Annotated in this window: 210 protein-coding genes, 3 pseudogenes and 1 riboswitch (2 of these 214 cut by a window edge); of the genes and pseudogenes, 92 read left to right on the plus strand and 121 right to left on the minus strand. The window is 71.1% G+C overall.

All coding sequences use genetic code 11. The annotated features are described in order from the left end of the window. Positions 1-223 carry the 5' portion of a sensor histidine kinase gene (locus tag ACZ4N5_RS18260; protein ID WP_467758079.1) on the minus strand. The gene continues 941 nt to the left of window position 1, outside the view, so 223 of the gene's 1164 nt are visible here — the first part of the coding sequence; it begins with the start codon at positions 221-223; its stop codon lies off the left edge, out of view. A 107-nt stretch (positions 224-330) separates the two neighbouring features. Between ACZ4N5_RS18260 and ACZ4N5_RS18265 the strand changes: the two genes are divergently transcribed. From ACZ4N5_RS18265 to ACZ4N5_RS18275, 3 genes are read left to right on the plus strand one after another with little or no spacing between them, the layout of a single operon-like run. Then, entirely contained in the window at positions 331-1260 is a 930-nt protein-coding gene (locus ACZ4N5_RS18265; RefSeq protein WP_467758080.1) for an ATP-binding cassette domain-containing protein, read from the plus strand. 2 nt (positions 1261-1262) lie between these two features. Continuing rightward, a complete protein-coding gene (locus ACZ4N5_RS18270) occupies positions 1263-1988 on the plus strand; it encodes an ABC transporter permease (protein ID WP_467758081.1) in 726 nt (241 codons plus the stop codon). A gap of 58 nt (positions 1989-2046) precedes the next feature. After that, positions 2047-2490 carry a hypothetical protein gene (locus tag ACZ4N5_RS18275; protein WP_467758082.1) on the plus strand — a complete coding sequence of 148 codons (444 nt, stop codon included), beginning with the start codon at positions 2047-2049 and terminating at the stop codon, positions 2488-2490. 1 nt (position 2491) lies between these two features. Here the strand turns inward: ACZ4N5_RS18275 and mug are convergent, their stop codons facing one another. The 4 genes from mug to ACZ4N5_RS18295 form a co-directional block, all read right to left on the minus strand. Further along, positions 2492-2992 carry a G/U mismatch-specific DNA glycosylase gene (gene mug, locus ACZ4N5_RS18280; protein ID WP_467758083.1) on the minus strand — a complete coding sequence of 167 codons (501 nt, stop codon included), beginning with the start codon at positions 2990-2992 and terminating at the stop codon, positions 2492-2494. Positions 2993-3036: 44 nt separating this feature from the next. Further along, positions 3037-4479, minus strand: a complete 1443-nt coding sequence (gene purB, locus ACZ4N5_RS18285) for an adenylosuccinate lyase (RefSeq protein WP_467758084.1) — start codon at positions 4477-4479, stop codon at positions 3037-3039. 288 nt (positions 4480-4767) lie between these two features. Continuing rightward, entirely contained in the window at positions 4768-5223 is a 456-nt protein-coding gene (locus tag ACZ4N5_RS18290) for a hypothetical protein (protein ID WP_467758085.1), read from the minus strand. Positions 5224-5349: 126 nt separating this feature from the next. Beyond that, on the minus strand, positions 5350-5826 hold the full coding sequence (locus ACZ4N5_RS18295) for a transcriptional regulator (protein WP_328556861.1): 477 nt from the start codon (positions 5824-5826) through the stop codon (positions 5350-5352). 417 nt (positions 5827-6243) lie between these two features. Here ACZ4N5_RS18295 and ACZ4N5_RS18300 point away from each other — a divergent pair, with 417 nt between their 5' ends. Together ACZ4N5_RS18300 and ACZ4N5_RS18305 are read left to right on the plus strand one after the other, a co-directional pair. Beyond that, positions 6244-6825 (plus strand): RNA polymerase sigma factor, encoded by a 582-nt coding sequence (locus ACZ4N5_RS18300; protein ID WP_467758086.1) that lies wholly within the window; start codon positions 6244-6246, stop codon positions 6823-6825. Beyond that, positions 6822-8051: a BN159_2729 family protein gene (locus tag ACZ4N5_RS18305; protein ID WP_467758087.1), complete on the plus strand. Its 1230-nt coding sequence runs from the start codon at positions 6822-6824 to the stop codon at positions 8049-8051. The genes ACZ4N5_RS18300 and ACZ4N5_RS18305 overlap by 4 nt, the downstream gene beginning before the upstream one ends. 757 nt (positions 8052-8808) lie before the next feature. Here the strand turns inward: ACZ4N5_RS18305 and ACZ4N5_RS18310 are convergent. From ACZ4N5_RS18310 to ACZ4N5_RS18340, 7 genes are all read right to left on the minus strand, one after another. Next, positions 8809-9606 carry an SGNH/GDSL hydrolase family protein gene (locus tag ACZ4N5_RS18310; RefSeq protein WP_467758088.1) on the minus strand — a complete coding sequence of 266 codons (798 nt, stop codon included), beginning with the start codon at positions 9604-9606 and terminating at the stop codon, positions 8809-8811. A gap of 146 nt (positions 9607-9752) precedes the next feature. Further along, complete coding sequence (locus ACZ4N5_RS18315) at positions 9753-10769, minus strand: hemolysin family protein (RefSeq protein WP_467758089.1); 1017 nt, start codon at positions 10767-10769, stop codon at positions 9753-9755. Further along, complete coding sequence (locus ACZ4N5_RS18320; protein WP_467758090.1) at positions 10766-12091, minus strand: hemolysin family protein; 1326 nt, start codon at positions 12089-12091, stop codon at positions 10766-10768. Before ACZ4N5_RS18320 ends, ACZ4N5_RS18315 begins: the two co-directional genes overlap by 4 nt. Positions 12092-12317: 226 nt before the next feature. Further along, complete coding sequence (locus ACZ4N5_RS18325; protein ID WP_467758091.1) at positions 12318-12743, minus strand: GNAT family N-acetyltransferase; 426 nt, start codon at positions 12741-12743, stop codon at positions 12318-12320. Between the two features lie 57 nt (positions 12744-12800). Then, positions 12801-13721, minus strand: a complete 921-nt coding sequence (locus ACZ4N5_RS18330) for a TIGR03621 family F420-dependent LLM class oxidoreductase (RefSeq protein ID WP_467758092.1) — start codon at positions 13719-13721, stop codon at positions 12801-12803. A 145-nt stretch (positions 13722-13866) separates the two neighbouring features. Then, entirely contained in the window at positions 13867-16434 is a 2568-nt protein-coding gene (locus ACZ4N5_RS18335; RefSeq protein ID WP_467758093.1) for an ABC transporter permease, read from the minus strand. A 7-nt stretch (positions 16435-16441) separates the two neighbouring features. Next, positions 16442-17401, minus strand: a complete 960-nt coding sequence (locus ACZ4N5_RS18340; protein ID WP_467758094.1) for an ABC transporter ATP-binding protein — start codon at positions 17399-17401, stop codon at positions 16442-16444. A gap of 212 nt (positions 17402-17613) precedes the next feature. Between ACZ4N5_RS18340 and ACZ4N5_RS18345 the strand changes: the two genes are divergently transcribed. Then, positions 17614-17853 carry a toxin-antitoxin system antitoxin component gene (locus ACZ4N5_RS18345; RefSeq protein ID WP_028800409.1) on the plus strand — a complete coding sequence of 80 codons (240 nt, stop codon included), beginning with the start codon at positions 17614-17616 and terminating at the stop codon, positions 17851-17853. Between the two features lie 4 nt (positions 17854-17857). Next, the gene (locus ACZ4N5_RS18350; protein WP_467758095.1) at positions 17858-18232 is read left to right on the plus strand and encodes a fic family toxin-antitoxin system, toxin component; all 375 of its coding nucleotides are present in this window, start codon (positions 17858-17860) and stop codon (positions 18230-18232) included. An 11-nt stretch (positions 18233-18243) separates the two neighbouring features. On the opposite strand, the gene ACZ4N5_RS18355 is transcribed toward ACZ4N5_RS18350, so the two are convergent. The 4 genes from ACZ4N5_RS18355 to bioB all read right to left on the minus strand — a co-directional run bounded on the left by ACZ4N5_RS18355 (position 18244) and on the right by bioB (position 22830). Next, a complete protein-coding gene (locus ACZ4N5_RS18355) occupies positions 18244-18942 on the minus strand; it encodes a class I SAM-dependent methyltransferase (RefSeq protein ID WP_467758273.1) in 699 nt (232 codons plus the stop codon). A 649-nt stretch (positions 18943-19591) separates the two neighbouring features. Further along, positions 19592-20308, minus strand: coding sequence for a dethiobiotin synthase (gene bioD, locus ACZ4N5_RS18360; RefSeq protein ID WP_467758096.1), 717 nt, complete (start codon positions 20306-20308; stop codon positions 19592-19594). 1 nt (position 20309) lies between these two features. Further along, a complete protein-coding gene (locus ACZ4N5_RS18365; RefSeq protein WP_467758097.1) occupies positions 20310-21590 on the minus strand; it encodes an adenosylmethionine--8-amino-7-oxononanoate transaminase in 1281 nt (426 codons plus the stop codon). Then, the gene (bioB, locus tag ACZ4N5_RS18370; RefSeq protein ID WP_467758098.1) at positions 21583-22830 is read right to left on the minus strand and encodes a biotin synthase BioB; all 1248 of its coding nucleotides are present in this window, start codon (positions 22828-22830) and stop codon (positions 21583-21585) included. Before bioB ends, ACZ4N5_RS18365 begins: the two co-directional genes overlap by 8 nt. A 170-nt stretch (positions 22831-23000) precedes the next feature. Between bioB and ACZ4N5_RS18375 the strand changes: the two genes are divergently transcribed. Continuing rightward, the gene (locus ACZ4N5_RS18375; RefSeq protein WP_467758099.1) at positions 23001-24125 is read left to right on the plus strand and encodes an 8-amino-7-oxononanoate synthase; all 1125 of its coding nucleotides are present in this window, start codon (positions 23001-23003) and stop codon (positions 24123-24125) included. Between the two features lie 95 nt (positions 24126-24220). On the opposite strand, the gene ACZ4N5_RS18380 is transcribed toward ACZ4N5_RS18375, so the two are convergent. Together ACZ4N5_RS18380 and ACZ4N5_RS18385 are read right to left on the minus strand one after the other, a co-directional pair. Continuing rightward, positions 24221-24445 carry a DUF397 domain-containing protein gene (locus ACZ4N5_RS18380; protein WP_467758100.1) on the minus strand — a complete coding sequence of 75 codons (225 nt, stop codon included), beginning with the start codon at positions 24443-24445 and terminating at the stop codon, positions 24221-24223. A gap of 11 nt (positions 24446-24456) precedes the next feature. Beyond that, positions 24457-25314 (minus strand): helix-turn-helix domain-containing protein, encoded by an 858-nt coding sequence (locus ACZ4N5_RS18385; protein ID WP_467758101.1) that lies wholly within the window; start codon positions 25312-25314, stop codon positions 24457-24459. A 211-nt stretch (positions 25315-25525) separates the two neighbouring features. Here ACZ4N5_RS18385 and ACZ4N5_RS18390 point away from each other — a divergent pair, with 211 nt between their 5' ends. After that, positions 25526-25984: an ATP-binding protein gene (locus ACZ4N5_RS18390; RefSeq protein WP_467758102.1), complete on the plus strand. Its 459-nt coding sequence runs from the start codon at positions 25526-25528 to the stop codon at positions 25982-25984. A gap of 111 nt (positions 25985-26095) precedes the next feature. Here ACZ4N5_RS18390 and ACZ4N5_RS18395 read toward each other — a convergent pair whose 3' ends face one another. Continuing rightward, positions 26096-27034: a LysR family transcriptional regulator gene (locus ACZ4N5_RS18395; RefSeq protein WP_467758103.1), complete on the minus strand. Its 939-nt coding sequence runs from the start codon at positions 27032-27034 to the stop codon at positions 26096-26098. Positions 27035-27143: 109 nt separating this feature from the next. On the opposite strand from ACZ4N5_RS18395, the gene ACZ4N5_RS18400 reads away from it, so the two are divergent. Beyond that, positions 27144-27833, plus strand: a complete 690-nt coding sequence (locus ACZ4N5_RS18400) for a LysE family translocator (protein ID WP_467758104.1) — start codon at positions 27144-27146, stop codon at positions 27831-27833. Here ACZ4N5_RS18400 and ACZ4N5_RS18405 read toward each other — a convergent pair. From ACZ4N5_RS18405 to ACZ4N5_RS18420, 4 genes are all read right to left on the minus strand, one after another. Further along, positions 27787-28359 carry a DUF6328 family protein gene (locus tag ACZ4N5_RS18405; RefSeq protein ID WP_467758105.1) on the minus strand — a complete coding sequence of 191 codons (573 nt, stop codon included), beginning with the start codon at positions 28357-28359 and terminating at the stop codon, positions 27787-27789. The genes ACZ4N5_RS18400 and ACZ4N5_RS18405 overlap by 47 nt on opposite strands. Positions 28360-28461: 102 nt before the next feature. Further along, positions 28462-28935 (minus strand): C40 family peptidase, encoded by a 474-nt coding sequence (locus ACZ4N5_RS18410; protein WP_467758106.1) that lies wholly within the window; start codon positions 28933-28935, stop codon positions 28462-28464. A 3-nt stretch (positions 28936-28938) separates the two neighbouring features. Further along, positions 28939-29111: riboswitch (cyclic di-AMP (ydaO/yuaA leader) on the minus strand. 361 nt (positions 29112-29472) lie between these two features. Next, entirely contained in the window at positions 29473-29778 is a 306-nt protein-coding gene (locus ACZ4N5_RS18415) for a hypothetical protein (protein WP_467758107.1), read from the minus strand. A 7-nt stretch (positions 29779-29785) separates the two neighbouring features. Beyond that, positions 29786-30421 carry an ATP-dependent Clp protease proteolytic subunit gene (locus ACZ4N5_RS18420; protein WP_467758108.1) on the minus strand — a complete coding sequence of 212 codons (636 nt, stop codon included), beginning with the start codon at positions 30419-30421 and terminating at the stop codon, positions 29786-29788. A gap of 190 nt (positions 30422-30611) precedes the next feature. On the opposite strand from ACZ4N5_RS18420, the gene ACZ4N5_RS18425 reads away from it, so the two are divergent. From ACZ4N5_RS18425 to ACZ4N5_RS18460, 8 genes are all read left to right on the plus strand, one after another. Continuing rightward, on the plus strand, positions 30612-30890 hold the full coding sequence (locus tag ACZ4N5_RS18425) for a type II toxin-antitoxin system Phd/YefM family antitoxin (RefSeq protein WP_355838630.1): 279 nt from the start codon (positions 30612-30614) through the stop codon (positions 30888-30890). 458 nt (positions 30891-31348) lie between these two features. Further along, positions 31349-31651 (plus strand): urease subunit gamma, encoded by a 303-nt coding sequence (locus tag ACZ4N5_RS18430; protein ID WP_326789136.1) that lies wholly within the window; start codon positions 31349-31351, stop codon positions 31649-31651. A gap of 16 nt (positions 31652-31667) precedes the next feature. After that, positions 31668-31979: an urease subunit beta gene (locus tag ACZ4N5_RS18435; RefSeq protein ID WP_261704238.1), complete on the plus strand. Its 312-nt coding sequence runs from the start codon at positions 31668-31670 to the stop codon at positions 31977-31979. Beyond that, positions 31972-33693 carry an urease subunit alpha gene (locus tag ACZ4N5_RS18440; protein ID WP_467758109.1) on the plus strand — a complete coding sequence of 574 codons (1722 nt, stop codon included), beginning with the start codon at positions 31972-31974 and terminating at the stop codon, positions 33691-33693. The genes ACZ4N5_RS18435 and ACZ4N5_RS18440 overlap by 8 nt, the downstream gene beginning before the upstream one ends. Continuing rightward, positions 33693-34367, plus strand: a complete 675-nt coding sequence (locus ACZ4N5_RS18445; protein ID WP_467758110.1) for an urease accessory protein UreF — start codon at positions 33693-33695, stop codon at positions 34365-34367. Before ACZ4N5_RS18440 ends, ACZ4N5_RS18445 begins: the two co-directional genes overlap by 1 nt. Positions 34368-34943: 576 nt before the next feature. After that, entirely contained in the window at positions 34944-35621 is a 678-nt protein-coding gene (gene ureG / locus ACZ4N5_RS18450) for an urease accessory protein UreG (RefSeq protein ID WP_467758111.1), read from the plus strand. Then, positions 35618-36376 (plus strand): urease accessory protein UreD, encoded by a 759-nt coding sequence (locus ACZ4N5_RS18455; RefSeq protein WP_467758274.1) that lies wholly within the window; start codon positions 35618-35620, stop codon positions 36374-36376. The genes ureG and ACZ4N5_RS18455 overlap by 4 nt, the downstream gene beginning before the upstream one ends. Positions 36377-36544: 168 nt before the next feature. Beyond that, entirely contained in the window at positions 36545-38167 is a 1623-nt protein-coding gene (locus ACZ4N5_RS18460; RefSeq protein WP_467758112.1) for an alpha/beta hydrolase, read from the plus strand. A gap of 81 nt (positions 38168-38248) precedes the next feature. Here the strand turns inward: ACZ4N5_RS18460 and ACZ4N5_RS18465 are convergent, their stop codons facing one another. From ACZ4N5_RS18465 to ACZ4N5_RS18480, 4 genes are all read right to left on the minus strand, one after another. Then, positions 38249-38974 carry a lysophospholipid acyltransferase family protein gene (locus ACZ4N5_RS18465; protein ID WP_467758113.1) on the minus strand — a complete coding sequence of 242 codons (726 nt, stop codon included), beginning with the start codon at positions 38972-38974 and terminating at the stop codon, positions 38249-38251. Positions 38975-39938: 964 nt separating this feature from the next. Next, entirely contained in the window at positions 39939-41189 is a 1251-nt protein-coding gene (rocD, locus tag ACZ4N5_RS18470) for an ornithine--oxo-acid transaminase (protein WP_467758114.1), read from the minus strand. Next, positions 41186-41998, minus strand: a complete 813-nt coding sequence (ddaH, locus tag ACZ4N5_RS18475; RefSeq protein WP_467758115.1) for a dimethylargininase — start codon at positions 41996-41998, stop codon at positions 41186-41188. Before ddaH ends, rocD begins: the two co-directional genes overlap by 4 nt. 125 nt (positions 41999-42123) lie before the next feature. After that, positions 42124-42627, minus strand: coding sequence for an Lrp/AsnC family transcriptional regulator (locus ACZ4N5_RS18480; protein ID WP_365870557.1), 504 nt, complete (start codon positions 42625-42627; stop codon positions 42124-42126). 98 nt (positions 42628-42725) lie between these two features. Here ACZ4N5_RS18480 and ACZ4N5_RS18485 point away from each other — a divergent pair, with 98 nt between their 5' ends. The 4 genes from ACZ4N5_RS18485 (at position 42726) to ACZ4N5_RS18500 (ending at position 47149) form a co-directional block, all read left to right on the plus strand. Beyond that, a complete protein-coding gene (locus ACZ4N5_RS18485) occupies positions 42726-43481 on the plus strand; it encodes a LytR/AlgR family response regulator transcription factor (RefSeq protein WP_365870555.1) in 756 nt (251 codons plus the stop codon). Positions 43482-43491: 10 nt separating this feature from the next. Next, on the plus strand, positions 43492-43851 hold the full coding sequence (locus ACZ4N5_RS18490) for a hypothetical protein (protein ID WP_467758116.1): 360 nt from the start codon (positions 43492-43494) through the stop codon (positions 43849-43851). 3 nt (positions 43852-43854) lie between these two features. Beyond that, positions 43855-45624 (plus strand): sodium/solute symporter, encoded by a 1770-nt coding sequence (locus ACZ4N5_RS18495; RefSeq protein ID WP_467758117.1) that lies wholly within the window; start codon positions 43855-43857, stop codon positions 45622-45624. 319 nt (positions 45625-45943) lie between these two features. After that, positions 45944-47149 (plus strand): sensor histidine kinase, encoded by a 1206-nt coding sequence (locus ACZ4N5_RS18500; RefSeq protein WP_355838670.1) that lies wholly within the window; start codon positions 45944-45946, stop codon positions 47147-47149. 95 nt (positions 47150-47244) lie between these two features. On the opposite strand, the gene ACZ4N5_RS18505 is transcribed toward ACZ4N5_RS18500, so the two are convergent. The 7 genes from ACZ4N5_RS18505 to ACZ4N5_RS18535 all read right to left on the minus strand — a co-directional run bounded on the left by ACZ4N5_RS18505 (position 47245) and on the right by ACZ4N5_RS18535 (position 55835). After that, positions 47245-47403 (minus strand): hypothetical protein, encoded by a 159-nt coding sequence (locus tag ACZ4N5_RS18505; protein ID WP_355838673.1) that lies wholly within the window; start codon positions 47401-47403, stop codon positions 47245-47247. Positions 47404-47498: 95 nt separating this feature from the next. Continuing rightward, complete coding sequence (locus ACZ4N5_RS18510) at positions 47499-49625, minus strand: serine/threonine-protein kinase (protein WP_467758118.1); 2127 nt, start codon at positions 49623-49625, stop codon at positions 47499-47501. Continuing rightward, a complete protein-coding gene (locus tag ACZ4N5_RS18515; protein ID WP_467758119.1) occupies positions 49625-51340 on the minus strand; it encodes a DUF6777 domain-containing protein in 1716 nt (571 codons plus the stop codon). The genes ACZ4N5_RS18510 and ACZ4N5_RS18515 overlap by 1 nt, the downstream gene beginning before the upstream one ends. Positions 51341-51459: 119 nt before the next feature. Continuing rightward, a complete protein-coding gene (locus ACZ4N5_RS18520; RefSeq protein WP_467758120.1) occupies positions 51460-52413 on the minus strand; it encodes a cytochrome c oxidase assembly protein in 954 nt (317 codons plus the stop codon). 137 nt (positions 52414-52550) lie between these two features. Further along, positions 52551-53576, minus strand: coding sequence for a 6-phosphofructokinase (locus ACZ4N5_RS18525; protein ID WP_467758121.1), 1026 nt, complete (start codon positions 53574-53576; stop codon positions 52551-52553). 272 nt (positions 53577-53848) lie between these two features. Continuing rightward, entirely contained in the window at positions 53849-54577 is a 729-nt protein-coding gene (locus tag ACZ4N5_RS18530) for a type 1 glutamine amidotransferase (protein ID WP_467758122.1), read from the minus strand. A 19-nt stretch (positions 54578-54596) separates the two neighbouring features. Next, positions 54597-55835, minus strand: coding sequence for a MurT ligase domain-containing protein (locus ACZ4N5_RS18535; protein WP_467758123.1), 1239 nt, complete (start codon positions 55833-55835; stop codon positions 54597-54599). Between the two features lie 153 nt (positions 55836-55988). Here ACZ4N5_RS18535 and def point away from each other — a divergent pair, with 153 nt between their 5' ends. Further along, positions 55989-56528 (plus strand): peptide deformylase, encoded by a 540-nt coding sequence (def, locus tag ACZ4N5_RS18540; protein WP_467758124.1) that lies wholly within the window; start codon positions 55989-55991, stop codon positions 56526-56528. Positions 56529-56602: 74 nt separating this feature from the next. Here the strand turns inward: def and ACZ4N5_RS18545 are convergent, their stop codons facing one another. After that, entirely contained in the window at positions 56603-57247 is a 645-nt protein-coding gene (locus tag ACZ4N5_RS18545) for a TetR/AcrR family transcriptional regulator (protein ID WP_326789157.1), read from the minus strand. Positions 57248-57416: 169 nt separating this feature from the next. Here ACZ4N5_RS18545 and ACZ4N5_RS18550 point away from each other — a divergent pair, with 169 nt between their 5' ends. Then, positions 57417-58646: an acyl-CoA dehydrogenase family protein gene (locus ACZ4N5_RS18550; protein ID WP_467758125.1), complete on the plus strand. Its 1230-nt coding sequence runs from the start codon at positions 57417-57419 to the stop codon at positions 58644-58646. A gap of 263 nt (positions 58647-58909) precedes the next feature. Then, complete coding sequence (locus ACZ4N5_RS18555) at positions 58910-59605, plus strand: transcriptional regulator (RefSeq protein ID WP_467758126.1); 696 nt, start codon at positions 58910-58912, stop codon at positions 59603-59605. A gap of 193 nt (positions 59606-59798) precedes the next feature. Here the strand turns inward: ACZ4N5_RS18555 and ACZ4N5_RS18560 are convergent, their stop codons facing one another. From ACZ4N5_RS18560 to ACZ4N5_RS18575, 4 genes are all read right to left on the minus strand, one after another. Beyond that, positions 59799-60038: a DUF6213 family protein gene (locus ACZ4N5_RS18560; RefSeq protein WP_261704260.1), complete on the minus strand. Its 240-nt coding sequence runs from the start codon at positions 60036-60038 to the stop codon at positions 59799-59801. Positions 60039-60063: 25 nt separating this feature from the next. Continuing rightward, the gene (locus tag ACZ4N5_RS18565) at positions 60064-61455 is read right to left on the minus strand and encodes an NADP-dependent succinic semialdehyde dehydrogenase (RefSeq protein ID WP_467758127.1); all 1392 of its coding nucleotides are present in this window, start codon (positions 61453-61455) and stop codon (positions 60064-60066) included. A 107-nt stretch (positions 61456-61562) separates the two neighbouring features. After that, positions 61563-62039, minus strand: coding sequence for an NUDIX hydrolase (locus ACZ4N5_RS18570; RefSeq protein ID WP_467758128.1), 477 nt, complete (start codon positions 62037-62039; stop codon positions 61563-61565). Continuing rightward, complete coding sequence (locus tag ACZ4N5_RS18575) at positions 62036-63574, minus strand: ATP-dependent DNA ligase (RefSeq protein ID WP_467758129.1); 1539 nt, start codon at positions 63572-63574, stop codon at positions 62036-62038. The genes ACZ4N5_RS18570 and ACZ4N5_RS18575 overlap by 4 nt, the downstream gene beginning before the upstream one ends. 156 nt (positions 63575-63730) lie before the next feature. On the opposite strand from ACZ4N5_RS18575, the gene ACZ4N5_RS18580 reads away from it, so the two are divergent. The 6 genes from ACZ4N5_RS18580 (at position 63731) to ACZ4N5_RS18605 (ending at position 69206) form a co-directional block, all read left to right on the plus strand. Beyond that, complete coding sequence (locus ACZ4N5_RS18580) at positions 63731-64369, plus strand: helix-turn-helix domain-containing protein (RefSeq protein WP_467758130.1); 639 nt, start codon at positions 63731-63733, stop codon at positions 64367-64369. Between the two features lie 177 nt (positions 64370-64546). Beyond that, entirely contained in the window at positions 64547-65524 is a 978-nt protein-coding gene (locus ACZ4N5_RS18585; protein WP_467758131.1) for an NADPH:quinone oxidoreductase family protein, read from the plus strand. Beyond that, positions 65521-66723, plus strand: coding sequence for an acyl-CoA dehydrogenase family protein (locus ACZ4N5_RS18590; protein WP_467758132.1), 1203 nt, complete (start codon positions 65521-65523; stop codon positions 66721-66723). Before ACZ4N5_RS18585 ends, ACZ4N5_RS18590 begins: the two co-directional genes overlap by 4 nt. Beyond that, the gene (locus ACZ4N5_RS18595; protein WP_467758133.1) at positions 66720-67826 is read left to right on the plus strand and encodes an acyl-CoA dehydrogenase family protein; all 1107 of its coding nucleotides are present in this window, start codon (positions 66720-66722) and stop codon (positions 67824-67826) included. The genes ACZ4N5_RS18590 and ACZ4N5_RS18595 overlap by 4 nt, the downstream gene beginning before the upstream one ends. Before the next feature lie 217 nt (positions 67827-68043). Then, positions 68044-68907: a phosphatidylinositol-specific phospholipase C/glycerophosphodiester phosphodiesterase family protein gene (locus tag ACZ4N5_RS18600; RefSeq protein ID WP_467758134.1), complete on the plus strand. Its 864-nt coding sequence runs from the start codon at positions 68044-68046 to the stop codon at positions 68905-68907. 104 nt (positions 68908-69011) lie between these two features. Beyond that, on the plus strand, positions 69012-69206 hold the full coding sequence (locus ACZ4N5_RS18605; RefSeq protein ID WP_261704269.1) for a hypothetical protein: 195 nt from the start codon (positions 69012-69014) through the stop codon (positions 69204-69206). Between the two features lie 12 nt (positions 69207-69218). Here ACZ4N5_RS18605 and ACZ4N5_RS18610 read toward each other — a convergent pair whose 3' ends face one another. From ACZ4N5_RS18610 to ACZ4N5_RS18645, 8 genes are all read right to left on the minus strand, one after another. Beyond that, entirely contained in the window at positions 69219-70448 is a 1230-nt protein-coding gene (locus ACZ4N5_RS18610; RefSeq protein ID WP_467758135.1) for a phosphodiester glycosidase family protein, read from the minus strand. A 75-nt stretch (positions 70449-70523) separates the two neighbouring features. Continuing rightward, entirely contained in the window at positions 70524-70880 is a 357-nt protein-coding gene (locus ACZ4N5_RS18615) for a DUF779 domain-containing protein (protein ID WP_467758136.1), read from the minus strand. A 240-nt stretch (positions 70881-71120) separates the two neighbouring features. After that, positions 71121-72110: a hydrogenase expression/formation protein HypE gene (gene hypE, locus ACZ4N5_RS18620; RefSeq protein ID WP_467758275.1), complete on the minus strand. Its 990-nt coding sequence runs from the start codon at positions 72108-72110 to the stop codon at positions 71121-71123. A gap of 73 nt (positions 72111-72183) precedes the next feature. Further along, complete coding sequence (hypD, locus tag ACZ4N5_RS18625; RefSeq protein ID WP_467758137.1) at positions 72184-73302, minus strand: hydrogenase formation protein HypD; 1119 nt, start codon at positions 73300-73302, stop codon at positions 72184-72186. Continuing rightward, on the minus strand, positions 73299-73637 hold the full coding sequence (locus tag ACZ4N5_RS18630) for a HypC/HybG/HupF family hydrogenase formation chaperone (protein WP_467758138.1): 339 nt from the start codon (positions 73635-73637) through the stop codon (positions 73299-73301). The genes hypD and ACZ4N5_RS18630 overlap by 4 nt, the downstream gene beginning before the upstream one ends. Positions 73638-73673: 36 nt before the next feature. Continuing rightward, positions 73674-76034 (minus strand): carbamoyltransferase HypF, encoded by a 2361-nt coding sequence (hypF, locus tag ACZ4N5_RS18635; protein ID WP_467758139.1) that lies wholly within the window; start codon positions 76032-76034, stop codon positions 73674-73676. Beyond that, the gene (gene hypB / locus ACZ4N5_RS18640) at positions 76031-76870 is read right to left on the minus strand and encodes a hydrogenase nickel incorporation protein HypB (RefSeq protein WP_467758140.1); all 840 of its coding nucleotides are present in this window, start codon (positions 76868-76870) and stop codon (positions 76031-76033) included. The genes hypF and hypB overlap by 4 nt, the downstream gene beginning before the upstream one ends. Further along, the gene (locus ACZ4N5_RS18645) at positions 76854-77291 is read right to left on the minus strand and encodes a hydrogenase maturation nickel metallochaperone HypA (protein WP_467758141.1); all 438 of its coding nucleotides are present in this window, start codon (positions 77289-77291) and stop codon (positions 76854-76856) included. Before ACZ4N5_RS18645 ends, hypB begins: the two co-directional genes overlap by 17 nt. 85 nt (positions 77292-77376) lie before the next feature. Here ACZ4N5_RS18645 and ACZ4N5_RS18650 point away from each other — a divergent pair, with 85 nt between their 5' ends. Then, complete coding sequence (locus ACZ4N5_RS18650; protein ID WP_467758142.1) at positions 77377-77814, plus strand: helix-turn-helix transcriptional regulator; 438 nt, start codon at positions 77377-77379, stop codon at positions 77812-77814. On the opposite strand, the gene ACZ4N5_RS18655 is transcribed toward ACZ4N5_RS18650, so the two are convergent. The 8 genes from ACZ4N5_RS18655 to ACZ4N5_RS18690 all read right to left on the minus strand — a co-directional run bounded on the left by ACZ4N5_RS18655 (position 77790) and on the right by ACZ4N5_RS18690 (position 85179). Next, a complete protein-coding gene (locus ACZ4N5_RS18655) occupies positions 77790-77894 on the minus strand; it encodes a DUF6893 family small protein (RefSeq protein WP_376453418.1) in 105 nt (34 codons plus the stop codon). The two genes, ACZ4N5_RS18650 and ACZ4N5_RS18655, sit on opposite strands and share 25 nt — an antisense overlap. A 17-nt stretch (positions 77895-77911) precedes the next feature. After that, positions 77912-78472: a hydrogenase maturation protease gene (locus tag ACZ4N5_RS18660; protein ID WP_467758143.1), complete on the minus strand. Its 561-nt coding sequence runs from the start codon at positions 78470-78472 to the stop codon at positions 77912-77914. Beyond that, positions 78469-79899: a hypothetical protein gene (locus ACZ4N5_RS18665; protein WP_467758144.1), complete on the minus strand. Its 1431-nt coding sequence runs from the start codon at positions 79897-79899 to the stop codon at positions 78469-78471. The genes ACZ4N5_RS18660 and ACZ4N5_RS18665 overlap by 4 nt, the downstream gene beginning before the upstream one ends. A gap of 1 nt (position 79900) precedes the next feature. Further along, positions 79901-80545 (minus strand): DUF6084 family protein, encoded by a 645-nt coding sequence (locus ACZ4N5_RS18670; protein WP_467758145.1) that lies wholly within the window; start codon positions 80543-80545, stop codon positions 79901-79903. Next, on the minus strand, positions 80542-81276 hold the full coding sequence (locus tag ACZ4N5_RS18675) for a DUF5947 family protein (RefSeq protein ID WP_467758146.1): 735 nt from the start codon (positions 81274-81276) through the stop codon (positions 80542-80544). Before ACZ4N5_RS18675 ends, ACZ4N5_RS18670 begins: the two co-directional genes overlap by 4 nt. Continuing rightward, complete coding sequence (locus ACZ4N5_RS18680) at positions 81273-82184, minus strand: NifU family protein (protein WP_467758147.1); 912 nt, start codon at positions 82182-82184, stop codon at positions 81273-81275. The genes ACZ4N5_RS18675 and ACZ4N5_RS18680 overlap by 4 nt, the downstream gene beginning before the upstream one ends. A 76-nt stretch (positions 82185-82260) precedes the next feature. Beyond that, the gene (locus ACZ4N5_RS18685) at positions 82261-84042 is read right to left on the minus strand and encodes a nickel-dependent hydrogenase large subunit (protein WP_467758148.1); all 1782 of its coding nucleotides are present in this window, start codon (positions 84040-84042) and stop codon (positions 82261-82263) included. A 54-nt stretch (positions 84043-84096) separates the two neighbouring features. Then, positions 84097-85179, minus strand: coding sequence for an NADH-quinone oxidoreductase subunit B family protein (locus ACZ4N5_RS18690; RefSeq protein ID WP_453279951.1), 1083 nt, complete (start codon positions 85177-85179; stop codon positions 84097-84099). Between the two features lie 367 nt (positions 85180-85546). On the opposite strand from ACZ4N5_RS18690, the gene ACZ4N5_RS18695 reads away from it, so the two are divergent. Beyond that, the gene (locus tag ACZ4N5_RS18695) at positions 85547-87253 is read left to right on the plus strand and encodes a subtype B tannase (protein ID WP_467758149.1); all 1707 of its coding nucleotides are present in this window, start codon (positions 85547-85549) and stop codon (positions 87251-87253) included. Between the two features lie 144 nt (positions 87254-87397). Here ACZ4N5_RS18695 and ACZ4N5_RS18700 read toward each other — a convergent pair whose 3' ends face one another. Continuing rightward, positions 87398-89344 carry an SMI1/KNR4 family protein gene (locus ACZ4N5_RS18700; RefSeq protein ID WP_467758150.1) on the minus strand — a complete coding sequence of 649 codons (1947 nt, stop codon included), beginning with the start codon at positions 89342-89344 and terminating at the stop codon, positions 87398-87400. Positions 89345-90072: 728 nt separating this feature from the next. Next, positions 90073-90372 (minus strand): hypothetical protein, encoded by a 300-nt coding sequence (locus ACZ4N5_RS18705; protein WP_467758151.1) that lies wholly within the window; start codon positions 90370-90372, stop codon positions 90073-90075. On the opposite strand from ACZ4N5_RS18705, the gene ACZ4N5_RS18710 reads away from it, so the two are divergent. Then, positions 90371-91057 (plus strand): glycoside hydrolase family 16 protein, encoded by a 687-nt coding sequence (locus ACZ4N5_RS18710; protein ID WP_467758152.1) that lies wholly within the window; start codon positions 90371-90373, stop codon positions 91055-91057. The genes ACZ4N5_RS18705 and ACZ4N5_RS18710 overlap by 2 nt on opposite strands. 86 nt (positions 91058-91143) lie before the next feature. Here ACZ4N5_RS18710 and ACZ4N5_RS18715 read toward each other — a convergent pair whose 3' ends face one another. Then, positions 91144-92367, minus strand: a complete 1224-nt coding sequence (locus tag ACZ4N5_RS18715; protein WP_467758153.1) for a carboxylate--amine ligase — start codon at positions 92365-92367, stop codon at positions 91144-91146. 148 nt (positions 92368-92515) lie between these two features. Here ACZ4N5_RS18715 and ACZ4N5_RS18720 point away from each other — a divergent pair, with 148 nt between their 5' ends. From ACZ4N5_RS18720 to ACZ4N5_RS18730, 3 genes are read left to right on the plus strand one after another with little or no spacing between them, the layout of a single operon-like run. After that, positions 92516-93571 carry a phosphotransferase family protein gene (locus ACZ4N5_RS18720; protein ID WP_467758154.1) on the plus strand — a complete coding sequence of 352 codons (1056 nt, stop codon included), beginning with the start codon at positions 92516-92518 and terminating at the stop codon, positions 93569-93571. Beyond that, a complete protein-coding gene (locus tag ACZ4N5_RS18725) occupies positions 93568-94785 on the plus strand; it encodes an NAD(P)-binding domain-containing protein (RefSeq protein ID WP_467758155.1) in 1218 nt (405 codons plus the stop codon). The genes ACZ4N5_RS18720 and ACZ4N5_RS18725 overlap by 4 nt, the downstream gene beginning before the upstream one ends. Further along, positions 94782-95612 (plus strand): glycoside hydrolase family 16 protein, encoded by an 831-nt coding sequence (locus ACZ4N5_RS18730; protein WP_467758156.1) that lies wholly within the window; start codon positions 94782-94784, stop codon positions 95610-95612. Before ACZ4N5_RS18725 ends, ACZ4N5_RS18730 begins: the two co-directional genes overlap by 4 nt. A 38-nt stretch (positions 95613-95650) precedes the next feature. On the opposite strand, the gene ACZ4N5_RS18735 is transcribed toward ACZ4N5_RS18730, so the two are convergent. The 7 genes from ACZ4N5_RS18735 to ACZ4N5_RS18765 form a co-directional block, all read right to left on the minus strand. Further along, positions 95651-96454 (minus strand): polysaccharide deacetylase family protein, encoded by an 804-nt coding sequence (locus ACZ4N5_RS18735; RefSeq protein WP_467758157.1) that lies wholly within the window; start codon positions 96452-96454, stop codon positions 95651-95653. 26 nt (positions 96455-96480) lie between these two features. Beyond that, entirely contained in the window at positions 96481-97488 is a 1008-nt protein-coding gene (locus ACZ4N5_RS18740) for a glycosyltransferase family 2 protein (RefSeq protein ID WP_467758158.1), read from the minus strand. Then, positions 97485-98822, minus strand: coding sequence for a lipopolysaccharide biosynthesis protein (locus ACZ4N5_RS18745; protein ID WP_467758159.1), 1338 nt, complete (start codon positions 98820-98822; stop codon positions 97485-97487). Before ACZ4N5_RS18745 ends, ACZ4N5_RS18740 begins: the two co-directional genes overlap by 4 nt. Before the next feature lie 10 nt (positions 98823-98832). Beyond that, entirely contained in the window at positions 98833-100104 is a 1272-nt protein-coding gene (locus tag ACZ4N5_RS18750) for a glycosyltransferase family 2 protein (RefSeq protein WP_467758160.1), read from the minus strand. Next, on the minus strand, positions 100101-100883 hold the full coding sequence (locus ACZ4N5_RS18755; protein WP_467758161.1) for a glycosyltransferase family 2 protein: 783 nt from the start codon (positions 100881-100883) through the stop codon (positions 100101-100103). Before ACZ4N5_RS18755 ends, ACZ4N5_RS18750 begins: the two co-directional genes overlap by 4 nt. Before the next feature lie 154 nt (positions 100884-101037). Further along, a complete protein-coding gene (locus ACZ4N5_RS18760) occupies positions 101038-101466 on the minus strand; it encodes a hypothetical protein (RefSeq protein ID WP_467758162.1) in 429 nt (142 codons plus the stop codon). Positions 101467-101473: 7 nt separating this feature from the next. Further along, complete coding sequence (locus ACZ4N5_RS18765) at positions 101474-103333, minus strand: glycosyltransferase (RefSeq protein WP_467758163.1); 1860 nt, start codon at positions 103331-103333, stop codon at positions 101474-101476. A 494-nt stretch (positions 103334-103827) separates the two neighbouring features. Between ACZ4N5_RS18765 and ACZ4N5_RS18770 the strand changes: the two genes are divergently transcribed. Further along, a complete protein-coding gene (locus ACZ4N5_RS18770; RefSeq protein WP_467758164.1) occupies positions 103828-104550 on the plus strand; it encodes an alkaline phosphatase family protein in 723 nt (240 codons plus the stop codon). Between the two features lie 116 nt (positions 104551-104666). Here ACZ4N5_RS18770 and ACZ4N5_RS18775 read toward each other — a convergent pair whose 3' ends face one another. Next, positions 104667-105749: a GNAT family N-acetyltransferase gene (locus ACZ4N5_RS18775; RefSeq protein WP_467758165.1), complete on the minus strand. Its 1083-nt coding sequence runs from the start codon at positions 105747-105749 to the stop codon at positions 104667-104669. Positions 105750-105870: 121 nt separating this feature from the next. Further along, positions 105871-106953 carry a GNAT family N-acetyltransferase gene (locus ACZ4N5_RS18780; RefSeq protein WP_467758166.1) on the minus strand — a complete coding sequence of 361 codons (1083 nt, stop codon included), beginning with the start codon at positions 106951-106953 and terminating at the stop codon, positions 105871-105873. 306 nt (positions 106954-107259) lie between these two features. Between ACZ4N5_RS18780 and ACZ4N5_RS18785 the strand changes: the two genes are divergently transcribed. Then, positions 107260-107958, plus strand: coding sequence for a hypothetical protein (locus tag ACZ4N5_RS18785; protein ID WP_467758167.1), 699 nt, complete (start codon positions 107260-107262; stop codon positions 107956-107958). 54 nt (positions 107959-108012) lie between these two features. On the opposite strand, the gene ACZ4N5_RS18790 is transcribed toward ACZ4N5_RS18785, so the two are convergent. Beyond that, positions 108013-109236 (minus strand): metallophosphoesterase, encoded by a 1224-nt coding sequence (locus tag ACZ4N5_RS18790; protein WP_467758168.1) that lies wholly within the window; start codon positions 109234-109236, stop codon positions 108013-108015. Between the two features lie 531 nt (positions 109237-109767). Here ACZ4N5_RS18790 and ACZ4N5_RS18795 point away from each other — a divergent pair. Continuing rightward, positions 109768-110136 (plus strand): VOC family protein, encoded by a 369-nt coding sequence (locus tag ACZ4N5_RS18795; protein WP_467758169.1) that lies wholly within the window; start codon positions 109768-109770, stop codon positions 110134-110136. Positions 110137-110182: 46 nt separating this feature from the next. Here ACZ4N5_RS18795 and ACZ4N5_RS18800 read toward each other — a convergent pair. Together ACZ4N5_RS18800 and ACZ4N5_RS18805 are read right to left on the minus strand one after the other, a co-directional pair. Then, a pseudogene (locus tag ACZ4N5_RS18800) lies at positions 110183-110422 on the minus strand (transposase family protein); the annotation flags it as partial. Between the two features lie 75 nt (positions 110423-110497). Continuing rightward, a complete protein-coding gene (locus ACZ4N5_RS18805) occupies positions 110498-110644 on the minus strand; it encodes a hypothetical protein (protein ID WP_467758170.1) in 147 nt (48 codons plus the stop codon). 722 nt (positions 110645-111366) lie between these two features. Between ACZ4N5_RS18805 and ACZ4N5_RS18810 the strand changes: the two genes are divergently transcribed. After that, entirely contained in the window at positions 111367-111627 is a 261-nt protein-coding gene (locus ACZ4N5_RS18810) for a colicin immunity domain-containing protein (protein ID WP_467758171.1), read from the plus strand. Between the two features lie 579 nt (positions 111628-112206). On the opposite strand, the gene exaC is transcribed toward ACZ4N5_RS18810, so the two are convergent. From exaC to xylB, 7 genes are all read right to left on the minus strand, one after another. After that, complete coding sequence (gene exaC / locus ACZ4N5_RS18815; RefSeq protein ID WP_401331947.1) at positions 112207-113730, minus strand: acetaldehyde dehydrogenase ExaC; 1524 nt, start codon at positions 113728-113730, stop codon at positions 112207-112209. Positions 113731-113869: 139 nt separating this feature from the next. Then, the gene (locus ACZ4N5_RS18820; protein ID WP_467758172.1) at positions 113870-115171 is read right to left on the minus strand and encodes a winged helix-turn-helix domain-containing protein; all 1302 of its coding nucleotides are present in this window, start codon (positions 115169-115171) and stop codon (positions 113870-113872) included. A gap of 134 nt (positions 115172-115305) precedes the next feature. After that, positions 115306-115905: an N-acetylmuramoyl-L-alanine amidase gene (locus ACZ4N5_RS18825; RefSeq protein WP_467758173.1), complete on the minus strand. Its 600-nt coding sequence runs from the start codon at positions 115903-115905 to the stop codon at positions 115306-115308. A 186-nt stretch (positions 115906-116091) separates the two neighbouring features. Further along, positions 116092-117105, minus strand: coding sequence for an acetamidase/formamidase family protein (locus tag ACZ4N5_RS18830; protein ID WP_467758174.1), 1014 nt, complete (start codon positions 117103-117105; stop codon positions 116092-116094). Next, positions 117102-118586 carry an APC family permease gene (locus ACZ4N5_RS18835; RefSeq protein WP_467758175.1) on the minus strand — a complete coding sequence of 495 codons (1485 nt, stop codon included), beginning with the start codon at positions 118584-118586 and terminating at the stop codon, positions 117102-117104. Before ACZ4N5_RS18835 ends, ACZ4N5_RS18830 begins: the two co-directional genes overlap by 4 nt. A 254-nt stretch (positions 118587-118840) precedes the next feature. Beyond that, positions 118841-120049 (minus strand): ROK family protein, encoded by a 1209-nt coding sequence (locus ACZ4N5_RS18840; RefSeq protein WP_467758176.1) that lies wholly within the window; start codon positions 120047-120049, stop codon positions 118841-118843. A 169-nt stretch (positions 120050-120218) separates the two neighbouring features. Next, positions 120219-121664: a xylulokinase gene (xylB, locus tag ACZ4N5_RS18845; RefSeq protein ID WP_467758177.1), complete on the minus strand. Its 1446-nt coding sequence runs from the start codon at positions 121662-121664 to the stop codon at positions 120219-120221. A 199-nt stretch (positions 121665-121863) separates the two neighbouring features. Between xylB and xylA the strand changes: the two genes are divergently transcribed. Beyond that, positions 121864-123030, plus strand: coding sequence for a xylose isomerase (gene xylA / locus ACZ4N5_RS18850; RefSeq protein WP_467758178.1), 1167 nt, complete (start codon positions 121864-121866; stop codon positions 123028-123030). A 587-nt stretch (positions 123031-123617) separates the two neighbouring features. Then, on the plus strand, positions 123618-124175 hold the full coding sequence (locus ACZ4N5_RS18855; RefSeq protein WP_467758179.1) for a hypothetical protein: 558 nt from the start codon (positions 123618-123620) through the stop codon (positions 124173-124175). A 66-nt stretch (positions 124176-124241) separates the two neighbouring features. Here ACZ4N5_RS18855 and ACZ4N5_RS18860 read toward each other — a convergent pair whose 3' ends face one another. Then, entirely contained in the window at positions 124242-125585 is a 1344-nt protein-coding gene (locus tag ACZ4N5_RS18860) for an esterase-like activity of phytase family protein (protein WP_467758180.1), read from the minus strand. Positions 125586-125911: 326 nt separating this feature from the next. Between ACZ4N5_RS18860 and ACZ4N5_RS18865 the strand changes: the two genes are divergently transcribed. Continuing rightward, positions 125912-126274 (plus strand): hypothetical protein, encoded by a 363-nt coding sequence (locus ACZ4N5_RS18865; protein ID WP_467758181.1) that lies wholly within the window; start codon positions 125912-125914, stop codon positions 126272-126274. A 370-nt stretch (positions 126275-126644) separates the two neighbouring features. Continuing rightward, the gene (locus ACZ4N5_RS18870; protein WP_261703155.1) at positions 126645-126827 is read left to right on the plus strand and encodes a hypothetical protein; all 183 of its coding nucleotides are present in this window, start codon (positions 126645-126647) and stop codon (positions 126825-126827) included. A 129-nt stretch (positions 126828-126956) separates the two neighbouring features. Here ACZ4N5_RS18870 and ACZ4N5_RS18875 read toward each other — a convergent pair whose 3' ends face one another. The 3 genes from ACZ4N5_RS18875 to ACZ4N5_RS18885 form a co-directional block, all read right to left on the minus strand. Further along, on the minus strand, positions 126957-127805 hold the full coding sequence (locus tag ACZ4N5_RS18875; RefSeq protein WP_467758182.1) for a hypothetical protein: 849 nt from the start codon (positions 127803-127805) through the stop codon (positions 126957-126959). Positions 127806-127939: 134 nt separating this feature from the next. Continuing rightward, the gene (locus ACZ4N5_RS18880) at positions 127940-128227 is read right to left on the minus strand and encodes a hypothetical protein (protein WP_467758183.1); all 288 of its coding nucleotides are present in this window, start codon (positions 128225-128227) and stop codon (positions 127940-127942) included. Positions 128228-128367: 140 nt separating this feature from the next. Beyond that, complete coding sequence (locus tag ACZ4N5_RS18885; protein ID WP_467758184.1) at positions 128368-128901, minus strand: PadR family transcriptional regulator; 534 nt, start codon at positions 128899-128901, stop codon at positions 128368-128370. A gap of 108 nt (positions 128902-129009) precedes the next feature. On the opposite strand from ACZ4N5_RS18885, the gene ACZ4N5_RS18890 reads away from it, so the two are divergent. After that, positions 129010-129768, plus strand: a complete 759-nt coding sequence (locus tag ACZ4N5_RS18890) for an alpha/beta fold hydrolase (RefSeq protein ID WP_467758185.1) — start codon at positions 129010-129012, stop codon at positions 129766-129768. 27 nt (positions 129769-129795) lie between these two features. Here ACZ4N5_RS18890 and ACZ4N5_RS18895 read toward each other — a convergent pair whose 3' ends face one another. Beyond that, positions 129796-130404, minus strand: coding sequence for a class I SAM-dependent methyltransferase (locus ACZ4N5_RS18895; protein ID WP_467758186.1), 609 nt, complete (start codon positions 130402-130404; stop codon positions 129796-129798). A 143-nt stretch (positions 130405-130547) separates the two neighbouring features. On the opposite strand from ACZ4N5_RS18895, the gene ACZ4N5_RS18900 reads away from it, so the two are divergent. The 7 genes from ACZ4N5_RS18900 to ACZ4N5_RS18930 all read left to right on the plus strand — a co-directional run bounded on the left by ACZ4N5_RS18900 (position 130548) and on the right by ACZ4N5_RS18930 (position 137356). After that, a complete protein-coding gene (locus ACZ4N5_RS18900) occupies positions 130548-131321 on the plus strand; it encodes an MHYT domain-containing protein (protein WP_467758187.1) in 774 nt (257 codons plus the stop codon). Positions 131322-131383: 62 nt separating this feature from the next. Beyond that, positions 131384-133939: a sensor histidine kinase gene (locus ACZ4N5_RS18905; RefSeq protein WP_467758188.1), complete on the plus strand. Its 2556-nt coding sequence runs from the start codon at positions 131384-131386 to the stop codon at positions 133937-133939. Beyond that, a complete protein-coding gene (locus ACZ4N5_RS18910; RefSeq protein ID WP_467758189.1) occupies positions 133936-134373 on the plus strand; it encodes a roadblock/LC7 domain-containing protein in 438 nt (145 codons plus the stop codon). The genes ACZ4N5_RS18905 and ACZ4N5_RS18910 overlap by 4 nt, the downstream gene beginning before the upstream one ends. 19 nt (positions 134374-134392) lie before the next feature. Next, positions 134393-134806: a DUF742 domain-containing protein gene (locus ACZ4N5_RS18915; protein WP_467758190.1), complete on the plus strand. Its 414-nt coding sequence runs from the start codon at positions 134393-134395 to the stop codon at positions 134804-134806. Between the two features lie 193 nt (positions 134807-134999). Continuing rightward, positions 135000-135605, plus strand: a complete 606-nt coding sequence (locus tag ACZ4N5_RS18920; protein WP_467758191.1) for a GTP-binding protein — start codon at positions 135000-135002, stop codon at positions 135603-135605. A gap of 199 nt (positions 135606-135804) precedes the next feature. Beyond that, the gene (locus ACZ4N5_RS18925; RefSeq protein ID WP_261703143.1) at positions 135805-136218 is read left to right on the plus strand and encodes a roadblock/LC7 domain-containing protein; all 414 of its coding nucleotides are present in this window, start codon (positions 135805-135807) and stop codon (positions 136216-136218) included. 127 nt (positions 136219-136345) lie between these two features. Then, positions 136346-137356, plus strand: a complete 1011-nt coding sequence (locus ACZ4N5_RS18930; RefSeq protein ID WP_467758192.1) for a DUF6397 family protein — start codon at positions 136346-136348, stop codon at positions 137354-137356. On the opposite strand, the gene ACZ4N5_RS18935 is transcribed toward ACZ4N5_RS18930, so the two are convergent. Both ACZ4N5_RS18935 and ACZ4N5_RS18940 read right to left on the minus strand, forming a co-directional pair. Next, positions 137343-138209 carry an acyl-CoA thioesterase gene (locus ACZ4N5_RS18935; protein WP_261703141.1) on the minus strand — a complete coding sequence of 289 codons (867 nt, stop codon included), beginning with the start codon at positions 138207-138209 and terminating at the stop codon, positions 137343-137345. The genes ACZ4N5_RS18930 and ACZ4N5_RS18935 overlap by 14 nt on opposite strands. 19 nt (positions 138210-138228) lie before the next feature. Next, entirely contained in the window at positions 138229-140742 is a 2514-nt protein-coding gene (locus ACZ4N5_RS18940; protein ID WP_467758193.1) for a DEAD/DEAH box helicase, read from the minus strand. Between the two features lie 145 nt (positions 140743-140887). On the opposite strand from ACZ4N5_RS18940, the gene ACZ4N5_RS18945 reads away from it, so the two are divergent. Beyond that, a complete protein-coding gene (locus tag ACZ4N5_RS18945; RefSeq protein WP_467758194.1) occupies positions 140888-141682 on the plus strand; it encodes a metal-dependent hydrolase in 795 nt (264 codons plus the stop codon). A 225-nt stretch (positions 141683-141907) separates the two neighbouring features. On the opposite strand, the gene ACZ4N5_RS18950 is transcribed toward ACZ4N5_RS18945, so the two are convergent. The 4 genes from ACZ4N5_RS18950 to ACZ4N5_RS18965 form a co-directional block, all read right to left on the minus strand. Then, complete coding sequence (locus ACZ4N5_RS18950; RefSeq protein ID WP_467758195.1) at positions 141908-142183, minus strand: type B 50S ribosomal protein L31; 276 nt, start codon at positions 142181-142183, stop codon at positions 141908-141910. Between the two features lie 42 nt (positions 142184-142225). Next, complete coding sequence (locus ACZ4N5_RS18955; protein WP_467758196.1) at positions 142226-142696, minus strand: DUF5709 domain-containing protein; 471 nt, start codon at positions 142694-142696, stop codon at positions 142226-142228. 715 nt (positions 142697-143411) lie between these two features. Then, positions 143412-145256: an ABC transporter ATP-binding protein gene (locus ACZ4N5_RS18960; RefSeq protein ID WP_467758197.1), complete on the minus strand. Its 1845-nt coding sequence runs from the start codon at positions 145254-145256 to the stop codon at positions 143412-143414. Further along, on the minus strand, positions 145253-147121 hold the full coding sequence (locus tag ACZ4N5_RS18965) for an ABC transporter transmembrane domain-containing protein (RefSeq protein ID WP_467758198.1): 1869 nt from the start codon (positions 147119-147121) through the stop codon (positions 145253-145255). The genes ACZ4N5_RS18960 and ACZ4N5_RS18965 overlap by 4 nt, the downstream gene beginning before the upstream one ends. Positions 147122-147343: 222 nt before the next feature. Here ACZ4N5_RS18965 and ACZ4N5_RS18970 point away from each other — a divergent pair, with 222 nt between their 5' ends. Further along, on the plus strand, positions 147344-148093 hold the full coding sequence (locus tag ACZ4N5_RS18970) for a L,D-transpeptidase family protein (protein WP_467758199.1): 750 nt from the start codon (positions 147344-147346) through the stop codon (positions 148091-148093). 216 nt (positions 148094-148309) lie between these two features. Further along, positions 148310-149965, plus strand: a complete 1656-nt coding sequence (locus ACZ4N5_RS18975; RefSeq protein WP_467758200.1) for a peptide-N4-asparagine amidase — start codon at positions 148310-148312, stop codon at positions 149963-149965. A 143-nt stretch (positions 149966-150108) separates the two neighbouring features. Here the strand turns inward: ACZ4N5_RS18975 and ACZ4N5_RS18980 are convergent, their stop codons facing one another. Both ACZ4N5_RS18980 and ACZ4N5_RS18985 read right to left on the minus strand, forming a co-directional pair. Continuing rightward, the gene (locus tag ACZ4N5_RS18980; protein ID WP_467758201.1) at positions 150109-153051 is read right to left on the minus strand and encodes an FAD-binding and (Fe-S)-binding domain-containing protein; all 2943 of its coding nucleotides are present in this window, start codon (positions 153049-153051) and stop codon (positions 150109-150111) included. 258 nt (positions 153052-153309) lie between these two features. Then, positions 153310-153765 (minus strand): MarR family winged helix-turn-helix transcriptional regulator, encoded by a 456-nt coding sequence (locus ACZ4N5_RS18985; RefSeq protein ID WP_467758202.1) that lies wholly within the window; start codon positions 153763-153765, stop codon positions 153310-153312. 130 nt (positions 153766-153895) lie between these two features. On the opposite strand from ACZ4N5_RS18985, the gene ACZ4N5_RS18990 reads away from it, so the two are divergent. Together ACZ4N5_RS18990 and mltG are read left to right on the plus strand one after the other, a co-directional pair. Continuing rightward, a complete protein-coding gene (locus ACZ4N5_RS18990; protein WP_467758203.1) occupies positions 153896-155695 on the plus strand; it encodes an ABC transporter ATP-binding protein in 1800 nt (599 codons plus the stop codon). A gap of 44 nt (positions 155696-155739) precedes the next feature. Continuing rightward, positions 155740-156570 (plus strand): annotated as a pseudogene (mltG, locus tag ACZ4N5_RS18995) (endolytic transglycosylase MltG); the annotation flags it as partial. Positions 156571-156795: 225 nt separating this feature from the next. Here the strand turns inward: mltG and ACZ4N5_RS19000 are convergent. Next, positions 156796-157884 (minus strand): NAD(P)-binding domain-containing protein, encoded by a 1089-nt coding sequence (locus ACZ4N5_RS19000; protein WP_467758204.1) that lies wholly within the window; start codon positions 157882-157884, stop codon positions 156796-156798. A 263-nt stretch (positions 157885-158147) separates the two neighbouring features. Here ACZ4N5_RS19000 and ACZ4N5_RS19005 point away from each other — a divergent pair, with 263 nt between their 5' ends. Further along, entirely contained in the window at positions 158148-158570 is a 423-nt protein-coding gene (locus ACZ4N5_RS19005; protein ID WP_467758205.1) for a secondary thiamine-phosphate synthase enzyme YjbQ, read from the plus strand. Positions 158571-158607: 37 nt separating this feature from the next. Here the strand turns inward: ACZ4N5_RS19005 and ACZ4N5_RS19010 are convergent, their stop codons facing one another. Beyond that, the gene (locus tag ACZ4N5_RS19010) at positions 158608-159348 is read right to left on the minus strand and encodes a class I SAM-dependent DNA methyltransferase (protein WP_467758206.1); all 741 of its coding nucleotides are present in this window, start codon (positions 159346-159348) and stop codon (positions 158608-158610) included. A 223-nt stretch (positions 159349-159571) separates the two neighbouring features. Here ACZ4N5_RS19010 and ACZ4N5_RS19015 point away from each other — a divergent pair, with 223 nt between their 5' ends. Next, positions 159572-160849: a DUF4241 domain-containing protein gene (locus ACZ4N5_RS19015; protein ID WP_467758207.1), complete on the plus strand. Its 1278-nt coding sequence runs from the start codon at positions 159572-159574 to the stop codon at positions 160847-160849. Between the two features lie 232 nt (positions 160850-161081). After that, positions 161082-161831 (plus strand): SDR family NAD(P)-dependent oxidoreductase, encoded by a 750-nt coding sequence (locus tag ACZ4N5_RS19020; RefSeq protein ID WP_467758208.1) that lies wholly within the window; start codon positions 161082-161084, stop codon positions 161829-161831. A 142-nt stretch (positions 161832-161973) separates the two neighbouring features. On the opposite strand, the gene ACZ4N5_RS19025 is transcribed toward ACZ4N5_RS19020, so the two are convergent. Further along, complete coding sequence (locus ACZ4N5_RS19025) at positions 161974-163539, minus strand: multicopper oxidase family protein (protein WP_467758209.1); 1566 nt, start codon at positions 163537-163539, stop codon at positions 161974-161976. A gap of 383 nt (positions 163540-163922) precedes the next feature. Further along, a complete protein-coding gene (locus tag ACZ4N5_RS19030; RefSeq protein WP_467758210.1) occupies positions 163923-164324 on the minus strand; it encodes an SbtR family transcriptional regulator in 402 nt (133 codons plus the stop codon). A gap of 130 nt (positions 164325-164454) precedes the next feature. On the opposite strand from ACZ4N5_RS19030, the gene ACZ4N5_RS19035 reads away from it, so the two are divergent. Further along, positions 164455-164874 carry a hypothetical protein gene (locus ACZ4N5_RS19035; RefSeq protein WP_467758211.1) on the plus strand — a complete coding sequence of 140 codons (420 nt, stop codon included), beginning with the start codon at positions 164455-164457 and terminating at the stop codon, positions 164872-164874. A gap of 121 nt (positions 164875-164995) precedes the next feature. Here ACZ4N5_RS19035 and ACZ4N5_RS19040 read toward each other — a convergent pair whose 3' ends face one another. Continuing rightward, positions 164996-166618, minus strand: a complete 1623-nt coding sequence (locus ACZ4N5_RS19040; RefSeq protein ID WP_467758276.1) for a SpoIIE family protein phosphatase — start codon at positions 166616-166618, stop codon at positions 164996-164998. Positions 166619-166811: 193 nt separating this feature from the next. Further along, positions 166812-167492 carry a class I SAM-dependent DNA methyltransferase gene (locus ACZ4N5_RS19045; protein WP_467758212.1) on the minus strand — a complete coding sequence of 227 codons (681 nt, stop codon included), beginning with the start codon at positions 167490-167492 and terminating at the stop codon, positions 166812-166814. A gap of 741 nt (positions 167493-168233) precedes the next feature. Between ACZ4N5_RS19045 and ACZ4N5_RS19050 the strand changes: the two genes are divergently transcribed. Together ACZ4N5_RS19050 and ACZ4N5_RS19055 are read left to right on the plus strand one after the other, a co-directional pair. After that, positions 168234-169298, plus strand: a complete 1065-nt coding sequence (locus tag ACZ4N5_RS19050; protein WP_467758213.1) for an NAD(+)/NADH kinase — start codon at positions 168234-168236, stop codon at positions 169296-169298. 214 nt (positions 169299-169512) lie between these two features. After that, positions 169513-170142 (plus strand): dihydrofolate reductase family protein, encoded by a 630-nt coding sequence (locus ACZ4N5_RS19055; RefSeq protein WP_467758214.1) that lies wholly within the window; start codon positions 169513-169515, stop codon positions 170140-170142. A 282-nt stretch (positions 170143-170424) separates the two neighbouring features. Here ACZ4N5_RS19055 and ACZ4N5_RS19060 read toward each other — a convergent pair whose 3' ends face one another. Together ACZ4N5_RS19060 and ACZ4N5_RS19065 are read right to left on the minus strand one after the other, a co-directional pair. Beyond that, positions 170425-171120 carry an HAD family hydrolase gene (locus tag ACZ4N5_RS19060; RefSeq protein WP_467758215.1) on the minus strand — a complete coding sequence of 232 codons (696 nt, stop codon included), beginning with the start codon at positions 171118-171120 and terminating at the stop codon, positions 170425-170427. 160 nt (positions 171121-171280) lie between these two features. Then, positions 171281-171757: an Lrp/AsnC family transcriptional regulator gene (locus ACZ4N5_RS19065; RefSeq protein WP_261703115.1), complete on the minus strand. Its 477-nt coding sequence runs from the start codon at positions 171755-171757 to the stop codon at positions 171281-171283. Between the two features lie 240 nt (positions 171758-171997). On the opposite strand from ACZ4N5_RS19065, the gene ACZ4N5_RS19070 reads away from it, so the two are divergent. The 3 genes from ACZ4N5_RS19070 to ACZ4N5_RS19080 all read left to right on the plus strand — a co-directional run bounded on the left by ACZ4N5_RS19070 (position 171998) and on the right by ACZ4N5_RS19080 (position 176962). Next, a complete protein-coding gene (locus ACZ4N5_RS19070; RefSeq protein ID WP_467758216.1) occupies positions 171998-173485 on the plus strand; it encodes an FUSC family protein in 1488 nt (495 codons plus the stop codon). A 1215-nt stretch (positions 173486-174700) separates the two neighbouring features. Next, positions 174701-175774, plus strand: a complete 1074-nt coding sequence (locus ACZ4N5_RS19075; RefSeq protein ID WP_467758277.1) for a nitric oxide synthase oxygenase — start codon at positions 174701-174703, stop codon at positions 175772-175774. A 141-nt stretch (positions 175775-175915) separates the two neighbouring features. Beyond that, the gene (locus ACZ4N5_RS19080; protein WP_467758278.1) at positions 175916-176962 is read left to right on the plus strand and encodes a lactonase family protein; all 1047 of its coding nucleotides are present in this window, start codon (positions 175916-175918) and stop codon (positions 176960-176962) included. A gap of 167 nt (positions 176963-177129) precedes the next feature. Here ACZ4N5_RS19080 and ACZ4N5_RS19085 read toward each other — a convergent pair whose 3' ends face one another. The 4 genes from ACZ4N5_RS19085 to ACZ4N5_RS19100 all read right to left on the minus strand — a co-directional run bounded on the left by ACZ4N5_RS19085 (position 177130) and on the right by ACZ4N5_RS19100 (position 181256). After that, on the minus strand, positions 177130-178050 hold the full coding sequence (locus ACZ4N5_RS19085; RefSeq protein ID WP_467758217.1) for a sirohydrochlorin chelatase: 921 nt from the start codon (positions 178048-178050) through the stop codon (positions 177130-177132). A 105-nt stretch (positions 178051-178155) separates the two neighbouring features. Beyond that, a complete protein-coding gene (locus ACZ4N5_RS19090) occupies positions 178156-179271 on the minus strand; it encodes an N-acetylglucosamine kinase (protein WP_467758218.1) in 1116 nt (371 codons plus the stop codon). Beyond that, positions 179268-179945, minus strand: a complete 678-nt coding sequence (locus tag ACZ4N5_RS19095; RefSeq protein WP_467758219.1) for a uracil-DNA glycosylase — start codon at positions 179943-179945, stop codon at positions 179268-179270. The genes ACZ4N5_RS19090 and ACZ4N5_RS19095 overlap by 4 nt, the downstream gene beginning before the upstream one ends. Before the next feature lie 225 nt (positions 179946-180170). Beyond that, entirely contained in the window at positions 180171-181256 is a 1086-nt protein-coding gene (locus tag ACZ4N5_RS19100; protein WP_467758220.1) for a WD40/YVTN/BNR-like repeat-containing protein, read from the minus strand. Positions 181257-181538: 282 nt separating this feature from the next. Between ACZ4N5_RS19100 and ACZ4N5_RS19105 the strand changes: the two genes are divergently transcribed. Beyond that, positions 181539-182117 (plus strand): Rv1733c family protein, encoded by a 579-nt coding sequence (locus ACZ4N5_RS19105; RefSeq protein WP_467758221.1) that lies wholly within the window; start codon positions 181539-181541, stop codon positions 182115-182117. Between the two features lie 72 nt (positions 182118-182189). On the opposite strand, the gene ACZ4N5_RS19110 is transcribed toward ACZ4N5_RS19105, so the two are convergent. From ACZ4N5_RS19110 to ACZ4N5_RS19120, 3 genes are all read right to left on the minus strand, one after another. Then, a complete protein-coding gene (locus ACZ4N5_RS19110) occupies positions 182190-184241 on the minus strand; it encodes a HEAT repeat domain-containing protein (RefSeq protein ID WP_467758222.1) in 2052 nt (683 codons plus the stop codon). Positions 184242-184502: 261 nt separating this feature from the next. After that, positions 184503-186380 (minus strand): phosphatidylglycerol lysyltransferase domain-containing protein, encoded by a 1878-nt coding sequence (locus ACZ4N5_RS19115; protein WP_467758223.1) that lies wholly within the window; start codon positions 186378-186380, stop codon positions 184503-184505. A gap of 424 nt (positions 186381-186804) precedes the next feature. Next, positions 186805-187128, minus strand: coding sequence for a hypothetical protein (locus ACZ4N5_RS19120; protein ID WP_467758224.1), 324 nt, complete (start codon positions 187126-187128; stop codon positions 186805-186807). Between the two features lie 262 nt (positions 187129-187390). Here ACZ4N5_RS19120 and ACZ4N5_RS19125 point away from each other — a divergent pair, with 262 nt between their 5' ends. Both ACZ4N5_RS19125 and ACZ4N5_RS19130 read left to right on the plus strand, forming a co-directional pair. Then, positions 187391-188221 (plus strand): hypothetical protein, encoded by an 831-nt coding sequence (locus tag ACZ4N5_RS19125; RefSeq protein WP_467758225.1) that lies wholly within the window; start codon positions 187391-187393, stop codon positions 188219-188221. A gap of 131 nt (positions 188222-188352) precedes the next feature. Then, positions 188353-189012 carry a sigma-70 family RNA polymerase sigma factor gene (locus ACZ4N5_RS19130; RefSeq protein ID WP_467758226.1) on the plus strand — a complete coding sequence of 220 codons (660 nt, stop codon included), beginning with the start codon at positions 188353-188355 and terminating at the stop codon, positions 189010-189012. A 217-nt stretch (positions 189013-189229) separates the two neighbouring features. On the opposite strand, the gene ACZ4N5_RS19135 is transcribed toward ACZ4N5_RS19130, so the two are convergent. After that, entirely contained in the window at positions 189230-190309 is a 1080-nt protein-coding gene (locus ACZ4N5_RS19135; RefSeq protein ID WP_467758227.1) for an NADH:flavin oxidoreductase/NADH oxidase, read from the minus strand. A 171-nt stretch (positions 190310-190480) separates the two neighbouring features. Here ACZ4N5_RS19135 and ACZ4N5_RS19140 point away from each other — a divergent pair, with 171 nt between their 5' ends. Both ACZ4N5_RS19140 and helR read left to right on the plus strand, forming a co-directional pair. Beyond that, positions 190481-190834: an ArsR/SmtB family transcription factor gene (locus tag ACZ4N5_RS19140; RefSeq protein ID WP_467758228.1), complete on the plus strand. Its 354-nt coding sequence runs from the start codon at positions 190481-190483 to the stop codon at positions 190832-190834. Positions 190835-191195: 361 nt separating this feature from the next. Beyond that, positions 191196-193367, plus strand: coding sequence for an RNA polymerase recycling motor ATPase HelR (gene helR / locus ACZ4N5_RS19145; protein ID WP_467758229.1), 2172 nt, complete (start codon positions 191196-191198; stop codon positions 193365-193367). Between the two features lie 14 nt (positions 193368-193381). On the opposite strand, the gene ACZ4N5_RS19150 is transcribed toward helR, so the two are convergent. Together ACZ4N5_RS19150 and ACZ4N5_RS19155 are read right to left on the minus strand one after the other, a co-directional pair. Continuing rightward, complete coding sequence (locus ACZ4N5_RS19150; RefSeq protein WP_467758230.1) at positions 193382-194737, minus strand: nucleobase:cation symporter-2 family protein; 1356 nt, start codon at positions 194735-194737, stop codon at positions 193382-193384. A 218-nt stretch (positions 194738-194955) separates the two neighbouring features. Continuing rightward, positions 194956-196305 (minus strand): FAD-dependent oxidoreductase, encoded by a 1350-nt coding sequence (locus ACZ4N5_RS19155; protein WP_467758231.1) that lies wholly within the window; start codon positions 196303-196305, stop codon positions 194956-194958. Between the two features lie 210 nt (positions 196306-196515). Here ACZ4N5_RS19155 and ACZ4N5_RS19160 point away from each other — a divergent pair, with 210 nt between their 5' ends. Further along, positions 196516-196986 (plus strand): DUF6214 family protein, encoded by a 471-nt coding sequence (locus ACZ4N5_RS19160; protein WP_467758279.1) that lies wholly within the window; start codon positions 196516-196518, stop codon positions 196984-196986. A gap of 55 nt (positions 196987-197041) precedes the next feature. On the opposite strand, the gene ACZ4N5_RS19165 is transcribed toward ACZ4N5_RS19160, so the two are convergent. Both ACZ4N5_RS19165 and ACZ4N5_RS19170 read right to left on the minus strand, forming a co-directional pair. After that, on the minus strand, positions 197042-197719 hold the full coding sequence (locus tag ACZ4N5_RS19165; RefSeq protein ID WP_467758232.1) for a TetR/AcrR family transcriptional regulator: 678 nt from the start codon (positions 197717-197719) through the stop codon (positions 197042-197044). 178 nt (positions 197720-197897) lie between these two features. Then, positions 197898-198125 (minus strand): hypothetical protein, encoded by a 228-nt coding sequence (locus ACZ4N5_RS19170; RefSeq protein ID WP_467758233.1) that lies wholly within the window; start codon positions 198123-198125, stop codon positions 197898-197900. A gap of 299 nt (positions 198126-198424) precedes the next feature. Here ACZ4N5_RS19170 and ACZ4N5_RS19175 point away from each other — a divergent pair, with 299 nt between their 5' ends. After that, entirely contained in the window at positions 198425-198670 is a 246-nt protein-coding gene (locus ACZ4N5_RS19175; protein WP_467758234.1) for a DUF2630 family protein, read from the plus strand. 18 nt (positions 198671-198688) lie between these two features. On the opposite strand, the gene ACZ4N5_RS19180 is transcribed toward ACZ4N5_RS19175, so the two are convergent. The 3 genes from ACZ4N5_RS19180 to ACZ4N5_RS19190 all read right to left on the minus strand — a co-directional run bounded on the left by ACZ4N5_RS19180 (position 198689) and on the right by ACZ4N5_RS19190 (position 201208). After that, positions 198689-199381 (minus strand): HAD family hydrolase, encoded by a 693-nt coding sequence (locus tag ACZ4N5_RS19180; RefSeq protein ID WP_467758280.1) that lies wholly within the window; start codon positions 199379-199381, stop codon positions 198689-198691. Positions 199382-199567: 186 nt separating this feature from the next. Continuing rightward, positions 199568-200503, minus strand: a complete 936-nt coding sequence (locus tag ACZ4N5_RS19185; RefSeq protein ID WP_467758235.1) for a M56 family metallopeptidase — start codon at positions 200501-200503, stop codon at positions 199568-199570. A gap of 156 nt (positions 200504-200659) precedes the next feature. Next, positions 200660-201208 carry a DUF5134 domain-containing protein gene (locus ACZ4N5_RS19190; RefSeq protein ID WP_467758236.1) on the minus strand — a complete coding sequence of 183 codons (549 nt, stop codon included), beginning with the start codon at positions 201206-201208 and terminating at the stop codon, positions 200660-200662. A 232-nt stretch (positions 201209-201440) separates the two neighbouring features. Between ACZ4N5_RS19190 and ACZ4N5_RS19195 the strand changes: the two genes are divergently transcribed. Both ACZ4N5_RS19195 and ACZ4N5_RS19200 read left to right on the plus strand, forming a co-directional pair. Then, complete coding sequence (locus ACZ4N5_RS19195) at positions 201441-203084, plus strand: FUSC family protein (protein WP_467758237.1); 1644 nt, start codon at positions 201441-201443, stop codon at positions 203082-203084. 401 nt (positions 203085-203485) lie between these two features. Beyond that, entirely contained in the window at positions 203486-203977 is a 492-nt protein-coding gene (locus ACZ4N5_RS19200; RefSeq protein WP_467758238.1) for a MarR family winged helix-turn-helix transcriptional regulator, read from the plus strand. Positions 203978-204004: 27 nt separating this feature from the next. On the opposite strand, the gene ACZ4N5_RS19205 is transcribed toward ACZ4N5_RS19200, so the two are convergent. Further along, positions 204005-204769: a VOC family protein gene (locus ACZ4N5_RS19205; RefSeq protein ID WP_467758239.1), complete on the minus strand. Its 765-nt coding sequence runs from the start codon at positions 204767-204769 to the stop codon at positions 204005-204007. Between the two features lie 183 nt (positions 204770-204952). After that, positions 204953-205339 (minus strand): VOC family protein, encoded by a 387-nt coding sequence (locus ACZ4N5_RS19210; protein ID WP_467758240.1) that lies wholly within the window; start codon positions 205337-205339, stop codon positions 204953-204955. A gap of 70 nt (positions 205340-205409) precedes the next feature. Between ACZ4N5_RS19210 and ACZ4N5_RS19215 the strand changes: the two genes are divergently transcribed. Further along, a complete protein-coding gene (locus tag ACZ4N5_RS19215; protein ID WP_467758241.1) occupies positions 205410-205952 on the plus strand; it encodes a GNAT family N-acetyltransferase in 543 nt (180 codons plus the stop codon). 283 nt (positions 205953-206235) lie between these two features. Here the strand turns inward: ACZ4N5_RS19215 and ACZ4N5_RS19220 are convergent, their stop codons facing one another. Beyond that, positions 206236-206919 carry a glycerophosphodiester phosphodiesterase gene (locus tag ACZ4N5_RS19220; RefSeq protein ID WP_467758242.1) on the minus strand — a complete coding sequence of 228 codons (684 nt, stop codon included), beginning with the start codon at positions 206917-206919 and terminating at the stop codon, positions 206236-206238. Positions 206920-207333: 414 nt separating this feature from the next. Between ACZ4N5_RS19220 and ACZ4N5_RS19225 the strand changes: the two genes are divergently transcribed. From ACZ4N5_RS19225 to ACZ4N5_RS19250, 6 genes are all read left to right on the plus strand, one after another. Continuing rightward, positions 207334-208320, plus strand: a complete 987-nt coding sequence (locus ACZ4N5_RS19225) for an alpha/beta hydrolase (protein ID WP_467758243.1) — start codon at positions 207334-207336, stop codon at positions 208318-208320. Between the two features lie 102 nt (positions 208321-208422). Further along, a complete protein-coding gene (locus tag ACZ4N5_RS19230) occupies positions 208423-209817 on the plus strand; it encodes a DUF6421 family protein (RefSeq protein WP_467758244.1) in 1395 nt (464 codons plus the stop codon). A 41-nt stretch (positions 209818-209858) separates the two neighbouring features. Beyond that, a complete protein-coding gene (locus tag ACZ4N5_RS19235) occupies positions 209859-210614 on the plus strand; it encodes an SDR family NAD(P)-dependent oxidoreductase (RefSeq protein ID WP_467758281.1) in 756 nt (251 codons plus the stop codon). Further along, positions 210611-211684 carry a threonine aldolase family protein gene (locus ACZ4N5_RS19240; RefSeq protein WP_467758245.1) on the plus strand — a complete coding sequence of 358 codons (1074 nt, stop codon included), beginning with the start codon at positions 210611-210613 and terminating at the stop codon, positions 211682-211684. Before ACZ4N5_RS19235 ends, ACZ4N5_RS19240 begins: the two co-directional genes overlap by 4 nt. A gap of 142 nt (positions 211685-211826) precedes the next feature. Next, on the plus strand, positions 211827-212399 hold the full coding sequence (locus ACZ4N5_RS19245; protein ID WP_467758246.1) for a transglutaminase domain-containing protein: 573 nt from the start codon (positions 211827-211829) through the stop codon (positions 212397-212399). Positions 212400-212430: 31 nt separating this feature from the next. Next, positions 212431-213105 (plus strand): B3/B4 domain-containing protein, encoded by a 675-nt coding sequence (locus ACZ4N5_RS19250; RefSeq protein ID WP_467758247.1) that lies wholly within the window; start codon positions 212431-212433, stop codon positions 213103-213105. 33 nt (positions 213106-213138) lie between these two features. On the opposite strand, the gene ACZ4N5_RS19255 is transcribed toward ACZ4N5_RS19250, so the two are convergent. After that, complete coding sequence (locus ACZ4N5_RS19255; RefSeq protein WP_355839077.1) at positions 213139-213867, minus strand: lysophospholipid acyltransferase family protein; 729 nt, start codon at positions 213865-213867, stop codon at positions 213139-213141. A gap of 186 nt (positions 213868-214053) precedes the next feature. Next, complete coding sequence (locus tag ACZ4N5_RS19260) at positions 214054-214470, minus strand: DUF4395 domain-containing protein (RefSeq protein ID WP_467758248.1); 417 nt, start codon at positions 214468-214470, stop codon at positions 214054-214056. Between the two features lie 75 nt (positions 214471-214545). Here ACZ4N5_RS19260 and ACZ4N5_RS19265 point away from each other — a divergent pair, with 75 nt between their 5' ends. The 5 genes from ACZ4N5_RS19265 (at position 214546) to ACZ4N5_RS19285 (ending at position 219334) form a co-directional block, all read left to right on the plus strand. Then, complete coding sequence (locus ACZ4N5_RS19265) at positions 214546-214959, plus strand: TlpA family protein disulfide reductase (RefSeq protein ID WP_467758249.1); 414 nt, start codon at positions 214546-214548, stop codon at positions 214957-214959. A 242-nt stretch (positions 214960-215201) separates the two neighbouring features. Then, positions 215202-215711: a flavin reductase family protein gene (locus tag ACZ4N5_RS19270; protein ID WP_467758250.1), complete on the plus strand. Its 510-nt coding sequence runs from the start codon at positions 215202-215204 to the stop codon at positions 215709-215711. Positions 215712-215941: 230 nt separating this feature from the next. After that, on the plus strand, positions 215942-216727 hold the full coding sequence (locus ACZ4N5_RS19275; RefSeq protein ID WP_467758251.1) for an electron transfer flavoprotein subunit beta/FixA family protein: 786 nt from the start codon (positions 215942-215944) through the stop codon (positions 216725-216727). 97 nt (positions 216728-216824) lie between these two features. Continuing rightward, a complete protein-coding gene (locus tag ACZ4N5_RS19280; RefSeq protein ID WP_467758252.1) occupies positions 216825-217787 on the plus strand; it encodes an electron transfer flavoprotein subunit alpha/FixB family protein in 963 nt (320 codons plus the stop codon). A 242-nt stretch (positions 217788-218029) separates the two neighbouring features. After that, positions 218030-219334 (plus strand): DUF6986 family protein, encoded by a 1305-nt coding sequence (locus ACZ4N5_RS19285; RefSeq protein ID WP_467758253.1) that lies wholly within the window; start codon positions 218030-218032, stop codon positions 219332-219334. Between the two features lie 160 nt (positions 219335-219494). Here ACZ4N5_RS19285 and ACZ4N5_RS19290 read toward each other — a convergent pair whose 3' ends face one another. Continuing rightward, positions 219495-220577 carry a LacI family DNA-binding transcriptional regulator gene (locus ACZ4N5_RS19290; RefSeq protein ID WP_467758254.1) on the minus strand — a complete coding sequence of 361 codons (1083 nt, stop codon included), beginning with the start codon at positions 220575-220577 and terminating at the stop codon, positions 219495-219497. Between the two features lie 237 nt (positions 220578-220814). Between ACZ4N5_RS19290 and ACZ4N5_RS19295 the strand changes: the two genes are divergently transcribed. From ACZ4N5_RS19295 to ACZ4N5_RS19305, 3 genes and pseudogenes are all read left to right on the plus strand, one after another. After that, complete coding sequence (locus ACZ4N5_RS19295) at positions 220815-221768, plus strand: ROK family protein (RefSeq protein WP_467758282.1); 954 nt, start codon at positions 220815-220817, stop codon at positions 221766-221768. 549 nt (positions 221769-222317) lie between these two features. Continuing rightward, the gene (locus ACZ4N5_RS19300; protein ID WP_467758255.1) at positions 222318-222515 is read left to right on the plus strand and encodes a hypothetical protein; all 198 of its coding nucleotides are present in this window, start codon (positions 222318-222320) and stop codon (positions 222513-222515) included. Between the two features lie 393 nt (positions 222516-222908). Then, positions 222909-223447 (plus strand): annotated as a pseudogene (locus ACZ4N5_RS19305) (leucine zipper domain-containing protein); the annotation flags it as partial. A gap of 577 nt (positions 223448-224024) precedes the next feature. Here ACZ4N5_RS19305 and ACZ4N5_RS19310 read toward each other — a convergent pair. Beyond that, positions 224025-224249: a LexA family protein gene (locus tag ACZ4N5_RS19310; RefSeq protein ID WP_467758256.1), complete on the minus strand. Its 225-nt coding sequence runs from the start codon at positions 224247-224249 to the stop codon at positions 224025-224027. Between the two features lie 46 nt (positions 224250-224295). On the opposite strand from ACZ4N5_RS19310, the gene ACZ4N5_RS19315 reads away from it, so the two are divergent. Beyond that, the gene (locus ACZ4N5_RS19315) at positions 224296-224628 is read left to right on the plus strand and encodes a DUF6233 domain-containing protein (RefSeq protein ID WP_406369749.1); all 333 of its coding nucleotides are present in this window, start codon (positions 224296-224298) and stop codon (positions 224626-224628) included. Positions 224629-224894: 266 nt separating this feature from the next. Here ACZ4N5_RS19315 and ACZ4N5_RS19320 read toward each other — a convergent pair whose 3' ends face one another. Continuing rightward, positions 224895-225836: the 3' portion of a PP2C family protein-serine/threonine phosphatase gene (locus ACZ4N5_RS19320; protein ID WP_466313526.1), read on the minus strand. The gene runs 291 nt beyond the window's last position; the window shows 942 of its 1233 coding nt (coding positions 292-1233); the start codon falls outside the window, past its right edge; it ends in the stop codon at positions 224895-224897.

Genomic DNA, 225836 nt, shown 5'->3' on the forward strand with positions numbered 1-225836 from the left:
CCTCACCACCCCGGTCGCCCGGCGCCAGCATGAGCCGAGCCTGCACACCCTCGCCCCGCCGCACGGCCGGGATCAGTCCCAGCGGAACGAGCATCAGTGCGGGCACCCACGGCCTCGACATGTCGATGAACAGCCACACGCTGACGAACAGCATCGGCACCCACAGGTGCAGCAAACGCGTGTACGTCGTCCCCCACAGCAGCGGGCGCAGAAAGCGGGCCATCGCGTCATCGTGCCAGTCGGCACTGACAACGGCCTCCCCCGGGCGGGGGAGCGGGCCTCCACCCGCGGGGGAGGCGCGGACCCGCCGGCCGCGGCCACGCTGGATCCATGACCAGCATCGACGTCCAAGACCTGACCAAGGAGTACGGCAGCAAGCGCGCCGTGGACCGCCTGACCTTCAGTGTGCTCCCCGGCCGCGTCACCGGATTCCTCGGCCCGAACGGCGCCGGAAAGTCCACCACCATGCGGCTCGTGCTGGGCCTGGACCGGCCCAACTCCGGCACCGCCACGGTCGGGGGCCGTGCCTACGCCACCCTCGACGAGCCGCTCCGGAAGGTGGGCGCCCTCCTCGACGCCGGGGCCGCGCACGGATCGCGGACCGCCCGGGACCATCTGCGGGCGCTCGCCGCCACCAACCGCATCCCCGAACGCCGGGTGGACGAGGTGCTGGAGGAGACGGGGCTCGCACCGGTGGCCCGGCGCCGGGTGAAGACGTACTCCCTGGGCATGCGTCAGCGTCTGGGCATCGCTGCCGCGCTCCTCGGCGACCCGCCCGTGGTGCTCCTGGACGAACCGTCGAACGGCCTCGATCCGGAAGGGATCATCTGGATCCGGGAGCTGCTGCGCCGACTGGCCCGGGAGGGACGCACGGTCCTCGTCTCCAGCCACCTCATGAACGAGACCGCGTCCTTCGCCGATCAGCTCGTCGTCCTCGGCCGCGGCCGCCTGCTCGCCGACATGCCCATGCGCGAGTTCATCCACGCACGCGTGCAGCCCCGCGTCCGGGTACGCAGCACGGACAACGGCGCGTTGGCGGCCCTGTTCGCGGAGCACGGCATCGAGGCCGTCGAGGGCGAGGACGGCCGCTGGACCGCCCTCGACGCGCGGTTGGAGGACGTCGGGCGCCTCACCTCGGCCGCCGGCCTCCCGATCCTCGAACTCGCCGCGGAGGAAGGCACGTTGGAGCAGGCCTATCTGGATCTGACGGCCACCGAGACCGAGTTCGCCGCCGCCCCGACCCAGCCTCAGGAGGCCTGACCGTGTCCTTCGCACCCGCACTCCGCGCGGAATGGATCAAGATCCGAACCCTGCGCTCGCTCCTCTGGGGCCTGCTCGCCGTCGTGGCGGCGACGATGGCGTTCTCGGCACTCGCCGGACTCGACGACTCCGGTGAGCGGGACTTCGACGCGCTCTTCTCGACCTTCTCCGGTGTCAGTTTCGGCCAGATCGCCGCCATCACCTTCGGAGCGCAGGCGGTCTCGGCCGAGTACCAGGGCGGTGCCCTTCGCCTCTCGCTGTCGGCGGTTCCCGACCGGGGGCGGTGGTTCCTGGCGAAGACGGTGGCGATCGGCGGACCGGCCCTGGTCATCGGCCTCGTCACCGGAGTGGCCAGTCTGGTCGTGGGGACGTCCGTGCTCGGTTCCAGGGCGAACGGGCTGACCTGGGCGGAAGAACTCCGGGGAGTGGTCGGCTGCGCGCTCTACCTGGCCCTCATGGCCCTGTTCGCGGCGGGGCTGGCAGCCGTCCTGCGCAGCGGGGTCGCCACGCTGAGCATCCTGATCCCGTTCCTCCTGATCGTGTCCTTCGTCGTCGGGGGAGCCTCGGGGAGTGTCGCGGACTTCCTTCCGGACAAGGCGGGGCAGACGGTCCTGCACGAGACGTCGGACGGAGCCCTGGGCCCCTGGAGCGGGCTCGCCGTGACCGCGCTGTGGACCGCCGCGGCACTGGGCGCCGGCGCGTGGTGCGTCCGGCGCCGGGACGCCTGACCGCACTGGCCTCCTGACGCCTCACCAATTGTCAGTGGCGGACGCTTTACTGGACGTCATGACCATCGCGCACCATCTCGCCGTGATCGACCGGCTGTGCTCCGAGGACTTTCCCGCGGAGCACAGCCGGTCGGATGTCGGCACGGGTGGACCCGGCTACCACATCGCCGAGTTGGTGACGAGCGAGGACTTCCGGGAAGCCGACGGCGCGGCACGCGAGGAGACGGAGGAGCAGTACGAGGCCGACCGGGACGGTCTCTCGGAGGTGCTCACCCGCCGCTGGGGGAGTCCGTACGTCTTCAGCCTGGCAAGTGTTCTCGACCGGGTGACGGACGGCGAGGACATACCCGAGCCCTGGGGCGTCCTGAGTTCGCACGTGCCCGACGTGCACCTCTGGAAGCCGGAGGGGCACGACCGCTGGGTCGCCCTCGGGATCTCGCGGTGGGACAGCGAACTGCCGTTCCAGCTGCTGGCGGTGATCACCGAGACAGACCCGCCCTGACTCAGGGAACCTGCGCCGCCGCCCGCAGCCGGCCGAACTCCTCGGCCATCGTCGCCGCGGTCCAATGCGCGTTGAGCCCACTGGGGTTGGGCAGTACCCACACCCGGCTCGACCCGATCGCCCGCTCCTGCGGGCCGATGCGGGCCTTGCGGTCGTCGAACGCCGCCCGGTACGCGGTCACCCCCACCACCGCCAGCCACCTCGGGCGCAGTTGCTCCACCTTCTCGCCGAGCAGCCGCCCGCCCTCGCGGTACTCCTCGGCACTCAGCTCGTCGGCGCGGGCCGTCGCCCGCGCCACCACGTTGGTGATGCCGAGTCCGTAGGAGAGCAACTCGTCCTGCTCGGACGGCTTCATGAGCCGCGGAGTGAATCCGGAGAGATGCAGTACCGGCCAGAACCGGTTGCCGGGCCGGGCGAAGTGATGGCCGGTGGCCGCCGTCATGAGGCCCGGATTGATGCCGCAGAAAAGCACCGAGAGGCCGTCCGCGACGACATCCGGCACGAGCCGGTCGCGGGCGACCTCCAGGTCCGCTTGGGTGAGCCGTGTCAGAGGATCGCCCCGGGCGCGTAGCCGGCGGCCCCCGGGTGCTGCTTCACGATCTCCTCGACACGGCCGACGACGACGGCCACCTGGTCGGCAGCGGCGCCCGTGAAGGACAGCTTGTCGGCCATCAGCTCGTCGAGCTGCGCGCGGTCCAGCGGGATCCGCTCGTCCGCGGCGAGCTTGTCGAGCAGCTCGTTGCGCTCGGCACCCTGCTCGCGCATGGCGAGGGCGGAGGCGACGGCGTTCTCCTTGATCGCCTCGTGGGCGACCTCACGCCCGACACCGGCGCGCACCGCGCCCATCAGGACCTTGGTCGTCGCGAGGAACGGCAGGTAGCGGTCCAGCTCGCGGGCGACGACGGCCGGGAAGGCGCCGAACTCGTCGAGGACGGTCAGGAAGGTCTCCAGCAGACCGTCCAGTGCGAAGAAGGCGTCCGGCAGTGCGACCCGGCGGACGACCGAGCACGACACGTCGCCCTCGTTCCACTGGTCACCGGCCAGCTCGCCCGTCATGGACGCGTAGCCGCGCAGGATGACCATCAGGCCGTTGACGCGCTCGCAGGAGCGGGTGTTCATCTTGTGCGGCATCGCGGAAGAGCCGACCTGGCCGGGCTTGAAGCCCTCGGTGACCAGCTCGTGCCCGGCCATCAGCCGGATGGTCTTCGCCGTCGAGGAGGGCGCGGCCGCCAGCTGCACCAGCGCGGTCACGACGTCGTAGTCCAGGGAGCGCGGGTAGACCTGGCCGACGGAGGTGAAGGCCTGCGAGAAGCCGAGGTGCCCAGCGATCCGCTGTTCCAGGTCCGCGAGCTTGGCCGCGTCCCCGCCCAGCAGGTCGAGCATGTCCTGTGCCGTGCCGACCGGGCCCTTGATACCGCGCAGCGGGTAGCGCTCGAGCAGCTCCTCGAGGCGGCCGTACGCGACGAGCAGCTCGTCGGCGGCGGTCGCGAAGCGCTTGCCCAGGGTGGTGGCCTGCGCGGCCACGTTGTGCGAGCGGCCGGCCATGACCAGCTCGGCGTACTCGCCTGCGAGCTTGGCCAGCCGGGCGAGGACCGCCACCGTACGGTCGCGCATCAGCTCCAGGGAGAGCCGGATCTGCAGTTGCTCGACGTTCTCGGTGAGGTCGCGGGACGTCATGCCCTTGTGTACGTGCTCGTGCCCGGCGAGGTCGTTGAACTCCTCGATCCGAGCCTTCACGTCGTGCCGGGTGACCTTCTCGCGCTCGGCGATGGAGGCGAGGTCGACCTGGTCCAGGACGCGCTCGTAGTCGGCGATCGCGGCGTCCGGCACCTCGATCCCCAGGTCCTTCTGGGCCCGCAGCACGGCGAGCCAGAGCTGACGCTCCAGCTTGACCTTCTGCTCGGGGGACCAGAGCGTGGCGAGCTCGGCGGAGGCGTAGCGTCCGGCGAGGACGTTGGGGATACGGGGCTTTGCAGGCGCGGCAGTCACGTGTATGGAGCATACCGGCTGTCCGGCGCGGGTTCTGTTATGTCCGCCGCGTCCAGGATGCGCAGGTCGGGGCGGAGCGGCACCCCCCGGCGGACCGGGGTGTGCGTGAGAGGTGCGGGGACGGGACGGAGGTGCCGCCTTCGGCGCGCACCACAGACCACGTCGTCGCTCCTGCCGTCCGCCGGCGGTCCCGGCGAAAAGAAGCTCAACTTCCTTTGAGTAGAAGGGAGTTGTTCATCGTATGTAGTGGAGAGATGTTTTGGTGGATCGTTTTCGCAGGATCGTTTCTCACGAACCCGAACGCGGGGGGCGGCTTCCGTAGCCCGCTTGCGCGTGGGGATCGTGGTGGGGCTGCTCGCTGCCGACTACAGCGCGCAGACCTCCGTATGTCTTCGAGGTGAACCGGTCGTGGGCGAGCGTGAGCTCCGCCGTGATCAGCTGGTTGCGCTCGTCGTTGACTTCCTCGATCTCCTGCATGAGCTGGGAGTTCTTGGCGCGCAGTGCCGTGTTCGCGTTCCGCGCCTCGTCGAGGGATCTGGCATGGCTGCCGAGTCTGATGGCTGTGATGGTGGCCCTGCGGGCCATGGCCTTCTCTCGCTGGGACAGCTCCAGCTCGCGCTTGTGCATGTCCAGCTCGAGACGTCTGCGGTGCTCCGCCAGGACGCTGAGATCATGCCGTGTGCGGACGTCGACCTGGTTGATCGTGTGGCGGAGCAGGGCCGCGAGGACCCCGGTCGCTCCCACGGTTAACAGGCCGACCCCGACTGCCGCAAACTCCCATGTATGGTGCCAGACGCCCTCGCCCACGAATGTCCAGCCGGCTGTGCAGCTGGCGGCGGACGCGAATGCCAGTCTGTACGCCACGTTTCGTTACCCCCTTGCAGTGGCCCCCCGGTTGTCGTCGGCGTCGAGATCCTTCTGGAGCTCGATAGCTTGGACGATGTTCCCGCTGAGCATTGTGCGGATTCTGAGATCAGTGATTCCCCATGCGTCCATGGCCTCCTCCGGGGTGAGTGTGACCGAGGCTACCCTCCGTACCGCAGGCTGAGGCCCGTGTTCCGGCGGAAGCATCCCGCTGTTGACCAACATCTCTCGCTGGTCGAGGCCAAGTACTGACGCCCATGTGGTCAGTTGCGAGGGGAGGGGGAGGGTCTTTCCTTCCAGCGTTCTGCTGATCGTCGTCAGGCTCACTCCAATCGAGATGGCCAGCTGAGCCCGGCCACCGGCTCGTGGGCGGACGTCGTACCCGGCCGCTGTCGCGGCATTCGTCAGGTACTCGCCAACCCTCCTTGCGAGAGCTTGTCGCTCACCGCGGGACTCGTGGGGGGACTCTTCCATGCTCCGCATGCCCGGAGAGTAGCGCGCATGTATGCAACTTGCACGCGACTTGCATGCGTGCATCTTCGCAGGTCAACAGGCGTTTGGGTGTCGTGGCAGGCCAAGGGGGACGGCTCGCACTCCAGTTCCCAACAAAAAGTCTCGTCGTCATACCGGCGAAGCAACTTGCGTACGTGTACGCAAGTTGCATATGTTGCATGACTGTGAGTTAGTCGCACGTATGCAAGTCCCTTTGAGGGGACCCTATTTGCACCGCCTCGGCATCAGCTCGACCAGGCTCCGGAGCTGCGAGGCATCTGCGGGGGACGCCTCGAAACCTTCGGACACGACGACCCGGTCATCCGGCGCCCGAGGCCGGCCATGGCCGGAGCGGACCGTCGCAGCACCTGCCCGCCACAGTTCATCCACTCATGAACGGAGTAGGCCTTGATCGCCGAGGCTAACGCCGCCACACCGCGGTTCGAAACTAGAGAACCGGCCCTTATCGCCCGTGCACTCGCGGGTGACCGGGACGCGTTCGGGGAGCTCTACGCTCTGCATCACCCCGCGGTGCTGGCTTACGTACAGCGCCGCGTACGCAATCGGCAGGTCGCCGAGGACATCACCGGCGAGACCTTTCTCAACGCCTGGATGAAACGCGGCACTTTCACCTATCGCGGCATCGGCTTCGTCGGGTGGCTGATCACCATCGCCCGGAACAAGGTCATCGACCATTGCAAGAGCGCGCAGCGTCGCGAGTTCGTCGTCGAGGACATGCTCGGCTTCGACGAAGACCTCACCGTCAGCACCGAGGACACCGTACTGATCAACCTGGACGAGGAGTTGCTGCTCCAGGCCCTGGAGCAATTGCGGCCGCCACAACGCGAAGTCCTCACGCGCCGGTTCCTCATGGAGCTCTCGGTGCTGGAGACGGCGCGTCAGATGGAACGGTCCGAAGGTGCGGTGAAGACGCTTCAGTTCAGGGCTCTGGCCAAGCTGCGCAGCGAGTACCTGGGGGTGGCGGCATGACCACCGTGCCCGGGATCCGTACGGCCGTCGAAGCGGACCTCGCCGAGCAACTCGGCACGTTCGCGCGGGAGTTCGTCGCCGAACTGGAGGCGCAGGGGCGCCTGGTGGAAGTGGGCGGGGCCGGGGTTCTCGAACGGCTGCGGACACAGGTCGAGGCCTGGCAGAACTGCCCGGAGGCCTATCACGCGGCCGTCGACACGATCGTCGAGGACTGCGGCTACCCGAGCGAGGTCGCGATGAGGATCGCCACCGCGCTGAACCGCAAGGGGCTGATCCCCGGCGGCGACGACTCCGAGCCGCAGCACGACCGCGCGCCCGCGCACACGCCGAACCGCGAGGGGCCCGCCCTCGGCGCCGAGGAGTCCGAGCCCCGGCACGACCGCGAGCCCGCGTCCGGTCCGAACCGCAAGGGGGCGGCCCTGGGCGGTGAGGGCCGCGAGCCGCGGCACGATCATGCTCCCGCGTCGACGCCGAACCGCGAGGGGCCGGATCTCGGCGACGACCCCGAGCCGCACCACGACCCTGCCGCCGCGTCCTCGCCGCTCGTGCCGGCCGCACGCGGGGCGATCGTGCTGCACCTCGCCGGCCGCGGTGCCGGCCGGTCCTTGGCGGAGTACGGGCCGGCGTCGGTACCGAAACGCGTCGACGGCCAGGTTCCGCGGGTGCGGCCGGCCGCCGCGCGGTCGCGCGCCGTCGGATGGGGCAGCGCCTCCGCCCGAGCGGTGTCCGTCGCCGCGGGCCTGCAGTCGGACCACCTCGCGCGCCTGGAAGCCATGCAGATCACGGCGGACGGCGAGCGGGTCACGGTGGCCATCAAAGCCACGTCTCTGGCCGACTGGGAGTACTGGCTCGACGCGATCGGGGCTCCCCGCAACGTCCGGACCAGGACGGCCGGGCACGCCCAGGTGGCCGCGGGAACCCTGGACGGGGTCGCCGTCCACCTCACCGCGCACGGCGTCCCCGAGCTCCTCCAGGAAGCGAGCGACGCGGCCGCCGATCCCTTCTACCTCTGGGGACGGATCTACGACCTCGGGATGGGGCAGATCGACCGGACCGACCGTATCTGGCTGTCCCTCGGCCGGCGACAGGACGAGCGCGGGATGCCCCTGCTGATCCTGCGCGGCACGGACGGTCCCCCCTATCCGCTGGCTTCGATCGTCATGGCGCACGGCCCGCTGACGGCCACCCCCCTCCCCTCCGCCGGAATGGCGGGGGACAGTGCGTGATCGCCACCGGGGGCCACCGCTTCCGCTGGCTGTTTCTCACCCGTGGCGACCCTCCCCTCTGCACGAGGCGAACTAAGGCCACGCGTCCACGGGTATTACCGGTCCCTGTACTGCACCTGGCGCAGAACAACCCTGCTCAGTAGTAGGCGCGGTCGCTCGACGTGGCTGGTTTCCCACCCTCCCGACAGCTCGCCACAAGGGTGCCGATGGGGCACATAGGCCCTGATCCGTCCACCGATGGCGTGTCGGTGCCAAAAGGTACGCGCGTGCCTTTCCCCCGGCCACGCCCACAGACAGGTGCCAGGAAGTTCATGGGGCAGTGCTCAGGGGCGTACTTCTCAGGCCCACGCTTGAGTGCTTTGATGTTGATTCCAGCTGGGATCCCCGGCTGGCCTGTTACTTGCCATCCCCTCCAGGGTGGCGGGACGGCTCCTCTTCATGCTCCGCAAAGCTGGAGGGGCCGTCGGCTGGGCCCGGTGTGCGCGCCGGGCCCGGCCGTAGTTCCGGGGCGCGTGGGTGAGCGCATCAACGGCGCTCCCACGCTGTCGAGCGCCCCCCCGTGCGCCCTGTGGCGGCCGAGGGATGAACCGGTAGCGTCCTCCTCCATGCGGAGCATGGGCCGCCGTGTCACTCGAGAGAGGGGCACGGCGGAAGCCGCCCCGTCGGCGCTCCCTTCGGCCCTCGCGGTCACTGCGCTCGGGGTCCACCGCACTCGGACGTGGCCCGCGGCTCCCGCGGTCGCCTCGGTGGAGCACACTCAGCCGCCGTGGCCGCCCGCGACAGGACCCTCGTAGGGAAGCAGCTCCGGCCGTTTCGCCGGACGTCCGTCGCCGGACGAGCGCCCGGTCAGCCGTCGTCCTATCCACGGCAGCAGATGCTGCTGGGCGAAGCGGGCGTCGGCGGTGCGGCGGGCGACCCAGCCGGGCGGCGCCGTGGGCGCCAGCGGGGTGTGCCACTCCGGATCCTCGGCCTCGTATCCGAGGGTCTGCCACACGGCCTCCGCGACCCGGCGGTGCCCCTCGGCGGACAGGTGCAGCCGGTCGACGTCCCACACCCGCGGGTCGGCGAGCGAGGGCGCCCCGTAGAGGTCGACCACCAGCGCGTCGTGCCGCTTGGCGAGATCGTCGATGACGGTGAACAGCTCCTCCATGCGGGGCCGGAACCGTTCGAGCACCGGACCGTTGCGGCCGGGGCTGCGCATCAGGACGAGCCGCTCGCAGGCGGGGGCGAGCCGCTCCACGGCCTCCTCCAGGAGACCGCGGACCCGCCCCATGTCGACCTTGGGCCGCAGGGTGTCGTTGAGGCCGCCCACCAGCGTGATCACGTCGGGCCGCATGGCGGCGGCCACGTCCACCTGTTCGGCGACGATCTGCCCGATCAGCTTGCCGCGCACGGCGAGGTTGGCATAGCGGAAACCGGGCGTCCGGGCCGCCATCCGGCCCGCGAGGAGGTCGGCCCATCCGCGGTACGAGCCGTCGGGCAACAGGTCCGACATGCCCTCGGTGAAGGAGTCGCCGACCGCGACGAGGCTGGTGTAGGTGGCATTCATCTGCATGGCGGGAAAGATGGTAACCCGAACACATACTCATCGGTCGGTCGGGCTGTCTCACCGGTCGACCGGACCGGTCGACCGGACCGGCCGACCGGTGGGCTCCTCCAGCTCGTACGACTCCTACGGCTCGTACGACACCAACGGTTCTCCTACGCCGTAGGCTGTCCGAACAGTTCCCTCAGGACGTCCTCCATCGTCACCAGCCCCGTGAGCCGTCCGTCGCTGCCCATGACCGCCGCGAGATGCGTACGACTGCGGCGCATCGCGGTCAGGACGTCGTCCAGGGGAGTGCTCTCCCGGACACGGGCGATGGGCCGCATGTCCTCGACGCGGAACGGCACCTCGCGCGGGATCGCGTCCAGCGCGTCCTTGACGTGCAGATAGCCGACGATGCGCCGCCCCTCGTCGACGACCGGGAAGCGGGAGAAGCCCGATTCGGCCGACAGCCGCTCCAGTTCCTCCGGAGTGACGCCCACGCGCGCGTAGACGACGCGTTCCACCGGGAGCACGACGTCGTGCACGGGACGGCGGCCCAGCTCCAGGGCGTCGTGCAGGCGCTCCTGGGCACGGTGGTCGATGAGCCCCGCCGCACTGGAGTCCTGGACGAGCCGGGCCAGTTCGTCGTCGGAGAAGGTCGCCGCGACCTCGTCCTTCGTCTCGACCCGCAACAGCTTCAGCAGCCCGTTGGCGAGGGCGTTGACCGTGAAGATCACCGGGCGCAGCGCGCGGGACAGCGCGACCAGCGGCGGTCCGAGCGTCAGCGCCGTCCGCACGGGTTCCGCGAGTGCCACGTTCTTCGGCACCATCTCGCCCAGCAGCATGTGCAGGTACGTCGCCAGGGTGAGCGCGATGACGAAGGAGACCGCGTGGCCCGCACCCGAGGGGACGCCCAACGCGTGGAACACCGGCTCCAGCAGGTGCGCGATCGCGGGTTCGGCCACGATGCCGAGCACCAGGGTGCACAGCGTGATGCCGAGCTGCGCGGTCGCGAGCAGCGCCGAGACGTGTTCGACGCCCCAGAGCACACTCCGTGCGCGCCGGTCGCCCCGCTCGGCGTGCGGCTCGATCTGGCTGCGGCGCACCGAGATCAGCCCGAACTCGGCGCCGACGAAGAAGCCGTTCACGACGAGCGTCGCGAGCCCGATCAGCAGTTGTACGGCGGTCATCGCGCGCCCTCCCCGGCGTCGTGCGGTGTGTGCAGCAGCACGCGTGCGGCCCGCCGTCCCGAGGCATCCACCACGTCGAGCCGCCACCCGGCGACCTCGACGGTGTCTCCCTCGGCGGGGATGCGGCCGAGCTCGGCCGCGACGAAACCGGCCAGCGTCTCGTACGGCCCGTCGGGCACCCGCAGCCCGACCCGGGCGAGCTGGTCGGTACGGGCGGATCCGTCGGCCGAGTACAGCGCCCGGCCCTCGTCGTCCGTGCCGACCGGGGCGAGGTCGGGCGTCTCGTGCGGGTCGTGCTCGTCGCGTACCTCTCCGACGACCTCCTCGACGATGTCCTCCAGGGTGGCGACCCCGGCCGTACCGCCGTACTCGTCGATGACCACGGCCATCGTGCGCTTGCCGGCCAGACGGTCCAGCAGCCGGTCGACGGTCAGCGACTCCGGTACGAGCAGCGGCTCGCGCATGATCTGCGAGACGGGCGTCTGCGTCCGGCTCGCGGCGTGCACGGTCAGTACGTCCTTGATGTGCGCGACGCCGACGACCTCGTCGAGGGTTCCTTGGTAGACGGGGAAACGGGACAGGCCGGTCGCCCGGGTCGCGTTCGCCACGTCCTCGCAGGTGGCCTGGACATCCAGCGCGATGACCTGGACGCGCGGTGTCATCACGTTCTCCGAGGTCAGGTCGGCGAGGTTCAGGGTGCGTACGAACAGTTCGGCGGTGTCCGCCTCCAGCGCGCCCTCCTTGGCCGAGTGCCGGGCGAGGGCCACCAGCTCCTGGGGCCCGCGGGCGGAGGCCAGCTCCTCGGCGGGTTCGACGCCGAAACGGCGTACGACGTGGTTCGCCGTGTTGTTGAGATGGGCGATGAACGGGCGGAACGCGGCACTGAACCAGCGCTGCGGTGTCGCCACCCGCTTGGCCACGGCCAGCGGTGAGGAGATGGCCCAGTTCTTGGGCACCAGCTCGCCGACGACCATCAGGAAGAGCGTCGAGAGCGCCGTGCCGATGATCAGGGCCACCGAGTTCGAGGCCGAGGGCGGGACGCCGATCGACTCCAGGGGACCCGCGATGAGCTTGGCGATCGACGCCTCGGAGAGCATGCCGACGACCAGGTTCGTCACGGTGATGCCGAGCTGGGCGCCGGACAGCTGGAAGGTGAGGTTCCGTACGGCCTTGAGGGCGCCGGAGGCACCCCGCTCGCCGCGCTCCACGGCACGCTCCAGCTCGCTGCGTTCGACCGTGGTCAGCGAGAACTCCGCCGCCACGAAGCCGCCGCAGGCCAGCGACAGCAGAACCGCCACCAGCAGGAGGAACACTTCGCTCATCGGGTCACCTCCGTCCCATGATCGGCCAGGGGCGGGGGGATCGCGCGATGTCCGCGGCCACCGTGAGGATCACGGCTACGGGTACTGGGAGGCTCGCCCATGGGCGGACGCTCACACCTTTCGTCGAAGGATCGATTGCCCGACAAGGGTAAAGGATCGGCAAAGCGACCTCCTCGGTGGCCCCTGCCGCTGGCCGCCTGCCGGTGCCTTGGAGTCCAAGGACCTCCTAGTCGGTGAGCGGCTTGACCCAGCGCTGCCAGTGTTCCTCGGGCGCATACCCGGCGGCCCGCCAGGCATGGTGGGCGGTCTCGTTCCGCTCCAGCACCATGGCGTCCCCGCGCCGCCCTCCGAGTCGTACGAAACGCTCCTCCGCGGCGGCGAGCAGCGCCGAGCCGATGCCGAGGCGGCGGCGCCCGGGGTGGACGGCCAGCCGGTACAGATGGCAGCGCCAGCCGTCGAAACCGGCGATCACCGTGCCGACCAGCTCCCCGGCGCGCTCGGCCAGCAGGAGCGCCTCGGGATCCCGGGCGACCAGTCGCTCCATGCCGTCCCGGTCGTCACTGATGCTCGTGCCCTCGGCGGCCACCTTCCAGAAGGCGAGCACGGCATCGAGGTCCTCGGGCAGCGCGGCCCGTATCCGCAAGTCGGTCATGGTCCGATCCCATCACGCGGGCCGGTCGCCGGAACGGCATTTCCGCCATGCGGACGGTCATCGGCCGCGCAGTTCGCGGACCACGGGGGCGAAGGCCTCCAGGTTCGGCTCCAGCACCGTCAGATACGAGAATCCGTACCGCTCGCGCTGGGCCCGCACCTGCTCGACGATCTGCTCCACGGTGCCCACCAGGACGATGGGCAGCTCCAGGACCTGCCGCTCGGTCAGACTCGGGATCCGGGGCAGCCACGGTTCGATCGCGGCACGGCGGTCGTCGGTGACGGCGACGATCTGGATCAGCAGGTTGAGCTCGGCGGGCTCCGCGCGCGCGGCGGCCGCCTTGCGATAGAGCGCGACGCGTCCGTCGAGTTCGGTGGCCGTGACCGGCTCCAGAGTGCCGTTCGGCCGGGTGCGCGCGCCCGTGAACGCCGCGATGTCCGCGTGCTCCGCGGCGATACGCAGCATCCGGTCGCCGTTGGCCCCGATCAGCAACGGCACCCGCGGCCGCCCCCCCCCCGTTCCCGGTCCGGGAGTCTGCCCGCCCGGCCGCGGCGCGACGCGGGCGAGTTCGTCCGAGCCGCGGAGCCGCTCCAACTCCTCGACCGTGCGCAGCAGATGGTCGACCCGCTCGCGCGGGGTGCCCCAGGGCAGGCCCGCCGTCTCGTGCTCCGCCGGTACGTAGCCGGTGCCGAGGCCGAGTTCGAGGCGGCCGCCCGTCAGCGCGTCCGTGGTGGCCACCTCACGGGCCAGCAGCGCGGGGTTCCAGAAGCCCGCGTTGAGCACGAACGTGCCGAGCCGGGGCCGCTCGGTCGCCCCGGCGGCGGCGACCAGCGAGGGGAACGGGGCGGGCATCCCCAGATGGTCCGCCACGGTGATCACGTCGTAGCCGAGCTCCTCGGCACGGCGGCACCTGGCAGCCCACTCGGCGGCGGACGCCGGCTCGATCAGGCTGACGCCGAAACGGAACGGGCGCGACATGAACCATCCCTTCCCCCGGGGGACACATGCCCCCGGATCTGCCATCGGACCTTGTCCGGGAACTCGGTGGTCCTTGCCCCGGATCTACCGGCGGACCTCGCCCCGGACCTCGCCCCGGTCCGTGCGGACCGGGGCGAGCCTGTGATCACTCGTGCGCGATGGCCGCGAGCACATTCATGCGCGAGGCGCGCAGTGCCGGAAGCAGCGCCGCGACGATCCCGACGACGGCCGAGCCGATCACGACCGCGACGATCGTCGTCCAGGGGATCGCGAGCGCCTTCATGCCCTGCAGCGCGAGCACCTGCTGGACACAGACACCCCAGACGATCCCCAGTGCCAGGCCGAGGACCGCGCCGAACACGGCGATCACCACGGACTCCAGGCGGATCATCCGGCGCAGCTGGCGCCGGCCGAGGCCGATGGCGCGCAGCAGCCCGATCTCGCGGGTGCGCTCCACGACCGACAGGGCGAGGGTGTTGACCACGCCCAGCACCGCGATGACGATCGCGAGCCCGAGCAGCGCGTACACGAGGTAGAGCAGCACGGCGATCTGGTCGTGGACCAGCTTCTTGTAGTCGGCCTGGTCACGGACCTGTACCTGCGGATACGGGTCGAGGGTCTTCTCCAGACGGGGGCGCAGCCGGTCCGGGGCGGTGCCCGGGGCCGCGTTCACGTACAGCGACGAGTCCTGCCCGCCGGGCACGTACTTCTCGATCGTGTCGAAACCGAAGAAGAGTCCGCCCTGCATGCCGAACCCGCCGCTGCCGGCCTGGTCGGTGAGCGCGCCCACCGTCAGTTCGGTCTTGCGGCCTGCGGGGAACTCGACGGGAATCGTGCTGCCGACCCGCACGTCGTGGTCCTCGGCGAACTTCGCGTCCATGGCGATGCGTCCGTCGCCCAGCGCCGCCGCGGTGTCGCCCTGCGCGTAGGTGATGTGGGCGACGTCGTCGAGCCGCGGATCGTAGGCCGCGGCGGTCGTCTCGACCCGCTTGCCGTCGGGCAGCCGGACCGCGACCGGGGTGAACCGCTGGCGGACGACGAGCCCGACCCCCTCGGTGGCGCGCACCTTGTCCGTGACCTCGTGCGAGAACGGCACGAAGTTGGCGTTCTGGAGCACGAAGTCGGCGCCGAGGGTTTTGTCGATCTGCTGGTCGAACGACTTGCTCATGGACGCGCTGGCCACGGACATCCCGCCGACCAGGGCGAGACCGACCATCAGCGCGGCCGCGGTGGCGCCGGTGCGCCGTGGGTTGCGCAGCGCGTTGCGCTGACTCATCCGGCCCACCGGGCCGAAGATCGCCGGGAACGCGCCTCCGAGGACGCGGATCACCGGCCGGACGAGCAGCGGTCCCGCGATCACCGTGGCGATCAAGGTCAGGACGACACCGAGTCCCAGCAGGGAGGCCGCGGTCGAGGTCTTCGTCGAGGCCGCGCATCCCGCGAGAGCCGCGGCCCCGGCCGCACCGACGACCCCGCCGACCACGGCCCGTACGCGCAACGGCCTTCCCACGCCCGCTACTTCGGCGTCCGAGAGGGCCGCCATGGGGGAGACGCCCGCCGCACGCCTGGCCGGGAGATAGGCCGCGACGTAGGTGACGCCGACCCCGACGACGTACGCCGCGACGGGTGTCGGCCAACCGATCACCATCTCGGTGGACTTGAGGTTCATGCCGAACGCTGTCATCAGCTTGATCAGCCCGACCGCCAGGCCGATGCCCGCCGCCAGGCCGAGGGTCGAACCGACCAGGCCGAGGAGCAGCGCCTCGGTGAGCACCGACCGGCGCACCTGACGGCGGTCGGCGCCGAGCGCCCGCAGCAGCCCTAGTTCCCTGGTGCGCTGGGCGATCAGCATGGAGAAGGTGTTGACGATGAGGAATATCCCGACGAGCACCGAGATCCCGGCGAAGCCGAGCATCACGTACTTGATGACGTCGAGGAATCCGCCGAGCTGGGCGGCGGCCGACTTCGCCTGCTCCTCCGCCGTCTTCACGTCGTAGGTGCCGGTGCCGAGTTCGGCGGAGACGCGCTGCTTGAGCACGGCGTCGTCGACACCCGGCGCGGCGTCCACGGAGATGCTCGTGGCGACGTCGGAGGCGCCGAGCAGCTTGGACTGTGCGGTCGGGGTGTCGAGGAAGATCAGCGCGGCACCGGGGTTGGTGGTGGTGAAGGTGGCGATTCCGACGATCCGCGCCTTGAACGAGCCGGGCTGCGCCTGCACCGTCAGGGTGTCACCGATGCCGAGGTGCTTCTTGTCGGCGGTGTCCGCGTCGAGCAGTGCCTCGCCGCTGCCGTGCGGCTCGTGCCCGGAGGTCAGCTTCACCGGACTGCGTTCGGTGATCTGCCAGTTGGTGACGATGGTGGGGGCGCCCGTCGTCGGTCCGACCGACTTGTTCGCGCTGTCGACCACCGGGGCGTTCTCCACCGACGCGTCCACATGGGTGGCGGCGACTCCGTCGACCTTGGCGAGCCGGTCCGCGAGCGAGGCCGGCACCGTCTCGGTGGCGCCGGTCGGCAGTTGCGACTTCAGGTCGTTCTTCGGCTCCACGGTCACATCGGCCGCGGTGGAGGCGAAGAGCCGGTCGAAGGTGCGCGTCACCGTGTCCGAGAAGATGAGACTGCCCGCGACGAAGGCCACGGACAGCACGATGGCCAGCGCTGAGAGCAGCAACCGGCCTTTGTGCGCGAGAAAGCTTCGCAGTGTCGCCTTGAGCACGACCGCCTCAGTCCTTGTCGAGGGTTACGTCACCGGAGCCGCTGCCGGGAGCGGCGTCGCCGGAGCCTTCGTGGGCCCTGTCACCGGCGGCGAGCGGAGCCGCGTCACCGGCGCCCTCGGCGCGGGCCGGGTCACCGGAGTCGCCGACGGGCGTCGCTTCACCGGGCTCGCCGCGCCCGCCGTCGAAGGTCACCCGCGTCGTGTCGAAACGCTTCATCCGCTCCAGCACGGCGTCGGCGGAAGGGCGCTCCATCTCGTCCACGATCCGCCCGTCCGCGAGGAAGAGCACCAGGTCGGAGTGGGTGGCCGCGCCGGGATCGTGGGTGACCATGACGACGGTCTGGCCCAGCTCGTCGACTGCCTCGCGCAGGAAGCCGAGCACTTCGAGGCCCGCGCGGGAGTCGAGGTTGCCGGTCGGCTCGTCCGCGAAGATCAGCTCGGGCCGGGAGGCGAGCGCCCGCGCACAGGCGACGCGCTGCTGCTGTCCCCCGGAGAGCTGGGCGGGACGGTGCTTCAGCCGGTCGCGCAGCCCGAGCGTGTCGATGACCTGGTCCAGCCACTTCTGGTCGGGCTTCTGGCCGGCGATGTCCATGGGCAGCGTGATGTTCTCCGCCGCGTTCAGTGTGGGGATCAGATTGAAGGACTGGAACATGAAGCCGATCCGGTCCCGTCGAAGCCGGGTCAGTTCGCGGTCCTTCAGCCCGGTGATCTCGGTGTCGCCCAGCCAGACCTGGCCGGCCGAGACCGTGTCGAGGCCCGCCAGGCATTGCATGAGGGTGGACTTCCCGGAGCCCGAGGGACCCATGACGGCGGTGAACCGGCCGCGCGCGATGTCGACGTCGACCGAGTCGAGGGCCAGCACCGTGGTCTCGCCGGAACCGTACGCCTTGGTCAGGCCGCGGGCGCGGGCGGCGATCCCGTCCCCCTCCGCGCGGCCGGGAACCTGCTCGGCAGCAGCTGTGGACAAGACCGCCTCCTCTGTGATGGATATCGGGACTCCTCGTCCGGCCCGAGCGTAGTGTGATCGGAGGCACACTCGGTATCCCCCCTAGGTCCCGCACGGTCTCCGTCCCAGGGTGTGCCCCCGATATCGATGTAAGGGGCAATCTCCACCGCGGTCCTCCACCCCTGGGCCAGGCCCTCTTGCCTGTGCTAGCGATATCGCGCTAGCTTCGAAGCATGGCGAAGACTCAGCTGAACGTCCGGGTGGACGAAGGCACGGCGCGGGCCGCCCGGGAGCGAGCCCTGGAACGGGGGATGAGCGTGAACCGCTACATCGAGGAGCTGGTCCGGCAGGACACCGGGGAAGTGGGCCACACCTTCGTGGAGGCCGCCGCCGATTTCATGAAGCAGTACGAGTCCGTGTTCGCCGAGGAATTCGGCGCGGACCGTGAGGGCACCCGCGAAGGTCGTCGTTGATCCCTTGAGCAGTCTCAGAGTCGATCTTGCCTGGCTCCTCATGATCGCCGAACAGAAAACGCCCGGAGATCCCCAGGTCACCGACTGGGGAGCCCTCGTCGCCGCCGTCAGTCGGCACGAGGCGGAGATCTTCGGCATTCCCGTCTACGACAGCCCGCACGCCCGCGCCGCCGCGCTCCTTCAGCTCCTGCTGCACGTCCCGGCGCTCGAACGCTCCAACGCGATGTTCGCCTCGGCCGTCGCGTACGCCTATCTCGTCGCCAGCGGTCTGAAGGTCGTCACCTCACCCGAACAGGTGCGGGAGCTGGCCCGCCTGGTGAAGAACGGCGAGGCCACGGTGCACGAGATCGCACACGAACTGCGCCGCTGGAGTCTGTGAAGCAGCTCCCGTCACCGACCGGGGATGTCCTGGCCGAGGGGCCGGCGGGCCGTGCCCAGAACGCAGTACGACGTGGGCAGGCGTGGTCCCTTCTCGGGCATCAACAGCCGCCGGTACGGGCCCAGTTCGAACCCCGCCTCCCGCAGTGCGGCGATCGGGTCGCGGGCCACATGGCAGCCGCCGCACAGCCGCGGCCACACCGTGGCGTCCAGGCCCCGCTGGACGGACCCCATCACGCGTCCGCCACCCCTGCCGTGCTCGAAGAACCGCACCGTGCCGCCGGGGCGCAGCACCCGCCGTACCTCGGCGAGCGCTCTCGGTACGTCCCGCACGCTGCACAGCACCAGCGAGAGCACGGCGGCGTCGTACGCCTCGCTCTTGACCGGCAGGGCCTCCGCGGCACCCGGCACCACATCGACGGGCACCTCGCAGCGCAGCGCCGCCTCCAACGCCAACTGCCGGAGCAGCCGCTCGGGTTCGATGGCGACGACCTCCGAGACGGTGCCCGGATAGTGGGCGAAGTTCAGGCCGTTGCCCGCGCCGATCTCGATGACCCGCCCGGACAGCCCGGTGAGCAGCCGTTCCCGCACCCGGCCCATCCCCATGCGGGTCTCCGCGCCGACGCTGAAGCGGGCGTAGTAGCGGGCGAACACCGGATGGTGCACGGCCTCCGAAGAGACCTTGCCCGAGCCGGCCGACCGGAGCGGCATGAACGGCATGACGAACCTCCCGGGGGACAGGGCTTACCGGGATTCTCCCCCCAGGACGGCGGGCGCACGCGCCGTGCGTGCGGGGCGCCCGCTGCGGCGGCGCCGATACTCGCGCGGACGGGTGAGGGCACGCCGTCCCGCCGCGCGCGTCCGGGTACGCCTGCCCGGAGCCCGGAGCCCGGAGCCCGGAGCCCGGAGCCCGGAGCCCGGAGCTAGGAGCCCGGGGGCTCGGAGCTAGGAGCCTAGGGGCCGGTGGCCCGGGGCCGGAGTTCGGAGCCCGGGGCCGGGAGCCGGTGGCCGGGAGCTAGGAGCTAGGAGCCCGGGGCCGGTGGCTGGGAGCCCGGAGCTCGGAGTTCGGAGCCGGGGGTCGGGAGCCCGGAGGCCGGCGAAGTACCACAGCCCTGAGGTGATCAGCGCCGGGCCGCGCAACCGGCCGCCCCAAACTCCGTGGCCACCCTCGCGCACAGGGTCCTGAAACTGTTCGGAGCTTGGAGCCCGGTGGCCGGGAGCTCCGCGCCCGGGAGCCCGGAGCCCGGAGCCCGGAGTTCGGAGCTTGGAGCCCGGGGCCGGGGGCCGGGCGGGTGGAGCCCGGGGTGGGGCGTGTGGAACGGGGCCATTGGCTCCCGGCGTGGCCCGGAAGGCGTGTCCGTCAGATCCGGTGGGCCGCGGCGAAGGCTTCCGCGTTCCAGCGTCCGCCCAGCCGGTGGTCCAGCCAACTCGGCGCCCCCGCCCGGAAGTCGGCGGGCGGGTGCGACCCCGCACCCGCCGGTACCGCGCCCAGCAGAGGCGCACCGGACACCGCCGGAAGATCCGCGAGATTGCACCGCATGGCCAGATCCGGGGGGTCGGGCCAGCTGCCGATCACCACACCCGCGAAGTCCAGCTCCCGGCGCCGTAGTTCACGGGCCGTCAGCTCCGTCGTGTTGAGCGTGCCCAGTCCCGCCGAAGCGACGACCAGTACGGGCGCGTCCAGCAGCCCGGCCACGTCCGCCAGCGTCCCGTCCTCGTCGTCGAACCGGACGAGCAGACCACCCGCGCCCTCGACCAGCACCAGATCGTGCTCGGTGGCCAGTTTGGCCGCGGCCTCCGCCGCCGACTGCGGAGACACGGCCGCCAGGCCGGCCCGCCGGGCGGCCGTCGCCGGCGCCAACGGCTCCGGGTAGCGGCCCAGTTCGAGTGTCGTGACGGCACCCGCGAGCCGGGCCACCTCGTCGGCGTCGCCGCGCTCGTGCGGACGTACACCCGTCTGCGCGGGCTTCAGGACGGCCACGGAACGCCCGGCCGCGAGAGCCGTGGCGGCGACGGCGGCCGTGACGACCGTCTTGCCGACCTCCGTGCCCGTCCCCGTGATCACCAGTACCGCCATCTCAGCCCTCCCGCGCCGCCGCGCAGACCGCGCGCGCGATCCGTGCCAGATCCGTGTCGCCCGTGACGTACGGCGGCATCGTGTAGACGAGGTCGCGGAACGGCCGCAGCCACACGCCCTCGCGCACCGCGGCCGCCGTCGCCGCCTTCATGTCCACCTCGTGGTCGAGCTGGACCACCCCGATCGCGCCGAGGACGCGTACGTCCCGGACGCCGGGCAGGGAGGCGGCCTCCGCGAGGCCGTCCCGCAGGCCCGTCTCGATCCGCTTCACCTCGGTCCGCCAGTCCTGGCCGAGCAGCAGGTCGATGGACGCGCACGCCACCGCTGCGGCGAGCGGGTTGGCCATGAAGGTCGGGCCGTGCGCGAGCACAGGGACCTCGCCGCGCGAGATGCCGTCGGCCACCCGCGCGGTGCACAGCGTCGCCGCCATCGTCAGATAGCCGCCGGTCAGTGCCTTGCCGACACACATCACGTCCGGGGTCACGCCCGCGTGGTCCGCCGCGAACAGCTCACCCGTACGGCCGAAACCGGTCGCGATCTCGTCGAGGACCAGCAGCACGTCGTGCGCGTCGCAGGCCTCGCGCAGCACCCGCAGATACGCGGGGGAGTGGAAACGCATCCCTCCCGCGCCCTGCACCACCGGCTCCACGATCACCGCGGCGAGCTCGTCGGCGTGCCGCCCGATCAGCTCGCGAAGATGGTCGGCGTACGACTCCTCGTACGCGACCGGCGGCGCGTCGGCGAACACCTGGCGCTGGAGCACGCCCTGCCACAGTTCGTGCATCCCGCCCTCGGGGTCGCACACCGACATGGGCTGCCAGGTGTCCCCGTGATAGCCGCCCCGCCAGGTCAGCAGCCGCTGCTTGCCCGGACGGCCGAGCGAGCGCCAGTGCTGGAGGCACATCTTGACGGCGACCTCGACCGAGACCGAGCCGGAGTCGGCGAGGAAGACGTGCTCCAGACCCTCCGGCGAGATGTCGACCAGTCGCTTCGCCAGCTGCACGGCGGGCTCGTGGGTGAGCCCGCCGAACATCACATGGCTCATGCGCTCCAGCTGGCCGCGTGCCGCGTCGTTCAGGACCGGGTGGTTGTAGCCGTGGATCGCCGACCACCAGGACGACATGCCGTCGATCAGCTCGCCCGTGCCGTCGGCCAGCCGCAGCCGCACCCCGCTCGCCGACTCCACGACCAGCGGATCCTGGCGGCCGGGCATCGGCCCGTACGGATGCCAGACATGCCGCCGGTCGAGGTCGAGCAGTTCCCGCACGGACAGGTCAGGCATTGGGCGCGAGATCCGTTCCGGCACCGCGGCGACGCACGGAGACGAGGTCCGTACGGGCGTCGGCGGGCGCCTCGGTCGGTACCGCGGGCGCCTCGGCCGGAGCCGCGGACACCGAACCGCACACTCCGCCGCCCTGGTGGGACCCGCAGCCGGCCTCGGCGTGCGATCCGCAGCCTCCGCCGCCGTGCGATCCGCACCCGCTCTCCGCGTGCGATCCGCAGCCGCCGTCGGACGGCGCGCGGTGCTCCGGCAGCGTCACCTCGCCCGCGTTCTCCACCTCGAAGCCGGCGTCCGCGATCATCTCCAGGTCGGCCTTGCCCGCCTGGCCCTCACTGGTGAGGTAGTCACCGAGGAAGATCGAGTTGGCGAGGTGCAGGGCGAGCGGCTGGAGGGTGCGCAGATGTACCTCGCGACCACCGGCGATACGGACCTCGACGTCCGGGCAGACGAAGCGGACCATGGCGAGGATCCGCAGACAGCGCTGCGGGGTGAGGTTCCACTCCTTGGCGAGCGGGGTGCCCTCGAAGGGGATCAGGAAGTTCACCGGAACGGAGTCGGGGTCGAGCTCGCGCAGCGCGTACACGACGTCGACGAGGTCCTCGTCCGACTCGCCCATGCCCGCGATCAGACCCGAGCAGGCGGACAGCCCGGCCGCGTGCGCCTTCTGGACGGTGTCCACCCGGTCGGCGTACGTGTGGGTGGTCGTGATCTCCCCGTACGTCCCCTCGGACGTGTTCAGGTTGTGGTTGTAGGCGTCCGCGCCCGCCGCGCGCAGCCGCTCGGCCTGGCCGTCGGAGAGCAGGCCGAGGCAGGCGCACACCTCGACGTTCTCGTTCTGGTCCTTGATCGCCTTGATGGTGTCGGAGACCCGGTCCACGTCACGGTCCGTCGGTCCGCGCCCGCTGGCCACCAGGCAGACCCGCTTGGCGCCGCCGGCGAGCCCGGCCGCCGCGGCCCGGGAGGCCTCGTCGGGCTTGAGCCAGCTGTACTTGAGAATGCCGGCCGTGGAGCCGAGGCGCTGCGAGCAGTACGAGCAGTCCTCCGGGCACAGACCCGACTTCAGGTTGACGAGATAGTTCAGTTTCACCCGACGGCCGAACCAGTGGCGGCGTACCTTGCCGGCCGCGGCCACCACGTCGAGCACGTCGTCGTCGGAGGTGGCCAGGACGGCCAGCGCCTCGCCGCGGGTCGGCAGCTCGCGCCGAAGCCCCTTGTCCACCAGTGTGTTCAGCAGGTCCATGAGGTCCGATCCTGACCTATGCGACCGCTCTCGGCCAAGGAGAGTTTGCACAACAGAGACGGTTCGACGTGTGGGTATTGCCACATCCTGGCCCGTCGGAGCGACCGCTAGGGTCTGTGCACTGCCTACAAAACACCGCCACCGCATGTGCGGCGAGCCCCGGAGGACACATGGCGTTCGGCTGGATCGACGAGCAGGCCGAGGCGCGCCGCAGGGCCGGACTCGTGCGTACGTTGCGCCCGCGCCCCGCAGACTCGCCGCTCCTCGATCTCGCGAGCAACGACTACCTCGGGCTCGCCCGCCATCCGGAGGTCACCGAGGGCGCGGCACGGGCAGCGCGCACGTGGGGCGGCGGTGCGACGGGCTCCCGGCTCGTCACCGGCACCACCGAACTCCACGGCGAGCTGGAACGCGAGCTGGCCGATTTCTGCGGCTTCGAATCCGCGCTCGTCCTGTCCTCGGGCTACGCGGCCAACCTCGCCGCCGTCACCGCGCTCGCGCCGCACGGCTCGCTGGTCGTCTCGGACGCGGGCAACCACGCCTCCCTGATCGACGGCTGCCGGCTGGCCCGCGGCACCACACAGGTGGTCGCCCACGCGGACCCCGAGGGCGTGCGCAAGGCGCTCGGCACTCACGACGGACCCGCCGTCACCGTCTCGGACACGGTGTTCTCGGTGGACGGCGATGCCGCGCCGCTCGCCGAACTCGCCCTCGCCTGCCGGGAGTACGGCGCCGGACTGATCGTCGACGACGCGCACGGACTCGGTGTCCTGGGCGACGGCGGCAGGGGCGCTCCGTACGCGGCGGGGCTCGCGGGGGCACCGGACGTCGTCGTGACCGTCACGCTCTCCAAGTCCCTCGGAAGCCAGGGCGGCGCCGTCCTCGGCCCGGCGGCGGTGATCGACCATCTGATCAACGCGGCGCGCACCTTCATCTTCGACACCGGTCTCGCGCCGGCGGCGGCGGGCGCGGCGCTCGCGGCGCTGCGGTTGCTGCGGCGCGAGCCGCAGCGGGCGGCGCGGGCGCGCGAGGTGGCCACGGCACTGCACACCCGGCTGACGGCCGAGGGTCTCTCCGCGGTACGACCCGACGCCGCGGTCGTCTCCGTACGGGCACCGTCCCCCGAACGGGCGGTGCGATGGGCGGCCGACTGCCGCGAGGCGGGCCTCGCTGTCGGCTGTTTCCGTCCCCCGTCGGTGCCCGACGGTGTTTCGCGGCTGCGGCTGACGGCCCGCGCGGACCTCACCGAGGAGCAGATCGGGTACGCGGTGGACGTGATCAGCCGGAACCGGTGAACCGGCCAAGTGATCGACCGGTGAACCGGTGGAGCGGTGAGCGAGAACGATGGTGCGGTCGAGTGGTGAACCGGTGAGCAGTGAACCGTGCGGGGTCAGTTCAGCCCGGTGACGAACCCCTCCCAGACGCCGGGGGTGAACATCAGGGCTGGGCCCGCCGTGTTCTTGGAATCGCGCACCGCGACCATTCCGGACCAGGGCCCGGAGCTCGGGCGCGCCGTCTCGACGCAGTTGTTCATTCCCGTACTGCGGCTGCTGCGCAGCCATCGCACACCGTGCAGTGAAGTGCTGGAGGGTACGTACCGAGGCATTGCAGACATGAGGTGCCTCCTTACGCGCCGTCACCTATCCCGGCGATGTAGTCCAACGAGTCCTCGGGCGAAAGGGCGTGGAACTGAAGGGCGTTGAAGGCCTCGGTGTAGGCCTGGAGGTCTTCTTTCCGTTCGAGGTAGAGGCTACTCGTCAAGTGGTCGAGAACAACCACATCCAGATCAGTTGTGTTCGGGAATGAGAAAATAACGAAAGGCCCGGTGACTCCGATGTGTGCCCCGGCGGCGAACGGCAGTACCTGGAGCCGCACTTGAGGCAGGACGGCGGCCTCTCTCAGCCGGCGCAGCTGGCGTGCCATGACATCGGGGCCACCGACCTCCCGCCGCAATACCGCTTCGTCCAGGACGGCGGACAGTTCCAGCGGCGGGTCCGAACGCAGCACGTCCTGCCGGGCCAGGCGCACCTCGACCAAGGTGTCGAGCTTGCTCTCCTCCAGTCCGTCCACCGCGGCCCGCGTCACCGCGCGGGCGTACTCCGGCGTCTGCAGCAGTCCGGGTACGACAGAGGTCTCCAAGGTGCGCATACCACTGGCTCCCGACTCCAGACTGATGAAGTCGCGGTACGTGGGCGGGAGTACCCCCCGGTACGCGTGCCACCAGTGGTGACGGCCGTTGCCCTCGGACCCGGCCAACACGACGAGGAGCTCGCGCAGTTCCGGATCCTCGACGCCGTACACGTTCAACAGGCGCTCCACGTCGGCCGGTTTCACCCCGCTGGTGCCGGTTTCGATGCGACTCACCTTCGACTGGTGCCAGCCGAGCAGGCGGGCCGCCTGACCGCTCGTGAGACCCGAACCCGCGCGCAGCGCGCGCAGTTCGGCGCCGAGCTTGCGGCGGCGCACCGCGGGACCGTGCTGCATGGCTGTTCTCCTTACTCCTTCCAAGCCGCCCGAATACGCTCTGCCGACGCAGAGTTCACCGCATCGAGCGACAGATATATGCATTACTCGGTGGATCGCACCCGCGACCGGCCCGGTAATGGCAGTCTGGCGCAAGCACCAGTCCGGGACCGTACTCGAACCATCCGCTCGGTGTCGGGCTCCGGTCCCGTGGGAAAGGGACGACGTCGCCATGGCAGATCACCAGGAAGCATCCGTCACGCTGCCGAGCGAACCGGTCTCGGTTTCCGTGGCCCGTAAATTCGTCGCCGAAGTGCTGGCCGAATGGGGGCTGCCGCGCGACTGCGAAGTCGCCGAGACCGTACGCCTGATCGTGTCCGAACTGGCCACCAACGCCGTCCAGCACACGTTCGGGCAGTCGCCCACCTTCACGGTCGGCGTGCGTCTCGACCGCGAGGAGCATCTGCGCATCGGAGTCACCGACAGCCATCCGCGCTTTCCGAAGCGGCTGCCCGCGGCCGTCCAGCAGGACAACGGCCGCGGCATGGTGATCATCCGCTGGCTGACCGCCGAATGCGGCGGCAGACTCACCGTCCGGCCGACCCGTGAGGGCGGCAAGACGGTCTCCATCGAACTCCCGTGGACGGTACCGGTCCAGCCCGTGCCGGCCGGGGGGCCACAAGAGCCTTAGGGCCGTCGTCCGGACCGGCCGTTCGGACCACCTGCTCGGTCCCGCGGCTCGGTCCCGCGGCTCGGTCCCGCGGGTAGGACAGGCCGCCCGGACAGGCTGCTCGGGCGGGCCCTAGACGTCCGGCCGGCTGCCGGACCTGTGCTGTCCGGCCCGCCCGAAGGCGCCGCGCAGCAGGGCACGGAACGCGTCGGCCGCGGGTGCGGTCACATCCGTCCGGTGGACGACCGAGATCGTACGGCGCAGATCTCCTGGCTCCAGCAGCCGTGTCCCCACCGGCGTCGCCGCGGTCGCCGCCACCATCTCCGGTACGACCGCGACCCCGAGCCCGGCGCTGACCAGCGCGCACACCAGGGCGTACCCGGGAGTCTCGACGAGCACCGCCGGCGTGGCCCCCGCCCGGGCGAGCGCGGCCTCCACGCCCTGCCGGGGAGGGTGGTCCGGGGCCATGCTGATCAGCGGCTGCCCGGCCAGCTCGGCGAGCGGCAGCCGCGCCGAACCGCCCGCGAGGAGATGACCGGGAGCGGTCACCAGCACCAGTTCCTCGACCAGGACCGGTTCGACGCCCACGGACGACGGCAGCGGGACCGGCGGGGCGGGCTGGTAGGTGTGCGTGAGCGCCAGGTCCACCTCGCCCGCCGCGACCGCCGCGATCCCGTGCGGAGGTTCGTAGTCGGCGACCGCGAGGGCCACGTCCGGGTGGGCCCGGCGGAAAGCGCTGAGTACGGGCGGCAACAGATGGATGCCCGCCGTGTGGAAGGTGCCGAGCCGCAGCGTCCCGCCCGACAGTCCCGTCAGACGGGCCAGTTCGTGCCGGGCCAGTTCCATCTCGTCGAGGACCCGGCGGGCCCGTACGACCAGCAGTTCACCCGCACCTGTGAGGCGAGTCCCGCGATGGGAGCGCACCAGCAGCGTCGCCCCCGCCTCCCGCTCCAGCTTCGCCACCTGCTGGGACAGGGCCGGCGGGGTGTATCCGAGGCGTTTGGCGGCCCGGGTGATCGACCCCGCCTCGGCGACCGCCACCAGCGCCGCGAGCCGCGTCGGGTCGTACATCGCGTCCTCCCGGGCCCGGCGGCACCCTGCCGGGTCTAAACGATTGCTTAAGACTCGCCCAGGATATTCGACATACCTGCTGAAGGCCCGGGCCAGGGAGCCTGGGGGCATGGACGCACAGCTCATCGCCTTCACGGGTGTCGCCGCGGGCATGGTCGCCATGCCGGGCGCGGACTTCACCGTGGTCGTACGCAACGCCCTCGTCTCACGCCGGGCCGGAGTCGCGTGCGCCCTCGGCATCGCGGGCGGGCTGCTGCTCCACACCGCGCTCGCCGTCGCGGGGGTCGCAGTCGTGCTCACCGCCGTCCCGGCGCTGTTCCGGACGCTCCAACTGCTCGGCGGTGCCTATGTGCTCTACCTGGGCCTGCGCACGCTCCGCCCGCTGGGCCGTCCGCGCGGCGCGGCGGCCGACGGAGTGGGCCCGCGTCCGCGCGGCGTGGAGGCCGCAGGGGTGGGCCCGCGTCCGCGTGAGGCGGAGGTCGAGGCGACGGGCCCGGGGGCGCGTCCGCTGCGACAGGGCTTCGTCACCAACGCGCTCAACCCGAAGGCGCCCATCACCTTCCTCAGCCTGTTGCCGCAGTTCGTGCCCGCGGGGAGCCCCGCGATGCCGCGGACGCTGTTGCTGGCGCTGATCGTGGTCGTGCTCGCCCTGGTGTGGTTCCCGGCGGTCGCGCTGCTGGTGGACCGGCTCGGACGGTGGCTGCGCGGGCCGCGTGCCGCACGCGCCGTGGAGGGGGTCACCGGCGCCGCCCTCACCGTTCTGGGCCTTGTCCTGCTGCTGGAGCCTCTGAGGAGCTGAGACTGCGCTGCACCAGCAGGGGCAGCAGCCCCCACAGCGCCAGACAGACGGCCAGGGTGCCCGCCCCTGCCGCGATGCCCGCGGCGCGCCCCAGCGTCACATCCACGACGAGCAGCACCGAACCGGCGAACGCCAGCATCAGGACGTACAGACCGATGGTGGCCAGCCGCGAGGATACCCGCACGATGGTGGGTTTGGCGTTCCGCTGGAACAGCGACCGGTGCAGGGCGGCGGGGGCCGTGAAGAGGGCGGCGGCCAGCACCGCCAGCAACAGCGTGACCACGTAGGTCGCGCGCTGCACGGTGTCCAGAGCGGGGAATCGCTGGGTGAAGGCGAGCGTCAGCAGAAAGGCGAAGAGGATCTGCACCCCGGTCTGGGTGACGCGCAGTTCCTGGAGCAGTTCGGCGAAGTTGCGGTCCGCCCGTTCGAGGCGGGTCTCGTCGCGGCCGGACGTCCGCTCGTCCGGGGACGGGTCGCTTCGCGCGGATGTCTCGTTCCGGGACGTGTGGGCCGGGTCGGGGGTCATGGGGAATGAGTAACCACTTCGGCCCGTGTTGCACACGGTTCACACGCTGCGTGTCCCCGGGGGCGGCGGCACGCGTCACGCGCCGCCGCCCCGGGGACAGGGTCAGCCGACCCTGCCGTACCAGACGCTTCTCGTCCAGATCTTCTGGAGCTTCACCACTTCCCCGGTCTTCGGGGAGTGCCAGATCTTTCCCTTCCCGGCGTAGATGCCGACGTGGTACACGTTCCGGCCCGAGTGGAAGAACACGAGGTCACCGGCCTTGCGGTGCGAGGCCGAGACATGGTGCGTCTTGTTGTACTGCGCCGCGGCCGTACGAGGCAGTTTCTTGCCTGCCTTCTTGTACGAGTAGAGCGTGAGCCCGGAGCAGTCGAAGCGGTGCGGTCCCGTGGCGCCCCACTGGTACGGGGAGCCGTGCTTCGACGCCGCGACCTGGAGTGCCCTCGTCGCAGGGGTGGCCGCCTCGGCGTCGGGTGCGACGCCGGGTACCACGAGGCTGCCGCCCACGGCGGCAAGGGTGAGGGCCGAGGCCGTACCGGCCCTGGTCCACAGCGACGGGACACGATTGAGCGCAGTCATGCGCAACCCTTCGTCAGCCGCCTGTGAAGGATGACCTGTCGGATTCGGGCTGGCGAAGTTGCCCGGCCGCAGCTGCGGCTTCACCCCAAGGACCGCGCGGAACTGTTCCGGCGGCCCGTCTAGCTGGGTCCTCCACTCCTGCCGATCCACTTCTGTCGACCGGGCATCCGGGCGGCGGCAGGACTCGGCGTCCGCCCGGACCGCCCCGCCGTTGTGGCGGGGGCTTGTCGTCGGAAGGGATCTTCACTCATGAGTGTCGGAAAAACCGAGCGGAACCGGCGTTTTGTGGGCTTACTCACCACTCACCCGTTCGGGTGGACACCCCTCTGTTCGAGGGGGTGTTGGAGACATCGACGAGGCCCGCACCTGCGGTGAAGGGCTCCATTCCGCCTTTCTGGTCCGCGTGTTGCGCAACTTGGAGGGGTCGCAGAAAGGATCGTTCACTACGCCATCGGGGGGTACACCATCCGGTCCGTTTGAGTCCCGGGCCGGACACCACGGAGCTGTGGCGCTCACCGGCTGCCGGGTGTGGGTCCGTCAACTGCCGGAGTCGGGCGGCACGGTGACCCGGGCCGCCCGCCGCTCCCCGTCGAGAACCCGCAGGGCCTGGGCCAGAGTCGGGGCGTGCACCTCGCTCTCGCCCCGCTGGTGCATCAGCGTCAGGGCGTCCCGCAGGGCCGCCGCTTTGCCGACCAGTGCCTGAGCCGCCCTCAGGCCGCGATAGGTGTCCCCGGGACGGGACGGGTTGATACGGCCGACCAGGTCGACCACGTCGAGGTAGCGGTCGATCAGCTCGGCCTCGGCGCGGGTCAGCGCGGGCAGCGGCGGGAGGTCCGGGATCATCGGCCGTTCACCTCGCGCCGGGCGTCTCGCGCGAGGCCCGGCGGCTCGGGACGATCCGGTCGATCAGCCCGTAGGCCAGCGCCGCCGGCGCGTCGAGGATCTTGTCCCGCTCGATGTCCGCGGCGACCCGCTCCGGGCTCTGCCCCGTGTGCCGTACGAGCATTTCCACGAGGATGTCGCGGGTACGCAGCAACTCCTCGGCCTGGATGACCAGATCGCTCGTCTGCCCCTGGACCGGCTCCGGGACGGACGGCTGGTGGAGGAGGGCGCGCGCTCCCGGCAGGGCGAGCCGCTTGCCAGGGGTGCCGCCGGTCAGCAGGACGGCCGCGGCCGATGCCGCCTGGCCGAGGCAGACCGTCTCCACGTCGCAGGTGACGAACTGCATCGTGTCGTAGATCGCGGTCATCGCGCTGAAGGAGCCGCCCGGGGAGTTGATGTAGAGCGAGATGTCCTGCTCGGGCGCCTGGTGTTCGAGATACATGAACTGCGCCATCACGTCGTTCGCCGAGGTGTCGTCGATCGGCGTCCCGAGGAACACGATCCGCTCACTCAGCAGCTTCGAATACGGGTCCACCGTCTGGTACCCCGTGCTGGTGCGTTCGGTGAACTCGGGCAGGACGTAACGGGCGGACGGACTGTCCATGGCGCGCGCCTCCTCAGGTCGACGTCCGTAAAAAATGTACAGGACGTACGTCTCTGCGGAAGGGGGCCATGCTCAGAGCGAAAACCGCCGTGTCCCCGCACCGGGAGCCGGCCGAGGGGCGCCGCGCGGCGCCCGCCGGCGGGATCTCGCACCCCGCGGAGTGCCGGAGGCCCGGTCTAAGCTGGACGTCATGGCCTACGAGATTCCGGTGACGCAAGCCAGGGCTGAGCTCGCCGAACTGATCAACCGCGTCGTGTACGGCGGTGAGCGCGTCGTCGTGACGCGGCACGGGAAGCCCCTCGTCGCCCTGGTCTCCGCCGCCGACCTGGAGCGCCTCGAAGAACTCCAGGAGCCCGCGGACGATCAGGTGATCAGCGCTCTGTCCAGCGTCCGCGAGGTGGCGTCCGCGCCCCGCGAACGCCAGCGGTTCGGTATCGCCGCGGAGCACCGGGGGCCCAGCGCCTCCTAGGGCCTGTCCGGTCGATCACGGCGGAGACAGGCTCTGGCCGCCCGCGCTGGACCGCGGCCACTGCCGCGCTCCGGGACCTCACCCGCTCTGGGACCGCCCCCGCGTTCTGGGACCGCCTCCGCGACCGCGGGCTTCGGCCGTGCTCATCACGGCGGCCACGGCGCCGCTCCCGCGGCCCATCCCGCGTACGGCCGCGCGGTATGCCGTATACGGTCCGGCCCTGGATGGCCTTGCGGCTTGCCGGGGTGTCGGCGCGGCCCGGTCGAGCGGAACCGGCGAAGCGGGACCGCCTCGCGGACCCGAAGGCGTCCTTACCCCCGGCCCTGGGGGGATCACAGGCTGGTTAACGTCCTCGAAACTCCGGCCAACTAGCGTGCCCATCCACGCCACCAGGGGTTTTGGTGGCTGCGGCCACCGGGCCCCGCACGGTCCGGAGCGAGGATGTGAGGTGGGACGCCGTGCAACTGACCCCGCACGAGCAGGAGAGGCTGCTGATCCATGTGGCAGCCGATGTCGCCGAGAAGCGCCGGGCCCGCGGACTGAAACTGAACCACCCCGAGGCCGTCGCCCTGATCACGTCGCACATCCTCGAAGGCGCCCGTGACGGCCGTACCGTCGCCGAACTGATGTCCTCCGGGCGCAAGATCCTCACCCGGGACGACGTCATGACGGGCATCCCCGAGATGATCCACGACGTCCAGGTGGAAGCGACCTTCCCGGACGGCACCAAGCTCGTCACCGTCCACGACCCGATCGTCTGACGGGGGAGCGAGCGCCATGATTCCCGGAGAGATCCTGTTCGCCGAGGAGCCCGTCGTCTTCAACGAGGGCCGTGAGGTCACCCGGCTGACCGTCCTCAACGCCGCCGACCGCCCCGTCCAGGTCGGATCCCACTACCACTTCGCCGAGGCCAATCCCGGTCTGGACTTCGACCGCGGAGCCGCGCGGGGCAAGCGGCTCAACGTCGCCGCCGGCACCGCCGTGCGCTTCGAGCCCGGCATCCCCGTCGACGTCGAACTCGTCCCGCTCGCCGGCGCCCGCGTGGTGCCCGGACTGCGCGGTGAGACCGGAGGTCCCCTCGATGCCTGAGATCTCGCGTGCCGCGTACGCCGATCTGTTCGGTCCCACGACCGGCGACCGTATCCGCCTCGCGGACACCGACCTGCTGATCGAGATCGAGGAGGACCGTTCCGGCGGGCCCGGCCTCGCCGGCGACGAGGCGGTGTTCGGCGGAGGCAAGGTCATCCGCGAATCCATGGGCCAGGCACGCGCTACGCGCGCAGACGGCACCCCGGACACGGTCGTCACCGGCGTCGTGATCGTCGACCACTGGGGGATCGTCAAGGCAGACGTCGGCATCCGCGACGGCCGGATCTCCGGCATCGGCAAGGCCGGCAACCCGGACACCATGGACGGGGTCCATCCCGACCTGGTGATCGGCCCCGAGACCGAGATCATCGCGGGCAACGGGCGGATCCTGACCGCGGGCGCCATCGACGCGCACGTCCATCTGATCTGTCCCCAGATCGCCGACGAGGCGCTCGCCTCCGGCATCACGACGCTCGTCGGCGGCGGCACGGGTCCCGCCGAGGGCTCCAAGGCGACCACCGTCACGCCCGGTCCCTGGCATCTGGCCCGGATGCTGGAGGCGATGGAGGGGTACCCGCTCAACTTCGGTCTGCTCGGCAAGGGCAACACCGTCTCTCACGACGCGATGCTGTCGCAGATCCGGGGCGGCGCGCTCGGCCTGAAGATCCACGAGGACTGGGGCTCCACGCCCGCCGCGATCGACGCCGCGCTCACCGTCGCCGACCGCACCGGCATCCAGGTCGCCATCCACACCGACACGCTCAACGAGGCCGGGTTCGTCGCCGACACCCTCGCCGCCATCGCGGGACGCGGCATCCACGCCTACCACACGGAAGGCGCGGGCGGCGGGCACGCGCCGGACATCATGTCCGTGGTCTCCGAGTCGTACGTGCTGCCCAGCTCCACCAACCCGACCCGGCCCTACACCGTCAACACCGCCGAGGAGCACCTCGACATGCTGATGGTCTGCCACCACCTGAACCCGGCGGTGCCGGAGGACCTGGCCTTCGCCGAGTCCCGTATCCGGCCGTCGACCATCGGGGCGGAGGACATACTCCACGACCTCGGCGCCATCTCGATCATCTCCTCCGACTCCCAGGCCATGGGCCGTGTCGGCGAGGTCATCATGCGGACCTGGCAGACGGCCCATGTGATGAAGCGGCGCCGGGGCGCGCTGCCGGGTGACGGCCGCGCGGACAACCATCGCGTACGTCGCTATGTCGCCAAATACACGATCAACCCGGCGCTGGCGCAAGGGCTCGCCCGCGAGATCGGCTCCGTGGAGACCGGCAAGCTCGCGGACCTGGTGCTGTGGGAGCCCGCGTTCTTCGGGGTCAAGCCGCACCTCGTCATCAAGGGCGGAATGATCGCGTACGCGCAGATGGGCGACGCCAACGCGTCCATCCCCACGCCGCAACCGGTCCTGCCCCGGCCGATGTTCGGGGCGATCGGGCGGGCTCCGGCCGCGAACTCGTTCAACTTCGTGGCGCCGCTGGCCATCGAGGACGGGCTGCCGGAGCGGCTCTCGCTCGGCAAGCGGTTCGTCGCCATCGAGTCGACGCGGGCGGTGACCAAGGCCGACATGCGGGAGAACGACGCGCGGCCCGAGGTGCGGATCGACCCCGACAGTTTCGCCGTGCACATCGACGGGGAGCTCGTCGAGGCGACTCCGGCCGCCGAACTGCCCATGGCCCAGCGTTACTTCCTCTTCTGATGTCCCGGGCAGCCCTTCTCGTCCTGGCCGACGGCCGCTTTCCCGCCGGAGGGCACGCGCACTCCGGCGGGGCCGAGGCGGCCGTCAAGGCCGGGCGGATCACCGGAGCGGCGACCCTGGAGGATTTCTGCCGGGGCCGACTGCACACGACCGGACTCGTCGCGGCCGCGCTGGCCGCGGCGGGCGCGCTCGGGTTCGATCCGGTGGCCCTGGACGCGGCCGCCGACGCGCGCACGCCGTCGCTCGCGCTGAGGGTCACCGCGCGCCGACTGGGCAGACAGCTGATGCGGGCTGCCAGGGCGACCTGGCCCTCCGCCGAACTCGACGCGCTGGCAAGGGAGTTCCCCAAGGGAGCTCATCAGCCGGTCGTGCTGGGTGTGGCGGCGCGGGCTGCCGGCCTGGGGCCCGAGGACGCCGCGTACTGCTCCGCGTACGAGTGTGTCAGCGGGCCGGCGTCGGCGACGGTGCGGTTGCTGAGTCTCGATCCGTTCGACGCGACGGCCGCGCTGGCCCGGCTCGCGCCGGAGCTGGATGTCGTCGCCCACGCGGCGGCGAGTGCGGCGCGGCGGGTCCTCGACGACGGGGTCGAGGCGCTGCCCGCGGCGTCGGCGCCGCTGCTGGAGATCAGTGCGGAGGCGCATGCGGCCTGGCCGGTACGTCTCTTCGCGTCGTAGACGGCGCGGACTCTCAAGTCGCCGGGGAGCCTGCGGGCTCTCGGATCGCTGGGAACCTCGGACTTCTCAGACTGCTGGGAGGCCGCGGGGCTTCACAGCGCAGGAAGTGAGTCCGCTGGACTTCACAGCGCAAGGAGTCCACAGGCTTTCGCGTTGCGGAGGTCCCGCGGGATTTCGCGTCCCAGGGGAGTCTGCCGGCCTTCGCGTGCGGGGAGTCCACGGATCTTCGCGTTGCGGGGAGTCCGGAGGTCTTCGGATCGCGGGAAGTCTGCGGATCTTCGGGTCGCGTGGAGTCCGTGGGCCTTCGGGCGCGCGGAGTCCACGGATCCTTGCGTCGCGGAGATTCCGCGGGATTCCGCGTCACAGCAAACCCGCGGGGCCGCCGCCGTAGGACGCGGCCACCCCTTGCCCCCCAACCTTCCCGGAGGTGTCGGTCCCTCTCGATCCGTCAGGGGACCCATAGCCTCCGGGTCAGCCGCCCCCAACCCCGCCGCCCCGCCCCGAAAGGCCTGGTCCGCGAACGACGGACAGGCCGCACGGGGGCCGGCGCGGACCGAACGAAGCTGGAGCCGTACCGTGCATCTCGACCACACTCACGACGGGCCGTCCGCGATCAGCGCCGATGCCCACCGGCCCGACGGCACGCGCCGCGCCCTGCGCATAGGGCTCGGCGGACCCGTCGGTTCCGGGAAGACCGCCACCGTCGCCGCGCTCTGCCGGGCGCTGCGCGACGAGCTCTCCCTCGCCGTCGTCACCAACGACATCTACACCCGCGAGGACGCCGAATTCCTGCTGCGGGAAGCGGTGCTGCCCCCCGAGCGGATCACCGCCGTCGAGACGGGCGCCTGTCCGCACACCGCGATCCGGGACGACATCTCCGCGAACCTCGAAGCGGTCGAGGACCTGGAGGACGAGATCGGGCCGCTGGACCTGATCCTCGTGGAGTCCGGCGGCGACAACCTCACCGCGACCTTCTCCAAGGGGCTGGTCGACGCGCAGATCTTCGTGATCGACGTCGCGGGCGGGGACGACATCCCGCGCAAGGGAGGGCCCGGGGTCACGACGGCCGACCTGCTCGTCGTGAACAAGACCGACCTGGCGCCGTACGTCGGGTCCGACCTGGGACGGATGGCGACCGACGCCAAGGCGCAGCGGGCCGAACTACCCGTGATCTTCCAGTCGTTGCGCACCGAGAGCGGCGTCACGGAGGTCGCCGGCTGGGTGCGCGAACGGCTCGCGGCGTGGACGGCATGACGACGGCGGGAGTGCGCGCCACCGCGCGGATCGAGGCCAGGGACGACGGCCGGGGCGGGACCTCGCTGCCGGTGCTGGACGGAGAGGGGCCGCTCGCCCTGCGCCGGATCAGGAGCACCGGGTCCGAGGCGCGCGTGATGCTGGTCGGGGCGATGAGCGGACCGCTCGGCGGTGACCACCTCGCCGTCGAGGCCCAGGTCGGTCCGGGCGCGCGGCTGAGGGTCGGTTCCGCCGCCGCCACCATCGCGCTCCCAGGACAGGCCAAGGGCGAGGCCCGCTACGACGTACGCCTCGACGTCGCCGACGGCGGTGAACTGTTGTGGCTGCCGGAGCAGTTGATCTCCGCCGGTGGCAGTGAGCTGTCCGTCTCCTCGCTCGTCGACCTCCGGGGCGACGCACGACTCGTCTTTCGGGAGGAGCAGGTGCTCGGGCGTGTGGGTGAGCAACCCGGGCGGCTCACCAGCCGTCTCACCGTTCGACGCGACGGACGTGCCCTGCTCGACCAGGAGTTGGCGTGCGGTCCCGGTGCGCCCGGTGGCTGGGACGGGCCCGCTGTCCTCGCGGGGCATCGGGCACTCGGGCAACTCGTCGTCGTACGACCGGAGTACGAGAAGGAGGTGCCGACGGCGCGTCTGCTGGGCGAGTACGCGGCACTCACCCCGCTCGCCGGGCCGGCCGTGCTCGTGACCGCGCTCGCCCCCGACGCGCTGCTGCTGCGGCGGGTGCTCGACGGGGCGCTGCGTGATCTCACGTGACGTCAATTGTCCGCTGGAGAAGGTGTATTCACGCCAGATTCACCGCTCAACGGAACACGGCATACCGGCTATCGGATTGGTAAAGAACACCGGTCACGTCTGTTGCCAGGGACCTCACAGCAGAAAGGATCCCCGTATCCATCGCAACGATGTACGGGGAGGTCACACTTGAGGTCCAAGAGACCGACGAAACGGGTGGCAGCGCTCGGTTCGGCCGGAGCGCTCGTCACCGCGACCCTGATAGCCGGAGCCGTCGCGGCCCCGTCGGCCACCGCCGACTCGCGCCACGGCCAGAGCCACGGCCAGAGTTACGGACAGAACCGCGAGCAGCGCGGAGCGGCCATCGCCGCGGAGCGGGCCGCCAAGGCCGGGATCGACTGGCAGGACTGCCCGGCGGACTGGGGCTTCGAGAAGCCGATCCAGTGCGGCTGGGTCAGCGTGCCGCTGGACTACGCCCACCCCTACGGCAAGCAGCTCAAGCTGGCCGTGGACCGCATCGGGAACACCGGCACCAAGGAGGAGCGCCAGGGCGCGCTCGTCTACAACCCGGGCGGCCCCGGTGGTTCGGGCATGCGCTTCCCGCGCCGTGTCACCACCAAGAGCCCGCTGTGGACGAACACCGCGAAGGCGTACGACTTCGTGGGCTTCGACCCGCGCGGTGTCGGCCACTCGGCGCCCATCTCCTGCATCGACCCGCAGGAGTTCGTCAAGGCGCCCAAGGCGGACCCGGTCCCGGACTCCGAGGCGGACAAGCGAGTCCAGCGCAAGCTGGCAGCGGAGTACGCGGACGGCTGTGCCGAGCGCACCGGCAAGGCCGTGCTGGAGCAGATGACCACGCCCAACACGGCACGCGACCTCGACGTCATCCGGGCCGGGCTCGGCGAGAAGAAGCTCAACTACCTGGGCGTCTCGTACGGCACGTATCTCGGAGCCGTCTACGGCACGCTCTTCCCGGGGCATGTGCGCCGCATGATCGTCGACAGCGTCGTCAACCCGTCGCGCGACAACATCTGGTACCAGGCCAACCTGGAGCAGGACATCGCGTTCGAGGGCCGCTGGAAGGACTGGGAGGACTGGGTCGCCAAGAACGACGCGGCCTTCCACCTCGGTGACACCCGCGCCAAGGTGCAGGACCAGTGGCTGAAGCTGCGTGCCACCGCGAAGAAGAGCCCGCTGGGCGGCGTCGTCGGCCCCGCCGAGCTGATCTCCTTCTTCCAGAGCGCCCCGTACTACGACTCCTCGTGGGTGCCGGTCGCCTCGGTGTTCAGCAAGTACGTCGCCGGTGACACCCAGGCGCTCGTCGATGCCGCGGCACCCGACCTGACCGACACGGCGGGCAACATCTCCTCGGAGAACGGCAACGCCGTGTACACGGCCGTCGAGTGCACCGACGCCCAGTGGCCCACCAGTTGGCGCAAGTGGGACCGGGACAACACGCGGCTCAACACGCAGTATCCGTTCATGACCTGGGCGAATGCGTGGATGAACTTGCCCTGTGCCAGCTGGCCGGTCAAGCAGCAGTCCCCGGTGAACGTGAAGACCGGCAAGGGTCTGCCGGCCGTCCTGATCGTGCAGTCCACGAACGACGCCGCCACTCCGTACCCCGGCGCCGTCGAACTGCACAAGCGGTTCAAGGGTTCCCGCCTGATCACCGAGCAGGGCGCGGGCTCGCACGGTGTGACCGGTCTGGTCAACCCGTGCATCAACGGGCGGGTGGACTCCTACCTGCTCACCGGCAAGACGGACGCCGCCGATGTGACGTGCGCCCCGCACGCCACTCCGCAGCCGTAGTCCTCGCTGCACGAGGGGGCGGCCGGTCCGACCGGCCGCCCCCTCACTCGTTCCTGCCGCGGACTCTGCCCGGTGCTCGGCTCAGCTGAGCGGCATCCGGGGGAACTTGCGGCCCGCCGCAGCCTTCTCGGCGGCCTCCTCGGCCTTGACGACGGCCGCGTACCGGTCGACGTACTCCTGCTCGGAGAGGGTGAGGATGGCGTACATGATCTCGTCGGTGATGGCGCGCAGGATGGCCTTCTCGTCCTCCATCCCGGCATAGCGCGAGAAGTCGAGAGGCTTGCCGAAGCGGATCACCACGGGATGGATGCGCGGGAGCTTCCTGCCCGGGGGCTGGGCCTCGAAGGTGCCGATCATCGCGCAGGGGATGACGGGGGCCTGGGCCCGCAGGGCCATCACCGCGACGCCGACCTTGCCCTTGTAGAGCCGTCCGTCGTGCGACCGGGTGCCTTCGGGGTAGATCCCGAGCAGTTCGTCCTTGCGCAGCACGCCGAGTCCCTCGCGGATGGCTGCCTGCCCCGCCTCCTTGCCGGAACGGTCAACCGGAATCTGTCCGACGCTGCGGAAGAAGGCCGCCGTCAGCCGCCCCTTGATGCCGGGCCCGGTGAAGTACTCGGCCTTCGCGAGGAAGGTGATCCGGCGCTTCAGGATCGCCGGCATCAGGAAGTGGTCCGCGAAGGACAGGTGGTTGCCGGCCACGATGGCCGGACCCGACGACGGTATGTGCTCAAGGCCCTCGATCCGAGGCCGGAAGACCAGCCTCAACAGTGGACCCAGAAGCACATATTTGAGCACGTAATAAAACACTGGGGCGCTCCTCTTTTCCCCCGGGGAGCGATCAGTGTAGGCGCGGCCGTGTCCGGGCGTAAGCATCGCGGTGTCACCCTCTGTGGCCTCTTGGCCGGTATCGAACCCCTTGCGTCACGACCTTCACCAGGGCCCCGAGAGCCGACCGGAGTTCCTCGGCCTTGACGGTGAGCGGAGGCGCCGACCGGTGGCGGAGCCGCGCGCGCCCTTGACCGGAATCGCCTCTTCCTTCTGGCTCCGACGCTACCCGTTCGGCTCGTTGGCGGCGACCGGCTGTGGCCCGCCGACCGGAACAGGGGCTGAACGGTGCCGACCGGGCACGCGCGGGGCCTGGCGGTCCTGGTCTCGGTACGGGGCGAGGTCCTGATCCGGACGGCCCGGCCCGAAGGCATCGCGCGGGTGCGGTCGTCGTCCGACGGTTCCCCGCCGGGCCAGGAGGTGCTTCAGCCGGTACTCGGCTCGCGGGTGCCGGCGGCGGCCTGGGGCGCCGACGGCAGGGCCGCCGTCCTGGTCGCCGAGCCCGACCGGGTCACCTGCTGCACCCGGCCCGCCGTCCCCGGCGGCCTCCCGGAGTGGGTGACGACCGAGACCTGCGCAGCGACCGGGAACGTATCCTCCACGCCGGACCGGCGCGACTGGTCGGCCTGCACGCGGGGGCCGTCGGGAACCTCCACGTGGCGGCCCCGGCCGACGGACAGGTCCGTTGCTGGTCGGAGACCTGGGTGGCGGATCGGGCGCACGTCGGGCTGTGGGCGGGGTGACCACGGACGGGGGCGCCGGGGCCCGGCGCCTGTGGACAGCGCCCGGCAGGACACAGCCCCGGGCGCTGCCGTCCCGGAGCCGGGACGGCGGTCTGCACGGCGCGGGTGGGCGTCTCCGCGTCCGTCCAGGTTCGCCGCTCCGACGGGTTCCGTGGCGCTGACACCGTGGGACGGCGAACCCGTCGGAGCCACGACCGATGTGGTCAGACCCCTTGCGTCAGCACCTTCTCCAGGGATCCGAGAGCCGACCGGAGTTCCTCGGCCGTGATGGTGAGCGGCGGCGCCAGCCGGATGGTCGAGCCGTGGGTGTCCTTGACCAGGATCCCCTCGTCCATCAGACCCTGGCTGATCTCCCGGCCCGTGCCGATGGACGGGTCGATGTCGACGCCCGCCCACAGCCCACGCGAGCGGAAGCCCTCGACACCCCGGCCCACCAGGGCCGTCAGCCCGTCCCGCAGCAGGACGCCCAGCTCGGCCGCCCTGCGCTGGTACTCACCGGTCTCCAGCAGGCCCACGACCGCCGAGCCGACCGCGGCGGCCAGCGGATTGCCGCCGAACGTCGAGCCGTGCTCACCCGGACGCAGCACCTGCAGCACGTCCCGCCGGCCCACGACCGCGGAGACCGGCACGATGCCGCCGCCGAGCGCCTTGCCGAGCAGCAGCAGGTCGGGGACGACGGACTCGTGCTCCACGGCGAGCGTGGTGCCGGTGCGGCCGAGGCCGGACTGGATCTCGTCCGCGACGAACAGGCAGCCGGCGCGGCGGGTGAGCTCGCGGACGCCGGCGAGATAGCCGTCGTCCGGGATGATCACGCCCGCCTCGCCCTGGATGGGTTCGAGCAGCACCGCGGCCGTGGTCTCGTCGATCGCCGCTTCGAGCGCGGCGAGGTCGTTGTACGGCACGACCCGGAAGCCGGGCGTGAAGGGGCCGAAACCGGAGCGGGCCGTCTCGTCGGTGGAGAAGCTGACGATGGTGGTCGTACGGCCGTGGAAGTTGTCGGCCGCCACCACGATGGTGGCCCGGTCGGGCTCGACGCCCTTCACCTCGTACGCCCATTTGCGGGCCACCTTGATGGCGCTCTCCACCGCCTCGGCGCCGGTGTTCATCGGCAGGACCATGTCCAGGCCCGTCAACGCGGCCAGCGACTCGGCGAATCCGGCGAGCTGGTCGTTGTGGAAGGCCCGCGAGGTGAGGGTGAGCCGGTCCAGCTGGCGGTGCGCCGCCTCGATCAGCACCGGGTTGCGGTGGCCGAAGTTGAGGGCCGAGTAGCCCGCCAGCATGTCGAGGTAGCGGCGGCCCTCGACGTCCTCGACCCAGGTGCCCTCGGCGTGCGCGACGACCACGGGCAGCGGGTGGTAGTTGTGCGCCAGGACGGGTTCCTCGGCTCGGATCAGTTCGGCGGAACTGCGCGCACCGGCGCCGGCGGACGTGGTCGTACGGGCGGGAGCGGTCATGAACGGATCTCCTGAGTGCAGCACTTGATTCCGCCGCCGGCCTTGTGGAACTCCGACAGGTCGACGGGGACGGGAACGTAGCCGTGCCGGACGAGCTGGTCGGCGAGGGCCTCGGCGCGCGGCGCGATGAAGACATGACGTCCGTCGGAGACGGAGTTGAGGCCGAAGACGAGGGCGTCCTCACGGGTCGCGAGCACCGCGTCCGGGTACAGCCGGCTCAGCACCTCGCGGCTGCCCGGCGAGAACGCCTCCGGGTAGTACGCGATGTTGTCGTCGTCGAGGACGAAGAGCGCGGTGTCCAGGTGGTAGAAGTGCGGGTCCACCAGGTGGAGGCTGATCACCGGGACGCCGAAGAACTCCTGGACCTCGCGATGGGCCTCGGGCGAGGTGCGGAATCCGGTACCGGCGAGGACGTAACGGCGCGTCGGGACGAGATCGCCCTCGCCCTCGCACACCGCTTCGGGGCGGTAGACGTCGAAACCGGCCGTCTTGAACCAGGTCTCGTACGCGGTCGACTCGGGGCGGCGCTCGGGTGCGTGGAAGGACGAGCCGAAGACGCGGCCCTCCAGGACGAGCGCCGAGTTCGCGGCGAAGACCATGTCGGGAAGGCCCGCGACCGGTTCGACGGAGTCGACGGTGTGGCCGTGCGCGCGGTAGGCGCTGATCAGCGCCTGCCACTGATCGCGCGCGAGATCGACGTCCACGGGGGTGTCGGGACGCATCCAGGGGTTGATCGCGTACTGCACGGCGAAGTGTCTGGGTTCGCAGACGAGAAAGCGCCGGGGGCGCGGCACACGGCTGTCGGGCACGAAGAGGTTCCTCCGCTTCCTGCGGTGTCGGCTAGTGGGATGCCTCCACGGTAAGAAGCGGGGGATACGGGCGACAAGCGCCGAGAGCTGCGCGTATACGCAGTACTGCTGCGTGATCGGCTGGGTCAGCGCACGTTTCCTGCGTCGTCCGGGGCTGCGTGGGTCGCCCCGGCCTCCGGAGCCTCGGGCAGCAGATGGGACAGCACCATGTAGCTGATCGTCTTCCGGATGAACGGCTCCACCCGGATGCGCTCCAGGATCTCCTCGAAGTGCTCCACGTCGACGGCCCGCACATGCAGCAGCGCGTCCGCGCCCCCGGTCACCGTCATCGCCGCGGTGATCTCCGGATGGTTGCGCACCACCTCCGCGAGCCGCCGCGGCGGTGCCGCGCCCTCGCAGTACACCTCCACGTACGCCTCCGTGCGCCAGCCGAGCGCCGCGGGTTTCACCGTGGCCGTGAACCCGGTGATCACGCCCGTCTCGCGCAGCCGGTCGACACGGCGCTTGACGGCCGTCGCGGACAGACCGACCGCCGCGCCGATCTCCGCGAAGCTCGTCCTGGCATTGGCCATCAGGGCCGTGATGATCTTGCGGTCGAGCTCGTCGAACATCGCGGGCTTGCTGTTCATGGCCGCACTGTATCCAGCGACAACCGCCACCCGGCCGGGGACAACGGCCATGTCCCGCACATGTCCAGCCATGCCGATCGCTCTTACACTCCACTGTCATGCTGCGCGTGCTCGCCGTCGACGACGAACAACCGTCCCTCGAGGAACTCCTGTATCTGCTGAACGCCGATCCCCGGGTCGGCAGCGCCGAGGGCGCGAGCGACGCGACCGAGGCGCTGCGCAGGATCAACCGGGCCCTCGAGTCCGGACCCGGCGGACCCGAGGCGATCGACGTCGTCTTCCTCGACATCCACATGCCCGGCCTGGACGGGCTCGACCTGGCACGGCTGCTCGGCGGGTTCGCGCAGCCGCCGCTCGTCGTGTTCGTGACCGCCCACGAGGGCTTCGCCGTGCAGGCCTTCGACCTCAAGGCCGTCGACTACGTCCTGAAGCCCGTACGCCGCGAACGGCTGGCCGAGGCGGTCCGGCGGGCCGTCCAACTGCGGGACACCGCACCCCTGATACCCGTCCACGAGCCCGACCCCGACCACATATCCGTCGAACTCGGCGGAGTGACCCGCTTCGTGGCCGTCGAGGACATCACCCACGTCGAGGCCCACGGCGACTACGCCCGGTTGCACACCGCGCAGGGCAGCCACCTGGTGCGCATCCCGCTGTCCACCCTCGAGGAGCGCTGGCGCTCCCGCGGCTTCGTCCGCATCCACCGGCGCCACCTCGTCGCGCTGCGCCACATCGGCGAACTCCGCCTGGACGCGGGCACGGTGAGCGTCCTCGTCGACTCCGTCGAACTCCAGGTCAGCCGCCGGCACGCCCGCCAACTGCGCGATCTGCTGCTGCGCCGGACCACGAGCTGAGGAGCACCGCGTGCCGCAGGACCCCACCGAACGTCGCGTGGTCGTCACCGGAGTGCCACGGCGCACCCGGCGGATGTCCGGCTACTACCGGCCGAGGACCGAGATCGACGAACAGACCACCCTCGGTCACACCTACGTGCGTTCGCTGATGCGCAGTCAACTCCGCGTGGCAATCGTCGTGTTCGCCGTACTGGTCCTGCTTGTGGGACCGCTTCCGCTGGTCTTCGCCGCGATGCCGGACGGCGCGACCCTGGAATGGGCGGTCCTCGGCTTCTGTCTGTACCCGCCGCTGGTGCTGCTCGCCCGCTGGTACGTACGGCGCGCCGAGCGCAACGAGAAGGACTTCGTGCGCCTGGTCGAGGACCGCTGAACCGTGAACGAGAACTACTCCGTTCCCGCCGTCGCCCTCGTCGTCGTCGCGACCGTCCTGGTCGGCGCGTTCGGGCTGCGCATCTCCCGGACCACCTCCGACTTCTACGTCGCCTCACGCACCGTAGGCCCCCGCCTCAACGCGGCCGCGATCAGCGGCGAATACCTCTCCGCCGCCTCCTTCCTCGGCATCGCGGGTCTGGTGCTCGTCCAGGGACCCGACATGCTCTGGTACCCGGTCGGTTACACCGCGGGCTATCTCGTCCTGCTCCTCTTCGTCGCGGCACCGCTGCGCCGCTCCGGTGCCTACACGCTGCCCGACTTCGCGGAGGCCCGGCTCGGCTCCCAGGCCGTCAGGCGGCTCGCAGGGGCTTTCGTCGTCGGCGTCGGCTGGCTCTATCTGCTGCCCCAACTCCAGGGGGCGGGGCTGACGCTGGCGGTGCTGACCGACGCACCCGACTGGTTCGGCGGAGTGCTCGTCGCCGTCGTCGTGGTGGCCACCGTCGCCGCGGGCGGCATGCGCAGCATCACCTTCGTACAGGCCTTCCAGTACTGGCTCAAGCTCACCGCCCTGCTCGTCCCCGCGGTCTTCCTGGTCCTCGCCTGGCAGTCCCACGGCGCCCCCCGCGACGCCTTCGACGAACCGCCGACCTTCCGCGAACAGCGCCTCGTCCAGGTCGACTCCACGCTCGACCTGAAGCTGGCCCGGCCGCTCACCGTCACCGCGACGGGCACCGTCGACGGCCGCCGGTACGCGGACGCGCGCGTCCGACTCCCGCAGGGCGCCCATCACATCGAGAGCGGCACCCGGCTGACCTTCGACCGGGGCGACCCGGTCCCGGCGGCCGACCGAGGCAGCAGCAGCGCCATGTCGACCTCCCTGGCCGCCGGGCGCGAGGAACGTCCGCTGTACGCCACCTACGGGCTGATCCTCGCCACCTTCCTCGGCACGATGGGCCTGCCTCACGTCGTCGTCCGCTTCTACACCAGCCCGCACGGAGTCGCCGCCCGCCGCACCACCGTCGCCGTCCTCGGCCTGATCGGCGCCTTCTACCTCCTCCCGCCCGTCTACGGGGTGCTGGGCCGGATGTACGCCCCCGAACTCAGCCTCACCGGCGACGCGGACGCCGCCGTACTCCTGCTGCCCGACCGGATGATCGGCGGAACCGGCGCGGACCTCCTCGGGGCGCTCGTCGCGGGCGGCGCCTTCGCCGCGTTCCTGTCGACGGCGTCCGGACTGACCATGGCCGTCGCGGGCGTGCTGACCCAGGACGTGCTGCCCTCCCGCGGCGTACGGCACTTCCGGCTCGGCACCGTGCTGGCGATGGCGGTACCGCTCGCCGCGAGCGTGCTGGTGGGCGGACTGCCCGTCGCCGACGCGGTGGGGCTCGCGTTCGCCGTGTCCGCGTCCTCCTTCTGCCCGCTGCTGGTGCTCGGCATCTGGTGGCGGCGGCTCACCCCGCCGGGGGCGGCGGCCGGGATGCTCGGCGGCGGCGGCGCGGCACTCGTCGCCGTCGGCGCGACCATGGCCGGCTATCCGGGGACGACGGGGTCCCTGCACGCGCTGCTCGCCTGGCCGGCGCTCTGGTCGGTGCCGCTCGGCTTCGTGACCATGGTGCTGGTCTCCCTGGCCACCGCCGGCCGCGTCCCGGCCGGGACGGCGGCGATCCTCGCCCGCTTCCACCTCCCGGAGGAACTCACGGACGGCCAGGTCCGCGCTGCGGTCAGCGGGACAGCGAGCGCGGCAGCGGGCGCGAAGGAGTCCGAACTGTGAGGGCCTTGGCCACCGGGCAGCGAGGTGAGGGCCTGTCGGCGGGGACGCGGTGGGACCGCCGGCCACCGGAACTGCTGCGCGGGTGCGGCCTCGCGGGCGGGGTTCCGGCCGGGGTGCGAGATGAGGGGGCGTTGCCGGGGGTGTTGCTGGATCGGCGGTCGTCGGGGTGGTCGTACGGGCGTGGCTTCGCGGGTGGGGTGAAGGTGGGGTGCGGGGTGCGGGTGTTGGCGGGAGTGTTGCCGGAGCCGGAGCCGGAGCCGGAGCCGGGGTCGCCGGGACGTCCGCGCGGATGCGCCCCCGCGGGCGGGGTGGTGGGCGGGTGAGCGGGTTCATCGCCGGGCTGTGTGTCGCCGTGCTCCCGTTGCTGGCAGCCGGGTTCTGGCTCGGCAGGCGCACCGCGCGGCCCGAGAGCCTCGGCGGACTCGGCACCCCGGTCGAGCACGCCACCTTCCAAACTCTGCACACGGCCTCGCTGGCCGCGCCCCCGCTGCGCGCCGGACTCACCGAGGAGACGGCCCGCCGGTCCGCCCGGCGGCTGCGCACGCTGCTCGGCACGGACGCGCTGTGCCTCACCGACCAGGAGACCGTCCTCGCCTGGGACGGAGTCGGAGCCCATCACCGCACCGAGATCATGGAACGCCTCGGCGGCCCGCTGGAAACCGGCCGCGGCGAGGCCTTCCGGCTGACCTGCGACGAACCCGACTGCCCCCTGCGCTGGGCCGTCGTCGCGCCGCTCACCGTCGACGAACGGGTGCACGGAGCGCTCGTCGCGTGCGCACCCCGCGAGTCCGCGGTCCTCGTACGCGCGGCGGGCGAGGTCGCGCGCTGGGTCTCCGTCCAACTGGAGCTGGCCGACCTGGACCAGTCCCGAACGCGGCTGATCGAGGCCGAGATCAAGGCGCTTCGTGCCCAGATATCCCCGCACTTCATCTTCAACTCGCTCGCCGTGATCGCCTCGTTCGTCCGCACCGACCCGGAGCGCGCCCGCGAACTGCTCCTGGAGTTCGCCGACTTCACCCGCTACTCGTTCCGCAGGCACGGCGACTTCACCACCCTCGCCGACGAACTCCACGCCATCGACCACTACTTGGCGCTCGTCCGGGCCCGCTTCGGCGAGCGGCTGTCCGTCACCCTGCAGATCGCGCCCGAGGTACTGCCGGTCGCGCTGCCGTTCCTCTGTCTCCAGCCCCTCGTGGAGAACGCCGTCAAACACGGACTCGAGGGCAAGACCGACAAGAGCCACATCAGCATCACGGCGCAGGACGCCGGCGCCGAGGCGCTCGTCGTCATCGAGGACAACGGCATCGGCATGGACCCCGACCGGCTGCGCCGCATCCTGTCCGGAGAGGTCAGCCCCTCCGGGGGCATCGGGCTCTCCAACGTCGACGAACGGCTGCGCCAGGTGTACGGCGACGATCACGGCCTCGTCATCGAGACCGCGGTGGGAGCGGGAATGAAGATCACCGCCCGGCTCCCCAAATACCAGCCGGGCGTGCACTCGGCGGCACGGCGCCCCCGCCCGTGACCGGCGCAGCCGACGGGCCGAGACCCCGGGAGACCGGTGGCCGGAGCCTGCGGGCGGTGCCCCGAGACGTGCGCGTTCACGGTGGTCGGCCGAGGTCAGGCGCTGCGGGAGACCACCATCCCCAGAGTGATCAGACCGAGCACGACCCAGCCGAACCACAGCCAGCCGTTACTGCCCAGCGCCACCGTGTAGGCCGTCACCATGACGAGCCCGCCCACGGTGAGCACCCCCATCGTCTTAGTCGAGCCGGGCATCGCAGCACCCTCCTCCAGGCGGGTCCGCGAACGCGGGCCGTGGCCTTTGGGGCCATTTTCACCCGGAGGGGGGCGGTTCGCCAGGGCCGCGCGGACTACTGGGCCCCTTGCCCCGGCCGCTGTCCCTCCTCGACGAAGCAGACCACCAGGTAGTACGGCTGGGCCCACACACCCGTACTGCGCACACCATGACTCCAGTGCGTGGCCGGGTCGTAGCCGTACCGGTCCGGTGGAGCGTCGACCGCGCACTGGTCGTTCGCCTGCTCCAACGGGTCCGTCCCTGGCCGGTAGACGCGGAGGTGGGTGATCTCGACGACCTTTCCCACAGGGTCCTTGTCGCAGGCGACCAGTTCGAAGTGCGTGCTCACCCGGTGGTCGCCGCCCACATGGCCCAGACAGTCGCCCAGCTGCATCTGGGTCGCGTCCGCGAACGTCATCCCGTACCGACGGAGGTCCCCGAGCGGGCCGAACACCGGGCCGTGCAGGCCCGCGAGCAGACAGGCGACGGTGCCTCCGGTGGTGTCGAAGCCCTCCCGGGTGGGCACGACGGCCATGCTCCTGACGTTCCAGGCGAGCTTGCGGGCGGTGTCCTTGGTCCGCTCCTCGCACCGGCGGGAGCCGTCGCGGCGGGCCGCCTCGAACGAGGGTGCCTTGTACACCGCCATGACCTGCGCGTCGGGGCTCGCGTCGTGACAGCTGCGATCCAACTGCAGCCGTGGCACGGTGGCGGTCCTCCACAGGGAGGGCTCACCGAAGACGCAGTCGCGCTGGTGCAGCGGTTCGACGAGCCCGACCGTGTCGCCGTAGGGAAGCGGGGCCGCCCGGTGCGCCCCCGCGTACCAGACCAGACCGGCCGCCAGACCGAGCGCGAGCAGCACGGCGGCCACGGCTCGCAGGGCGTGCGGTGGCTTTCGCCGTCGCCGTCCCGGGGGTCCGGGGACCGACGTCGGCGGTGCTCCGTGCCAAGGCGGTCCGAAGCCCTGCCCGTGTTCCGGCTGCGGTCCGCCCGGCTGCGGTCCGCCCGGCGGCGGACCGTCGGACCCCAGCCTCGGCAGCGGTGTGTACGCGCCCTGGGCATGGCCGGTGGGCGCGTACGGGCCCGGTGCCTCGGCCGTCGCCGGGTGCGGGCCCGCCCAGGGGGTGGTGGGGGAGTGACCACCGGGTACGACCGGACCCCGGTCCTTGCCCTGGGCCGGGCCGTACCCGGTGGCGCCCTCCGCCGCCGGATACGCGCCCGGCAGGGCCCGGCTCCGGTCCGCCGCCGGGCCGGACACACCCGGAGACCCGTCGGACGTGACGAGCGCCGACCACGGTGGCTGCGAGCCCGGGTCGAGACGGGTCGGCGGATGGGGCTGCGGCGTGAGGATCCGGGCCAGCGCCGACGCGGTGTCCTCGGCGGACAGCCGCAGGGCCGGATCCTTGACGAGCAGCGCCTCGACGACCGGCCGCAGGGCGCCGGCCCGCCGGGGCGGCGGGGCCTCCTCCAGGACCACCGCGGTGATCGCCGCGAGATCGGTGTCCCGGTCGAAGGGGCCGTGGCCCTCCACTCCGAAGTACAGGGTGCAGCCCAGCGAGAACAGGTCGGCCGCGGCGGTCGGCGGACCCCCCGTCGCCCGCTCCGGGGCCAGATAGCCGGCCGTCCCCACCAGCACGGACGTCTGGGTCCAGCGGGTCTCCAGGGAGTCGGGCTGGACCGAGATCCCGTAGTCGGTGAGCAGGATGCGGGCTTCCGGGTTCCCGGTGCGGTCCGGGGCGAGCAGGATGTTGGCCGGCTTCACGTCCCGGTGCATGATGCCGCGCTCGTGCCCGGCGGTCAGGGCGTCGAGGACCGCGATGCCGATACGGGCACATGCGTCGGGGGCGAGCGGGCCGCGCCGGGCGAGCCGGTCGCGCAGGTCCTCCGCACCCGCCACGTACTCCATGACGATCCATGGCAGGCCGTCGTGCTCCAGGACGTCGTGGACCGTCACGACGTGCGGGTGCCCTCGCAACACCGCCGCGTGCCGGGCCTCGGCGCGGGCCCGCGCTATCCGGGACTCGTGCTCCGCGCCGCTCTCCGGGACGTCGCGGAACCTGATCTCCTTGAGCGCCACATCGCAGTCGAGCCGTTGGTCGTGCGCGAGCCACACATGCCCCATCCCGCCCGACCCGACCTGGTCCACGAGCAGATACCGGCCGGCGATGGTCCGGCCCACCCCTGACTGCGGTGACCCCGGCGCCATCAGGTCGCTCCCCCCACGGAGGAGGAGGGTCCGACCGAGTCACCGACGCCGCCGGAGGCGGCCGAGCCGGAGGCGCCGGTGTCGCCGGTGCCTGTGGTGGTCTCGCCCGTCGTGGCGCCGGTGGTGGTTCGACCGGTGGTGCCGCTGCCCGTGGTGGTATCGCCGCCGGTCTGCCCTGTGCTGGTTTGACCTGTGCCGGCGCCTCCAGTGGTTGCGCCGGTCGTCGTTTGGCCTGTGGTGGTGGCGCCTGAAGCGGCACTGCCCGTGGTGGCGCCTGAGGTGGTTCGACCTGTTGTGGTCCCGCCTGTCGCGGCACCTGTCGTGGTCGAGCCCGTGGTCGTGGCGCCCGTCGTGGTCTCGCCGGTCGTGGTCTGGCCCGTACCGGTCTGGCCCGTGCTGGTCTCGCCTGCGCCGGCTCCCGTAGTGGTCTCGCCCGCGGTGGTGCGGCCGGTACCGGTCTCGCCCGAGGTGGCTCCCGTACTGGTCTCGCCCGAGCCGGTCCCGCTTGCGGTGGATTCGCCCGTGGAGGCACCCGTGCTGGTTTCGCCCGGTCCCGTGCCGGACTGGTCCGGGCTCGGTGTCAGGCCGCCGGTGTCGGTGGGGGTGTCCGGGCCCCCGCCGTCGCCCGGGTCGGACACGAACAGCGTCACCTGGCTGCCCCACTCCAGGGCACTGCCCTCGACGGGTTGGGAAGAGGTGACCGGGGCGTCGTCCGGCGGCAAGGAGCTGCCGCCGTAGGAGAGGGCCAGCCCCGCCTTCGCGAGCCGTCCGCTCGCCTCGGCGAACGTCAGGCCCGTGATCTGCGGGACGGTCGTTTCCGCGTGCGGGTCGAAGGGTTTGTCGTCCTCGCCCTCCGTGCCGAGCGGACGGGCGATCCCCCGGTCGGGGTTCTCGACGTCCACCAGCCGGAGCCGCTCGATGGGCGCCTTCCCGGGCGGCGGCTCGACGACGACGATCTGGTCCTGCCGGTAGCCGGACCATTTCCTGTTTCCGCCCTCGAACCCCACCGAGGCCCTCTTGATGTCGACCCTGGACGGGCGCAGTGGATTACCGCAGGAGCACTTCACCGCGGGCAGCCCCTGGCGGTCGACCAGAATGGCGATTCCGGCCTGGAGCAGGGCGTCGAAGGGGGCGGCTTTGCCGTGCTTGTACTCGTGATTCGTCACGAGGGTGTCGTGACGCAGCACAACGGGTGTGAGTCGATCGATATATCCGGAGATGTCGTTCGGCCGGATATTCAGCACGCGTGCCCATTCCCGCGCCCTGGCGGAGTTCTTGGGGTCGGTGAGGAATTTCTTGAGCTTCCCGACGACGCAGGTGCCGGGCTGTGCCGAGCCGCCGAAGTCCGGGGAGGGTTTACCGGAGCCGTTCGGTCCGGGTGTGCCGTGGTTCCCGTCCTGCCCACCGGTGCTGTTGTGGCCGCCGGTTTCACCTCCGGGTTTTCCCCCGCGTGTGCCGCCGTACAGCCCCGGGCTGTTGCTGGCCTGCACCCCGCCGATCGGCCGGGCCCGCAGTGTGCCGGTGGTGTCCTTGCCGAGCGTGCCGTCCTCCTTGAAGAAGGGATTGGCCTGCGAAACCCCCGCGGCCACGGCACGTATGGCGAACAATTGATCGGATTTACCGCACCCGCTGATTACCAGTACGGAAACCAGCAGCAAAGCCGTCCGGCGGCCCGCCGATAATCCGGCCCTTCGCATGGACGCGCGAAATGTCATGACCGCTCCCCCTCGCGGTTTCCCCCTGGACCCCGCGAACCGAGGACCGGACGCGGAGCTTCGCCTCCATGCTACTGAATGGAAATGCCTTTCACGCAAGCACGAATGGCACGGTTAATTCAGTGACCGCGTGCGTTGAGTGAGGCCAGATAGGCGTTGTAGGCCTCGAGTTCCTTGTCGCCGTCCCGGTCCGCGGCCCGGTCCTGACGCTTGGCCTGCCGCTGCTCGGAGCTGTACCACTGGAAGAGCAGCGCGAGCAGGACGAGCACGGAGGGGATCTCGCTGAACGCCCAGGCGATACCGCCCGCGGCGGTCTGGTCGGCGAGCGCGTCGATGCCGAGGGAGGCCGGGGGATTCTTGTACGACTCGACCATCGGCTGCGAGGCCATCATCAGCGCGATGCCGAAGAACGCGTGGAACGGCATGCCCGCGAACAGCTCCAGCATCCGCATCAGATAACCCGGGCGGTGCGGGCCCGGGTCCACGCCCATGATCGGCCAGAAGAAGACCAGGCCGACGGCGAGGAAGTGGCACATCATCACGACGTGGCCCGTGGTGGAGCCCATCAGGAAGTCGAAGACGGGGGAGAAGTACAGCGCGTACAGGCTCGCGATGAACAGCGGGATGGTGAACGCCGGGTGGGTGATGATCCGCATGTACCGGCTGTGCAGGAACATCAGCAGCAGTTCACGCGGCCCCTTGCTGCCCCGCTTCGCCGCCACCGGCAGCGCGCGCAGTGCCAGCGTGATCGGCGCCCCCAGCAGGATCAGGATCGGCGACAGCATGCTGATCACCATGTGCTGGACCATGTGCACGCTGAACATGACCATGCCGTAGTCGTTCAGCCGGGTGCAGGTGATGAGCAGTACGGTCAGTACGCCGACGACGAAGGAGGCCGTACGGCCCCACGACCAGGCGTCGCCGCGCCGCGCCAGGCGCACGACTCCCCAGCCGTACAGCCCGAGCCCGAGCAGGCACGCGACGAGGAAGAACGGGTCCGCGGACCATTCGAGCCCCCGCCCCAGCGTGAACGGCGGCAGATCCATGGTCATGCCGTGCCCGCTGTGATCCATCCGCCGGCTCCTGTTTCTGGGGGTGCCTCCCAGGCCCTTTTAAGGCAGTGGGGGAGGTTGTGTGCTGTCTGTCCGCACCAGAGTAGAACTGCCCCCGGCCGCCGCTGCGACCGGGGGCAGTTCCGACTGCGCACGTCTCAGAGCACGCACTCCGCCTCGGCGTAGCGCTCGTCCGGAACCGTCTTCAGGGTCTCCACCGCCTCCGCGAGCGACACCATCACGATGTCGGTGCCGCGCAGTGCGGTCATCATCCCGAACTCGCCGCGGTGCACGGCCTCCACGGCATGCCACCCGAACCGGGTCGCGAGCACGCGGTCGTACGCCGTCGGCGTTCCGCCGCGCTGCACGTGCCCGAGGATGACCGGCCGGGCCTCCTTGCCGAGCCGCTCCTCCAGCTCGATGGAGAGCTGCCGGGCGATGCCCGCGAAGCGCTCGTGGCCGTAGACGTCCTTGCCGCCCTCGTCGTACTGCATTGAGCCCTCGCGGGGCTTCGCGCCCTCGGCGGCGACGACGATGGCGAACCGCTTGCCCGCCTCGAACCGCTCGCCGACCCGCGCGGCCAGCTCCTCGATGTCGAAGGGCCGCTCCGGTACGACGATGGCGTGGGCGCCCGCGGCCATGCCGGAGTGCAGCGCGATCCAGCCGGTGTGGCGGCCCATGACCTCCACGATCAGCACGCGCTGGTGGGACTCGGCGGTGGTCTTCAGCCGGTCGAGGGCCTCGGTCGCGACACCGACGGCCGTGTCGAAGCCGAAGGTGACGTCCGTGACCGCGATGTCGTTGTCGATGGTCTTCGGCACGCCGACGATGGGTAGGCCGCCGTCCGACAGCAGGCGGGCCGCCTTCAGCGTGCCCTCGCCGCCGATCGGGATGATCGCGTCGAGCCCGAGGTCCGCGACGTGGCCCTTGGCCCGCTCCACACCGTCACGCAGATGCGCGGGCTGGACCCGGGAGGAGCCGAGCATGGTGCCGCCGCGAGCCAGGATCCCGCTCACCGCGTCGAGGTCGAGCTTGAGGTAGTCGCACTCCAGGAGACCCTTCCAGCCGTCCCGGAAGCCGATGACCTCGTCGCCGTGGTCGACGACGGCACGGTGTACGACCGACCGGATGACGGCGTTCAGGCCGGGGCAGTCGCCGCCGGACGTGAGGACACCAATGCGCATAGCCCGAAATACCTTCTCAACGTGGTCCGGGGAACCGGACCACGTTGTCCGGCGAGGATCCCCGCCACCCTACCGGCGGGAGGGGGCCCGGCCGCACTGTGCGTCCGCCTGCTGGACGCACCCGCTCACCTGTGCGGATGCGGATTCAGACGGGCCCTGGAGGGGGTCGGACGGACCGTTCTCCGCAGCCGGAACGGTTCCTCCCGGGAAACGCGAAGAGGAACCGTTCCTCCTTGAGAAACGGTTCCTCCGGCCCGCCGGGCGGGCAGGCCCTACGCGGGCTGCTGGGCGGACGCGATGCGCTCGGAGCGCAGCGCCTCGTACCAGCGGTCGTCGATCGGCGGCAGCGCGTTGACGTCGAGGGCCAGCTTGAGCAGCAGGTCCGCGATCTGCGGATTGCGGGCGAGGACGGGCCCGTGCATGTACGTACCGAACACGGTGTCGTTGTACGCGCCCTCGGTGCCGTCCCCCGTGCCGTTGCCCTTGCCGAGCCGCACGTTCGCGAACGGGCGGGCGGTGGGCCCGAGGTGGGTCACGCCCTGGTGGTTCTCGAACCCGGTCAGCTGGGGCAGGCCGAGCCGCGGGTCGATGTCCGCGAGGACGTCGCCGACGCACCGCTCGCCCTCGCCACGCGTGGAGACCACGTCGAGCAGGCCGAGGCCCGGCTCGCGCTGGCCGAGGTCGTTGATGAACTCGTGCCCGAGGATCTGGTAGCCGGCGCAGACGGAGAAGACGATCGCGCCGTTGCCGACCGCGCGGTGCAGACCGCCGTCGCGGCGCAGCCGCTCCGCGGCGAGCCGCTGCGGCCGGTCCTCGCCGCCCCCGATGAGGTAGATGTCGCCGGAGGTGGGGATCGGCTGGTCGCTGCGCACGTCCACGCGGGCCACGTCGAGGCCACGCTGACGGGCCCGGCGTTCCACGACGAGGGCGTTGCCCTGGTCGCCGTAGGTGCTCAGCAGGTCCGGATAGATCCACACCAGACGCAGGCTGTTGTCACTCATTCTCTTCGTCCTCCGTGGCTCAGTTGCCGACACGACGCCTCAAGTCCTGGAAAGCGGTGTAGTTCGCGATGACCTCGATGCGTCCGGGCGGTGCCTGCTGCACCGCCTGGTCGAGGTTCTCGCAGACCTGGAACTGCTGGTTGGCCACTTCGAGGCGTACGGCGAGGTCCAGCTTGCGGTCGCCGAGAACGAAGATCGGGTGTCCGGTCAGGCGGGTGTAGTCGACGTCCCACAGCCAGGAGGTGTCGGTGCCGTCGGCACCGCGCGCGTTCACCGACAGGATGACCGGGGTCGGCGGCGGGTCGATCAGGGAGAACGTCTCCAGCCAGCCCGCGGGGTTCTTGGCGAGCAGCAGACGCAGGTCGCGCTGCATGAACTGCACCACGTCGTAGCGTCCGGCCACCGCCTGCACCTGGTACATGCGCTCCAGGGCGACCTGCGGCGGCACACCGAACACGGCGGCCACGGCGGCCGACGAGGCCGCGTTCGCCTTGTTGGCGCGGCCCGGCAGCTGGAGGTGGATCGGCCACGCGGAACCGTGCGGGTCGAGGACGTGGTCCCCGGACAGGGCCCAGGTCGGGTTCGGACGGCGGAAGCCGCAGTCGCCGCAGAACCAGTCGTCGCCGGGACGCTGCATCACGCCGCCGCAGGACGGGCAGGACCAGGCGTCGTCCTTCCACATCTGTCCGGCCGCCACCCACATGACGTTCGGCGAGGAGGAAGCCGCCCAGACGACCAGCGGGTCGTCCGCGTTCGCGACCACGACGGCCTTGGAACCGGCCAGTCCCTCACGCCAGTGCTCGGCCATCATCCGCGTCTCGGCGGCCCGGTCGAGCTGGTCGCGGGAGAGGTTCAGCAGCGCGATGCACTTCGGGTCGGTGTCACGTGCCACGCCGGAGAGGTACTTCTCGTCGACCTCGATGACCGCGAACTTGGCGTCCGACCCCCCGGCAAGCGCCGAGGTGATGCCCGCGGGCATGTTGGCGCCGAGCGCGTTGGACACGACCGGGCCCGCGGCGCCCAGAGCCTCCGCGATCAGCCGGGTCGTCGTGGTCTTGCCGTTGGTCGCCGACACCAGGATCACGTCCAGGTGCGTGGCGAGCCTCGCCAGCAGGTCGGGGTCGAGCTTGAGTGCCACCCGGCCGCCGATCACCGATCCGCTGCCGCGTCCGGCGGCCCGCGAGACGGCAGCCGCCGCCTTGCCCGCCGTCACGGCCAGCTTGGCCCGCGGCGACAGCGGGTCCGAGTTGCCTGACATCGTTTCTCGATCCTCCTTGCGTACGCGCCGCGCCCCTGCCCCCGGCACATGTGGGGGTCAGCCTATCGAGATCCACTCACGGGCCCGAATCGCGGCACCACCTCGGTGCCGGCGCGACATGCGCGCGCCTACCAGGACCGTACCCTTGCGGCCATGCGACACGGTTCCATCCCGGGCACCCACGGGCGCGTCCGGCCCCTCACCCTGCTCGGCGACCCCGTCCTGCGCGGGGCCTGCGAGGACGTCACCGACTTCGGCCCCCAACTCGCTGAGCTCGTCGAGGACATGTTCGCGACGATGTACGCGGCCGAGGGCGTGGGCCTCGCCGCGAACCAGGTCGGCGTCGGCCTCAGGGTCTTCGTGTACGACTGCCCGGACGACGACGATGTCCGTCATGTCGGACATGTGGTGAACCCTCGTCTTGTCGAGGCGGACGGTGTGGTCCTGCGCGGACCGGAAGGCTGTCTCTCGCTGCCCGGCCTGGAGGCCGGCACCGAGCGGTACGACCACGCGGTCGTCGAGGGGCGCACCGTCACCGGCGAGCCGGTCACCGTGCACGGCACCGGCTGGTTCGCGCGGTGCCTCCAGCACGAGTGCGACCACCTCGACGGCGGGGTGTACGCGGACCGGCTGACCGGTTGGCGCAGGCGGCGGCTTCTTCGTCAGGTGGCACGGGCTTCCTGGAGCGGCTGAGGGCGGTCCTGCCCTGCCGGCCGTTTCCGGCCGGCGGGGCGATGCCCCTGACGGGGTGGCCGCATGAGTCCGGGTCAGAAGCCCGGTCCGCCGACCCGGTCGCCCGCCGCCGCGAGGCGGCCCCACAGCAGGTCGGCCAGGCTTCGCACCAACTCGGCGCGTGTGCACGGCCGTTCGCCGAGCCACCAGTCCCCGGCGGCGTGCATCATGCCGACGATGCCGTGGCCCCACACCCGTGCCAGCTGCTGGCTGCCCGGTCCGAGATCCACCCGCTCCTCGATGACCTCGGCCAGTTCCTCACCCATGCGTCGCAGCACCGGCGCGGAGTACTTGCCCACGTCGAAGCCGGCGTCGCCCGGCTGGCCGCCCTCCGCCGGATGCATCAGGAACCGGTAGACCTGCGGTCGCGCCTCGATGGCGGCCAAGTACGTATCGAGCGTCGCCTCGACGCGCTCACGCCGTTCGGCCGGGGCGTCCAGTGCCGCCCGCAGCGCTTCGAGGAGGGCGTCGGTGTGCCGCTTGGCGAGTGCGGCGTAGAGGCCGCCCTTGTCGCCGAAGTGGCGGTACAGAATGGGCTTCGTGATGCCGGCCTCGGCCGCGATGGCGTTCATGGAGGCCCCGGGGCCGTCGCGGAGCACCACTCTGTCGGCGGCCTCCAGCAGTTCGCGCCGGCGGCGGTCGGCGGACCTCTGCTGATCGGTCCGCTGTGTGGTGTCCATGTGCTCTCCCCACCCGTGGTGATTCGGTGACGCCTGCGCAAACTAACACTGATCGCCGTATGGGTATCGAACGGGCTGCCGAGCGAAGCTCGGGAGTTGACTTTCTCTACTAGCCAGTAACAGACTCCAGTTACCGCAAGTAACAGTTTAGTGCAGCCCTGGAGGGGATATGGCCGAGTTCACCATGGAGCTCAACGACGAACAGAAGGAGGTCCGGGACTGGCTGCACGGCTTCGCCGCCGATGTCATCCGCCCCGCGGCCGCCGAATGGGACGAGCGCGAAGAGACTCCCTGGCCGGTCATCCAGGAAGCCGCGAAGGTCGGCATCTACTCCCTGGACTTCTACGCCCAGCAGTACTTCGACCCCACCGGCCTCGGTATACCGATGGCCATGGAGGAGCTGTTCTGGGGCGACGCGGGCATCGCCCTCTCCATTGTCGGCACCGGCCTCGCCGCCGTGGGCGTCCTCGCCAACGGCACCGAGGAGCAGATCGGCACCTGGATCCCCCAGATGTACGGCGATGCCAACGATGTCAAGGTCGCGGCCTTCTGCTCCTCCGAGCCCGACGCCGGCTCCGACGTCGCCTCGATGCGCACGCGTGCCGTCTATGACGAGGCCAAGGACGAGTGGGTCCTGAACGGCACGAAGACCTGGGCCACCAACGGCGGCATCGCCAATGTCCACGTCGTCGTCGCGGTCGTCGACGCCGACCTCGGCTCCAAGGGCCACGCCTCCTTCATCGTGCCGCCGAACACGCCCGGCCTGTCCCAGGGCCAGAAGTTCAAGAAGCACGGTATCCGCGCCTCGCACACCGCCGAGGTCGTCCTGGAGAACGTCCGCATCCCCGGCTCCTGCCTGCTCGGCGGCAAGGAGAAGCTCGACGAGCGCCTCGCCCGCGCCCGTGAGCGTGTCAGGGCGGGTGGCGGCGAGCGCGTGAAGAACGCCGCGATGGCCACCTTCGAGGCGTCCCGTCCGGCCGTCGGCGCCATGGCGGTCGGCACCGCGCGGGCCGCGTACGAGGTGGCCCTCGACTACGCGAAGACGCGGGAGCAGTTCGGCCGCCCGATCATCGACAACCAGGGTGTCGCCTTCCAGATCGCCGACATGCGCACCTCGATCGACGCGGCCCGGCTGCTGGTGTGGCGGGCGTCCTGGATGGCAGTCAACGGCAAGCAGTTCACGGCGGCCGAGGGATCGATGTCCAAGCTGTTCGCCAGCGAGACGGCGAAGAAGGTCACCGGCCAGGCGATCCAGATCCTGGGCGGCAACGGCTACACGCGTGAGTACCCGGTGGAGCGGATGCACCGCGACGCGGCCATCTACACGATCTTCGAGGGGACCAGCGAGATCCAGCGGCTGGTGATCGCCCGGACCCTGTCCGGGATGCCGATCCGCTGAGGCCACCGCGCGGGCCGGGGCCGGTCACGGCCCCGTCGCGTTCCTCGCGCCCCTGACGAGGCGACGCGGAGCCCCGGTGTCCCGAGCGCCGCAGGGCGCACACGCGCGGCTCGAAGGCGGGCACGTCCGCCTCGCCTTCGAGTACGACCGTCACTCGCCGGACCTGGGGAATCGCGGCGGACCGCTCGGAACCGGGGTGCCGGGGCCGGGCATGGCACCCTGGTCGAAGGGGCTCGGAGTCTGCCGGACAGAAGGAGCGCGCGATGACGCGGACGGCCAGAGAAGTGCTGGAGGACATCACCGGAAAACTGGCCCCGGACCCCCATGCCAACCGGCTGCTGCCACTGATCGCCCGGGGCGCCGCCCAGCGCACCACGCTCGCGGCCCTGGCCCTCGAACAACGCCATGTGATCGCCGCGGACCATCGCGCGTTCCTGCATCTGGCCGAACGGTCGGCCGCGGGTACCGGGACGTCGGCCGCCGACCCGGCGAGCGCGGCCTTCTTCGCGATGCTCGCGGAGGGCGAGGCACTGGCCGGGGAACGGCTCGACGCGTTCGCGGCCGCGGTGGGAGCCGACGAGGCACAGGCGGCGGTGTACGAACCGCTCGCCGACTGCCAGGCCTATCCCGCGTACGTCGCCTGGCTCGCCCTGAACGGGGAGCCGACCGACGTGGTCCTCGCGCTCGGCGCCGACTTCGCCGCGTGGGGCGGCTACTGCGAGACGATCGCCGAGGCCCTGCGCCGCCACTACGGCTTCGACGACGAGGCCTGCGGCTTCTTCGACTTCTTCGCCGCGCCCGCGCCCGAACTGGAGAGCAGGGCGCTGGCCGCCGTACAGGCCGGGCTCGACGCCGGACGGATCTCGCAGGACGACGTCCACCGCCACGGGCGGCTGCTCCAGGCCTACGAGGCGAAGTTCTGGCACGCCCTGTGGGAGCTGGACCAGCGGGTCGTCTGAGGCCGGGACCGGCGGGGCGCCCCGGGTGGGACCGACCGGGGGAGCCGGGCGCGGGACCTACGGGGAGCCCGGCATGCACCGATCGGGCCGCCCGGCGCCGGCCAGGACAGAGGGCGTACGCCCGGCCAGGGCTGCACGCCCGACACGGGCCGTACCCCGGACGGAGGCCGATGCGCGGCCGGGCGCCGTCGCTTCAGCGACCGCTCGTCCCGCTGCTGTGCGCGATGCAGGCCACGTCGATCCGGTCGGCCAGCTTGGCCAGTTCGATCGTGAGCGCGGCCACCGTGTCCTCGTCGAGGCCGTCCTGGCCGGCCTCCACCAGATGCAGCCATCGGCCGCCGACCGTGCGCAGCAGCTTGCTGACGTCGGCGGCGGCCACCTGCAACGTGCCGCGGTCGTCGACGATCAGAGGGAGGGTCACTTCGCGGTTCACACAGGGGATCGTAACTGCGGAACGCTCACGCTCCGTGCCATACGGTGGTGATGTTGCAGAACTCGCGGATTCCGTGCCCCGACAGTTCACGTCCGTAGCCCGACCGCTTCTCCCCGCCGAAGGGGAACGCCGGGTGCGAGGCCGTCATCCCGTTGACGAAGACACCGCCGGCCTCCAGATCGCGGACGAACCGTTCCACCTCGGCCTCGTCACGCGTCCAGACGTTCGAGCTCAGCCCGAACGGGGTGTCGTTGGCGAGCGCCACCGCCTCGTCCAGGCCGTCGGCCCGGTAGAGCGTCGCGACGGGACCGAAGGTCTCCTCCTGATGGATGCGCATCGCGGGGGTGATGTCGGTGAGCACGGTCGGCGCGTAGTACCAGCCGTTCCCGAAGCCGTCGGGGCGTTCGCCGCCGCACAGCACCGTCGCGCCGTTCTCCACGGCGTCGTCGACGAGTTCCTCCAGGTCGGCGCGGCCCTGCTCGGTGGAGAGCGGCCCGATCTCGGTGTCCTCGTCGAGCGGGTCGCCGACCTTGAGGGCCCGCATGCCCGCCGCGAACCGCTCCGCGAAGGCGTCGAAGACGTCGGTGTGCACGATGAACCGTTTGGCGGCGATGCAGGACTGCCCGTTGTTCTGTGCCCGCGCCGTCACGGCGATCTGCGCGGCGCGCTCGATGTCGGCGGACGGCATCACGACGTACGGGTCGCTGCCGCCCAGCTCCAGCACCGTCTTCTTCACCTCGTCCCCGGCGACCGAGGCCACCGCCCGGCCGGCCGGTTCACTGCCGGTGAGGGTGGCCGCCTTGACACGCGGGTCGCGCAGGATGCCCTCGACCGCCCCCGAGCCGATCAGCAGCGTCTGGAAGCAGCCCTCGGGGAAGCCCGCCCGACGGAACAGGTCCTCCAGGTACAGGGCGGTCTGCGGCACGTTCGAGGCGTGCTTGAGCAGACCCACATTGCCCGCCATCAGGGCGGGCGCGGCGAACCGGACCACCTGCCAGAGCGGGAAGTTCCACGGCATCACCGCGAGCACGGGGCCGAGCGGCCGGTAGCGCGCGAGGACACGCGAGGCGCCGGAGTCCTTGGCGTCGGCGGCGTCCGCCACCTCGTCGGCGAGCAGTTCCTCGGCGTGGTCGGCGTACCAGCGCATCGCCTTGGCGCACTTGGCGGCCTCCGCCCGGGCCTGCTTGACCGGCTTGCCCATTTCGAGGGTCATCACCCGGCCGATGTCCTGCAGGTCCTCGTCCAGGAGATCGGCGGCTCGGTGCATGAGCCGCGCGCGCTCGGCGAACGAGGTGGTGCGATACGTGCGGAACGTGGCCTCGGCGGCAGCGAGCCTGCGCTCGATCTCCTCGGCGCCGAGGGCGTCGTACGTCTTGAGCGTGTCGCCGTTCGCCGGGTTCACCGTCGCGATGGGCATGGCCGACCTCCTGAAAGCGGGCTGTTCCTCGACCCTCCCGCGCGGTGCGGCCCGGCGCAACGCGGAGGGTCCCGGGTGAGCCGGTGCACATGGCCGGACACCGGCTCTCAGCCCGAGTGCTCCGCCAGCCGGTCGAGAAACACCGTCTGCGCCTTCACGAGCAGCGTCCGGGCCCGCTCCGGAGTCATCCACTCGACCCGGTCCAGCTCGGGGAACTCCTGCCGCTGTCCCGACTTCGGCGGCCACTCCATCGTGAACGTGCCGGGGACCACGGCCGCCGGATCGAGATCCGCCTCGATCGCCCAGGCCGTGACGACCTTGCCGTTCGTCTGCGTGACCTCGCCGAGCGCGACCGCCTCCCCGTCCGGCGGCGGCAGCCCGAGCTCCTCCCGGAACTCGCGGCGAGCGGCGTCCCAGGCCGTCTCGTCGGGCTCGTACTCGCCCTTGGGAAGGGTCCAGGCCCCGGCGTCCCGCCGCGCGAAGAACGGGCCGCCCATATGGCCGAGCAATACCTCCGGGCCGTTGTCGGTGTGCCGGAACAACAGCAGTCCCGCGCTCCTCTTTCCGCGCTGTCCTGCGCTCATCGCGTCACCTCCGGGTGGGCGGCCAGCAGGGTGTCGACCGTGTCGGCCTCGGCCGGTGGTTTGTCCTCGCGATAGCGCACGACCCGCGCGAAGCGCAGGGTGACACCGGCCGGGTAGCGGGTGGACCGCTGCAGACCGTCGTACGCGATCTCGACGACGAGTTCGGGCCGTACGGTCACCACGTGGCCGTCGTCCTCGACGGCCAGCTCCCGGAGCCGTTCCGTCTGCCAGCTGAGCATCGCGTCGGTCATGCCCTTGAACGTCTTGCCGAGCATGGCGAAGGAACCGTCGCCGGTGCGGGCGCCCAGATGCAGGTTGGAGAGTTTTCCGGTACGCCGCCCGTGACCCCATTCGGCCGCCAGGACCACCAGATCCAGCGTGTGTACGGGTTTGACCTTGAGCCAGGACGCGCCGCGCCGGCCCGCGCTGTACGGGGCGTCGAGGGCCTTCACCACGACGCCCTCGTGGCCCCGGGCCAGGGTGTCGGCCAGGAAGGTCTCGGCCTCGGCGGCATCGCCCGGCCCCGAGACCAGCGTCCGCCGGACCCGCATCGGCTCGGGCACCAGCCGTGCCAGTTCCGCGTGCCGCTCGGTGAACGGCAGGTACAGCAGCTCCCGCCCGTCGACGGAGAGGGCGTCGAAGAAGACGGGGGAGACGGGCACGGTCTCCGCTGCCGCCGCCACGTCCACGCGGGACCCCACCCGGCCGGCCGTCTCCTGGAAGGAACGTGGCCGCCCCTGTTCGTCCAGCGCGATCACCTCGCCGTCCAGGATGAACCGCTCGCCCCGCAACTCCAGTGCGGCGGCGGTGAGTTCGGGCAAGCGGTGGGTTATGTCGTCGAGGGTGCGGGTGTAGACACGGACGTCCTCGCCGGCGCGGTGCAGCTGTACCCGGATGCCGTCGAGCTTCTCCTCGACCGCGCAGGCGCCGAGCTTGCCGACCGCCTCGGACACGGAGGCGGCGGTGTGCGCCAGCATCGGCAGCACCGGGCGGCCGACGGTGAGCCGGAAGCCGTCCAGGGCCCCCGGGCCGTCCGTCAGGAGGGCCCGCGCCACCGCCTGCAGCGAACCGGCGAGCATCACCGCCCGCCGTACGTCCCCCGCGGGCGCGCCGGTCGCCTCGGCGAGCCCCTCCACCGCGACGGCGTCCAGAGCACCCTGGCGCACCTCACCGGTGAGCAGCCCGAACAGGAACCGCTGTTCCTCCTCGGTGGCCGCCGCCATCAACTCGCCCACCAGGCGGGTCCGTTCGGCTTGCGATCCGGTGCCGGAGACCTTGCCTAGCGCGGTGAGCCGGGCGTCCACCTCGCGCACGGTGAGGGTGGGTTCGGCGGCCGGGTCGACCCGCCGGCTGAGCACCTTCCAGCCGATGCCGAGCCGGCCCTGAGGCAGCCGCCCCGCCAGATAGGGGATCACGATCGGCACGTCGTCCGCCCCGGCGTCGCGGAACAGCTCCGCGAGCAGAGCGGTCTTCCGGGACCGCGCCGAGGTGGCGGCGACCTCCTGGGACACATGAGCGAGCCGACTCAGCAGCATGCAGCCATGGTGCAACGCGGACGCCGGGTTCACACCCGTTCGGAGGCGGAGAGCGCGCGGCGTCCGCGGCGACCACCTCCACGCGGTAGGTCGCCCCGATGCGGCCGGATTGACAAATGGCTTTGCCGATTCTGCAATGAGGTGATGAGGGATGGGATGAGTGACGCGGCCCCTGGGGGTGTCGGAGCCGGGCGGCGAGCGGCCGGCGACGCGGCGACGGACGAGGTTCTCGCCGAGGTCGGTCCGCGGCTGCGGCGGATCAGGAAGGAGCGCGGCGCGACGCTGGCCGGACTGTCCGAGGCGACCGGCATCTCGGTGAGCACGCTCTCGCGCCTGGAATCCGGGCTGCGCAAGCCCAGCCTGGAGCTGCTGCTGCCCATCGCGCGGGCCCATCAGGTCCCGCTGGACGAGCTGGTAGGCGCCCCGCCGGTCGGAGACCCCCGGGTGCGCGCCGAGCCGATCGTGCGGGGCGGCCGGACGTACTGGCCGCTGACCCGCCAGCCCGGCGGACTCCAGGCCTACAAGATGCTCGAACCGCAGCGGACCATGGCACCCGACCCCCGGACGCACGAGGGCTACGAGTGGCTGTACGTGCTGTCCGGGCGGCTGCGGCTGGTGCTCGGCGAGCACGACGTCGTGCTCGGGGCGGGGGAGGCGGCGGAGTTCGACACCCGGGTTCCGCACTGGTTCGGGTCGACGGGGGAGGGGCCCGTGGAGTTCCTGAGCCTGTTCGGGCCGCAGGGGGAGCGGATGCACGTACGGGCGCGGCCCAAGGTGCGGGGCAAGGAGCTGTGAGAACGGGCGGCGGGGCGGCTCGCGCCGGGCGTGGCGAAGACGTTCGCGCCGGGCGTGGCGAAGGACCTTGCGCCGGCGTGGCGAAGACGACGGCCGCCGGCTGTTCCCAGGTCGGCAAGCGACCGCTTAGTATGCGATCGACCCCGGTCAGACGACGCAGTCCCCTGGAGGCCCCGCATGCAGGCATGGCAAGTGCACCAGAACGGCGAGCCCGCAGAGGCGATGCGCCTCCAGGAGGTGGATCGGCCGACGCCCGGTGACGGTCAGGTCCTGCTCAAGGTGCGCGCCGCGAACATCAACTTCCCGGACGCGCTGATGTGCCGCGGCCACTACCAGGTCAGGCCGCCGCTGCCGTTCACGCCCGGCGTGGAGATCTGCGGCGAGACCGAGGACGGACGCCGGGTGATCGCCAACCCCGCGCTGCCGCACGGCGGATTCGCCGAGTACGCGATCGCGGACGCCGCAGCCCTGCTGCCGGCGCCCGACGCCCTCGACGACGCCGAGGCCGCGGCCCTGCACATCGGCTACCAGACCGGCTGGTTCGGCCTGCACCGACGGGCCCGCCTGGAGGCCGGCGAGACCCTGCTCGTCCACGCGGCCGCCGGAGGGGTCGGCAGCGCGGCCGTGCAGCTCGGAAAGGCGGCGGGCGCGACGGTCATCGGTGTCGTGGGCGGCGCCGACAAGGTTGCCGTGGCGCGCGAGCTGGGCTGCGACGTCGTCATCGACCGGCGGACCGAGGACGTCGTAGGCGCCGTCAAGGAAGCGACCGGCGGACGCGGCGCCGACGTGATCTACGACCCCGTCGGCGGCGAGGCCTACACCCAGTCCACGAAGGTCGTCGCCTTCGAGGGCCGGATCGTGGTCGTCGGCTTCGCGAGCGGCTCGATCCCGAGCCCCGCGCTGAACCACGCCCTCGTCAAGAACTACGCGATCCTCGGCCTGCACTGGGGCCTGTACAACACCAAGAACCCGAAGCTGGTCCTGCACTGCCACGAGCAGCTCACCGAGCTGGCCGCACGCGGCGCCATCAGGCCGCTGGTGAGCGAGCGGGTGCCGCTGAGCGGGGCGGCCGCCGCCGTGCAGCGGGTCGCCGACGGAGTCACCACCGGGCGGATCGCCGTGGTGCCCACACTGGAGAACGGAGCCGCCGCATGACCGACGCAGCCGACCTGCGCCGCCGCACCCAGGAGTTGCTGGCCGAGCATCCTCCCCGGGAGACCGATCGCCTGGACTTCCTGAAGGCACGCTTCGACGCCGGGCTCGCCTGGGTGCACTACCCCGAGGGCCTCGGCGGTCTCGGTGCCCCACGCAGCCTCCAGGCCGTCGTGGACGCCGAGCTGGCGGCCGCGGGCGCACCCGACAACGACCCGCGGCGGATCGGCATCGGCCTCGGCATGGCCGCCCCGACCATCCTCGGCTTCGGCACCGAGGAGCAGAAACGGCGCTTCCTGCGGCCCCTGTGGGTCGGCGAGGAGGTGTGGTGCCAGCTCTTCAGCGAGCCCGGCGCGGGTTCCGACCTCGCCGCCCTCGGCACCCGCGCGGTCCGCACGGACGGAGATGAGGCGGGCAGCGGCGGAGAGTGGGTGGTCAACGGGCAGAAGGTGTGGACCTCCAGCGCCCACGTCGCCCGCTGGGCCATCCTCATCGCCCGCACCGACCCGGACGTGCCCAAGCACCGCGGCATCACCTACTTCATCTGCGACATGACCGACCCGGGCGTCGAGGTACGGCCGCTGCGCCAGATCACCGGCGAGGCCGAGTTCAACGAGGTCTTCCTCACCGACGTCCGCATCCCCGACGCGCATCGCCTCGGCGAGGTCGGCGACGGCTGGCGGGTCGCCCAGACCACGCTGATGAACGAGCGCGTGTCCATCGGCGGCATGCGCATCCCGCGCGAGGGCGGCATGATCGGCCCGGTCTCCAAGACCTGGCGCGAGCGGCCCGAGCTGCGCACGCACGACACGCACCAGCGGCTTCTGAAGCTGTGGGTCGAGTCCGAGGTCGCCCGGCTCTCCGGCGAGCGGCTGCGCCAGCAGCTCGCCCAGGGCCAGCCCGGCCACGAGGGCTCCGGCATGAAACTCGGCTTCGCCCGGCTCAACCAGGAGATCAGCGGACTGGAGGTCGAACTCCTCGGTGAGGAAGGCCTGTTGTACGAGGACTGGACGATGCGCCGGCCGGAACTGGTCGACTTCACCGGCCGGGACGCCGGATACCGCTACCTGCGCTCCAAGGGCAACAGCATCGAGGGCGGGACCAGCGAGGTCCTGCTGAACATCGTCGCCGAACGCGTCCTGGGCCTGCCGTCCGAGCCGCGCACCGACAAGGACGTCGCATGGAAGGACCTCGCCCGATGAGCCAGGTGAGCACCGAGCCCGATCTGCTCTACACCGAGGAGGAGGAGGCGCTGCGCGCCGCCGTGCGCGACCTCCTCGCCGACCGCTGCGCCGCGGCGGACGTCATCACCCGCACCGAGTCGGGCACTCCGCACGACCCAGAGCTGTGGAAGGCCCTCTCGGAGGGCATGGGCCTCGCCGGCCTGCTGGTGCCCGAGGAGCAGGGCGGCCAGGGTGCCACGCACCGCGAAGCCGCCGTGGTCCTGGAGGAGTTGGGCCGCGCGGTCGCGCCCGTGCCCTACCTGACGAGCGCCGTGGTCGCGACCGAGGCGCTGCTGGCCTGCGAGGGACCGGCTGCGGCCGAACTGCTCGCCGCTCTCGCCTCCGGCCGGACGGTCGGCGCCCTCGCCGTCCCGCTGAACGTCGGACCGGGCGCCGCTCACCAGCTCGTACGGCTGGAGAACGGCTTCCTGCACGGCGAGTTGACGGGCATCGCGGACGCGGCCGCCGCCGACGTACTGCTGGTTCCGGCCGAGGACGGCGGGCTGTACGCCGTCGACGCGGACGCCGTCACGATCGTCCCGCAGGTCTGTCTCGACCAGACCAGGCCGCTCGCCCGGATCACCTTCGACTCGGCGCCCGCACGGCCGCTCACCGCGGATGCGTCGACGGCCGTAAGGCGTGCGCTGCGGGCCGGCGCCGGACTGCTCGCGTCCGAGCAGCTCGGTCTCGCCGACTGGTCGTTGACCGAGACGGTCCGCTACCTCAAGGAGCGCAAGCAGTTCAACCGGCCGGTCGGCGGATTCCAGGCGCTCAAGCACCGGCTGGCCCAGGTGTGGCTGGAGGTCGTCAACACCCGCGCCGCCGCCAGGAACGCCGCCGACGCGCTGGCCACGGGCAGCGCGGACAGCGACGTGGCGGTCGCCGTCGCCCAGGCGTACGCGGCACCCGTCGCCGTGCACGCCGCCGAGGAGGCGCTCCAGCTGCATGGCGGCATCGGCATGACGTGGGAGCACCCGACGCACCTGTATCTGAAGCGCGCCAAGGCCGACTCGATCGCCTACGGCACGGCGGGCGCGCACCGCGCGGCCCTGGCCGAACTGGTCGATCTCCAGGCGCCCTGACACCGTCCCGAGTGAAGCCCGCCCCACCTGGGGCGGGCTTTCTTCGTGTGCCGACGAAACGCGTGGAGGCAAGGGGGGAACGCCACATCCCGCCCGGATCCGGTGAAGTGAACGCGTCGCGTCGGTCCGGCCAACTCCCTTCAGGGCAGGGTTTCTTGAGCCCCGTCGGCCGCATACTCCCTGAGGTCCCGTACGGCATCCTCAAGGGAGGCGGAGCATGGCCCTTACCACCCGTCGCAGAGCCCTCACCACCTTCGGCGCCGCCCTCGCGGGCTCGTTCGCCCTGCCCGCGTCGCGGGCTCTCGCGGCCGAGGCGAAGCCCCGCACGCGCCCGCTGTGGCGCGCGCACGCGCACAACGACTACGAGCACCCGCGCCCCCTCTTCGACGCCGTCGACCACCGCTTCGGCAGCGTCGAGGCCGACATCTACCTCGTCGGCGACCAACTCCTCGTCGCCCACGACCCGGTGGAGCTCGACCCCACCCGCACGCTCGAATCCCTCTACCTAGAACCGCTGGCCGCCCGTGTCAGGGCCGACCACGGCTCGGTGTACCGGGGTTACCACAGGCCGCTGCAACTGCTCATCGACATCAAGACCGAGGGCTCCTCGACGTACCTCGAACTCGACCGTCATCTGCGCCGCCACCGGCACCTGTTCACGAGGTACGCGCACGGTCGGGTGCACCGAGGCCCGATCACGGCCGTGATCTCCGGGGACCGCGCCGCGCGGACGCCCATGGAGGCGCAGACCGAGCGGCTCGCCTTCTACGACGGCCGACTCGCCGACCTCGGCGCCGCCGCCCCCGCCTCCTTCATCCCGCTGATCAGTGACAACTGGACACTCAACTTCAGCTGGCTGGGCGAGGGACCGTTCCCGGACGCCGAGCGCGAGAAGCTGCGGGCCATCGTGGCGGCCGCGCACGCGCGTCGGCAGAAGGTCCGGTTCTGGGCCACACCCGACCTTGCGGGTCCGACACGCGAGGCGCTCTGGCGCGAACTCCTGGCCGCCGACGTGGACTACCTCAACACCGATGACCTGGGCGGTCTCGAAGAGTTCCTGGACGCTCACGACCGACGGTAGAAGACCACCCGTTCGGGGGACACGTCAGCCGCCCGGACGATCCCTCCGCTACGCCACACTTACGGCCGAACGCCGCGAAGTGGACGTGGCGGAGGAGGTTGACGATGGCCATTTCCATCTCTGTGGTGCTGCTGCTCCTGGTGCTGGCGGTGATCTTCCTGCGCAACGGAGGGCTGAAGATCTCCCACGCGCTGGTCTGCGCCCTGCTCGGGTTCCTGCTGGCCAGCACGAGCATGGCCCCGACCATCCACAGCGGTCTCACCGCGACGGCTGACATCGTGGGCAGTCTGACGCCATGACGTGCCGCCGCGTCACCGGCCCGCGAACACCCCGATGCCGTTGGGGACGGGACGCTCGGCGCCGCCGCTCGGGTGGTTGAGGACACTGACGCCGTCCGCCCCCGCCTGCCGGGCGACCATCGTGGTGGATCCGCCACCGTCCAGGCTGAAGGCGTCCTGCGACCCCAACTGCTTCATCACCGCCGTCACTTCGGCGATGGTGAGCCCGTTGCGGAACTCCGGGGCGCCGTCCAGGGCAAGGAGCTGCATCCGGCGCCCGTGGTCGGAGAAGCCCACCGCGGTCCGTACGGCGGAGGTCTTGTCGTCCAGACCCGGCAGCGGCACACCGTCGGTCGTCATCGGATACCCCCCGACCGCGAACCGGTACGGCACCCGGGAGGACTTCGCCACCAGCCGGTGCCGCACCCCCACCCATTCACCCACGGACAGCTTCCGCAGCTCCTGGGCGCCCGCCTCACGGCCGACCAGCACGGTGGTGCCGGGTGCGATGGCCCCGCCGCCCGGAGTGTCGGCGGCGGACACGACCCGGCCGCGGCGGACCGTCACCTCGTAGGTGTCGGTGCTGCACGGCGCGGCCCGGTTCGTGTCCGTGCCACAGGTCGCGCGCACCCGCGAGACGCTGCCCCAGTCCGCGGTGAACGCGCCGACGGAGCCGACCGGGAGCGCGTACTGGTTGAACCCGCCGAGCGGCCAGGTGCCTTCGGGGCTGCGGACGGACCCGTCCAGGGCCACGCTGTCCAGCCGGGCCCGGCGGTCGACGCCCACACCGAACACGTCCTCGGTGGTGGTGCCGGGCGGCAGCGCCGGTCCGAATCGCTGGCCGTCGGGGACCGCGGCCTTGAGCCCATGGCCGCTCGCGATCGCCGGACCCACGGTCGCGCCCGTCGCCTCGACACCCGGATGCTGGGTCTCCGTGATGTTGAAGAAGTCGCCGTTGACCCCGGCGACGGCGCCTCGGGAGTCGGCCAGCTCGGACACGGGCTCCCGGGACGCCACGGCGCCGGGGTAGAGGAGGTCGACGCGCACATGGGGATTGCGCAGATCGACGTTCAACACGTGTGCGTGAGCGACTCCCTTGGCCGCCGGGATGTCCAGCTGTGTGTACTCGACGCCGGGCGCGATGTCGGTCGCGCCCTCCGCGCCGCTGGCCGGTGCCGCCCCCGTCAGGGCCGCACCGGCCAGCGCTCCGCTTGCCGTGAAGACCGTCAGTGCCGTTCTGAACCGTCTGCCGCGACGTGTCACCGTGCCCCCTGATGTCTCGTCAACTTTCCCAGGACTCAGGGGAATTGCACCAGAGGTTGGTACCCGGGCCGGTGGCTAGACGCCGACGACGCGGGAACGGATCAGAAAACGCACTCCTTCGGGTGCTTCGAGGGAGAAGCCGCTGCCCCGGCCCGGCACGACATCCACGATCAGGCGCGTGTGGTTCCACAGTTCGTACTGGCTCTTCGAGATCCAGAAGGTGATGGGCTCGTCGACGCCCTCGACCTCCAGCTCGGCCAGCAGCACGTCGGAGCCACCGGTGCGGAACTCGCCCTCCGGGTAGCACATGGGCGCGCTGCCGTCGCAGCAGCCTCCCGACTGATGGAACATCAGCGGTCCGTGCTGGGTGCGCAGTCGCCGCAGCAGCTCGGCGGCCGCCGGCGTCAGCTCCACGCGCGGGACGACGTCCATCGGCTCTCCCCCTCGGGTCTCACGGCTCTCACGGTCGTGCGCGGAACGCCGACGCGGAGCACGACTCAGCCGACCATCCCGGACGTTGCGAGAGGGTTGCACGCCCCGGACGCACAAGAGACCGGCCCCCGGTGACGCCCGCGTACTGCGGGTCGTCACCGAGGACCGGCCTCGGGAGTGCTGGATGCCGGCGGACGAGGTGTCAGCCGCGCACGGGTGGGAGTCGGCCGACGTGGTGGGTCAGCAGATGCGCGGGAGTTGCTCGCCCAGCGGCATGTCCACCACCCGGGTGCCGCCCAGGCCGGTGGCCGCGACCACCATGCCGGGGTGCTCGGGGACGCAGCGGCCGATCGCCACGGACTCCTTGCCCAGCGGGTGGGCGCGCATCGCCGCGAGCACGGCGTCGGCGTGCTCGGCCGCCACGAACGCCACCAGTTTGCCCTCGTTGGCCACGTAGAGCGGGTCGAGGCCGAGGAAGGCGCAGGCGTTGGCGACCGTCTCCGGGACGGGCAGGGAACGCTCATCGAGCGTGATGCCGACCCGTGCCGCGGAGGCGATCTCGTTCAGGGAGGTGGCCAGACCGCCGCGGGTCGGATCGCGCAGCACATGGAGGTCGGGGCAGACGGCCAGCATGTCCGCGACCAGACCGGCCAGCGACGCGGTGTCGCTCTGGATCTCGACGCCGAACTCCAGCCCCTCCCGCACGCTCATGATCGCCACCCCGTGCACGCCGATCGGCCCGCTGACCAGCACCACGTCACCGGGGGCCGCGCGCTGCGGGCGGATGTCGACGCCGTCCGGGATCAGGCCGATCCCGGCGGTGTTGATGAAGATGCCGTCGCCGTGGCCCGCGTCGACGACCTTGGTGTCACCGGTCGCGACCACTACCCCGGCCGTCCGGGCCGCCTCGCCCAGTGCCTCGGCCACGCGCCCCACGACGGAGAGCTCGACGCCCTCCTCGAGGATGAACCCGCAGGAGAGGTAGGCCGGTACGGCCCCCGCCATGGCCAGGTCGTTGACCGTGCCGTTGACGGCGAGGTCCCCGATGCTGCCGCCGGGGAAGAACAGCGGCCGTACGACGAACGAGTCGGTGGAGAAGGCGAGCCGGGCGCCGCCCATCAGCAGATGGGCGGAGTCGCCGAGTTCGGCGAGCACATCGCTGCCGAAGGCGGGCGCGAACAGGTGCTCCACCAGTTCCGCGGAGAGAGTGCCGCCACCGCCGTGCCCCATGATGATCCTGTCGTGGTCGCGCAGCGGCGCCGGGCAGGTCCAGGAGGAGAAGTCGACGGGAGCGTAGGCGGAGTCAGCCAACGGAGCTCGCCTCCTTGTCCGGGGTCTCCAGCCGCCGGTAGAGGTAGTAGGCGGCGCACGCGCCCTCGCTGGAGACCATGGTCGCGCCCAGCGGATTGCGCGGGGTGCACTCCTTGCCGAACGCGGCGCACTCGTGCGGCTTGATGAGACCTTGGAGCACCTCGCCGCTGCGGCAGACGGTCGACTCCTCGGTGTCGATGCCGGTCACCGAGAAGCGGTGCTCGGCGTCGTACTCGCGGTACTTGGGCGACAGCCGCCAGCCGCTCTGCGGAATCATGCCGATCCCGCGCCAGGCCCGGTCGGTCACCTCGAAGACGTCGGACAGCATGGCGCGGGCCGCCGGGCTTCCCTCGGGCTGCACCGCGCGCGGATAGGCGTTCTCCACCGTGTGCTGCCCGGCCTCCAGCTGCCGTACCGCGCGGCGGATGCCCTCCAGGATGTCGAGCGGCTCGAATCCGGTCACCACGATCGGCACCCGGTGCCGCTCGGCGAGTTCGGGATACTCGGACATGCCCATCACCGTGCAGACGTGCCCGGCGGCGAGGAACGCCTGTACCCGGCAGTCCGGCGAGTTCATGATCGCGTCGATGGCCGGGGGCACCTTGACGTGGGAGACCAGCAGGCTGAAGTTGGCGATGCCCAGCTTCTTGGCCTGATAGACGGTCATCGCGTTGGGCGGCGCCGTGGTCTCGAAGCCGATGCCGAAGAACACGACCTGCCGGTCGGGGTTCTCCTGCGCGATCTTCAGCGCGTCCAGCGGCGAGTACACGACGCGGACGTCCGCGCCCTCGCTCTTGACCTTGAACAGGTCGCGTCCGCTGCCGGGCACGCGCAGCATGTCGCCGAAGGAGCAGAAGATCACGTCCGGGCGGGAGGCGATCTCCAGCGCCTTGTCGATGATCTCCAGCGGGGTCACACAGACCGGGCAGCCCGGACCGTGGATCAACTGGATCTCCTCGGGGAGAAGTTGGTCGATGCCGTGGCGGATGATGGAGTGCGTCTGACCGCCGCAGACCTCCATGATCGACCAGGGCCGGGTGGTGACCGCCCTGATGTCGTCGAACAGCCGCTTGGCGAGGACCGGGTCGCTGAACTCGTCCAGGTACTTCATGACCGCGCCTCCTTCTCGACACCCTCCAGGGGCGGGAGTCCGGTTCCGACGGGGCGCTCGGCGCCCGCGTCCCGGGCGGCCTTGCCCCAGGCGTCGCCGAACTCCTCTTCCAGCACCCCGAGGTTCTCGAAGAGCTCCAGGGTCTGCTTCGCGGACTCCTCGTCCAGCCGCTGCAACGCGAATCCCACATGGACGATGGCGTAGTCACCGACCTTCATGTCCGGTACGTACTCCAGACACACGTCCTTGACGACACCGCCGAAGTCCACCTTGGCCATCCGCGTCGCGTCGCGTTCCTCGATCTCCAGCACTCGGCCGGGTACGGCCAGACACATGACTCGCTCCTGACTCGCTACAGCGCTCCTGTCGCGCTAGTCCCGTGCTCGGGCGGCGACGATCAGCTGCCCGAGGGCCAGACCGCCGTCGTTGGGGGGAACCCTGTGGTGTCTCAGTACGGTGAAGCCGTCCCGTTCCAGGACGGCGCCACAGCCCTCGGTGAGCAGGGCGTTGCAGAACACCCCGCCGCTCAGGGCGACCGTGCTGATGCCGGTCCTCTCTCGCGCCACCGTGCACACCTCCAGGACCAGATCGACGACGGCCCGATGGAACCGACGGGCCACCGGACCGGCCGTGACACCGGCCCGGACGTCCGCGACGGCGGCGGCCAGGACCGGCGCCGGATCGGCGATCAGCGGCACCTCGGGGTCCTGACGGACCGCTCTCAGCATGAACCGGTACGCGTCGTTCCGCTCGTCGTCGGCGAGCGGGCCCGCCAGGTCGTCCAGTGCCGCGTTCTCCAGTTCCATCGCCGCCTGCGCCTCGTACTCCACCCGGTGGCAGACCCCCGCGAGCGAGGACACCGCGTCGAAAAGGCGTCCCATGCTGGACGTGGGAACGCAGTTGAGCCCCCGTTCCAGCTGCCGTTCGAGCAGCCGCCGCTCCTCGGGGGTGGCGGCCGCGGCGCACGGCAGCTCGTCCCGCCAGGGCAGTCCCGCCGCCCGCAGATGCGACAGCGCCATCCGGTAGGGATTGCGTACGGCAGCGTCGCCGCCCGGCAGCGGCACATAGCCCAGATGAGCGAACCGCCGGTATCCGTCGTAGTCGGCGAGCAGCACCTCACCGCCCCACACGGCACCGTCGTCGCCGTAACCGGTCCCGTCGAACGCGACCCCGATCACCGGCGCCGATCCGTCGAGACCGTGCTCGGCCATCGCCGAGGCGACGTGGGCGTGATGGTGCTGCACCTGGCGCAGCGTCAGGCCGCGGGCCTCGGCGGCGCGCCGCGCCCACTGGGTGGCGCGATAGCCGGGATGCCGGTCCGCGACCAGCAGACGCGGCGCTACGGCGGTGAGGTCCGTCAGATGGCCGGTGGCCCGCTCGAACGCGGTCAGGGTGGCCAGGTCGTCCATGTCCCCGACATGCGCGGACAGCCAGGCGTAGCGGCCGTCCCCGGCGCAGAACGTGTTCTTGAGGTCCCCGCCCACGGCCAGCGCCGGGACCACCGGCACCGGCAGCGCGATCGGGAAAGGGGCGTAGCCGCGCGAGCGGCGGACCGGAAGCTCGGCGCCGGCGCACACCCGAACCACCGAGTCGTCGCAGGGCACATGGATGGGACGGTCGTGGGCGAGCCAGGCGTCGGCGAGCCCCGCCAGCCGGGTCAGCGCCTCGGCGTCGTCGGTGACGATGGGCTCGCCCGAGCGGTTTCCGCTGGTCATGACGAGGACGGCCGGGCCCGGCGGATCACCGGGCAGCCCCAGAAGCAGCCGGTGCACCGGGGTGTACGGGAGCATGAAGCCGAGGTCGGGGCTGCCGGGCGCGACCCCCGCCGCGATCTCCTCGCCCGCCCCCGCGCGGCGTCGCAGCAGGACCACCGGTTTGCGCGGACCGAGGAGCAACTCCCGCTCCACCGGGCCGACATGGGCCAGCCGCCGGACGGTCTCCAGCGAGCCGGCCAGCACCGCGAAGGGCTTGCCGCCGCGGTTCTTGCGCTTGCGCAGGGTGCGGACGGCCGCGGGATCGCCCGCGTCGCACGCCAGGTGGTAGCCGCCGATCCCCTTGACCGCCACCACGGCGCCCTCGGCCAGCAGCCGCCGGGCCTCGGCGAGCGCCTGCCCGTCGCTCAGCTCGCCGGGATCACCGGGGCCGGTGCGCAGGGTGAGCCGGGGGCCGCAGGCGGGGCAGGCGATCGGCTGGGCGTGGAAGCGCCGGTCGGCCGGGTCCGCGTACTCACGGGCGCAGTCCGCGCACATCGGGAAGCCCGCCATGGTGGTGCTGTCCCGGTCGTACGGCAGCGAGGTCACGATGGTGAACCGCGGACCGCAGTGCGTGCAGGTGATGAACGGGTGCCGGTACCGCCGGTCGGCGGGGTCCGCGAGCTCGCTCAGACACGCGTCGCAGGTGGCGGTGTCCGGGGAGACCAGCGTGCGGCCGGGCCCGCCGGAGGAGGGGCGGATGGTGAACACCGAGCCGTCGTCGACCAGGGGCACGGCACGGTGTTCGACCGACTCGACGACCGCGAGCGGCGGCGGCCGCGTCCCGATCCGCGCGCAGAAGGCCGCCACGTCGGCGGCCGGCCCCTCCACCTCGGCCTCGACGCCCCGCGCGTTGTTGGTGACCCAGCCGGTCAGCCCGAGTTCCTCCGCGAGGGTGTACACGAAGGGCCGGAATCCCACTCCCTGGACGACGCCCGTGACGGTGATGTGCCTGCGCTCGCGCCCCGGGGTCCGTTTCACCGCGCGTGCCCCTGCTCCCGGCTCCGGCCGGCTCCGGCTTCCCGCTCATGAGGGTGTCCGTCGGTGTGCGGGTGCCCGTCCGCGCGCCCGTGCCCGTCCGTGTGCGCGTGTTCGTGGCCGTTCTCGTGGCTGTGCAGGTACCGCTCGTGCTGCCGCGCCAGGACGGGTACGTGCGTCTCGTCGCCGGCCGCGCACCGCAGGACGTGCTCCAGCAGAGCGTCGACCCCCTGGCCGGTGCGGGCCGAGGTCTCCAGGACCGGCACGCCGGGATTGACCTGCTGGACACCCCGCAGGAACGCCTCCCGGTCGAAGCCCACGGCGTCCGCGATGTCGGTCTTGGTGATCACGACCAGGTGTGCGAGTCCGAAGGCCGCCGGGTACTTGACCGGCTTGTCCTCGCCCTCGGTCACCGACGCGAGCGCGACGCGCAGGGTCTCCCCGAGGTCGTAGGAGGCGGGGCAGACGAGATTGCCGACGTTCTCGACGAACAGCAGCCGGGTGCCCTCGGGCAGCCAGCCCTCGAGCCGCCGCTGGAGCATGCCCGCCTCCAGATGGCACAGCCCGTCGGTGAGGATCTGCTGCACCGGTGCGCCGGAACGGGCCAGCCGGATCGCGTCGTTCTCGGTCGCCAGGTCGGCGGTGACGGCGGCGGCCGGCGTGCCGCCCGCGACGGCCCGCGCGAGCAACTGTTCGAGCAGGGCCGTCTTGCCGCTGCCCGGACTGGACAGCAGGTTCACCGCCACCGTGCCGCGGTCACCCAGATAGCCCCGCAGGGCCAGCGCGTTCTCGTCGTTCTTGGCGAGCACGGCCTGATGCAGGTCAACGGTGCGGCACATGGCTCGCCTCCTCGTCGCGTACCGGCAGCCCGGACGGCGCGGCCCCTGGCCCGTCGTCCGCGCTCTTCCCGTCCGGCGGCCCGTCGGCGAGCATCACCCGGACGATCTCCAGTTCCCGGCCGCAGAGCAGGGTCAGCGTGGCCCCGCACACGGCGCACCACAGCACCGGAGGCATCCCGGTCGGCGCCTCGCGGCCGCAGCCGTCGCAGCGCCCCCGTGCTTCGACAGTCTCGATCAGCAGACGGGCCCCCGCCAGCGCGGTGCCCTCCGTCGCCAGGCCGAACGAGAAGTCCAGCGCGTCCGGAACCACTCCCGCGAGCTCGCCGATCCGCAGGGTCAGCGACGCGACCGGGCGGCCCTGTTCCCGCACGGCCTCCTCGACCTGTTCGACGACCGCCACGGCGATGGACAGCTCATGCATGGCCCTCACCTCCCGCTGTCGAGCCGCCGGGCGCCGCGGCGCCCGGATGTGAGGCTCCCGCCCGGCTGGTTACTCTGAGAAGACGATGACTGGGCATGAGGTCGAGCGACGCGCTCTGCTCACCCCGGTGCTGCTCCTGTTGCTGGCCGAACGCCAAGGTCATGGCTATGAACTGGTGCAGCGCCTGGGCGCTTTCGGCTGCGGCGACGCGGATCAGGCGCATGTGTACCGGCTGCTGCGGGGCATGGAGAGCAGCGGTGAGGTCACCTCGCACTGGCATGCCTCGGAGAGCGGTCCCGCGCGCCGTGTCTACGCGATCACCCAGCAGGGCGCGATGAACCTCGCCCTGTGGTTCGTCCGACTGGGCGAACTCCACGGCACCCTGCATCTCTTCCTCGAGCGGTATGTGCAGCTCGAGGATGTCGGTGGCCGCGCGGGGCGCGAGGGCGGGAGTCCGGGCGCCGGCGCGCGTCCACCGGATCACGCGCGTACGGCGGATCACATGCGCCGCATGCGCAAGTAGCGGCGGATGTCCGACAGGTTCCTCGCGACTCCGTAGGCCACTACGAGGCCCGCGGCCAGGCCCACCCATTGCCATTCCATCCTTGCCTCCATCGTGGTCAGCTCCTCTGGGGTACAGAGGTAGCGCGGTGTACCAGGTCGAGCACCAGGTCGGCGGCGGCCCCCACGGCATCGGCCACCGGGGGTGTCAGCCCCATGCCCTCGTTCGTGTCGCGGGGTTCGCAGCCGATGACGTACACCTCCTCGGGGAGCGTGCCGCCCGCACCGGCGTGCAGATCGTGCAGCAGGGCCAGCACGGTGGCGGGGTCCATGGCGTGCGTGTCCAGCGGCCCCGGCTCGGGCCGTGCGGCAGGGGGTTCGGGGCCGACGTCGATCGTGTAGAGCGTGCCGGGCGGGCCTCCGCGGCTGACGGTGTCCACCAGCACGAGGACCTGGTAGCCCTCCAGCAGCCGGTAGGCGAGGTGCACTCCGCGGATGCCGGCGTCCATCAGCTCGACGCCGGGCGGCAGTTCGGGGGTGCGTACGGCGAGCCGCCGTACGGTCTCCACCCCGAACCCGTCGTCCTGGAGGAACACGTTGCCGACTCCGGCGACCAGAATCCGGCGGGTCTCGACCCGTTCGGCCGTACCGGACGGGTCGGCGTGCTCAGGTCCGGTCATGTCGGCTCCTCCTTCAGCGGGGCCACCTCGTCGGGCTTGAAGTACAGGAAGCGGCCCTGGGCACGGCGTACGTCGGTGCCGGGATCGTCGTCCACCACGACGGCGAGATGCGTCTCGCCGTCGAGGTCGCCGACCACGGCCTCGACCGTCGCGTGCCGGCCGTAGAGGAAGGCGTCCTGGGCGTCGGAGCGGCGGGCGCCGGGCGTGAGCCGGACCCTGCTGCCGGCCCGTACGGTCTCGCCGTCGACGATGACGACGCCCGGCACCTCGGTGGCCTCGGCGTCCTGCGCAGGGTCCCACCAAGGGTGTCCGGGGCCCTGAGGCAGGCTCAGCCCGGTGTCGGGAGCAGGGGGGAGCGGCTCGTCGGCAGGGGCGTCGCCGGTGATCTCGCGCAGCCCCCGGATCGCCCCGTGCAGCCGTTCGCGGACCGCCTCCGGCATGTCGTCGACCAGGTCGATGACCCCGGCGGCGCGGGCGTCCGTGCCACGGGCCTCGCGCTTCTCCCGCTCGGTGAGCGCTGCCGTGCGCAGCGAGAGGATCTCGTCGATCTCGGTGGCGTCGTAGAGGGGCCCCGGGCTCTCCTCGGCGACGGCGGGGTGATCCTCCAGGATGATCGGCGAGGACAGCATGACGTCGTCCGTGCCGGGCGGTCCCGCGAGCACGGGCCAAGTGTGGTCGTTCCGGCAACTCGCGGCGGCCGGGCGGGCCCACTCGGGCGGGTCGGTCAGCGACAGGAACCGTCCCCCGGGCACGCCGAGCAGCAGATGCGTGCCGATCAGGCTGTGGGCCAGGGCGGTCTCCCGGTCGGTGCCGGCGTGCTCCGGGGCGGCGGTGGTGTTGTGCACGCCCACCGTGAGCCGCAGCACCCGGTAGGGTCCGGGCAACTCCTCGATACGCGGGCGCAGTTCGCCCGTCAGTCGCCGCCTGCGCCGCACCAGACGGCCCAGCGTCCGGCCCTCGGCGTCGGTCACCGGCTCGTATTCGACGGCGTCCGGCAGGTCGAACCGTACGGCGTGGACGGCGGCCTGATCACCCATCAGCTCGGCGAGCGACTCATGGATCAGGACGCGTTCCTCGTGTCCCTCGTCCCACGGCACCAACACCCGGTCGGGAAGATCGAGTTCGGGTACCTCCGTGTAGCCGCCGTCGGCGTCGAGCCGTTCGACCGTGCGCCGCCGCACGTGCAGGAAGCGCAGTTCGGCGTGGAGCCGGTCGCCTTCGCGGGGTTCCAGCAGACACTCGGTCCGCTGGACGGAGTGTTCTCCGGTCGTGGCGGACCAGGCGGGTGGCACCAGGACGCCGAACTGCCAGCGCAGTTGGTTCTTCGCGGCCGAGGCGCGGTAGGGGTAGAGGACATATCCCTCGAACAGGACGGCGTCGGCCACCGTGCGGACCTGCTCGAATTGGTTCTCCAGGGGATTGCTCATCTCAGTCGGCCCCCTTCTTCGCGTCGGCGGTGGCGAGGAGTTCGTCGAAGACCCGCTCCCAGGACGGCAGGGCGCGCGCGGAGCGGTAGCGGCGCAGGGCGTCCAGCACGTCCAGCCGCACGCGCAGCCAGCCCGAGTTGGGGAAGTACTGCTCGATCATGTTCCGCCACACGTCCACCGGCATCCGGTACGACGTCTCCTTGTGCCAGGGCACCGGCTCGGCCCGGAAGCCGTCCCGGCCGGTGAACACCGTGCCGGAGAAGAGCAGGAGCAGCGGGACCTCGCCGCGGGACAGCGCCCGGAAGTACGACGCGGACGCGACCTCGGTGTCGTACGTGCAGGGCACCGGGAGATCGACCTCCGTCGAACCGGTGAACCCCGGCACTGTGATGGAGGCGTGGGCGAACTGCAACGGCTTGAGCGTGCTGTTCCAGCGGCTCGGCTCGCCGAACAGGTCGCCCAGCATGCCGACTTCCTCCGGTTCGTAGGACCGCCCTGCGGGCTCGATACGGATCTGGCAGCGCAGCGCGAGAGCGTGCACCGGCTGGTGGTCGGCCTCCTCGATGCGCAGCCCGAACAGCAGCGTGGGCCCGGCTCCGTACGGCTCGGGGCGCACACCGGTGCAGGTGAACTGGAGGTCGGTCACGGGGCGCCCCTGGTGTGCGTGGCCGGGCCCGTGGACGGTGCCGGAGCGGCCGGGGGACCGGCTTCCCCCGATGCGGTGGAGGGCTCGGGTCGCGCCGATGCGACGGTGGGCCCGGGTTCCGGGTCCAGCGGCCGGGCGGCCGCCGTGATCCGCTCGAAGAACTCCGCGATGTCCGCCCGTGCCTCGGTACCGCCGTCGAAGCCCTTCCAATGCAGCCGCATCCGGCCGACCAACTCGTAGCAGACGTCGACCGGGACGAGCGTGCAGGTGACCGAGTCGCCGCGTCCGCGGTGCAGCAGCAGCGCCTCCACATCGGGTTCCAGCAGTTCCGCGAGCCGGCTGCGTCCGAGGACCGCGTCCCAGGTCTCCGGATCGAGCTCGCTCTCGGTGGCGCCCGCCGGGCTCGGATAGAAGGCCGCGAGCCGGTCGAGTTCGGAGTTGCGGAAGAAGAAGGCGAGCGCGACCGGGATCTGCAGCCGGTTCCAGTCCGACTCGTCCAGGTCGAACCCGGGATCGGTGAGATACCGGTCCGGGACGGCCCGGAAGCGGCCCTGCCCCGCACCCGGCCGGGTGAAGAGCAGATGGCAGGGCGGGCAGGCGCATTTGAGCGACCGCCGGGAGGTGTCGACGAGGTGCCGGTGCGCGGCGGGCAGCGGCTCCCCGCACAGGTCGCAGCGCTCGCCCTCCGGCGGCGGCCTCCGGGTGAACTGCTTGAGGACGTCGGTGGTCATGGCCCCGCCCCCAGCAGCTCGCCGGGCAGTGCCACCCGCACCGACCCGTCCTCCTCCAGCAGCGGGACGGGCTCCAGGTGGCCCTGGTCGCCCCGGCCCGCCCGGTGCACGTCGAACTCGGCGGCGCAGCCCGCGCACCGCAGCAACTCGCCCTCCAGGGCCGCCGGAGCCAGGCTCGCGGCACAGACCGGGCAGCGGTCGCGGTAGGCGTACAGCTGCCCCGGCAGACGGACCAGCAGCAGCGTGCGGCGGGCGACCTCGGTGACCCCGGTGGCCCGGTCGCCCACCGGCAGCGCGCGCGGGCCGAGGGTGTACCAGCGCGCCGGATCGCCCGGTTCCGCGGGTGGCGCCGCCTCGCCCGGTGCCTCATCCGGGCGGTGCGGCAGGATCTGGAGCAGCGCCGGCTGCGGGCTCTCCTCGGCCATTCCCTCGACCTCGATGTGCTCGACCTCGGGGGCGATCCTGGCGACCGCCTCCTCGATGGTCCAGCGCACGGTCTGGGTGGAGGACGGACAGCCGTCGCAGCTGCCGCGCAGTTTGAGCCGCAGCGTAGGGCCGTCGGCCGCGTCCAGGTCGAGCCCGGCCACCTCGACGTCGCCCGCGTGCGAGCCGAGGTAGGGGCGGACCTTGTCGAGGGCGCGGCCCACTCGGGTCGCGGTGTCCTCGGGATGCAGATCGTGCAGGATCAGCAGATCGCTGACGAGTTCGTCGGCGGTGAGGACGGCGAGGGGATCCGCGCCGTCCGGGGCGGAGCGCAGCAGGCGTACGGTCCGGGCCAGGCCCTCGCCGTAGAACTCCATGAGGCAGCGCACTAGTTCGTCCGCGGTGTCGCGCGCCTCCGGTCCCGCCTGCTGCGCCAGCTCGTCGAGCAGCGCGCCTATCCGCTCGCCCGTCTCCTGTCCGGCCATCGGCAAGCCCCTCTCCTGGGAAAGGTCAGATCCTGCGGGAGGTCAGATCCTGGGGAAGGTCGGATCCTGGGGGAGGTCAGACCGCCAGTCCGCTCAGCCCGGTCGGCAGGTGCGTCTGCTGGACGGTCTTCCCGCCGCCGACGTACATGTGCACGCCGCACGGCAGGCACGGGTCGAAGCTGCGGACGGCCCGCATGATGTCGATGCCCTTGAAGTTCTCGGGCGGGTTCTCCTCGAAGATGGGGGTGTTCTGCACCGCGTCCTCGTACGGGCCCGGTGTGCCGTAGCTGTCGCGCACACTGCCGTTCCACGGCGTCGGCGGATACGGGTGGTAGTTCGCGATCTTGCCGTCCCTGATCACCATGTGGTGGGACAGCACGCCCCGGACCGCCTCGGTGAAGCCGCAGCCGATCGACTCGTCCGGCACGTCGAACTTCTCCCAGGTCTGGGTGCGTCCGGCGCGCACCTCCTCCATCGCCTGCTCGGCGAAGTAGAGGGCGGCAGCTGCGGCGTAGGCCTGGAAGTAGGTGCGGGCCCGGTTGCGTTCGAGGGCGTTGCTCCACTGCGGGATCTTCCACTCCAGCGCCATCTCCGGCTTGGTCATCGTGCGCGGCAGGTTGATCTGCACGCTGTGCCCGGTGGCCTTGATGTAGCCGATGTCGACGAGTCCGGACAGCGCCGTGGACCAGAGCCGGGCGATCGGGCCGCCGCCGGTGTCCAGGGCCAGATGGTCGGTGCCGTCGAACCAGCGCGGAGACATGACCCAGCTGTACTTGTCCTCGAAGTCCCGCTTCTGCGGGGCCGGGATGGTGTGCTGGTTCCACGGGTGCCGTTCGTCGACGGGGTTCCCGAGCGGGTCCCGTTCGACGAACTTCTCCATGCCCGACCAGTCCTCGTAGTACGAGCTGCCGAGCAGGATGCGGATGCCGAGGTTGATGTCGACGAGGCTGTTGGTGACCAGATTGCCGTCCACGACGACACCCGGGGTGACGAACATCCGCCGGCCCCAGTTCTCCATGTTGGCGTACTGGAAGTCGCAGTACTCCGGGTCGTTCAGCGCGCCCCAGCACCCCAGCAGCACACGGCGTCTGCCCACTTCCTCGTACCCGGGCAGTGCCTCGTAGAAGAAGTCGAAGAGGTCGTCGTGGAGCGGGACGACCCGCTTCATGAACTCCACGTAGCGGGTGAGCCGGGTCAGGTAGTCGGTGAAGAGCTGGATGGTCGCGACCGTGCCGACGCCGCCCGGGTAGAGCGTGGAGGGGTGCACATGGCGACCCTCCATCAGACAGAACATCTCCCGTGTGTAGCGGCTCACTTGGAGCGCCTCACGGTAGAACTCGCCCTCCAGCGGGTTGAGCGAGCGCATGATGTCGGCGATCGTGCGGTAGCCGTGGTCGGCCGCGTGCGGGGCCTCGGTGCGCTCGGCGAGTTCGAGCACGCCGGGGTTGGTCTCGCGGACCATCCGCTCGCAGTAGTCCACGCCGACCAGGTTCTCCTGGAAGATGTTGTGGTCGAACATGTACTCCGCGGCCTCGCCGAGGTTGATGATCCACTCGCCGAGGTGCGGGGGTGCCACGCCGTACGCCATGTTCTGGGCGTAGACCGAGCACGTCGCGTGGTTGTCGCCGCAGATGCCGCAGATCCGGCTGGTGATGAAGTGCGCGTCGCGCGGGTCCTTGCCGCGCATGAACACGCTGTACCCGCGGAAGACGGACGAGGTGCTGTAGCACTCCGCGACCCGCTTCGCCTTGAAGTCGATCTTGGTGTGGATGCCGAGACTGCCCACGATGCGGGTGATCGGGTCCCACGACATCTCCGTGAGGCCGTCACCGGCCGGCTTGTTCGTCGCCGTCGCCATGGTGCCGCGCCACCTTCCTGTCGAGTGTCCTGCTCAGCGGGTGGGTAACCGTGGTCACCACGGGGCCTTGTAGCCGGTCGTGAGCTCCTCGCCCTTGCCGCGCCACTTCGGTTCCTTGTCGACGGTCTTCGCGGTGATGTTCCGCAGCCGCCGTATGACCGATCCGTAGATACCGCTCGCCGTCGCGGACACATGGCCGCCCGGCGGCTCGTCCATGAACGGCATGAACTTGTCGGGGAAGCCCGGCATGGTGCAGGCGATGCAGATCCCGCCGACGTTCGGGCAGCCGCCCACGCCGTTGATCCAGCCGCGCTTGGGCACATTGCACTTGACCACCGGGCCCCAGCAGCCGAGCTTGACCAGGCACTCCGGCGATCCGTACTCGGTGGCGAACTGCCCCTGCTCGTAGTAACCGGCACGGTCGCAGCCCTCGTGCACGGTGGCGCCGAACAGCCAGGTCGGCCGCAGCTCCTCGTCCAGCGGGATCATGGGTGCCGCACCCGCCGCCTGGTACAGCAGGTAGAGCAGGGTCTCGGAGGCGTTGTCCGGGTGCACGGGGCAGCCCGGGATGCAGACGATCGGAATGCCCGCCTTGGACTTCCACTCCCAGCCCAGATAGTCCGGCACTCCCATCGCGCCGGTCGGATTGCCGGCCATCGCGTGGATACCGCCGTACGTCGCACAGGTCCCGATGGCGACGACGGCGAGCGCCTTGGGGGTGAGGCGGTCCAGCCACTCACTGGTCGTGATCGGCTGACCCGTCTCCGGATCGTCGCCGAAGCCGCACCAGTACCCCTCCGGCTTGACCCGCTCGTTCGGTATGGACCCCTCGACGACCAGCACGAAGGGCTCCAGCTCGCCGCGGTCGGCCTTGAAGAACCACTCGACGAAATTGTCCGCGCCCTGAACGGGCCCGCACTCGAAGTCGATCAGGGGCCAGTGGACCGCCACCTTGGGCAGCCCTGGCAGGGCACCGAGCGCCAGCTCCTCGATGCTCGGCTGGGTCGCGGCGGTCAACGAGACCGAATCCCCGTCGCAGCTCAGCCCCGCGTTGATCCAGAGAATGTGGACGGTCGGGTCCTCCTGCGCGTCGTCCTGCGCGGCGGGATCGGCCGTCGTCGCGGTCGGGGCGTTCATGAGCCCTCCTGGGAATCAGCTCATTCAGGTCATAACTGGCCAAACAGCTTTTCCCATGGTTACCGCCCAGGTGCGCCGACGGTAAGTGTGAACGGGCCCTATCGCCGCCCCGCACCCGTGTCCGTGGCGGCGGGTCGTGTGGCGGCCATCGGACGGCGCGAAATGTTCGCAAAATTGCTGGGTATTTTGTTAACAATCTTGTAGCGTGCGTGACGCCTTGGGCCCGAGGTGTCAGTGGATCACTCGATACGCAACAAGAGGAGACCCCATGCAGTCGCTCTCGGAATCCTCCGATCGAGCAGCCTCCGCCCGTCCGGCGGGTGAAGGGCAAGGACGCGCCCCCGGCCGCGGGCGTCGTGTGAGGGGCATGGCGATAGCGGGCTCACTCGCCCTGACGGCGTTCGCGGTGCCATCGTCCGCGGTCGCGTCCCAGGGGCAGACCGCGTCGCATGCGCATGTCGTGGACCCGGAGGACGCCGCTCTGGCCTTCGACGCCGGCGCCTACACGACACTCACCGTCACCGTCGACGGGCAGCCGATCAAGGTGCGCTCCTACAAGGAACTCTGCTACGTCGCCGACCCGGTCGCCGCGGCCGCGCAGCAGTCCGGCATCAACGGTTCCACCACCATCGCGAACACGCGCTGCGGCTACGAGAGCGTGAACGTCTTCGTGCCCGAGAGCGCCTTCGACGACCAGCGCGCGCCTGTCTACTTCGCGGTGAACAACGCGGGCTGGATGGCCAGTTACATCAAAGCGAGCGTCACCGACGGCGCCTCCTACAACAGCGCGACGAGCAACGTCGGCGCGGCGCTGAAGGCCGGGTACGTCTTCGTGGACGTCGCCAACCGCAGCCGCGGCCTGGCCGGCGCCGACGGATCCTCGCCGGGCAAGGCCCCCGCCGCGGTGGTCGACGCCAAGGCCGCGGTGCGCTATCTCCGTCTCAACGACGCCGCCATGCCCGGCAGCGCCGAGCGGATCGTCGTCAACGGCACCAGCGGCGGCGGCGCGCTGTCCTCGATCCTGGGCGCCTCGGGCAACAGCGCCGAGTACGACTCCTACCTCGCCGCGATCGGCGCGGCGGGCATCGACTCCAAGGGCCGCAGCACCCTGCGCGACGACGTGTTCGCGGTCAACGCGTACTGCCCGATCACCGACCTCGGCAACGCCGACACGGCCTACGAGTGGCTCTACAACGTCCTCGGCACCCGCGACGCGACCGGCTCGAACGCCACGCCCGAGGACGCCGCCGAGATCGTGGCCGGGTTCCCCGCGTACGAGAAGAGCCTCAAGCTCCGTAACCCCGACGGTTCCAGGCTGACCGCCGACGACATGCTCGACACGATCAAGAAGGAGGTGATCCGCTCCGCGGAGACCTATATGAAGGCCGACCCGGCCAACGACGTTCCGGCGCTCGGAGCCACCTTCGACATCACGTCCGGCGGGCCCGGCGGGACCACCACCAAGTCGTACGTCAACGACTGGATCGACGTCGACAACGCGACGGACAAGGTGCTGTCGGTCGACATGGCGAAGTACCTGAAGTTCGTGGCCACCCAAGCCACGTTGAAGACGACGCCCGCCTTCGACGCCGTGGGCGTGCACGGGAACACCACCAGCCGGACGGAGACCAACCTCTTCGGCCCGTACACCCAGACGTACATGAACTACACCGAGTGGAGCTGGAACCACAACGACGTCGCCGGTGACGGCAGCGGCACCGACGACACCGGGCTGACCTGGGACCAGTACACCGGCAGGAAAAGCACGACTCTCGACGACCAGATCCATCTGATCGACCCCATGGACTTCGTCGGCACGAGCGCCGACACGGCGCCCAACTGGTACGTCCGCAACGGCACCCGCGACCGGGACACCTCCTTCATCATCTCGGTCAACCTTGACCGTGCGCTGGAGGCGGACAAGCTGGTCAAGAACGTCGACTACCGGCTCGCCTGGAACCAGCCGCACGCCGGCAACTACGACGTGCCCGAGGCCATGGCCTGGATCGCCGAGGTGGTCGGCAAGGCCGGCGACCCGCTCGCCACTCCCCACCACGGCCCCTTCGCGCGCTAGCCGCACCGGCCGAGCCAGCCGTGAGCCGCGGGGTCCCGTCCTGGGGGCGGGGCCCCGTTCCGGCGGGAGGGCCCCCGGCTGGCGGTAGGGCCCGTGTCAGCCGGAGGCGCCCGTGCCGGCCGGAGCCGTCGGCCCGGACGCTCGCTACTCGGTCCCCGGTCCGTCGTTTCCCGTCGGTTCGCCGTCCGCCGGGAGCGGGGCTCCCCCATTCATCTGGATCACCATGTACGCCTCCCCGTCCCCGGGCGGCCGGGTCCACGAACGGGTGGTGAACGAGTGCAGCCGCCCGGCCCGGATCGCGTGACGCGGCAGATGGACTCCGAACTCGGCGGCCACTGCCTCCAGCAGTCGCCGTTCCGCCTCCGCGCTGCCCTCCGATCCGCCGAAGAACCGGTCGGGATCCAGCGTCTCCGGTATCTCCCCGCTCCGCCGGACCTCCCCCTCCGTGTACGTGAACGCGTACTGCTCGGTACCGTCCCGCGCCACCGAGAGGTGGAAGAACGGCTCCCCGTGCCGCGCCCCGAGGCCGCTCCACACCACCACCGCGCGGCCGGCCGCGCCGGCGCGTGCCGCCGGGGAGACGAACCGCCGCCCGCCGAAGGAGGCGGGGTCGCCGTCGTAGGCGAAGCTCCAGCCGTTGCCGGCCCGGCCGACGGCCACGAGGGCCTCGTCCCGGTAGGAGGAGAACTCCCTCTTGCCACGGAGCGATCTGCTCCGTGCCTCCCAGAGGGGCATGGGCTCGAGGAGCCCGGGGCTGTCGTCCGCGAGACGTCCGGGCAACTCCCGCGGTTCCACACCCTCCACCAGGACGAACCGGTAGGACCTGTGGCTGTCGCCCTGCTCCGGATCCGCGAGCCACGCCAGTCCGCCCGGGTCGAGACCGGGCGTCGGATCGGGGACCTCACCGGCCTGCCCTCCTCTCGGGGTGGACAGCAGCTCGCGGCCCCGCTCCGGGGTCAGCAGCGGCCCGAGCACGGGGTCGGCCACCCACCCCAGAGGCGCCAGATGATGGGGTCCCAACGGCTCCCACAGGGGCACGGCGTTCCTCAGCGTTTGCCACGCCCCGTCGGTGTCTCCCCACCGCGCCGACTCCCGCGCCCGCCCGACCGCCTCTCCGAACGGTCCGCCCGGTGCGTACCGATAGGTGCCACCCCTCACCTGATCCAGCGTCGCGAAGGCCATTGACACCAGGTCGTCGTCGGCACCCCGCAGGTTGTACTTCAGCATGGAGTCGTCCCAGTGCGAGTTCGCCGCGTGCTCGGCGACCAGCGGTGGCAGCAGATCGGGCGCGTACCGAGGGTCCGTCACCAGGTCCTCGAAATACACCATGTAGGTCCGGCCGAGCAGACGCCGTATCTGGTCACCCAGACCGGCGGCCCGGGGCCTGCCATACCTCCGGGCCTCGTCGAGCGCCGCCACGGCCCGCTCCCAGCCGCCGCCCAGCGCCCCCAGCCGCGCCTCCGCCACCCGGGCGTCCTGCTCCCGTGTCGTGTCGTTGGCGAACTCAGGCTCCCCGTCGTGCCGGTGCGCCCGCAGGCTGTGGAACTCCCGGTGCATGTCCCGCATGAACTCGAGGAAGCTCGCGTGCCGTTCGGGTGACTCGGCGCGCCAGCTCGCCCATGTGTACACGGCCCACTCGCCGTCCTCGTCCACGTCCTCGGGATCCATGAGGACGTAGGTGGCGTCGGACTCCACGTCGAGCTGCAGTCCGCGTCGCCAGATGTCCACTTCTCGGCGCTCCTCGGGCCCGGCGTCCTCGTCCAGATACTCCTCGAACGACTCCCCGAGTCCCGACGCGTCGTTGTGCCAGCCTGCGCCCTGGGTCCCGGCCAGCAGCCACACGAACCCGCCCGCGTGCCGCCAGCCGTCGGTGACCTTGAGGAACTCCCGGTACGACGGGGGCATGCGCCTGCCCAGGCGCTCCTCCATGGCCGCGATCCGCTCCTCGGACGCGGGCGGGAATCCCAGCCACCGCGACTGCCGGGCGCTCGCGTCCTCGTCCCGCGTCTCGTCCTCGGGCAGGGAATCCGCCCACTCCCGGCTCCAGGTGCGCAGGAAGGGCCGCCAGGCGAATGTCGTGGTCTCGGTCATGATCCGATGCTGCCACCCGCCACTGACAGTGGCCCTTCGCGCGCCGTCGGTGATGCGGGCCGCCCCGACGCCCGCCTCGGTGCCCGGCAGTCGCCGACTGGGGCCGATGGCATGCGATTTGGCATATATGACCGAATTGCCCCCTGGCGTGTCGGACATCACTGGGTCGGGCTCGACCCGGCCAACTCGACTGCGGGACATGAATTTCCCGTGAGGAATGGACTGTCCCGCCGTCGGTCAGGTACTTGCGGATCCAGTTCACCTCCCGCAGAGTCCATGACCGTTCAGTCCGCCATTGCCCACCGGTTTTGCGTGGCACACCTGTGTCGCATGGGGGCGAAAGGTCACGCGTACATGCCAATGAATCGCACAACTGATATTCCTAAACACCGCCGTCCTCGCGCCATGCGAACGAAATTGGGTGCGCTCGCGGTCGCCACCGCCGCGGTCGCCGGAGGCGTCCTTACGCAAACCGATCAGGCGCAGGCATCCACTCCCGGCGTCGTGGTCGATTCCCTCTCCATTTCGGCGGCCTCGAACGGACAGTCCAAAGCCACCGCCGCGGTCCATAGCGCCAAAACGATCAAACTGCAGGCGCTGACCGTCGCCGTTCGGTCCGCCAACGGCGGCAAGTACGACTTCCCCGGAGCCACCACGGCCACTCTGGGAACCGGGCCCACCACGTACACTTCGGGCTCCCGCGCATTCCCGGACGGCACCTACACGTATTACGTGGCGTACAAGTTCCACGACCGCTGGCACAGCGTCCCCCCGGTGAAATCCTTCACGGCCGGCACCACGACCGGTACCGGCTCCTCCGCGACACCGACCGCGACACCGACCGCGACACCGACCGCGACGCCGACGTCCACCGCGACGCCGGCACCGACGTCCACGCTCTCGTCGACTCCGGCCTCGACCCCGGCGTCCACGCCGACTTCGACACCCGCGAGCACGCCCGCTTCGACCCCGGCATCGACGCCGACCCCCAGCACGACATCCTCGGCGCCGCCCACGAGCGCCGCCATGCCTGTCGGTATCGGCGGCACCTGGCACCAGGTGTTCGGCGACGAATTCAACGGCACCAGTCTCGACACCTCCAAGTGGAACGCGAACTGGTTCGGTTGTTCCGGGTGTGTCACCAAGCCGCCGAACTCCGCTGAAGGGTCCGCCTATTCCCCGTCGCAGGTCACCGTCGGCGACGGATCTCTCCACCTCAACCTCATCCAGAAGCCGACCACCGTCGACGGCAAGACGTATCCATACGTTTCCGGGATCGTGACCAGCAACAAGAAGGCCCAGTTCACCTACGGCGCTTTCGAGGCCCGGATCTACGCGCCCTCGTCCGGGTCGCAGATGGCCAACTGGCCCTCGTTCTGGGCGGACGGGCAGAACTGGCCGACGGACGGCGAGCTGGACGTCCTGGAAGGCCTGGGCGGCTCCGCCTGTTATCACTTCCATTCCACGGCGGGTGGTCCCGGAGGCTGCGCTTCCGGCAATTACTCCGGTGGCTGGCACACATTCGGCGCCGAATGGAAGCAGGGCTCCGTCACGTACTACTACGACGGAAAGCAGGTCGGTCAGATCACCTCCGGGATCACTTCCGCCCCGATGTATCTGATCCTCAACAACGCCATCAACCCCAGCCACAGCGGAACCAACGTGGCTCCCGCCGACATGAAGGTCGACTACGTGAGGGTCTGGCAGCACTGATGTGAGGTCCCGCAGCACCCACCCCACTGTCGCGCCCGGGCGCCGACCGCTTCACGCGGCCGGTGCCCGGGCGCGACGCACGTGGGTCAGGGGCACCTCGCCCGGCCGGAACGCCCCGGCCGCAGCAGACGCCACGCCACCAGCGCCGTGAAACGGACCGTCTCGGCCGCGGCGGGCAGGGGGTCGTCCAGGCAGAGCCAGGCCCGCTCGGTGGGCCGCTCGCTCAGGAGGTCGGGCGGCAGCCGGCGCTCATGGCACAGCCACGCCGCCACCGACGCGAAGTCAAACTGGCCTGCGACGAAGACCCGCCCCTCGGCCTGTGCGCCGTCCGGCACGGTCCGGCCGGTCAGGTCCAGATGCATGGCGCGGACGACATCGACTCCGTGGACGTTCTCGAACAGACGGAACTGGGCGCCCGTGCGCGGGTTGAAGTCGACCAGCTTGTACTGCCCGTCGCGACGGTCGTAACGCCAGTCGAGGTCCGCGAGTCCGCTGTACCCGATGCGGCGGCACAGTCGCTCCGCCAGCCCGGCCAGTTCGGGGTTGCGCAACGCCACCGCGCGGGCGGTCATGCCCGCGTACGGAGGCCAGGAGCGCAGTTTCAGGCCCGTGAACAGGGCGCGTGGCACACCGCCCGCACCGGAGTAGATATGGGTGATCCAGTCCTCCGCCTGCTGTCTGGGGATGTACTCCTGCACGAGGACAGGCGGTGGCGCGGCCCTCGGGAAGCGGTCGAGGAGCGCCCGCTCGTCGGGCACCACGGTGGTGGTGCCGCTGACGGCCGGAGTGCGGAGCCGGCTGAACGGTGCCAGGTTCTTGAGCACCAGCGGATATCCGAGCTCTCGGCCCGCTTCCACCAGTTCCTCACGGCTCGTCGGCGCCCGTGACCGCGGCGAGGGGACCCCGACCTCGTTGCAGATCCGGTGCAGGCTCGCCTTGCAGGCCAGGAGCCGCGGCAGACGGGCCGGCACGGGCGGAATCAGGAAACACTCCTTCAGCATGTTCGCGTACTCCGCGAGCACGATCGCGGCCTCGTCGTCGGTCGGCACCGCCACACACGGGGTGCCGATCCTGCGGCCGATGGACAACAGGCCGTCCGCGAGCCGCTCGGGTTCCTCGCGGCCGGTCGTCGGCCACACGAACCTGCTCGTGAGGTGGCGCGAGAGCGCGACCGGGGTGAAGCGGTCCTCGACGACGGCGTGGACCGGGACGCCCAGCCGTCCGACCGTGCGCACCACGCCCAGACTGCCGTGGTGCAGCGGATAGTTGCCGATCCGGGCGAGGAGAACGGGCACTTCGTCGTCCAGCAAGGAGACCACCCGCCCCTCTCCGGGAAGGTTCTCCCGAAAGGAACTAATATGGATAAAGCTTGTAGATCAACTCATCTGTGGCAGATCGCCGTATCCATTATCCCCGGCAACCGCGGGTCGTGCCGCTGACGGCCCGGCGAGGTCTGGTATGAAGACACCCGCCAAGATGTCCTCGCTCTCCGGTTTGCTGCCCCTCTACTTCCCGCGGGCATTGGCCGGCCTCGACGACCGCCTCCGGGCCCACTGGCTCGTACGCGGCGCCGGCCCCAGGGACATCACCGTCGTCCGGCGGCCCTCGCTGCCCGAGGCGGGCCTGCTGATGTTCGAGCTGCGGCGCGGCGCGGGAAGCCTGGTCGTCAAACACCCCAGGAACGAGGCCGGGGCCGCCGTCACGGCGCGGGAGCGGGAAGTCCTCCAGGAGCTCGACGCCGACAGCCGACTCGCTCCCTGGCGTTCCCTCCTGCCCCGGGTCGTCGGATCGCCCGGACCCCAGGGGACCTTTGCCCAGAACACGCTCCCGGGCGTCCCGGCGGAGCGACTGATCCTGGACACGCCCGACGACGCCCACGCGATAGTGGCCCCCGCCCTGCGCCTGCTGGCGGATCTGCGGGCCGCCACTGGGCGACGCCGCGCGGCGGCCGACCGGATCCCGGCCTGGTGCGAGTCGCAGCTCACGGCGCTGTCGGCCGGGATGCCCCGCTACCGGTCCGGCCGGCGAGCCGCCGCTTTCGAGGCCCTGCGCCACCGGCTGGACGCGGCCCTGGCCGGTGCCGTGCTGACCGAGGGCTGGACCCACGGCGACTACCACCCCGGCAACGTGCTGCTCGGCGGCGTCCCGCTCCAGGTCACCGGTGTCTTCGACTGGAGCAGCGGCCGCGTCGACGGGCCCTGCGAGATCGACGCCTACACCTTCGTGGTGGCCCTGCGCAGTACCCTCACCGGGCGCCCGCTGGGCGGTCTGGTCGCCGAGACGCTGCGTACGGGCCGGGTACCGGACGCCGACCGCGCCCTGCTCGCGCTGGCCGGCCTCGACCCGGACCACGACGTCGCCGACCCGGTGGCGATTCCCCTCCTGAGCTGGCTGTGGCATGTGGCGAACAACGTGCGCAAGTCGCCGAGGTTCGGTCACAGCTACGGGTGGCTCACCCACACGGTGGCCCCCGTGCTCGACGAATGCGCCCGCTGGGCCGGTGTGCGGCTGTGACGGCGTCGGCGCCCACGGTCGTCATCGGAGCGGGCCCCTACGGGCTCGCCACGGCCGCCTGGCTGAGCGCGTCGGGGACACCACGGAGGGTGTTCGGTGAACCCATGGAGTCATGGCACACCAACATGCCCGCGGGCATGTATCTGAAGTCGGTCCCCAGCGCCTCCTCCATCTCCGCGCCGGAGTCCGGATACCGCCTGGAGGACTTCCGGGCGGCGCGGGGACTGGGACCCGTGGGCGACCGGTACCCCATCCCCGTCGAGGAGATGATCGCGTACGGGCGGTGGTTCCAGGAGCGGCGCGTGCCGGAACTGGAGCGCCGGAGCGTCCGTGGCGTCGAGGATGTGGACGGGCTGTTCGGCGTCACCCTGGACTCGGGGGAGGAGTTCCTCGCCGAGAACGTGGTGATGGCCACCGGGCAGGTCCCCTTCGCCCACGAGCCCGCGGAACTGGCCGGCCACCTCCCCGGCGAACTGGTCTCCCACACCAGCCGGCACCGTGATCTCTCCCGGTTCTCGGGGCAGCGGGTCGCCGTCCTCGGGGCGGGGCAGTCGGCTCTGGAGAGCGCCGCGCTGCTGCACGAGGCCGGGGCCCTACCCACCGTGATCGTCCGCGCGGCGTCCGTCGCGTTCGGCAGCCCGCCCGACACCGACAGACCGTCCGACCGGCCGCGTCCGGTACGGCTGCTGAAGCCGGGATCGCCCCTGGGACCGGGCTGGTCGCTGCTGGCGTGCTGCCACGGCGGCGGCGCCATCCGCCATCTGCCGCACGGGCTGCGGATGCGGCTGCTGCACGACGTGCTCGGACCGTCCGGGGGCTGGTGGCTGCGGCCCCGCATGGACGACATCCCCGTGCTGTGCGGCCGTACGGTCCGCTCCTCGGGGGTCGAGGACGGCATGGTGCGCCTCGATGTCGTGGACGCCGACGCGCGGACGAGGGTGCTGCGGGCCGGCCATCTGCTGCTGGCCACCGGATACCGGGTGGACGTCGACCGGCTCCGAATGCTGGCACCCCGACTCCGCCGGGACATTTGGACGGTCCACGGCGCACCGAGGCTGTCGTCCGGGTTCGAGTCCTCCGTGCCCGGCCTGTTCTTCACCGGACTGGCCGCCGCCCCCACCTTCGGACCCGTGCTGAGGTTCGTCGCCGGCACGGGATTCGCCGCGCGCCGGGTGGCCTGCTCCGTCGCGGCAGGGACACGTACCCGCCGATGAGGGCGCGAGGTGTGCTGCTCGGCGCGCTCATGTTGCTGCTGGTGGCATGCGGCGCCGGCGGGCCCACGCCCGGAATCACCTCCGGAACGACCACGCCCCGGCCCCCGGCACAGGGCGACTGGCGACTGGTTTTCCACGACGACTTCGACGGCTCACGTCTGGACAAGGGCCGCTGGACCACGTGCTACGACTGGAACGACCACGGCTGCACCATCAGCACCAACCACGAACTGGAGTGGTACCAGCCAGGTCAGGTCACCCTGGGCGGCGGGAAACTGAGCCTCGACGCCCAGCGCCGGTCCATCCGCGGCAGCGACGGAAAGGTCTACCCCTGGGTGTCCGGCATGGTCTCCACCGGCCGGGACAACTGGTACGCCCAGCCGCGGAAGACCTTCACCTACGGCTATTTCGAGGCCGCGATCCGCATCCCGCCCCAGGGAGGGATGGCACCCGAGTTCTGGATGATGCCCGAGAGCCGCTACACCCCGCCCGAGATCGACATCATGGAGTTCCTCGGCACGCCGCGCACACTGTCGATGTTCGTGCACTGGCGGAACGCCGAGGGCGGGGAGAGGAAACAGAGGGGGACCTTCACCTCGGACGGCTTTCCCGACGGCTATCACGTCTTCGGGCTGCTCTGGGAGAAGGACAGGCTCGTCTGGTACGTGGACGGGATCGAACGGTTCCGGGTGAGCGACCCCGAGCGCATTCCCCACGAGCCCATGGAGGTCATCCTCAACCTGGCCGTCGGCCTTCCCTACACCCCGCCCCCGGGCACCGACTCGGCGCGGATGCGCGTGGACTGGATCCGGGTCTGGCAGCGTTGACACGCCGTCAGCGGCCCGTCCTGCCGCGGGCCGGTGAGTCAGGCGGGTATCGCCCGGTACGGTACGCCGGCCACCGCTCTCGCCCGGCGGTAGGCTCGCCAGCCCCTGGTCCGCAGTCCCTCGGGGAACGGTGCCACAGGGGCTCCCGCGCCGCTTGTCCAGAGCGCGAAGCGGTCCCGGCCGGTGTCGGCCCGGACCATGAGCCGGGCGAACCGCATGGGGTCGTCCCGCTCCGAACTGAAGGCCGAGGCCGCCCGGATGGCGGCGGCCGACGTCCAGCCGGCCTCCCGGACCAGCGCGCGCACGGTACGGCTGGAATAGCCGTGCGGGTAGGCGAACGAGTCGACGGAGTGCCCGAGTTCGTCCTCGATCCGCCGCTTGCAGCCGGCCACCTCCTCCCGCACCCAGGTCCGGGGCAGCGTGTCCAGCTGCGGATGCGTCTCGGTGTGTCCGCCGATCTCGACCCCGGCCGCGTCCAACTCCCTGACCTGGGCCCAGGTCAGCGTCGTCGCGGACGGGAACGGCATGCCGTCCGAGGGCCGCAGGGCGCCCGTGGTCACGTACAGGGTCGAGGGAAGTCCTCGTGCGGCGAGCAGGGGAGCCACCGTGGAGGCGAAGTCCGCGTATCCGTCGTCGAAGGTCAGCACCGCCGACCGCGATGGCACCGGAGGGCCGCCCAGCAGTGCCGCGACCAGTCGCCGCAGGGCGATCACGCGCAGTCCGCTGTCGGCGATCATGTCCAGGTGCTCCACGAACGTGCGGGGACTGACCGTGAACTGCGCCAGCCACGGCGGAGAGTCGTCCGACACCGCGTGATAGAGGAAGACGGGTACGACGCTCATGACGGGGCCTTCCGTCGGTTCCGTCCTCATGTCCGGGCCACCGTCGTCGGCTCCGCCGCTTCTCGCGCCTGGCGGGAGGAGTCCCGGGAACCCAGCGGCCGGATCGATCCGACGAGATAGCCGGCGACCGTCGCGCCGACACCCCCGGACAGCGCCGCGATCGTGCGCAGCGCGCCGGGGCGGCGGATCCGGGTGAGGTTGCGGGCGAGGGCACGCGGGATGACCGACCGCACGTACACGCGTTCGTTGGACAGAGCCGGTCCGCTGCCGCAGCGCCGTGCCACCAGCGCCTTGGACAGTCCCTCGATGTAGCAGCGGTTGCGGAAGTACGCCCAGCTCGTACGGGACTCGGGGACCCGGTGTCGTATCTCGGCCCTCGGCTCGTACAGCAGGACGGCCTCCGGGTCGCGGGCGGCGATCCGCAGACACAGGTCGGTCTCGTCGCAACTCGCCGCCGGACGGCTGCCCACGCGTCCGAGGGCGTCGAGGAAGCCGCCGACGGCGATCAGTTCGCTTCGGCGGAAGGACATGTTGGCGCCGATGAAGTTGCGTACGTGGGCGGCCTTCAGGGGCTGTCCCCGGTAGGAGCAGCCCACGACCCAGTCGAACTCCGGCGGGAACCACAGGGGGCGCTCGCCGGCCCACCACGGCCGGACGAAACCGCCGACGCCCCTCACGCGGGGGTCGCCGTAGGGCGCCAGCAGACGGCCCGTCCATCCCGGTTCCGCGGTGGCGTCGTCGTCGAGGAAGGCCACCACGTCGGCATGGGAGACCGCCACTCCGGTGTTGCGGCCCCCGGACAGGCCGCGGCGCCGCTGGTTCGGCACCACGCGGACGCCGGACAGCTCCCGCTCGGCCCGCGCCAGGAGGGCCTGGTTGTGGTCGACCACCAGCACGACCTCGTCGGCGGGCGGGTCCTGGGCCAGCACCGACGCGATCGCGGCCCGCAGGTCCTCCCAGCGATCGAGGGTGTAGGCGCAGATGACGACCACCAGGGTGGGGACGGCGCGTTCGGTGGAGGGTGCGCTGTTCATGACGATCCTTCGGTGACGGGGACGAGCCAGCGGGACCGGGACACGATCAGGAAGCCGGCGATCAGGCACTGGGTGACGAGCCAGGCGACGCCCGCGCCCACGAGGCCGAGCACCGGCAGCAGCAGATGGGTGAGCCCGAGCACCAGAACGCACATCGCCGCCTGCAGCCACACCGCCCAGCGCAGGCGCCGCTGCGCCCGGGCCACGTCGACGGCCACGCTCAGCAGCAGGTTCGGCAGCGCGGACAGGGCCAGCAGCCGCAGCAGGGTGGTTCCCGCGGCGGCGTACGAGGCACCGAAGATCGACAGGATCTGCGGGGCCGCGACGACCAGGACGACGGTGACGGCGCCCAGGAGCAGGCCCGAGTGGCGCAGGACGCGCAGGGAGTGCTGCACGAGTCGTCCGGGCCCGCGTACGGACTCCGCGAGCAGCGACGTGCCCATGTTGCGGGCGATCAGGTAGGGCACGTAGGCGACACCCCAGGCGACCGAGTAGAAGGCGCTCTGCTCGGCACCGCAGTTGTTCAGCACGATCAGCGGGACCACGGTGTATCCGGCGACCCGGAACAGGGAGCCGACATAGTCGGCCGCGGCGTACCCGAGCATGCGGGGCGGTGGCGGCGCGGTCTGCGTCTCCCGCTCGTGCCGGGGGATGCCCCGGCCCATCAGGACGAAGTTGGCGACGACCAGCGACACCAGCAGGGCGCCCGCCCACGACAGCAATATCCCGGAGAGGAAGCCCAGGGCCGCGCCGAGTGCGAGCAGACCTATCTTCACGACGGCGAAAATCAGGTTCTCGCCCACGACCCAGCCCGGCATGCGGACCGCGGTGAGCGCGCCGTCCTGCAGGACGAAGACGGCGTAACCGGCGGTCGCGACCACGAAGCAGGTCGCGGTGACCGGTGTCAGCAGGAAGCCGAGCTTCGGTGAGATCAGCGGCACCAGCGCGAGGAACACGAGGGCCACCACCACGCTGAAGGCGGTGCTCGCCGCATAGCAGGTGAGGACGAGACGGCGGCTGCGGCGGCCGGCGGTCGGTACGAACCGCACAAGGAAGTCGTTCAGGTTGAGCTGCCCGATGCCCGTGAGCAGGAGGGACGCCATGAGTGCCGAGTAGCTCAGGCCCACGGTCCGTTCGTCGTACCAGTGCGTCGCGAAGGTCCAGAAGAAGAAGCCGAGGCCGGCGTTGACGAGGGAACTCACCGCGAGGACGTGTCCCGTGCGGAGTACGGGCTCGCCCGGGAGCACCGCGGCGACACCGGCGCGCAGCATGACCAGGGGGCGTCGCCGCAGGGTGCCTTTCGCGGCGGAGCCGGTCACCGGAGTGGTGTCCAAGCCGCCCACCTCATCGGGTTCCGGCGCCGGCGAGACGTCCGCGGAGATAGCCGCAGGGTCCGTAGACCATGCCCCTGGTCTCCAGGAGCGCCAGGTGCCGGGACCAGCCGGCCTCGGGATCGGCGCCGCGGGCGCGTGATCTGGTCATGGCGTACTGGATGCCGCGGGGCAGCCGCCGCAGCAGGCCGGGCAGCCGGCGGGGGTTCCTCAGCAGCGCGCCGGTGAGATAGGCGCCGAGTCCGGCGCCGTAGCCGAAGGCCTGCGCGGCCACGGCGTCCCGTGTGCGGCGATGACAGTGCCAGACGATGGCGCTCGGCTGGTACGCGAGGGTGTGACCGGCCGTCAGGATCTCGAAGAAGGCGAGCAGGTCGTCACCGCCGCGGCCGGGGGTCCCGGCGCCGGTCGCGGTGTCGAAGCCGCCCAGGGCGCGGAGCGCGTCGGCACGGAACGCCATGTTGGCGCCGGAGCCGAAGCGGCCGGCGGTGAACGGGAACAGCGGGTCTCCCGGCGGATCGGACAGGGACCACGTGCGCGGCACATACCCCTTCGCGAAACCGCCCTGCCGTTCGAGGGCGTTCTGGGCCGGGGTCTCCAGTTCGGCGGGCACGATCAGCCCCGTGACACACGCGATCCGTGTGTCGCGGGCGAAGGTCCCGGCCAGCGCCGGCAGCCATCCGGGGTCGACGAGCGTGTCGTCGTCCGTGAACGCGACGACGGATCCGCGGGCCGATGAGAGCCCCGTGTTGTGGGCGCGGGCCAGCCCGGCCACGGGTTCGCGGACGTAGCGGACCCGTCCGGCGAACTCTTCGTGGATCAGGGCATCGGTCGCACCGTCGGCCGGGGCGTTGTCGACCACGACGACTTCGAACTCGGGGTACGTCGAGCGCAGCAGGGATCGCAGGCAGCGCCGCAGCATCTCCGGCCGGTCACGTGTGGCCACGATGACGCTGATGGCGGGTGCCTGCTGGAGTGCGGGGTGCCGGATGCCGCCGCCGGAGGGCTGGGCCCGGTCCACGGCGCGGAGCCGGGTGAGCTGTTCGCCCAGTTCCACGTTCGCGGTGTCGGCCAGCGCCCGCCACAGTCCGTCGGGTCCGGAGGCGTCCGCGGCGCTGACCATGCCGAGGGGGCGGCCGTGCAGTCGTACGAGCGCGCGGGCCTGTCGCTGCGGTCGGGCCGGACCCCGGTCACCGGGCAGCCGGAACTCGCCCGGACGGGCCAGGTCGATGTCGACCACCGGCAGCGGGGGCCGGACGAGAGGGGAGCGGACCGCCGCGGCCGTCACGACGCGCTCCGCTCGGGCCGGGCGGAGGAGGGGTGTGCGGAGGCGTGCCGGGCGGAGGAGGAGCGGGCGCCCGGGCGTTCCGAGAGCAGGGTGCGCAGCACCCGGCGGCCGTCGGATATGGCGTGGAGGTTCGAGCAGCCGCTGCGCCGGGGCAGTTCCAGGCTGGGAACCTCGGCGATGCGCAGACCGGAGCGCAGGGCGTGCACGATCATCTCGGCCTCGATCTCGAAACCGACGGCATGCAGGTCGAGCTGGTCGAGGAAGCTGCGCCGGAAGGCACAGAAGCCGTAGCACAGGTCGGTCAGGCACGCGCCGTACAGCCGGTTGGCGGCGAGCAGCAGCACATGGTTGCCCATCTTGCGGATGGGGGTGATGTCGAGCGAGCCGCCGCCGGCGACGAACCGCGACCCCTTGACGAAGTCGTAGCCGTGGTCGAGGAAGTGCACGAAGTGGGGGATCTCCGCCGGTGACATGCTGCCGTCGGCGTCCATCATCACGACGTAGTCGCCCTTGGCCGCGAGGAAGCCCGTGCGCAGCGCGTTGCCTTTGCCTGGGCCGTTCTGCCGGACGTTGCGCACGGTCGGCAGGCAGTGCTGTGCCATGGGGACCGTGGCGTCGGTGGAGTCGCCGTCGACGAGGATGACCTCGTCGACGCAGGCCGGGATCTGCTCGAAGACCCACGCGATGTTGCGCGCCTCGTTCAGGGCCGGGACGACCAGGCTGACGGTGCCGTGTGCCTCGGTCTCTCGCTGGTCACTGATGATCGGGCCGTTATCCATGATCATGCATCTCCGAGTGCGCGCCTACGGTATACGTTTACAACGTATATCTACACCTTTACCCGATTTGCGAGAGACGTCAAGGCGGCGACGGGAATCTTCGGACGGCGTCCCACGTGGACTGTTGCGGCAGCTCGGAGGGGCTGCCGGTGTCTCACTCCGAGGACGGCGGCTCGGGCCGACTGCTTTCGGCCGCCCTCGCGGCCGGGTTCCCGGCGGCTCGCGGCGCCGGGCGGTGCCATCCGCCACGCCTGGGCAGCAGGGCCAGGACGGAGGTGAGGGCGGCCAGGGTGAGCAGTGCCCGGGTGACGGTGAAGGCGTCCCGCAGGAACAGCGGTTCCACGACGAGCACCGCCATCGACACACTGAGGGTCAACGCCAGGACGCCCGTCTCCAGAAGCGCCGTGCGGTCCCTGGCGCGTACGGCACCCGGACGGGCCCACCGGGAGGCCGCCAGGCCGGGACAGACGAGCAGGAACGCCGTCGTCACCACACCGCGCAGGACCTGGGCGTCCGGCAGGAGGGTGACCACCGCCAGGGTCACCCAGCCGGACAGTGCGAGCCCCCAGCGCAGGGAGGTCATGGCCCCCTCAGCTCTTCGTACCCTGATACCGGTAGACCACCGCGTCCTTGGTGCGGTAGACGGGGAAGTAGTCCGGGTTCCTCGACAGGGCCGAGTCCATGCGGTGCACGGTGCCGGCGGGCAGGACCCCCGTCTGGTAGATGTCGGCGGCCTGAGCCCGGCTCAGAATGATGAAGGCGGGCTGCTGCGGGGTGGCCTGCTGGAGGAATCCCTCCAGGCCCTTCACCGGATCCTTCACCAGGCGCCGCCGGTCGTCGATGTCCTGCTGGTCGAACTCCACCTGGGCGTTGTCGTCGTAGCGCGCGTACAGGCCGGGGACGGCCGAGGTCAGCGAGACGACCGTGGAGCCGGGAGGAGCGGTGGCCGCGACGAAGCGCCCGGCCGCCACCTCGTCCTTCGTGAAGTAGTTCGACGATTCCTTGCCGTAGTAGCCGAACATGAGCCCCCCGAGCAGGGCGAGCAGCAGCGGACAGGCGGCCAGCACCTGAAGGCGCGGCCGTCTGCCCCGCTCGAGGAGGAGGACCGCGATCAGCAGCGAGGCGGCGGGCAGCGCGAAGAGGTAGGCGCGGAAGATCATCTCTCCGCCGTAGGCGTTCGCCGCCAGGACCGGCAACGGAGCCAGTACGAGCAGGGGCAGGCCGGTGCGGCGGACCCAGGGGCGGGCCGCGAAGGCGATGGCCGCCAGGACGAAGACCGCGGCGGACAGGCCCCGGTCGACCCAGGCCACCACGACATGGCCCGGGGCCGCCGTGCCGAGGGCGGCCAGACCGGAGACGACGTTGGTGTCGGGTTTCAGCAGCGAGCCCAGGAAGTCGTTCAGGTTCTCCGAGATGTAGGGGCGGGCGACGGTGGCGTCCCAGGCCACGGCCAGCAGCAGCGTGCCGGCCAGGACGGGCAGCACGATCCGTCGGTTGCGCCGCGGCAGTGACAGCACCACCAGCGCGCTGATCAGCATGAGCGGTGTCAGCGGGTGTGAGGAGATGATGACGGCCGCGAGCACCATGACCAGCACGAACCGGCCCACGGGCCATCGGCCCGTGGGGATATCCTCCGCCCGCGTGTCGCCCGTACGGATGTAGCGCGCGTCGCCTCTGCGGTGCAGCACCGAGGTGGGCAGTTGCCCCATGACCAGGGCGATCATGGTCACGAAGAGCAGGAACGCGAAAGCCTGGGGGGCGAAATAGTCCTGACCGACCCAGGAGCACGAGTAGTAGATCCACGCCGCCCCCCAGATCAGCCGCCGGTCACGCGTCACCGTCCGGTAGAGCAGCAGCAGGGGAGCGAGCAGGACCGCGTTGAAGACGGGCGGGGTCCAGGTCGCGTAGCCGAGCGCCGAATCCAGACCGGTGGCCTGCAGGAAGAACGCGTTGAGGTCGAAGAATCCGGGCCACTGGTTGTAGATGGCGAGCTTGCCCGCGTGGGGCACCTCGCCGTGGTGGCGGATCACCGCGTCGGTCACCGCGACGTGTTTCCACGCCCAGCTGTAGCGCAGTGCCGGGTAGAGCAGTGTGGGCGTCGCGTGGATGACCGCGATCAGCCCGAGGACGTAGGCCGCGAACCATCCACCGGCGGTCCGCCGGTCGGTCAGCGCCAGGCAGAAGCCGAGGGTGAGCAGGCCGAGGGCGACCCAGAAGTGCACCGGCAGCACCTGCAGCAGGCCGTAGTCGCGCATCCCGATGAGGTGCACATGGCGCAGGGACAACAGCCAGAGGGTGAGAGCCACGGGAAGGATGAGGCGCGCCGTCCACTGGCGTGCCGTCGCCCGGTCGGAGCGACGCCGCTCCCCGGCGGCGGTACCGGGCCGCCGTGCCACAGCGCTGGTGAAGGACGCCATGCGCCCGCTCGTCAGCGTCTGGAGCTTGCCCATGAAGAGGTCTCTCGGGGAACCGGTGCTCCGACGACGATCCCCATCACGCGGCACACAGGCTCCTCGCAAGAACCCGCCACCCTCCCACCGCGACCGACAGGGGCGTTGACTCGACGCATCTGGCACCTTCCGGATCCGGCCTGTCGGTCCCCCGTCCCGGCGAACGGCCATCCGTGACACCGGCCGACGGCACTTCCGCTCGTCGGTCCACATCAGTACACGATGTCGACCGGTAAGAGGTATTAGTACTGATTGTGACGGTATATCCGATGGCTGCAAGTGGCGACTCGCGGCGATCACGCACGGCGCGCGTCGAGACAGTGCCCGGAGGGAGAGCGGTGAAGCCACGAGTGTGCGGCGCACGACCGGGGCCCGTAGGTCTCCTGACGAGGGGGCTCCTCGCCTGGGCGGCGGTGGTGGTGACGCTCCTGACGACAGCGGGCTGTGACCAGTCGTCGGCCGGGTCCGGGATTCCCCGTCCGGACCATGTCGTCGTGGTGATCGAGGAAAACCAGTCCTACGACGCCGTCATCGGAAGCCCGGACGCCCCGTACCTCAACCAACTGGCCCGGCGGGGCGCCTCGCTCACCCAGTTCTACGCCCTCACCCATCCGAGCCAGCCCAACTACCTGGCGCTCCTCTCAGGCTCGTTCCTGGGAGTCGACGACGATTCCTGCCCGCACACGCTCACGTCGCGGAATCTCGGCTCACAACTCCTCCAGGCCGGTCGGACGTTCGTGGGCTACGCGCAGAGCATGCCCCGCGTCGGCTTCACCGGCTGCTCCAGCGGTGCCTACGTGCGCCGGCACAACCCCTGGGTGAACTTCGACAACCTTCCCGCTTCCGCCAACCGCCCCTGGACCGACTTCCCAAGCGACTTCAAGGATCTGCCGACGGTCTCGTTCGTGGTCCCGGACCTCGAACACGACATGCACGACGGCAGTGTGCGACAGGGGGACACCTGGCTGCGGAACAGTCTCGGCGACTACGCCGACTGGGCCATGACCCACAACAGCCTGCTGGTCGTCACCTGGGACGAGGACGATGGACAAGGGCCCAACCACATCCCCACCGTCCTGGTCGGTGAGCATGTCCGACAGGGCGACGACGACCAGCCGAACAATCAGTTCGGACTACTGCGCATGCTGCTGGACGCGTACGACCTCACGCCCCCGCACCACAGCGCCGAGGCGGAACCCGTCGACGTGTGGAAGTGAGGCGGCAAGGAGGGAACCCCAGGCGTCCTGAAAGCCGATCAGACGGACGAGGGGACTCGGAGGAAGCGCAGGGGTCCCGAACGCGGATCAGAGGGACGAGGGGACTCGGAGGAATCTCAGGGGTCCCGAAAGCGGATCAGACGTTTGACGGCCGTACGCAGCCGGCGGTCGGCCGCCGACACGGGAAGCCGTTCCCGGACGTAGCGCGGGGACGAGAAACTCTCCCCTCCGAACCCCGCCTTGAACGTGGCGAGGGAGGAGTCCGGGGCGGACTCGCCCATGTCGAACGTCCGGCAGGCCGCCGCGCACGCGTCTTCGATCGCCAGCCGGTACAGCAGAGGAACGGCATGGACCGGATGCGCCAGTTCCCGGTCCATGGCGCTGCGCCACAGTTTGGCGTGACCACCGTGGCGCAGGACGACACACGCGGCGGCGGGCTCGCCGGCACGCCAGGCCACCCAGATCGCGCAGTCGTCACCGAACCGGGCCGCCACCTCTTCCAGCCGCCGCTCGGGGAACTCCCGCGTCCTGCGCCAGCGGGCCAACGCCGGCGGCTCGTGCTGCTGTTCGGCCCAGCGCGCGATCGACTTCCGGTACAGGTGGTAGAAGGCGGGAACGAGCCGGCCGGTGCGATCGACCTCGACCTCGACCTCCGACCGTTCGGCATGGCGGACCTCCCGCCGCAGATGGCGCCTGAAACGGCGCTCCCAGACGACGTCGAAGCCGCCTTCGAGATCCACCATCTGTGTCATGTGGGGCTCGGGTCGGAAGCCGGAGGCGGCGTCCGACCACAGGGCCTGGTCCGCCGGCCGCAACCGCACGGCGACCCGGAGCGCGCGCAGCCGCGCGAGATCGGCGAAGACCACCCGCGCCTCCGCCGGACTCACCCGCTCGGGGCATACCGGCCCTCCGATGCCCCATTGGGCCGGCCAGGACTCCTCGGAGCCCAGGATCTGCGGGCGATGCGTTCGGCCCACGAGGGGGAGTACGAGCCGATGCCCACGCTCGAACTCGTAGAGACGGCTCGCGTCCCGGTACGGCGCTGTCGCGCACAGGCAGTCCAGCCACAGCGGGGTCTGGCTCGGGTTGGTGTCCAGGTCCTTGCCCGCCAACTCCCACCAGACGTCACGTGGAGCCGGTGTGATGACGCGCACGCGACCGGCCGGAGTGTCGGTCAGGAGCTCAGCAGGTGCGTTCACGGGCCTCTCCCGCCGGGCGCGAGGGCCCCGCGAGGACGGCGCTCACGGACCGAGGACCGACGTGCCCACGTCCGATGCTAGGCGGGACGCCGAGGCCGGGCATCTCGGTGGGGAGCGGGCGTCACTCGTCCTTGAAGCCGATGAGACGCTTCGCCGCACTCCGCCAGAGCTGATCGATCGATGTCATCGGAAGCACTTCCCTGCGGTAGCCGAACGACGGGTAACCGCGGGCGCCGAGCCGTTCCTTGAAGACGCTGACGGAGGAACCCGGAACCGAGTCGCCCATGTGGTAGAAGCGGCAACCAGCCGCACAGGCGTCCTCGATGGCGAGCTTGTGCAGGAGCGTGGGGGCACGACTCGGTTGAGCCAGTTCCTTGACCATGCCGGCCCGCCAGTACTTCGCGTGCGGACCGTGGCGGAGCACCATCATGGCCGCCGCGGGCTGACCTTGGTAGGTGGCCAGCCATACGGCGCAGGACTCGGCGAACGTCTCGGCGACCGTCTGGAACTTGTGCAGCGGGTCGATTCGCTCCCTGCGCCAGCGGGCGAGCGCCAGCGGCTCGTTCTGCTGCTGCGCCCAGCGGGCGATCGAGTTCTGGTAGAGCGCGTAGAAGGCCGGCACCAGGCGCCCGGTGCGGTCGACCTCCACGTCGACCCCCGCCTTCTCGCCCTTGCGTACGGCGGTTCTGACCGGAGCCTTGAACTTTCGCCCCCAGACGTCGTCGAAGCCGCCCTCGAGGTCCAGGACGTACGTCGTGTGCGGCAAGGTGGTGAAGTCGGACGGCACCGCCGACAGCCACGCGGGGTCGACGTCCGGCCCGAATCGGACGGACACGCGATTCGCGCGGAGGCGGGCCAGATCCCCGAACACGGCGCGCACTTGCCTCGGGTCGGGCGCCTCGGCGGCGACAGGACCTCCGATACCCCACTCGGAAGGCCAGGCGTCCTGGGCGATCAGACGGGCGGGCCAGCCGCGTCGGCGGACCAACGGCACGACGATGGCGCCGGAATCGTCGAACTCGTAGAGGCGACTGGCATCCTCATAGGGATCGGTCGCGCAAATGCAGTCCAGCCAGCCCGGGGTCTGGGTGATCAGCGACTCGTCGCTTCTGTCGACCAAACGCTGCCATTCGTCCCGGGGCGCCGGACTCGTCACATCGAGACGGTCCCAGGCCGACACGATTCGCTGGCCCGTCAGACGCATGACGCTACTTCCTTACGCGTCGCACACGGTAGGCGTTTTGAGCCTTCACTCATTCAAGGGTGCTCTGTCGGTCCTGAGGCCGCATCTTCGGTCCGCGCCCCGGCCGTGCGGCTCCCGGGGTGGCGCCGAGCAAGTGCGGAAGACCAGGTCAGAAGGTATTGTTGGGCCCAGAACGGCCATACGAGCGACCTGAGACAGCGACCTGTATACCGCCACTCGATAGAGGTATCCGTGGACGGAATTGCCGGAACTCAGACCTCCACGCGCATGGTGCGCCTCCATCAGCGATTCCCCTCGCTTCGGCTCATGAGCAGCGCGCGTCGCACACTCGACGACACGATCGATCTGGTCCGCCTCAAGCTCGACGCACTGCCCGACGGCATCTATCAACCGGTCCCGGGCATCCGCGTACGCAGGGCGAAGCGATCCGTCGGCACCGGTTCGCGTTGGACGGCGATGGAGCCGATCGTCGAGCGGCTCCGCGTGCGGAGCGCGCTGGATGTGGGTGCGAACGTCGGCTACTTCCCGATCAAGCTCGCCCAGCGCGGGATACCCTCCGTCGCGCTGGAGTCGGATCCGAAGTGCCTCCGCACAGCGACGACCGCCGTGCGGAGGAACCGGCTGGACAATGTGGCGGTGATGGACCTCGAGCTGCGCCCTGACACGCTCGGTCTTCTGCCGTCGACCGACTGCACCCTGCTGCTGTCCGTCTGGCATCACCTGGTGCGGGGGCTGGGTTTCGACGCCGCCACCGACCTGCTGCGGGGGCTCTGGGCCCGGACCGGCAAGGTGATGTTCTTCGACAGCGGCGAGGACGAGATGCCCGAGTCGTTCGGGTTGCCTCCCATGGTGCCGACGCCTGACGTGTGGCTCACGGAGTATCTGCTGAAGACCTGCACCGGCGGGCGGGTCGAACACCTCGGCCGGCACCGCGCCTTCGACGCCGACGGCCTCCCCACGGACCGCGCGCTGTTCGCCGTGATCCGGGAGACGCCGGACGAGTAGGGGGACCGGAGCCGCGGGCCGGAAGGGGTACCGGATGTCTTGGCCCGCCCGGTGCTACCGCGGCGAGGTGGACACGTGCGGGGAGCGGAGCACGAGCAGGGTGATCTCGCTGGGGGCGAAGACGCGGAACGGCGGGCCCCAGAAGCCGGTGCCACGGCTGGTGTAGAGGAGGGTGCGGGCGCCGTGGTGGCTGAGTCCCGCGACGGCGGGCTGGTCGATGCGGACCAAGTGGTGGAAGGGCCAGATCTGGCCGCCGTGGGTGTGGCCGGAGAGCTGGAGGTCGATGCCCGCGGCTGCCGCCCGGTCGATGAACTTGGGCTGGTGTGCCAGCAGCAGGACCGGCAGGTCGGGGTCGGCGCCGTTCAAGGCGCCGTCGAGGTGGGCACGGTGGCCTGCCAGCCCGGAGGACTCGGCGGTGACGTCGTCCACGCCGGCGACCACGAGGGTGTCGCCTCCGCGTTCGAGCAGCAGATGGCGGTTGCGCAGCGGCTCCCAGCCCAGCTCGTCCATCAGGTCGACCCAGCCCTGGGCCTCGCTGTAGTACTCGTGATTGCCGGTGACGTAGACACGGGCCCGGGTGGCCCGCACGGTACCGAGCGGAACGGCCTGGGCGCGGCGGCGTTCGGCCGTGCCGTCCGCGATGTCGCCGGTGTGGCAGACCAGGTCGGCTTCCAGCGCGTTCACCGTCTCGCACACTCGTGCCGACCAGTCGGCGCGATCGAGCGGGCCATAGTGGGTGTCGGTGATGAGGGCGACGCGGGCGCCGTCCAACCCGGCTCCCAGCCGTGGGAGTTGCACGTCGAGTCGACGCACGCGAGGTACGCGGCGGGCCTCGGCGTACCCCCACGCGAGCAGAGCGGCGCTTACGCCGAGAACGGCCCAAGTGACGATGCGCGCCCGGTCCTGACTGTCGCCGACGCCGGCCACGGTCAGAGCGAGCCGCAAGAGGACGCCGAGCAGAACGGACCAGGTGAACAGAACCCAGCTCGTGCCCAGGAGGGTGTCACCGACGATCGCCAACCGGTCCTGCTGACGCCGGCCGTGGCCGCGCACCATCGCGAGCGGCATACCGACGAGACCGAGGACGAACAGGCCGGTGCCGACCAGCGTGACGGGCAGCGGCCAGTGCTGGCCTGTGTACAGGAGCACCCAACAGGGCACGACCCACAGCAGGACGGGGGCGATCAGGGGGATGTAGCGCATCAGGCGGTGCAGTCGGCTCTGCCGCGGCGCTCGCACGGCACCGTCGGCGGGTCGGGTATCGCTGGTGTCGGTCACGCTGCCCCTCTCTGGCCAGGCTGCCGTCTCGCGCACTGTATCCGGTCGTCTTCGGGCCGGCCGGACTGGTGTTCATGGGTGCGGCTCCTTGGGGCGAAGGGTTCTCTGCGGGATGGCAAGACCTCGCCGCAGACACCTCCACTGGCATGAGTCGCCATCAGGGCGCTGTTCGCGGGCGCGCTGTTCATGCAGGCTGCGAGTGGCTACTGGATCGTCGGTGGCCTCTCCCGGCTCTTCGTGCCGCACCGAGTCCGCAGAGGATCTTACTCTGGCGAATGGAACTGATACAGGCAGCAGTGAGGGACGGGCGATGACGGCAGGCAACAAGGCAGCCGGCGCCCTACCGGAGGACTGAAGCTTTGCCATCTTGCTCCGCCATCTTGAAGCGGCTGGTCAGCGGGATGGCGTGACCTCGTTTCGGGGTGCTCGTGCTGGTCGTGGGCGGCAGTCCGTGTCGTAGATCGTCCGCCGATGAGTTCACGGTCCTCGAACGGTCTACCCAGCGACACGACCGTTCTCGACAGGAGTGCCATGTCCACCATCCAGCCAGTGATCGTGACTGCCGACCAGGACGTTCTGCTCGGCTTCTATACGAAATTGTTCGGCGCTGAGGAGATCTTCCGGGTACCGGCGGAGGGCCCGGCCTTCTACCTTGGCCTGCGCATCGGCGACACCGACCTCGGGCTGGTGGCCAAGGAGAACTTGGGGACCGCGGCGGCACCGCGGATCCTGCTCAGCATCGGTGTCGACGACGTCGACGAGACGCTCGGCCGGGTGGCGGCGCTGGGCGGCTCGGTCGGCGGCGGCCCCACCGACATGCCGTGGGGACAGCGCGTCGCGCACATCCAGGACCCGGACGGCAATCCGGTGAACCTCACTCAGCCGATCCCGACCCGGTGACGCTGTTCCGGGGCATGTGCTGATCGTGGGCTGCCTGCGGTAGAGATCAATTCTCGGTCCCGTCGTCGTCCAGGCCGAGGAAGCCCAGGTCGGCCAGGGGCCGACAGGGGCCGAGGCCCGCAGTACGCGTGTTGGCCAGGACGCGGTCGCGGCGGGCAGCGGGGATGTCGTGGGTGCGGCCGGGCCGGGCGGCCGATATCCACACCGGATGGCCCTGCTCGTCGGTCAGCGCGAGGACGTGCAGGCCCTGGCGGCGATGCTTGCCGGAGCAGTTCGGGCGGTTCGCCTCTCCGGTACGGCGCTGGGGGGATGAGCGTGTCGTCGATCAGGACGACCTTGCAGCCCCGCCGGGCGATCTTCTTCAGGGCGCGGTCCAGGCGAGGGTCCTCGCGGCCGGCAGGTGGATCAGTTCGTCGCGTCGGCGCCGGATGGTGGTGGCGGAGATGTCGTTGCCGCCGGCCGTGTCGGCCAGGCGCTGATCGTGCCGCAGCACGGCCGAGACGATCACCGCGATCCTGCCGGGCGGCAGCGCCCGCCACCTCGGCCGTATCGCTTTGAGATGGCGTCGCAGCAGGTCGGTGAGGTAGTGCAGGGTGTGCGTGGAGAACCAGTTCGCGGACCTCGTGCGGCGGGTGTTCCTGTGGCGAACGAATCAGGACGGCGGCATGAGACCGAACGGCACCACATGAACGACAACAGACTGGTCAACCTCGTCCTCTCCGGACCACGATCCTTCAGGCCTGAGTGGATCGCGGAGGGCGGCAAACGGGTCGTGCCGCTGCCTTCCCACGCACGCATGGATGAGCACCTGGCGAGCCGGTTCAGCGCAGGATCCAGGCGAACGGGCCACACCTATGTCATCGCGAGCCGCCTGAGCGATGCCGCCGCCGGACGGCCGGAGATCGAGATCCCTTCGACCCAAGAAGGCCTTCTCCAGCAACTTCCGTGGCGTGACGAGAACTTCGTGCTCGCCACTCCCGACCTCTCCAGTGCGCTGCTTGTGACGGACGAAGGCTATTCCTTGATCGGCGGAACCCGTGACTTCCTCGGGCGCAGCGTCCCCGAAGGGGGCGATCAGGCAGTCGTCGACTTCAAGCGGTACGCGAAACGTGTCGCCCCGGCCGTCCGGTCCTGGTCGGCGTCTCGAACGAGTTCCAGCCGCACGAGGTGGCGTGGGCGTCGAAGAGTGGCGTCGCCGCCGGATCCGCCACCGCGGAACAAGTGTCACTCATGGAGTTCCTCGCAGCCGGCCGGATCAGCGCGGAGGAGTTCGCGCAGTCTTGGCTGGCCGCTCGACGACGGGCCCTGGACCTGCGCGAACGTTTGCGAGAACCCTTTTCCAGGATTCTCGACCAGGTCTTCTACGCACTCGACGAGTACGTCATCGATCCAGGGCTCCAAGATGCGGACGACATGACCGACGAAGAACTGCAGGCGATCGTCCGTGGCCACCTGGCCGAACTCCGGTCCCTCGACCGCCACGCCTCCTGATCGGTTCTGCTGAAGGCGGCTGCGGATCATGGACCGATGGCCTTCGCCGACGAGGCCGCGAATCCCGTTCGCGGTGAGGCCTTGGGCAGTCGGCGTCCGGTAGTTCCTGAACGGATGGGTGTAGAAGTGGCGGGCCATCGTGGACAGAGTGGTGCGGGTCGCCGAGGGTGCCGTGGACGAACTCCGGGGTCCGGCACTCGAAGCAGGCGTCCTCGTTCCCGAAGGACCGGACCACGACGGGCCACCAGTCGGGGGCTGAGACGGCCCCGTGGCTGCACCTACGGCCCCGCCGTCAGCCGCCTCTCCAGTCGGTCGGCCCACTCGAATTCGTGCAGCTTCGTGTCGCACGGTCCCTCTCCCCGTGCCCCAGTCCTGCCCGGTTCTCCACCATGGCAGGCCGCTGGTTGATCATCACGTCACAAGGACGCCGTTTGGTCCGGGACTGGTCCGCGTCTGGTTCGGGACGGATTCACTTGGAGTTCGGACAGTGGCGGGAGGTGTCGCGTTGGCCGCGGAGAGCGGCTCCCATGTCGGGTTGCCTGGAGTCCAACGAAGTCTCCAGGCAACCGACTTCAGGTTCTAGAAGAAGCCCAGCTTCTTCGCCGAGTAGCTCACCAGCAGATTCTTCGTCTGCTGGTAGTGCTCCAGCATCATCTTGTGGTTCTCGCGGCCGATGCCGGACTGCTTGTATCCGCCAAAAGCGGCATGTGCCGGATATGCGTGGTAGCAGTTCGTCCAGACGCGCCCGGCCTGGATGGCGCGGCCCGCCCGGTAGGCGGTGTTGATGTCCCGCGTCCACACGCCGGCTCCGAGCCCGTACAGCGTGTCGTTCGCGATCTTTATGGCGTCGTCGAAGTCGTCGAACGACGTCACCGAGACGACCGGGCCGAAGATCTCCTCCTGGAAGATCCGCATCCGGTTGTCGCCCTCGAAGATCGTCGGCTGGACGTAGTAGCCGCCCTTCAACTCCCCGTCGTGCTCGATGCGTTCACCGCCGGTGAGCACCTTGGCGCCCTCCTGCCGGCCGATGTCCAGATAGGAGAGGATCTTCTCCAGCTGGTCGTTGGACGCCTGGGCGCCGATCATCGTGTCGGTGTCGAGCGGGTTGCCGGGCTTGATGAGCTCGGTGCGGGCGACCGCCGCCTCCATGAACTCGCGGTAGTGGCCGCGCTGGACGAGGGCGCGCGAGGGGCAGGTGCACACCTCGCCCTGGTTGAGCGCGAACATCGTGAAGCCTTCGAGCGCCTTGTCGCGGAAGTCGTCGTTCTGCGCCCACACGTCGTCGAAGAAGATGTTCGGGGACTTGCCGCCGAGCTCCAGCGTGACCGGCTTGATGTTCTCCGAGGCGTACTGCATGATCAGCCGCCCCGTGGTGGTCTCACCCGTGAACGCGACCTTCGCCACCCGCGGGCTGGACGCCAGGGGCTTGCCCGCCTCGACCCCGAAGCCGTTGACGATGTTCACCACACCCGGCGGGATCAGATCCGAGATCAGGCTCATCCAGTAGTGGATGGACGCCGGTGTCTGCTCGGCCGGTTTGATGACGACCGCGTTGCCCGCCGCCAGCGCCGGAGCGAGCTTCCACACCGCCATCAGAATGGGGAAGTTCCACGGGATGATCTGCGCGACCACGCCGAGCGGTTCGTGGAAGTGGTACGCGACGGTGTCGTCGTCGACCTCGCCGAGCGAACCCTCCTGAGCGCGGATCGCCCCCGCGAAGTAGCGGAAGTGGTCGATCGCGAGCGGGATGTCGGCCGCCAGCGTCTCGCGTACCGGTTTGCCGTTCTCCCAGCTCTCGGCGACCGCCAGCTTCTCCAGGTTCGCCTCCATACGGTCGGCGATCTTGAGCAGGATGTCGGCGCGCGCGGTCACGGAGGTGCGCCCCCAGGCCGGTGCCGCCGCGTGTGCCGCGTCCAGCGCGCGCTCCACGTCCTCGGCGGTGCCTCGCGCGACCTCGGTGAACGGCTGCCCGTTCAACGGGCTCGGGTTCTCGAAGTACTGTCCGCGAGCCGGCGCAACGTACTCCCCGCCGATGAAGTGGTCGTAACGCGCCTGGTAGGAGACGATCGCGCCTTCACTGCCGGGCGCCGCGTAACGGGTCATGCTGGTTGCCTCCCGGGGAAGCGCTGCCCGCCGTTGGGCAGCTCTCGCCGCGAGGCTAGGAATCCGTACGTTGCAAGGACGTTGCGTGTCCCGGGAACCGCCCTCCCGGCTCCGCAGGCGGGGGCCGCCGCCCCCTTCGTCAGTGCGGCTCGGGGCGCATACGGCCGTTCCGTGCGGCGTGCTCCCACCCGGCCGGTGCGGTCTGCTCGGACTCCAGCTCCACCAGACGCGCGTGCACGGCCGCCGCCGGGCGTACGGCTGACAGCGCCCGCCAGACGTCGAGATCGTCCTCGCCCCACGGCGCACGGGCCCAGTCGGCCAGTAGGTCGGGGTCCCGCCGGGCGATGATCGCTGTCCGCAGCCCGTCGGCGAGCCTTCGCCGCAGCCGTACCACCGCCGGCGCCGTCGAACCCGGCAGCAGCGGACCGGCGTACACCGCCGCGGCAGCCGTCACCGCGCCGGTACCGAGCCGCCGCTCCACCACCGCCACATCGGACTCGACCGGCCGGGTGAGCCGGTAGGGACGCGAACCCAGCAGGCCCGGACCGAGGATTCTGCGCAGTCGCGCCAACTCGGCCCGCAAGGTCACCGGCGTCACCGACTCGTCCTCGTAGAGCGCGCACTGCAGCTCGTCGCCCGTCAGGCCTTCCGGATGCCGAGCCAGCAGGATCAGGATCTCGCTGTGCCTGCGGCTGAGCCTGATCTTTCGTCCGTCCGAGAGTAGTTGGGCGTCGTCGCGCCCCAGGGCGGTCAATTCGAGGGCGCCGTCCATGGCCTGCGGCGGTGCGAGCAGCGCCAGATGGGCCTCGGCGGCCCGTGCCACCGCCTGTACGAAGCCGAGGCTGTGCGGATGCGCGAGGCCGTCCCCGCCGGTGATGTCGACCGCGCCGAGCACCCGCCCGGTGCGCGGATCGTGCACGGGGGCCGCCGCGCAGGTCCAGGGCTGCACCCGCCGGATGAAGTGCTCGGCCGCGAACACCTGCACGGGACGGTCGACGGCGACCGCCGTGCCCGGCGCGTTCGTACCGACCGCCGTCTCCGACCACCGCGCGCCCGGCACGAAATTCATCCGTCCGGCCTGCCGCCGCGTTCCCGGATGGCCCTCGACCCACAAGAGTCTGCCCTGCGCGTCGCACACCGCCAGAAGATGCTCCCCGTCCGCCGCGAACGTCCCCATGAGTTCCCGGAACAGCGGCATCACCCGCGCGAGCGGATGCTCCGCGCGGTAGGAACCCAGTTCCCCGTCCATGAGTTCCACCCTCGCGGTGCCCTCCGGAACGACGCCCGCCCGCGCCGAACGCCGCCACGACTCCGCCACCACGGCACGCACCGGCCGCGGCACCGTCCCGCCCTCGGTGAACGACTCGTACGCGCGGCGCAGCAGCCGAACCCGCTCGGCGGGGTCGGTCCCCGGTTCCAGGGCCACCCAAGGATCGGTCAACTCGGCCTCCCGGAAGGCGATGCGACTGGGTCCATCGTCACTCCCGGTGCGGGCCCCGACAACCCGTGTGACGCTCCCCTTCCGCTCGGTGCCTCGCGGCGTGCCCGCTCGGGCCACCGCGAGGCCGCCCCTGGTCAGGCGAAGTTGACGAGCCTGATGTAGCGCGTCCAGTCCCAGTTCGGCCCGGGATCGGTGTGATCGGTGCCCGGCACCTCGTAGTGACCGAGGATGTGGGCACGGTCCTTGGGGATCCCGTACTGGTCGCAGATCGTGGCGGTGAGCTTGGCCGATTCCTCGTAGAGAGCGTTGGTGAAGTAGGCGGGTTGGTCCACCCAGCCCTCGTGCTCGATGCCGATGCTTCTGGTGTTGTAGTCCCAGTTGCCCGCGTGCCAGGCGACGTCGTGCTCTCTCACGCACTGGGCGACATGGCCGTCGGCCGAGCGTACGAGGTAGTGCGCGGACACCTTCTTCTGCGGATTCTGGAAGATGGACAGGGTGGTGGCGTACGTCGCCTGTGTGACGTGGATGACCACATAGTCCAGCTCGTAGGTGTAGGGCCGATCGGACGCCGTGTAGTTGGAGCTGGTCGCCGGAGTCCATTCGGCGCCCGGATAGTCGACGGCCGCCACCTGCGCCGTCGCCTTGACATCGGGGAGTAACGCATAGGGGAGGGCCGCGAGGGCTGCGCCCTTGAGCAGCCGCCGCCGGCTCGGGAACGATCGCGCTCGCTCCATGGAGAGTTGGCCTTTCGTTGGTGGGGGGTGGGGTCTTGAGGCTGTGTGTCGGTGGGTCGAAGGCCGAGGGCTGAGGCTGTGGTTTGTCGGTTGGCGACGGGAATTGGGAGCGGGCTGTCGGGAACCCGGAGCCGGCTGTCGGGAGCGGCGTGTCGGTCAAGGGCCTGTCGCGCGCCGGCCGCGCGATCAGTGCCGGAGCGACGCGGCCGTCTCGCGCAGTCGGGCGTGCAGTCCGCGATGGGTCTCCCGCGGGGGCAGCCATTCCTTGCGCAGCTTGGCGACGCACGTGTAGTTGGTGTCGCAGACGTTCGCGACGGGAGACTCGACCGTCTGCGTCGCGAATTGGTACGCGTCCAGCTCACTGAACCCGTAGTCGCGCACCAGCCACTGCACAAGGTCGAGCTGGGATATCCGGAAGGCGTCCTCCAGCGGGCGTGCCGAGCCGGTCGAGATGATGTGGGTGTCGGACTCGATACGAGGCCAGGGGGTGGCGACTCCCTTGAGGAGTTCGACGATCACCACCGTGTTCATGGCGCATTCGACGGCGACCCCGCAGGTCTCGCCCTCACCCTGCCGTGCGTGCCCGTCGCCCAGGCTGAGCAGGGCACCCTCGACGTTCACCCCGAGGTAGCAGGTCACTCCGGCCCGGATTTCCGGCGTGTCCATGTTTCCGCCGTGCGCGTCGGGCACCAGGGCGGAACGGACCTCCAGGTTCGCGGGCGCCACACCGACGGTGCCGTGCATCGGGTCCATCGGCAGTTCGATCCGGATGTCGCTGTCCCGCGCGCTGAACAGCGCGGTCCGCCGCTCCCGGTCGAGCTGCCAGATCCACACGGTCTCCGGCAGCGGCGGCTGGAGGGAGGCGGTGGTGTGCGTGGAGGTCAGGGCGCCGAAGAGGGGGACCGTCGTCGACGCCGCCCAGTCACGGGCCGGCTCGATCGAGACGAAGTGGACCGCGACCGTGTCACCCGGCTCCGCTCCCTCGACATGGAAGGGACCGGTCTGGGGATTGAGGAACGGGAACTCGCGCACCTCGGACACCAGGTCCTTCTCGGAGCGTACTCGTCCGGCGAAACAGTCCTCGGTGTAGAGATCGAGCACCGTGCCCGGCGCGATGCGTGCCACGGGCGGTGCGCCGCCGAACGTCCAGGCGAACTCGCCCGGCGCCGGGCGCACGGTCAGGATCCGGGGGTCGCTCATGGCTGCACGGCTCCGCTCTGCGAAGGGGCGGGGGTGGAGGTCTCGTCGAGGTGGACACGGGCTGTCTCGGCTATGCGCCCAGGGTGGCGGCGCAGCAGGAAGATCAATATCACGACACCGGCCGACATCCAGACACCCACGACCGGCCCGGCGTACGACACGGGCGCGGTCAGCTCGGTGACGAAGTCGAAGACTGGCAGACCCGCGGCCGTCAGCAGCGCGGGGACGAACGCGATGATGCCCAGTAGCGGGAACACCAGATGTCGCACGGGCTTGAGCAACTCGCGTCTGCGGCGCAGGAAGTAGCCCGCACAGGCGAGATTCACCACGATGTACACGCCGATCACCACGGTGACGATCACCGTCGCGAGGAGCAGGAACGCGGTCACGGGGTCGTACGCGAGACCGAGTCCCAGCATGGCCGCCACGGCCACGGCGCACTGCACCGCCACCCCGGCCGCGGGGGAGCGGTGTCTGGGGTGCACGCGCGCGAACAGCGCGGGGAAGACCCGAATCCGAGCCAGGGCGAAGGCCGTTCGCGTGGAGACGGTGGCGCACGCGTTGGCGTTGGCGATCGTCGAGTTGACCACCGCTAGGAACACCAGCACCCAGAACAGTCCGAACGAGGCGCGTGCCACGCCTTCCCACGAGGCGGCGCCGGAGGCTCCGAACCCCGCGAACCGGTCGGGCCCGAAGTACACCGACATAGCGTACGTCGTCAGCACGTAGACGAAGCCGATCGCGAGCGCCGCGCCGAGGACGGCCCGGTGCATCGTGCGGCGTGGGTCCTTGGTCTCCTCCGCGAGCGGGGCCGCCGCCTCGAACCCGGCGAAGGCGAGCACGGTGTACACCGACCCCGCGAACACACCGCTGATCCCGCCGTACCCCGTGGCGGTGTGGGATGTCCCGAACACCGACACCGTGTTGTTCCCGCCGGCCTTGGCGATCAGCCACACCGCGAAGACGAGGAAGACGAGCACTTCGAAGATGCCGAGGACGGTTCCGAAGCGGGCCGAGGCGCGTACTCCCAGATATCCCGCCACCGCGATGACCGCCGCGCCCGCGAGCGACCAGGGCCACCAGAGGTCGTCCGGATACGAGGACCATTCCTGGTGCAGTGTGCCCGCCGTGGTGAAGCCGAGCTGAAGAAGGAGCAGAGGCGGCACCAGGGCTTCGACGAACACATAGCCCCAGCCCACGAGGAATCCGACGGACGGATGCAGCCCCTGCGCGGTGTAGGTGGCCACCGACCCCGCGGCGGGCATTTCCCGCGCCAGCTCGGCCACGCACGACGCGGTGAACAGGCAGGCCACCAGGGCGATCAGCACGGACAGCGGCAGACTGCCGCCCGCGAACGCCGCGCCGGACGGAATGGACGCGGCGACGGCCGCGGCCGGCGCCATGGCCGTGATGCTCTGGAACAGGACCTCGCGCAGGCCGATCGCCTCACGCCGCAGCCCCGGAACTGCCCCCTCCGACATGTGACCCCCCGATTCGACTGGAACACAGCCATCGGCAGGACGGCTGCGCCTCGCGTGAATTACGGTACGGCGCTTGCCAGTTGGGCAGAAGAGCGAGGCGCGATTCCGTGGACAGCCCGCGGATTGTGGACATGGCGATCACCCGCAAGGGGGAACGCCTCCGTGCGATCCGCGAGCCTCGACGCGTGACGTTGGGGGCACTGCCCGTGACTTTCCGGCCGTGTGCCGCCTGCGACCCGACCGTCCGCTGCCGGCTACGCCCGTCCGGCCACCGCAGCCGGGTCGTCGAGCACCCCTCGTACCACCGAATGCGCCGCACCGAGCAGCGGTCCCTCGGATCCCAGTCGGGAAACGGACACGGGGCAGGCGGGGCCCGCCGTGCGTCGCGCCAACTCGCCCTCCAGCGAGGGGAGAAGCCAGGGTGCGAGGCCGGCGAGGGCCCCGCCCAGCACGACCGTCTCCGGGTCCAGGAGGTTGACCGCCCCGGTCAGGGCGATGCCGAGCGCGGTTCCGGCGTCGCGCAGGGCACGGCGTACGTCCGGATCGCCCTCGGCGGCGCGCCGGGACAGCAGCCCGACCCGGTCCTCGCCGGGTTCGATCCCGGCGGCGCGCAGAACGGCCTCCTCGCCCGCGTACTGTTCGAGGCACCCGCGCCCGCCGCACGGGCACGCGGGTCCATCCGGACGCACCGGTATATGTCCCAACTCGCCTGCGAAGCCACGGGTCCCGCGCAGCAGCCGCCCGTCCACGAGTACCGCGGCACCGATGCCGATCTCCGCGGACACGTGCAGAAAGTCGCGTGGGGTCGCGTCACCGAGCCAGAGCTCCGCGAGACCGCCGAAGTTCGCCTCGTTGTCCACGGTCAGCGGCAGCTCGGAGGGCAGCAGCTCACCGAGGTCCGTGTCGTGCCAGTCGAGGTTCGGGGCTCGGACCACGGTCCGGGCGTCGCGTGCCACGAGTCCGGGGACGGCGACGGCGAGGCCCGCGGGCCACAGCCCCTCCCGGTCTGCTTCGGCGACGACCTGACGCACCAGCGCCGTCAGTTCCCGTAGCACGGGCCCGGCCGGCCGGCCGCGGTTCGTGCCGTGGCGTACGGCGCGCGCTCGCACGGCGCCGCGCAGATCGACCGCGCACACCGCGAGATGGTCGACGCCCACCTCCGCGCCGATCCCGGCGGGGCCGTGCCCGCTGACGGCGAGCGCGGAGCCGGGCCGCCCCACCCTGCCGGGCCGCTCGGGCCCCAGTTCTTCGAGGAGCCCCGCGCGGATCAGCTCGTCGACCAGAGTGGACACGGCCGCCCGGGTCAGACCTATGTGGGAGGCGACGGCGGCACGAGACAACGGTCCCTCGTCGCTGACGGTGTGCATGACCCGGGAGAGGTTGCGGCGGCGCATGCCCTGCTGGGTGTCGGGCAGTCGTCGGCCGGAACCGGTCGGGTGGGCTTCGTGCAGTGGTGCGGTCATGCCTCCGTCAATCCTCGTCCGGCCGGTCCCACCGGCCTCTCTCGGTGCCGGTCCCCACAGGGCGGTCCCGCGTTGTGCGGGGCGCCACCGGGCGGCCCCGGCCGGTGGCGCTCACGCGGGACGCCACTCGTGAGAGCCGGTCCCGCCGGGGCGGCACGGTCGGTCCTGGTCAGTCCCTGTTCGGCTCCCGTTCGAGCAGCGGGGCCGCGTCGGAGAGTACCCCGGTGATCCGCGCGAGCGTCTCCTCGTCCCGTTCCACGGCGTCGAGCACCGGCCCGCGGGCGGTGTCCCAGCGCCTTGCGACCGCCGCCGGGTCCTCTCCCGTCAGCAGGCCCGCCGCCTGGGCGGCGGCACCGAGCGCGACCAGTTCCCTGGCCTCGGGCACCTGAACGGGCCGGCCCGAGAGCCGGCGTACGGTCTGCTGCCAGGCCTTGCCGCGCGCGCCGCCGCCGATCAGCAGCAACGGCGCCGAGGGGTCGGCGTCCGCGTCCAGTACCAGGTCGAGGGCGCCCAGCAAGGAGTGCACGGCACCGTCGTACGCGGCCTGGAGCAGCTGCCCGCCCGTCGTGTCGTGCCGGAGTCCGTGCAGCAGTCCCGAGGAGTGCGGCAGGTTCGGTGTGCGCTCGCCGTCCAGATAGGGCAGCAGCGTCACCGAGGAGCCCGGCTCGACGGCCTCGCGGTCGAGGCCGAGCAGCGCGGCGATCCGGTCGACGGCCAGCGTGCAGTTCAGGGTGCAGGCCAGCGGGAGCCAGTCGCCGCGCGCGTCCGCGAACCCCGCCACCGTGCCGGTCGGGTCGGTGGGTCGGTGCGTCGAGACGGCGTACACAGTGCCCGAGGTGCCGAGGCTCACGACCGGGGTGCCGGGGCGCAGCCCGAGGCCGAGCGCGGCGGCCGCGTTGTCCCCGGTTCCGGCCGCCACCAGGGTGCCCCTGGAGAACGGCAGCTCACCCCTGGCGTGCACCGTTCCGGCCACCTCGCCCGGCCGGGCGACGCGGGGGAGCAGGGCGGGGTCGAGACCGATGTGCGCGAGGACCTCCTCGTCGTACGCCTCGCTCCCGGAGGCCCACCAGCCGGTGCCGGAGGCATCGCCGCGGTCGGTGGTGCCCTGCCCGGTGAGCCGTTCGGTGAGGTAGTCGTGGGGCAGCCGGACCGCCGCCGTCTTGCGGACGGCCTCCGGCTCGTGCTCGGCCAGCCAGGCCCATTTCGTGGCCGTGAAGGACGCGCCGGGCACGCTGCCGGTCCGCTCGGCCCAGGACTTCGGGCCGCCGAGCTCCTCGACCAGTCGACGCGCCTGCGGCGCCGAGCGCACGTCGTTCCACAGCAGGGCGGGTCGTACGGGTTCGCCCCGGGCGTCGAGCGTCACGAGCCCGTGCTGCTGCCCGCCGATCGAGACCGCCGCCGCTTCGTGCGCGGCGTCACCGCACTGGCGCAGCGCTTCGCAGAGCGCGTCCCACCACTGGCGCGGGTCGCTCTCGCGGCCCGCCCCGGTGGAGACGGTGTGCGGCGCCTGCCCGCTGGCCACGACCAGTCCGGTCGACGCGTCGACGACCAGGGCCTTGGTGGACTGGGTGGACGAGTCCACCCCGACGACAAGCGGACCCTCGGCTGCTGACATCGGGCTCTCCCTCTTCCGCTGCTCTGCGGAATCTGTGCTGGTCACGGGGTCATCCGGACCGCCACGGCCGGGTCCCGCACTTCGTCCCCGGACCGGATGTGACCAGGGTTTCCTACTTCGTCTCTTCCCAGAGTCGCGTCCGCATACTAATTTGTAAACCGCCATGACGAAATAGTCGGAGCTAGCAAGGAGCCGCGACATGAACTACCAGCCCACCCCCGAGGACAGGTTCACCTTCGGTCTGTGGACCGTCGGCTGGCAGGGAAGGGACCCGTTCGGCGACGCCACGCGGCGCGCCCTGGACCCGGTCGAGACGGTGCAGCGCCTGGCCGAGCTCGGCGCCTACGGAGTGACCTTCCACGACGACGACCTGATCCCCTTCGGATCCTCGGACAGCGAGCGCGAGGCGCACATCAAGCGCTTCAGGCAGGCCCTGGACGCCACGGGCCTCAAGGTGCCGATGGCCACCACCAACCTGTTCACGCACCCCGTCTTCAAGGACGGCGCGTTCACGTCGAACGACCGCGACGTGCGCCGCTACGCACTGCGCAAGACCATCCGCAACGTCGACCTGGCGGTCGAGCTCGGCGCCGAGACGTACGTCGCCTGGGGCGGCCGGGAGGGAGCGGAGTCCGGGGCCGCCAAGGACGTACGCGTCGCCCTCGACCGTATGAAGGAGGCCTTCGACCTCCTCGGTGAGTACGTGATCTCCCAGGGTTACGACCTGAAGTTCGCGATCGAGCCCAAGCCGAACGAGCCCCGCGGCGACATCCTGCTCCCCACCGTCGGCCATGCCCTCGCGTTCATCGAGCGCCTGGAGCGCCCGGAGATGTACGGCGTCAACCCGGAGGTCGGTCACGAGCAGATGGCCGGGCTGAACTTCCCGCACGGCATCGCGCAGGCCCTGTGGGCGGGCAAGCTCTTCCACATCGACCTCAACGGCCAGTCCGGCATCAAGTACGACCAGGACCTGCGGTTCGGAGCCGGCGATCTGCGGGCCGCGTTCTGGCTGGTCGACCTCCTGGAGAGCGCCGGTTACGCGGGCCCGAAGCACTTCGACTTCAAGCCGCCGCGGACCGAGGACTTCGACGGCGTGTGGGCGTCGGCGGAGGGCTGCATGCGCAACTACCTGATCCTGCGCGAGCGCGCGGCGGCGTTCCGCGCCGATCCCGAGGTCCAGGCGGCGCTGCGCGCCTCGCGTCTGCACGAGCTGGCGCAGCCCACCGCGGAGGACGGCCTGGCGGCGCTGCTCGCCGACCGTGCCGCCTTCGAGGACTTCGACGTCGAGGCCGCGGCCGCGCGCGGGATGGCCTTCGAGCAGCTGGACCAGCTGGCGATGGACCATCTCCTGGGTGCTCGGGGCTGATTGGGCTGCTCCCAAGGGCACGGACCCGCCTTCCGGCGGGTCCGGCCCGCCCTCAGTGGCCGCTGATCCCCGCGTGGAATGTCCCGGAATCACGCGATCCATGGCATGAGTCCGCATCAACTTCCGTATAAGGGTCGCGCGATGACCGGTTCGAGGCGACTCTTGGCGGTATGGCCATGTCGTCCGAACCGCCTCAGCCTCCACGGTCGCAGGGAGACCCGCGCCCTCCTGGGGGTGATGTCCAGGGTCCGCGTTCCGGGGGCTACAGCTCGCCGCCCTCCAGCGGTTACGGTCCTCCGTCTTCCGGCGGCTATGGTCCTCCGTCCTCCGGTGGTTACGGTCCGCCCCCGGGTCCCTACGGCGTTCCTCCGGGGGGCAACGGCCCACCCCCTGGGGACTACGGTTCGCCGTCACAAGGGGGCGATTGGCCTCCCGGGCAGGGCGGCGGGGGATGGCCGCCACCTCCGCCGGCTCCGCCTCCCGGACCGCCGGACGGCCCCGGCGGTCACCGCGGAGGGCGGCGGCGCAACACCCTGCTCCTCGTCATCGCCGCGATCGTCGGCGTCGGCGTCATCGTCGCTGGGGCCGTGGCGGCCACGAGCGGCGGCCCGAAGGACAAGAAGTCCCCCACCGAGAGCAGCGGGCGGTCGCCGAGTCCCTCGCTGAGCCTCCCGTCCGAACTGCCGTCATTGCCCTCGGGCCTGCCCAGTGTCGTGCCGTCGCTTCCCACGGGCCTGCCCACCGGGCTGGTGCCCAGCGACCTGCAGTCGTTGTTCCCGTCCCTCGCGGACGACGAGGTGCCGTATTACATGCTCCGGAAGGGCGATTGTTTCGACACGGACGACAGTCTCCCCGGACAGGCCGCCAAGCGCCGGTGCACCCAACCGCACGACGCCGAGGTGGTGACGGTCTCCGAACTCAACGGCACCTACGCGACGGACGCGGCCCTCAAGAAGGCCGCGTCCGCGCTGTGCAAGGCTCCTCTGGAGCGAAAGGCGGCCGGCCAGGCCGCCGGCACGGTGCGCGACACCCTCGTGCAGTACCCGGACACCGGTGGCTACAAGACCGGCATCGACAAGGTCGCCTGCAGCCTGGCCGCGGGCGTCGGCAAGGGCACCCACAAGCTCACCGGGCCGCTGAAGTGAGCGACACGCGTGCGTGGCCGCTGTCCATCTTCCCCGCACGCGTGCCGAGTTCAAGGGGCTCCGGGATCAGATCCCGTGCGGCAGCCGCACGTAGGTGACCCTCGTCTCGATGCCGCTGTCCACGAGCCGGCCCTGTGCGTCGAAGGCGCCCGCCCCGTCGGTCATCCCGAAGTCGTTGTCGTTGATGAGGGCGAGAGTGCCGTGATCCACGCGCGCGACGCCCTCGATCTTGCCGGGCGCCCCCGCCACGGTGCCCAGGTCGACGACCAGACGCTTGCTCAGCACCGGAACGCCGGCCGACGCGGGGTCGTCCAACTGCTCCAGCGAGGGTGACGTGGTGTCGCTGTCCCAGGGACCGCCGAGGATGTCCGCGTCGCGCGTGAGCCGTACCGACTGCAGACGGGCCGCCTTGTCGGTGCGCTCCTCGACGAGCAGCCGGTCGCGGCCGACGGCCACCACGGAGGAGATCTTCAGCTCGGACGTGTCGTCCTCGCTCGGGTCGACCACGTTCACCGGGTCGAAGCGGTACGCGTACTCGGCGGTGACGGCGCGCTTCCCGGGCGAGAAGCGCAGCAGCCGTGTGGTGCGCGACGCGTCTCCCGCGTCCCCGTCCGGCAGCGAGAGCGGGCTCTGCAGGGCCATCACCAGGTCACCGTCGGGGAGTTGGGCAAGCCCTTCCAGACCACGGTTGGTCTTGCGGTGGAGCAGGACGGCGGGCAGCGCCTCGACGACCGGGTAGTCCGTGCCGGTCAGATTGAGACCCTTGGGCACGTAGCGCGTGAGTACCTCCCCGCGCGCGGAGACATGGACCAGCGACGGGCCGTACTCGTCCACGAGCCAGAACGAACCGTCCTTCGCCCGCACGATGCCCTCGGTGTCCAGTCCGTTCGGGTTGTACGGGACCGGGGTCTGCGCGTCGTAGGAGTACGGCGCCTCGTCGCGTCCCGCCTGGTTGGACAGCCCGGTGACCGGCTTCCCCGAGGACGTGGTGATCGGAATCGCGTCGATCACCTTCACGGTGTCACCGCACACCCGGATCTTCACGATCGCCGGGTCGAAGCCCGGGACCGGGAACGTCCGGCGCTTCTTGCCGTCAACCTTGATCTGGCCGTTCGGCCCCCGGTCGGTGACCGTCCAGTATTCGCCCTTGCGTCCGGTCGGGTAGATGTCGCTGCCGATGCCGCCGAGGTCGACACCGCGGTCGTTGTCCACCGTGCCGGGCAGCAGCGCGTTGCTGAACGCGCCGAGGGGGAGGTCTCCGAGCGTCGCGGTGTGCGTCACGTGCGGCTGCGCGGGTCCGGACGTCGCGCTCGCGGTACCGGCCACCACGAAGGCGGCCAGCACGGCGAGCGGCACGCCCAGGGCGACGGATCGGTGGACGTGGCGCCGGCCGACGGCATGCGGGGACATCAGGCCTCCTGAGGCACAAGTTCGCTGACAGCGGCCAGAGTTGGCCCCGGCGTCGAACCGTACGCGACCTGGAGGTGAACTCCCGCCGTCAACCAGTCATCGGGTCTCCCTCGGCTGAGGCCGGGGCGTTTTGCCGGGTCCGTCACCGCGGCCCGCGGGGGTCCGGCATCACGGAACACGCCCACACGGCATGCGTCCGCGGGCGCGGTCCGGTTCAGAGGTGTTTCGGCGCCGGGCCGAGCGGCCTCCGTCCTAACCCGATCGGCCCTGGTGCCAGGGCCTGCCGTCACCTGCCCCCCTGCGCGGCACGGGAGCACGATGACGGTATGACAGGTAATCAGGCAGACTCGGGCAAAGGATCATGGCACGCGAAAGGCTTCATGATCCTCACTCCGTCGCAGATCGAGGTCGCGGCCGGAGAGGAGTTCACTTCGTCCGTGACCGTGTGGCCCGCTGGGCCGCAGCACAGCGTGAGTGCATCCGCGCCCGCCGGGGCGGACCTGCGGGTGGAGGTGATCGGCCACAAGGTCGTGGTCACCGGACGCCTGCGGTACACCGGCGAGAAGCACTCTGTCCCGGTGACCGTGCGAGACGGCGCGGACGTCGCCCACGACACCCTCAGCGTGGAAGCCGTCGAAGTGCCCCACCCTCACGCCGCACCCCGCCAAGCACCTTTCGGCTCCATCTGATGTTCGTCCCGAAGCCGACCACACGGCCAGGTGACCCACGGGTCAGGCGGCGACGCCAGGTATCCGTGCCACGAGCCCGACGGGAAGCCGCCTACTGCTACGGGTGCGACGAGAGTGGCCTTGTCCTCGTCCATACCGCGTTCAACCGCTGGCGCGCGCGCACGGTCTGGAGTTGGGTAGGCCCTGTGCGGAGACTGGGCTCGCAAACCCCTACCAGCAGCCCCGTGCACTACGCGCGGGACCGGAGAGCCTCTCAGGGTTGAGTAGGGGGCACGCGTCGGGGACGTATCAGGGTCGCGGTCCGGAACCGTGGGACACGGGGACCCGTTCTCAGGACAGAGAGCGGCAGCAGCCGCGGAGGAGGCGACACATGTCGAAGAACGCGAAGATCGCCGCAGGAGGTGTGGCGGTCGGCTTGATTCTGTTGATCTGGCTGCCCTGGTGGGCCGCCTTCCTGATCGTGCTCGGAGTCCCGGCGGCCGCGTATCTGGCGCTGGACCCCTCGCAGCGGCGCAGGCTGCGCCGTGCCACCCGCAAGGAGCTCGGCCGCTGAGGCGCGACCGCCCATCCGTCGGCAGCCCCTCCGTTCACCGCGGCCGGTGAGGGCCGGAGAGACTGACACAACTGACACGGGGGGACTGATGAAGGGCCGCGTCACCGGGATTCCGTGTGACGCGGTCACTCAGCTGGGGCGGACCGCCAACTTGTCCAAGGCCTCAAGGAGGCCGGGCAGCTCCGGTCCGCGACCGACGGGCAGGACCTCGCCGGGTTCCTCGTCGAGCAGGACGAACGCGATGTCGTCGGTCCTGGCGACGAGCGACCAGCCGGGGCCGTCGGCGCGCAGGGTACGAGCGTCGCCCGTTGCGAAGGACGAGCGGACACGGCCCAGTGGGGGCGGTGTGTCCACGTACGAGCGCGCCTCGGCGAGAACGCGGCGGACGCCGGCGTGGTTCCCGCCCTCGCCGTCCTTGTCCGGAGAGTCTTCGGCGTTGTCGGGGGCCTGCCCGGCACCGTCCGAGGGCGCGAAATCACTGTCGTCGATCTGCTCGCGCCACATCGCCCACTGGAGCGCGATCTCGTCCGCGCCGAGGCGTCGCTGGGCCGGTCCCCAGGTGGCGGTGTCCGGAGGGCTGAGCGGAGGCCGGTCCGTGAGCTCCGTCGACGGATCGTGCGGAGCCGGCACCCCGGGGGCCGAGACGGCTACATCGAGGGGCCAGCCGGGCAGTGCGGCGACGACCGTCCGCTCGTCCGGAGACAGCTCGTGCTCGATTCCGCAGTCCCAGGACGCGATGGCGACGGCGACCAGGGAGACGTCGTCGATGATGACGGTCCACCGCGCGCCCTCGCCGTCCTGGCCGAGCACCAGCCCGTAGCCCTCCACGAGAGGCGCGAGGTCGAGCGTCGCGCAGGCCTCCGGGTAGTCGTCGCCGAGCACGCTGGGGAACTTCGCCGGTGTCAGCAACACCGCCGTCAGCACATACAGCGCGTCGTCGTCCCCGGTGGCGACGGCGTCTTCGTCCGTCCCGGCCATTCCAGCCTCCCGATCGCTCCATCTGTCGGCGCACCTTAAGCGACCGGAAGGCGCTTGTCACGGGTCCGAAACGCATGCGGAGCTGCAGCTATCCGGCTGGACAGGGGCGAAACGCCCGGTCGGGCCCGCCCAGGTCAGGCCGCGGGCAGTCCGAGCCGGGTACGGGCGACGGCCTGCGGCGACTCGTCCCGCTCACGGGCGAGGGCGATAACGGCCCGGCAGGCCAGCTCGTTCACCCCGAACGAAAGTGCCTCCGGCGACACCCAGGCGGCCGCCTCGTCGATCTGCTCCTGGTTGTCCTCCGCGCACGCGGACACGTACACCGCGGCCGCCTCGAAGAGGTTGTATGTGCGCTTTCTCTCCTTCCGAGCCGTCTCCGGCGGGCGCCCCTCGGGCCGTTCGGCCGTCTTCCTGCGTCCCATCGTGCGGAGTCTGCCGAATATGCCGGACATCGGGTCACCATCCCCCTGCGTGATCGCTGATCGTGCGCTTGCTGCTACTCAACGTAGAGATGGAGTCGCGGCGACAGAAGGGGGACGGCCCGGTGAAGCTCTGCCCCGTCTCAGCGGCCGGCCGAATCGAGTGAGTCGAGGATGGTCCGCAGCCAGGTCAGTTCGGCCTGGCTGGTGGCCCGCGCGATGGTGAGGATGCCGCGTCGGAAGGGGTCGTCCAGCTCCTCGGCACGCAGCGGCCGGTCGCCGTCGTAGAAGAAACTCGCGGGTTCCCCCAGGAAGGCCAGCCTGCGACGCAGTACGGCGGCCTGCGCCTCGGGGTCCTGCAGATGTCGCAGGAAGGCGAGCACCGTGAACCAGCGGTTCTCGTCCGTGATGTCCCGTGGCGCCGGGTCCGCGAGCCTGCGGCGCAGCTCGTGCTCGCCCTCCTCGGTGAGTGTGAGGACGTGACGCGGGGCGGCCACCGAGCCCGGCTGTGTGGCCCGCTCCAGCAACTGCCCGTTCTCCAGCCGCTTGATGGCGGGATACAGCGTGCTCTCCGCCACCGGCTTCACATGGCCCGTCAGGGCGGTGATGCGTTTGCGCAGCTCGTAGCCGTGCAGCGGGGCGTCGTACAGAAATCCGAGGATGGCCAGCTCCAGCATGTCCACATTCTGCCCCACCGACGTTGTACATCGCTTCTTTTATACATCGGAACCGATGTATGCTCCTGGGGCAGTGGGAACGAAGGAACGGCGACAGGGGAGTGCGCTATGCGGCAGGCCGAGTTCGACGGCAGGGGAAGCGAGATCCGCTGGACCGAGGCGGCGGGCGCTGGACCCGCGCGCGTGTACGTGCACGGTCTGGGGTCGGCCTCGACGGTCTACAACGCCCACATAGCGGCCCGGCCCGAACTGGCGGGGCGCCGCACCCTGTTCGTCGACCTGCCCGGCCACGGCATCAGCGACCGGCCCGCGGACTTCGGCTACACCTTGGAGGACCACGCCAGGGCCCTGGCGGTCGCCCTGGACGCCGCTCAGGTCACCGGGGGGGAACTCGTCGCACACAGCATGGGCGGTGCTGTCGCCATCGTGCTGGCCCATCACCGGCCCGAGCTCGTCTCGCGGCTCGTCCTCGTGGAGGCCAACCTCGACCCGTACCGTCCGGCCGCCCCGGGCGGCAGCGGCATCGCCTCCTACGAGGAGGACGACTACGTCGAGAACGGCGGTCACGCGCGCGTGCTCGAAAAGGTCGGTCCCTCCTGGGCCGCGACAATGCGCCTTGCCGACCCGCGCGCCTTGCACCGCACGGCGAAGGGGCTCAGCCAGGGCACCAGCCCGACGATGCGTCAGCTGCTCGTCGGGCTGACCGTGGAGCGTGTCTACCTCCAGGGCGAGCTCACTGGTGAACTGCCGGGAGCGGAAGGCCTGGAGGCGGCAGGGGTGCACGTCGTGACCGTGCCGGGTGCCGGACACAACATCATGTTCGACAACCCCGATGCGTTCGCGGCGGCCGTCGCCGGCACGGCCTGACGGCCGATCACCGGATCCGGCCGGCGGTCAACCCCGGCGTACGGCCAGCGCGAGGAAGCGGGCGTCCTCGTCCACGTACGAGGTCATGTCCCAGCCCGAACCGGCCAGCAGGGGCCCCAGGTTGGCCTCGGCACGAAGGTCGTCCGGAGTGATCTGTCGTCCCTGGCGGGCCGCTAGGGCCGCCCGGCCGATCGGGTGGAAGAGGGCCAGCGTGCCTCCGGGGCGTACCACCCGGGCCAACTCCCGCAGATTCTCACCCGGGTTCGGCAGATGGGCGACGAGTCCGGCCGCGAACACCGCGTCCAGCGACTCCGTACGCAGCGGCAGTCCGGTGACATCGGCCAGCAGCAGGTGCCCGTCGTGGTCGCGTCCCGCCCGAACGGCGGCCTCCAGCATGGCCGGCGTCAGATCGGCTCCGACGACCACCCCGGTGCCGCCCACGGCCGCGCGCAATGGAGGCAGGGCCCGTCCAGTGCCGCAGCCCGCGTCGAGCACGCGGTCACCCGCGCACAGCCCCATGCGTGCCACTGCGGCCGCGTACGCGGGCCCGTCGTCGGGGAACCGGCTGTCCCATTCGGCGGCGCGCGCGCCGAAGAACTCCTGGACGTGTGTGTGGTCGTCGCTCATGTGCCGCATGATCTCTCACCGACACGAAGGATGACGCGGCGCACACGTTCGAGCCTGACGCGATCGTTCAGGTGCACCTCTTCGTCACTTTGCAACAGCTTTCGAAATGCGCCCCGGTTGTGCGCCCCAGCGCGCACTAGCGTCCCTGGGTCATGGGACACATGGACCACGCCGCCTTCGGCTGGCTGACCCCCGTACTGTCGTACGCGATGGCATGCATAGGCTCCGCGCTGGGGCTGCGCTGCACGGTCCGCGCACTCGACGCCACCGGACCGTCGCGCCGCAACTGGCTCCTCGCGGCGGCCTCCGCGATCGGCACCGGCATCTGGACGATGCACTTCGTGGCGATGCTCGGATTCGGTGTCACCGGCACGGAGATCCGCTACAACGTGCCGCTGACCATCTTCAGTCTGCTGGTCGCCATGGCCGTCGTCGGCGCGGGCCTCTTCGCCGTCGGCTACGGCCGCGACCGGCACCGCGCACTCGTCCTCGGCGGGCTCACCACCGGGTTCGGCGTCGCGAGCATGCACTACCTGGGCATGGCGGCACTGCGGCTGCACGGCCAGGTGCGCTACGACCCGGCACTCGTCGGGCTCTCCGTCGTGATCGGCGTGATCGCGGCGACCGCCGCCCTGTGGGCCGCGCTCTCCATCAGGTCCCCCGTGGCGGTGGCCGTCGCCTCCCTTGTCATGGGCGGCGCGGTGAGCAGCATGCACTACACCGGAATGATGGCGGTGAGCGTACGCGTGAGCCCCTCCGGCGGTTCACTGCCCGGGGTCGCGGCGATGCAGTTCATCTTCCCCCTCGCCGTCGGTCTCGGGTCCTACCTCTTCTTGACTGCGGCGTTCGTCGCACTGTCCCCGATGTCCGGCCGGCCCGAGGCGTCCGCGCCGTCCCAGCGGCCGGTCGAGAGCGTCGCCCGCTGACAGCGGTCCGACAGCCGCCGCGGTCCGGACGGCACCCCCGAACCTCTCCGATCGAGGAGGCCATGCGTACACCCCGTAGGACCACCAAAGCCGGCACCCAGCCACCGCCGGTGCGCGGTCGGCGTGCGCACGCGGGCCCGCCGGCCGACGAGGGCACGGACATCGGCGAACCCGTCGTCGGGCCTTCGCCGGAAGCACTCGCGCGCGCGGTGCGGTGGCACATCCGGCCCCGCACCGTCCGGGCCAAGATCGTCAGCCTGCTGATGGTGCCGATCGTCTCCCTGCTCGCCCTGTGGGCCTACGCCACGGTGAGCACGGCGCAGGACGTCGCGCGGCTGCGGCAGCTGCAACGCGTGGACTCGACGGTCCGGGCCCCTGTCGACGCCGCGGTCGCCGCGCTCCAGGCCGAACGGGCGGAAGCCGTCCGCTATGCCACCGACCCCGCCACGGTGCCGCCGAGCGACTTCAAGGACCTCTCACGGCTCACCGACCGCGCCGTCGCGAAACTGCGCCTGGGGGACCACAACACAGTCGCCGACGGCGCCGACCTGCCTGCCGGAGTCGCAGGGCGGCTCACCGCCTTCGTCGCCGACGCGGAGCGACTGCGGTCGCTGCGCACTGGCGTACTGGAACGCCGCACCGGATGGGACGAGGCGTACGGGGAGTACACCAGGACCATTTCGACGGCGTTCGGTGTCGACGGAGCGCTCACCGGTATCTCCGGCGCGGGCCTGCGCTCCGACGCGCGCGTCCTGCTCGAATTCTCCCGGGCGGGGGAAGCGCTCGCCCAGGAGAACGCCGTGCTCGGCGGGGCCCGGCTCGCCGGGACCCTCGACGGCGAGCGGCTACGGCTGTTCACGGGGGCCGTCGATACCCGCCGCACCTTGACGGACGCCGCCGCGCCGGATCTCGGCGGGCCCGAACGAGCCGCCTGGAACGACCTCGTGGAGGGGAGCGCGTACGACGACGTGCGCGCCGTCGAGGACAAGGTGCTCGTCTCGCGCCCCGGCGCCAAGGCCCTCGACACCGCACCGGAGACCGTCTGGAACATCGCTCACGAGCGCGTGAGCGACGGGATGCGCACGGTCGAGGCCGACGCGGGCCGGAGCGTCGCGGACGGGAGCGACCCGCTCGGGCACTCCCTGCTCACCCCCGCCGGTGCCGCGGTCCTCTTCGGCCTCGCCGCCGTCATCGCCTCGCTGATCATCTCCGTACGCATCGGACGCGACCTCGTCGTCGAACTCGTCGGCCTGCGTGACAGCGCACTGGACATCGCCCGCCGGAAACTTCCCGAAGCCATGCGCAGACTGCGCGCGGGCGACGCGGTCGACGTGGACGACGAGGCCCCGCTGGGGCGGCCCTCGGAGGACGAGACCGGACAGGTCGCCCAGGCACTGAACACGGTGCACCGAGCCGCTCTGCGGGCCGCGATCGAGCGCGCGGAGCTGGCCGGTGGCATCTCCGGGGTCTTCGTCAATCTCGCCCGGCGCAGCCAGGTACTCGTGCACCGGCAGCTGAATCTCCTGGACGCCATGGAGCGCAGGTCCGAAGACCCGGACGAGCTGAGCGACCTGTTCCGGCTCGACCACCTCACCACACGGATGCGGCGTCACGCGGAGAGCCTGATCATCCTTTCCGGAGCCGCCCCCGGACGGGCCTGGCGAAGGCCCGTCTCGCTGACGAACGTGGTCCGGGCGGCCGTCTCCGAAGTCGAGGACTACGCGCGCGTGGAGGTACGGCAACTCCCCGAGGCGGCCGTGGTCGGCGGAGCGGTCGCCGACCTCACCCACCTTCTGGCGGAAGTCGTCGAGAACGCCGCCCAGTTCTCGCCTCCGCACACCAGAGTACGGATCACCGGCGAACCGGTCGGAAACGGCTACGTGATCGAGGTCGAGGACCGCGGGCTGGGCATGGGCAAGGAGAGGATCGCCGAGGCCAACCGGCGCATTGAGCAGTCCGAGGCGCTCGACCTGTTCGACAGCGACCGGCTCGGCCTCTTCGTGGTGAGCAGGCTCTCGGCCCGGCACGGGATCAGGGTGCACCTGCAGACCTCGCCCTACGGGGGCACCACCGCGGTCGTCCTGCTGCCCACGGCGCTGCTGCACGACGGCCCGGCGGAACGTTCCCTCCGCAAGGCCGACACGGACAGGCCGCTGGAAAGGCAGTACGCGCGCGTGTCGGCCGCTCCGGAGCACGACGCCGTCCAGGCCGCCACCGAGCGGCCCGCACTGGTCCCCCCGAGCCCGAGGGTTTCCGAAGCCCCGGCGAACGGTGCACGGGAGACCCCGCCTGCGGCGAACGGTTCGAAGGAGACCGCGCCCCCGGCGGTCGCGGCGCTCCGTCTGCACCGTCCCCAGGACGACTCCGAGGGCTCCGACGAACTTCCACGCCGTGTGCGCCAGGCGAACCTCGCCCCCCAACTGCGTGGACTGCGTTCCGAGGATCCGGTCGAGCCCCCGGTGTCCACGACGGACGACGAGCGCACACCCGAACTCGTACGGGCGCGCATGGCCGCGTACCGGGCCGGCTGGGTACGCGGCGGCGGCCGGTCACCCGACGTCGGCGCCACCCCCCGCCCCGAAGCGGGCAGAGACAGCAGCGAAGGAGACCCCGCATGATCCAGGACCCGAGCACGGGAACCGCCCAGCGGTCCGGCGAACTCGACTGGCTGCTGGACGACATGGTGGTGCGCGTGACCGAAGTACGACACGCCGTCGTGCTGTCGAACGACGGACTGGCGGTGGGCGCGTCCACCGCCCTCCGGCGCGAGGACGCCGAACATCTCGCCGCCGTCGCCTCCGGATTCCACAGTCTGGCCAAGGGAGCGGGTCGCCACTTCGGCGCGGGCGGGGTACGCCAGACGATGGTGGAGATGGACGAGGGGTTCCTGTTCGTCGCCGCGGCGGGGGACGGTTCGTGCCTCGCCGTCCTGACCGCCGTCACCGCCGACATCGGCCTCGTGGCCTACGAGATGGCGCTCCTGGTCAAGCGCGTCGGCGAACATCTCCACGCCCCGCCGCGCGTCGCGGTACAGCCGCCCGCGGCAGGATGACCGAGGACGGCCTGTGCAGATGACCGAAGACACACCGGGCTGCCCGCCACAGCCGGGCAGCCAGTGGTACGACCAGGAGGCGGGACCACTCGTCCGCCCCTACGCCATGACGGGCGGCCGAACCAAAGCCGGTCCGGCCGGGATGCACTTCGATCTGATCGCCCTGGTCACGCTCGACAGGGCCGCACCAGGAGCCGACGAGGACACCTCGCTCGGTCCGGAGCACCGCACCCTGATCGAACTGTGCCGTACCGAAACGCAGTCGGTCGCCGAACTGGCCGCGGGCGCCGATCTTCCCGTAGGTGTGGTCAGGGTGCTCCTGGGTGACCTCCTGGAACGGAGTTGTGTCACCGTGTCCCGCCCGGTGCCGCCCGCCCAACTGCCCGACGAGCGAATTCTCCGCGAGGTGATCGAGGGGCTGAGGGCGCTCTAGGCGATCCGTATCGGTCGGCGCTGCGGCTCTTCGCGTTCACCCCTGGGCACTGAATGGGTGTGTTCCGGTCGCAAGAGGCAATGTGCGGTCCAACCCTGTTCGCCGGAGCCGCAGTTGTCATGATGCTCACTTCGCGCACCCGTACAGACGTACCGATGCCGGCGGTTGTCGGCACTCCCGAGAGAAGTGATCGATGGTCTCCGAGAACTCCGATGCCCTGGGCGGCGACTCGACCGCCCTGGCATTGAAGATATTGGTCGCCGGTGGGTTCGGCGTGGGAAAGACCACCCTGGTGGGCGCGGTCAGCGAGATCCGGCCGCTGCGCACCGAGGAACTGCTGAGCGAGGCCGGTCAGTCGGTGGACGACACCGGCGGAGTGGGCCAGAAGGTCACCACGACCGTGGCCATGGACTTCGGACGCATCACCATCAGGTCCGGCCTCTCGCTCTATCTCTTCGGAACACCCGGCCAGGACCGCTTCTGGTTCCTGTGGGACGAGCTGTCGACGGGCGCTCTGGGTGCCGTCGTCCTCGCGGACACCCGCCGGCTCGAGGACTGCTTCCCCGCGGTGGACTACTTCGAGCACCGAAGCATCCCGTTCGTGGTGGCCGTCAATTGCTTCGCGGACGCTCGCGCGTACGGGGCCCAGGACGTGTCCCGCGCCCTCGACCTCGACCGGGGCACGCCGGTCGTCCTCTGCGACGCCCGTGACCGCGACTCCGGGAAGGAGGTACTGATCCGGCTCGTCGAATACGCCGGGAGGGTACACACCGCCCGGCTTCTCGACTCCGTCGGCTGAGGCCGCTCGACATCTCCGTCGGCCCCGCTCGGACCCCCGGGCACCCGCTCGCCTTCCCTCTTGCGTGACCGCCGCACCTGCTCGTCGGCCATCTTCTCTGCCATGCCACCCATCCGCCTTGCCCGGACGGCGGCGGTGGGGAAGGCTTGCTGGTCGAGTCCTCCGGCCAGGGGGGAACGACACACGGGGAGACCGGATCATGGAGCAGAACACGGGACTTGGCTGGTTGCTGGACGACCTGACCGAGCGCGTCGAGCACGTTCGGCACGCGCTGGTGCTGTCCAACGACGGGCTGGTGACGGGCGCGAGCACAGGACTCCGGCGGGAGGACGCCGAACACCTCGCCGCGGTGTCGTCGGGACTGCACAGCCTGGCCAAGGGCTCCGGCCGCCACTTCGGTGCCGGGCAAGTACGGCAGACGATGGTCGAGTTCGACGACGCGGTGCTCTTCGTCACCGCGGCCGGCGCGGGGAGTTGTCTGTCCGTCCTCAGCGGGGCGGAGGCGGACATCGGCCAGGTCGCCTATGAGATGACGTTGCTGGTGAACCGCGTCGGCGAACACCTTCGCGTGGATGCGCGGCAACCGGAAGGCAAGCCCGCTTCAGACCTCTGACCTGCCGATATGTCGTCGCGGCCGGAGTTTTCCACAGGCTCGCCGCGATGTCCGTCGAGCCGGATACGGTTTTTCCCGAGGCGAGCGCACACCGGCGCGAGCCTCCGACACCACAGGGGAGACCGTCATGTCCGGCAACACCATCACGCCGTCCGCCACCTCCTCGCTCAGTCGGGCCGCACGGGAACTGGAGCTCAGGCGCGGCGAGTTCGACCTCGCCCTGCACCTCGGCTGCGTGCGCTCGGTTCCCGACGAGGGAGGCGGGGGACGCCGGGTCGCACGCGCGGAGATCGACCGGGTGCGCGCCGAAGCCGGTTTCCCGGAGGCGCTGCGCGAGCGGGTGAAGGCCGTCGGCACTACGGAGGGCGCCGCTCTCATGGGCGTCACGAGCACCCGGTTCACCCGCCTCGCGCGCCTGGGATTGGTGGTGCCGGTCAAATTCTATTTGAACCGCTACCGGGTGGTCGTCTGGCTCTACCTCGCCGAAGAATTGCGGCAGTTCGCCACCGACAAGCAGAACGCGCCGCTGCTGAGCGGTCGGACACCCGAAGGTCTCCGCGATCAGCTCGACGAAGGCCTGGACCTCCGTCCTCGCAACTGGCGTGGCCGTCACATGGGGTTCCTGCTGAGGCAGACCGAGGATCCCTGGGCCCGGGCCGCCGTGGTGGCGTCCCTGCTCGACCCCGTCCAAGTGGCCGAGATCGTCAAGGATCCCGACGAGCGCGCCCATCTCAATCGCCTCCGGCCCGCGCCTGTTTCACAAGCCGCGCCGGACTCGCCCGGGGCCCGGATCGCCGAGCGCATCACGACGGCGGACGACCCCGACGAGATCAGCTGGCTCAGGGCTGACCTGGGTCAGAGCGTCAGCGAAGCGCGGGAGGACCGCCCCGCGCCCCGCCCGACACCGCATGCCTCAACCGTCGGGGCCCCGGGGTCGGCTCCTGCAGCGTCTGCCGGCCGGCAGGCAGGGGCTCCAATGCCGGCAGCCCGGACGTCACCAGCCAGTGCTCCGCGCGCCGCGCGAGAACGGCTCGCCGCAGTGGGCGACCCGCTCACGACGGAGTCCGCGCGGTCACGGAGGCTGCTCGGATGGCTGCGCCGCAGGAACCCGGACACGCGCCCGCCTACAGCGCCCTGAAAAGGCCCTCCTGCACGACCGAGACGAGCAGGCGTCCCTCCCGGTCGTAGATGCGTCCGCGTGCCAGACCGCGGCCGCCCGTCGCGATCGGCGACTCCTGGTCGTACAGGAACCACTCGTCCGCGCGGAACGGCCGGTGGAACCACATGGCGTGGTCCAGCGACGCCATGTCGAAACCGCGCTGACCCCACAGCGGTTCCACCGGTATTCGGACAGCGTCCAGGAGAGTCATGTCGCTCGCGTAGGTGAGAGCACAGGTGTGCACGAGCGGGTCGTCGCCCAGCGGTCCGACGGCACGCATCCACACCGCGCTGCGCGGCTCGGCGCCCTTGGTCTCCTCGGGCGTCCAGCGCAGCCGGTCCACATAGCGGATGTCGAAAGGCTGGCGTCGCGCCATGCGCTCCAGCGCTTCCGGAAGAACGCCCAGATGCTCCTCGATCTCCTGCGTCACCGTCGGCAGGGACTCGGGGTCCGGCACCTCGCGCGCCGGCGGCAACTGGTGCTCGAAGCTCCCTTCCTCGGGCTTGTGAAAGGAGGCGGTCAGATTGAAGATCGTGCGGCCCTGCTGCACAGCGGTGACGCGGCGCGTGGTGAACGATCGTCCGTCCCGCACCCGTTCGACCTGGTACACGATCGGGACGCCCGGCCGGCCCGGACGCAGGAAGTACGCGTGCAGCGAGTGCACCGGCCGGTCGCCCTCGGTGGTGCGGCCGGCGGCGACCAGCGCCTGGCCCGCCACCTGGCCGCCGAAGACCCGCTGGAGGGACTCCTGCGGACTGCGGCCCCGGAAGATGTTGACCTCGATCTGCTCCAGGTCGAGCAGGTCGACAAGCTTCTCGGCAGGGTTCGTCATCGGTGGGATTCTCCTGTGCTCACAGCTGTCCGACGTCGGTGACCTTGACGATGGCACGGCCTTCGGCGTCGGAGGCCGCGAGGTCCACCTCCGCGCTGATGCCCCAGTCGTGATCGCCGTTCGGGTCCGCGAAGGTCTGGCGGACACGCCACAGTCCGTTCTGCGGCTCCTCCACGATCGACAGCAGCTTGGGGCCACGGGCGTCGGGACCCGTACCGAGGTCCTCGTACTCGTCCCAGTACTTGTCCATCGCCTCGCCCCAGGCATCGACGTCCCAGCCGGAGTCGCCGTCCATCTCGCCGAGTTCGTCGACGTTGTCCAGAGCGGCGAGCTCGACCCTGCGGAACATCGCGTTGCGGACGAGGACACGGAAGGCGCGGGCGTTCGAGGTGACCGGCTTGACCTGGTCGGCCTTCTCCTGGGCCTCTTCGGCCGTCATCACCTCGGGGTTGGCGAGCTGTTCCCACTCGTCGAGGAGGCTGGAGTCGACCTGTCGCACCATCTCGCCCAGCCAGGCGATCAGGTCCTCCAGGTCCTCGGACTTGAGGTCGTCCGGGACGGTGTGCTCAAGGGCCTTGTAGGCACTGGCCAAGTAGCGCAGGACGATGCCCTCGGTGCGGGCGAGCTCGTAGAAGGAGACGAACTCCGTGAAGGACATCGCCCGTTCGTACATGTCGCGGATGACGGACTTCGGCGACAGCGGGTGGTCACCGACCCACGGATGGCTCTTGCGGTAGGTGTTGTACGCGTGGAAGAGCAGCTCCTCCAGCGGCTTGGGGTACGACACGTCCTGGAGCCGCTCCATGCGCTCCTCGTACTCGACACCATCGGACTTCATCGCGGCCACGGCCTCGCCACGGGCCTTGTTCTGCTGGGCGGCGAGGATCTGCCGCGGCTCGTCCAGCGTGGACTCCACGACGGACACCATGTCCAGGGCGTACGAGGGGGAGTCGGGGTCCAGCAGCTCGAAAGCGGCGAGCGCGAACGTCGACAGGGGCTGGTTGAGCGCGAAGTCCTGCTGGAGATCGACGGTGAGCCGCACGATGCGGCCGGTCGGGTCGGGCTCGTCGAGCTTCTCCACGATGCCGCCGTCGAGAAGCGAGCGGTAGATCGCGATGGCTCGCCGGATGTGCCGCAACTGCTGCTTGCGCGGCTCGTGGTTGTCCTCCAGCAGATGCCGCATCGCGTCGAAGGCGTTGCCGGGCCGGGCGATCACCGAGAGCAGCATGGTGTGCGTCACGCGGAAGCGCGAGTTCAGCGGCTCGGGATCGGAGGTGATGAGCTTTTCGAAGGTGTTCTCCGTCCAGCCGACGAAGCCCTCCGGAGCTTTCTTGCGCACCACCTTGCGGCGCTTCTTCGGGTCGTCGCCCGCCTTGGCGAGCGACTTCTCGTTCTCGATGACGTGCTCCGGCGCCTGAGCGACGACGTAGCCCGCCGTGTCGAACCCCGCGCGCCCGGCGCGGCCGGCGATCTGGTGGAACTCGCGGGCGCGCAGGGTGCGTACCCGCGTCCCGTCGTACTTCGTCAGCGCGGTGAACAGCACGGTGCGGATGGGGACGTTGACGCCGACACCGAGGGTGTCCGTGCCGCAGATGACCTTCAGAAGACCGGCCTGCGCCAGTTTCTCCACCAGCCGTCGGTACTTGGGCAGCATGCCGGCGTGGTGCACACCGATCCCATGGCGTACGTAACGGGAGAGGTTGCTGCCGAACTTGGTGGTGAACCGGAAGTTGCCGATCAGCTCGGCGATCCGGTCCTTCTCCTCACGCGTGCACATGTTGATGCTCATCAGCGCCTGCGCCCGCTCCACGGCCTGTGCCTGGGTGAAGTGCACGATGTAGACGGGGGCCTGCTTGGTGGCGAGCAGCTCGGTGAGCGTCTCCGTCAGCGGAGTGAGCACGTACTCGTAGGACAGCGGGACGGGCCGGGTCGCCGAGCGGACGACCGCGGTGGGGCGGCCGGTGCGTCGAGTGAGGTCCTTCTCGAACATCGAGACGTCGCCGAGTGTCGCCGACATCAGGATGAACTGCGCCTGGGGAAGTTCCAGGATCGGGATCTGCCAGGCCCAGCCCCGGTCTCCCTCGGCGTAGAAGTGGAACTCGTCCATGACGACCTGACCGACATCGGCGTGCTTGCCGTCCCGCAGCGCGATCGACGCCAGGACCTCGGCGGTGCAGCAGATCACCGGAGCGTCGGCGTTCACGGAGGCGTCGCCGGTGAGCATGCCGACGTTCTCGGTGCCGAACATCTTGCACAGCTCGAAGAACTTCTCCGAGACGAGCGCCTTGATCGGCGCCGTGTAGAAAGTGACCTCGTCCCGGGCGAGCGCGGCGAAGTGCGCACCCGCGGCGATCATGCTCTTGCCCGAGCCGGTGGGCGTCGAGACGATCACGTTCGCACCCGAGACCACCTCGATCAGCGCCTCCTCCTGATGGGGGTAGAGCGTGAGACCGCGTTCTCCGGCCCACGACTCGAAGGCTTCGTAGAGGGCGTCGGGATCTGCGGTCTGCGGCAGCTGATCGATAAGGGTCACGCCCCCATCTTGCCTGTCGATACACGTGATGGGGGAATCGGATGCTCGGGGAAAGATCACGACCGCTACGCTGTGGCGCCGGCGTCGCGTCAGCGTGCACGGACAACTGGACAGCGGTACAAGAGGAATGGGGCGGGGAACGGCCATGATGGGACCAGCACACTCACTGTCGGGGGCTGCGGCCTGGCTGGGCGTCGGAGCGGCCGCAGCCGCGGCGGGCCACACGATGCCCTGGCCGGTCCTGCTCGTCGGCGCCCTGATCTGCGCCGGAGCCGCTCTGGCCCCGGACCTGGACCACAAGGCCGCCACCATCTCGAACGCCTTCGGACCGGTGTCACGAAGGCTGTGCGAGATCGTCGACAAACTCTCCTACGCCGCCTACAAGGGGACCAGGAAGCCGGGCGACCCCCGGCGCAACGGCGGTCACCGCACGCTGACCCACACCTGGCTGTGGGCGGTGATGATCGGATCGGGCACGGCGGTGCTGGCGATCACCTGCGGCCGCTGGGCGGTCCTGGCCATCCTCTTCGTGCACATGGTGCTCGCCATCGAGGGGCTGCTGTGGCGGGCCGCCCGCGGTTCGAGCAGCGACGTCCTGGTCTGGCTGCTCGCCGCGACGAGCTCGTGGATCCTCGCGCAGACCCTGGACAAGCCGGGCAACGGCGCGAACTGGCTGTTCACGGCGCCGGGCCAGGAGTACCTGTGGCTCGGCCTGCCGATCGTCCTCGGCGCCCTGGTGCACGACATCGGGGACGCCCTGACGGTGTCGGGCTGCCCGATCCTGTGGCCCATCCCGGTCGGCCGCAAGCGCTGGTACCCGATAGGCCCGCCCAAGGTGATGCGCTTCCGCGCGGGCAGTTGGGTCGAGCTCAAGGTGCTGACGCCGGTGTTCATGCTGCTGGGCGCCGTGGGCTGCGCGGCGGCCCTGAACTTCATCTGAGTCCGTCTCCTCCTGAGCCGGACCGACGCTCGGCCCCTCCCGGGCCCCGCCGGCGCCCGGTGCCTCCCCGGCCGCCCCGGCGCTCGGCTTCGGCGGTCTCGCCGGCCGGTACCGGGGGGGCTCGTGCCCTCAGTGGCGGTGTGCGGTTGCGGGAGCGACGGTCCGCCCGGGTGTCCGGCTCGGGCGGTGGGACGTCCATCACTCAGGGGATGGCGTCCGTCCCGCTCAGCCGTTGTCCGCTGCGCCGGACCCCGGCTCCCCGCCTCCGAACCGTCGCTCGAACTGGGCGATGCGGCCCTCCGAGTCCACCGTGCGGGCCTTGCCCGTGTAGAAGGGGTGGCTCTCCGAGGAGATCTCGACATCCACGACCGGGTAGGTCTCGCCGTCGTCCCAATCGATGGTCCGGTCGCTCGTCGCGGTCGAGCGTGTGAGGAAGGCGTAGCCGGCGGTGCGGTCGCGGAAGACCACGGGGTGGTAGTCGGGCTGCTTGTCCTGCTGCATGGGAGCTCCTTGGGGCAGGCGCGGGACGGGGACGGGTGTCGGTCAGCCGGACACGGCGTCCTCGTCGACGATGTGCATCGCGGCTTCCTCCGCCGAGGCCGCGGCGCCGTCGATGCCGATGTCCGTGGCGATGAGCCCGCTCTCCTCGTCCTCGTGCGCGCCTTCGTTCGGGGCCACCAGACGGCCGGAGCGGAGGGCACCCACCTCGTTGTCGAGGGGCTCTCCGTCGGTGCCCTGGCAGTCGCCGATGCCGTCTCCGTCGGGTTCGGCGATGTCGGGCAGCTCCTCGGCGAGGCGCTGGTCCAGGGTCTCGCCCGCCCGGCGTTCCGAGGCGGTCACCCCGCGGTGCTCCACCGCCCACGGCCGCTCCGGCGGGGACCAGCCACGGTCCAGAGGGTCAGTGACTCCGTCGGTGACGAGTGTGTCCTCTGCGTCGAGCAGCCCCGCGTCGTCCTGTACCTCGGATCCGTCGGGCTGGTAGACGTCGTCTCCCCATCCGTCGGCGCTGTCCACGGGTACCTCCAGGGGGTGCGGACGGGACCGGAGCCGCCGTACTCGACGACGGGCGCGCGGGCCCGAGGACACAGGCGTCGCCCCGCGCGAACCGGGTGGTTCCCGGGAGTCCCCCGAGCGGGTGCCCACGTCCAGACTTCCACCCCCCTTCGGCACCGCGCAACGCCACAGGGGCCGACCAGCAGCGTCACGAGGGCCGACGTCCGGCCCGGCCGGCCTCTTGCGGGGTGTGCCGAGGGCGGGCGCGCCGCCGCTCCGGGCGAGGAGCGGTACCGCACCGGCCGAGTCCACCGACGGGGCCGGTCACCGTCGGCCCACGCCGCTGAGCTGCGGGAGGACACCGGCGCTCTACACCGAGCGGACGGTTCCCCGGCCCGCCGTCAGGGCCGGACCGACCCGGCCCGCAGGCCCCATGGCCTGGACGCCCCGGCCGGCACCCCGCTCATGCGCGGCGGCCGGGTGGCCCCGCTGTGTACCCGGCTCATGTGCGGCGGCCGGGTGGCCCCGGCCGGCACCCGGTTCACCCCCGGCGGTCAGGCGGCCCCGCTCCGCACCCGGTTCACCCTCGGCGGCCAGGTGCCCCCGCTCCGCACCCGGTTCACCGGCGGCGGCCGGGTGGCCCCGCTCGGCACCCGGCTCGTGCGCGGCGGCCGGGTGGCCCCGGCCGGCATCCGGCTCGCGCGGGGCGGGCGGTGGCCTCGGCAGGGCGCTCCGCTCACCCGTGCCAGGACCTCCACAGCGCCGCGTACGCGCCGTCCGCCGTCACCAGTTGCTCGTGGCTGCCGAGCTCGCTGATGCGGCCGTTCTCGACGACGGCGATGACGTCCGCGTCATGGGCCGTGTGGAGGCGGTGCGCGATGGCGACGACGGTTCGACCGTCCAGGACGCGGGCCAGCGAGCGTTCCAGATGGCGGGCCGCCCGCGGATCCAGGAGCGAGGTCGCCTCGTCCAGGACCAGCGTGTGCGGGTCGGCCAGCACCAGCCGGGCCAGCGCGATCTGCTGGGCCTGGGCCGGAGTGAGCGCGAACCCGCCCGAGCCGACCTCGGTGTCCAGACCGTCGTCCAGCGCCCGCGCCCAGCCGTCCGCGTCGACCGCGCCGAGAGCGGCCCACAGCTGGGCGTCGACGGATTCGGCACCTTCGGCCGCGGCCTGTGTCCCGGCCGGATTCTCCTCGTCGGTGCGCTGCCGGGAGCGGGGGACGGCGAGCAGCAGGTTGTCGCGCAGGGAGCCCACGAAGACGTGGTGCTCCTGGTTGACCAGGGCCACGTGCGAGCGGACCTCCTCCGCGGGCATCCGGGACAGTTCGGCGCCGCCGAGCGTGATCCGGCCGTCCCGGGGCGCGTAGATCCCGGCGAGCAGCCTGCCCAGGGTGGACTTGCCCGCGCCGGACGGGCCGACCAGGGCGAGCCGGGTGCCGGGCGCGACCGCCAGGGAGACCTCCCGCAGCACGTCCACGCCCGCGCGGTAGCCGAAGTGGACCCGGTCCGCGTGGACATCGCGTCCGTCCGGCGCCACGGCCGGGTCGCCCGCGTCCGGCTCGATGTCCCGGACGCCGACCAGCCGTGCCAGCGAGACCTGGGCGACCTGCAGCTCGTCGTACCAGCGCAGGACAAGACCCACCGGGTCGACGAGCATCTGCGCGATCAGCGCACCCGTCGTCAGCTGGCCCACCCCGATCCAGCCCTGGAGGGCGAAGAACCCGCCGATCATCAGGACCGAGCAGAGCACGGTCACATGCGTGACGTTGACGACCGGGAAGAGAACCGAGCGCAGCCAGAGCGTGTACCGCTCCCACGCCGTCCATTCCTGGACCCGGCGGTCCGACAGCTCGATGCGGCGCCGGCCCAGGCGGTGGGCCTCGACGGTGCGCCCGGCATCGACCGTCTCGGCGAGGACGGCGGCGACGGCGGCGTATCCGGCCGCCTCGGAGCGGTAGGCGGACGGCGCGCGCTTGAAGTACCAGCGGCAGCCCACCACCAGCACGGGAACGGCGACCAGCACGGCGGGGGCGAGCGCCGGGGCGGTCACGGTGAGTCCGCCGAGCAGCAGTGCCGCCCACACCACACCGATGGCCAGCTGCGGCACGGCCTCGCGCATCGCGTTGGCGAGCCGGTCGATGTCGGTGGTGATGCGGGACAGCAGGTCGCCCGTCCCGGCCCGTTCCAGGACGCCGGGCGGCAGTCCGACCGACCGTACGAGGAAGTCCTCGCGCAGATCGGCCAGCATCCGCTCGCCGAGCATGGCACCGCGCAGCCGCACCTGCCGTACGAACACGGCCTGGACGACGAGCGCGACGACGAAGAAGGTGGCGGTGGCCTCCAGATGGAGATCGCGGGCGTGGTCCGAGACGCGTTCGACGACCGAGCCCAGCAGATAGGGCCCGGCCATCGAGGCCACGACGGCCACGGTGTTGACGGCGACCAGGAGCAGGAAGGCCTTGCGGTGCCGTTGGAACAGTTCGGTCACGTAGGCGCGTACGGTCGCGGGCGCGCCGACGGGCAGTGTGTTCGCCGTCGTCGGGGCGGCCGGGTCGTACGCCGGTGGCGCCACGCCGATCATGCGGTCTCCTCGATTTCTTCCAGTACGCCGTCCAGAACGGCCTCGTCGTCCACGGTCACGCCGCCGAGAGCGGTCCGTTCCGCGGCTTCGACGGCGGCCTCTTCCTCGGTCTCGCGGGTCACCACGGCCCGGTAGCGCGGTTCGCTGTGCACCAGTTCGCGGTGCACGCCGACCGCGACGACCTCGCCCTCGTGGACCAGGACGACCCGGTCCGCGTGGTCCAGGAGCAGCGGTGAGGACGTGAAGATCACGGTCGTGCGCCCGGAGCGCAGGGAGCGCACTCCGTCGGCGATCCGGGCCTCGGTGTGCGAGTCGACCGCGGACGTCGGCTCGTCCAGGACGAGTACCTCCGGGTCCGTGATCAGGGACCGGGCCAGCGCGAGCCGCTGGCGCTGGCCGCCGGAAAGGGAGCGCCCGCGTTCCGTGATGCGGGCGTCCATCGGATCCTCGGCGTCCAGCGAGCCCTGGGTGAGCGCGTCCAGCACGTCGCCGCACTGCGCGGCGGACAGGGCTGCCTTGGCGCTCACGAGACCCGACGCGGGCACGTCGAGCAGCTCGCGCAGGGAGCCGGAGAGCAGTACCGGGTCCTTGTCCTGGACGAGGACGGCGGTACGGGCGCTCTCCAGGGGCAGTTCGTCCAGCGGTACGCCCCCGAGGACCACCGAGTTGCTTGTCGGCACGCCCCCGACGAGCACTTCCTCGCCCTGCTCGCGGGCATGTCCGCCGAGCCGCTCGGCCAGCAGCCCTGCCGCGTCCGGGTCGCCGCACACCACGGCGGTGAGCCGGCCCGCGGGAGCGAGCAGCCCGGTCGCGGGGTCGTACAGATCGCCGCTCGGGATGTCCGCGGCGAGCGATCCGGTGCTGTCCATGGCCCGTTCCAGGGACAGCACCCGGGCGGCTCGCGTGGCCGACGGACGCGAGAAGGAATAGGCCATGGCAATCTCTTCGAAATGCCGCAAAGGGTACGCAAGCAGCATGACGGCGCTGTACACGGTGACCAGCTCGCCGACCGTGATCCGGCCGTCCCGGGCCAGCTGCACACCGCGCCAGACGACAGCGATCATCAGCAGACCGGGCAGCAGCACCTGGATCGCCGAGATCAGCGACCACATACGGGCGCTGCGCACGGCGGCCCGGCGGACCTCCTGGGAGGCGCGGCGATAGCGGTCGAGGAAGAGTTCCTCGCCCCCGATGCCGCGCAGCACCCGCAGACCCGCGACGGTGTCGGAGGCCAGTTCGGTGGCGCGGCCCGCCTTCTCCCGCTGGAAGTCGGCGCGCCGGGTGGCGCGGGGCAGCAGCGGCAGCACGGCCACCGCCAGCACGGGCACGCCCACGGCGACGATCACCCCCAGCGCCGGCTGGTAGACGACCAGGGCCACGCAGACCAGGACCACCGTCACGGCGGCCGCCGTGAAGCGGGACATGCCCTCCACGAACCAGCCGATCTTCTCGACATCGCCGGTGGAGACCGCGACCACCTCGCCCGCGGCGACGCGCCGGGTCAGCGCGGAGCCCAGCAGCGCGGTTCTGCGGGCCAGCAGTTGCTGGACCCGTGCGGCCGCGGTGATCCAGTTGGTGACCGCGGTGCGGTGCAGCATGGTGTCGCCCAGGGCGATGCACACGCCGCACAGCACCATCAGCGCGCCGGTCAGGGCGAGTCGGGTGCCGGAGTGGTCGACGACGGCCTGGACGGCCAGACCGACGCAGAACGGCAGTGCGGAAACGGCCAGGAAGTGCAGCAGCCCCCAAGCCAGGGACTTGAACTGTCCGCCGAGCTGATTTCGCCCGAGCCACCACAGGAATCGGGAACCTGAGCGCGCGTCGGCCACACCGGGGTCGGGATACGGAAGGTCTTGGATCTGCATGACGTCCCAGTGGCTCGTGTCAGGGGGTGGAGGGAGCCGCGGATTTCGGCAACCGTCCGGCCGCGGGGGGCCGGTAGCAAACCGTGAAAGGTTCGCGTCGCAGCGTGGTCGAAAGCAAACGATTTTCCGCCCCGGGGCAAGGAATCGGCCCGGAGCGAGGGCGGCTGGCCGGGATCCGGGGGCGGAGCGATTCGCCCGACACGTGATGCGAGGATGGACGGCATGCGAAAGAACGGTGCGATGCGAACGGGCCTCGCCGCCATGGTCTGCGGGGCCGTCGCCGTCACCCTCTCGGCCTGCGGTGGCCCGGAGGGCGGAAGCGGGAGCGGCACGAAGGGACACGCGGGAGCCGGTGGCGCGGGCGCCCGGACGAGCGCGCCCGCGGTCGACCCGAAACGCATCCCCGATGTGGGTGACCGGCTTCAGCACCGGATCCCGTCCGATTCACGCCAGGTCCTGGCGGTCTACGGCGAGGGCAAGGACTCCGCGAACTCCACGGCCGTGCTGTACACGAAGTCCGGCACGACCTGGGAGAAGACCCGTAGCTGGGCCGCGCACAACGGGAAGAAGGGCTGGACGACCGACCACCACGAGGACGACAAGCGGAGCCCCGTGGGAGTGTTCACGCTCAGCGACGCCGGTGGAGTGCTCGACGACCCGGGCGCCCGGCTCCCGTACACACAGTCGCAGGGCTTCCAGGCACCGCACTACTGGGCGAAGTCGCACTGGCACGACTTCGACTACGTCATCGCCATCGACTACAACCGCCTCAAGGGCAATCCGCCGGACGACCCGACCCGCCCGTGGGGCGACGACAAGGGCGGCGGCATCTGGCTGCACATGGACCACGGCGGTGGCACGTCGGCATGCGTGAGCCTGTCCAAGCCCGCCATGGAGTACCTGTTGCGCGCACTCGACCCGGATGAGCACCCCGTCGTGGTGATGGGCGACAAGGCGGACCTGAAGGCCTAGGGCCCGGGGGTCCTGGCCGGAAACCGGCGGCGGCGCGAGGCTGGACACCCGGCGGTCCGGACGCACTGCCGGCCCCGTTACCCGCGAGCCCGGCCGTCGCGCAAGCCCCATGCAGGCCGCGAGTTCCGCCCAAGCCCCGCCCGGGCCCGGGTCCCGGGCGCGTGGTGCCCGGGTGCCCCATTGCGGTCAGCCCAACTGCCCCGTAGAACACGGCACATGAGTAGACCGGTCATCATGTCCATGCTCGCCGGAGCGATTCTCGTGGCGAGCGCCCTCCTCGGAGCGGGCCCGGCTCCGGCGGCCACCGCTTCCGTCGCGGCTCCCGTGTCCGCGGCCGCCGCGTCCACGCCCGCCGTCGCTCGATCGACCGATGTGCCCGCCGAGTTCGGCAGCGACTGGCACGACCCCGTCACCGCTGCCCCGCCCGTCGGCAGGCCCGCCGCACCGTCGTGCGAAGTGACCCTCGCCGAGGCGCAGTTCCGCGACTTCACGCCCTACACGGGTACGTACACCCCGCCGACGGGCTGCGGCGACCACTGGAGCAAGGTCGTGCTCCGGCTCGAAGGCAAGGTCAAGGGGCGCCAGTTCGACCGCCTCGGGTATCTGCATGTCGGAGGGGTGGAGATCCTCCGCACATCCACCCCGGAGCCGTCGCCCGACGGGATCGCGTGGTCCGTCGAGAAGGATGTGACGCGCTACAGCGACACGTTCCGGCGGAGCCGCGACGTCGAGATGCTCATCGGCAACGTCGTCGACGACACGTACACCGGCGTTCTCGACGTCAAGGCCACGCTGACGTTCTACGCGGGCAGGCCCACCGCGGCTCCCGACCGTGTCCTGACCCTCCAGGACGGCACCCTGACGACTCCGCGCAACAGTGAGCGCGTGATCGCGGAGGTGTACGCGACCGGGTCCGGCGGCGGCTGCGAGGAGTTCTGGTATCTGACGGTCCCGGACACGGCACCGTACTCCTGCAAGGCGGACAACGGCCCCTACCGCGAGGTGCAGATCAAGGTCGACGGCCAACTCGCCGGAATCGCCGAGCCGTTCCCGACCGTATGGACCGGCGGCTGGTCCAACCCCTTCCTCTGGTACGTGATTCCGGGGCCCCGCGCCTTCGACGTCAGACCCATCGAGTACGACCTGACCCCGTTCGCCGGACTCCTCGACGACGGGCGCCCGCACCGGATCGACGTCTCCGTCGTGGGCGTCCCCGAGGGACAGACCGGCTGGAGTCTGCCGGTCAACGTGCTCGTCTGGCAGGACGCGCGGCGCGCCCACGTGAGCGGTGCCCTGACCCGGGCCGAGGCGGGCGACCTCGTCAACTCGTCCACGTACACGCCCGGTTCGGAGAACCGGGTCGACACCGCGGGAAGGCACCGGCTGACGGTCGCCGGATACCTCGACACCTCGCACGGCCGGGTGCTGACCACCGTCAGCCGCACCCTCGCGCAGAGTTCCGTGCACCGCTGGACCGACGGCGAGAACACGGACGGTCTGAGGGCGACGTGGACCGACGACGAGGCGGTGACCGTCGACGGACGCGGACCCGCCGCGACGACGCGCACCCGGCGGACGTACACGATGGACGGCACGACGACCCTCGGCGCGGACGACCGGCTGCGGACCGTGCTGACGCTCGGCGACCGGGCCGCCGTGGCCGAGGCGTCGGGCGGCCGGCGCACCGCGTGGTCACGGCTCGACGACACCTACACGGGCGACGCGACGTACACGGCGAACGTGCCGCGCGACCAGCGCCACGCGGTCGCCACGACGAGTGAGCGCTATCGGCTGTACGGCTCGGGCGGCTGCTACGACCGCTCCCTGGTCACCGTGCAGGGGGTGCTCACGGAGGACCGCGCCGGCTGCTGAGCCCGGTCGTCCGCGGTGTACAGGTCGTCGCGGACATCGGCCGCCTGCGCCCGGCGGGCCGCGCGCCTCACCGCCGTCCGGGGCGAGGGCGAGAAGCGGACGGCGGTCCTCACCACAGCTTCCGGCGGGCCGGCCGCGTCACATCAGGACCGGTCCGCCCGCCGGACGCCTGGGCGGGTGGCGTGCTCCAGCGCCAGCAGGGCGGAGTAGTAGCCGCGGCCCGTCGCGTGGTCCATGCCCACCTCGCACATGCGGTTGGCCGACAGATGCGCGTCGAAGTCGCGGGAGGCCACGAACGCCGCCTCCTTGCGGGTGGCCGACTCGGTGAGTTCCCTGTGGAGCATGCCCCGGTCGCCCGCGAACGCGCAGCACCCGGCGTCGTCGGGCACCACCACCTCGTCGGCACACGCCTCGGCCACCGTGCGCAGCTGGGCCTCGTCGTCCAAGTGCCGCATGGAGCAGGTCGGGTGGAGCACCGCGGAGCCGAGGGTGCGGTGCACGGTGAGATGGGGGAGGAGCTCCTCCGCGGCCCACACCAGTGAGTCGACGATCAGGAGCGCGGCGTGCAACTCCCGGTTGTCGGCGGTCAGATACGGCACGACCTCCCGTGCGATGCCGAGTGTGCAGGACGAGGCGTCCACGACGAGCGGCAGTCTGCCGCCGGCGGTCCATCCCCAGGCCGCCTCGACGATGCGGTTGGCCATCACGGTGTTGCCCGCGTCGTACCCCTTGGAGTGCCAGATCGTCGCGCAGCACGTCCCCGACACGTCGTCCGGAATCCACACCGGCTTTCCCGCGCGTGCGGAGACCGCGACGACGGCCTGGGCGAGCGACACGTCTCCCGGACCGCCGAAGATGCGGTTGACGCAGGCCGGGTAATGGACGGCGACCGCCCCCACGCGCTCGGTACGGGGCATCGCGGAGGCGGCGGCTCCCGGCATCCGCGGCAGCCACTCGGGCACGAGATCCGGGCGTACGACCTTGCGTACGGCCCGCGTCACGGCGTTCACACGCCGGTCGCCGATCCGGTCCAGGGCGGCGACGGCCAGCCGCGCGGAGCCTTCCAGCGCGCGGAAGTGCCGCGCGGCCAGCGCGGCCGCCCTCTCCTCGCGCGGCGAGTGCCGGGCGTGCCGGAAGTTCTTCATCAGGGCGCCCGTGTCGATGCCGACCGGGCAGGCGAGTTTGCAGGTCGAGTCGCCCGCGCAGGTGTCGACGGCGTCGTATCCGTACGCCTTCAGTAGCCCGTCCTCGACCGGGGAACCGCCGGGCTGGCGCATCATCTCCCGTCGCAGCACGATCCGTTGGCGCGGTGTGGTCGTCACGTCCTGGCTGGGGCAGGTCGGTTCGCAGAAGCCGCACTCGATGCAGGGGTCGGCGATCGCCTCGACGTGCGGGATCGTCTTCAGGCCCCGTACGTGCGCGCGCGGATCACTGTCGAGCACGATGCGCGGCGCGAGCACTCCGTCCGGGTCGATCAGCCGTTTCGTGCGCCACATCAACTCCGTCGCCCTGGGCCCCCATTCGAGCTCGAGGAAGGGCGCGATGTTGCGTCCGGTGGCGTGTTCGGCCTTCAGCGAGCCGTCGAAGCGTTCGACGGTGAGCCGGCAGAACGCGTCCATGAAGGCGGCGTACCGCTCCACATCGGTCGGCCTGGACGCGTCGAAGGCCAGCAGGAAGTGCAGATTGCCGTGGGCGGCATGGCCCGCGACGGCGGCGTCGAAGCCGTGCCGGGTCTGGAGTTCCAGCAGCGCCTCGCAGGCCTCGGCGAGCCGCTCGGGGGGCACCGCGAAGTCCTCCGTGATCAGCGTCGTGCCGGACGGACGGGCGCTGCCGACCGCCGTGACGAACGCCTTGCGGGCCTTCCAGTAGTCGGCGACGGTCCGCTGATCGCGGGTGAGGGAGTTCGTCACCGACGGCACGGGCGACACGAGGGGGAGCCCCTTCAGCACCGCGCGGGCCCTCTCCTCGTACGCCTCCTGCGCGGCCTCGTCCGGAGCGCGGAACTCGACGAGCAGCGCGGTCGTCGGACCGGGCAGCCCGGCCCAGTCCCCGGGCACGCCCTCGACGCTCACCGAGGCACGCAGTGTGTTGCCGTCCATCAGCTCGACGGCCGAGGCGCCCGCGGCGGTGAACTGGGGTACGGCGGCGGCCGCGGCCGGCAGTGAGCCGAAGAACAGCAGCGCGGCGGAGACCCGGCGGTCCAGGGGCAGGGTGTCGAAGACGACCTCCGAGATGAAGCCGAAGGTGCCCTCCGAGCCGACCATCAGACCGCGCAGGATCTCGACGGGTGTCGCACCGTCGAGGAAGGCGTCCAGGCGGTAGCCGTTGGTGTTCTTGATCGCGTACTTGGCCCGGATGCGGTCGACCAGCCCGGCATCCGACTCGATCTCCGCCTTGAGCTCCATGAGCCCGGCGCACAGGGCCGGTTCCGCGTGCGCCAGCCGCTCGGCCGCGTCCGGTTCGGCCGTGTCCACGACCGTGCCGGACGGCAGCACGAACGTGAGCGAGGCAAGGGTGACGTACGCGTTGCGGGTGGTGCCCGCTGTCATGCCGGAGGCGTTGTTCGCGACCACGCCGCCGACCGTGCAGGCGATCGCGCTGGCCGGATCGGGACCGAGCACGCGCCCGTGCCGGAAAAGCGTGGCGTTGACGCGGGCGACCGTCGTGCCAGGAGCGATTCGGGCCCGCGCGCCGCCGTCGAGGACCTCGACCCCCGTCCAGTGCCGGCGTACGTCGACGAGGATGTCCTCGCCCTGCGCCTGGCCGTTGAGCGAGGTCCCGGCCGCGCGGAACACCACCTCGCGGCCCTTGCCGTGCGCGTACGAGAGGACGGCCGAGATGTCGTCGATGTCCTCGGGGACCACGACGACCCGCGGCACGAAGCGGTACGGGCTGGCGTCGGAGGCGTAGCGCACGAGGTCGGAGATCCCGGTCAGTACCTTGTCGGCGCCGAGCAGGGCGGTCAGGTCACCGCGCAGCGGCTCGGGAGTGCCCCCGGCCCGGTCCTCGGGGACCCGGTCGGCCGCGGGTGTCTCGGGACGCGGGTCAGGCCGCAGCGCGTCGGGGTCGGGCTCCAGCAGAGGCATCGCGCACCACTCCTCACGGGCTCACCGAGCAGCCCGGCCCGGTCGGCTGCATGCCGCCGACGACCGACGACCGACGACCGACGACCGAGTCGGCCGCCCGGCTGCTGACCGGCGCGGTGGTGTGCCGTTGCTCGAACGGTCCAGCGGCGGCAACCCCGCCCTGAGCCGCTTCACCGGCGGTGCACCGCCCCGAGTCGTCGCAGTGTGCGGTGTTCCGCGCCGAGCCGCTTCAGCGGCGGTGTTCCGCGCCGAGCCCTCTCAGCAAGGGTGCTCCGCCCGCGGCATGCCGTCCACCAAGGTGTCCAGCAGCCCGCCGAGCACCTCGCGCTGCTCGTCCGTCAATGGAGCCAGGATCTCCTCCGCGGCGCCGCGGCGCGCGGCGCGCAGCTCCCGCAGCGCCATGCGCCCCTCGTCCGTGACTTCGATCCGGATCACCCGGCGGTTGGTGGGATCGGGTGCCCGGCGCACCTTGCCGCTCGCCTCCAGGCCGTCGACCAGCGTGGTCACGGCGCGCGGCACCACTTCGAGGCGCTCCGCGAGATCGGCCATTCGGGGTGGTGAGCTGTAGTGCGCGAGAGTGCGCAGCAGCCGAGACTGGGCGGGGGTGATGCCCAGCTCGCGCTGCTCCAGATGGCGCTTCTGGATGCGGTGCACGCGGCGCGTCAGACGCAGCAACTGCTCGGCGAGCAGGCCGTCGGCATCGGGGGTGGTCATGCGGGAACAATATCAGGATGCCGTTCATTGTGAGTATAGGTAACAATGAGCTAGGCTCCGTCAGTCGTCGATCCTCACTGATGTGCTCGTAGTCCCATTTCCCCAGTCGTCCCGTTTCCCTAGGAGTCCATTGCGCCCCGACCAGCCAACCTGGAACCCGCCACCCGCCGACAAGGAACAGCCACGGCAGGTGCGCCGCATCCTGAGCCTCTTCCGGCCCTACCGCGGCCGCCTCGCGATCGTCGGCGTCCTGGTGGGCGCCGCCTCTCTCGTGGGTGTCGCCACGCCCTTCCTGCTGAAGGCGATCCTGGACACCGCGATCCCTGAAGGGCGTACGGGTCTGCTGACCCTGCTCGCGCTCGGCATGATCGCGAGCGCCGTCCTGAGCGGCGTCTTCGGCGTCCTGCAGACGCTGATCTCCACGACCGTGGGCCAGCGTGTGATGCACGATCTGCGCACGGCGGTCTACGGCCGTCTCCAGCGCATGTCGCTCGCCTTCTTCACCAGGACACGCACGGGCGAGGTCCAGTCCCGCATCGCCAACGACATCGGCGGCATGCAGGCGACCGTCACCAGCACCGCCACCTCACTGGTCTCCAACCTCACCAGTGTGGTCGCCACGATCATCGCGATGGTGGCCCTGGACTGGCGCCTGACCGTCGTCTCCCTGCTTCTGCTGCCGGTGTTCGTGTGGATCAGTCGCCGTGTCGGCAACGAACGCAAGAAGATCACCACCCAGCGTCAGAAGCAGATGGCGGCGATGGCCGCCACCGTCACCGAATCGCTCTCCGTCAGCGGCATTCTGCTCGGGCGCACGATGGGCCGGGCCGACTCGCTGACGAAGTCCTTCGCCGAGGAGTCCGAGGGCCTCGTCGATCTCGAAGTGCGGTCGAACATGGCGGGACGCTGGCGCATGTCCGTCATCGGCATCGTCATGGCCGCCATGCCGGCCGTCATCTACTGGACGGCGGGCGTCGCCCTTCAGCTCGGCGGCCCGACGATATCGATCGGCACACTCGTCGCCTTCGTCTCGCTCCAGCAGGGCCTGTTCCGGCCGACGGTCAGCCTGCTGTCCACCGGTGTGCAGATCCAGACCTCGCTCGCGCTGTTCCAGCGCATCTTCGAGTACCTCGACCTGCCCATCGACATCACCGAGCCCGAGAACCCCGTCCACCTCGACCAGGTCAAGGGTGAGATCCGCTTCGAGGACGTCGAGTTCCGCTACGACGACAAGGGTGCCCCGATCCTCGACGGCATCGACATCACCGTCCCGGCCGGCGGCAGCCTCGCCGTGGTCGGACCGACCGGCTCCGGCAAGTCCACTCTCAGCTATCTGGTGCCGCGGTTGTACGACGTCACGGGCGGGCGCGTGACCCTCGACGGGGTCGACGTCCGCGACCTCGACTTCGACACCCTCGCGCGTGCGGTCGGCGTCGTCTCCCAGGAGACGTACCTCTTCCACGCCTCGGTCGCCGAGAACCTGCGCTTCGCCAAGCCGGACGCCACCGAGGAGGAACTGCACGCGGCGGCGCGGGCGGCCCAGATCCACGACCACATCGCGTCGCTGCCCGACGGGTACGACACGGTCGTCGGTGAACGCGGCCACCGGTTCTCCGGCGGCGAGAAGCAGCGTCTGGCCATCGCCCGCACGATCCTGCGCGACCCGCCCGTGCTCATCCTCGACGAGGCGACCAGCGCCCTGGACACCCGCACGGAGCACGCCGTCCAGGAGGCCATCGACGCCCTGTCGGCCAACCGCACCACGCTCACCATCGCGCACCGGCTGTCCACGATCCGCAGCGCCGACCAGATCGTGGTCCTCGACTCGGGCCGTGCGGTCGAGCGCGGCACACACGAGGAACTGCTGGCGCAGGAGGGGCGCTACGCCGCCCTCGTCCACCGGGACGCGCAAATGGAGCCGACAAGATGACGATATGCCGGGTTTGTGTGCATTAGAGGGCTACCGTGCCCGTTATGCAGATGAACACTCCGCCACGGAGCACGATTCGACTGACGCGCCGGGGCCGGGTCGCCCTCATCGCGACCGGAGCCGTCGTGGCGGCCGCCGCCGTGGCGGTGCCGCTGCTGAGCATGGGAAACGACGACGCGCGCCCGACCTCGCTCGTCATTCCTGAGGGCTGGCGCTCCGGACAGGTCTACGCGGCCGTCGACAAGGCCCTCCGGGTGCCCGCCGGCACCACCAAGAAGTCCCTGGCCAAAGCCACCATCAAGCTTCCGAACGACGCCCGGGGCAACCCCGAGGGCTATCTCTTCCCGGCGACGTATCCGATCGGCGAGAAGTCGACTCCGGAGTCGTTGCTGACGTTCATGGTCGACACCGCGAACAAGAAGTTCAACGCAGCGCCGATCGCCGCGGGAGCGCAGCGCAACGCGATGAACGTCTATCAGGCCGTCACCATCGCGAGCATCGTGCAGGCGGAGGCGGCCACCAAGGCGGACATGGGCAAGGTGGCCCGGGTCATCTACAACCGCCTGGAGCGCGGTATGCCGTTGCAGATGGACTCCACCATCAACTACGCGCTGAACCGCTCCACCCTGAGCACCAGCCAGGCCGACACAAGGCTCAACAGTCCGTACAACTCCTATCGGCGCATGGGCCTGCCGCCCACGCCGATCGCCAACCCCGGCGAGGAGGCGATGCGCGTCGCGATCAACCCGCCGCCGGGCGACTGGCTGTACTTCGTCACGGTCAAGCCGGGCGACACGCGCTTCACGGCCAGCTACGAGGAGCACCAGCGCAACGTCGCCGAGTTCAACCGGAACCACAGGAGCGCGTCCCCCAAGGATTCGCGCACGGCTTCTCCAACGGCCTCTTCCACGGTCGCTCCGGCGGCCTCTCCCACGGTTCCTCCCGTGGCTCCTCAGTCGGTCACACCCGCGGTCACGCCTGCGGTCACGCCTGCGGTCACATCCGCGATCACACCCGCGGTCACGCCTGCGATCACATCCGCAGTCACCTCTGCGGTCACGCCCGCGGTCACTTCCACGAACTGAGTGCCGTACGGGGCATCACACGGCGACCGGCGCGTCCGCCAGCAGTCGCCTGATGTCCCGTACGGCGGCCCGTCCGGCCCGGTTGGCGCCGATGGTGCTCGCCGAAGGCCCGTAGCCGACCAGGTGGATCCGTGGATCGGCGACCGCGCGCGTTCCCTCGACGCGGATGCCGCCGCCGCGCTCGCGCAGCCGCAGCGGCGCCAGATGGTCGATGGCGGCCCGGAATCCGGTCGCCCAAAGGATCACGTCCGCGTCCACGCGCCGCCCGTCCGCCCACACCACGCCGTCCGGGGTGATCCGGTCGAACATCGGCCGCCGGTCCAGCACGCCGTCGGCCAGCGCCTGCCGGATCGCGTCGTTCAACGGCAGCCCGGTGACCGAGACCACGCTCCGGGGCGGAAGCCCCTGCCGGACCCGCTCCTCCACGAGCGCGACGGCGGCCCGGCCGAACTCCTCGGTGAAGGGGCCCTCGCGGAAGACCGGGGGACGCCTGGTGACCCAGGTGGTCTCCGCCGCGTGGGCGGCGATCTCCATCAGATGCTGGGTGCCGGAGGCGCCGCCGCCCACCACGACAACGCGCTGCCCCGCGAACGCGTCGGGGCCCGGATACTGCGCCGTGTGCAACTGCCGCCCGCGGAAGGTCTCCTGGCCCGGATAGCGGGGCCAGAACGGGCGGTCCCAGGTGCCCGTCGCGTTGATCAGCGCCCGGGCCGACCACGTACCCTCGCCGGTCTCCACGAGCAGCCGCCCAGCGGTCCCCTCCCGCACGGCCCGGACATCGACCGGCCTCCGTACCCGCAGGTCGAAGGTGTGCTCGTAGGCGTCGAAGTACTCCGAGACGACCTCGGAGCTCGGGCGGTCCGGGTCGGCGTCCGTGAGGTCCATGCCCGGCAGGGAGTGCATCCCGTGCACCTTGCCGTACGTCAGCGACGGCCAGCGGAACTGCCAGGCTCCGCCGGGGTGCGGCGCGTGGTCGAGCACGACGAAGTCCCGGTCGGGCTCGAAGCCGGTGCGCCGCAGGTGATAGGCGGCGGCCAGACCGGCCTGACCGGCGCCGATGACGACCACATCGACCTCACGCACGCTTACCCCGGTGTCGTTCACGCTTCTACCAACCGGACCGGGTTCCGGGATCTTCCCGTCGGACGCCGCACTGTGAGCCACCAGACGGGCCCGTGTCGGCGCCGGCGACCGACGGGCCGGCGACCGGTGGGCGACGCCGTCGCGGTAGGCCGGATTCCGGTCCCCGACGGTGCCGTGCGGGCGAGCCCGTGCACCCCGCAAGACGTGCGGGGTGCACGGGTACCGCACGCCCCGCGGTGGCCTCGATCGCGTGCGGAATCCGGCGCATGGGAGAGGATTGAGGCATGTCCGATGCCTTCACCACGCAGGTCCTGAACATCTCCTCCGGTTCGTCGGAGGCGGTCGTCGACCTCACCCGCGACTGCGAGGCCTTCCTCCGCGAGGTCGCGGCGGGCCGCGACGGTCTCCTGAACGTCTTCGTCCCGCACGCCACCGCCGGGATCGCCATCATCGAGACGGGCGCCGGCAGCGACGACGACCTCCTCGCCGCGCTGCACTCCCTGCTCCCCGCGGACGACCGCTGGCAGCACCGGCACGGCAGCCCCGGCCACGGCCGCGACCACGTCCTCCCCGCCATCGTCCCGCCGCACGCGACCCTGCCGGTGGTCGACGGAAGCCTGGAGCTGGGGACATGGCAGTCGGTGTGCCTCGTGGACACGAACCGGGACAACCCCAACCGCGAGGTCCGCCTGTCGTTTCTCGGGTAGCCCGGACGCGGCCAGGACGGCGGGGCCGGTCCCGGCCTCAGGACGGCTTGCGCCACACGGAGATGTGCTTCGCGGAGTCCTGGGTGAAGGGCGCCCCGTCCCAGTCCGCAACGCGCCGTTCCAGTTCGAGCCCCGCGATCCGTGCCATCAGGTCGAGTTCCGCCGGCCACGCGTACCGGTGCCGGGAGGCGTCGCGGCGATAGCGGCCGTCGTCGCCGTCGCGGGTGAGGTGGTGCGAGACGAGGATCTGCTCGACGAGGTCGAACGTGTCGAAGCCGAGGTGCCGTTCGGAGACGTCGAACGGCACCGCGACCTGTCCGGGAGGCAAGAACCGCAGCGGCGGAACACCCAGCTCGATGACGAACCGGCCGCCAGGCGTCAGATGGCGCGCGGCGTTGCGGAAACACTCGACCTGTTCGTCCTGCGTGAGCAGGTTCGTGATCGTGTTGTAGACGAGATAGACCAACGTGAACTCGCCGGGGACGAGGGTCGTGGCCATGTCCCCGATGGCGACCGGGAGAGTGTCCTCGTCGAGCTTGTGCCGCAGGACGGCCGCCATGTGCTCCGACAGTTCGATGCCCGCGACCGGCACGCCCCGTTCCCGTAGCGGGACGCCCACTCGTCCGGTTCCGATGGCGAACTCAAGCGCCCTGCCCCCTCCGGCGAGTTCGGCGAGGAAGGCGAGAGCCGGTGCGAGAGCGGCGGCCGAGGAGTTCTCGCTCTCCTCGGCGTCGTAGCGGTCGGCGGTCGCACGGGTCCACAGCTCGCTGCTCGTCATGGGAGGCCACTTTGGCGGGGCGCGGCGGCCCCTGTCGACGCATTTACGCTCCGGCTCCGAGCACTCGCTCCGGCTCCGAACAACCACGGCGAGGCAGGCACATGTGCCGCGGCACCGATGCGTCCTCCTGTCGGAGGTGGTCGTTATGGTGCTGCCGAGTTGATCAGGGAATCAGCCTGTGTCCGGTCCCACGGAGGCGGGCCGGGGTGGGAGGGGCAGGCACATGACCGCGGTCGAGGTCTCGTACGCACAGGCGTGGAACACCGAGGCGCGTCGCGAATGCGGGCCGCTGTCGCTGGATGAGGCGCGAAGGAAGGACGGCGACGGGCACTCGTACGTGGTGATCCATCGGGCACCTGGGCGAACCATGCCCTTGCAGGTGCACCTCGTGTCCTGGGGTGATCACTACGTCGGGCAATGGACCTACGACGAGCTGGGGCGGGTGACCGAAGAGGCGGACCTGCGGCTCCTCGAAACGGACCGCCTGTTTCTGCGGCGGCGCGTGGAGAGGCGATACGCCTCGCCGGACGAGCCGGACCGGGCACCCGACGGCTGGCGCCTCACGGTGGACCTGTTTCCCGACGGCCGGGGGACGAAGGTGCTCGAGGAGCGCGGTGAGAAGGGTGGTTCGTTCCACACACGGGCCGACGTGCCGGAGTCGGAGCGGTGGCGTCCGCGGTCGGAGTTCGGCGTTGGTGCGGCCCGGATTGCGGGTGGCGTTCCGGGGTGCGAGCCGGGAGAGCGCACAGCCCGGAGCACCTTCGGGGAAGAGCCGGAACCGCGGTCCTTCGGGGAAGAGCCGGAACCGCAGTCCCTGTGGAGGCCGCCCAGGCCGGGTCGGCCGGGACTCGCCCTGAACGAACTCCTTCGGCCGGGTCGCCGGTTCACCTCGGAGTGCTGGGGCGAGATGGCTGTCGCGGAGATTCGGCACATCGCCACGCTCCGGGTTCCCAGCGGCCGGCTGGTCGTCGCGGACCCCATGGATCGGTGCGACCCGAGGGAACTCACCGAGCGCATCCCGCCCGGTGAGTATCCCCTGCAGGCGGCCGTTCTCGTCGGTGAGGGCGACTACTGCGGCGAACGGTTCCCGGTCACGGAGGAACCCCTGGTGCGTCTGCTGATTGCCGCCGAACCGGCGGTCACGTGGGAGATGGGACTCAGCGAGGGAGACGATCCCCGACTCCTTCTGGACGGCCACGCCTACGGCTTCGGCACCGACACCGCGACAGGCGGTTTCGCCGACGCCTCGGGCTGGAAGGCGCTGTCCGGGAAGATCCGGCGCTACTACGAGGAGGGCGACGAACTCGGCGACGAAAGCGGCGCCGAGTTCGTCACGGACGGCTGCCTCCGTGCCACCGACGAGGAGACCGGTGGCGACCTGGTCTCGTTCTGCACCGAGGGCGACGGGACCTGGCCGGTCTGGCTGGGCCGCTCCGCCACAGGCGAACTGGTCGCGGTCACGGTGATCACGTCGTGGCTGATGGATCTCCGGCCCGTGTGACTGCCAGGATGCACGGTGGACCCGATGGACCCGGCGGATCCCGATCGACCACGGGTGTTCTCGGTGGCCCCGGTGCACCAACTGGCCCTGCAGAGCCGTGGCCTTGGCAAGACGGGTCGCTTGACTTCGAGTGGGCCCCACGCCCTGGCGTCACGGTGATCGGTGCGGCGACGTTCCTGCGGAGACCGGCTCGCTGTCGTGGGCCTGTCGTTCCCGGAGAAGGAGGAGCCCCATGAAGGTGCTGGTGACCGGCGGGACGAGTGGGCTGGGACTGGCCATGGCGTCCGCTCTGGCCGCGGCGGGGGCGACTGTTGCGCTGACCGGGCGATCCGGTCGTCGGGCGAGTTCGGTCGCCGCCGGGCTGCCGGGAGCGATCGGTATCGAGTTGGACGTCCGGGACGAGTCCTCGGTGGCGAGGGCGGTCGACCGGGCGGAGGCGCGGCTCGGCGGCATCGACATGCTGGTGAACAACGCCGGGATCGGCATGCGGACCGTCGACCCGCACTTCATGACACGCCCGCAGGGCTTCTGGGAGGTACCGGTCGACGGCTTCCGCGCGGTCGTGGAGACCAATCTGACCGGCTACTTCCTGGTCGCGCGCGAGGTCGTACCACGGATGCTGGCCACACCCGGCGGCGGTCGCATCGTCAACATCTCGGTGAGCGAAACGACGATGCGCCGGGCCGGGTTCGTTCCTTACGGGCCCTCACGCGCCGGCAGTGAGTCCCTGTCCCGGATCATGGCAGCCGACCTGCGGGACAGCGGTGTCACGGTCAACCTGCTGCTTCCCGGAGGCGCGACCGTGACGGGGATGCTGCCCTCGGAGGCCGTGGCGGAGGAGGGTCGGACGTTCCTGGAGCCCGCCGTGATGGGCCCGCCCATCGTCTGGCTGGCGTCCGACGACGCGGCCGGCGTGCACGACGAGCGGATCGTCGCCGTCGAGTTCGAGAGCTGGCTGCGCGAGAGGAAGAGCGGGCGGTAGGGCGGGCGGCGGGACGGGGAGCGGCATGGGCATCGGCTGTCGTACGCACCACTGGGGGCACGCCTGGTGGCCCGTACGACGGTAGAGCGAGCGCCGTCGGCCCCGCCCATGCCGGAGAACAGATCGCTCAAGCTCCGTAGGCTCAGGCTCCGTAGGCCAAGAGCGCCATCATGCCGGCCTCGCTGTGATAGGCGTTGTGGCAGTGCAGCATCCACTGTCCGGGGTTGTCGGCGTCGAAGACGACGGACACCTTCGTCCTGGGCAGCACGATGGTGGTGTCCTTGCGCGGGCCGCTGCTGTCGAGCTGGTAGGTGTGGCCGTGCAGGTGCATCGGGTGCCACATCCTCGTGGCGTTGACGAAGTCGAGTTGGACCCGCTGGCCCTCCTGGACGAGCAGCGGGTTCGCGGTCGGGTCGGCCATGTCGAACTGCTTGCCGTTGATGGCCCAGTCGTACGTGCCCATGCTGCCGGTCAGTTTGACGCGGAGAACCTGGTCGGGTTCCTTCGACTCCAGCCGTACGTCGTCGCTCGCGCGCAGCTGTTCGGCGGTCACCATCCGGCCGTCCAGTTCGGCCGGCCGCACGGTCGGCTCCGGCGTGTTTCCCGATCCGGTGCGCACCAGAGCCATCCCAGCCACGTCCTTGCCCTCGGCGACCGCGACGAGCGGGAAGACGCCGTCGTCAAGGGTGACCAGGACGTCGTATCGCTCGCCCATGGCGACCAGCAGGGCGTCGACCTCCTCGTGCTCGACGGGGAAACCGTCGGTGTGGGTGATGGTCATCCTGTGGCCCCCGAGCGCCACCCGGTAGGCGGTGTCGGCGCCCGCGTTGATGATCCTGAGGCGCACACGCTTGCCGGACTTGCCGTTGTATACGGCCGGGTCGGTCGGCACTCGCCCATTGACCAGGTGGTACGGGTAGTTCACGTCCCCGGCGTCGCTGCCGAGCAGACGGCTGGCGGCGCCGATGAGCCTGAACCTCGTCGACGTGCCGTCGCCGGAGGACGGGGACGGGGACCGGTTCGGCGAGGACGCCGGGCCCTTCGAGCCGGTGCTTTTCATGTCCATGCCGGACGAGTGATGGCTGAGCTCGGCGAAGACATCGTCGGGCGTACCGGTCACACCGTCGAGCCAGTCGTCGAGGACGACGACCCACTCGTCGTCGTACGACAGCGGCTCCCTGGGATCCTCGACGATCAGCGGCGCGTACAGACCGCGGTCGACCTGGACACCCACGTGCGGGTGGAAGAAGTACGTGCCGGGTGTGTTGGCGACGAAGCGGTACGTGAAACTGGATCCGGGGCGCACCGGGGTCTGGGTGACCGGCGGTACGCCGTCCATGTCGCTGCGCAGCGAGATGCCGTGCCAGTGGATGGACGTCGTCGTGGCGCCGGGCAACTGGTTGGAAATCTCGGCCGCGAGGGTGTCGCCGGCGGCGATGCGGATCTCCTTGCCGGGAACGCTTCCGCTGAAGGCCCAGGACTTGGCCAGGATGCCGCCGCCCAGGTCGAGCGTGGCGGGCGCGGCGGTCACGTTGAGGCTCTGAACCCTGCCCGTACCGCTCCTCTTCTTCTCCGCGCGGGCGACCTGGGAACCGGAAGGGCTGAGGAGGGAGGGGGTGTTGGTGGCCTCGTTGCCGCAGCCGGCGAGCAGGCCGGTACCTGCCGCTCCCAGTCCGGCGAGGACGGAGCGACGGTTGATGCTGTTCACGAAAAGTCCTCTTCTCGATGCGCGACAGGTGCTTCGGGTCGGTCCACGCACGGCTGGGCGGCGTCAGGGGACGCGGGAAGCCGTGGCGCGGCCTATATGCGCGGTCGAGAGAGGAATGGCCGGTCCGGAGACAGATTCCGGCACGAAGTGAAGTGGAGCCACCGACATCGCACTGACAGTCGGGTCGGGGAGCTCGTGGGGGAGCAGTACGGCGGCCATGGGGCACAGCTTGACGACCAGACCGCGAACCCAGCGGGCGGCGCCACCGAACCGGGCCCAGGGCAACTTTCGTACCGTCATCAGGGGCGTCCGCACTTCCTGCGAGCTAGGACCGCCACCATACCCTGCATGGGTATGCGTGCCCGGGAACCGTCGATCAAGAATCAGCCGAGCGGACCATGGGCGGAGCGGTGGTGCCCGTCGTGACTGTGATGACGCGGCGGATGCGTGGTGCCGCCGTCGGTGTGACGGGGAGCTTCCGCCGTGTCGGTGGCGCTGGGACGCGCGCCGGCCAGGGTGACCGCGACGAGGCGGTGCACCGCGGCCTCGGAGGCCAGGTCGCCGGCGGCCGTCAGGGCGTGCAGGCAGTAGCTCGCGAGTTCACCGGGCGCGATGTCGCCGCGGACGAATCCGGCCTGTGCGCCCTCGGCCAGGAGCTCCTCGACCATGCCGTGGAGCCTCTGCTGTGCATGCGCGACCTGGCTGTCGCGGTGCAGGAACGTCGCGAGGTCGCCGTCGTGGTGCTTGCGCGACGCGCGGGAGATGAGGGCGAAGGCTCGCAGCACTGCTTCGAGACGCTCGCCGGCTCCTTGGGTCCGATCCCGGACCTCGGCCAAATGGTCGAGGTGGTGGCCGATCTGCCGCTCGTGCCAGGCGAGGAGGATCGAGTCGACGTCCGGGAAGTACTTGTACAGCGTGGCGCGGCCGATCCCGGAGTCCGACGACGATCTGAGGCGGCTTCAGGATCTGGTCGCCGGACACATCGAGAGGTTCGGCCGACGCGACGGACTGCGGGTGCACTGGCAATCCCCGGAGGCGCCCGCGCTCCCTCCCGCAGTCACCGCCGCCGATGTCGATGCCGTTGCCGCCCAGGCTCCGGCAGGGCAGACCGTGCCGCGCCGCGGTCACCTCAGGGCGATGGGCCTCGTGGCCGTCGTCGTACTGGTCCTGGCCGTACACCTGGGGCTGGGCGCTGTGCTCCTGTCGAACTGGCGGTGGACCGGATGGGCCGTCGGCGGTCTCCTCGCGGTCGTTCTGGTGAAGGTCGCGCTGGTGGGCGGGTTCGCCAGCCGTCGCGTCCCTCGGCGCTACGACAAGAATCGCGGCGTTGCCTGACCTCATGGCCGAGTGACACGTATCCCGTCACGGTGTGACCCCGCGTGACCCATGACCCGTGACCCCGGACGTCGGGCTGCCGTGGCCGGAGTGTGCGCGGCCCCACCGGTCGGAGCGGCCGCTACTTCGCCGGGATCTTCTGCTCGAACCAGACGACCTTGCCGCTGCTCAGTCTCGTCGCGCCCCAGCGCAGGGCGAGTTGATTGACCAGGAACAGGCCGCGGCCGCTCTCGTCCCCGAGGTCGGCCTGCCGCATCCTGGGCACCTGGGGCGAGTCGTCGGTCACCTCGCAGCGGAGCACATCGGTGCGCAGCAGTCGCAGCGAGAGGGGCCTCGAGGCGAACCGCACGGCGTTCGTCACGACCTCGCTGACCATGAGTTCCGTCGGGTCTATCAGCGCTTCGAGACCCCAGCGGCGCAGGGCCCTGCGGGTCAGCCGGCGCGCCTGTCCCGCGGTCATGGGGTGCGGGGCCAGGTGCCAGTACCCGACGCTGTCCGGCGGGAATCCCTCGAACCGGGCGGTGAGGAGGGCGATGTCGTCGTCCCGGGTCCCCGGGCTCAGCGTGCCCAGTACGTGGTCGCAGAGCACTTCCAGCGAGGCGAGCCCCTGGTCGGTGCTCTGGAGCCGGATCCGCAGCGCCTCGACGCCGCTTCCGATGTCCGTGTCGCGGGACTCGACGAGTCCGTCGGTGTACAGCACCAGGGTCGCACCGGTGGGCGCGGCCATCTCCACCGACTCGAAGACGACGCCGCCGACGCCGATCGGAGCACCCGGCGGGACCGCGAGGACCTCGGCGCGGCCGTCCTCGTAGAGGAGCACCGCAGGCGGGTGACCGGCGTTCGCCATCAGCAGGCGGTGCGAGATCGGGTCGTAGATCGCGTAGAGGCAGGTCGCGATGTGGTCGCTGCCCAGCCGCTGGGCCTGCTCGTCGAGGTGGTGCAGGACCTCGTTGGGCGGCAGATCGAGACCGGCGAGGGTCTGCACGATGGTGCGCAACTGGCCCATGATCGCGGCGGAGGTCATGGAGTGGCCCATCACGTCGCCGACGATCAGGGCGACGCGGTTGCCGGGAAGCGGGATCGCGTCGTACCAGTCGCCGCCGACCTGGGCGGTCTTCGAGGCGGGCAGGTAGCGGCTGGCCAGCCGGACTCCAGTGGGTTCGGGCAGTGACGAGGGGAGCATGGTGTGCTGGAGGGTGTCCGCCACGGCGGCCTCGTGGCCGTACATCACCGCCTTCTGGACCCCGAGCGCGGTGTGCGTGGCGAGCTGCGAGGCGACGAGCAGGTCGTCGCTGGTGAAGACGGGTCGGTCCGTGCTGCGGAGCAGGACGACCGTGCCCATGACGTGATGGCTGCCGTGCAGCGGGGCGATGATCAGGCGGTGGCCCGGCGGCAGCGTCCCCGGGGGGTCCGCCCCCGCCGCGAGCAGTTCGGCGACGGCGGGCGCGTTGCCCGGCGCGTCACCGAACGCGGGGCGCCCGTCCCGCAGCAGCTCCGCGAGCCGTCCGCTGCCGGACGGTTCCACCCGCTCGGCGACTTCGGGGAGGGCGGGCGGTGGCGGGGACCCGTCGGCGTGCGGCAGCGTCGGCAACGCCCGGTCCGCACTGTGCAGTTGGAGCACGACGGGTGCCGCCGACTGCTCCGTGCCCACCGGCAGCGGATCGTCGAGGTGGATGAATATCGCGTCCGCGAACGCCGGTACGGCCGCCTGCCGCAGTTCCCGGAGTGTCTCGTCCAGATCCATCCCGCGGGCGATCCGCCGCGTCGCCACATCGAGATACCGAAGGCGGTCGGTCTGCGGCACGCGGCCGTCCGCCACCGCGGCAGGTGAGGCGGGGCCCTGCGGCGGGGCGGTGCCCTCGTGGGGGGTGTGGTGCTCGGTCACGCGTTCTGTCCCGTCCAGTGGGTGCGCGGTCCGCGGCTCGGACTCCGCCTCCTCAGTCACACCGTCTGCAGCAGAGGAACACCTGTTCCTCGGGCGGGACATCGGCCACCGCGGGGGCGTACGTGTACGAGTTCTCCTTGACGATCTCGAAGCCCGCCTCCTCGATGACCTTGTGCAGGTCCTCCCGCAGATAGCCGGAGACCCTGATCGTGTTCCCGAGGAACGGGATCGAGAAGTCGTCCACATCGGCCTCGACCATCGACAGGACGAACAGGCCACCGGGAACCAGAAGGTGACGGATGGTCAGTAGAGCGAGGGGAATCTCCTCGCGCGGCAGCATCAGCAGCGAGAAGAAGGCGGCGACGGCGTCGAAGCGGCCGAGGTCGCGTGGGCCACCCGGCCGCAGGTCGGCGACGTCCAGTTGATGGAACGTCGCGTCGGGGACGTAGGTGCTCGCGAGCTTCACCATGCCGCCGGAGAGGTCGACCCCCACGACCTCGAACCCGGCGTCCGTCATCTGGCGTGAGGTCGGCACGCCCGTGCCGCAGCCGAGATCCAGGACCCGCGATCCCCCGCCGAGTGATTCGATCAGCCACTCGCCCGCGGTGACCTGGCCTTCCTTGTGCGGAAAGGCCTCGTCGTAGCGGTCGCCGATGGCGTCGAAGGCTTCAGCCTGGCCTCTGCGGTCGAGCCGGATGCTCTCGTAATCAGTCCCGTGATTGCTGTTGATCACGAAAGAAACCTTTCATGGGGGCTATCGGATTATTTCACAATTCGGATGAAAGTGGCCGTGACGGGATCTCCGAGCCTTATAGGTCGCTCAGGAGACGTCAATTCGAGACGATAGTCGTTCAGTGTTCGGCGGGATGCCCGAGTGTCCGAAATCGCTCGGCGGGCGGGCAGGCTCGCGCGCCGGGTGCCCGGCTGTCCATGGCCGCCGAACTCGCGTGAACGGCAGGGAAGTTGGCGTGTCCGGGCGGCACGGACACGGCCGGAATCCGCCCGGCGGACACTGTGGCCGGATCGGGGCGCGGCGACAACTCGCCCCCGCGATCGGGTACACGACGAAGTCGGCTTCGCATGGGCGGAGTTGCAGTCCCGACGGTGGCACCACCCCGGCCCTCGGCCTGGAGGCCGGAGTCGTCGCGCGCACTGGGCACAGGACGACGCACTCACTGGGAACAAGACTGCGTACGAACTGGAGATACGCCGATGTGCTCGCCGGTAACGCGACCTGGCACTCACCGGGAACCGGTGACCGGGAGCTCGACGGCCGTCGCCCCGCTCAGCGGATTTCCCCCTCGGCCCCGACGGTCCCGACGCCGCCGGGCGGCCTTCTCCCGGTACCGGAATGTCGTATTCGTGGAAGGATCGTGTCCAGTCCAGTCCCGGTCCGAGCCCGGAAGAGGCCCGCCCGCCACAGACCCCGGGCCTGCGGTACGTGCTCATGTCTCACGTGGACGTGGAGGTTGCTGTGTCCGTACACCGCGTCGGCCTGGTCGTCCACCAGGGGCGGGCGGCGGCCCGCGACGTCGCCCGAGCTGTGCACGCCTGGTGCGACGCGCGGGGCGTCCGGTGCACCGAGATCGACGTCTGGGCCAAGAACCAGCAGCGTCGTGGCGGGCGCGCGGAAGCGGCGGCGGCCGGCAACCCGGACCTCGTCGTCACGCTCGGCGGCGACGGCACCTTCCTGCGCGGTGCCCGGATCGCCGTCAAGAGCGGCGCCAACGTGCTGGGCGTCGACCTCGGCAAGGTCGGGTTCCTCACCGAGGTACCGGCAGCCGACGTCACGCGGGCGCTGCAGGCGGTCCACGACGGGGACGTAACGGTCGAGGAGCGCATGACGCTGACCATGCGGGCCTCCCGCGCCCTGGAGATCCCCGGGGGAATGGAGGCACTGCTCCACTACGGCCGGGGTCCCGCCCTGCCACCGCCGCAGGTCAGAGCCGAGACGACGGAGGGCGACGGCTGGGGAGTGGCCCTGGACGTCACAGCCCTGAACGACGTCGTCCTGGAGAAGCTGGCCAGGGACCGCCAGGTGAGTGTCGGCGTCTACATCGCCGGACGGAGGCTGGCCTCCTACTCGGCGGACGCCTTCGCCGTCGCCACCCCCACAGGATCGACGGCCTACAGTTTCGCCGCCGGCGGTCCTGTGCTCTCCCCGCACATGGACGCGGTCGTCTTCACGCCGATCGCGCCGCACATGACTTTCAACCGCAGTGTGGTCGCCGCGCCGGACGAGCCCGTCGCCCTGCGGGTGCTGCCCCACTCGGGCCAGGCCGCCGTGAGCATCGACGGCCAGCTGCGCGGTGTGCTCGACCCCGGCGACTGGATCGGGGTCTTCCGGGCTCCGCAGCGGGTGTGCCTCATCCGGCTGCACCCCACCGACTTCTACGGCCGGCTGCGCGACCGCTTCCGCCTCACCGATGCACCGGCCACGGCCGCCGACGGCGAGCCCGCCCCGTTCTTCCGTCCCGACACCCCCATCCCGCCGGACCTCGCCGAACTGCGCCTGCCGCCTCCTTCGGCGGCTCGCTGACGGCGTGGCCCGTGTCCCGCGCGGATCCCACCGCCCACGCCGGACGGCCGATGCCGGGCCTCGGGAGGCCAGCGTCGGGCGTTGTGCGGCCGACATGGACGTCGGGCCGCGTCGCGCGGGATGTTGCGAATTTCCGGGAGAAGCTGTCGATCCAGGTGTGTCCCGTTCGACGCACGGGTGAGAGCGGGAAACCACGAACCCAAGGAGCACGGTCATGCCCGAGCTGCGCGTACACAACATCACCGTTTCGGTGGACGGTTACGCCGCCGGCCCCCACCAGCGTCTCGAACACCCGCTCGGTGAGGGCTTCGAGGGGATGCATGAATGGATGTTCGCCGCGATGCGCGACCTGGCCGACGGCAAGGGGGGAATCGACGTCGAGTACGTGGAGCGCAGCGAGGAGAACATCGGCGCCACCATCATGGGCCGCAATATGTTCGGGCCCCAGCGCGGACCGTGGGAGGACGAGTCGTGGACGGGCTGGTGGGGTCCCAACCCTCCGTACCACAACGACGTGTTCGTGCACACGCACCATGTGCGGCCCTCGGTGGCCATGGAGGGCGGAACGACCTTCCACTTCACCGACGAACCCATCGAGACGGTCCTCGCCCGTGCCTTCGAGGCGGCGGCGGGCAAGGACGTCCGGCTCGGCGGTGGACCATCCACCGTCCAGCAGTACCTGCGCGCAGGACTGATCGACGAACTGCACCTGGCCGTCGTCCCGCGGCTCCTGGGCCGGGGCGAGCGCCTGTTCGACAACCTCGGGGACGGGATCGACGGCTACAAGGTCGCCGAGCTGGTCGGATCGCCGGCCGCGACGCACGCCCGGCTGGTCCGTCGCTGACCGCACTCCAGGTCAGGTCAGGTCAGGTCAGGTCCGGCCGCTCCGTCGCCCATCGAGCCGCGGACAGTGACCGATCTGCGGGCTGTCCCCCGGGCGTGACCGGTCCGAGGCTTGCCCCCGTGCGGTGACCGGTCTGTGGCCTGCCCCCCAGGCGGTGACCGTCTGCGGCCTGCCCCCCCCGGGCGGTGACCGGTCCGCGGCTTCCTGTCGCGGCGGGTACGGCGAGTACGGCGGGCGGGTACCTGGGTACGGCGGGTACGGCCGTCGTGGCAGGTGCGCCGCTCAGGAACGCACGACCCCGCTCGCCAGCCAGTCGTACGCCGCCTGTGCCGTGAACTCGGCCTGGCCGCCGCGCAGGAGCAGATCGGCCCGGGCGAAGGCAGGGTCGTCGGCCTGGGCGGCGACATACGGGACGGCGATGCAGCGCATACCGGCCGCGTGTGCGGCGGCGGCGCCCGGCGCGGCGTCCTCCAGGACCACGCAGTCCGCCGGGGCGGCGCGCAGTCGGCGCGCCGCTTCCAGGAACACGTCGGGGGCCGGCTTGCCGTGCGCCACCTCGTCGGCCGAGACGACGTTCGTGAGCCGGGAGGCGAGGCCCGTGCCGGCCAGGATCGCTTCGATCGCCTCGGGCGAGGAACCGGAGGCCACGGCCATCGGCACGTCGGCGGTGGCCAGCAGTTCCACGAACGTCCGCATCTCCGGGTACACGTGCGTGGAGGCGCGCGCCAGTTCCAGGTAGCGGCGGTTCGTCTCCGTGAGCAGGGTGTCGAGCGGGGCCGTCAGACCGTAGCGCTCCTTCCAGAGCGCGAGCGTCTCCTGGGTGCTGATACCGACGTATCGCTCATGCTCGTCCCAGGTGAAGTCGGTGACGCCCTGCTCGGCGAGGGTCCGGCGCCCCGCTTCGAAGTAGTTCGGTTCGCTGTCCACGAGCGTTCCGTCAAGATCGAAGATGACCGAAGTTCTGCCGAGGGTGCGCATGCGGTCAAGGATGCCCGGGGATGATCCCGTGCAGCCGTGCAGCCGTGCAGCCGTGCAGCCGTGCAGCCGTGCAGCCGTGCAGCCCTGCAGGGCGTGCGGGGACGCCCGCCCTGTCACCGCTCGGCTGCCCGCGCGGGCAGCCCGTTCCGGGGGCGGGTGCTCAGCTCCGCGCCGCCCGCCCGATCGACTCCACCAGCGGCAGCAACCGGTGCGGGACGCGCTCGCGCAGTGCCACCTCGGTCCGGGTGCGGACCACGCCGGGCAGGCTGATGAGCGCTTGGATCACATCCTCCAGGTGGGCGTTGTCACGCGCCGCGACCCGGGTGATCAGATCGCCGCCGCCGGTGATCGAGAACGCCTCGATGATCTCCGGTACGGCGGCGAGCGCGTCGCCGACGTCGTCGAGATGGCCCTGAGTGACCTCGATGTGCACGAAGGCGAGCACGGGGTGGCCGAGAGCCGCGGGGGACAGCGACGGGGCCGTCCCGGTGATCACCCCGTCCCGCTCCAGCCGGTCCAGGCGTGCCTGAAGCGTGCCGCGGGCGACACCGAGGACGCGGGCGTATTCGCGGACGCTGGTACGCGGCTGCTCCAGAAGCAGTCGCAGGATGCGGGTGTCGAGCTCGTCGACGGCCATGGTCCGTTGGCCTCCCTGTGGCCGACAATGATCACTTTCAACTGTACCAATGGCCCAGCTGAAACCGTGCCGGTTGAGCCAGTTCGCGACTGCCGCTTACCTTGTCCCTATTGATGGCGCTGCGCAGCGCCGGACGGCAAGGACGCCGTACCGGACCCGCGGCGCCTTTCGCATGTGCGCTGCGCATGCCGAACCAGAGCTGAAGTGCGAAGTGGGGGCGGGCCGCCGACGGTGAAGAAGATGTTCATGGCTCCGGATCCGGGACTGTTCCGGCTGCGGGTCTCGCTCCGGGCGGTCCTCGGCATCGGCCTCGCGGTCGCCCTGTGCCAACTGGCCGGGCTCTCGCTGCCCGCGTCGATCACCGGCGGGCTCGCGGCGCTCCTCGCGCTGTTCACGGTCGGCGACCCGACGGTGCGCGGCCAGGCCGGCACCACGGCGCTGCTCCCGGTGGCCGGATTGCCGGTCCTCACGATCGCGACCGCCCTGCACGGGCTGCCGACGCTGCGCGACGCGACCTGGCTCGCCGTGGTCTTCATCGGGGTGTACGCCCGCCGCTACGGCCCGCGCGGGCACGCGCTCGGCATCTTCGCGTTCATGATGTTCTTCACCACCCAGTTCCTGCACGCCGTGCCCGGCCAGCTCCCGCAGCTGTACGCCGCCGTCGCCCTGTCGCTCGCGGCGTCCTCGGCCGTGCGATTCGGCGCCTGGTGCGTCGAGCGGCGCAGCCCCCTGCCCGCCGCGCCGCTGCCGCTGGACGGGCGCGGACTGGCGCGCCCCGCCACCCGCCAGGCCTTCCAGGCGACCGCGGCCTGCGCCTTCGCGCTGACCGCGGGCCAGCTGCTGTCGCACGACCGCTGGTACTGGGCCGTCGGCACCGCGTGGTGGATCTTCGTCAACACGGCCTCGCGTGGCGAGACGCTGGTCCGCGGCTTCCGGCGCGTGGTCGGCACGCTCACCGGGATCGTGGCCGGGCTCCTGATCGCCGTACCGCTGCACGGCGCGCCGGCGCCCACCGCCGTCCTCGTCGCGGTGAGCGTCTTCGGGATCTTCTACACGGCCGCGCCCTCGTACAGCTGGATGATGTTCTTCGTCACCGTCATGGCGGGCCTGCTCTACGGGCTGCTCGGCGTCCTGCACCCGGGTCTGCTGGGGCTCCGGCTCGCCGAGACCGGTGTCGGCGCGCTCGGCGCCGCGCTCGCGGTCGTGCTCGTCCTGCCCATCACCACGCACACGGTCACCGACCGGTGGATCGAGCGCGCCCTGCACGCCGTGCACGGCTGCACCTCGGCGGCGGCCCGGCGTCTCGCGGGCGACGGTCAGGCCGACCCCGCGCCGCGCGCGGGGGAGCTCGAAGCACTTCTGGGGCGCGTGCGGATGGCTCTCGCGCCCCTGGTGCATCCGCTCAACCCGATGCGGCAGCGCAAGGAGCGGGCCCGCGCGATCCTCGCCCTGCTCGACGACTGCGCGCGCGAGGTGCGGGGCCTCGCCGCCGTCGCAGCCGACCCGGACGCCTCGCACGACGCCCGTCTCACGGCGGCCTGCCGACGGGTCGAGAAGGCGATGGAGTCCCTGGTCGGCGCCGTACCGGGAGGCGTTCCGGCGGCCCACCACGGCGCCCCGGGCCACCACCCAGGGGCCGAGCAGGCGCTCGTCCACCTGCACGGCCTGGAACGCGCGCTCGTCGAACTGGAGACGCCGCTGCGCGGCTCGCTGCTCCTCGGCGCCTGAGGTCTGCGGGGCGCTTCCCCCGGTGTCCGGCCGTCACCCGTGGTCCCAGGAGGCCGCCCTCCCTCTGTGGACACGGACGCCCGGAATGAGGCAGATTTACCGGCCATCCACAGGGCGGATCGCCGCACCCGCCGGGCGACTCCGCGGCCTTCGGACACGCGGGCGCCGCGGACCGGGCGGGAGCGGCCCGCGGGCGGAACTCTTGGGGGCGGCACCATGCGCGACTTCCCGCGCGGCACCACACACGAAGAGCCCACGGCCGACAGATCGGACGCCGGGCACACGGGCCCCCAGGACGACGGCCCGGCCGGCTGGCTGGACCGGATCCGGCACGACGACGAGCACCGCGGCGAAGATCCGGAACGAGGGCGCGGACGCCCGCTGGACGGCCTCGGAGCGACCCCTGCCGCCAACCCCCCGACACGCGCCCCGCAAGCTCGTGGCGGCCGCGGTACGGACTTCACACAGCCTCCTGCGCCGTACGCGCCAGGCGCTCCGGCCGATTGTCGTACGGACTTCACGGGGCCTCCTGCCCCGAACGTGCCCGGTGTGCCGGCCGACGGCTCTGGGGACCTGGTGCGGCCTCGTGAGCTGTATGCGTCCGGTGTCTCGGCCGACCGTTGCGGGGACTCCGCCCCGTCGCGCGGACCGCACGGGCAACAGGCCCGGAACACTCGCCGGGCGGACGACGTGTTCTCGTCCGCCGTTCCGGCCGACGCCCACGCCGTGGAGATTGCCGCGGCGTCCCGCGCCTTGTCCGCGCAGCTGGACGCACTGGCAACGCTCTGGCCGGACCGGGGCGCCACCCCGATCCCCGGGCTTCGCGGGCGGCTGATGGCCGGGGAGGCCGCAGCCGAGGCACTGACCCGGCCAGCCCGGGATCCCGGCCGGACCGGACCGGACACGTGCACCGGACCGGACACGCGGACCGGACCGGACACGTGCACCGGGTCGGACACGCGGACCGGACCGGACACGCGGACCGGGTCGGACACGCGGACCGGGTCGGACACGCGGACCGGGTCGGACACGCGGACCGGGTCGGACGAGCGGACCGGGTCGGACGAGCGGACCGGGTCGGACGAGCGGACCGGGCCGGACACGTGGACCGGCGCCGGGTGCGGGGCCGGTTCCGACCGGAACGAACCGGGCCCGGCCCCGCACCGACGCCTCCCGCACTCGCCCCACGACCTGCTCCGCGCCGCCGCCGAGTTCATCACGCTCCACCGCACCGAGGAGCGCCTGGGTGATCCGGCCCGCCGGATCACCGCCGTCCGCGCGGAGATCGCGGACACGGGGACGTACCGGCACACCACCAGGGAACTCGTCTTCGGCGCGCGGGTCGCCTGGCGCAACGCCAACCGCTGCATCGGCCGGCTGTACTGGAACTCGCTGAGCGTGCGCGACCGCCGCGACGTACGGGACGCCGGTGAGGTCGCCGAGGCGTCGGCCGACCACCTCCGGGAGGCCACGCGCGACGGCAGGATCCGGTCGCTCATCACGGTCTTCGCGCCCGACACACCCGAGCGCCCCGGCCCCAGGATCTGGAACGAACAGCTCATCCGGTACGCGGGCTACCCACGCCCCGACGGCGGCGTGACCGGCGACCCGCGCAACGCCGGCCTCACCGCGGCCGCCCGCCGGCTCGGCTGGCCCGGCGGCCCCGGCACGCCCTTCGACGTCCTTCCGCTGGTGATCCAGGACACCGGCGCCGAGCCGCGCTGGTTCGCGCTGCCCGAGGACGCGGTGCTCGAAGTGGAGCTCGGCCACCCCGAGTACACCTGGTGGCACACGCTCGGACTGCGCTGGCACGCGGTGCCCGCCATCTCCAACATGTGCCTGGAGATAGGCGGCGTCTGCTACCCGGCCGCGCCCTTCAACGGCTGGTACATGGGCACGGAGATCGGTGCCCGCAACCTCGCCGACACCGACCGCTACGACCTTCTGCCGTTCATAGCCGAGCGCCTCGGCCTCGACACCCGCACCGACCGTTCCCTGTGGAAGGACCGCGCCCTCGTCGAACTCAACCGCTCGGTCCTGGACTCCTTCGACCGTGCGGGCGTCACCGTCACCGACCATCACACCGAGTCCCGGCGGTTCCTCACTCATCTGGGACGCGAGGAGAGCAAGGGCCGCCCGGTGGGCGCCGACTGGTCGTGGATCGTGCCCCCGATCTCGGGCAGCGCGACGCCCGTCTTCCACCGCACGTTCGACACCGTCGAACGGACTCCGGCCTACGTCCACCACCCGGAGGCCCTGGACCGGGCGCGGGGCGTGATCCCGCTCTAGCCCGCGCTCCACTCGCTGTTCCAGCCGCTGTTCCAGCCGGGCCGTTCCGGCCGGTCGACCGGCCCACCCACTCTGGTCTAGACCGCGGTGCCCCGACTGCTACCGTCGCCCCCGATGACGCGGGACCGAGAGGGGACAGCAGTGGCAGTCGGCGGCAGGCGGCAACAGCGGGCGTTCATCGGCTCGTTCACGGCGGCGGGAGGCCTCGGTGTCCTCACGGCGGCCGTCGATCCGGACAGCGGCGCACTGACCGTCCTGAGCGCGGTCGACGGCGTGCCCGACCCCTCGTACCTCGCCCTCTCGCCCGCACACGATGTCCTGTACGCGGTCAGCGAGACCGCCGAGGGCGCGGTGGCCGCCTACCGCGTGCACGCCGACAAGCCGGAACTGACCGGTCCGCCGATCCGCACCGGCGGCAGCGGGCCCACCCACCTCAGTGTCTTCGACGGACACGTCCTGACCGCCAACTACGGCTCGGGCAGCGTCACCGCCGTGCCCATCCGGCCCGGCGGCGGACTCGCCGTCGCCGCCTCCAGCGTGCTCCAGCACACCGGTTCCGGTCCGCACACGAAGCGGCAGCAAGGTCCGCACGCCCACCAGGTGCAGCCCGACCCCACGGGCCGATGGGCGGTCAGCGTCGACCTCGGCACGGACTCCCTCCGGGTGTGCGCCCTCGACGGCGGAACGCTCACCCTGCACCGCGAGATCGCCCTGCGCCCCGGCTCCGGGCCCCGCCACCTCGTCTTCCACCCGCGGGGCGAGCACGCGTACGTCCTCAACGAACTCGCCCCGACCGTCACGGTCTGCCGCTGGGACGCCGCCGAAGGCGCGCTGCGGCCCATCGGCGAGACGTCGGTACTCTCCGGTGTCCCGGACGGCGACGCGTACCCCTCGGGCATCGTCGTCTCGCCCGACGGCCGCTTCGTGTGGACCGCAACCCGCGGCCAGGACGTCGTCTCCGTGCTCACGCCCGACGGGGTGGGCGAGGGGCTCAGGCTGGTCGCCACGGTGCCCTGTGGCGGCGTCTGGCCCCGTGCGCTGGCCCTCGACCCCTCTGGCCGCTTCCTGTACGCGGCCAACGAGCGCTCCGGCGACGTGACCTGGTTCACCGTCGACCCGGACACGGGCGTGCCGCACCGCGGCGGCTCGGTCGAGGCACCCGCGGCGTCCTGCGTGGTCTTCGGCTGACCTGGCCGACCCGGCAGATCTGTCTGCCCCGGCTGCCCCGGCTGATCCGGGGATTCACGCGGCGTACGTCTCGCGCCCATGGGAAAGGGCCCCTCCTGTCACAGGAGCGGGCCCTTTCGATGTGCGGGTAGTACGGGTTGTACGGGTAGTGCGGGTGTACCGGCCGACTAGAAGGCCGGCGCTCCCTGGTTCTGCGGCGGCGCGATACCCAGCGCCGACGTGTACTGGGCCAGCGCGAGCTTGCCGATCGCCGGGTACGGGCCGAGGGCCTCGGCGGCGCTGCAGCCGGCCTCCTTGGCCGCCGCGTCGAGCAGACCCGCGTCGAGCTCCGGACCGATCAGGTACGGGGCGAGCGCGAGCTGCTGCGAACCCGAGCCGCGCAGCTGCTCGGCGATGGCCGCGATGGACCCTTCCTCGTCGAGCGCCGCCGCCATGACCGGCACGGCGAGCCGCGCGGCGAGCAGCATGCCGGTGATCCCGGCGGCCTGCACGGCGTCCTCGCCGCCGACGGTGGCGAGGACGATGCCGTCCGCGGCGGTCGCCACGGTGAACAGCCGGGCACGGTCGGCGCGGGCCAGACCGGCCTCGGACAGGCGAACGTGCAGCGCCTCGGCGAGCAGCGGGTGCGGACCGAGGACATCGGTCAGTTCTGCCGCGACGCGGCTGTCCATGACCGCCTGGCGGATGCGGCGCAGCAAGGCGTTGTCCGGACCGGCGAGCAGCGGTACCACGATGCCGACCGGGCCGTCGGGCGCGGAGACGTCGGAACCGGCGGCGCGGGCCTGCTCGAAGCGCGCGGTGCGCTCCTCGGCGGCGTGGGTCAGCACGGACTGCAGCGTGGGGAACTCGTCGTCCCCGTCCAGGTAACCGATGCGGGCATCGAGGCCGGGGAGCTCGGAGCGCGCGATGCTCACGACCTCCTCGGCGAGGCTGCGCGTGGCCGCGCTGGGGGTGCCCGGCACCGCGAGGACGAGCGCGGGCGCGCCCTCGGGAGCCGCCAGGGGTTCCGGACGGCGGTGCCGCCCGGCTTGGCGGGGTCGCGGCATTCGTACTGGCAGGCCGGACGCGGGCCCAGTGGGGGAGCTCATGGCGCCGCATGTTACTGGTTTCTTGGGTTCCCCTGTTCGGGGAGGGTGCAGGTGAGCGGTATCCGTCCGCTTTTGTCTGATGAGTTACGTACGGATCAGAAGTGATCAGTAATCACGGACTTGTCGGTCCTGCGATGAATTCCGGCCATCGATTTCCGGATACGGCTTTTCAGTCGCCACGTGCAACATCCGCTCGTCCAGGGGCAGCGTGAGCAGGCCGTTCGCCAAGTCGGCGGCGATCCGGAGCGCGCCGTCGAGCGGGTCGCCCGTGGCCGGAACCTGCCGGGCGTGCGGCAGCCGCTCGGCCAACTCCTCGCGCAGGGGGTCGAGGAGCGGGGCGCCCATCTTGAACAGGCCCCCGGTGAGCGCGAGATGGGGCTCGCCGTCGACCGGGCACACTGCCGCGGCCGACTCGGCCATGTGCCGTGCGGCGCCTCGCAGGATGTCCGCCGCCACGGGATCGCTCGCGGCACGGGAGGCCACCTCCGGGGCGAAGGAGGCGAGCACGGCGGGCCGGTCGGTGCGCGGGTACAACCGTCCAGGCAGCCCCGGCATCGGTCCGAACATCTCCTCCGCCCGCGCCAGCAGTGCGGCCGAGCCGCCCGGGCGGCCGTCGAACGCCCGCAGGGCCGCCTCCAGGCCCGCGCCACCGATCCACGCGCCGCCGCCGCAGTCGCCGAGCAGATGACCCCACCCGTCGGCCCTGCGCCACGACGTGAGGTCGGTACCGATCGCGATCATGCCGGTGCCGGCCGCGATCACGGCACCCGCCCGAGGGCCGAGCGCACCCGTGTACGCGGTCACCGCGTCGGCCGCCAGGGCGAGTCGCCGTACCCCTAGCTCGCGCTCCAGCGCCGTCGGCAGCTCGTCCCGCAGTTCGTCACCGAGCGTGGCCAGGCCGGCCGCGCCGATGGCGATCGCCCCGAGCCGCTCGGTTCCTGCCTCGGTCATCAACCGCCGTGCCATCGGCAAGAGTTGATCCAGCAGATGCCCGGCCGAGATCCCGCGCGGGCCGGTACGGACCGGTTCCTCGGAGGTCAGGGGGTCACTGAGCGGGGCCGGGCAAGGCGCCGCCCCTTGGCGTACGGGGGAGCCGGCGTCGCCCGTCACCCCGTGCGCGGCGAGCGCCACGCGCAGCCCCGAACCGCCGGAGTCCACGGCCAGCACCACGGATGGCCCCGGACCGCTCCGCCGCCCGCCGCGTACACCGTCGGACGTCACGGCAGGCGCCAGTCCACCGGCTCCGCTCCCTGCCTGGTCAGCAGGTCGTTGGCGCGGCTGAAGGGGCGGGAACCGAAGAAGCCGCGGTCGGCCGACATGGGCGAGGGGTGCGAGGACTCCACCGAGGGGAGATCGCCGAGCAGGGGGCGCAGATTGCGGGCGTCGCGGCCCCACAGGATCGACACCAGCGGCCGGCCGCGAGCGGCCAGCGCCCGTATCGCCTGTTCGGTGACTTCCTCCCAGCCCTTGCCGCGGTGTGCGGCGGGGCTGCGGGGAGCCGTGGTGAGCGCCCTGTTGAGCAACAGAACACCCTGCTTCGTCCAGGGGGTGAGGTCACCGGTCGACGGCTGGGGCGCCCCGAGGTCGGTGTTCAGCTCGCGGAAGATGTTGATCAGGCTGGGCGGCAGCGGACGTACCTCAGGGGCCACCGAGAACGACAGCCCCACAGCGTGTCCCGGTGTCGGATAGGGGTCCTGACCGACGATGAGGACGCGTACCTCGTCGAAGGGCTGCTGGAAGGCTCGCAGGACATTCGCCCCGGCCGGTAGGTAGGTGCGTCCCGCGGCGATCTCCGCGCGCAGGAAGTCGCCCATCTCGGCGATCCGTCCGGCCACGGGGTCGAGGGCTTTCGCCCAGCCCGGTTCGACGATCTCATGCAACGGTCGTGGTGCCACGGCGTCACCCTACTGCCGTACACATGGCGGAGATCAAACCGGTGGCCGTCACGCGACCGAGGATGACCGATTCGTCGTCGAATCGGACGTTCTCCGGGCACAAGACACCTGCCGCCGCGGACTGTTGGAGTCTCCGGGATCCCAAGCCGCGACCGTTTCCGAGCCACGACTCTCTGGGACCGCGACCGCTCTCAGGCCGTGACCGCTGTCATGGCACCACCGTGCTCAGTCCACGACTGCCGCGCGGACGCACAGGACATCGGGCAGATGCGAGGCGAGCTGCTGCCAGCTGTCGCCGTCGTCCGCCGACGCGTACACCTCGCCGTTGCGATTGCCGAAGTACACGCCCGCCGGGTCCGCGCCGTCCGTGCACAGCGCGTCGCGCAGCACCGTGCCGTAGTGGTCCTCGGAGGGCAGTCCCGCCGTCAGCGGCTCCCAGTTCACGCCGGCGTCCTCCGTGCGGAAGACACGGCACCGGCGGTCGGCCGGGACCCTGTCCGAATCCGCGTTGATCGGGAAGACGTACGCCGTGTCGCCGCGGTGCGGATGCGTCGCCACCGCGAACCCGAACGTGGACGGCAGGCCCGCGCCGATGTCGGTCCACTGCCCACCCGCGTCGTCGCTGCGGTACACCCCCCAGTGGTTCTGGAGATAGAGCCGGTCCGGGTCCGCCGCGTCGCGCGCGACCTTGTGCACGCACTGCCCGAACTCCGGGTTCGGATCCGGCAGGAACACCGCCGAGACACCGGAGTTGGCGGGCTCCCAGCTCGCGCCGCTGTCGGCGGTGCGGAAGACTCCGGCCGTGGAGACGGCGACCGTCACGGCCCGCGGGTCGCGCTCGTCGGTGAGGATGGTGTGCAGCCCCTCACCGCCTCCGCCCGGGACCCACTTCGAGCGGGTGGGGTGCTCCCACAGGGGACGGACCAGTTCGAAGGACTCGCCCCGGTCCTCCGAGCGGTACAACGCGGCCGGCTCCGTCCCCGCGTACACCACGTCCGGTTCGGCGGCCGCCGGGTGCAGCTGCCACACCCGCTCCAGCGAGGCGCCCGTCTCCTTGGGGAACTTGACGGCGGGCCGCGCCGGTTCGGTCCACGTCAGTCCCAGATCGTCGGAGTGGAACACGGACGGGCCCCAGTGCGCGCTGTCCCCGCCGGCCAGCAGCCGCGGTCGGTCGCCCCGGGTGTCGATCGCGACCGAGTACACGGCCTGCGCGTTGAAGTACGGATTCTCGTCGAACTCCCAGGCGCCGTCGCGCCGTCGCCCGATGAAGAGACCTTTGCGAGTGCCCACCGTGAGCAGTACGTCGGCCATGGCCGACCACCTCCGCGACGTCGTTGTCTGCGATACGGGCCAGTCTGCACCCCGGCACTGACAGTCACCTCCCGGCCTCGCGTTTCCGCAGCTCGGACGGGTCGTGTCGGCGGACGGCGGGGTTCGCCGCCCCGGTCGGATACCGGTCGCGGGGCGGGCCGCGCGGCACCTGGCTCCCGCGACGCACGAGCCGACGGGCACGGGGCGTGAGCATCGCGCGGAGCAGGCGCGTAAGGGAGGGAGATGTGGTGTGTCCGTACGGTGGTGAGGAGGATGCCCTTGATGGCGGCATTCCGTGGTCCGAGGGCCTGGCTGTGGCGGTGGCGGCGCAACCCGCTGCGGCGGCGGAGCGATGTCCTGGAGGCCTGGATCATGCTCGCGGCCTGGGCGCTCACGGTGCTCGCCGGCGCGGTCACGGGCCTGGCGACCATCCGCGCCGTGGAGCAGGGTCTCGCCCAGCAACGCGCGGAGTGGCACGCCGTCCCCGCTCGACTGACCGAGGACGCGCCGGAGGCGGGGCGGACGGAACCCGCCGGTCGCGTCGTGTGGACGAAGGTCCGCTGGACGGCGCCGGACGGCACCCCTCGCTCCGGCCAGGTACGGGTCTACGCGGGCACCTCGGCGGACACCCCGGTCCTGGTGTGGACCGACCCCGACGGGCGCCTCGTCACCCGGCCCACCACCGTCGCCGTGGCCCGGCTGCGCGCCTACATGATCGGCACCTTCGCCGGCGTGGGCGTGGCGGGCGTCCCCTTCATGGCCGGGCGCCTTCTCCGCGGCCGTCTGGAACGGCGGCGCATGCGGCGGTGGGACGAGGAGTGGGAGCGGATCGGACCGCAGTGGGGCCGGATGACGAGCTGAGCGGGTCGTTCAGGGACCTCGCCCGGGTCGCCGAACGAGCGGCCTGCGTGGCGGCCGCGCGCTGTCCCGGCTTCAGCGCCCGGACTCCAGGACCGCACGGCAGTCCCGCAGGAGCAGTTCGTCATCGAGGACGTCGTGGCTGCCGTGGCCACCGGAGCGCGCCCGGTGTCGCCGGGGCGAGGCCAGTTCCGCACGGACCAGGTCGTGGACGGGTGCGCCGGCGTCGCCCATCCGGACGAGGCATGCGGTGATGGTGCCCCGGGTGTAAGGGTTCTCCATCCAGGCGGCGCGGAACACCGGCAGGACGGGTACCGGATCTCCGGCGATGTCCCACAGGGCACAGGCGGCGGCGGTCCGCTCCCACACCTCGGCGGAGTCGGTCAGGCGGCGCAGTGCGGGAAGCGCGGGTGCTGCCGCTGCCCCCATGCGGCCGAGGGCCTCGGCCGCCGTCCGGGGACCGCCGGTGTCCCGCTCCGAGGTCAGTGCCCGTAGCAGCGGCGGAAGGACCGCCCCCGCGTCCCCCTCCACGGACCAGAGCGCGTCGGCCGCCGCCACGGCGTTCCCGCCGGTCAGCAGCTCCCGCAGCGCCGGTATCGCCTCGTGCGCCGGTGCCCCGAACGCGCCGAGCGCCCTGGTCAGCTCCTTCACCAGAGCGTCCCGGAGCCGCAGTTCGCGCGGTGTGCCGTGCAGCAGCCGCAGCACCTCCGGCACGGCGGGGGCGTACCGCAGGGTGCCGAGCCCGGACAGCAACGGCGCGGCCCGGCCGTAGGTCTCCGGATCGTCGAGGGGGACCTCGGCCAGCCGCTCCCGCAGCAGCGGGGCAAGGGGCGCCGCGGCGGGGCCCAGATGACCGATCGTGTACCCGGCTTCGTTCGGCACCAGCGGGTGGCGCAGCACTTCCGCGAGGGCCGGCACCGCCCGTGCGTCCCCGCACCTGGCCAGGGCCTTCAGGGGGCGGCCCAGCGTCGCCGAGCCACGCCCCCAGGAGTTCGGTCCCGACTCCACGAGGGTGGCTAGCCGGTCGGCCGCCGGAGCCGCCAGAGTGAAGAGGAACTCCAGGACGGACACCGCGGCCCAGCGCAACCGCTCCTCCTCCGAGCCGAGTTGCTCACCGATCAGCGCGACCGGCTCCTCGTACGCGGCACGCCACTCGCGGAACAGCCCCGCCGACATCCACACGGCGTTGCACCGATCGGCGGTGTCCTGGCTGCTCAACTGCCCCTTGAGCAGGGCGATCCGGTCCGCGGTGCGGGAGCCCAGCGCCTTGTGGAGCGTCCGGAGCAGCTGGGCGCCCTCCTCGTCCGCCGGTCGCATGCGGCGCAGACTGCCGATGAGGGTGTCGGAGGACGTCCGGACGGGCTCGCCGGACGGCCGGCAGTGCTGTGACCTGGTGTGGAGCAGTGCGACGACGGTGGGCACAAGGTCGGCGGGCAGTCGGCCGGGGGCGCACGAGGCGAGCTGTCCGAGCGCCGCGAGCCGCAGCCCCGGGTCGTTCGGGGCGGCGCACAGCGACTCCAGACAGTCCACCGCCGGGGCCGCGGAATCGGCGTACAGCCGGGCGAAGAGCCCGAGGCTCTCCACCAGTGCGAGCCGGACGCCGTCCTCCTGCTCGTCCCGCAGCCGCTCCCTCAACAGGGCCAGTACGCGCGGCGGTTCGTCGTGGAAGCGTACGAGCGCCGACGGCGCTGCGCGGCGCACCTGCGGGTCCCCGTCAGCGACGAGGTCCAGGAAGACCGCGGCACCCGCCCGGATCGCCGTGCGCGCCATCGCGTAGTTGTCGTCCTCGCGGTCCTCCGCGTCCCGGGCGGGTACGACGTCGTCCTCTCCCTCCTCGTAGTCGTCCTCGTCGCCCGATCCTCCGATGCTGGCGAGCAACTCCACGATTTCGCCCCGGTCAGGGAGTCCCACGTGTCCGGCGAGCGTGAAGAGGAAGGGGATGGACGCCAGCGTCGAGTCGTACACGTCGCCCTGGTGGTGCACGGCCCCGTACATCCCGTCGAGCGCGGTCTCCCGCTCCTGGGGGAGGGGCGAGGCGAGTCCCCGCAGCAGCTCCGGCACGTCCGCGGCGCTTCCGTAGGCATGCTCCATCGAGGCCCAGTCGACCTCGTCGATCCCCCTGAACACGGTGTCCTCCCCAGGCGTACGGCCATTGATCGTGAGTGTGCACCACGGCACTGACAGTGACGCCCGGGGACCGTCCCGTCGATGGCGTCAACCCAGCCAACTACGGAGCGAACGGCCGCTTTACGACGGTTGGCCGGAGCGACGCCGTCGAGGCGGGCCGGGCGGGGGAGGGAAGAGCCGTGACACAGCGCCGCCGGACACCCTCCCGGGTGCCCGGCGTGCGTGCCCACGGGGCTGTGACTGCTGGGTGTGTCGCCGTCCCTAAGGGCGCGGCGCGGACGACGCCGGGTGAACAGGCTGCGCCGCGGGCGCCCCGGGCGCCGGGAGCGGCGGTACGGGGGGTCGCGGAGCCGGGTGCGCCGGGCGCCGGGAGGCGAACCGGGGCAGGGCCGGCGGAGCGAGGAAGCCCTCCGCGCGGGCCGCGGCGATGCCGATACGGGGAAGGTCGGCGCTCTTCTCGAAGAGGAGGTAGCGAGGCTCCCAGACCGGCCGGTACTTGGCGTTGGCCCGATAGAGGGATTCGAGCTGCCACCAGCGCGAGAGGAACGTCAGCACCGAGCACCACAGGCGCAGCACGGGCCCGGCGCCCAGCCGGGTACCGCGTTCGAAGACCGACCGGAACATCGCGAAGTTCAGGGACACCCGCTCGACGCCGAACTCCTCGGCACGCAGCAGCAGCTCGATCACCATGAACTCCATGAGCCCGTTCTCGGAGTTCCGGTCGCGGCGCATCAGGTCCAGTGACAGCCCCCGCTCACCCCACGGCACGAAGCTCAGTACGGCCCGGGGTTCCCCTTCGCTGTCATGGCACTCCAGCATCACGCACCGGCCGTCGGCCGGGTCTCCCAGCCGGCCGAGCGCCATGGAGAAACCACGTTCGGTCTCACCGTCGCGCCACTCGTCCGCCTTGTCGGTCAGGGCGGCCATCTCGGCGTCGGGGATGTCCTCGTGCCGTCGTACGCGGACGGTGTAACCGGCGCGCCGGACGCGCTTGTGGGCCTGCCGGACGCCCCGCATGGCGCGTCCCTCCAGGGTGAAGTCGGACCGGTCCACGATGGCTTCGTCGCCGAGCTCCAGGGCGTCCAGGCCGTGCCGGGCGTAGACCGTCCCGGCCTCCTCGCTCGCGCCCATCACCGCGGGCGTCCACGCGTGGCGCCGTGCCTCCCGCAGCCAGGCCTCGATCGCGCCGGGCCAGGCCTCCGGGTCGCCGATCGGGTCGCCGGAGGCAAGGGTCACCCCGCCGCCGACGCCGTACGCGATCGCCGCCTTGCCGCTCGGGGACCAGATGACCGCCTTGTCGCGGCGCAGGGCGAAGTAGCCGAGCGAGTCGCGTTCCCCGTGCCGTGCGAGCAGGGCTCGCAGCCGCGTCTCGTCCTCCTCGCCGAGGAGTTCGAGGCCGCGCGGGGAGCGGAAGCACGCGTAGAGCACCAGCAGGAAGGTGGCGGCCACGAGGGCGTTGACCAGGATGTCGACCCAGCGGGGCGCGACGACGCTGTCGAAGCGGTCGGCGAGCGGACCGACACTGATTCCACGCAGCAGGGTGTACGCGATCCGGTCGCTCAGCGGCGTTCCCGACACGCGGTTGGTGGCGCTGACGAGCAGGGTGCCGAGGGTGGCGCTGACGAGGAGGCCGCCCGCGCCGACGGCGAGCGCGAGCCGGGGATTCGAGCGGTCCCCGACGGCGTGGAACTCCTTGCGCCCCAGCAGGAGGGCGACGACGAAGGCAGCGGTGAGCAGGGCCGAGACCCAGTTGAAGACGTGCCGTTGGTAGCGGTCCTGGGTCAGCGCCACGGTGTAGAGCGCGAGGAGCGGCCCGGCCAGCAACAGGTTGAAGATCCACGCGGCTCGTTTGCGGCGCCGCATGACCAACGCGAGAAACAGGGCCAGCGCCGCCGAGATCAGCCCGGCGGTGGCCAGATACGGGGTGAAGAACTCGCCCCCGTTGTGCTCGTGCACCTCTTCGCGGAACGGCAGCGAGATCACCGCGACGATGTTGAGGATGGCGAGCAGTCGCAGATACCAGACGGTGAGCGCGGCAGCTCGTGGCCGGATTCCGGCGCCTGCTCGTCCGGCCCGAGCCCCCCGGCGCGAGCTCGCGTTCCGTTGTTCCGGGATGAGCGCTGACTGTTGTACGGACACCGTGGAGCATCACCTTGGGGAGAGCCGGGAAAAACCGGTGGGGACAGAGGCCGGAACACTACATCTTGTAGGGAAGAGTCAGGTTATGGCCAGGCAGAGTCGGCGTGAAGAGGTAAGGAGGTGTTGAGAATACGGTCCGCGGCTCCGTGTCACCCCTGCCTGCTGGTCCGTCGGTCCGCGTCACCCCTACCTGCTGGTCCGCCGCTCCGCGCCACTCCCACCTGCTGGTCCGCCTGTCCTCGTCACGTCCGCCCGCCGGTCCACATCGTCCGCCAGGGAGTGTGGGCTTCGCGCTGTCGGGGATGCGGAGCCCGGCCGTGGACGCGGAACCGCGCCGACCGGCCGCGGCTCGGCCCTCGCGACGGCCGAGCCGGATTCTGTCAGGGGTGAGCCGGATTTCTCAACGGCGGCCGCCCCGGATTCCTCAACGGCGGCCCGAGGCTCCCCGGTCGCGACCCGAGTTCCCGAAACGTCTGCCCGGGCACGGCTCCCCGCTGTCACCGAGCGGGCGGTCGCGTGTGGTCGCCATCCACAGGAGGTCGCCCAATGCGGCGCCGGCCATTACCAGGGCCGCGATCACCCCGGCCATGGTCACCGCGTCGCCGAGGTGCGGGCGCCCGTGCAGGGCGTGCAGGTCGAACCCGCACAGGTGGTAGACGCCCAGCGCGGCGATCCCGAGGCTCGGCACGAGCAGTGCCAGCACGGACGCCGGTCCGCGTGCCGTGCGCCCGGCGTCACGTTCCTTCACAGGTTCCCCCTGACATGAGACGCTCACCGCCGGGACCCTACAGCACGTAGGGTCACCCTGTCCTGGCCGTGCTCCACCCGTGTTCCACCCGTGTTCTGCTTGCGTTCCGCCGGGTACCCCGGGCGATGCCTGCCATGCGGGGCCGGGAAGTCCGGGCTCGCCATGATCCGGATCGCGGGTGCGGCGCCGACCGGACATCCGGTCGAATTCCGTACCCACCACCCATGACGCCGGGACCTCGGATGCGAGGATGTGGGCCCTGATGACTGCTGGGTGGTGCAATCGCACGCTGCGAGCCGCGATGTTCGCGGCCGTCTGTGTGGTGCTCGCCGCCCTCGGCCACGTGATGATGTCCGGCTCTCCGGTGGCCTGGTGGGCGTTGGCCGTCGCCGGGGCGGGCACGGCCGGAGCCGGCTGGTGCCTGGCCGGCCGTGAACGCGGACTTCCGCTCGTCGTGTCCGTCGTGGTGCTGGCCCAGGGCGTGCTCCATACGGCGTTCTCGATCGCGCAGACGCTCACGCCCACCACGGATGCCGGCATGGGCCCGGGTTCCGGACCGGGGCAGCCCGGCGGCATGGACGGCATGGACGGCATGGATGGCATGGGCGGCATGCCGATGGGCTGCGTGACGTACGGGTACGCCCTGGGCTTCCTGCACATGGGCTCTGCCCACACGGCTTCCCTGGACATGGGCTCCCCGGGCATGAGCTCCACGAACATGGACTCGATGGGCGCCATGGGTATGCACGCCATGGGTGTGGGGCATATCGGTTCCAGTGCCCTGGCACATCTGTTCACCGGGGGACACGAGGCGGGTTCGCCTTCCTCGTTCGGCATGCTCGCCGCCCATGTGCTCGCGGCGCTGCTGTGCGGCCTCTGGCTCGCGTACGGCGAGCGGGCCGTTTTCCGCACACTGCGGGCGCTGGCCGGCCGACTGGCCGCCCCGCTGCGGCTGTTGCTCGCCCTGCCGACGCCGCCGCACCGGCCGAGGGTCCGGGTGCGTCGAGGCTTCTCGGACCGAGCCCCGCGCCGCCTCCTTCTCGTTCACCCGATCGCTTCCCGGGGTCCGCCCGTCGGGACCGCTGTCGCCTGAGACAGCCGGTTCCCCGAAGCGCTTCCGCCTTCGGGCATCGGCCGTGCCTCCCGTACGGCCGTACCCCCACCACCGGACCCCGTGCGCCCTCGCGCCGGTCCGGATCACGGATGACCCGAGAAGGACACCTGGTGATCACTCCTGCCCCGCCTGTTTCACGCCACGGATGCGAGAAGCGGAACAACGGCGACAACGACGACCGAACGGTCTCGGTCGACGAATCGACAACCGCCTGGGCACTGGCCGCCCGCGCCGGTGACCCGGCCGCCGTCGAGCAGTTCGTCCGGGCGCTGCACCGCGATGTCGTGCGCTATGTCGCCCACCTGTCCGCCGATCCGCAGGCCGCCGACGACCTCGCCCAGGAGACGTTCCTGCGGGCGCTCGGCAGTCTGCACCGGTTCGAGGGGCGCTCCTCGGCGCGGGCCTGGCTCCTGGCCATCGCCCGCCGCGCGGTGATCGACAGCCTGCGGCACGCCGCTGCCCGGCCACGGTCGAATGACACCGCGGACTGGCAGACCGCGGTGGAACGCGCACAGCCGCGCGGTGTGCCCGGCTTCGACGACGGCATCGCCCTGCTCGACCTGCTGGCCGCGCTCCCCGGCGAGCGGCGCGAGGCCTTCGTCCTGACCCAGATGATGGGCCTGCCCTACGCGGAGGTCGCCCTGGTCAGCGACTGCCCCGTCGGAACGGTCCGCTCCCGCGTGGCGCGGGCCCGCGCGACCCTGATCGCGCTGCTCGCCGAAGCGGAGGCCGAGGTGACGGCCGTGCGGGCCGTGCCGACCGCCGCGTGACCGCGCGGGTCGGGGTCCACCGCTTCCGGTCGGCCCCGGCCCGCACGGCATCCCGACAGGCGGGAGCTCGAAGGAAGTTCGAAGGACGCTCGAAAGAATGTGAAGCGGGGCGAAGGGGGTTCGAAGGGGATGCGCTACGAACCCGGGTACGGGTGACGAGGATCCGCTTCAACGACCCGGTACCAGGCCCCAGTTCGGCACCCCGGCGGTCCGATGCCTACACCGACCGGTGGTACTGCTCCGGAATGTGTACCTCGGCCCCGAGTTCGCGCGCCGCGAGCCGGGCGAAGGACGGGTTGCGCAGCAACTCGCGGCCCAGCAGCACCGCGTCGGCCTCCCCGTTGGCGATGATCTTCTCGGCCTGCTCGGCGTCGGTGATGAGACCGACGGCGGCGACGGCCAGCGAGGTCTCCCTCTTCACCCGTGCGGCGAACGGGACTTGATAGCCCGGTCCGACGGGAATGCGTACGCCCGAGGCGTTCCCGCCCGTGGAGACATCGAGCAGGTCCACGCCGTGCTCGTGCAGTTCGGTGGCGAAGCGGACGGTGTCGTCCGTGCTCCAGCCCGCGTCCTCCAGCCAGTCGGTGGCCGAGATGCGGAAGAAGAGCGGCTTGTCGTCCGGCCAGATCTCCCGTACGGCGTCGACGACTTCGAGGGCGAACCGGGTGCGGTTCTCGTACGAGCCGCCGTACGCGTCGGTGCGGTGGTTGGAGTGCGGGGAGAGGAACTCGTTGATGAGGTAGCCGTGGGCGCCGTGGATCTCGACGATCTCGAAACCGGCGGCCAGGGCGCGGCGGGCCGCGTCCGCGAACCGGCCCACGATCTCCTGGATGCCGGCGACCGTCAGCTCGTCGGGAACCGGGTGTCCCTCGGCGAACGGGACCGCGCTCGGGGCGAGCGCCTGCCAGCCGTACGTGTCCGGGCCGACGGGCGCGCCGCCCTTCCAGGGGCGGTCGGTCGAGGACTTGCGTCCACCGTGCCCGAGCTGGACGGCCGGCACCGTGCCCTGTGCCGTGAGGAAGCGCGTGATGCGGCGGAACGCCTCGACCTGGGTGTCGTTCCAGATGCCCAGGTCGTACGGGGAGATCCGGCCCTCGGGCGAGACGGCGGTCGCCTCGACGATGACCAGTCCCGTTCCGCCGGTGGCGCGGGCCGCGTAGTGGGCGAAGTGCCAGTCGTGCGGGGCGCCGGCCGAGGGTCCGTCGGGCGCGGCCGAGTACTGGCACATCGGGGGCATCCACACCCGGTTGGGGATGGTGACTTCGCGCAGGACGTAGGGCTCGAAGAGCGCGCTCACGGCCGACTCCATTCGTCGCGGGACCGGTGTACGCCTCGTACGATAAGCATCGTAGTATGGCGAGTGTCAAACTACGACAGGTCTCGTACAATGACGATGTCGGGTGAAGCCCCGGACGATGTCGAAGGTACCCGGACGAAGGTCAGGGTCCCCGGACGAAGTGGAGCCGCCATGACGACCGCCACCGCCGCCGGCGGCCGTGATCTGCCGCACCCCCCGCGCGAGGAGATCCGGCTGGAGTCGGTGCTGCACGCGCTGTCCGATCCGATGCGGCTCCAGATCGTGCGGGAGCTCGCCGCCGACGGGCGTGAACTCTCCTGCTCGGACTTCGTTCTGCCGGTCACCAAGTCCACGACCACGCACCACTTCCGGGTGCTCCGTGAGAGCGGGGTCATCCGCCAGGTCTACCGCGGCACGGCGAAGCTGAACGGACTGCGCACCGACGACCTCGACGCACTGTTCCCCGGCCTCCTCGATCGTGTCCTGGAGGCCGCCACCCGACAGGCCGGGCGCCTGGTGCCGTGACGGGCCACGCAGGTCGACCGTGACAGGTCACGACAGGCGAGGGTCCTGCCCGTCGATGGCGGGCGGCAGAGGTGCGGGGGAGTGGGCAAAGGGGAATACCCACCCCTTGCCGCTTTCAACTTATAGCGCACTGGGGGGCTTGCGGCAAGGCCCCGGTCGTGCCGCAGAATCACTGGCCGAGGCCAGAACCTGCGGAAATGGGAGATTCACGAAGTGCGTGTGCTTGTGCCGATCAATGGGGCGTGCGGCGACGGCGTAACTGAGGTGGGGACCGCGCTGAGTTCGCGGGTACCCGGCGGCGAGCTGCGGGTGGGCGCGCAACCGGCATTCGCGGGCGCGACCCCGGATCGGAGCCGGTGACATGAACCCCTTGACCATCAGTGCGTTCCGTCTTCCCGACCACCTTTCCCCCAAGGCCGACGCGGCGCTGATCGCCGCCGACGAGCGGCACTTCGCGGCCATCGCGGAGAGCCTCGAGCAGGCGATCGGCGAACTGTCCGACCGTCTCGACGCCGAGCGCAGGGCGCCCGGCGGCATCGGCCGCGAGGCGATGGAACGGGACATCGAGATCCACCGGCTGACCGGTCGGCTGCGCGCCCTGCGCCGCTTCGGACTTGACCTGTGCCTCGGACACGTCGTCGGCGCGGACAACTCCGAGCCCCTGTACATCGGGCGCCTCGGCCTCACCGACAGCGAAGGCCGCAGGCTGCTCACCGACTGGCGCTCTCCCGCGGCCGAGCCGTTCTTCGCCGCGACCCACGCCAACCCGATGGGTCTGGCGAGCCGCCGCAGGTATCGCTGGACCCGTGGCCGCATCAGCGACTACTGGGACGAGGTGTTCACCGCCGACGGGCTGGAACGGCACGCGGCGCTCGACGACCAGTCCGCCTTCATCGCCAGCCTGGGAAGCGACCGGTCGGCCCGGATGCGGGACGTGCTCGCCACCATCCAGTCCGACCAGGACGCCATCATCCGGGCGGGATCCCGCGGCGCTCTCGTCGTCGACGGCGGTCCGGGTACGGGCAAGACGGTCGTCGCCCTGCACCGCTCCGCCTACCTCCTCCACTCCGACCCCCGCCTCGGCCACCGACGGGGCGGCGTGCTCTTCGTCGGTCCGCACCAGCCCTATCTGGCCTACGTCGCCGACGTCCTGCCCAGCCTCGGCGAGGAGGGCGTACAGACCTGCACCCTGCGGGACCTCGTCGCCGAGGGACCCGGAGCGGCGATCGAGCCCGACCCGGAGGCGGCCCGCCTGAAGTCGTCCGCGGACATGGTGCACGCGATCGAGAAGGCCGTCAGGTTCTACGAGGAGCCGCCCGCCCAGGCGATGACCGTGACGACCCCCTGGGCCGAGGTCCGGCTGAGCGCCGACGACTGGGCCGAGGCGTTCGAGGCGGCGGGCCCCGGTACGCCGCACAACGAGGCGCGGGACCTGATCTGGGAGGAACTGCTCACGATCCTGCTGGACAGGCACGACGACGACGTCCCGCCCGACCTGTTCCGGCGCGCGATGCTGCACGACGAGGAACTGACCGGGACCCTTGACCGCGCATGGCCACTGCTCGAAGCGGCCGACCTCGTCGGAGACCTGTGGTCGGTTCCCGCCTACCTGCGGATGTGCGCTCCCTGGCTCGGCCCCGACGACGTACGGAAGTTGCAGCGCAGCAGCGACCCCCAGGCCTGGACGGTCTCCGACCTGCCGCTCCTGGACGCTGCGCGGCAGCGGCTCGGCGACCCGGAGACGGCCCGGCGCAAGCGCCGGCACGAGGCCGTTCTCGCCGCCCAGCGCGAGAGCATGGCGCAGGTCGTCGGCAACCTGATCGAGGCCGCGGCCTCCTCCGGCGCCGACGGCGACGACGGCGAAGGCCTGGTGACGATGCTGCGAGGCGAGGACGCCAAGGTCAGTCTGGTCGACGAGTCCGAACTGCCCACCGTCGAACCGGACCTGCTCGCCGGTCCGTTCGCGCACATTGTCGTGGACGAGGCCCAGGAACTGACCGACGCGGAGTGGCAGATGCTGCTGCTGCGCTGCCCGTCCCGGAGCTTCACCATCGTCGGGGACCGCGCCCAGGCCAGACACGGTTTCGCGGAGTCCTGGCAGGAACGGCTCGGGCGGATCGGGCTCGACCGGATCGACGTGGCCTCCCTGACCATCAACTACCGGACACCCGAAGAGGTGATGGCGGCGGCCGAGTCGGTCATCCGGGCCGCACTCCCGGACGCCAACGTGCCGACCTCCGTCCGCAGTGCCGGCGTTCCCGTCGTCCACGGTTCCGTCGCGGATCTGGAGTCGGTCCTCGACACCTGGCTCCTCACGCATGCCGAGGGGATCGCCTGCGTCATCGGCGATCCCACGTTCCGGACGACGTCCCGCGTCCGGTCGCTGACACCGGAGTTGTCGAAGGGGCTCGAGTTCGACCTGGTCGTCCTCGTCGACCCGGAGGACTTCGGAGAGGGCGTGGAAGGCGCGGTCGACCGCTATGTCGCGATGACCCGGGCGACCCAGCAACTCGTCGTCCTCACGAGCTCCTGACCCCGGCAGCCGCCCTAGGCCCCGGCCGGGGCGGCCTCGGGTTCAGTGCCGGCCTCCGCCGAACTCGCCCTGCCGGGAAGGTGGTTGAAGAGCAGATTCAGCACGATCGCCGTCAGGCACCCGGCGCTGATCCCGCTGTTCATCACCGTCTGGAACCAGTCCGGGAACTTCTCGTAGACCGTCGGCACTCCGACCGGCAGCATGCCGATCGCGATCGAAACGGCCACCACCGTCAGGTTGTTGTTGCCGTTGAAGTCCACGCCGGCGAGGGTGCGCACACCGCTCGCGGCGACGGTTCCGAACATCACCAGCCCCGCGCCGCCGAGCACGGGCGCGGGTATCGCCGCGACGACGGCGCCCAGCTTCGGCAGCAGACCGAGCACGACGAGAATGCCGCCGGCGGCGGCGACCACCCAGCGGCTGCGCACCCTGGTCATGCCGACGAGGCCCACGTTCTGCGCGAACGCCGTGTACGGGAAGGTGTTGAAGACACCGCCGAGGACCGTGGACAGACCGTCGGCGCGCAGACCGTCCGCGAGGGTCCGGGGCTCGATCGGCCGACCGGTCATCTCGCCGACCGCGATGAAGTCACCCGTGGTCTCGGTCATCGTCACCAGGGCGACCACCAGCATCGAGACGATCGCGGAGGCGTGGAACGACGGCGCACCGAAGTGGAAAGGCGTGCTGATCCCGACCCAGTCGGCGTCCCCGACCCCGCCGAAGTCCGTGAACCCGAACGGAACCGCGACCGCCAGACCCACGGCGATGCCGATGAGGACCGCGATGCGCCCGAGGAAGGCCGGTGCGAACCGCTGTACGCCCAGCACCACGGCCAGGACGAAGCCGGCGAGCGCCAGGTTCTTCGGCTCCCCGAAGTCCTTGGAACCGACGCCTCCCGCGGCCCAGTTGCCCGCCACCGGCAGCAGCGAGACACCGATGATCAGGATGACCGTGCCCGTGACCAGCGGCGGGAAGAAGCGCAACAGCCTTCCGAAGACCGGGGCGAGCAGGACGATCGCGAGACCCGCGACGATCACCGACCCGTAGATCGCGGGCAGTCCGCCGCCCGTCGTGCCGATGAGCACCATGGGGGAGACGGCGGCGAAAGTGCACCCCTGCATGATCGGCAGCCGTACCCCGAAGCGCCAGAAGCCGACACACTGGATCAGCGTCGCGATCCCGCACACCAGCAGATCCGCGGTGATCAGGTACGCCAGGTCGGCGGGCGACAGCCTCATCGCGCCGCCCACGATCAGCGGAACCGCCACCGCGCCCGCGTACATCGCGAGGACGTGCTGGAGACCGAAGGCGGCCAGGTGGCGGACGGGTGGAACCTCGTCGACGGGATGCACGGGAGCGATGCTTGCCATGGGCACTCCAGAAGTTGCGGGGTGAGGGGAAGGTCCGCACGACACGAGCACGCCCGGACAGCACGAGACCGTAGGCGGCTTGAACAGTTTGTTGATGTCCGGCCTGTTGCCGATATGTGTCATGCCCACGGAACCGTCGCGGACTCCGCCCCGCCCCCGCGCCACCTCCCGGCAACCGGCCTCGCCGGGACCGCGTCACCTCCCGGCAACCGGCCTCGCTAGGACCTGGCCGTCCGTGCCGCCGTCCACAGCGCGTCCCAGTCGGGCAGCTTGACCACACCGCGGCCCAGCCTGGCTCCGAGCTCCGCCTCGGCCCGCTCGATCGCCTGCCACCCGGCCCATTCGACGGGTCGTACTCCCTCGGCCCGCAGCGCCGTCAGCGGATCCTCGGCGATCTCTCGTCGTGCGAGCGCGGGGGCGTCCTCCAGCAGGGAGGTCACCGTCTCCTTGGCGCACGGGCGGTTGGTCCCGATGACTCCGGTCGGGCCGCGCTTGATCCACCCGGCCACGTACTCGCCCGGCGCGACCACGCCGTCCCGCAGGACCCGTCCCGCCCGCTGCGGCACCGTGGCACGGTCGGGGTCGAACGGCAGGCCGTCCAGCGGCACTCCGCGATAGCCCACCGAACGCAGCACCAACTGGGCCTCGATCTCCTCGAATCGACCGGTTCCCGTCACCCCGCGCGCTCCGTCAGGCACCGTTCGCTCGAAACGGACCGCGCCCACCCGCCCGCCGTCGGCGAGGAGTTCGACGGGGCGAAGGAAGAAGCGCGGGCGGATGAGACGCGGTCGGCCCAGTGGCGCGGCCGCCGCCCAGCCCCGCAGGACCTCCACGTTGCGGCGCTGCGCGGCGGGCAACCCCGACGGATCGAGGTAGGCCGGATCGAGCGCCAACTCCGCCTCGTCCACACTGATCTCGGCCCCCGGCAGGGCGCCCAGCTCGCGCAACTCCTTGGTGGTGAAGCGGGCCTGTGAGGGTCCGCGCCGTCCGACCATGCTGATCTCGGCGACCTCGCTCGCGGCCAGCGCGCTGAGCGCCCCCTGCGGCATGTCGGTGGGGCTCAGCTCGGGCGCGCCGCGGGCCAGGATCCGGGTCACGTCGACGGCGACGTTCCCGACGCCGATGACCACGGCCGAGCGTGCGCCGGCCACGAACCCGTCGGCCACGGAGTCGGGGTGCGCGCTGTACCAGGACACGAACTCGGTCGCCGACCAGCTCCCGGGCAGGTCCTCGCCGGGCACACCGAGATGCCGGTCGGTGGCGGCGCCGACGCAGTACACGACCGCGTGGTACAGCTCCCGCAGCCGTGCCACCGGCACGCCGCCCGGTCCGACCTGGACGCCGCCGAGGAAGCGCACCCGCTCGTCCTCCAGGACGGTCCGCAGATTGTTCTGGAGCGACTTGATCTTCTCGTGGTCGGGTGCCACGCCATAGCGCACCAGGCCGTACGGGCAGGGCAACCGGTCCAGGACGTCGACCCGGACATCGGGCGGCCCGCTCCGCTGGACAAGACCCTGTGCGCTGTAGACCCCACTGGGCCCCGAGCCGACGACGGCGACACGCAGCACTGCGGAACTCCTTACCCGAGGGATCAGGGAGATCGCTGACAGGACACTGGTGCTTCCAGGATCGCACCAGTGGTGCTCCGCTGACAGGGTGCGGTGCGTGTTGAGTGCGCGCGTGTCCGTTCGTATGGAATGTGATGATGCGGTTACGTTCCGCATGTGCTAGACGCATCGTTTCTTAATCTGGCCGACCGCTGCCGCGCGGACGGCGACGTGTCCGTGCGGCCCGCCTGGGAAGTGCGGGAGTCCGGGGCGGCGATCACGTCCTGGTTCGACGTCCGGCTCGCTTTTGCGGACGGCGCCCGGGTCGACCTGCTCGCCGTGCTGTCGGAGGCGGCTCTGTCGATCGAGGACGTACGGGCCGAGCCGCCCCTCTCGCTGGACGACCTCGCGGTGGTCGCCGAGTGGATCGAGGAACCGCTGTTCGAGGCGTGCGGGAGCCGCCTCGGCACCGGCCACGCCCAGGAACGGGAAGGTCAGGCGCGGCGTGCCCGGCCCGCCTGGCCGCGCGGTGTCGAGGGCCGTCTGCTGGTCGCGGAGGAGTACCGGGCGGCGCAGGAGGAGGGCGTGGATCCGGTGCTCGCCGTCATGGGCGCCACCGGCCACAGTCGCCGCAAGTCCCTGCGGCTGATCGCCGGGGCGCGCGACGCCGGGTTCCTGACGCCGCGTCACGCCCGCCGTTGACCCCGGCGGAGTGCTCGTGCCCCGTTGCGCGAGCTCAACGTCCGGACGCAGCAGACTATTTGGACCGACCGTCCTCCGGCTCCGGGCCGGTCGCGAAGAAGCGGGACAGATCCGTCTCGCGGGGGCCATCCGACGCCTCGGTGTCCGGGGGTACCCCCATCTCCCAGTCCAGCCGGTAGCGCTTGAACAGTTCGGCCCGCAACACCGGGACCTTCATCGGCACCCCCGGCACCAGCGCCGCGTACACCGCGCCCATGAGCAGGGCGCGCAGCATCGGGTAGTCGGCCGCGACCTGCTGCGATCCGTACCGTGCGACGGTGTCCCCGAGCAGCTCCGAGAGACGCACCTGCTCAGGACACTGGACGAATCCTTCGGCCTGGAGCAGCCCGGCCATGTGCTGGCGCATCAGCACCGGCTGATCCTGTGTCAGACCCAGGATCGCGTCGACGGCCCGCGCCATCCGCTCCCTGCCGTCCTCGCTGCGCGGCTCGCGTTCGAGTGCTTCCTCCAGCGTGCGGTGCATCAGCCGGTGCACCGCGGACTGCAGGAGCTGCCGTTTGCCGGGGAAGTAGTACGACACCAGTCCGCGCGCCGATCCCGCGCGATCCGCGATGTCCCCGAGCGTCGTGGCGTCGTAACCGCGCTCGCTCACCAGCTCCACCGCGGCCTGCAACAACCGTTCCCGGGAACGCCGCCGCAACTCTTCATTGACCGAGGCGCTTCGCGGGGACATGCTGTAACTCCTGCGTTGACTGGCTGTCAGCCAACTATACTCAACGCGTCCGGGCCTGACCCTTCGCGGGTCGGTTCCGGGCTGCGCCGACCTGGGGCGACGCGGGGGATCGCCTCAGGTCGGACGCGCGGCAGCCGGCGCCGGGGGAGTGTCGATCGATCGGCGGCCGTCCACGGGTTCATGGACCGGCGTTCCGCGTCACGCCCACGTCGTTCCGAGGTGGGCGCCGGTGCTTCGCGAGGTAGGCGCGCCGCCAACTCGTGACCATGTACCAGCCGACGGACAAGCTCAGCAGCACGTTGCCGACGAGGGTTTCCCTGTCGTCGCTGCGAGCCGTGTTGTGGAGAGCGGTGGCGGTGACACAGGTGAGGAGGCTGGCGAGGAGGATCCAGAGCGCTGTCTTCATTGCGGACCTCGGGAGTGTATGACGGGGGCGCCAACGTAGCCATGGATCCCGTATTGCGGGGTATTTGGCCTTTATTGGCCAAAACTTGACCACATCGGGCCGTTTGGGGTCAAATGCCACCTGTTCCGCGTCGAGACACCGGGCAAATGGTGATCCCGGAGACGCGAACGCTCACTTGCGAGCCGACCGGACGTTCGGGCGTTGCCCCTGTGCTTCGCGCACCCCAGACGCTTCCCATCGCTCGCAGAGGTCCCGTGTCCTCCATAGAGTGGCCTGGAACCCCGAGGAGGCGTACGGACATGGAGCAAGAGCAGATCTTGGCCAGGATCACGTCGATGGTGGACGACGAGCGGCGGCTGCGCGACGCGCTGGCGGCCGGGCAGATCGACGGTGCCACGGAGCATGCGCGGCTCGGGCAGCTGGAGCGCGAACTCGACCAGTGCTGGGACCTGCTGCGCCAGCGGCGCGCGAAGTCCGAGTTCGGCGAGAACCCGGACGACGCACAGGTACGTCCGTCGTCGCAGGTCGAGGGCTACCAGGGCTGACGTCCGCCGTCCTGGCGGTCAGTCCGCCAGGTCGAGTACCGGCCGCAGTCCGTCCGGACGGTCCGCCACCGGCAGATGGTCCACGAAGTGCACCGCGCAGCCCAGGTCCGCCGCACCGCCGTCCGCCCGTCGGTCGTCACCGACCATCAGGGTGTCTTCCGGGGCGACGCCGAGTTCGGTGCAGGCGATCGCGAAGAGCCGCGGATCCGGTTTCTGGATGCCGTGCTCGTACGACAGGACGTACGTTCCGACATACGGGTCGAGACCGTGCTCGCGGAAGACGGGCCGCAGGTCCCAGCCGATATTGCTGACCACGCCGACCGCGAGGCCCCTCCCGCGCAGCGCGCCGAGCACCTCGGCGGCGTCGGGATAGGGCGTCCAGGCGGCGGGCGTCATCTGGCGGTCGTAGAGCGCGTCGTGCAGACCGGGATCGGGCAGCGACACCTGCCGGGAGACGCCGGTGAACGCCGCCCGGTGCTGCTCGGCACTTCGGTCGCGGACCTCCCACAGGTCGGCGAGATGCGTCGGCACCGGCAGCACCGGCCGGGCACCGCCCGCGAGCGCGCCCACCGCCTCAAGGGCCCGCACCTTCTCGGCCAACTCCGGCTCCGGGAGCGCGTGACCGGTCTCCGCGAGCACCGCGCGCAGCCATGATTCCGCGGTCTCGATGCGGAAGAGAGTTCCGGAGAAGTCGAAGAGCACACCCTTGATGGTCATGTGGGAGATCCTTCGCGGCGCGCCCCACGCCGGTCAAGGCGACCCGGCCCGGCCGCTCCTTCCGCAGAGAAACCGACCCGCGCCACGGCCCTGACCCACCCAGGTGCGGGCGCCCCGGCACCGGCCCTCCCCCGCGGAGACCCCGGCGCACGAACGGGCCGTGACCCCACACCACTGGGGCTAGCCCAGCGCCCGCAGCCCCGGTACGAACGCCACGAGGACCGGCACCACCGGCACCAGAGCGGCCGCCGCCGTAAGCCGCAGCCGACGGGCGGTCGTGAGCCGGTCCCGGGGAGTGAGCAGGCGGTCGACGCGCTGCGGGACGTGCGCGCCCGGGGTCGGGCAGGGTCCGAACACGCCCCGGTCCTCGTTGAGTTCGACCAGCGCGAGAGCGATCGTGAGCCGGCCGAAGCGACGCGACGCCATGTCGTCGGCGGCGAGTTCGACCAGCCGGTGCATCTCGTCGCGGAACGCGGCGAACACGGGTACCTGCGGAAAGCCGTTGGCCAGCGCGGCCGAACAGTGCAACAGCCAGTCGTGCCGGGCCCGCGCGTGCCCCTGCTCATGGGCGAGTACGGCATCCAGCCGACGCCCCTTGAGACGGCGCAACGCGGCGGTGGTGATGACCAGTTGGGGAGCGGCGCCGGGCAGCCACCAGGCGTCGGGGCGCTCCCCCTCCAGGACGACGAGCCGATCGGCTCCGGGCTCCTCGCCGGGCAACAACGGTGCGCGCAGCAGGAGTTCGGACCGGCTCTGACGGCGGAGCAACCGTGCCCGCACGATCTCGCGTGTCAGCATCGCCGCGGTCCAGGCACCACCGCACGCGAGTGCCACGGCCGTGGTGGCGGCCCAGGGACTTCCCGCACTCAGCGCGTAGGCGTCGACGACCGACGGCGGCGCGCCGTCGAAGACATGGCCACGCACGGCCACCCAGGCGGCGGACGCGCTGAGTGTCATCGACAGGACGCAGCACAACAGGACAGCCGCCACCACGCATTGCCACACCCAGAGGGCGACCACCGGCTCCCGGTCCGGCCAGTCCGCCCGTGCGAGCAGTCGCGGAGCGACCACGGAGGCCAGGGCGCCGAGCAGCAACAGTGCCGCGGGGACCATCATGGCCCGAAGCCTATGAGTGGGGCTCGCCGCTGGATACGGGCAATGACCTCAAGTGACGTACGCCACGGTTTCGCACCGCGCCCGAGGTTCCTTTCCCGACACCCCGGCTTCGGAGCGTGACCGGGCGTCCCGGGGTGCGGCTTCGACGCCCGGAAGTCAGAGCGTGACCAGCATCGCCAGCATCGCGATTCCCATCGACAGGCGGCAGGCCTGGGACAGTTCGGGGCGGTCGCCCCAGCCGACGGTGCGTGGGGTCGCTCCCGACGCGACGGCCAGGGGCAGGAGGCGGACGCCCGAGCGGAGTACGTAGCCGGCGAAGTAGAGAAGGAGCACTCCGGTGACGACGGGGACGCCTGTGGCGCCGTGGACGTGGTGGGCCGGGGAGGCGGTCATCACCGCCGCCATGTAGACCATCGCGAAGGTGCCCATCAGATGGTGCAGATGGTGCGGGCTGCTGCGGGCCGTCCAGAGCGCGCGCAGTGCGGTGGCGCCGAAGACGACCGTGCAGGCGAGCCAGGCCCAGCGCGGCGCGGCCACCACGGCCGCCGGTACGGCCATCGCGGCCATGCCGAACCCCATGAGCGCCTCGCCGCCCGCGGTGCGGCGCTGTTCCTCGACTGGACTGCGCATCCGCAGCAGACAGTAGCCCCCGGTCGCCACGCACAGCGCGACGAGCAGCCAGCCGGGTGAAGCCGGTCCGTGCACCGCGTACCTCCCCGCTCGACGATGTCGGACACGCGATGCAGGACACCCGATGCCGGCAGGTGGTGCCGGGCAGCGGTGCCGGACATCGGACAGTCGGTCAGGGCATGCCCCGGGCGGCCGGAGCGCATACGAGCGCAAGGGTGTACGTGGGGGAGCGTGCGGGAGTGCACCGCAGGTGGGAGTGGTGTCCGAGGAATGATTTACAAGTAAAACACCTGCTAAGGTTATGGCCATGAGCAGTGCGACCCCTCTCGGCCCCTCGCGTGCACGCCGGTTTCCGCTGGCCGATGCGCTGCGCCTCGGCAGGCCCTCCGACATCTGGTTCAAGCCCGCACTGAGCGTCGTCGTCGCGGTCGCCCCACCGAATCTGACGCTGCTGGCCCTCGGCCGGCTGGACCTGGCGATGTACACCATGGCCGGATCGCTCTGCGCGCTCTACGCCCACAATCGGCCGTACGCCGCCCGGGCCCGCGCCCTCGCCTGGGTGGTGGCCGGGATGCTCGGCGGACTCGGCGTCGCCCTCGTCACGGCCTCGCTCACCACGAACGCCGTCGTGCTGGTCACCGTCGGCGCGCTGCTGGCCGCCGCTCAGAAGACCCTGTGCGACGTCACGCGCATCGGCCCGCCCGGACACGTGGTCCTCGCCTTCATCACCTCGGCGTCCCTGTTCGTACCGCAGAGCCTCGGCGAGGTGCCGGGCCACCTCGCGCTGGGCGCGGCGGCGGGAGCCTGGGCCTGGATCGTCGGCATGGCCCCCGGACTCGTACGCCCGCACGGCCCGGAGCGGCGTGCCACCGCGTACGTCCTGAACGCCGCGGCCGTGTCCGTCGAGGCGCCCGACGACGCCCGTGCCCGCGCCGCCGCGGCCGCCGCCGTGCACGCCGCCTGGCAGTCGCTGTTGTCCACCGGAGCCCGCTCCGCGCCCCGGCGCGCCCTCGAACGACTCGTCGTACGGGCCGAGGTCGCGCTCGCGGCGCCCGCCGACACGGATCCCGAGGGGCTGCGCGGCTGGGCCCGCGAGCTGGCCGGCACCGGACCCGTCCCGCGCCCCGACGGCCTCGGGGACGCCGCCGACGAACTCCTCGGCGTCGAGGCCGCGCTCGCCTTCGGGGAACGGCCACTGCTCGGCCGCCTCGGCCCGCTCGCCCCCATCGCCCTGCGCACCGCGCTCGGCTGCGCCCTCGCCGGATACGTCTCGCTCGCGCTCGGTGTCGGCCGCCCCTACTGGGCGCTGGTCACCGCCGCCTCCCTCTACCAGGCCAACGTCACCCTGACCTGGCGCCGGGGTGTTCAGCGTGTGGTCGGCAACCTGGTCGGCGTACTGGCCTTCGCCGTCCTCGCGCCGCTCGCCCACGTCGGCCAGGCGGCCCTCGTCCTGTGCTGCCTCGCCCTGAACTTCGGCGCCGAGGCACTGATCGGCCGCAACTACTGGCTCGGCAGCGTGTGCGTGACCCCCATGGCCCTGCTGATCACCGAGTTCGCCCACTCCCAGCAGTCGGGGGAACTCATCGCCGACCGGGTCCTGGACACCCTCGTGGGCGCGATGGTCGGCTTCGTCGCAGCGGTCGCCGTGACCAACCGGCGGGCCGGTGACCGTATCGAAGAGGCGCTCTGCGCGGTGGGGCGGGCCCGGGAACACGCCGCCGGGCTGCTGGCCGAGGAGCATCCGGAGTCCGGCGCCCTGGAGTCCGCCCGCCGCGGTCTGTCCGCCGCCGTCGTGGACCTGCGCTCCACCGCGGACGCCGCGGCCGGCGAATGGTGGCGGCGCGCCCTGCCGGAGGAGCGGGTGATGCGGGCCGAGCAGGCCGGACACCGTACGCTCGCGGCGACGGTACGACGCCAGGGACTCCACTGCCGGGAAGGCGCACAGGCATGACGACAGCGGACGGGCGGAGCGCGGCGGACGGCGACTCGATGTCGGACGGCGTGCCGGCATCGGACCGGGCGGCGCCTGCTGACGCGGGGCCTGCCCACACGGTGCCTGCCGATATCGGGCCTGTGCACACAGGGCCTGCCCACACAGGGCCCGCCGACGCAACGCCTGCTGATGCGGGGCCTGGCGACACAGGGCCTGCCCACAGAGCGCCCGCCGATACAGGGCCTGCGCACGCAGGGCCCGCCGACACGGCGCCTGCTGATGCGGGGCCTGGCGACACAGGGCCTGCCCACAGAGCGCCCGCCGATACAGGGCCTGCCCACACAGCGCCCGCCGACACAGCGCCTGCGCACGCAGGGCCCGCCGACACAGCGCCTGCCGACACAGGACCCGCCGACACAGTGGCGGCCGTCGTGCGCCAGTGGGAGACCGTGCGGCCGGATCTCGACACCGGGCCCATGGAGGTCATCGGGCGGGTCAACCGCTGTGCCGCGCTTCTTCAGCAGGCCGAGGACGCGCCGCTGCGCCGGGCCGGGCTCACCCGCCCCGAGTTCGACGTGCTCGGTACGCTGCGCCGCACCGGGCACGAGCTGACCCCGAGCGAGATCGCCCGCGAGACCTTCTCCTCCGGTGCCGCCGTCACCAAGCGGCTCAAGCTGCTGACCGAGCGCGGCCTGGTCGAACGGCGAGGTGACACCCGTGACCGCCGGGTCGCGCACGTCCGGCTGACCGACGCGGGCCGCGATCTGGTCGACGGTGTTCTCCCCGATCAACTCGCCTACGAGACAGGGGTCCTGTCGGGCATCGACCGCCAACGGCAGCGTGAACTGGCCCGGCTCCTGGGCGAGTTGCTCGGACAGCTGGAAGGCCGGCTGCGACTGCCGCGCGCCTGACGCCGTCCCGGCGGCGGTCCTGGCGGATCAGGCCTTCTCGCCCTCCGAGTAGATCCCGAAGGCCGCGCCCTGGCGGTCCCGCGCGACCGCCAGGCGTCGGCCGTTGGGCTGCGAGACGGGTTCCATCAGCAGGTGGCCGTCCGCCATGAGGACCGCGTTCGCCGTCGCGTCCACGTCCTCGACGGCGAAATAGGGCAGCCAGTGCGAGGGAACCTCGTGCGCGAAGTTCTCGTCCATCGTCACCATGCCGCCGAAGTCGGCGCCGTCGATGCCCCACTGCGGGTAGTACTTCGAAGCCTTCACGGTCCAGCCGAACACCGTCGTATAGAACTCGGTCACCCGGTCGGGGGCTCTCGTCAGGAGTTCCACCCAGCCGAGCGCGCCCGGCGCGTTGAACAGTCCCGCACCGGTGAAGGACCGCGCCTGCCACATCTGGAACGCGGCGCCGCCCGGATCGAAGGCGACCGCGAAACGGCCCATGTCCAGCACATCCATCGGGGCGAGGGCGAGGGTACCGCCGGCGGCCTGCACGGCTGCCGCGGTCGCGTCCACGTCGGTGACGGCGAACGACACGTTCCAGGCGACGGGCTGCGACTCCTGGTAGATCGGGGCGATCCCCGCGACGGCCGCGTCCCCGATGTGCGCGACCGTGTACCCGCCCGCCTCCTGACGCGGGTCCGTCTCCGGGCGCCAGCCGAACAGATCGGCGTAGAAGCCCTTGGCGCCCTCCAGATCGTTGGTGCCGAGCTCCGCCCAGCAGGGTCCGCCGGTCACCGGCCTGTCGAGCTTCATGTGGTTCCTTCCGCAGCGAGCCCCCTCAGCACGCTAAGCCTGCCGCGGAGCACCGGCCATCCGGACGCCACCTCCGGACGCCACCTCCGGGCGCCGAGCCCGGCCGATGGCCCTTGCCCACCTGACGCCGTGCCCGGACACCCTGTGTGCCCCGACCGACCCCACGCTCGACTCACTCGAACTTCAGGGTCGGTAACGCAACGGATGATCGGCCGGGATCTCGACGATCACGATCTCGGTGCCGTCCGGGTCCGCGATCCACATCTCGATCAGCCCCCACGGCTCCCGCACCGGCCCACGCACCACCTCGACACCGGCGGCCGTCAGTTCCTCGTGGACCGCGGCGATGTCCGCGACCTGGAGCCACAGCTTCAGCGCGGGGGAGGGCGGGGTCTCGGACCGCCCGGCGACTTCCAGGAAACCGCCGCCGAGGAAATAGACGGTCCCGCGCTCGGGCCCCGTACCGAACTCACGGTAGACGGCCAGGCCGAGCCGCTCACCGTAGAAGGCGCGCGACCGCTCCGGGTCGGTCGGGCGCAGAAGGGTCCGGCTGCTCAGTACATGCACCATGCACCCGGAGAATAGGGCAGGGTTACGCTCGTGCGTGCCCAGCCGCGCCACTGATCGGAGAACCGCTCCCATGGAAACCGCCGCCGCCACCGGACTGACCTTCCGCGACGCCACCGACAGCGATGTGGACGCCCTCGTCGCGCTGATCGATTCGGCGTACCGAGGGGACTCCAGCCGGATCGGCTGGACCACGGAGGCGGACATCCTCGCAGGACAGCGGACCGACGCCGAGGCGGTGCTCGCCGTCGTCCAGGCGTCCGACAGCCGGCTCCTGACCGTGGAGCGGGACGGCACGGTCGTCGCATGCTGCCAGCTGGAGCACCGTGGCGACCACGCCTACTTCGGCATGTTCGCGGTGAGCCCCGCGCTCCAGGGCGGCGGGCTCGGCAAGGTGATCATCGCCGAGGCGGAGCGGACGGTCCGCGAGGTGTGGGGCGCCACCGAGATGCACATGACCGTGATCTCCGTGCGCGAGGACCTCATCGCCTGGTACGAGCGACGCGGCTACAGCCGTACGGGACAGATGACACCCTTCCCCTACGGCGACGAGCGCTTCGGCATCCCCCAGCGCGACGACCTGCGCTTCGAACTGCTGGTCAAGCCGCTCGTCTAGGCCGCCCGGTCCGGGCCGGGCGATCTGTGGCGGCCCGGTACAGGACCGTGCGATCTGTGGCGGCCGACGACGGCGTCGGCCGGCGGCCGCGTCGACGGGGCAGGTCGGGCACCTGCCGCCCTGCCCGACCATCCGATGCCGGCCGCCCTGCCCGACCATCCGACGCCGGGAGTACGGACGGCTCTCCGGTGGACCACGGCCGTCGACCTCGGACATCGGCCGGGCCGCTCGGGCGGGTCTCGGCCGAGCGGCCCGGTCGGTGTCGCTGCATGCTTCGGTCCGGTTATGCCGTGAAGCGGCCCGTGCGCTTGATCTCGGGGTAGTCGGTCGTGGCGCCGTCCAGTTCCAGTGCGCGTACCAGCCGCAGCTGGTCCTGGGTGTTCACCACCCAGCCGATGATCCGCAGGTCGGCCTTGCGGGCCTGTTCGACGACCTCCAGGCTCAGCCTGCGGATGTTGAGGCAGACGGTCGCGGCGCCGACCTCGACGGCGCGGTCCACGACATCGGTGCCGTAGCGGCTGGCGATCAGCGCGGTACGGACACCCGGGACCAGCCGGGCGATCTCGGCGATCGCCTCGTCGTGGAACGACGACACCTCGACCCGCCCGATCAGGTCGTGCCGGTGCATCACCTCGGCCAGCGACCTGGCCGCCGCGACATCCTTGATCTCGGCCTGCAACGGCGTCCTGACGGCTTCCAGAACCTCCTCGAAGACGGGGATGCGCTCACCGCGCCCCGCGTCCAGGGTGCGCAGCTCCGCGAGCGTCTTCTCGGCGATCGGCCCCGAGCCGTCGGTCGTACGGTCCACTTCGGCGTCGTGCATGACGACGAGGGCGCCGTCCTTGCTCAGATGCAGATCGAGTTCGATCAGGTCCAGGCCCGCGTTCTGGGCGGCGATGAAGGAACGCAGGGTGTTCTCGGGTTCGACACCCATCACTCCGCGGTGACCGATGGTGAGGAAGTTCAAGATTCGACTCGCTTCCGTCGACGGCGGCTCGGCTCGCGCGCGTGGTTCCGACGGGGGCGTCCACGCGGCAAGGCCGCAGCCTAATGGCCTGGCTGTGCTATGTACCCGTTCCTACGCGGTGCAATGGGAGTGTCGGGCTCACGCGGTGCGACGGGAGTGTCGCGCCCGCGCCGTGCGACGGGGGAGTGCCGGGCCCGCGCGTGCCGGGAGTGCCGACGGGAGATCTGTGCCGCCTCGCCGGACGGGTCACTCCGTGGTGGGCGTGTCCCGTGGCGGTCGGCCGGACGTCATGGCCCTTGCCTCTTCGAGTTCCGCTCGCTAGTGGTGTCCCTGCCTTGCGGGGCGATCCGTCCTGCCGGGTCCCTGATGCGTCTGGCGTACGACAGGCGAGTCCGCCCCGGAAGAGGTGCCGCGATGCCGACCGAACCCACCCCTGATGTCCTCGCTTTCGTCGATGCCGTCAAGGCCCATTTCCCTGATGTCGGGGGCACCGTGACCGAAGCGGCCGAGGCCCGCCGCATTCTGGCCGCCCTGCCCCCGTGGCCCTTCGAGCCGCCGGTGGTCGGGTCGGTCGAGGACCGGGCGATACCGGGTCCCCCGGGGGCGCCGGAGATTCCCGTACGTGTCTATCTGCCGCCGCCGTCGCCGACTCCCTTACCCGGCAACGCTGTTACCCCGCGCCCCACTGTGGTCTTCTTCCATGGAGGCGGCTGGGTCATCGGCGGCCTGGACACGCACGACTCCATCGCGCGCGCCCTGTGCCGGGACGCGGGCGCGGCCGTCGTGTCGGTCGGCTACCGGCTCGCCCCGGAGGCGCGCTTCCCCGCGGCCGTCGACGACGCGTACACGGCGCTGTGCTGGGCCGCCGAACACATCGGTGAACTCGGCGCGGACCGTGGGGCGTTGGTCGTCGCCGGCGACAGCGCGGGCGGCAATCTCGCCGCCGTGTCCGCGATCATCGCCCGCGACCGGGGCGGCCCGGCGCTGGCGCTCCAGGTGCTCCTCTACCCGGCGACGGACGCGCGTCCGAGGCAGGACGCGCCCTCCTGGGACGGCCCCGGGTACTTCCTCACGGCGGCGCACGGGCGGTGGTTCGCCGAGCAGTACTTCGGCCCCGAGGCCGACCGCGCGCACCCCTGGGCCTCGCCTCTCGTGGCCGATCCGCGCGGTCTGCCGCCCGCCCATGTCGTGACGGCGGGCTTCGATCCCCTCCGTGACGAGGGCCACGCGTATGCCGCCGGGCTGAGGGAAGCCGGAGTACGCGTCACGGAGATCCACTACCCGGGCATGTTCCACGGGTTCTTCGGCTTCCCCGAGCTTCTCGCGGATGCCCGCACCGCCCAGGGGGCTGTGGCGGATGTCATTGCATCCACGGTGTCCGGCAGGAAAAAGAGCGGTTAAGGCGGGGGGTGTGCAGGATAATCTCCCGAGTTCCCGCTTGCGGAAAGGAACCTCGAAAACATACGGTGTTCATACGCGAGGTTCTCCTGTGGAGGGTGGGACATGACGGAAGTTCTTGTGCAGGTGGGTACGGAGGAGCGGGTTCCTCCCGTGGCCAGGGTGGTGGAGCACCCGGCATGGCCCGTGCTCAAGGATGCCGTGGAGGAGATCCGCCCCTGGCAGTCCAAGGACGGGTCCATCGACTTCGAGGCGGACGACGCCCCCGACGCCTCCGACGTCGACCTGGCCGTGCGCCGGGCGATAGACGCGATCGAGCGGCTCTCCCCGCTGGTGCCCCACGACGTCGCGTACCACGAGGCGCTCGTGAAGGATCTGCGCCGCTGGGCCGACGGCGGCTTCCAGGTGCCCGACTTCCTCGACTCGCTGCTGGCCTTCCAGCCCGCCGCGAACCGCGAGGACGGCCTCCAGCACCTGGTCTTCTTCCCCATGTACACACAGAACGGCAACCTGGACCGCAACTTCGAGGCGGTCGTGCTGCGCATGGTGTGGCCCGATTGGCTGGCCGAGCTGGAGCGCACCCGCTACGACAACCCGCTGTTCTGCGGCATCACGTTCGAGGACTTCACCGCGGGTTACGACACCAACTCGGCCGTCCTCTTCCCGGAGACGATCGCGGTGCGCGAGGCTCCCGAGCGCTTCTCCTGGGGCGGCATCTTCTGCGACCGCGAGGCCGCGCGCTTCCGTGCCGTCACCGAGGCCGCCGTGGACATCCTGGGCCTCGAGCTGCCCGAGGACATCGCCGCCATGGTCGACGACCAGGAGCGCTGCGAGCAGGCCTTCGTGCTCTGGGACATGGTCCACGACCGCACCCACAGCCATGGGGACCTGCCGTTCGACCCGTTCATGATCAAGCAGCGCCAGCCGTTCTGGATGTACGGCCTGGAGGAGCTGCGCTGCGACCTCACCGCCTTCAAGGAGGCCGTGAAGCTGGAGTCCGAGGGCAACGCGCACGGCCGCGACGTGCAGTACGCCGTGCTCTTCGACCGGATGTTCCGCTTCCCCGTCACCGGCGACCGCGTCCGCAACTACGACGGTCTCGGCGGCCAGCTCCTCTTCGCCTACCTGCACAAGCACGACGTCGTCCGCTGGACCGACAACAAGCTGCACATCGACTGGCAGCGCGCCCCGCAGGTCACCAACCAGCTGTGCTCCGAGATCGAGGACCTCTACCGGGCCGGCATCGACCGCCCGAAGCTCGTCCACTGGTTCAAGGCGTACGAGCTGGTCTCCACCTACCTCGCCCCGCACCCGGGCTCCCGCTGGGCCAAGGGTCCGGACGCCCTCGACCTGTCCCAGCAGCCCCGCAAGCTCGTCGACGACGTGCTTCCGGACGAGTTTCCCCTGAGCATGTTCTATGAGGCGCTCTCCAAGAAGCTGAAGAACGTGATCGCCTCCACCAAGGGCATCGTGGCCGGCTCCGATCGGGTCGCCGCGTGACCGACCGCGGTAGCCAGAACATTGCTCAGGAGGCGAAGACCATGGGGAACGGGGCTCTCAGCGGTGCGGTGATCGCGGTGGCGGGTGCGGGTGGACCCGCCGGCCGGGCGGCACTGCTCGCACTCGCCGAGGCGGGCGCGACCGTCATCGGCGCGGACAACGACCCGGAGCGGCTGGCGGAAGCCGTGGACGCGGCTCGCTACGCGCACGGCGGCTCAACCGTCGTCGGCGACACCGTCGACCTGCTCGACCTGCAGTCGACCCGTGACTGGGCCACACGCATCCAGAAGGACTTCGGCCAGGTGGACGGCCTCGTCCACCTCGTCGGCGGCTGGCGCGGCAGCGAGACCTTCACCAAGACGGTTCTCGACGACTGGGACCTGCTCGAACTGCTGCTCATCCGCACCGTGCAGCACACCACGCTCGCCTTCCACGAGGCGTTGCAGAGCAGCGACCGCGGCCGGTACGTCCTGATCAGCGCCGCCGGCGCGAGCAATCCCACCGCGGGTAACGCCGCCTACTCCGCGGCCAAGGCCGCCGCGGAGGCGTGGACGCTGGCGATGGCGGACTACTTCCGCAAGGCCGGGATCGCCGAGGGCGCGGACGGCCCGACGTCCGCTGCTGCCATCCTGGTGGTGAAGGCGTTGGTGCACGACGCGATGCGCGCCGAGCGGCCGAACGCGAAGTTCGCGGGCTTCACGGACGTCAAGGAACTGGCCGAGTCCATCGTCGGCGTCTGGGACCGGCCCGCCGGTGAAGTGAACGGGAAACGTCTGTGGCTGACCGAGAAGCCGTGAACCCTCCGAAGACCGACGCCCGGCGTCATCACGACCCGGCCGTCCGCGGTTTCGCCAGTGACAACTACGCGGGGGCCCACCCCGAGGTGCTCGCCGCGCTGGCCCTGGCCAACGGCGGGCACCAGGTCGCGTACGGCGAGGACGACTACACGGAGAACCTGCAGGGGATCATCCGCAGTCACTTCGGTGCCGGCGCGGAGGCCTTCCCGGTCTTCAACGGCACCGGCGCGAACGTGGTCGCGCTCCAGGCGGTCACCGACCGCTGGGGCGCGGTGATCTGCGCGGAGAGCGCGCACATCAACGTCGACGAGGGCGGCGCTCCCGAGCGGATGGGCGGCCTCAAGCTGCTCACGGTGCCCACGCCCGACGGCAAGCTCACACCCGAACTGATCGACCGGCAGGCGTACGGCTGGGACGACGAGCACCGTGCGATGCCGCAGGTCGTCTCGATCACCCAGAGCACCGAACTGGGCACGCTCTACACGCCCGGTGAGATCCGCGCGATCTGCGACCACGCCCACGCGCACGGCATGAAGGTGCACCTGGACGGGTCCCGGATATCCAACGCGGCCGCCTCCCTGGACGTCCCTATGCGGACCTTCACCAACGCGGTCGGCGTCGACATCCTGTCGCTGGGCGGCACGAAGAACGGCGCGCTGTTCGGCGAGGCCGTCGTCGTCCTGAACCAGGACGCCGTCAGCCACATGAAGCATCTGCGCAAGCTGTCGATGCAGCTCGCCTCCAAGATGCGCTTCGTCTCGGTGCAGTTGGAGGCGCTGCTCGCCAAGGACCTGTGGCTGCGCAACGCCCGGCACGCCAACGAGATGGCGCAGCGCCTGGCCGAGGGCGTCCGCGCCGTGCACGGAGTGGAGATCCTCTACCCGGTGCAGGCCAACGCGGTCTTCGCCCGGCTCCCGCACGACGTGAGCGAGCGGCTGCAGAAGCGCTACCGCTTCTACTTCTGGGACGAGGCGGCCGGCGACGTCCGCTGGATGTGCGCCTTCGACACGACCGAGGACGACGTCGACGGGTTCGTCGCCGCGCTCAAGGAGGAGATGGCCCAGCAGTAGCCGGGCGCTCCGGGGGTTCGCCGGGCGGGTACGCACGCGCCGTCACGCAGGCGTCTTCACACACCAGGCAGTGGCGCATAGGTATGCGGTCACCTGAAAAGTCATTGACTCTCGGGTGGCCGCATTTCTATGCTCTACGGGCATGGAGCTGATCCAGAAAACCAGCGACCTGTCCGCCTACCTGGCCGCCGACGAGGTGGTCGACCACTATCATCCGCTCGTCCGCGAGACGGCCGCACGGCTCGCCGCGGGGGCTGTCGACTCGTATGCCTATGCGCGTTCGGCGTTCGAGTTCGTGCGGGACACCATTCCGCACTCGTACGATTCCGGTGACGCGCGGGTCACCTGGCGCGCCTCCGACGTGCTGGAGCAGCGCACCGGCATCTGTTACGCCAAGGCCCACGCGCTGGCCGCGCTGCTGCGGGCCGAGGACATTCCGACCGCGTTCTGCTACCAGAAGTTCGAGGAGGTGCACGGTCTCGTCGCCGTACGCCTCGACGGTGCCTGGCACCGGCAGGACCCTCGCGGCAACAAGCCGGGAGTGGACGCGCAGTTCTCCCTCGACGGCGAACGGCTGGCCTTCACGCCGGACTCGGAGTGCAATGAGGTGGACTATCCGGAGTTGTACGCTGAACCCCACCCGGTCGTGGTCGGCGTCCTGAAGGCCGCGCCCGGCCTGCTGTCCTTGTCACGGACGCTCCCCACCGCACTCTGAGGCGAGGCAGACGACGAATCTCACGCTCACCGTGTCCGACGAGGTGCGCGTCCTCGCGCCCGGATTCACCCATGTCGCCGTCGAGGCGGACGGACTGGTCAACGGACCCAGCACCGAGGGGACTTCGGCGCTCCTGGACGACGCGGCCCGGCGGCTGGCCGGACGGCTGGAAGGGCGGGCTCCGCACGAGGACCCGCACATGGCGGCCTGGCGGGAGGTCTACACGGCGTTCGGCTCCAAGCCCTCGCGCACCCGCAACTCCGCTGAGGCGCTGGCCAAACGCGCGCTGTCGGACGGGGGCCTGCCGCGGATCAACGTCCTCGTGGACGTCTACAACGCGATCAGTGTGGCCCACCTGATCCCCGTCGGCGGTGAGGACACCGACCACATCCGGGGTGCGATGCGCCTCGTGCGCGCCACGGGCCACGAGGACTTCGTGACCGTCGCGGGCGGCGCGGAGACCGTCGAACACCCCGACGCGGGCGAGGTGGTGTGGCGCGACGACACCGGCGTCACCTGCCGCCGCTGGAATTGGCGCCAGGGACCGCGCACCCGGCTCACGGAGCAATCCGCCTCGGCCCTCTTCCTGTTGGAGAGCCTGGCCCCGATGCCGGTCGCCGACGTCGAGGCCGCGGGCGCCGAACTCGCCGAGCTGCTCCAGAAGTTCAGCCCCGGGGCGCGGATCACCGTCCACGCCCCGGAATGACGGCTCGGCGCGGGGCGCGCCGTACGGGACGGTTCAGCGCTTCTCGGCCGCGCGTACCTCTTCGGGGGTCGGCGCGGTGCCGCCCAGGTGGGCGGGCATCCACCAGGTGTCGTCCGGCCCCTTGGGGCGTACGGGATAGGCCCGCTGTGCCGCTTCGAGCAGCTCCTGGACCCGCTCGCGCAGCCGCCGGGTGATGGCGCCCGCGTACTGGTCCTGCGGGGCCTCCATCGGCTCGCCGACCCGGATGGTGATCGGGGTGTGGCTGCGCTTGAAGTTGCGCGGGTGGCCCTTGGTCCACAGCCGCTGCGTACCCCACAAGGCCACGGGGATGAGCGGGACGCCGGCCTCCTGGGCCATACGCGCGGCACCCGACTTGAAGCTCTTCAGAGTGAAGGACTGCGAGATGGTCGCTTCGGGGAAGACGCCGACGATCTCACCGGAACGCAGCGAGTCCAGCGCGTGCTGGTAGGCGGTCTCGCCCTGCTGACGGTCCACGGGGATGTGCTTCATGCCCCGCATCAGCGGACCGGAGATCTTGTGCCGGAAGACCGACTCCTTCGCCATGAAACGCACCAGGCGCTTCTGCGGCAGAGTGGCCAGACCGTCGAAGATGAAGTCCAGATAACTGATGTGGTTGCTGACCAGCACGGCGCCGCCCGAGCGCGGAATGTTCTCCGATCCCTTGCAGTCGATCTTGAGGTCCCACGCCTTGAAGAGCGTTTGGGCGAGGCCGACGACGGGACGGTAGACAAGCTCTGCCATGGACGGGGTGGACCCTTCTCTCTGCCTGGGAAGGGGTCTCCCGGCGGGAAAGTTACGCAGCCGTAGGTTTACGGCAATGCGCAGATCGTGCCCGAAGAACGGACGAGTGGCCAGCCCTGGTGCCGTGGAGCGGCGAGATCCTCGTCACGTCGCCCACTTGATCCACCTCGGGGTTTTAACCCGTCTTTACTTGGCGCGTACCGTCACGCGGCGCACAACCAGGTACATCTCACACCCGAGGCAGTACCCGAACGCAGCATTGAGAAACGCCGCCCCGAGAGCGCACCCGGTCGCCGCCGACCCCAGCCACTGCGGGCCCGCGGTCCAGCCGATCAGACCCACCACCGCGAAGGCGAGCCCGACCGCCTGCGCGAACCGCGGGGGCTCCGGCGCCTCGAACCCGGTCGGCGGCCCGAGTCGCGGCCGTACGGCCTTCCTGAAGACCCAGCCGTACGGCGAGCGCGTCACGCCGCCCGCCGCGCCCAGGGCGAAGGCCAGCGTCTGCCACGCCAGCAGCCAGACGCTCCCGGTGATCAGCGTCACCGCCAGTACGACGGTCGTCACGGCCGCACCGAACCGCGGCCCCCTCGTATCGATGTCCATGAATCAAGCATTCCGTATGCAGGGCTCAGGGTGACCCCGGGAATCTTTGCGGTCTCATGAATGCTTGTGCATGTGATGAACGGACTTGTGGTGTGCGTGGTGGTGCTCGCGGCGGCGAGTGTCTACGGAGTGCTGCACCGGTGGCGGAGCGGGAGAGTGCGTGTGCGCGGGCGCGACGGCGGAAAGCGGCTCGGCGTGGCGGAGTTGGGGGAGGCCCTCGGCGAACGGGCCACGCTCGTTCAGTTCTCGAGTGCCTTCTGTGCCCCCTGCCGGGCGACCCGGCGGGTGCTCGGCGAGGTGGCCGGCCTCGTTCCCGGGGTGTCGCATGTGGAGATCGACGCCGAGGACCACCTCGACCTCGTACGCGATCTCGGCATCCTGAAGACACCCACCGTGCTCGTGCTCGACTCCGACGGACGGATCGTGCGGCGAGCGACGGGGCAGCCGCGCAAGGCGGACGTCATCGCCGCGCTCGGAGAGGCGGTCTGACCCGTGGCGATCATGGTGAGGCATCTCCCATATGCCGGCACGCCCTTGACTGCGCCCGTCGCCTCTCGTCAGCCTGACCGTATGTCACCGGAAATCCTTCTCCCCGAGCTCGTCGACGTGGACCCGGCCCGCACCGCGGGTGCGCGCGGTCCGGGCTGTTGAGCAGCCAAGGATCGCTCCCCGCCCTCGGTTCCGCCCGAGCGGCGGGAACCTCACGTCGGCTCTCGCAGAAGGACAGCTCCATGACGGCCACGCCCGGCCTCGGCACTCCACGGCCCGCCTCCCCGGATCTGCTGCGCTCGGTGTTCCGGCGGCACGCGGCCGGTGTCGCCGTGATCACCGCCTCGGGCGCCCGCGGTCCCGTCGGTTTCACCGCCACCTCGCTCACCTCGGTCTCCGCCGACCCCCCGGTCGTCTCGTTCGGCATCGGCACCGGAGCCTCCAGCTGGCCGGCGATATCCGAGGCCGGCCATGTCGGCGTCCATGTGCTCGGCGAACACCAGCGGGAGCTGGCCGCCACCTTCGCCCGCAGTGGCGCCGACCGGTTCGGCGCGCCCACCCGTTGGCGTAACGGACCCGAGGAAGTTCCCGTACTCGACGACGTCCTCGCCTGGCTGGTGTGCCGCGTCGTGGCGCGGGTACCGGCGGGGGACCACCGCATCGTCCTGGCGGAGGTCGTGCTGGGCGATCACTCAGGTGTGGGCGGCCCCCTTCTGTACCACCAGGGCCGGTTCAACGGACTGCGCGACTGAACCCGCAGGCCGGGTCGTCCGCCGTGCTACTCGCCAGTTCTACTCGCCGGTTACACACAGTTGCGAAGGTCACAGTCCAAAGCGCTTGCTTAGTGGGCCTCCGATGGGTGTACTGGTGAGTAATATTTCGTTCGGAGCGCGGGCCGCCCCGACCGGGATCGCCCGCTTCAGGCGCCTATGCTGCCTGAAAGAAGGCAGCCCAGAAATGACGATGCAGTAGGAGAGCCGGCGTGAGCTTGAGGATCGTTGTCACTGTGAAGTACGTGCCCGACGCCACTGGCGACCGGCACTTCGCCGATGACCTGACCGTCGACCGTGACGACGTGGACGGCCTGCTGTCCGAGCTCGACGAGTACGCCGTCGAGCAGGCGCTGCAGATCGCCGACGCGGCGGACGACGCCGAGATCACCGTGCTGACCGTCGGCCCCGAGGACGCCAAGGACGCGCTGCGCAAGGCGCTGTCCATGGGTGCCGACAAGGCCATCCACGTCGAGGACGACGACCTGCACGGCACCGACGCCATCGGCACCTCGCTGGTGCTGGCCAAGGCGATCGAGAAGGCCGGCTTCGACCTGGTCGTCTCCGGGATGGCGTCCACCGACGGCACCGCCGGTATCGTTCCGGCGCTGCTGGCCGAGCGCCTCGGTGTCCCGCAGGTCACCCTGCTCTCCGAGGTGACGGTCGAGGACGGCGTGGTCAAGGGCCGTCGTGACGGCGACAGCGCCTCCGAGCAGCTTCAGGCCTCGCTGCCCGCGGTCGTGTCGGTGACCGACCAGTCGGGCGAGGCGCGTTACCCGTCCTTCAAGGGCATCATGGCCGCCAAGAAGAAGCCGGTTCAGGCCTGGGACCTTGAGGACCTGGGGATCGAGACGGACGAGGTCGGTCTCGCGGGTGCCTGGACCAAGGTCGACTCCGCCACCGAGCGTCCGGCGCGCACCGCCGGAACGATCGTCAAGGACGAGGGCGAGGGCGGCAAGCAGCTCGCCGAGTTCCTCGCGGGCCAGAAGTTCATCTAGTCGCCGAGGGTCCGGGTCTTGCTCCCGGACCGTTGCAGCGGCCACGGCCCACCCCGCTCACCGCCCCTCAGACTTCGTAATCCGCAGGAGCATTCCCATGGCTGAAGTTCTTGTCTATGTCGACCACGTGGACGGTGCCGTCCGCAAGCCCACTCTGGAGCTGCTGACGCTGGCCCGCCGCATCGGCGAGCCCGTCGCCGTCGCGCTGGGCTCCGGTGCCCAGAACACCGCCGCCGTGCTCGCCGAGCACGGTGCGGTGAAGGTCCTCACGCACGACGCCGCCGAGTACGCCGACTACCTCGTCGTGCCGAAGGTGGACGCGCTGCAGGCCGCGTACGAGGCCGTCTCCCCGGCCGCCGTGCTCGTGCCGTCCTCCGCCGAGGGCAAGGAGATCGCGGCCCGCCTCGCGGTCCGTATCGGCTCGGGCATCATCACCGACGCCACCGACCTGGAGGCCGGCGTGGAGGGTCCGGTGGCCACGCAGTCCGCGTTCGCCGCCTCCTTCACCACCAAGTCCCGCATCTCCAGGGGCGTCCCGGTCATCACGGTCAAGCCGAACTCGGCCGCCGTCGAGGCCGCCCCGGCCGCCGGCGCCGTCGAGGCCCTCGCGGTTGTCTTCTCCGAGAAGGCCACCGGCACCAAGGTCACCGCCCGCACCCCGCGCGAGTCGACCGGCCGCCCCGAGCTGACCGAGGCCGCGATCGTCGTCTCCGGCGGCCGTGGCGTCAACGGCGCCGAGAACTTCTCGATCATCGAGAACCTGGCCGACTCGCTCGGTGCCGCCGTGGGCGCCTCGCGTGCCGCGGTCGACGCCGGCTGGTACCCGCACACCAACCAGGTCGGCCAGACCGGCAAGTCCGTCTCGCCGCAGCTCTACATCGCCTCCGGCATCTCCGGCGCCATCCAGCACCGCGCCGGCATGCAGACCTCGAAGACGATCGTGGCGATCAACAAGGACGCCGAGGCGCCGATCTTCGACCTGGTCGACTACGGAGTGGTCGGCGACCTCTTCGACGTCGTCCCGCAGCTCACCGAGGAGATCAAGGCCCGCAAGGGCTGATCCCGCAGCGCTGTACGAGGCCCCCGTGACCGGACACCGGTCACGGGGGCCTTCGTTCGTCCCGGCGGTCAGTGAGACCCGCACGGGCGGCGTGGTCGTTCGGGAACCGGCCGTCCAGCGAGAGAGTGGGGCCCAGCGGAGTGTCCCGCGATCCAAGAGGGTGTTGACCCGCGGGAAGCTCGCCGGATAACTTCGTTCTACGGATTGTTGATTCCGCACTGCGGAAAACAGGAGGGTGTGGGATGGGTCAGGGTCAGCAGGAGAAGGTGGCGACGAGCCTCGCGGGCGCCGTCACCGAAGCGATCAGCACCTCTCTCGCCCCCGTCGACGCCGAACTGGAACGCCGCTACCCGGGCGACCCGGGCACCCGGCAGCCCGTCCACACCGTGTACGTCCCCGGAGACGCGTTCGCCGCCGACACCATCCGCACCTGGGGTGACCGCGCCCTCGCCGCCCTCGACGAACACGCCCCGGACGCCGCGTCCTTCGCCGCGGTCCTCGGCCTCACGGACGAACTCGCCGGGCCCGTGTACGACCGTGTACGGGCCAAGCTGGAGCGCGAACCCGTCGAGGACCTGCGCGTCGACTTCGAGGACGGCTACGGCCCGCGCCCGGACGCCGAGGAGGACGTGGCGGCGGCCCGCGCGGCCCGGCTGATCGCCGAGGCGTACGAGAACGGCACCGCGGCCCCGTACATGGGCATCCGCATGAAGTGCATGGAGGCGCCGGTCCGCGACCGGGGCATCCGTACCCTCGACATCTTCCTGACGGGCCTCATGGAGGCGGGCGGTCTGCCCGACGGGCTCGTCCTCACGCTGCCCAAGGTGACGTACGCGGAACAGGTGTCCGCCATGGTCCGGCTCCTTGAGGAGTTCGAGAAGGCGCGTGGCCTGGAGCCCGGCCGGATCGGCTTCGAGATCCAGATCGAGACCAGCCAGTCCATCCTCGCCACGGACGGCACCGCCACCGTCGCCCGCATGATCCAGGCCGCCGAGGGCCGCGCCACCGGACTGCACTACGGAACCTTCGACTACAGCGCCTGCCTCGGCGTCTCCGCGGCCTACCAGTCGAGCGACCACCCGGCCGCCGACCACGCCAAGGCGATCATGCAGGTCGCCGCCGCCGGTACCGGCGTACGCCTCTCGGACGGCTCCACCAACGTCCTGCCCGTCGGCCCCACCGAGAAGGTCCACGACGCCTGGCGCCTCCACTACGGCCTCACCCGCCGCGCCCTGGCCCGCGCCTACTACCAGGGCTGGGACATGCACCCCGGCCACCTCCCGACCCGCTACGCGGCCGTCTTCGCCTTCTACCGCGAGGGCTTCGAGCAGGCCGCCGCCCGCCTCTCCCGCTACGCCGGCCACGCGTCCGGAGACGTGATGGACGAACCCGCCACCGCCAAGGCCCTCAGCGGCTATCTGCTGCGCGGCCTGGACTGCGGCGCCCTGGACATCCCGGAAGTCGCCCGCGCGACGGGCCTGACCCGACCCGAACTGGAGGCCTTCGCGGCACCGCGGCGAGGGGATCTGACGGTTTCGGGCCGGTAGCGCGGGCCGCCGCGCCGGGCAGGCGGGCGGGACGGCGGCCAGTCGGCGCCGCGCGGGGCGCACTGGTTGGGCCGGGCCGCCGGGACAGCCCCGCGGACGGGTGCGCGGAGCCTCGGCGAGACCCGGCGCCCGAGCGGGCGGACGCCGGTGCCGTGATGGCTCAGCGCGCCGGCGGCAGTTCTCCGGAACCCCGGGTGATCAGCCGGGTCGGGAGTTCGATGCGCTCCGGAGCGATGAGGTTGCCGTCGAGCTGGCGGAAGAGGCGTTCCGCGGCGGTGCGGCCGAGGGCGGCGGCGTCCTGGGCGACGACGGTGACGCCCGGTTCCAGGAGGTCGGCGAGCTCGATGTCGTCGAAGCCGACGAGGGCGACGGGGCGGCGGCGCTCGGCGATGACACGGACGACGGTCACGGTGACCCGGTTGTTGCCCGCGAAGACCGCGGTGACGGGCGAGGGGCCGGAGAGCATGTCCTCGGCCGCCTTGCGCACCCGCTGCGGATCGGTGACCCCCAGCGACATCCAGCTGTCCTCGACCGGTATCCCTGCGTCCTCCATGGCGGCCCGGTAGCCGCGCAGCCGCTCGGCGGCGGTGTGGATGCGCGGCATGTCGCCGATGAAGCCGATCCGGCGGTGGCCGTGCGCGATGAGGTGGGCGACACCGTCCCGGGCTCCGCCGAAGCTGTCCGACAGGACGACGTCGGCGTCGATCCTCCCGGCCGGGCGGTCCACGAAGACCGTGGCGATGCCCGCCCTTATCTCCGGTTCCAGATAGCGGTGGTCGTCGCCGGCCGGGATCACGACCAGCCCGTCCACGCGGCGCGCGCAGAGCGCGAGGACCAGTTCCTGTTCGCGGTCCGGGTCCTCCGCGCTGGAACCGTTGATCAGCAGGGCTCCGTGTGCGCGGGCCACCTCCTCGACCGCGCGGCTCAGCGGCCCGTAGAACGGGTCCGCGAGGTCCTCCAGGACCAGCCCGATGCTCGCGGTACGGCCCTTGCGCAGCACCCGGGCACTGTCGTTGCGACGGAAGCCCAGCGCCTCGATGGCCTCCTGGACACGCCGCTCGGTGTCCGGGGTGACCCCGGGCTCGGCGTTGACCACGCGGGAGACCGTCTTCAGACCGACTCCCGCACGCGCCGCCACGTCCTTCATGGTCGGACGGTTTCCGTAGCGGTTCTCGGATCGGCGGGCGGTCTCGGCCACGATGTGCTGTCCTGTCCTGTCGTCCACGGGGATGCGTAGGTCCATGGGGTTGTATGAGGATGTGGCGACGAGCATAGAGCCTGGACAACGTTGTCAGATGCGGGAGACACTGTCCACCGCAATCTCCGGCCTGCGCCTTCCCCAGGGCGCACGGTCCCCGTGGTCCGCCGCCGCCCTCCGCGCGGCGTACGACAGGGCCCGATCCTGCCCCGTTCCCGGCCGGGGACCCGGGCCCGCGGCGCGGCGGGCCCGTCACGACACCCCATGGGAGACCTGACTCTGATGCACACCGACCTCGTGGCCGCGCTCGACATCGGCGGCACCAAGATCGCCGGAGCGCTGGTGGACGGCCACGGCCGGATTCTCCTGCGCGCGCAGCGCGCGACGCCCGCGCGGGAGGACGGCGACACCGTGATGCGCGCCGTCGAGGACGTCATCGGCGAGCTGACGGTCTCCCCGCTGTGGAGCAGGGCCGGAGCCCTCGGTATCGGCAGCGCGGGCCCGGTGGACGCCTCCGCCGGCACCGTGAGCCCGGTGAACGTGCCCGGCTGGCGCGGCTACCCGCTGGTCGAGCGGGCCGCCAAGGCCGCGGGCGGACTGCCCGTCGAGCTGATCGGCGACGGGGTGGCGATCACGGCGGCCGAGCACTGGCAGGGCGCTGCTCGGGGTCACGACAACGCGCTGTGCATGGTGGTGTCCACCGGGGTGGGCGGCGGGCTGGTCCTGAACGGACGGTTGCACGCCGGTCCCACCGGAAACGCCGGCCACATCGGACACATCAGCGTCGACCTGGACGGCGATCCCTGCCCCTGCGGCTCGCGGGGCTGTGTCGAGCGCATCGCCAGCGGCCCGAACATCGCCCGTCGCGCGCTGGAGGGCGGCTGGCAGCCCGGACCCGACGGCGACACCTCGGCCGCGGCGGTCGCCGAGGCGGCCCGCGCGGGTGACCCGGTCGCCGTGGCCTCCTTCGAACGGGCCGCGCAGGCCCTCGCGGCGGGCATCGCGGCGACCGCGACCCTGGTCGAGATCGACATCGCCGTGATCGGCGGGGGAGTGGGCAAGGCGGGCGAGGTGCTCTTCGCACCGCTGCGCCGCGCGCTGGCCGACTACGCGACGCTGTCGTTCGTCCAGCGGCTGACCGTGACGCCCGCGCTGATGGGCACGGACGCCGGCCTGGTCGGCGCGGCCGCGGCGGCGCTCACCCGGAAGCCGCAAGCGCCCGCGGCCCGCGTCTGACCGGCTGGCGCCGCCTCACGGCCCGAGTCCGACCGTCTGGCGCCCACTCGCGGCCCGTGTCCGACCGGCGGTTCCGGGCGGCCCGGGTTGGACTTGGTGGTCCCGACCGGCGGCCGGTGTCCGATCGGTGATTCAGGGGGCGTGGTCGGTGTCTGGGCGTGGTGGTCCCGGGCTGTGCCTGTTCGGCCGGTGGTTCCGGCCTGCGGCCCCGCGTCTGACCTGGTGTGCCAGGCCGGTGGCTGACTGGTGGTTCCGGCCCGCAGCCGACGTCTGACCGGGGCGGGTCCCGGCGCGCAGCACCACGAAGCGTCGGCTTCAGCAGCGAAGCTCCGCGTCCGGCCGGTTCCGGGTTCGCCCGGTTCAGCTGATGTGGGTTCGGCCGGTCCGCGTGCTCCGAGTCGGTCGCGTCCGAGTCGGTCTCACCCGCACCCGGTGCCGGGTGTGCCCGTCGCGCTGGGTGCCCGGAGTGCCGGGCAGCCAGCGCGACGGGCCGGATGAAGGTGTCCGATCCACCCGTGACTCCGTCCGCCCTCCGTAGTTGAACCGGGCATGAAGAAGCGCAGCATGCTCGCCATCGCCTCCCTCGCCACCGGATTCGTCGTCGCGGCGATCACGCCGTCCCACGCCCTGAGCGGGGACGCCCTGAACGATCTGAACGTCAACGACACGCTCAGCACCGTCGATCACACGGTCGGCAGCGACAACCTGGCGGTCGACGAGGGCGCCCTCGGCGGCCAGAAGAGCTGAAGGATCGCCGCGCGATGCCGGTGCACCCACCACGGGGGCACCGGCGCCGCGTTGTCGGCGCCCCTCATCAGCGGCTGGTTTCCGTGGCAGGGTGGAGCGGGCAAGCCTCAGGGGGCCAACAGAAGAGGGGGAATCGTGATCGTCTGGATCAACGGTTCAACCTGGAAAGTCGCTGGTCAGCGGCTTTCCTGCTGGAACGCCCTCCAGGAACCTAGCCTGAGTTAGCTTCAGTTAGCTTTACTTAGCCCTGGTGGGCAAGATCGTTCTCCCATTCGTCTCCCATGGAGGCACGGAGCGAGCCCCGGCGCTGGCTGTGCTGCCCCGGGACGTTGGTGGCACGCGTGCTGGGTGCTGAACAGGTGAGGGCCTTCTGGGGTCGGTGTGGATTGCGACATCTACGCCCGACCGCAGGAGGCCCTCGTCTCCCACCGTAATGCCCCGCTGACGCCGACCGGCAGGTTGCGTCTGGCGCGCTGCGTCGTCGAGGGCAGCTGGCCGTTGCGGCGGGCCGCAGAAGGTTTCCAGGTCAGCCCCACCGCCGCCGCCCGCTGGGCGAATCGGTACCGGCGGCACGGCGAGGCGGCCTGCAGGAACGCTCCAGCAGGCCTCACGCCAGTCCGCGCCGGGTGTCTGCCGCGGTCAAGCAGCAGGTCGTGCGGCTGCGACGCGAGCACCGGATCGGCCCGGTGAAGCTGGCGGCTCGGAGCGGCGTCGCCGCGTCCGCGGCCCACCGCATCCTCGTCTGGCACCACCTGCCCGCCCTGGCTGCCTGCGACCGGGCCACCGGCGAGCCGGTCCGCCGCTACGAACGCAGCCGACCTGGCAAGCTGGTCCACATCGACGTCAAGAAACTCGGCCGCATCCCCGACGGCGGCGGCCACAAAGTTGTGGGGGGCCCAGGGCGCCGCAACAGGACCGGCACTGGATGCGCCCCCTGCGCGGTCGAGCGGCGCCTGGCCCAGTTTTGAAGCGTCAGCCGCTCGGCCTCCGACAGCATTACAGGTTCCAGCCGGGTATCGCCCAGGCCCACAGCACAGCGTGAAAGCGCGACCTGCCGCAGCCGAACACTGCAATCTGAAACCGAAGACGCCTCCCGTGGCGACCCACGACTTAGCTGAGCAATTCGGCCGGACAGCAGAAACCGACTGGGGAGGCCGCACCGATCACCGAGTTGTCGCAGGTCGCACTCCCCTCTGCGGCGCCGAGTTCCTGCGGCGGGCGGGGTTGCCCGACCCGGACCCGGCATGGGTGGAGGCGTCGACGCTCATCGAGTGGCGCGGCGGTGGCCCGGAAGCCTGGGCGCACTCACCAATCGGTCGTCGCTCGGCCACTCCGTGAGCAGGATCCCGGTCTCCTCATCCGCGAGGGAGATGTGGGCGCCGGGTACGCCCCAGGTGCCGATCCAGGCAGGGATCTGGTCGCGGGCCGCCGCCTCGCTCCCCCATCAGCCGTGCAGCACGCTCTTGTCGCGGAGGGTCAGGGTGAGGTGGAACCGCTCGGCTGCGTCGGTCACGTCAGCCGGATCCCGCGCGGCCGACGCGGCTCTCGGATGATGGCGCCTTTCGTCTCCAATTCACGGAGCTGATAGTGCACTGAGCTGCGGCTGGTCATTCCGACCGCCGCGCCGATCTCGACGACCGTGGGTGCTTCGCCGCGGTCGACGATGGATTCGCGGATGGTGCGGAGGATGTGCTCTTGGACGTCGGTGAGGTAGTCGACCCTGTGTCTGGCCATACACCAAATTAGAGCGCGTGTTCGATTTGTGGCGCAAGCTGGACGCATGCACGACCTGCCACCCGACCTGCCCAGACTCCGCACCCTACGGACCTGGCACGCCCTCTGGGTGGACCGCCTCGACCAGGCGATCGCCGCGGCCGAGCAGGGCGAAGCGGAACGCGAGCACGGACGGCAGGCCCGGCCACCGCAGCCCGACTGGATGATCGAGCACGGCCTCAACGGCGGTCGGCCCGTCTACGTACACCTCGGCCACTGCCACATGAAGGGGAAGCGCAGCAGGAACGCCTCCCGCGACCAGGCACGCCAGGCACTCGCCGAGGGAGTGCCCGCGTGCACGCACTGCCGGCCGGACACGGAGCTCGGCGTGCTGGAGTAGCCCGCCGGGCGGCCACCGGCCGTGCGGATCATGGTGATGACATGGAGTTTCCGGTGGATGTCGCGCTCGCCGAGGCGGTGCCGCGCCTTCCGGTGGGAAGCGGCTGGTGGTACGAGATCAAGTTCGATGGTTCTCCAGACACCTCGTGATGTCTCATTCGGGTCCGCCCGCAGCGGCCGGGGAAGGGCGGCAAGTCGGGCTTCCAGGAAGAGGCGCGACGCGTGCCACTCAGCGGCAGCCCGGCACTGTCCAGGAGAGCACTGTGGTCACGGCTGCTGCTTTGTGCGGCCGGCTGAGGCTTGTTGGGCGTCCGCGCCGGAGCTGACGTGTCGTTGGGTCTCCTGGGGGCCGTGCCAGTCCAGGCACATCACGGTGGCATCGTCTTCGAGCCGGCCGCCGGCAGCGTCACGGACTGCGGACGTCAGCATCAACGCGGTCTCCCGCGGGTGCAGGCCCCGGGTGCGCTCCAGCAGGGCGGGCAGGTCGACCTGCTCCCCGTGCCGTTCGACCATGCCGTCGGTGAACATGAGCAGACGGTCACCATGGCGCAGATCGAGGTCCTGAACGCGGTAGGGGAGGGTCGCGAACTCGGACAGCCCGAAGGGATGGTCCACTTCGCAGGTGATCACCTCCACAGCGCCCTCGCGCATGCGCAGTGGCCAGGGGTGTCCCGCGTTGACGAGCTGGGCCCGCCCGGTGCGGAGATTGATGCGCAGCAGTTGCCCCGTGGCGTGCCCTTGGCCGTGCTCGACCAGGGCCTGGTCGGCGCGGTGGGCCTGTTCGGCCAGGTCGGCTCCAGCGCGGCGGGCGCCGCGCAGGGCACTCACCAGGACCGTGGCGGCGAGGGCGGCGTCGATGTCGTGGCCCATGGGATCGGTCACCGACACGTGCAGCGCGTCCCGGTCCAGGGTGTAGTCGAAGGTGTCGCCGCTGAGGTTTTCGGACGGCTCCAGGCTCCCGCACAGGGTGAACTGCGCGGCCTCGCACGACAGTGACAGGGGGAGCAGCTGGTACTGGATCTCTGCCGCGAGGGTGGGCGGCCTGGAGCGTTTCCCCCAGGTGTAGAAGTCAGTGAAACGCCCGTTGGCGATCACGATGTAGGCCAGGACATGGGCGGCTTCCCCGACCTCATCAAGGATGTCCTCGCCGGGGGCGGCAGGCAGGAGCAGTTCCAGCAGCCCGATCGCATCCCCCCGGTTGGTGACCGG

It is taken from the genome of Streptomyces sp. NPDC026500 (assembly GCF_055567635.1).

Bases quoted from the DNA above. Each gene is read 5' to 3' on its own strand.
- ACZ4N5_RS18265 (WP_467758080.1), top strand. From the start codon at position 331: ATGACCAGCATCGACGTCCAAGACCTGACCAAGGAGTACGGCAGCAAG.
- ACZ4N5_RS18275 (WP_467758082.1), top strand. From the start codon at position 2,047: ATGACCATCGCGCACCATCTCGCCGTGATCGACCGGCTGTGCTCCGAG.
- ACZ4N5_RS18295 (WP_328556861.1), bottom strand. From the start codon at position 5,826: ATGCGGAGCATGGAAGAGTCCCCCCACGAGTCCCGCGGTGAGCGACAA.
- ACZ4N5_RS18305 (WP_467758087.1), top strand. From the start codon at position 6,822: ATGACCACCGTGCCCGGGATCCGTACGGCCGTCGAAGCGGACCTCGCC.
- ACZ4N5_RS18310 (WP_467758088.1), bottom strand. From the start codon at position 9,606: ATGCAGATGAATGCCACCTACACCAGCCTCGTCGCGGTCGGCGACTCC.
- ACZ4N5_RS18315 (WP_467758089.1), bottom strand. From the start codon at position 10,769: ATGACCGCCGTACAACTGCTGATCGGGCTCGCGACGCTCGTCGTGAAC.
- ACZ4N5_RS18320 (WP_467758090.1), bottom strand. From the start codon at position 12,091: ATGAGCGAAGTGTTCCTCCTGCTGGTGGCGGTTCTGCTGTCGCTGGCC.
- ACZ4N5_RS18325 (WP_467758091.1), bottom strand. From the start codon at position 12,743: ATGACCGACTTGCGGATACGGGCCGCGCTGCCCGAGGACCTCGATGCC.
- ACZ4N5_RS18330 (WP_467758092.1), bottom strand. From the start codon at position 13,721: ATGTCGCGCCCGTTCCGTTTCGGCGTCAGCCTGATCGAGCCGGCGTCC.
- ACZ4N5_RS18345 (WP_028800409.1), top strand. From the start codon at position 17,614: ATGGCGAAGACTCAGCTGAACGTCCGGGTGGACGAAGGCACGGCGCGG.
- ACZ4N5_RS18355 (WP_467758273.1), bottom strand. From the start codon at position 18,942: ATGCCGCTCCGGTCGGCCGGCTCGGGCAAGGTCTCTTCGGAGGCCGTG.
- bioD (WP_467758096.1), bottom strand. From the start codon at position 20,308: ATGGCGGTACTGGTGATCACGGGGACGGGCACGGAGGTCGGCAAGACG.
- ACZ4N5_RS18365 (WP_467758097.1), bottom strand. From the start codon at position 21,590: ATGCCTGACCTGTCCGTGCGGGAACTGCTCGACCTCGACCGGCGGCAT.
- bioB (WP_467758098.1), bottom strand. From the start codon at position 22,830: ATGGACCTGCTGAACACACTGGTGGACAAGGGGCTTCGGCGCGAGCTG.
- ACZ4N5_RS18375 (WP_467758099.1), top strand. From the start codon at position 23,001: ATGGCGTTCGGCTGGATCGACGAGCAGGCCGAGGCGCGCCGCAGGGCC.
- ACZ4N5_RS18380 (WP_467758100.1), bottom strand. From the start codon at position 24,445: ATGTCTGCAATGCCTCGGTACGTACCCTCCAGCACTTCACTGCACGGT.
- ACZ4N5_RS18385 (WP_467758101.1), bottom strand. From the start codon at position 25,314: ATGCAGCACGGTCCCGCGGTGCGCCGCCGCAAGCTCGGCGCCGAACTG.
- ACZ4N5_RS18390 (WP_467758102.1), top strand. From the start codon at position 25,526: ATGGCAGATCACCAGGAAGCATCCGTCACGCTGCCGAGCGAACCGGTC.
- ACZ4N5_RS18395 (WP_467758103.1), bottom strand. From the start codon at position 27,034: ATGTACGACCCGACGCGGCTCGCGGCGCTGGTGGCGGTCGCCGAGGCG.
- ACZ4N5_RS18400 (WP_467758104.1), top strand. From the start codon at position 27,144: ATGGACGCACAGCTCATCGCCTTCACGGGTGTCGCCGCGGGCATGGTC.
- ACZ4N5_RS18405 (WP_467758105.1), bottom strand. From the start codon at position 28,359: ATGACCCCCGACCCGGCCCACACGTCCCGGAACGAGACATCCGCGCGA.
- ACZ4N5_RS18410 (WP_467758106.1), bottom strand. From the start codon at position 28,935: ATGACTGCGCTCAATCGTGTCCCGTCGCTGTGGACCAGGGCCGGTACG.
- ACZ4N5_RS18415 (WP_467758107.1), bottom strand. From the start codon at position 29,778: ATGATCCCGGACCTCCCGCCGCTGCCCGCGCTGACCCGCGCCGAGGCC.
- ACZ4N5_RS18420 (WP_467758108.1), bottom strand. From the start codon at position 30,421: ATGGACAGTCCGTCCGCCCGTTACGTCCTGCCCGAGTTCACCGAACGC.
- ACZ4N5_RS18425 (WP_355838630.1), top strand. From the start codon at position 30,612: ATGGCCTACGAGATTCCGGTGACGCAAGCCAGGGCTGAGCTCGCCGAA.
- ACZ4N5_RS18435 (WP_261704238.1), top strand. From the start codon at position 31,668: ATGATTCCCGGAGAGATCCTGTTCGCCGAGGAGCCCGTCGTCTTCAAC.
- ACZ4N5_RS18440 (WP_467758109.1), top strand. From the start codon at position 31,972: ATGCCTGAGATCTCGCGTGCCGCGTACGCCGATCTGTTCGGTCCCACG.
- ACZ4N5_RS18445 (WP_467758110.1), top strand. From the start codon at position 33,693: ATGTCCCGGGCAGCCCTTCTCGTCCTGGCCGACGGCCGCTTTCCCGCC.
- ACZ4N5_RS18455 (WP_467758274.1), top strand. From the start codon at position 35,618: ATGACGACGGCGGGAGTGCGCGCCACCGCGCGGATCGAGGCCAGGGAC.
- rocD (WP_467758114.1), bottom strand. From the start codon at position 41,189: ATGACCGCTCCCGCCCGTACGACCACGTCCGCCGGCGCCGGTGCGCGC.
- ACZ4N5_RS18480 (WP_365870557.1), bottom strand. From the start codon at position 42,627: ATGAACAGCAAGCCCGCGATGTTCGACGAGCTCGACCGCAAGATCATC.
- ACZ4N5_RS18485 (WP_365870555.1), top strand. From the start codon at position 42,726: ATGCTGCGCGTGCTCGCCGTCGACGACGAACAACCGTCCCTCGAGGAA.
- ACZ4N5_RS18505 (WP_355838673.1), bottom strand. From the start codon at position 47,403: ATGCCCGGCTCGACTAAGACGATGGGGGTGCTCACCGTGGGCGGGCTC.
- ACZ4N5_RS18510 (WP_467758118.1), bottom strand. From the start codon at position 49,625: ATGGCGCCGGGGTCACCGCAGTCAGGGGTGGGCCGGACCATCGCCGGC.
- ACZ4N5_RS18515 (WP_467758119.1), bottom strand. From the start codon at position 51,340: ATGACATTTCGCGCGTCCATGCGAAGGGCCGGATTATCGGCGGGCCGC.
- ACZ4N5_RS18520 (WP_467758120.1), bottom strand. From the start codon at position 52,413: ATGGATCACAGCGGGCACGGCATGACCATGGATCTGCCGCCGTTCACG.
- ACZ4N5_RS18525 (WP_467758121.1), bottom strand. From the start codon at position 53,576: ATGCGCATTGGTGTCCTCACGTCCGGCGGCGACTGCCCCGGCCTGAAC.
- ACZ4N5_RS18530 (WP_467758122.1), bottom strand. From the start codon at position 54,577: ATGAGTGACAACAGCCTGCGTCTGGTGTGGATCTATCCGGACCTGCTG.
- ACZ4N5_RS18535 (WP_467758123.1), bottom strand. From the start codon at position 55,835: ATGTCAGGCAACTCGGACCCGCTGTCGCCGCGGGCCAAGCTGGCCGTG.
- def (WP_467758124.1), top strand. From the start codon at position 55,989: ATGCGACACGGTTCCATCCCGGGCACCCACGGGCGCGTCCGGCCCCTC.
- ACZ4N5_RS18545 (WP_326789157.1), bottom strand. From the start codon at position 57,247: ATGGACACCACACAGCGGACCGATCAGCAGAGGTCCGCCGACCGCCGC.
- ACZ4N5_RS18550 (WP_467758125.1), top strand. From the start codon at position 57,417: ATGGCCGAGTTCACCATGGAGCTCAACGACGAACAGAAGGAGGTCCGG.
- ACZ4N5_RS18555 (WP_467758126.1), top strand. From the start codon at position 58,910: ATGACGCGGACGGCCAGAGAAGTGCTGGAGGACATCACCGGAAAACTG.
- ACZ4N5_RS18565 (WP_467758127.1), bottom strand. From the start codon at position 61,455: ATGCCCATCGCGACGGTGAACCCGGCGAACGGCGACACGCTCAAGACG.
- ACZ4N5_RS18570 (WP_467758128.1), bottom strand. From the start codon at position 62,039: ATGAGCGCAGGACAGCGCGGAAAGAGGAGCGCGGGACTGCTGTTGTTC.
- ACZ4N5_RS18575 (WP_467758129.1), bottom strand. From the start codon at position 63,574: ATGCTGCTGAGTCGGCTCGCTCATGTGTCCCAGGAGGTCGCCGCCACC.
- ACZ4N5_RS18580 (WP_467758130.1), top strand. From the start codon at position 63,731: ATGAGTGACGCGGCCCCTGGGGGTGTCGGAGCCGGGCGGCGAGCGGCC.
- ACZ4N5_RS18585 (WP_467758131.1), top strand. From the start codon at position 64,547: ATGCAGGCATGGCAAGTGCACCAGAACGGCGAGCCCGCAGAGGCGATG.
- ACZ4N5_RS18590 (WP_467758132.1), top strand. From the start codon at position 65,521: ATGACCGACGCAGCCGACCTGCGCCGCCGCACCCAGGAGTTGCTGGCC.
- ACZ4N5_RS18595 (WP_467758133.1), top strand. From the start codon at position 66,720: ATGAGCCAGGTGAGCACCGAGCCCGATCTGCTCTACACCGAGGAGGAG.
- ACZ4N5_RS18600 (WP_467758134.1), top strand. From the start codon at position 68,044: ATGGCCCTTACCACCCGTCGCAGAGCCCTCACCACCTTCGGCGCCGCC.
- ACZ4N5_RS18605 (WP_261704269.1), top strand. From the start codon at position 69,012: ATGGCCATTTCCATCTCTGTGGTGCTGCTGCTCCTGGTGCTGGCGGTG.
- ACZ4N5_RS18615 (WP_467758136.1), bottom strand. From the start codon at position 70,880: ATGGACGTCGTCCCGCGCGTGGAGCTGACGCCGGCGGCCGCCGAGCTG.
- hypE (WP_467758275.1), bottom strand. From the start codon at position 72,110: ATGGGGCACGGCGGTGGCGGCACTCTCTCCGCGGAACTGGTGGAGCAC.
- hypD (WP_467758137.1), bottom strand. From the start codon at position 73,302: ATGAAGTACCTGGACGAGTTCAGCGACCCGGTCCTCGCCAAGCGGCTG.
- ACZ4N5_RS18630 (WP_467758138.1), bottom strand. From the start codon at position 73,637: ATGTGTCTGGCCGTACCCGGCCGAGTGCTGGAGATCGAGGAACGCGAC.
- hypB (WP_467758140.1), bottom strand. From the start codon at position 76,870: ATGTGCCGCACCGTTGACCTGCATCAGGCCGTGCTCGCCAAGAACGAC.
- ACZ4N5_RS18645 (WP_467758141.1), bottom strand. From the start codon at position 77,291: ATGCATGAGCTGTCCATCGCCGTGGCGGTCGTCGAACAGGTCGAGGAG.
- ACZ4N5_RS18650 (WP_467758142.1), top strand. From the start codon at position 77,377: ATGACTGGGCATGAGGTCGAGCGACGCGCTCTGCTCACCCCGGTGCTG.
- ACZ4N5_RS18655 (WP_376453418.1), bottom strand. From the start codon at position 77,894: ATGGAATGGCAATGGGTGGGCCTGGCCGCGGGCCTCGTAGTGGCCTAC.
- ACZ4N5_RS18660 (WP_467758143.1), bottom strand. From the start codon at position 78,472: ATGACCGGACCTGAGCACGCCGACCCGTCCGGTACGGCCGAACGGGTC.
- ACZ4N5_RS18665 (WP_467758144.1), bottom strand. From the start codon at position 79,899: ATGAGCAATCCCCTGGAGAACCAATTCGAGCAGGTCCGCACGGTGGCC.
- ACZ4N5_RS18675 (WP_467758146.1), bottom strand. From the start codon at position 81,276: ATGACCACCGACGTCCTCAAGCAGTTCACCCGGAGGCCGCCGCCGGAG.
- ACZ4N5_RS18680 (WP_467758147.1), bottom strand. From the start codon at position 82,184: ATGGCCGGACAGGAGACGGGCGAGCGGATAGGCGCGCTGCTCGACGAG.
- ACZ4N5_RS18685 (WP_467758148.1), bottom strand. From the start codon at position 84,042: ATGGCGACGGCGACGAACAAGCCGGCCGGTGACGGCCTCACGGAGATG.
- ACZ4N5_RS18690 (WP_453279951.1), bottom strand. From the start codon at position 85,179: ATGAACGCCCCGACCGCGACGACGGCCGATCCCGCCGCGCAGGACGAC.
- ACZ4N5_RS18695 (WP_467758149.1), top strand. From the start codon at position 85,547: ATGGCGATAGCGGGCTCACTCGCCCTGACGGCGTTCGCGGTGCCATCG.
- ACZ4N5_RS18700 (WP_467758150.1), bottom strand. From the start codon at position 89,344: ATGACCGAGACCACGACATTCGCCTGGCGGCCCTTCCTGCGCACCTGG.
- ACZ4N5_RS18710 (WP_467758152.1), top strand. From the start codon at position 90,371: ATGCCTGTCGGTATCGGCGGCACCTGGCACCAGGTGTTCGGCGACGAA.
- ACZ4N5_RS18705 (WP_467758151.1), bottom strand. From the start codon at position 90,372: ATGGCGGCGCTCGTGGGCGGCGCCGAGGATGTCGTGCTGGGGGTCGGC.
- ACZ4N5_RS18720 (WP_467758154.1), top strand. From the start codon at position 92,516: ATGAAGACACCCGCCAAGATGTCCTCGCTCTCCGGTTTGCTGCCCCTC.
- ACZ4N5_RS18730 (WP_467758156.1), top strand. From the start codon at position 94,782: ATGAGGGCGCGAGGTGTGCTGCTCGGCGCGCTCATGTTGCTGCTGGTG.
- ACZ4N5_RS18735 (WP_467758157.1), bottom strand. From the start codon at position 96,454: ATGAGCGTCGTACCCGTCTTCCTCTATCACGCGGTGTCGGACGACTCT.
- ACZ4N5_RS18740 (WP_467758158.1), bottom strand. From the start codon at position 97,488: ATGAACAGCGCACCCTCCACCGAACGCGCCGTCCCCACCCTGGTGGTC.
- ACZ4N5_RS18755 (WP_467758161.1), bottom strand. From the start codon at position 100,883: ATGGATAACGGCCCGATCATCAGTGACCAGCGAGAGACCGAGGCACAC.
- ACZ4N5_RS18760 (WP_467758162.1), bottom strand. From the start codon at position 101,466: ATGACCTCCCTGCGCTGGGGGCTCGCACTGTCCGGCTGGGTGACCCTG.
- ACZ4N5_RS18765 (WP_467758163.1), bottom strand. From the start codon at position 103,333: ATGGGCAAGCTCCAGACGCTGACGAGCGGGCGCATGGCGTCCTTCACC.
- ACZ4N5_RS18780 (WP_467758166.1), bottom strand. From the start codon at position 106,953: ATGCGTCTGACGGGCCAGCGAATCGTGTCGGCCTGGGACCGTCTCGAT.
- ACZ4N5_RS18785 (WP_467758167.1), top strand. From the start codon at position 107,260: ATGAGCAGCGCGCGTCGCACACTCGACGACACGATCGATCTGGTCCGC.
- ACZ4N5_RS18795 (WP_467758169.1), top strand. From the start codon at position 109,768: ATGTCCACCATCCAGCCAGTGATCGTGACTGCCGACCAGGACGTTCTG.
- ACZ4N5_RS18810 (WP_467758171.1), top strand. From the start codon at position 111,367: ATGGAGTTCCTCGCAGCCGGCCGGATCAGCGCGGAGGAGTTCGCGCAG.
- exaC (WP_401331947.1), bottom strand. From the start codon at position 113,730: ATGACCCGTTACGCGGCGCCCGGCAGTGAAGGCGCGATCGTCTCCTAC.
- ACZ4N5_RS18825 (WP_467758173.1), bottom strand. From the start codon at position 115,905: ATGGAGCGAGCGCGATCGTTCCCGAGCCGGCGGCGGCTGCTCAAGGGC.
- ACZ4N5_RS18830 (WP_467758174.1), bottom strand. From the start codon at position 117,105: ATGAGCGACCCCCGGATCCTGACCGTGCGCCCGGCGCCGGGCGAGTTC.
- ACZ4N5_RS18835 (WP_467758175.1), bottom strand. From the start codon at position 118,586: ATGTCGGAGGGGGCAGTTCCGGGGCTGCGGCGTGAGGCGATCGGCCTG.
- ACZ4N5_RS18840 (WP_467758176.1), bottom strand. From the start codon at position 120,049: ATGACCGCACCACTGCACGAAGCCCACCCGACCGGTTCCGGCCGACGA.
- xylB (WP_467758177.1), bottom strand. From the start codon at position 121,664: ATGTCAGCAGCCGAGGGTCCGCTTGTCGTCGGGGTGGACTCGTCCACC.
- xylA (WP_467758178.1), top strand. From the start codon at position 121,864: ATGAACTACCAGCCCACCCCCGAGGACAGGTTCACCTTCGGTCTGTGG.
- ACZ4N5_RS18860 (WP_467758180.1), bottom strand. From the start codon at position 125,585: ATGTCCCCGCATGCCGTCGGCCGGCGCCACGTCCACCGATCCGTCGCC.
- ACZ4N5_RS18865 (WP_467758181.1), top strand. From the start codon at position 125,912: ATGACAGGTAATCAGGCAGACTCGGGCAAAGGATCATGGCACGCGAAA.
- ACZ4N5_RS18870 (WP_261703155.1), top strand. From the start codon at position 126,645: ATGTCGAAGAACGCGAAGATCGCCGCAGGAGGTGTGGCGGTCGGCTTG.
- ACZ4N5_RS18875 (WP_467758182.1), bottom strand. From the start codon at position 127,805: ATGGCCGGGACGGACGAAGACGCCGTCGCCACCGGGGACGACGACGCG.
- ACZ4N5_RS18880 (WP_467758183.1), bottom strand. From the start codon at position 128,227: ATGGGACGCAGGAAGACGGCCGAACGGCCCGAGGGGCGCCCGCCGGAG.
- ACZ4N5_RS18885 (WP_467758184.1), bottom strand. From the start codon at position 128,901: ATGCTGGAGCTGGCCATCCTCGGATTTCTGTACGACGCCCCGCTGCAC.
- ACZ4N5_RS18890 (WP_467758185.1), top strand. From the start codon at position 129,010: ATGCGGCAGGCCGAGTTCGACGGCAGGGGAAGCGAGATCCGCTGGACC.
- ACZ4N5_RS18895 (WP_467758186.1), bottom strand. From the start codon at position 130,404: ATGCGGCACATGAGCGACGACCACACACACGTCCAGGAGTTCTTCGGC.
- ACZ4N5_RS18900 (WP_467758187.1), top strand. From the start codon at position 130,548: ATGGGACACATGGACCACGCCGCCTTCGGCTGGCTGACCCCCGTACTG.
- ACZ4N5_RS18905 (WP_467758188.1), top strand. From the start codon at position 131,384: ATGCGTACACCCCGTAGGACCACCAAAGCCGGCACCCAGCCACCGCCG.
- ACZ4N5_RS18910 (WP_467758189.1), top strand. From the start codon at position 133,936: ATGATCCAGGACCCGAGCACGGGAACCGCCCAGCGGTCCGGCGAACTC.
- ACZ4N5_RS18915 (WP_467758190.1), top strand. From the start codon at position 134,393: ATGACCGAAGACACACCGGGCTGCCCGCCACAGCCGGGCAGCCAGTGG.
- ACZ4N5_RS18920 (WP_467758191.1), top strand. From the start codon at position 135,000: ATGGTCTCCGAGAACTCCGATGCCCTGGGCGGCGACTCGACCGCCCTG.
- ACZ4N5_RS18925 (WP_261703143.1), top strand. From the start codon at position 135,805: ATGGAGCAGAACACGGGACTTGGCTGGTTGCTGGACGACCTGACCGAG.
- ACZ4N5_RS18930 (WP_467758192.1), top strand. From the start codon at position 136,346: ATGTCCGGCAACACCATCACGCCGTCCGCCACCTCCTCGCTCAGTCGG.
- ACZ4N5_RS18935 (WP_261703141.1), bottom strand. From the start codon at position 138,209: ATGACGAACCCTGCCGAGAAGCTTGTCGACCTGCTCGACCTGGAGCAG.
- ACZ4N5_RS18945 (WP_467758194.1), top strand. From the start codon at position 140,888: ATGATGGGACCAGCACACTCACTGTCGGGGGCTGCGGCCTGGCTGGGC.
- ACZ4N5_RS18950 (WP_467758195.1), bottom strand. From the start codon at position 142,183: ATGCAGCAGGACAAGCAGCCCGACTACCACCCCGTGGTCTTCCGCGAC.
- ACZ4N5_RS18960 (WP_467758197.1), bottom strand. From the start codon at position 145,256: ATGATCGGCGTGGCGCCACCGGCGTACGACCCGGCCGCCCCGACGACG.
- ACZ4N5_RS18965 (WP_467758198.1), bottom strand. From the start codon at position 147,121: ATGCAGATCCAAGACCTTCCGTATCCCGACCCCGGTGTGGCCGACGCG.
- ACZ4N5_RS18970 (WP_467758199.1), top strand. From the start codon at position 147,344: ATGCGAAAGAACGGTGCGATGCGAACGGGCCTCGCCGCCATGGTCTGC.
- ACZ4N5_RS18975 (WP_467758200.1), top strand. From the start codon at position 148,310: ATGAGTAGACCGGTCATCATGTCCATGCTCGCCGGAGCGATTCTCGTG.
- ACZ4N5_RS18980 (WP_467758201.1), bottom strand. From the start codon at position 153,051: ATGCCTCTGCTGGAGCCCGACCCCGACGCGCTGCGGCCTGACCCGCGT.
- ACZ4N5_RS18985 (WP_467758202.1), bottom strand. From the start codon at position 153,765: ATGACCACCCCCGATGCCGACGGCCTGCTCGCCGAGCAGTTGCTGCGT.
- ACZ4N5_RS19005 (WP_467758205.1), top strand. From the start codon at position 158,148: ATGTCCGATGCCTTCACCACGCAGGTCCTGAACATCTCCTCCGGTTCG.
- ACZ4N5_RS19010 (WP_467758206.1), bottom strand. From the start codon at position 159,348: ATGACGAGCAGCGAGCTGTGGACCCGTGCGACCGCCGACCGCTACGAC.
- ACZ4N5_RS19015 (WP_467758207.1), top strand. From the start codon at position 159,572: ATGACCGCGGTCGAGGTCTCGTACGCACAGGCGTGGAACACCGAGGCG.
- ACZ4N5_RS19020 (WP_467758208.1), top strand. From the start codon at position 161,082: ATGAAGGTGCTGGTGACCGGCGGGACGAGTGGGCTGGGACTGGCCATG.
- ACZ4N5_RS19040 (WP_467758276.1), bottom strand. From the start codon at position 166,618: ATGGATCTGGACGAGACACTCCGGGAACTGCGGCAGGCGGCCGTACCG.
- ACZ4N5_RS19055 (WP_467758214.1), top strand. From the start codon at position 169,513: ATGCCCGAGCTGCGCGTACACAACATCACCGTTTCGGTGGACGGTTAC.
- ACZ4N5_RS19060 (WP_467758215.1), bottom strand. From the start codon at position 171,120: ATGCGCACCCTCGGCAGAACTTCGGTCATCTTCGATCTTGACGGAACG.
- ACZ4N5_RS19065 (WP_261703115.1), bottom strand. From the start codon at position 171,757: ATGGCCGTCGACGAGCTCGACACCCGCATCCTGCGACTGCTTCTGGAG.
- ACZ4N5_RS19070 (WP_467758216.1), top strand. From the start codon at position 171,998: ATGTTCATGGCTCCGGATCCGGGACTGTTCCGGCTGCGGGTCTCGCTC.
- ACZ4N5_RS19085 (WP_467758217.1), bottom strand. From the start codon at position 178,050: ATGAGCTCCCCCACTGGGCCCGCGTCCGGCCTGCCAGTACGAATGCCG.
- ACZ4N5_RS19100 (WP_467758220.1), bottom strand. From the start codon at position 181,256: ATGGCCGACGTACTGCTCACGGTGGGCACTCGCAAAGGTCTCTTCATC.
- ACZ4N5_RS19105 (WP_467758221.1), top strand. From the start codon at position 181,539: ATGGCGGCATTCCGTGGTCCGAGGGCCTGGCTGTGGCGGTGGCGGCGC.
- ACZ4N5_RS19125 (WP_467758225.1), top strand. From the start codon at position 187,391: ATGACTGCTGGGTGGTGCAATCGCACGCTGCGAGCCGCGATGTTCGCG.
- ACZ4N5_RS19140 (WP_467758228.1), top strand. From the start codon at position 190,481: ATGACGACCGCCACCGCCGCCGGCGGCCGTGATCTGCCGCACCCCCCG.
- helR (WP_467758229.1), top strand. From the start codon at position 191,196: ATGAACCCCTTGACCATCAGTGCGTTCCGTCTTCCCGACCACCTTTCC.
- ACZ4N5_RS19150 (WP_467758230.1), bottom strand. From the start codon at position 194,737: ATGGCAAGCATCGCTCCCGTGCATCCCGTCGACGAGGTTCCACCCGTC.
- ACZ4N5_RS19165 (WP_467758232.1), bottom strand. From the start codon at position 197,719: ATGTCCCCGCGAAGCGCCTCGGTCAATGAAGAGTTGCGGCGGCGTTCC.
- ACZ4N5_RS19170 (WP_467758233.1), bottom strand. From the start codon at position 198,125: ATGAAGACAGCGCTCTGGATCCTCCTCGCCAGCCTCCTCACCTGTGTC.
- ACZ4N5_RS19175 (WP_467758234.1), top strand. From the start codon at position 198,425: ATGGAGCAAGAGCAGATCTTGGCCAGGATCACGTCGATGGTGGACGAC.
- ACZ4N5_RS19185 (WP_467758235.1), bottom strand. From the start codon at position 200,503: ATGATGGTCCCCGCGGCACTGTTGCTGCTCGGCGCCCTGGCCTCCGTG.
- ACZ4N5_RS19195 (WP_467758237.1), top strand. From the start codon at position 201,441: ATGAGCAGTGCGACCCCTCTCGGCCCCTCGCGTGCACGCCGGTTTCCG.
- ACZ4N5_RS19205 (WP_467758239.1), bottom strand. From the start codon at position 204,769: ATGAAGCTCGACAGGCCGGTGACCGGCGGACCCTGCTGGGCGGAGCTC.
- ACZ4N5_RS19210 (WP_467758240.1), bottom strand. From the start codon at position 205,339: ATGGTGCATGTACTGAGCAGCCGGACCCTTCTGCGCCCGACCGACCCG.
- ACZ4N5_RS19215 (WP_467758241.1), top strand. From the start codon at position 205,410: ATGGAAACCGCCGCCGCCACCGGACTGACCTTCCGCGACGCCACCGAC.
- ACZ4N5_RS19225 (WP_467758243.1), top strand. From the start codon at position 207,334: ATGCCGACCGAACCCACCCCTGATGTCCTCGCTTTCGTCGATGCCGTC.
- ACZ4N5_RS19230 (WP_467758244.1), top strand. From the start codon at position 208,423: ATGACGGAAGTTCTTGTGCAGGTGGGTACGGAGGAGCGGGTTCCTCCC.
- ACZ4N5_RS19235 (WP_467758281.1), top strand. From the start codon at position 209,859: ATGGGGAACGGGGCTCTCAGCGGTGCGGTGATCGCGGTGGCGGGTGCG.
- ACZ4N5_RS19245 (WP_467758246.1), top strand. From the start codon at position 211,827: ATGGAGCTGATCCAGAAAACCAGCGACCTGTCCGCCTACCTGGCCGCC.
- ACZ4N5_RS19255 (WP_355839077.1), bottom strand. From the start codon at position 213,867: ATGGCAGAGCTTGTCTACCGTCCCGTCGTCGGCCTCGCCCAAACGCTC.
- ACZ4N5_RS19260 (WP_467758248.1), bottom strand. From the start codon at position 214,470: ATGGACATCGATACGAGGGGGCCGCGGTTCGGTGCGGCCGTGACGACC.
- ACZ4N5_RS19265 (WP_467758249.1), top strand. From the start codon at position 214,546: ATGAACGGACTTGTGGTGTGCGTGGTGGTGCTCGCGGCGGCGAGTGTC.
- ACZ4N5_RS19270 (WP_467758250.1), top strand. From the start codon at position 215,202: ATGACGGCCACGCCCGGCCTCGGCACTCCACGGCCCGCCTCCCCGGAT.
- ACZ4N5_RS19280 (WP_467758252.1), top strand. From the start codon at position 216,825: ATGGCTGAAGTTCTTGTCTATGTCGACCACGTGGACGGTGCCGTCCGC.
- ACZ4N5_RS19285 (WP_467758253.1), top strand. From the start codon at position 218,030: ATGGGTCAGGGTCAGCAGGAGAAGGTGGCGACGAGCCTCGCGGGCGCC.
- ACZ4N5_RS19290 (WP_467758254.1), bottom strand. From the start codon at position 220,577: ATGGACCTACGCATCCCCGTGGACGACAGGACAGGACAGCACATCGTG.
- ACZ4N5_RS19295 (WP_467758282.1), top strand. From the start codon at position 220,815: ATGCACACCGACCTCGTGGCCGCGCTCGACATCGGCGGCACCAAGATC.
- ACZ4N5_RS19300 (WP_467758255.1), top strand. From the start codon at position 222,318: ATGAAGAAGCGCAGCATGCTCGCCATCGCCTCCCTCGCCACCGGATTC.
- ACZ4N5_RS19310 (WP_467758256.1), bottom strand. From the start codon at position 224,249: ATGGCCAGACACAGGGTCGACTACCTCACCGACGTCCAAGAGCACATC.
- ACZ4N5_RS19315 (WP_406369749.1), top strand. From the start codon at position 224,296: ATGCACGACCTGCCACCCGACCTGCCCAGACTCCGCACCCTACGGACC.